193 protein-coding genes, 4 tRNA genes and 1 pseudogene (2 of these 198 cut by a window edge) are annotated in these 228601 nt (G+C 67.5%); 99 read left to right on the top strand and 99 right to left on the bottom strand.

Going from position 1 to position 228601, the window contains the following annotated elements; translation table 11 throughout:
• On the bottom strand, positions 1-881 hold the 5' portion of the coding sequence (locus tag AC1DCJ_RS03390) for a LysR family transcriptional regulator ArgP (protein WP_137188886.1). Its footprint begins 25 nt before the window's first position; 881 of the gene's 906 nt are visible here — the first part of the coding sequence; its start codon is at positions 879-881; the stop codon falls past the left edge of the window.
• Between the two features lie 135 nt (positions 882-1016).
• Here AC1DCJ_RS03390 and AC1DCJ_RS03385 point away from each other — a divergent pair, with 135 nt between their 5' ends.
• Positions 1017-1652 (top strand): LysE/ArgO family amino acid transporter, encoded by a 636-nt coding sequence (locus AC1DCJ_RS03385; protein WP_038689752.1) that lies wholly within the window; start codon positions 1017-1019, stop codon positions 1650-1652.
• A gap of 680 nt (positions 1653-2332) precedes the next feature.
• On the top strand, positions 2333-4300 hold the full coding sequence (locus AC1DCJ_RS03380) for an alpha/beta hydrolase family protein (protein WP_478070080.1): 1968 nt from the start codon (positions 2333-2335) through the stop codon (positions 4298-4300).
• 73 nt (positions 4301-4373) lie between these two features.
• On the opposite strand, the gene AC1DCJ_RS03375 is transcribed toward AC1DCJ_RS03380, so the two are convergent.
• Entirely contained in the window at positions 4374-6149 is a 1776-nt protein-coding gene (locus tag AC1DCJ_RS03375) for a peptide MFS transporter (RefSeq protein ID WP_478070079.1), read from the bottom strand.
• Positions 6150-6328: 179 nt separating this feature from the next.
• Positions 6329-7480 (bottom strand): acetyltransferase domain-containing protein, encoded by a 1152-nt coding sequence (locus AC1DCJ_RS03370; RefSeq protein ID WP_478070078.1) that lies wholly within the window; start codon positions 7478-7480, stop codon positions 6329-6331.
• A gap of 223 nt (positions 7481-7703) precedes the next feature.
• Here AC1DCJ_RS03370 and AC1DCJ_RS03365 point away from each other — a divergent pair, with 223 nt between their 5' ends.
• From AC1DCJ_RS03365 to AC1DCJ_RS03355, 3 genes are all read left to right on the top strand, one after another.
• Positions 7704-9674, top strand: a complete 1971-nt coding sequence (locus tag AC1DCJ_RS03365; RefSeq protein ID WP_137188890.1) for an OPT family oligopeptide transporter — start codon at positions 7704-7706, stop codon at positions 9672-9674.
• Positions 9675-9823: 149 nt separating this feature from the next.
• Positions 9824-11887, top strand: coding sequence for a dipeptidyl-peptidase 5 (locus tag AC1DCJ_RS03360; RefSeq protein WP_478070077.1), 2064 nt, complete (start codon positions 9824-9826; stop codon positions 11885-11887).
• A gap of 327 nt (positions 11888-12214) precedes the next feature.
• Positions 12215-13453 carry a DUF819 family protein gene (locus AC1DCJ_RS03355; RefSeq protein WP_193557404.1) on the top strand — a complete coding sequence of 413 codons (1239 nt, stop codon included), beginning with the start codon at positions 12215-12217 and terminating at the stop codon, positions 13451-13453.
• Between the two features lie 484 nt (positions 13454-13937).
• Here AC1DCJ_RS03355 and AC1DCJ_RS03350 read toward each other — a convergent pair whose 3' ends face one another.
• From AC1DCJ_RS03350 to AC1DCJ_RS03330, 5 genes are read right to left on the bottom strand one after another with little or no spacing between them, the layout of a single operon-like run.
• Positions 13938-14423: a hypothetical protein gene (locus AC1DCJ_RS03350; RefSeq protein ID WP_478070076.1), complete on the bottom strand. Its 486-nt coding sequence runs from the start codon at positions 14421-14423 to the stop codon at positions 13938-13940.
• A 45-nt stretch (positions 14424-14468) separates the two neighbouring features.
• A complete protein-coding gene (minE, locus tag AC1DCJ_RS03345) occupies positions 14469-14729 on the bottom strand; it encodes a cell division topological specificity factor MinE (protein ID WP_017355894.1) in 261 nt (86 codons plus the stop codon).
• 2 nt (positions 14730-14731) lie between these two features.
• Positions 14732-15541, bottom strand: a complete 810-nt coding sequence (gene minD, locus AC1DCJ_RS03340; protein WP_038689737.1) for a septum site-determining protein MinD — start codon at positions 15539-15541, stop codon at positions 14732-14734.
• Between the two features lie 35 nt (positions 15542-15576).
• Complete coding sequence (gene minC, locus AC1DCJ_RS03335; protein ID WP_478070075.1) at positions 15577-16353, bottom strand: septum site-determining protein MinC; 777 nt, start codon at positions 16351-16353, stop codon at positions 15577-15579.
• A gap of 13 nt (positions 16354-16366) precedes the next feature.
• Positions 16367-16963: a GNAT family N-acetyltransferase gene (locus tag AC1DCJ_RS03330; protein ID WP_038689735.1), complete on the bottom strand. Its 597-nt coding sequence runs from the start codon at positions 16961-16963 to the stop codon at positions 16367-16369.
• 137 nt (positions 16964-17100) lie between these two features.
• Here AC1DCJ_RS03330 and AC1DCJ_RS03325 point away from each other — a divergent pair, with 137 nt between their 5' ends.
• The 5 genes from AC1DCJ_RS03325 to AC1DCJ_RS03305 all read left to right on the top strand — a co-directional run bounded on the left by AC1DCJ_RS03325 (position 17101) and on the right by AC1DCJ_RS03305 (position 21488).
• Positions 17101-18291, top strand: coding sequence for a sensor histidine kinase (locus tag AC1DCJ_RS03325; protein WP_137188894.1), 1191 nt, complete (start codon positions 17101-17103; stop codon positions 18289-18291).
• Between the two features lie 11 nt (positions 18292-18302).
• Positions 18303-18944: a response regulator gene (locus AC1DCJ_RS03320; protein ID WP_038689731.1), complete on the top strand. Its 642-nt coding sequence runs from the start codon at positions 18303-18305 to the stop codon at positions 18942-18944.
• 315 nt (positions 18945-19259) lie between these two features.
• A complete protein-coding gene (locus AC1DCJ_RS03315) occupies positions 19260-20339 on the top strand; it encodes a polyketide cyclase (RefSeq protein ID WP_128097211.1) in 1080 nt (359 codons plus the stop codon).
• 101 nt (positions 20340-20440) lie between these two features.
• Positions 20441-20812, top strand: coding sequence for a DUF423 domain-containing protein (locus AC1DCJ_RS03310; protein ID WP_478070074.1), 372 nt, complete (start codon positions 20441-20443; stop codon positions 20810-20812).
• Between the two features lies 1 nt (position 20813).
• Positions 20814-21488 carry a DNA-3-methyladenine glycosylase family protein gene (locus AC1DCJ_RS03305; RefSeq protein ID WP_478070073.1) on the top strand — a complete coding sequence of 225 codons (675 nt, stop codon included), beginning with the start codon at positions 20814-20816 and terminating at the stop codon, positions 21486-21488.
• 210 nt (positions 21489-21698) lie between these two features.
• Here the strand turns inward: AC1DCJ_RS03305 and AC1DCJ_RS03300 are convergent, their stop codons facing one another.
• From AC1DCJ_RS03300 to AC1DCJ_RS03280, 5 genes are read right to left on the bottom strand one after another with little or no spacing between them, the layout of a single operon-like run.
• The gene (locus tag AC1DCJ_RS03300) at positions 21699-22517 is read right to left on the bottom strand and encodes a M15 family metallopeptidase (protein WP_478070072.1); all 819 of its coding nucleotides are present in this window, start codon (positions 22515-22517) and stop codon (positions 21699-21701) included.
• A 9-nt stretch (positions 22518-22526) separates the two neighbouring features.
• Positions 22527-23081, bottom strand: a complete 555-nt coding sequence (locus AC1DCJ_RS03295; protein WP_478070071.1) for a PH domain-containing protein — start codon at positions 23079-23081, stop codon at positions 22527-22529.
• A gap of 1 nt (position 23082) precedes the next feature.
• A complete protein-coding gene (locus tag AC1DCJ_RS03290) occupies positions 23083-23259 on the bottom strand; it encodes a DUF4177 domain-containing protein (RefSeq protein WP_137188897.1) in 177 nt (58 codons plus the stop codon).
• Complete coding sequence (locus AC1DCJ_RS03285) at positions 23256-23435, bottom strand: type II toxin-antitoxin system antitoxin (RefSeq protein WP_038689718.1); 180 nt, start codon at positions 23433-23435, stop codon at positions 23256-23258. The genes AC1DCJ_RS03290 and AC1DCJ_RS03285 overlap by 4 nt, the downstream gene beginning before the upstream one ends.
• A gap of 7 nt (positions 23436-23442) precedes the next feature.
• Positions 23443-24312 carry an SPFH domain-containing protein gene (locus AC1DCJ_RS03280; RefSeq protein ID WP_141057245.1) on the bottom strand — a complete coding sequence of 290 codons (870 nt, stop codon included), beginning with the start codon at positions 24310-24312 and terminating at the stop codon, positions 23443-23445.
• A gap of 124 nt (positions 24313-24436) precedes the next feature.
• Here AC1DCJ_RS03280 and purT point away from each other — a divergent pair, with 124 nt between their 5' ends.
• Positions 24437-25621 carry a formate-dependent phosphoribosylglycinamide formyltransferase gene (gene purT / locus AC1DCJ_RS03275; RefSeq protein WP_038689714.1) on the top strand — a complete coding sequence of 395 codons (1185 nt, stop codon included), beginning with the start codon at positions 24437-24439 and terminating at the stop codon, positions 25619-25621.
• Positions 25622-25840: 219 nt separating this feature from the next.
• Positions 25841-26362 carry a hypothetical protein gene (locus AC1DCJ_RS03270; RefSeq protein WP_478070070.1) on the top strand — a complete coding sequence of 174 codons (522 nt, stop codon included), beginning with the start codon at positions 25841-25843 and terminating at the stop codon, positions 26360-26362.
• A 99-nt stretch (positions 26363-26461) separates the two neighbouring features.
• Here the strand turns inward: AC1DCJ_RS03270 and AC1DCJ_RS03265 are convergent, their stop codons facing one another.
• From AC1DCJ_RS03265 to AC1DCJ_RS03255, 3 genes are all read right to left on the bottom strand, one after another.
• Positions 26462-27664: an endonuclease/exonuclease/phosphatase family protein gene (locus AC1DCJ_RS03265; RefSeq protein WP_478070069.1), complete on the bottom strand. Its 1203-nt coding sequence runs from the start codon at positions 27662-27664 to the stop codon at positions 26462-26464.
• A gap of 26 nt (positions 27665-27690) precedes the next feature.
• Positions 27691-28599 carry a hypothetical protein gene (locus AC1DCJ_RS03260; protein WP_478070068.1) on the bottom strand — a complete coding sequence of 303 codons (909 nt, stop codon included), beginning with the start codon at positions 28597-28599 and terminating at the stop codon, positions 27691-27693.
• A 113-nt stretch (positions 28600-28712) separates the two neighbouring features.
• Positions 28713-29468: an arginyltransferase gene (locus AC1DCJ_RS03255; RefSeq protein ID WP_038692412.1), complete on the bottom strand. Its 756-nt coding sequence runs from the start codon at positions 29466-29468 to the stop codon at positions 28713-28715.
• A gap of 152 nt (positions 29469-29620) precedes the next feature.
• Here AC1DCJ_RS03255 and AC1DCJ_RS03250 point away from each other — a divergent pair, with 152 nt between their 5' ends.
• Positions 29621-30211 carry an EF-hand domain-containing protein gene (locus AC1DCJ_RS03250; protein WP_478070067.1) on the top strand — a complete coding sequence of 197 codons (591 nt, stop codon included), beginning with the start codon at positions 29621-29623 and terminating at the stop codon, positions 30209-30211.
• 54 nt (positions 30212-30265) lie between these two features.
• Here AC1DCJ_RS03250 and AC1DCJ_RS03245 read toward each other — a convergent pair whose 3' ends face one another.
• The 4 genes from AC1DCJ_RS03245 to AC1DCJ_RS03230 all read right to left on the bottom strand — a co-directional run bounded on the left by AC1DCJ_RS03245 (position 30266) and on the right by AC1DCJ_RS03230 (position 33948).
• The gene (locus AC1DCJ_RS03245; protein ID WP_447592516.1) at positions 30266-31471 is read right to left on the bottom strand and encodes an RNA polymerase sigma factor; all 1206 of its coding nucleotides are present in this window, start codon (positions 31469-31471) and stop codon (positions 30266-30268) included.
• 227 nt (positions 31472-31698) lie between these two features.
• Positions 31699-32208 (bottom strand): putative signal transducing protein, encoded by a 510-nt coding sequence (locus AC1DCJ_RS03240; RefSeq protein WP_313244704.1) that lies wholly within the window; start codon positions 32206-32208, stop codon positions 31699-31701.
• A gap of 1 nt (position 32209) precedes the next feature.
• A complete protein-coding gene (tesB, locus tag AC1DCJ_RS03235; protein ID WP_038689702.1) occupies positions 32210-33118 on the bottom strand; it encodes an acyl-CoA thioesterase II in 909 nt (302 codons plus the stop codon).
• A gap of 50 nt (positions 33119-33168) precedes the next feature.
• Entirely contained in the window at positions 33169-33948 is a 780-nt protein-coding gene (locus AC1DCJ_RS03230) for an enoyl-CoA hydratase/isomerase family protein (RefSeq protein ID WP_428710606.1), read from the bottom strand.
• Between the two features lie 34 nt (positions 33949-33982).
• Here AC1DCJ_RS03230 and AC1DCJ_RS03225 point away from each other — a divergent pair, with 34 nt between their 5' ends.
• Entirely contained in the window at positions 33983-34426 is a 444-nt protein-coding gene (locus AC1DCJ_RS03225) for a copper chaperone PCu(A)C (RefSeq protein WP_137190008.1), read from the top strand.
• Between the two features lie 40 nt (positions 34427-34466).
• Here AC1DCJ_RS03225 and AC1DCJ_RS03220 read toward each other — a convergent pair whose 3' ends face one another.
• The 3 genes from AC1DCJ_RS03220 to uvrA are packed head-to-tail and all read right to left on the bottom strand — an operon-like array spanning position 34467 to position 38653.
• Entirely contained in the window at positions 34467-35240 is a 774-nt protein-coding gene (locus AC1DCJ_RS03220; RefSeq protein WP_478070066.1) for an enolase, read from the bottom strand.
• Positions 35241-35246: 6 nt separating this feature from the next.
• The gene (locus tag AC1DCJ_RS03215) at positions 35247-35654 is read right to left on the bottom strand and encodes an acyl-CoA thioesterase (protein WP_137188907.1); all 408 of its coding nucleotides are present in this window, start codon (positions 35652-35654) and stop codon (positions 35247-35249) included.
• Positions 35654-38653, bottom strand: coding sequence for an excinuclease ABC subunit UvrA (gene uvrA, locus AC1DCJ_RS03210; RefSeq protein ID WP_478070065.1), 3000 nt, complete (start codon positions 38651-38653; stop codon positions 35654-35656). Before uvrA ends, AC1DCJ_RS03215 begins: the two co-directional genes overlap by 1 nt.
• Positions 38654-38947: 294 nt before the next feature.
• On the opposite strand from uvrA, the gene rplU reads away from it, so the two are divergent.
• The 3 genes from rplU to obgE all read left to right on the top strand — a co-directional run bounded on the left by rplU (position 38948) and on the right by obgE (position 40794).
• Positions 38948-39265 carry a 50S ribosomal protein L21 gene (gene rplU, locus AC1DCJ_RS03205; RefSeq protein ID WP_038689690.1) on the top strand — a complete coding sequence of 106 codons (318 nt, stop codon included), beginning with the start codon at positions 38948-38950 and terminating at the stop codon, positions 39263-39265.
• A 15-nt stretch (positions 39266-39280) separates the two neighbouring features.
• Positions 39281-39541, top strand: coding sequence for a 50S ribosomal protein L27 (gene rpmA / locus AC1DCJ_RS03200; RefSeq protein ID WP_038689688.1), 261 nt, complete (start codon positions 39281-39283; stop codon positions 39539-39541).
• 200 nt (positions 39542-39741) lie between these two features.
• The gene (gene obgE, locus AC1DCJ_RS03195; protein WP_137188909.1) at positions 39742-40794 is read left to right on the top strand and encodes a GTPase ObgE; all 1053 of its coding nucleotides are present in this window, start codon (positions 39742-39744) and stop codon (positions 40792-40794) included.
• A 298-nt stretch (positions 40795-41092) separates the two neighbouring features.
• On the opposite strand, the gene rpsT is transcribed toward obgE, so the two are convergent.
• Positions 41093-41362 carry a 30S ribosomal protein S20 gene (rpsT, locus tag AC1DCJ_RS03190; protein WP_019184515.1) on the bottom strand — a complete coding sequence of 90 codons (270 nt, stop codon included), beginning with the start codon at positions 41360-41362 and terminating at the stop codon, positions 41093-41095.
• A 116-nt stretch (positions 41363-41478) separates the two neighbouring features.
• Between rpsT and murJ the strand changes: the two genes are divergently transcribed.
• From murJ to AC1DCJ_RS03155, 7 genes are all read left to right on the top strand, one after another.
• Positions 41479-43083: a murein biosynthesis integral membrane protein MurJ gene (gene murJ, locus AC1DCJ_RS03185; RefSeq protein ID WP_137188910.1), complete on the top strand. Its 1605-nt coding sequence runs from the start codon at positions 41479-41481 to the stop codon at positions 43081-43083.
• Positions 43084-43158: 75 nt separating this feature from the next.
• The gene (locus AC1DCJ_RS03180) at positions 43159-44106 is read left to right on the top strand and encodes a bifunctional riboflavin kinase/FAD synthetase (RefSeq protein WP_478070064.1); all 948 of its coding nucleotides are present in this window, start codon (positions 43159-43161) and stop codon (positions 44104-44106) included.
• Positions 44103-46934 (top strand): isoleucine--tRNA ligase, encoded by a 2832-nt coding sequence (gene ileS, locus AC1DCJ_RS03175; RefSeq protein ID WP_478070063.1) that lies wholly within the window; start codon positions 44103-44105, stop codon positions 46932-46934. The genes AC1DCJ_RS03180 and ileS overlap by 4 nt, the downstream gene beginning before the upstream one ends.
• The gene (lspA, locus tag AC1DCJ_RS03170) at positions 46934-47440 is read left to right on the top strand and encodes a signal peptidase II (RefSeq protein WP_320490382.1); all 507 of its coding nucleotides are present in this window, start codon (positions 46934-46936) and stop codon (positions 47438-47440) included. Before ileS ends, lspA begins: the two co-directional genes overlap by 1 nt.
• Before the next feature lie 55 nt (positions 47441-47495).
• Positions 47496-48446: a 4-hydroxy-3-methylbut-2-enyl diphosphate reductase gene (gene ispH / locus AC1DCJ_RS03165; RefSeq protein WP_038689676.1), complete on the top strand. Its 951-nt coding sequence runs from the start codon at positions 47496-47498 to the stop codon at positions 48444-48446.
• A gap of 149 nt (positions 48447-48595) precedes the next feature.
• Positions 48596-50479, top strand: a complete 1884-nt coding sequence (locus AC1DCJ_RS03160; RefSeq protein ID WP_478070062.1) for a M61 family metallopeptidase — start codon at positions 48596-48598, stop codon at positions 50477-50479.
• Entirely contained in the window at positions 50476-51174 is a 699-nt protein-coding gene (locus tag AC1DCJ_RS03155; RefSeq protein WP_478070061.1) for a lysoplasmalogenase, read from the top strand. Before AC1DCJ_RS03160 ends, AC1DCJ_RS03155 begins: the two co-directional genes overlap by 4 nt.
• Before the next feature lie 18 nt (positions 51175-51192).
• Here the strand turns inward: AC1DCJ_RS03155 and treA are convergent, their stop codons facing one another.
• A complete protein-coding gene (gene treA / locus AC1DCJ_RS03150) occupies positions 51193-52821 on the bottom strand; it encodes an alpha,alpha-trehalase TreA (protein ID WP_478070060.1) in 1629 nt (542 codons plus the stop codon).
• A 147-nt stretch (positions 52822-52968) separates the two neighbouring features.
• Between treA and AC1DCJ_RS03145 the strand changes: the two genes are divergently transcribed.
• Both AC1DCJ_RS03145 and AC1DCJ_RS03140 read left to right on the top strand, forming a co-directional pair.
• Positions 52969-53044: transfer RNA gene (locus AC1DCJ_RS03145), tRNA-Thr, on the top strand.
• Between the two features lie 462 nt (positions 53045-53506).
• Complete coding sequence (locus AC1DCJ_RS03140) at positions 53507-53869, top strand: hypothetical protein (RefSeq protein WP_478070059.1); 363 nt, start codon at positions 53507-53509, stop codon at positions 53867-53869.
• Positions 53870-54481: 612 nt separating this feature from the next.
• Here AC1DCJ_RS03140 and AC1DCJ_RS03135 read toward each other — a convergent pair.
• The 3 genes from AC1DCJ_RS03135 to AC1DCJ_RS03125 form a co-directional block, all read right to left on the bottom strand.
• Complete coding sequence (locus tag AC1DCJ_RS03135; RefSeq protein WP_448135487.1) at positions 54482-55288, bottom strand: hypothetical protein; 807 nt, start codon at positions 55286-55288, stop codon at positions 54482-54484.
• Between the two features lie 115 nt (positions 55289-55403).
• Entirely contained in the window at positions 55404-56726 is a 1323-nt protein-coding gene (locus AC1DCJ_RS03130; protein ID WP_478070058.1) for a GGDEF domain-containing protein, read from the bottom strand.
• On the bottom strand, positions 56723-57523 hold the full coding sequence (locus tag AC1DCJ_RS03125; protein ID WP_478070057.1) for an alpha/beta fold hydrolase: 801 nt from the start codon (positions 57521-57523) through the stop codon (positions 56723-56725). The genes AC1DCJ_RS03130 and AC1DCJ_RS03125 overlap by 4 nt, the downstream gene beginning before the upstream one ends.
• A 145-nt stretch (positions 57524-57668) precedes the next feature.
• Here AC1DCJ_RS03125 and AC1DCJ_RS03120 point away from each other — a divergent pair, with 145 nt between their 5' ends.
• The 6 genes from AC1DCJ_RS03120 (at position 57669) to cyoD (ending at position 64687) form a co-directional block, all read left to right on the top strand.
• Entirely contained in the window at positions 57669-58673 is a 1005-nt protein-coding gene (locus AC1DCJ_RS03120) for a 2-hydroxyacid dehydrogenase (protein ID WP_478070056.1), read from the top strand.
• A gap of 48 nt (positions 58674-58721) precedes the next feature.
• The gene (locus tag AC1DCJ_RS03115) at positions 58722-60344 is read left to right on the top strand and encodes a lactate permease LctP family transporter (RefSeq protein ID WP_478070055.1); all 1623 of its coding nucleotides are present in this window, start codon (positions 58722-58724) and stop codon (positions 60342-60344) included.
• 266 nt (positions 60345-60610) lie between these two features.
• Positions 60611-61699 carry a ubiquinol oxidase subunit II gene (cyoA, locus tag AC1DCJ_RS03110; protein WP_320490368.1) on the top strand — a complete coding sequence of 363 codons (1089 nt, stop codon included), beginning with the start codon at positions 60611-60613 and terminating at the stop codon, positions 61697-61699.
• Positions 61700-61707: 8 nt separating this feature from the next.
• Positions 61708-63705, top strand: coding sequence for a cytochrome o ubiquinol oxidase subunit I (gene cyoB, locus AC1DCJ_RS03105; RefSeq protein ID WP_038692409.1), 1998 nt, complete (start codon positions 61708-61710; stop codon positions 63703-63705).
• Positions 63702-64343 carry a cytochrome o ubiquinol oxidase subunit III gene (gene cyoC, locus AC1DCJ_RS03100; RefSeq protein ID WP_038689650.1) on the top strand — a complete coding sequence of 214 codons (642 nt, stop codon included), beginning with the start codon at positions 63702-63704 and terminating at the stop codon, positions 64341-64343. Before cyoB ends, cyoC begins: the two co-directional genes overlap by 4 nt.
• Positions 64343-64687, top strand: a complete 345-nt coding sequence (gene cyoD, locus AC1DCJ_RS03095) for a cytochrome o ubiquinol oxidase subunit IV (protein ID WP_038689648.1) — start codon at positions 64343-64345, stop codon at positions 64685-64687. The genes cyoC and cyoD overlap by 1 nt, the downstream gene beginning before the upstream one ends.
• A gap of 682 nt (positions 64688-65369) precedes the next feature.
• Here the strand turns inward: cyoD and AC1DCJ_RS03090 are convergent.
• Complete coding sequence (locus AC1DCJ_RS03090; protein WP_478070054.1) at positions 65370-67433, bottom strand: putative bifunctional diguanylate cyclase/phosphodiesterase; 2064 nt, start codon at positions 67431-67433, stop codon at positions 65370-65372.
• 151 nt (positions 67434-67584) lie between these two features.
• Between AC1DCJ_RS03090 and radA the strand changes: the two genes are divergently transcribed.
• The 4 genes from radA to AC1DCJ_RS03070 all read left to right on the top strand — a co-directional run bounded on the left by radA (position 67585) and on the right by AC1DCJ_RS03070 (position 73833).
• The gene (gene radA / locus AC1DCJ_RS03085) at positions 67585-68967 is read left to right on the top strand and encodes a DNA repair protein RadA (RefSeq protein WP_141057218.1); all 1383 of its coding nucleotides are present in this window, start codon (positions 67585-67587) and stop codon (positions 68965-68967) included.
• A 127-nt stretch (positions 68968-69094) separates the two neighbouring features.
• A complete protein-coding gene (locus tag AC1DCJ_RS03080; RefSeq protein WP_478070053.1) occupies positions 69095-70951 on the top strand; it encodes an ATP-binding protein in 1857 nt (618 codons plus the stop codon).
• A gap of 45 nt (positions 70952-70996) precedes the next feature.
• The gene (locus AC1DCJ_RS03075) at positions 70997-73303 is read left to right on the top strand and encodes a hypothetical protein (RefSeq protein ID WP_478070052.1); all 2307 of its coding nucleotides are present in this window, start codon (positions 70997-70999) and stop codon (positions 73301-73303) included.
• A gap of 59 nt (positions 73304-73362) precedes the next feature.
• Positions 73363-73833 (top strand): hypothetical protein, encoded by a 471-nt coding sequence (locus tag AC1DCJ_RS03070; RefSeq protein ID WP_478070051.1) that lies wholly within the window; start codon positions 73363-73365, stop codon positions 73831-73833.
• Positions 73834-74001: 168 nt separating this feature from the next.
• Here AC1DCJ_RS03070 and AC1DCJ_RS03065 read toward each other — a convergent pair whose 3' ends face one another.
• A complete protein-coding gene (locus AC1DCJ_RS03065) occupies positions 74002-74796 on the bottom strand; it encodes a cytochrome C assembly family protein (protein ID WP_038689637.1) in 795 nt (264 codons plus the stop codon).
• Positions 74797-74927: 131 nt separating this feature from the next.
• Between AC1DCJ_RS03065 and ffh the strand changes: the two genes are divergently transcribed.
• The 9 genes from ffh to AC1DCJ_RS03020 all read left to right on the top strand — a co-directional run bounded on the left by ffh (position 74928) and on the right by AC1DCJ_RS03020 (position 81642).
• On the top strand, positions 74928-76307 hold the full coding sequence (ffh, locus tag AC1DCJ_RS03060; protein WP_137188929.1) for a signal recognition particle protein: 1380 nt from the start codon (positions 74928-74930) through the stop codon (positions 76305-76307).
• A gap of 149 nt (positions 76308-76456) precedes the next feature.
• Positions 76457-76891 carry a hypothetical protein gene (locus AC1DCJ_RS03055; RefSeq protein WP_478070050.1) on the top strand — a complete coding sequence of 145 codons (435 nt, stop codon included), beginning with the start codon at positions 76457-76459 and terminating at the stop codon, positions 76889-76891.
• Between the two features lie 75 nt (positions 76892-76966).
• Complete coding sequence (locus AC1DCJ_RS03050; protein WP_478070049.1) at positions 76967-78043, top strand: NAD(P)H-dependent flavin oxidoreductase; 1077 nt, start codon at positions 76967-76969, stop codon at positions 78041-78043.
• Entirely contained in the window at positions 78040-78846 is an 807-nt protein-coding gene (locus AC1DCJ_RS03045) for an aminotransferase class IV family protein (protein ID WP_478070048.1), read from the top strand. The genes AC1DCJ_RS03050 and AC1DCJ_RS03045 overlap by 4 nt, the downstream gene beginning before the upstream one ends.
• 112 nt (positions 78847-78958) lie before the next feature.
• Positions 78959-79219 carry a 30S ribosomal protein S16 gene (gene rpsP, locus AC1DCJ_RS03040; RefSeq protein ID WP_017356068.1) on the top strand — a complete coding sequence of 87 codons (261 nt, stop codon included), beginning with the start codon at positions 78959-78961 and terminating at the stop codon, positions 79217-79219.
• A 43-nt stretch (positions 79220-79262) separates the two neighbouring features.
• Positions 79263-79775: a ribosome maturation factor RimM gene (gene rimM / locus AC1DCJ_RS03035; protein ID WP_038689629.1), complete on the top strand. Its 513-nt coding sequence runs from the start codon at positions 79263-79265 to the stop codon at positions 79773-79775.
• Positions 79776-79779: 4 nt separating this feature from the next.
• Positions 79780-80538 (top strand): tRNA (guanosine(37)-N1)-methyltransferase TrmD, encoded by a 759-nt coding sequence (trmD, locus tag AC1DCJ_RS03030; protein WP_038689627.1) that lies wholly within the window; start codon positions 79780-79782, stop codon positions 80536-80538.
• 154 nt (positions 80539-80692) lie between these two features.
• The gene (gene rplS, locus AC1DCJ_RS03025; RefSeq protein ID WP_038689625.1) at positions 80693-81103 is read left to right on the top strand and encodes a 50S ribosomal protein L19; all 411 of its coding nucleotides are present in this window, start codon (positions 80693-80695) and stop codon (positions 81101-81103) included.
• Between the two features lie 170 nt (positions 81104-81273).
• On the top strand, positions 81274-81642 hold the full coding sequence (locus tag AC1DCJ_RS03020) for a DUF6404 family protein (RefSeq protein WP_141057210.1): 369 nt from the start codon (positions 81274-81276) through the stop codon (positions 81640-81642).
• On the opposite strand, the gene AC1DCJ_RS03015 is transcribed toward AC1DCJ_RS03020, so the two are convergent.
• Positions 81639-83129 (bottom strand): MATE family efflux transporter, encoded by a 1491-nt coding sequence (locus AC1DCJ_RS03015; RefSeq protein WP_038689621.1) that lies wholly within the window; start codon positions 83127-83129, stop codon positions 81639-81641. The two genes, AC1DCJ_RS03020 and AC1DCJ_RS03015, sit on opposite strands and share 4 nt — an antisense overlap.
• Positions 83130-83193: 64 nt before the next feature.
• Between AC1DCJ_RS03015 and AC1DCJ_RS03010 the strand changes: the two genes are divergently transcribed.
• The 3 genes from AC1DCJ_RS03010 (at position 83194) to AC1DCJ_RS03000 (ending at position 85204) form a co-directional block, all read left to right on the top strand.
• Positions 83194-83481 carry a hypothetical protein gene (locus AC1DCJ_RS03010; RefSeq protein WP_478070047.1) on the top strand — a complete coding sequence of 96 codons (288 nt, stop codon included), beginning with the start codon at positions 83194-83196 and terminating at the stop codon, positions 83479-83481.
• A 9-nt stretch (positions 83482-83490) separates the two neighbouring features.
• Positions 83491-83895: an RNA-binding S4 domain-containing protein gene (locus AC1DCJ_RS03005; RefSeq protein ID WP_038689619.1), complete on the top strand. Its 405-nt coding sequence runs from the start codon at positions 83491-83493 to the stop codon at positions 83893-83895.
• Positions 83896-84007: 112 nt separating this feature from the next.
• A complete protein-coding gene (locus tag AC1DCJ_RS03000) occupies positions 84008-85204 on the top strand; it encodes a glycoside hydrolase family 5 protein (protein WP_478070046.1) in 1197 nt (398 codons plus the stop codon).
• An 85-nt stretch (positions 85205-85289) separates the two neighbouring features.
• Here the strand turns inward: AC1DCJ_RS03000 and katG are convergent, their stop codons facing one another.
• The 4 genes from katG to AC1DCJ_RS02980 form a co-directional block, all read right to left on the bottom strand.
• Positions 85290-87515 carry a catalase/peroxidase HPI gene (gene katG, locus AC1DCJ_RS02995; RefSeq protein ID WP_478070045.1) on the bottom strand — a complete coding sequence of 742 codons (2226 nt, stop codon included), beginning with the start codon at positions 87513-87515 and terminating at the stop codon, positions 85290-85292.
• Between the two features lie 307 nt (positions 87516-87822).
• Entirely contained in the window at positions 87823-88464 is a 642-nt protein-coding gene (locus AC1DCJ_RS02990) for a DUF937 domain-containing protein (protein ID WP_478070044.1), read from the bottom strand.
• 338 nt (positions 88465-88802) lie between these two features.
• Entirely contained in the window at positions 88803-91358 is a 2556-nt protein-coding gene (mutS, locus tag AC1DCJ_RS02985) for a DNA mismatch repair protein MutS (RefSeq protein WP_478070131.1), read from the bottom strand.
• Positions 91359-91527: 169 nt separating this feature from the next.
• Positions 91528-91923, bottom strand: a complete 396-nt coding sequence (locus AC1DCJ_RS02980) for a barstar family protein (protein WP_478070043.1) — start codon at positions 91921-91923, stop codon at positions 91528-91530.
• A gap of 257 nt (positions 91924-92180) precedes the next feature.
• Between AC1DCJ_RS02980 and AC1DCJ_RS02975 the strand changes: the two genes are divergently transcribed.
• Entirely contained in the window at positions 92181-92543 is a 363-nt protein-coding gene (locus tag AC1DCJ_RS02975; RefSeq protein ID WP_128096016.1) for a glycine zipper 2TM domain-containing protein, read from the top strand.
• Between the two features lie 134 nt (positions 92544-92677).
• On the opposite strand, the gene AC1DCJ_RS02970 is transcribed toward AC1DCJ_RS02975, so the two are convergent.
• The 5 genes from AC1DCJ_RS02970 to fabR form a co-directional block, all read right to left on the bottom strand.
• Entirely contained in the window at positions 92678-93799 is a 1122-nt protein-coding gene (locus AC1DCJ_RS02970) for an ABC transporter permease (RefSeq protein ID WP_478070042.1), read from the bottom strand.
• Entirely contained in the window at positions 93796-94977 is a 1182-nt protein-coding gene (locus AC1DCJ_RS02965) for an ABC transporter permease (RefSeq protein WP_478070041.1), read from the bottom strand. The genes AC1DCJ_RS02970 and AC1DCJ_RS02965 overlap by 4 nt, the downstream gene beginning before the upstream one ends.
• Positions 94974-95990 carry an HlyD family secretion protein gene (locus AC1DCJ_RS02960; protein ID WP_137188940.1) on the bottom strand — a complete coding sequence of 339 codons (1017 nt, stop codon included), beginning with the start codon at positions 95988-95990 and terminating at the stop codon, positions 94974-94976. The genes AC1DCJ_RS02965 and AC1DCJ_RS02960 overlap by 4 nt, the downstream gene beginning before the upstream one ends.
• Positions 95983-97311 (bottom strand): TolC family protein, encoded by a 1329-nt coding sequence (locus AC1DCJ_RS02955; protein ID WP_478070040.1) that lies wholly within the window; start codon positions 97309-97311, stop codon positions 95983-95985. The genes AC1DCJ_RS02960 and AC1DCJ_RS02955 overlap by 8 nt, the downstream gene beginning before the upstream one ends.
• A 378-nt stretch (positions 97312-97689) precedes the next feature.
• Positions 97690-98355 (bottom strand): HTH-type transcriptional repressor FabR, encoded by a 666-nt coding sequence (gene fabR / locus AC1DCJ_RS02950; RefSeq protein ID WP_038692404.1) that lies wholly within the window; start codon positions 98353-98355, stop codon positions 97690-97692.
• A 92-nt stretch (positions 98356-98447) separates the two neighbouring features.
• On the opposite strand from fabR, the gene AC1DCJ_RS02945 reads away from it, so the two are divergent.
• Together AC1DCJ_RS02945 and AC1DCJ_RS02940 are read left to right on the top strand one after the other, a co-directional pair.
• Positions 98448-99524 (top strand): ferredoxin reductase, encoded by a 1077-nt coding sequence (locus AC1DCJ_RS02945; protein ID WP_313244609.1) that lies wholly within the window; start codon positions 98448-98450, stop codon positions 99522-99524.
• A 2-nt stretch (positions 99525-99526) separates the two neighbouring features.
• Complete coding sequence (locus AC1DCJ_RS02940; RefSeq protein WP_478070039.1) at positions 99527-100660, top strand: fatty acid desaturase family protein; 1134 nt, start codon at positions 99527-99529, stop codon at positions 100658-100660.
• A gap of 16 nt (positions 100661-100676) precedes the next feature.
• Here AC1DCJ_RS02940 and AC1DCJ_RS02935 read toward each other — a convergent pair whose 3' ends face one another.
• A complete protein-coding gene (locus tag AC1DCJ_RS02935; RefSeq protein ID WP_478070038.1) occupies positions 100677-101807 on the bottom strand; it encodes a metallophosphoesterase in 1131 nt (376 codons plus the stop codon).
• A 124-nt stretch (positions 101808-101931) separates the two neighbouring features.
• Entirely contained in the window at positions 101932-103356 is a 1425-nt protein-coding gene (locus AC1DCJ_RS02930; protein WP_478070037.1) for a diguanylate cyclase, read from the bottom strand.
• Positions 103357-103504: 148 nt separating this feature from the next.
• Between AC1DCJ_RS02930 and AC1DCJ_RS02925 the strand changes: the two genes are divergently transcribed.
• The 3 genes from AC1DCJ_RS02925 to AC1DCJ_RS02915 all read left to right on the top strand — a co-directional run bounded on the left by AC1DCJ_RS02925 (position 103505) and on the right by AC1DCJ_RS02915 (position 107691).
• Positions 103505-104536 (top strand): cation diffusion facilitator family transporter, encoded by a 1032-nt coding sequence (locus AC1DCJ_RS02925; protein ID WP_478070036.1) that lies wholly within the window; start codon positions 103505-103507, stop codon positions 104534-104536.
• Positions 104537-104623: 87 nt separating this feature from the next.
• Entirely contained in the window at positions 104624-105373 is a 750-nt protein-coding gene (gene gpmA, locus AC1DCJ_RS02920; RefSeq protein ID WP_038689579.1) for a 2,3-diphosphoglycerate-dependent phosphoglycerate mutase, read from the top strand.
• A 221-nt stretch (positions 105374-105594) separates the two neighbouring features.
• Positions 105595-107691 carry a M13 family metallopeptidase gene (locus AC1DCJ_RS02915; RefSeq protein ID WP_478070035.1) on the top strand — a complete coding sequence of 699 codons (2097 nt, stop codon included), beginning with the start codon at positions 105595-105597 and terminating at the stop codon, positions 107689-107691.
• 1019 nt (positions 107692-108710) lie between these two features.
• Here AC1DCJ_RS02915 and AC1DCJ_RS02910 read toward each other — a convergent pair.
• The 5 genes from AC1DCJ_RS02910 to AC1DCJ_RS02890 form a co-directional block, all read right to left on the bottom strand.
• On the bottom strand, positions 108711-109316 hold the full coding sequence (locus AC1DCJ_RS02910) for an HD-GYP domain-containing protein (RefSeq protein WP_478070034.1): 606 nt from the start codon (positions 109314-109316) through the stop codon (positions 108711-108713).
• Positions 109317-109367: 51 nt separating this feature from the next.
• Complete coding sequence (locus AC1DCJ_RS02905) at positions 109368-109889, bottom strand: kinetochore Spc7 family protein (RefSeq protein ID WP_038689572.1); 522 nt, start codon at positions 109887-109889, stop codon at positions 109368-109370.
• A gap of 82 nt (positions 109890-109971) precedes the next feature.
• On the bottom strand, positions 109972-113439 hold the full coding sequence (gene mfd, locus AC1DCJ_RS02900) for a transcription-repair coupling factor (RefSeq protein ID WP_478070033.1): 3468 nt from the start codon (positions 113437-113439) through the stop codon (positions 109972-109974).
• A 245-nt stretch (positions 113440-113684) separates the two neighbouring features.
• A complete protein-coding gene (locus AC1DCJ_RS02895; protein ID WP_038689569.1) occupies positions 113685-114230 on the bottom strand; it encodes a GNAT family N-acetyltransferase in 546 nt (181 codons plus the stop codon).
• Positions 114231-114325: 95 nt separating this feature from the next.
• A complete protein-coding gene (locus AC1DCJ_RS02890) occupies positions 114326-115183 on the bottom strand; it encodes a 23S rRNA (adenine(2030)-N(6))-methyltransferase RlmJ (protein WP_137188950.1) in 858 nt (285 codons plus the stop codon).
• Between the two features lie 45 nt (positions 115184-115228).
• Between AC1DCJ_RS02890 and creB the strand changes: the two genes are divergently transcribed.
• The 7 genes from creB (at position 115229) to AC1DCJ_RS02855 (ending at position 122957) form a co-directional block, all read left to right on the top strand.
• The gene (creB, locus tag AC1DCJ_RS02885; protein ID WP_038689564.1) at positions 115229-115921 is read left to right on the top strand and encodes a two-component system response regulator CreB; all 693 of its coding nucleotides are present in this window, start codon (positions 115229-115231) and stop codon (positions 115919-115921) included.
• 3 nt (positions 115922-115924) lie between these two features.
• Complete coding sequence (creC, locus tag AC1DCJ_RS02880; protein WP_137188952.1) at positions 115925-117385, top strand: two-component system sensor histidine kinase CreC; 1461 nt, start codon at positions 115925-115927, stop codon at positions 117383-117385.
• A gap of 99 nt (positions 117386-117484) precedes the next feature.
• Positions 117485-118804, top strand: a complete 1320-nt coding sequence (gene creD, locus AC1DCJ_RS02875; protein WP_428711885.1) for a cell envelope integrity protein CreD — start codon at positions 117485-117487, stop codon at positions 118802-118804.
• Positions 118805-118814: 10 nt separating this feature from the next.
• Positions 118815-119225: a hypothetical protein gene (locus AC1DCJ_RS02870; RefSeq protein ID WP_141057155.1), complete on the top strand. Its 411-nt coding sequence runs from the start codon at positions 118815-118817 to the stop codon at positions 119223-119225.
• A 169-nt stretch (positions 119226-119394) separates the two neighbouring features.
• Positions 119395-120963: a M28 family metallopeptidase gene (locus AC1DCJ_RS02865; RefSeq protein WP_478070130.1), complete on the top strand. Its 1569-nt coding sequence runs from the start codon at positions 119395-119397 to the stop codon at positions 120961-120963.
• Between the two features lie 88 nt (positions 120964-121051).
• A complete protein-coding gene (gltX, locus tag AC1DCJ_RS02860) occupies positions 121052-122455 on the top strand; it encodes a glutamate--tRNA ligase (protein WP_478070032.1) in 1404 nt (467 codons plus the stop codon).
• Between the two features lie 16 nt (positions 122456-122471).
• Positions 122472-122957, top strand: coding sequence for a Fur family transcriptional regulator (locus AC1DCJ_RS02855; protein WP_137188956.1), 486 nt, complete (start codon positions 122472-122474; stop codon positions 122955-122957).
• Positions 122958-123388: 431 nt separating this feature from the next.
• Here the strand turns inward: AC1DCJ_RS02855 and AC1DCJ_RS02850 are convergent, their stop codons facing one another.
• The 7 genes from AC1DCJ_RS02850 to AC1DCJ_RS02820 form a co-directional block, all read right to left on the bottom strand.
• Entirely contained in the window at positions 123389-124120 is a 732-nt protein-coding gene (locus AC1DCJ_RS02850; protein WP_478070031.1) for a hypothetical protein, read from the bottom strand.
• The gene (locus AC1DCJ_RS02845) at positions 124117-125310 is read right to left on the bottom strand and encodes an HlyD family secretion protein (protein WP_478070030.1); all 1194 of its coding nucleotides are present in this window, start codon (positions 125308-125310) and stop codon (positions 124117-124119) included. The genes AC1DCJ_RS02850 and AC1DCJ_RS02845 overlap by 4 nt, the downstream gene beginning before the upstream one ends.
• 8 nt (positions 125311-125318) lie before the next feature.
• On the bottom strand, positions 125319-127004 hold the full coding sequence (locus AC1DCJ_RS02840; protein WP_428711262.1) for an MFS transporter: 1686 nt from the start codon (positions 127002-127004) through the stop codon (positions 125319-125321).
• A complete protein-coding gene (locus AC1DCJ_RS02835) occupies positions 127001-127567 on the bottom strand; it encodes a TetR/AcrR family transcriptional regulator (RefSeq protein WP_478070029.1) in 567 nt (188 codons plus the stop codon). Before AC1DCJ_RS02835 ends, AC1DCJ_RS02840 begins: the two co-directional genes overlap by 4 nt.
• A gap of 90 nt (positions 127568-127657) precedes the next feature.
• Positions 127658-128896, bottom strand: a complete 1239-nt coding sequence (locus tag AC1DCJ_RS02830) for an MFS transporter (protein WP_478070028.1) — start codon at positions 128894-128896, stop codon at positions 127658-127660.
• Positions 128893-129327, bottom strand: a complete 435-nt coding sequence (locus AC1DCJ_RS02825; protein ID WP_478070027.1) for a MarR family winged helix-turn-helix transcriptional regulator — start codon at positions 129325-129327, stop codon at positions 128893-128895. The genes AC1DCJ_RS02830 and AC1DCJ_RS02825 overlap by 4 nt, the downstream gene beginning before the upstream one ends.
• A 765-nt stretch (positions 129328-130092) precedes the next feature.
• The gene (locus AC1DCJ_RS02820; protein ID WP_478070026.1) at positions 130093-132288 is read right to left on the bottom strand and encodes a TonB-dependent receptor; all 2196 of its coding nucleotides are present in this window, start codon (positions 132286-132288) and stop codon (positions 130093-130095) included.
• A gap of 157 nt (positions 132289-132445) precedes the next feature.
• Here AC1DCJ_RS02820 and AC1DCJ_RS02815 point away from each other — a divergent pair, with 157 nt between their 5' ends.
• Both AC1DCJ_RS02815 and AC1DCJ_RS02810 read left to right on the top strand, forming a co-directional pair.
• A complete protein-coding gene (locus tag AC1DCJ_RS02815; RefSeq protein ID WP_038689545.1) occupies positions 132446-132859 on the top strand; it encodes a MerC domain-containing protein in 414 nt (137 codons plus the stop codon).
• Positions 132860-132975: 116 nt separating this feature from the next.
• Positions 132976-133158: a 30S ribosomal protein THX gene (locus AC1DCJ_RS02810; RefSeq protein WP_038689543.1), complete on the top strand. Its 183-nt coding sequence runs from the start codon at positions 132976-132978 to the stop codon at positions 133156-133158.
• A 91-nt stretch (positions 133159-133249) separates the two neighbouring features.
• Here the strand turns inward: AC1DCJ_RS02810 and AC1DCJ_RS02805 are convergent, their stop codons facing one another.
• From AC1DCJ_RS02805 to AC1DCJ_RS02795, 3 genes are all read right to left on the bottom strand, one after another.
• Entirely contained in the window at positions 133250-134506 is a 1257-nt protein-coding gene (locus AC1DCJ_RS02805) for an alkaline phosphatase family protein (protein WP_478070025.1), read from the bottom strand.
• A gap of 87 nt (positions 134507-134593) precedes the next feature.
• Entirely contained in the window at positions 134594-135085 is a 492-nt protein-coding gene (locus AC1DCJ_RS02800; RefSeq protein WP_038689539.1) for a methylated-DNA--[protein]-cysteine S-methyltransferase, read from the bottom strand.
• Positions 135082-136548: a DNA-3-methyladenine glycosylase 2 family protein gene (locus tag AC1DCJ_RS02795; RefSeq protein ID WP_478070024.1), complete on the bottom strand. Its 1467-nt coding sequence runs from the start codon at positions 136546-136548 to the stop codon at positions 135082-135084. The genes AC1DCJ_RS02800 and AC1DCJ_RS02795 overlap by 4 nt, the downstream gene beginning before the upstream one ends.
• A 172-nt stretch (positions 136549-136720) precedes the next feature.
• On the opposite strand from AC1DCJ_RS02795, the gene AC1DCJ_RS02790 reads away from it, so the two are divergent.
• The 4 genes from AC1DCJ_RS02790 (at position 136721) to ubiM (ending at position 140193) form a co-directional block, all read left to right on the top strand.
• Positions 136721-137863 carry a COG3904 family protein gene (locus AC1DCJ_RS02790; RefSeq protein WP_478070129.1) on the top strand — a complete coding sequence of 381 codons (1143 nt, stop codon included), beginning with the start codon at positions 136721-136723 and terminating at the stop codon, positions 137861-137863.
• Positions 137864-137919: 56 nt separating this feature from the next.
• A complete protein-coding gene (locus tag AC1DCJ_RS02785; protein ID WP_137188965.1) occupies positions 137920-138453 on the top strand; it encodes a DUF4019 domain-containing protein in 534 nt (177 codons plus the stop codon).
• Between the two features lie 30 nt (positions 138454-138483).
• Positions 138484-138873, top strand: a complete 390-nt coding sequence (locus tag AC1DCJ_RS02780) for an MAPEG family protein (protein WP_038689533.1) — start codon at positions 138484-138486, stop codon at positions 138871-138873.
• A 99-nt stretch (positions 138874-138972) separates the two neighbouring features.
• Positions 138973-140193, top strand: coding sequence for a 5-demethoxyubiquinol-8 5-hydroxylase UbiM (ubiM, locus tag AC1DCJ_RS02775; RefSeq protein WP_478070023.1), 1221 nt, complete (start codon positions 138973-138975; stop codon positions 140191-140193).
• Positions 140194-140199: 6 nt separating this feature from the next.
• Here ubiM and AC1DCJ_RS02770 read toward each other — a convergent pair whose 3' ends face one another.
• The gene (locus AC1DCJ_RS02770) at positions 140200-140430 is read right to left on the bottom strand and encodes an RNA-binding S4 domain-containing protein (RefSeq protein ID WP_038689530.1); all 231 of its coding nucleotides are present in this window, start codon (positions 140428-140430) and stop codon (positions 140200-140202) included.
• A gap of 265 nt (positions 140431-140695) precedes the next feature.
• Here AC1DCJ_RS02770 and AC1DCJ_RS02765 point away from each other — a divergent pair, with 265 nt between their 5' ends.
• The 6 genes from AC1DCJ_RS02765 to AC1DCJ_RS02740 all read left to right on the top strand — a co-directional run bounded on the left by AC1DCJ_RS02765 (position 140696) and on the right by AC1DCJ_RS02740 (position 150207).
• Positions 140696-142651, top strand: a complete 1956-nt coding sequence (locus AC1DCJ_RS02765; protein WP_478070022.1) for a DEAD/DEAH box helicase — start codon at positions 140696-140698, stop codon at positions 142649-142651.
• Positions 142652-142826: 175 nt separating this feature from the next.
• Positions 142827-145256, top strand: coding sequence for a putative bifunctional diguanylate cyclase/phosphodiesterase (locus AC1DCJ_RS02760; RefSeq protein ID WP_478070021.1), 2430 nt, complete (start codon positions 142827-142829; stop codon positions 145254-145256).
• 141 nt (positions 145257-145397) lie between these two features.
• On the top strand, positions 145398-147068 hold the full coding sequence (locus tag AC1DCJ_RS02755; protein WP_478070020.1) for a sensor domain-containing diguanylate cyclase: 1671 nt from the start codon (positions 145398-145400) through the stop codon (positions 147066-147068).
• 45 nt (positions 147069-147113) lie between these two features.
• Positions 147114-147836, top strand: coding sequence for a pseudouridine synthase (locus tag AC1DCJ_RS02750; RefSeq protein WP_038689523.1), 723 nt, complete (start codon positions 147114-147116; stop codon positions 147834-147836).
• A 74-nt stretch (positions 147837-147910) separates the two neighbouring features.
• A complete protein-coding gene (locus AC1DCJ_RS02745) occupies positions 147911-148981 on the top strand; it encodes a sensor domain-containing diguanylate cyclase (RefSeq protein ID WP_137188969.1) in 1071 nt (356 codons plus the stop codon).
• A 65-nt stretch (positions 148982-149046) separates the two neighbouring features.
• The gene (locus AC1DCJ_RS02740; protein WP_478070019.1) at positions 149047-150207 is read left to right on the top strand and encodes an AAA family ATPase; all 1161 of its coding nucleotides are present in this window, start codon (positions 149047-149049) and stop codon (positions 150205-150207) included.
• 31 nt (positions 150208-150238) lie between these two features.
• Here AC1DCJ_RS02740 and AC1DCJ_RS02735 read toward each other — a convergent pair whose 3' ends face one another.
• A complete protein-coding gene (locus tag AC1DCJ_RS02735) occupies positions 150239-151186 on the bottom strand; it encodes a DMT family transporter (protein WP_478070018.1) in 948 nt (315 codons plus the stop codon).
• A gap of 70 nt (positions 151187-151256) precedes the next feature.
• Here AC1DCJ_RS02735 and AC1DCJ_RS02730 point away from each other — a divergent pair, with 70 nt between their 5' ends.
• Entirely contained in the window at positions 151257-151937 is a 681-nt protein-coding gene (locus AC1DCJ_RS02730) for a Pr6Pr family membrane protein (protein WP_478070017.1), read from the top strand.
• A 64-nt stretch (positions 151938-152001) separates the two neighbouring features.
• Here the strand turns inward: AC1DCJ_RS02730 and AC1DCJ_RS02725 are convergent, their stop codons facing one another.
• Together AC1DCJ_RS02725 and AC1DCJ_RS02720 are read right to left on the bottom strand one after the other, a co-directional pair.
• Positions 152002-152817, bottom strand: coding sequence for a DUF72 domain-containing protein (locus AC1DCJ_RS02725; RefSeq protein WP_478070016.1), 816 nt, complete (start codon positions 152815-152817; stop codon positions 152002-152004).
• Complete coding sequence (locus AC1DCJ_RS02720; protein ID WP_137188974.1) at positions 152814-153254, bottom strand: VOC family protein; 441 nt, start codon at positions 153252-153254, stop codon at positions 152814-152816. The genes AC1DCJ_RS02725 and AC1DCJ_RS02720 overlap by 4 nt, the downstream gene beginning before the upstream one ends.
• A 132-nt stretch (positions 153255-153386) precedes the next feature.
• Between AC1DCJ_RS02720 and AC1DCJ_RS02715 the strand changes: the two genes are divergently transcribed.
• Together AC1DCJ_RS02715 and smrA are read left to right on the top strand one after the other, a co-directional pair.
• The gene (locus AC1DCJ_RS02715) at positions 153387-154964 is read left to right on the top strand and encodes a serine hydrolase (protein ID WP_478070015.1); all 1578 of its coding nucleotides are present in this window, start codon (positions 153387-153389) and stop codon (positions 154962-154964) included.
• 87 nt (positions 154965-155051) lie between these two features.
• Positions 155052-156848 (top strand): annotated as a pseudogene (gene smrA, locus AC1DCJ_RS02710) (multidrug efflux ABC transporter SmrA); the annotation flags it as partial.
• 129 nt (positions 156849-156977) lie between these two features.
• Here the strand turns inward: smrA and AC1DCJ_RS02705 are convergent.
• The gene (locus AC1DCJ_RS02705) at positions 156978-158789 is read right to left on the bottom strand and encodes a DUF885 domain-containing protein (RefSeq protein WP_478070128.1); all 1812 of its coding nucleotides are present in this window, start codon (positions 158787-158789) and stop codon (positions 156978-156980) included.
• A gap of 103 nt (positions 158790-158892) precedes the next feature.
• On the opposite strand from AC1DCJ_RS02705, the gene AC1DCJ_RS02700 reads away from it, so the two are divergent.
• Together AC1DCJ_RS02700 and AC1DCJ_RS02695 are read left to right on the top strand one after the other, a co-directional pair.
• Positions 158893-159249 carry a GFA family protein gene (locus AC1DCJ_RS02700; RefSeq protein ID WP_428711245.1) on the top strand — a complete coding sequence of 119 codons (357 nt, stop codon included), beginning with the start codon at positions 158893-158895 and terminating at the stop codon, positions 159247-159249.
• 12 nt (positions 159250-159261) lie between these two features.
• Positions 159262-160062, top strand: coding sequence for a DUF4349 domain-containing protein (locus tag AC1DCJ_RS02695; RefSeq protein ID WP_414715994.1), 801 nt, complete (start codon positions 159262-159264; stop codon positions 160060-160062).
• Between the two features lie 44 nt (positions 160063-160106).
• Here AC1DCJ_RS02695 and AC1DCJ_RS02690 read toward each other — a convergent pair whose 3' ends face one another.
• Both AC1DCJ_RS02690 and AC1DCJ_RS02685 read right to left on the bottom strand, forming a co-directional pair.
• Positions 160107-160400, bottom strand: coding sequence for a hypothetical protein (locus tag AC1DCJ_RS02690; protein WP_038689504.1), 294 nt, complete (start codon positions 160398-160400; stop codon positions 160107-160109).
• Positions 160401-160469: 69 nt separating this feature from the next.
• Entirely contained in the window at positions 160470-161417 is a 948-nt protein-coding gene (locus AC1DCJ_RS02685) for a LysR substrate-binding domain-containing protein (RefSeq protein WP_478070014.1), read from the bottom strand.
• Positions 161418-161578: 161 nt separating this feature from the next.
• On the opposite strand from AC1DCJ_RS02685, the gene AC1DCJ_RS02680 reads away from it, so the two are divergent.
• Positions 161579-162460, top strand: a complete 882-nt coding sequence (locus tag AC1DCJ_RS02680) for a DMT family transporter (protein ID WP_478070013.1) — start codon at positions 161579-161581, stop codon at positions 162458-162460.
• Positions 162461-162549: 89 nt separating this feature from the next.
• On the opposite strand, the gene AC1DCJ_RS02675 is transcribed toward AC1DCJ_RS02680, so the two are convergent.
• The gene (locus AC1DCJ_RS02675) at positions 162550-163449 is read right to left on the bottom strand and encodes a peptidylprolyl isomerase (RefSeq protein ID WP_478070012.1); all 900 of its coding nucleotides are present in this window, start codon (positions 163447-163449) and stop codon (positions 162550-162552) included.
• 154 nt (positions 163450-163603) lie between these two features.
• On the opposite strand from AC1DCJ_RS02675, the gene AC1DCJ_RS02670 reads away from it, so the two are divergent.
• The gene (locus AC1DCJ_RS02670) at positions 163604-163969 is read left to right on the top strand and encodes a PadR family transcriptional regulator (protein ID WP_038689494.1); all 366 of its coding nucleotides are present in this window, start codon (positions 163604-163606) and stop codon (positions 163967-163969) included.
• Positions 163966-164967 carry a sensor domain-containing protein gene (locus AC1DCJ_RS02665; protein ID WP_313425822.1) on the top strand — a complete coding sequence of 334 codons (1002 nt, stop codon included), beginning with the start codon at positions 163966-163968 and terminating at the stop codon, positions 164965-164967. The genes AC1DCJ_RS02670 and AC1DCJ_RS02665 overlap by 4 nt, the downstream gene beginning before the upstream one ends.
• A 159-nt stretch (positions 164968-165126) precedes the next feature.
• Here AC1DCJ_RS02665 and AC1DCJ_RS02660 read toward each other — a convergent pair whose 3' ends face one another.
• On the bottom strand, positions 165127-166443 hold the full coding sequence (locus AC1DCJ_RS02660; protein ID WP_137188986.1) for a polyhydroxyalkanoate depolymerase: 1317 nt from the start codon (positions 166441-166443) through the stop codon (positions 165127-165129).
• Between the two features lie 97 nt (positions 166444-166540).
• Positions 166541-167137, bottom strand: coding sequence for a class I SAM-dependent DNA methyltransferase (locus tag AC1DCJ_RS02655; protein WP_038692386.1), 597 nt, complete (start codon positions 167135-167137; stop codon positions 166541-166543).
• 162 nt (positions 167138-167299) lie between these two features.
• Between AC1DCJ_RS02655 and AC1DCJ_RS02650 the strand changes: the two genes are divergently transcribed.
• A complete protein-coding gene (locus AC1DCJ_RS02650) occupies positions 167300-167755 on the top strand; it encodes a CopD family protein (protein ID WP_038689489.1) in 456 nt (151 codons plus the stop codon).
• A 219-nt stretch (positions 167756-167974) separates the two neighbouring features.
• Here the strand turns inward: AC1DCJ_RS02650 and AC1DCJ_RS02645 are convergent, their stop codons facing one another.
• The 16 genes from AC1DCJ_RS02645 to AC1DCJ_RS02570 all read right to left on the bottom strand — a co-directional run bounded on the left by AC1DCJ_RS02645 (position 167975) and on the right by AC1DCJ_RS02570 (position 188786).
• The gene (locus tag AC1DCJ_RS02645; RefSeq protein WP_137188987.1) at positions 167975-168934 is read right to left on the bottom strand and encodes an acetyl-CoA carboxylase carboxyltransferase subunit alpha; all 960 of its coding nucleotides are present in this window, start codon (positions 168932-168934) and stop codon (positions 167975-167977) included.
• A gap of 113 nt (positions 168935-169047) precedes the next feature.
• Positions 169048-169920 (bottom strand): hypothetical protein, encoded by an 873-nt coding sequence (locus tag AC1DCJ_RS02640; protein ID WP_478070011.1) that lies wholly within the window; start codon positions 169918-169920, stop codon positions 169048-169050.
• 56 nt (positions 169921-169976) lie between these two features.
• Complete coding sequence (dnaE, locus tag AC1DCJ_RS02635) at positions 169977-173558, bottom strand: DNA polymerase III subunit alpha (protein WP_137188989.1); 3582 nt, start codon at positions 173556-173558, stop codon at positions 169977-169979.
• 766 nt (positions 173559-174324) lie between these two features.
• A complete protein-coding gene (locus AC1DCJ_RS02630; RefSeq protein ID WP_038689479.1) occupies positions 174325-174969 on the bottom strand; it encodes a ribonuclease HII in 645 nt (214 codons plus the stop codon).
• Complete coding sequence (gene lpxB, locus AC1DCJ_RS02625) at positions 174966-176234, bottom strand: lipid-A-disaccharide synthase (protein WP_478070010.1); 1269 nt, start codon at positions 176232-176234, stop codon at positions 174966-174968. The genes AC1DCJ_RS02630 and lpxB overlap by 4 nt, the downstream gene beginning before the upstream one ends.
• Complete coding sequence (lpxA, locus tag AC1DCJ_RS02620; protein ID WP_038689477.1) at positions 176231-177022, bottom strand: acyl-ACP--UDP-N-acetylglucosamine O-acyltransferase; 792 nt, start codon at positions 177020-177022, stop codon at positions 176231-176233. Before lpxA ends, lpxB begins: the two co-directional genes overlap by 4 nt.
• Before the next feature lie 18 nt (positions 177023-177040).
• The gene (gene fabZ, locus AC1DCJ_RS02615) at positions 177041-177499 is read right to left on the bottom strand and encodes a 3-hydroxyacyl-ACP dehydratase FabZ (RefSeq protein ID WP_137188993.1); all 459 of its coding nucleotides are present in this window, start codon (positions 177497-177499) and stop codon (positions 177041-177043) included.
• A complete protein-coding gene (lpxD, locus tag AC1DCJ_RS02610) occupies positions 177496-178518 on the bottom strand; it encodes a UDP-3-O-(3-hydroxymyristoyl)glucosamine N-acyltransferase (RefSeq protein WP_137188994.1) in 1023 nt (340 codons plus the stop codon). The genes fabZ and lpxD overlap by 4 nt, the downstream gene beginning before the upstream one ends.
• Before the next feature lie 524 nt (positions 178519-179042).
• Positions 179043-181466, bottom strand: a complete 2424-nt coding sequence (bamA, locus tag AC1DCJ_RS02605; RefSeq protein WP_478070009.1) for an outer membrane protein assembly factor BamA — start codon at positions 181464-181466, stop codon at positions 179043-179045.
• A 73-nt stretch (positions 181467-181539) separates the two neighbouring features.
• On the bottom strand, positions 181540-182898 hold the full coding sequence (gene rseP, locus AC1DCJ_RS02600; protein WP_478070008.1) for an RIP metalloprotease RseP: 1359 nt from the start codon (positions 182896-182898) through the stop codon (positions 181540-181542).
• Between the two features lie 34 nt (positions 182899-182932).
• Entirely contained in the window at positions 182933-184123 is a 1191-nt protein-coding gene (dxr, locus tag AC1DCJ_RS02595) for a 1-deoxy-D-xylulose-5-phosphate reductoisomerase (protein ID WP_478070007.1), read from the bottom strand.
• A 2-nt stretch (positions 184124-184125) separates the two neighbouring features.
• Positions 184126-184950: a phosphatidate cytidylyltransferase gene (locus AC1DCJ_RS02590; RefSeq protein WP_038689465.1), complete on the bottom strand. Its 825-nt coding sequence runs from the start codon at positions 184948-184950 to the stop codon at positions 184126-184128.
• A complete protein-coding gene (gene uppS / locus AC1DCJ_RS02585; RefSeq protein WP_038689463.1) occupies positions 184947-185717 on the bottom strand; it encodes a polyprenyl diphosphate synthase in 771 nt (256 codons plus the stop codon). Before uppS ends, AC1DCJ_RS02590 begins: the two co-directional genes overlap by 4 nt.
• 5 nt (positions 185718-185722) lie before the next feature.
• Positions 185723-186280: a ribosome recycling factor gene (gene frr / locus AC1DCJ_RS02580; RefSeq protein ID WP_038689461.1), complete on the bottom strand. Its 558-nt coding sequence runs from the start codon at positions 186278-186280 to the stop codon at positions 185723-185725.
• 151 nt (positions 186281-186431) lie between these two features.
• A complete protein-coding gene (gene pyrH / locus AC1DCJ_RS02575; protein WP_038689459.1) occupies positions 186432-187163 on the bottom strand; it encodes a UMP kinase in 732 nt (243 codons plus the stop codon).
• Between the two features lie 123 nt (positions 187164-187286).
• Positions 187287-188786, bottom strand: a complete 1500-nt coding sequence (locus tag AC1DCJ_RS02570; RefSeq protein WP_313246273.1) for a GGDEF domain-containing protein — start codon at positions 188784-188786, stop codon at positions 187287-187289.
• A 237-nt stretch (positions 188787-189023) separates the two neighbouring features.
• On the opposite strand from AC1DCJ_RS02570, the gene AC1DCJ_RS02565 reads away from it, so the two are divergent.
• Positions 189024-189719: an AIM24 family protein gene (locus tag AC1DCJ_RS02565; protein ID WP_478070006.1), complete on the top strand. Its 696-nt coding sequence runs from the start codon at positions 189024-189026 to the stop codon at positions 189717-189719.
• A 713-nt stretch (positions 189720-190432) separates the two neighbouring features.
• Here the strand turns inward: AC1DCJ_RS02565 and tsf are convergent.
• From tsf to AC1DCJ_RS02530, 7 genes are all read right to left on the bottom strand, one after another.
• A complete protein-coding gene (tsf, locus tag AC1DCJ_RS02560; protein WP_038689454.1) occupies positions 190433-191311 on the bottom strand; it encodes a translation elongation factor Ts in 879 nt (292 codons plus the stop codon).
• A gap of 126 nt (positions 191312-191437) precedes the next feature.
• Entirely contained in the window at positions 191438-192289 is an 852-nt protein-coding gene (rpsB, locus tag AC1DCJ_RS02555) for a 30S ribosomal protein S2 (protein WP_137188999.1), read from the bottom strand.
• 211 nt (positions 192290-192500) lie between these two features.
• Positions 192501-193199: a fimbrial biogenesis chaperone gene (locus tag AC1DCJ_RS02550; RefSeq protein WP_478070005.1), complete on the bottom strand. Its 699-nt coding sequence runs from the start codon at positions 193197-193199 to the stop codon at positions 192501-192503.
• 361 nt (positions 193200-193560) lie between these two features.
• On the bottom strand, positions 193561-194637 hold the full coding sequence (locus tag AC1DCJ_RS02545; protein WP_478070004.1) for a Csu type fimbrial protein: 1077 nt from the start codon (positions 194635-194637) through the stop codon (positions 193561-193563).
• Positions 194607-196961 carry a fimbria/pilus outer membrane usher protein gene (locus AC1DCJ_RS02540; RefSeq protein ID WP_478070003.1) on the bottom strand — a complete coding sequence of 785 codons (2355 nt, stop codon included), beginning with the start codon at positions 196959-196961 and terminating at the stop codon, positions 194607-194609. The genes AC1DCJ_RS02545 and AC1DCJ_RS02540 overlap by 31 nt, the downstream gene beginning before the upstream one ends.
• 7 nt (positions 196962-196968) lie before the next feature.
• Positions 196969-197715: a fimbrial biogenesis chaperone gene (locus tag AC1DCJ_RS02535; protein WP_141058800.1), complete on the bottom strand. Its 747-nt coding sequence runs from the start codon at positions 197713-197715 to the stop codon at positions 196969-196971.
• Between the two features lie 9 nt (positions 197716-197724).
• Positions 197725-198249 carry a Csu type fimbrial protein gene (locus AC1DCJ_RS02530; RefSeq protein ID WP_478070002.1) on the bottom strand — a complete coding sequence of 175 codons (525 nt, stop codon included), beginning with the start codon at positions 198247-198249 and terminating at the stop codon, positions 197725-197727.
• Positions 198250-198513: 264 nt separating this feature from the next.
• On the opposite strand from AC1DCJ_RS02530, the gene map reads away from it, so the two are divergent.
• From map to dapE, 5 genes are read left to right on the top strand one after another with little or no spacing between them, the layout of a single operon-like run.
• A complete protein-coding gene (map, locus tag AC1DCJ_RS02525) occupies positions 198514-199287 on the top strand; it encodes a type I methionyl aminopeptidase (protein WP_241658856.1) in 774 nt (257 codons plus the stop codon).
• Positions 199288-199307: 20 nt separating this feature from the next.
• Positions 199308-201926 carry a [protein-PII] uridylyltransferase gene (locus AC1DCJ_RS02520; RefSeq protein WP_448136851.1) on the top strand — a complete coding sequence of 873 codons (2619 nt, stop codon included), beginning with the start codon at positions 199308-199310 and terminating at the stop codon, positions 201924-201926.
• Positions 201926-202999: a 2,3,4,5-tetrahydropyridine-2,6-dicarboxylate N-succinyltransferase gene (dapD, locus tag AC1DCJ_RS02515; RefSeq protein ID WP_137189005.1), complete on the top strand. Its 1074-nt coding sequence runs from the start codon at positions 201926-201928 to the stop codon at positions 202997-202999. Before AC1DCJ_RS02520 ends, dapD begins: the two co-directional genes overlap by 1 nt.
• An 8-nt stretch (positions 203000-203007) precedes the next feature.
• Positions 203008-203370, top strand: coding sequence for a Spx/MgsR family RNA polymerase-binding regulatory protein (locus AC1DCJ_RS02510; RefSeq protein ID WP_137189006.1), 363 nt, complete (start codon positions 203008-203010; stop codon positions 203368-203370).
• The gene (dapE, locus tag AC1DCJ_RS02505; protein ID WP_320488384.1) at positions 203367-204494 is read left to right on the top strand and encodes a succinyl-diaminopimelate desuccinylase; all 1128 of its coding nucleotides are present in this window, start codon (positions 203367-203369) and stop codon (positions 204492-204494) included. Before AC1DCJ_RS02510 ends, dapE begins: the two co-directional genes overlap by 4 nt.
• A gap of 187 nt (positions 204495-204681) precedes the next feature.
• On the opposite strand, the gene AC1DCJ_RS02500 is transcribed toward dapE, so the two are convergent.
• Together AC1DCJ_RS02500 and AC1DCJ_RS02495 are read right to left on the bottom strand one after the other, a co-directional pair.
• Positions 204682-205365 carry a pentapeptide repeat-containing protein gene (locus AC1DCJ_RS02500; RefSeq protein WP_478070001.1) on the bottom strand — a complete coding sequence of 228 codons (684 nt, stop codon included), beginning with the start codon at positions 205363-205365 and terminating at the stop codon, positions 204682-204684.
• 277 nt (positions 205366-205642) lie between these two features.
• Positions 205643-206521 carry a tetratricopeptide repeat protein gene (locus AC1DCJ_RS02495; protein WP_478070000.1) on the bottom strand — a complete coding sequence of 293 codons (879 nt, stop codon included), beginning with the start codon at positions 206519-206521 and terminating at the stop codon, positions 205643-205645.
• 337 nt (positions 206522-206858) lie between these two features.
• Here AC1DCJ_RS02495 and asnB point away from each other — a divergent pair, with 337 nt between their 5' ends.
• Entirely contained in the window at positions 206859-208550 is a 1692-nt protein-coding gene (asnB, locus tag AC1DCJ_RS02490) for an asparagine synthase B (protein WP_478069999.1), read from the top strand.
• A gap of 71 nt (positions 208551-208621) precedes the next feature.
• Positions 208622-210004 carry a cation:proton antiporter gene (locus AC1DCJ_RS02485; protein WP_478069998.1) on the top strand — a complete coding sequence of 461 codons (1383 nt, stop codon included), beginning with the start codon at positions 208622-208624 and terminating at the stop codon, positions 210002-210004.
• A 368-nt stretch (positions 210005-210372) separates the two neighbouring features.
• On the opposite strand, the gene AC1DCJ_RS02480 is transcribed toward AC1DCJ_RS02485, so the two are convergent.
• A complete protein-coding gene (locus tag AC1DCJ_RS02480; RefSeq protein WP_478069997.1) occupies positions 210373-212730 on the bottom strand; it encodes a penicillin acylase family protein in 2358 nt (785 codons plus the stop codon).
• A 154-nt stretch (positions 212731-212884) separates the two neighbouring features.
• Here AC1DCJ_RS02480 and bfr point away from each other — a divergent pair, with 154 nt between their 5' ends.
• Positions 212885-213373: a bacterioferritin gene (bfr, locus tag AC1DCJ_RS02475; protein WP_447592724.1), complete on the top strand. Its 489-nt coding sequence runs from the start codon at positions 212885-212887 to the stop codon at positions 213371-213373.
• 467 nt (positions 213374-213840) lie between these two features.
• Here the strand turns inward: bfr and parC are convergent, their stop codons facing one another.
• Both parC and AC1DCJ_RS02465 read right to left on the bottom strand, forming a co-directional pair.
• Positions 213841-216084, bottom strand: coding sequence for a DNA topoisomerase IV subunit A (gene parC / locus AC1DCJ_RS02470; RefSeq protein WP_478069996.1), 2244 nt, complete (start codon positions 216082-216084; stop codon positions 213841-213843).
• Positions 216085-216142: 58 nt separating this feature from the next.
• A complete protein-coding gene (locus tag AC1DCJ_RS02465; RefSeq protein ID WP_478069995.1) occupies positions 216143-217021 on the bottom strand; it encodes an AraC family transcriptional regulator in 879 nt (292 codons plus the stop codon).
• Between the two features lie 147 nt (positions 217022-217168).
• Here AC1DCJ_RS02465 and AC1DCJ_RS02460 point away from each other — a divergent pair, with 147 nt between their 5' ends.
• The 4 genes from AC1DCJ_RS02460 to emrB are packed head-to-tail and all read left to right on the top strand — an operon-like array spanning position 217169 to position 221888.
• Entirely contained in the window at positions 217169-217612 is a 444-nt protein-coding gene (locus AC1DCJ_RS02460) for a MarR family winged helix-turn-helix transcriptional regulator (protein WP_038692375.1), read from the top strand.
• Positions 217609-219102 carry an efflux transporter outer membrane subunit gene (locus AC1DCJ_RS02455; RefSeq protein WP_141058790.1) on the top strand — a complete coding sequence of 498 codons (1494 nt, stop codon included), beginning with the start codon at positions 217609-217611 and terminating at the stop codon, positions 219100-219102. Before AC1DCJ_RS02460 ends, AC1DCJ_RS02455 begins: the two co-directional genes overlap by 4 nt.
• 10 nt (positions 219103-219112) lie before the next feature.
• Positions 219113-220294, top strand: a complete 1182-nt coding sequence (gene emrA, locus AC1DCJ_RS02450) for a multidrug efflux MFS transporter periplasmic adaptor subunit EmrA (protein ID WP_137189015.1) — start codon at positions 219113-219115, stop codon at positions 220292-220294.
• Positions 220295-220301: 7 nt separating this feature from the next.
• The gene (emrB, locus tag AC1DCJ_RS02445) at positions 220302-221888 is read left to right on the top strand and encodes a multidrug efflux MFS transporter permease subunit EmrB (RefSeq protein WP_137189016.1); all 1587 of its coding nucleotides are present in this window, start codon (positions 220302-220304) and stop codon (positions 221886-221888) included.
• 632 nt (positions 221889-222520) lie between these two features.
• Here emrB and AC1DCJ_RS02440 read toward each other — a convergent pair.
• Together AC1DCJ_RS02440 and AC1DCJ_RS02435 are read right to left on the bottom strand one after the other, a co-directional pair.
• Positions 222521-222607, bottom strand: a tRNA-Leu gene (locus AC1DCJ_RS02440).
• Positions 222608-222794: 187 nt separating this feature from the next.
• Positions 222795-222881, bottom strand: a tRNA-Leu gene (locus AC1DCJ_RS02435).
• Positions 222882-223036: 155 nt separating this feature from the next.
• Here AC1DCJ_RS02435 and AC1DCJ_RS02430 point away from each other — a divergent pair.
• The gene (locus tag AC1DCJ_RS02430) at positions 223037-223723 is read left to right on the top strand and encodes a glutathione S-transferase family protein (RefSeq protein ID WP_478069994.1); all 687 of its coding nucleotides are present in this window, start codon (positions 223037-223039) and stop codon (positions 223721-223723) included.
• 59 nt (positions 223724-223782) lie between these two features.
• Here AC1DCJ_RS02430 and AC1DCJ_RS02425 read toward each other — a convergent pair.
• Positions 223783-223869, bottom strand: a tRNA-Leu gene (locus tag AC1DCJ_RS02425).
• 86 nt (positions 223870-223955) lie between these two features.
• Here AC1DCJ_RS02425 and rnr point away from each other — a divergent pair.
• The 3 genes from rnr (at position 223956) to rlmB (ending at position 227970) form a co-directional block, all read left to right on the top strand.
• Complete coding sequence (gene rnr / locus AC1DCJ_RS02420; protein WP_478069993.1) at positions 223956-226466, top strand: ribonuclease R; 2511 nt, start codon at positions 223956-223958, stop codon at positions 226464-226466.
• 193 nt (positions 226467-226659) lie between these two features.
• The gene (locus AC1DCJ_RS02415; protein ID WP_478069992.1) at positions 226660-227118 is read left to right on the top strand and encodes a GFA family protein; all 459 of its coding nucleotides are present in this window, start codon (positions 226660-226662) and stop codon (positions 227116-227118) included.
• 105 nt (positions 227119-227223) lie between these two features.
• Positions 227224-227970, top strand: a complete 747-nt coding sequence (gene rlmB, locus AC1DCJ_RS02410) for a 23S rRNA (guanosine(2251)-2'-O)-methyltransferase RlmB (RefSeq protein ID WP_038689409.1) — start codon at positions 227224-227226, stop codon at positions 227968-227970.
• Positions 227971-228566: 596 nt separating this feature from the next.
• Here rlmB and AC1DCJ_RS02405 read toward each other — a convergent pair.
• Positions 228567-228601: the end of a TolC family protein gene (locus AC1DCJ_RS02405; RefSeq protein ID WP_478069991.1), read on the bottom strand. It continues 1405 nt past the right edge of the window; 35 of the gene's 1440 nt are visible here — the last part of the coding sequence; its start codon lies off the right edge, out of view; its stop codon occupies positions 228567-228569.

The following is a 228601-nucleotide window of genomic DNA, read 5'->3' as shown; positions in this document are numbered from 1 at the left end:
GCCGAGGCGGCCAGCACCGCGCGGGTCAGCAGGGCCATCGTCTGCACATCGCCCTTCCAGTGCTGCCAGTACAGCGGCACGTCTTCCCACGCGCGCTGCTTCATGTAGACCAGCCGGCCGGCCTCCAGGTGGCGCTTGACCAGCGGCAGCGGGTTCATGGTCCAGCCCAGCCCGCCCAGGTTGGCCTGCACGAAGGCGCGGGTGGAGGGAATCCACCAGGTTGGGGCGGTCAGCGGCAGGTCCTCGCCGGCCAGCCGCCGGGCGAAGCGCGCCTGCAGGTCGTCCTTGCGGTTGAACACCAGCACCGGGGCCTGCGCCAGCGACTGCGCGTTGACCCCCTTGGAAAAGTGCTTTTCGTGGAAGGCCGGGGTGCAGGTGGCGGCATAGCGGATGCTGCCCAGCGCATGGATCTGGCAGCCCTGCACCGGCTCATCCAGCGTGGTCACCGCGCCCAGCACCGCGCCCTGGCGCAGCAGCGCCACGGTGTGGTCCTGGTCTTCCAGGCGCAGGTCCAGGGTGGTCCCGGTCTGCGAGGCAAAGCTGCGCGCCGCTTCGGGGAACCAGGTTTCCAGGCTGTCGTGGTTCACCGCCACCGGGATGCTGGCCTGCGGCAGGTCTTCGTCGGCCAGGCCCATCCGGTGCAGGGCGTCGTGCTCGAGCAGGGCGGTCTGCTCGGCCAGCTGCACCAGTACCTGTCCCTCGGGGGTGGCCACGGCTGGGGAAGAGCGCTTGACCAGCAGCCGTCCCACCCGGTCTTCCAGCGCCTTGATCCGCTGGGACACCGCCGAGGAGGTGACATTGAGCGACTGCGCAGCGCGCTCGAAGCTGCCCTCGCGGACCACGGCGGCAAGGGCGCGAAGCTGGGCATGGTCGATCCGCATGGTCTTAAGCCTGGCTAATGGTGGTTAAGCAAGTTTAGCTCTACTTTTCCATGTTGCGGCGCGACAATATGCGCCATCCGGTGCTGTACGCCTTGGCGAGGCACCGCTCCCACAAGCAAGACAAGGCGGTATCCCATGTTCTCCTTCATCTCCGGCGGCCCCGGTCTGGCCGCGTGGTTCAGTGGTGCGGCAACCGGCATCGGCCTGTTTGCGGTGGTCGGTGCACAGAGCGCCTTCATCCTGCGCCAGGGCATCCTGCGCAAGCACATCGTGCCGGTGGTGGCCACCTGTGCGGCCATCGATGGCATCTTCATCTTCGCCAGCGTGGCCGGCCTGCGCACCCTGACCCAGGCGCTGCCGTGGCTGACCACCGTGGTGCTGTGGGGCGGCGTGGCCTTCCTGGCGTGGTACGCCTGGCAGTCGGCGCGGCGCGCGCTGGCCGGTGGAGGCGGCATGCACGTGGACGACGGCGACAGCACCTCGCGCCGCGCGGTGCTGATGTCGGCGGTCGGCTTCTCGCTGATCAACCCGCATTTCTGGCTCGACATGATGGTCATTGGCGGCATCGCCGAAAACTTCGGCAATGCGCGCATGGCCTTCGCGGCCGGCGTGTTCACCGCCAGCTGCCTGTGGCTGACCGCCCAGGGCCTGGGCGCGCGCCTGCTGGCCCCGCTGTTCACCAAGCCGAAGACCTGGCGCATCCTCGACGGCACCATCGCGGTGATCCTGTCGATCCTTGCCCTGACCCTCGCGTTCCGCGGCATGCATTGAACTCTCTCCTCAATGCATTCCTGGAATGGCACCGCTTGCGGTGCCATTTTTTTTGCTTCTTCGTCCATATGCGGGGCAAGCAAAAATGTGCCTTGACGCTTTCCAAGCGCAGCCGTCGGCGGCTCGGGCGCTGAGCCCCCATGCCCTTTCCGGCGAATGTCCTCCGGCGCCGGCCTGCGGCCGCCACCTCCACCTTTATTTCGCCTCCAAGGGCATGAGGGCCCAGCGCCCGACCCACCGCCCAGCGTCAAAAGAGCGTGGCGTCCACCTGCGCACCGCAAGCCGAGCCCCGTAGCGGCCGGTAGGCTCCTGGGCAAAATAAAGGAGGAGGCCGCCCCGCGGCCGGGGGACATTTGCGCCAGGGGCCTACCGGCTGCTACGGGGCCCTCACGCGCGCGATCGCCCCGATCGGAGACGCCAGCCGATCCAATCTGCGCCTGCACAAGCGTCCCCCGCGTAGCGTCGTGCTCACTCTGCGACGGCCCTTGCAACAAGACGTCCCCCTCAGATGGGAGAAGAACCATTTTTTTGGTGCTTCGCCAAAAGCCGAGGTGCCATCTTCCAAGTGCAAAACCGACACCGCCTGCCGGCAGTGACGCCCACTGGCACCCATGCGCGGCTTGCGCCTAGAATCGGCCACCCGGACAAGGTGTCCGGATGTTCAGGGGATAAGGATGCGCATGACGAAGTGGGCGGCGTTGATCGCCATGGGGATGCTGGCCGGGCAGGCCAGCGCAGTGGATCTGGAGCGCTACCTCAAGCGTGACCAGTTCACCGATATCAAGATCTCGCCCGATGGCGAGTACTACGCGGCCACGGTGCCGATGGAAGACCGCACCGCACTGGCGATCCTGCGCCGTACCGACGGCAAGATCGTCGGCTCGTTCGTGCCGCCGCCGAAGAACCATGCCACCCGGTTCGACTGGGTCAACCGCGAGCGCGTGCTGATTGGCCTGGCCGAGAAGATCGGCTCGCTGGACGAACCGCGCCTCACCGGCGAGTTGTATGCCATGAACGCCGACGGTGGCCGTGGCGAACTGCTGGTCGGCTATCGCGTGGAAGGCAACGGCCCCGGCACACGCATCCAGCCCAAGAAGGTCGAGACCGTAGCCGCCTTCATGTTCGATGAGCTGGCCAATGACGACCGCAACGTATTGGTCTCCATCTGGCCCTTCTCCGAGGACCCCTTCACCCGCGTTGATCGCCTCGACGTGCAGAGCGGGCGCCGTACCACCATCGCCCGCTCGCCGGTGCGCCGCGCCGACTTCACCAGCGATAACGCCGGCCAGGTCCGGTTCGCCCACGGCGCCGGTGCCGACAACGTCAACAAGCTGTACTACCGCGAAGCCAGTGGCGACACCTGGAAGCTGGTCAACGACGAGGCCGTCAACGGCCGCATCGAACAGGCGATCGGCTTCTCGGCCGACAACACCCTGGCCTACTTCACCAGCGAACAGGACAAGGGCCCGGACGTGATCGTGTCGTGGGACCCGGCCACCGGCAAGCGCACCCCGCTGCTGCGCGACACGCAGGTGGACCCGAGCCGGATCATCCACCGCCCCGGCACCTCGATTCCGGTGGGGGCGCTGTACCTGGGCGACAAGCCGCGGACCCGCTTCTTCGATGAAACCTCGGCCGACGCGCGCCTGTACCGCAGCCTGGAGGCCGCGTTCGGTGGCGATGCCATCTACATCACCTCCAGCACCCGCGACGGCAAGCAGCTGCTGGTCGAAGCATGGTCCGGCCAGAACCCCGGCGACTTCTACATCTTCAATACCGAGGCCAAGAAGGCCGAGCACCTGATCAGCCGCAGCAGCTGGGTCGATGCCGCGACGTCGGCCAAGGTTACCCCGGTGGCATTGAAGGCGCGCGACGGACTGGACATCAACGGGTTCCTCACCGTGCCCGCGGGCAAGACCGGCGCCAAGCTGCCGATGGTGGTGCTGCCGCATGGCGGCCCGTTCGGCATCTTCGATGACGGCAGCTACGACATCGAACCGCAGCTGCTGGCCGCGGCCGGTTATGCGGTGCTGCAGGTCAACTTCCGCGGCTCGGGCAACTTCGGGCGTGCCTATCGCTCGGCCGGTGCGCGCCAGTGGGGCGGTGCCATGCAGGACGACCTCACCGATGCCACCCGCTGGGCCATCGACCAGGGCCACGCCGATCCCACGCGCATCTGCATCTATGGCGCCAGTTACGGCGGTTACGCCGCGTTGATGGGGGCGGCCAAGGAGCCGTCGCTGTACAAGTGCGCGGCCGGCTATGTGGGCGTGTACGACCTGCCGATGATGTTCACCACGGGCGACATCCAGAGCCGGGGCTCGGGCGAAACCTACCTGAGGGAATGGCTGGGCAACCCGCAGCAGCTGGGCGCGATGTCGCCGGTCAACCTGGCCGCGCAGATCAAGGTGCCGGTGTTCCTGGCCGCCGGTGGCGAAGACAAGCGCGCACCGATCCAGCAAACCAAGCGCATGGAAGCGGCGTTGAACAAAGCCGGCGTGCCGGTGGAAACGCTGTACTACTCGACCGAGGGTCACGGCTTCTACACCGACCCGCACCGCCGCGAGTACTACACCAAGTTGCTGGCGTTCCTGGCCAAAAACCTGGGCGGTGAAACCGCTGCGGCCGGTAAGCCCGCGCAACCCTGATCGCATCGTTCGGCTAAAAACAGCAACGGCACCGTGAGGTGCCGTTGTTGTGTGTGGGCCAGGTGTACGCGGCTCACTTCACCCCGTGCATCATCTTCTTCAGCAGCGGCGAACAGGCCAGGGCAACCGCCGCGCAGCCCAGGCCGATCCACATCAGCAGCCAGAACAGGTGCTCGTAGCTGGCGGCGGCGCTGGCGATGTTCATGGCTTCGCCTTCGGGCACCTCGATCGCGGCGAGCTTGCCGAACAGTGCGGCCAGCGTTTCGGAGAACGCGGTGGCCAGGAACCAGGTGCCCATCATCAGGCTGACCACGCGCGGCGCGGCCAGCTGGGTGACGGCCGACAGACCCACCGGCGACAGGCACATCTCGCCGATCTCCAGGATCAGGTAGGCCAGTACCAGCCACCACACGCTGGCCATCTGCCCGGTCGCGCCCACCTGCTGCGCGGCCAGTGCCAGCGGCACGAACGACAGCGCGGCGAAGATCAGCCCGAACGAGGATTTCACCGGCTTGGACGGGTCCAAGCGGCGGCGGTCCAGCCACGCCCACAGCATCGCAAACAGCGGCGCGAGTACGACCAGGAACAGGCCGCCGAGGTAGGTCAGCGAGCCGGCGGTCTGCGGGATCACCAGGCAGTCGCGGATCAGCATCACCAGCATCGCGGCCACAATGGCGATGAACAGGTTGCGGGGCGCGGACGAACCCGGGTTTCGCTCCGACAGGCGCGCGGCCACCACGAAGCCCAGCGGTGCCAACAGCAGCGAGGCGATCGACCACGGCAGCGGCGTGCCGCCCTGGATCACCAGTGATGGCACCAGGTCCTTGGTCAGCAGCCGGTCGGTGAAGGTCACCCACGAACCGTAGGTCTGCTCGTACAGGGTGAAGAACACCAGCGCCATGAAGATCAGCGCCATCAGCGCGATCATCTGCTGGCGCTGCACCGGCGTGCAGCGGGTGCCGGTGAACCAGGCGAACCACACCAGCACGCCACCCAGCACCACGATCATCAGCATCAGCGCCAGGCTGATTTCACCGCCCAGCGCGAAGGCGCCATTGGCCGCGGCCCACATCAGCGCGGCGACCGGAATCACGCCCAGCACGGCCACCGCATAGATCAGCCACTCGCGGCGGATGCCCAGCACCCGCTGGCGCAGGGCGGGCACGTCGGTAGGCTCGGCGTGGCCCTGCAGGTACTTCTGGCCCCACAGGAACATGCCCAGGCCGATCACCATGCCGATCCCGGCGGCACCGAAGCCGTACTTCCAGCCGTAGGCCTCGCCGAGGAAGCCGCACACCAGCGAGGCAAAGAGTGCGCCCAGGTTGATGCCGGCGTAGAACAGCGAGAAGCCCGAATCGCGGCGCGGATCGTTTTCCGGATACAGCTTGCCGACGATGGTGGAGATGTTGGGCTTGAGGAAGCCCACACCCATGATGATCAGCGCCAGCGACAGGTAAGTGATGCCCAGCGCGGCGTCATCGCGGACCACCGCGCCATCGACGCGGACGGCGGCATGCCCTTCGAAGGCCATGCCCAGGTGCCCCAGCACCAGCAGCACGCCGCCGAACACCACCGCCTTGCGCATGCCCAGCCAGCGGTCGGCGAGCAGGCCGCCGAAGACCGGGATGCAGTAGACCAGGCCGCCGTAGGCACCGAGCAGATCCAGACCGGCCTTGTCGCCGAACAGGTGGTACTTGGTGAGGTACAGCAGCAGCAACGCCTTCATGCCGTAGAACGAGAACCGCTCCCACATCTCGGTGAAGAAGCAGACGTAGACGCCCTTGGGGTGGCCCAGGAAGTCGTCGGTGGCTGTGGACGTGGCGGAGGCGGGCAGGGCGGCTGCGGTCATCGAGGGATCGGGCAGGGCGGACAAGGGGGCGAGTATAGGCCCGGGGCGCAGGGTCAGCCGTGCCGCGTCTGGCCGCTCCGCCGTCGTGGTGTCGGCCGCTCCGCTGTCGTAGTGCCGGCCGCTCCATTGTCGTAGTGCCGGCCGCTGGCCGGCAGCCTCACCATCCCGGCATCGCGCGCTTACAGATAGCGAAGCCAGGCCAGATCCCGCCGCCGCGCCTTGAATCGCGCGAATGCCCTGGTCGGCCAGTACAGCGCCAGCGCCAGCAGCGCGGTGATCACCCACAGGCTCGCCACGTGGTCCACGGCGAAATACGCGCCGTGAGTGTGCCCCCAGCGTGCCTCGGCCAGTACATACAGCAGCTTCAGCACGTACAGGTGCAGCAGGTAGAAGAACATCGGTGCCGCGCCGATGTCGGCCAGCGGCGCCAGCGCCCGGGCCACGCGCGGCTGCTCGTACAGGCGCAGCAACAGCAGGCCGATGCCCAGGGTCAGCAGCAGGAACAGCAGCGAAGGCGGGTACTTGGTGACATTGAAGACGCTCATCAGCGTGCTGCCCAGCGTGGCGAAGGACTGCCACGGGCTGTCGCCGTAGAGGTTCACCGCCCGCAGGATGACGAATGCGAGCAGCGCGCCGGCGCCGGCCATCCACAGGCGACGCTGGCGCAGCAGGGCATCGCCGCCGCGCGCGAACCACGGCCCGATCACCCAGCCCAGCGCAATCACGCCGATCCACGGCAGCACCGGGTAGGAGGTGCGCAGGCGCAGCCCGTCGGTCACGGCGATCCAGTCGCGCTGGTGCAGCACCTTCCACAGCACGGCCAGCGCCCCGTCGCCCTGCACGCGGACGCCATCGAGCAGGTTGTGCCCGGCGATCACCGCCAGCGCCAGCACCGCCAGTGCGCCGCGTGGCAGCCACAACAGCCCGGCCAGCGCGATCATGCTGACGCCGATCGCCCAGATCACCTGCAGGTACATCACGCTGGGCGGGAACTGCAGCGTCCACGCGAAATTGACCACCAGCACCTCCAGCACCACCAGGAACAGGCCGCGCTTGAGCAGGAAGGCCGACGCGGCCCGGCGCCCATCCGGCTTGCCACTGGCGTACAACCACGCCGACAGGCCGGTCAGCAGCACGAACACCGGGGCACACAGATGCGCCAGCAGCCGGCTGACGAACAGCGCCGGCTCGACCTGGTCCACCGCCATCGGGTCGCCGACCTGCTGGTGCATGTAGAAGGTTTCGCGCACGTGGTCGAGCAGCATCAGCACGATGACGGTGCCGCGCAGCTGGTCGATGGAGGTCAGGCGGGAGGTGGGGGAATACGTCACAGCAGCGCCGGTTGCTCGGTGCGATAGGATATAACATAACTAAAGTGGATGGGCCCGGGCTTGAACGTTGCCGAGTCCGGCGTGTCGCAGCGGCGGCGGCACGCGTAGGTCAACAGGGGCCTCGATCAGGTGGTGCAAGGTTGCCGGCCGGCGGCCGGCACTACTGGACTTGCCCGTACATGAACGCTAGCGTGGCAGGGATTTTTTGCCAGCAGGGGCTTCCATGAACAACGACGCTGCGCCACGCCAGCTCACTTTCCGCGCGGTGGTGCTTGCCATCGTGCTGGCGGTGATTCTGTCGGCCGCCAACGCCTACCTCGGTCTGTTCGCAGGCCTGACCATCGCCACCGCGATTCCCGCGGCCGTCATCTCCATGGGCGTGCTGCGCCTGCTCGGCGGTGGCACCATCCTGGAAAACAACATCGTCCAGACCGGTGCTTCGGCCGGTTCGTCGATCGCCGCCGGCGTGATCTTCACCATCCCCGCGCTGGTGATCATGGGGTACTGGCCGGACTTCAAGTACTGGTGGGTGCTGGGCATCGCCGGCCTGGGTGGCCTGCTGGGCGTGCTGTTCTCGGTGCCGCTGCGCCGTTCGATGATCGTCGAAGATCCGCTGCCCTTCCCGGAAGGCAAGGCGGCCGCCGAAGTGCTCAAGGCCGGTGAAAACCCGGGCCCCGGCCTGAAGATCCTGGCCGTGTCGGCGGTGATCGGCGCCTTCGTGAAGCTGGCCGCCGAAAGCGGCCTGCGCCTGATTCCGGATGCCTGGGCCACCTCGGCCTACGTGGGCAGCTCGAAGATCACCGCTTTCATCGGCACCAACCTGTCCCCGGCGCTGCTGGGCGTGGGTTACATCGTCGGCCTGAATGTCGGCATCGTGGTGGTGTCCGGCTCGATCCTGACCTGGCATATCGCCATTCCGCTGTACCAGTCGTTCTTCATGAACACCGATCCGGCGCTGGCGGCCTCGATCGCCACGGCCACCTCCACCGAGGCGGCGTTCGCCATCTGGGGCGCGAAGATGCGTTACCTGGGTGTGGGCGCGATGCTCATCGGCGGCGTCTGGACCCTGATCTCGCTGCGCAAGTCGCTGCTCAATGGCGTCAAGAGTGGCTTTGCCGCGGCCCGCAAGAGCGGTGGCCCGGCGCTGGCGCACACCGAGCGCGACCTGCCGATGAAGTGGATGCTGGTGGCCCTGGTGGTGTTCACCCTGCCGCTGCTGGCGCTGTACCAGGCCATCGTGGGCCAGTGGCACGTCTCGATCCCGATGACGCTCATCATGATCGTGGCCGGCTTCCTGTTCGTCTCGGTGTCGGCCTACCTGGCCGGCCTGATCGGCTCCTCCAACAACCCGGTGTCGGGCATCACCATCTCCACCATCCTGTTCGCCTCGGCGGTGCTGGTGCTGCTGCTCGGTAAGGACGGCCTGACCCCGGTCGGCGTGGGCGGCGCCCCGCTGGGTGCGGTGGCCGCGATCATGATCGGTGCGGTGGTGTGCTGCGCGGCGGCGGTCGGTGGTGACAACCTGCAGGATCTGAAGGCCGGTTACATCGTCGGCGCTACCCCGTGGAAGCAGCAGCTGATGCTGGGCATCGGCGCGTTCTCGTGCGCGCTGATCATGGCGCCGGTACTGAACCTGCTGGCCACCGCCTACGGCATCGGCGTGAAGTCCGAGCTGCATCCCAACGCGCTGGCCGCACCGCAGGCGAACCTGATGGCCTCGGTGGCCAAAGGCCTGTTCGGTGGCGAACTGCCGTGGACCTTCATCGGCATCGGTGCGGTGGTGGGCGCGGCGATCATCGCCTTCGACAGCTGGCTGAAATCGCGCAACGCCCGCTTCCGCGTGCCGGTGCTGGCCGCGGCGATCGGTATCTACCTGCCGCTGGAACTGATGGTGCCGATCTTCCTGGGCGGCCTGATCGCCTACCTGGTGGAGCGTTTCCACAAGATCCGCGGCGACGATGAAGAAGGCCGCGACCGCGTGCACAAGCCGGGCGTGCTGTTCGCCGCCGGCCTGATCACCGGTGAAGCCCTGATGGGTATCGCGATCGCGGTGCCGATCGTGATCAGCAGCCGCGCCGACGTGCTGGCGCTGCCGTTCCACCTGCCGGGCGCGCAGTGGATCGGTCTGGCCGTGCTGTTCCTGGTCGGCTGGTTGATCTACCGCACCGGCAAACGCGCGGTGGGTTCGGTCTAACCAGCGACCCCGGTCTGCGTCACGACAAACCCCGCTCCGGCGGGGTTTGTCGTTTCTGGAGGCGCCCAGGGCACGGCATGACCGATGGCCTTTGCATGGGCCACCCCTCGGCCCTACCATCGGCGTTTTGCCGTTCCGCGGAGACCCCGATGAAACTTCGTTACGCCCTGCTGCCGTTGTGCCTGCTGACCGCGATGCCCTCGCTGGCCGCCACGCGTGGCCTGGATGTGCGCGACATGATCGCGCTGGATCGGGTTTCGGCCCCGCTGCTCACCGCCGACGGCGGCAACGTGGTGTTCGCCAAGCGCGTGGTCGGCGCCGACAGCAAGGCCAGCACCGGCCTGTTCATCCGCAACCTGCGCACCCGCGACGCCGCTCCGCCCAAGCCGCTCACCCCGGCCGGCTGGAACGTCAACTCGGCCGCGCTGTCGGCCGACGGCCAGAGCGTGTACTTCCTGAGCGCCAAGGGCGGCAGCCAGCAGCTGTACGTGCAGCCGGTCAGCGGCGGCACCCCGCGCCAGCTGACCGACTTCCCGGTCGACGTGGACGGCTTCCACATCTCCCCGCAGGGCGACCGCGTGGTGTTCAGCAGCGGCGTGTTCCAGGCCTGTGGTTCGGACCTGGCCTGCACCAGCRAGAAGCTGGACGCGCACAAGGCGCGCAAGAACACCGGCGAAGTGTTCGACAACCTGTTCGTGCGCCATTGGGACACCTGGAACGATGGCCGCCGCAACACCCTGTTCGTGGCCCCGCTGCCGGCCGCCAAGGGCGCGGCGGTGAAGGGCGCCTCGGCGATCAGCGCCACCCTGGATGGCGATGCGCCGTCCAAGCCGTTCGGCGGCAATGACGACTTTGCCTGGGCACCGGACGGCAAGACCGTGGTGGCCTCCATCCGCGTGGCTGGCAAGCAGGAACCGTGGTCGACCAACTTCGACCTGTACCAGCTGGACGTGGAGGGCAAGCAGGCGCCGGTCAACCTGACCGCCGCCAACCCGGCCTGGGATGCCGGCCCGGTGTTCAGCGCCGACGGCAAGACCCTGTACTACCGCGCCATGAAGCGCCCGGGCTTCGAAGCCGACCGCTTCGGCGTGATGGCGCTGGACCTGGCCACCGGCAAGGCCCGCGAAATTGCCCCGACCTGGGACCGCTCGGCCGGCGAGATCGTGCTGAGCGCCGACGGCAGCAGCTTCTACACCGCCGCCGATGACCTGGGCGAGCACCGCCTGTTCAACATCGACATCGCCAGCGGCAAGGCCACGGTCGTCGCCGAGGGCGGCAGCATCGGCTCGCCGGTGATCGCCGGCACCACCCTGGCGTACACGAAGAACAGCCTCAAGAGCGGCGACCAGATCGTGGTGGCCAGCGCCGACGGCAGCAGCCCGCGCGAGATCACCCCGAGCGCGGCGCAGATGCTGCCGGACGTGGCCTTCGGCGACTACGAGCAGTTCCAGTTCAAGGGCTGGAACAACGAAACCGTGCACGGTTACGTGGTCAAGCCGTACAACTACCAGGAAGGCAAAACCTACCCGGTGGCCTTCCTGATCCATGGCGGCCCGCAGGGCAGCTTCGGCAACGGCTGGAGCTACCGCTGGAACCCGCAGACCTATGCGGGCCAGGGCTACGCGGTGGTCATGATCGACTTCCACGGCTCCACCGGCTACGGCCAGGCCTTTACCGACGCGATCAGCCAGCACTGGGGCGACCGCCCGCTGGAAGACCTGCAGAAGGGCTGGGCCGCGGCGCAGAAGCAGTACGCCTTCCTCAATGGCGACAAGGCCTGCGCGCTGGGCGCCAGCTACGGCGGCTTCATGGTCAACTGGATCGCCGGCAACTGGAACGCGCCGTGGAAGTGTCTGGTCAACCATGACGGCGTGTTCGACCAGCGCATGATGGGCTATGCCACCGAAGAGCTGTGGTTCACCGAGTGGGAGCAGGGTGGCACGCCGTACCAGAAGGCGGCCAACTACGAGAAGTTCAACCCGGTCAACCACGTGTCCGACTGGAAGAAGCCGATCCTGATCGTGCACGGCCAGCTCGACTACCGCATTCCGGTGGAGCAGGGCCTGGCCGCGTTCACCGCCGCACAGCGCCAGGGCATCGAGTCCAAATTCCTGTACTTCCCGGACGAGAACCACTGGGTGCTCAAGCCGCAGAACAGCGTGCAGTGGCACGACACCGTCAACGGCTGGTTGAAGCAGCACATCGGCGAATAAACCGGATGGACGCGCCGCCCCATGGGGCGGCGCTTCTTCATTGCACCGGGTCTCGTTGGCCGTGGTATCTGCGGTGATCGGCGGCGGTGTAACCGCTGAACGACGTCGATGTAACCGGCCATCGCCGGCGGTGTAACCGCTCATCGCCGGCGGTGTAACCGCTCATCGTCGGCGGTGTAACCGCTCATCGTCGGCGGTGTAACCGGTCATCGTCGGCGGTGTAACCGGTCATCGTCGGCGGTGTAACCGGTCATCGTCGGCTCTACCGGTGATTGTTTTCCCGAAACGTGTGGAATCGCACGCCCATCCTCCAGGTACTCCACACCCGTGAAAGCTCCCGCCCTGATCCAGAACGACATCGTCGTCTTCGGCCTGATCGCCGCCACCCTCGGCGCCGTGTTCTGGACCGCCTCGCGCGAGCAGGGGCTGTGGAAGCGCTTCTATACGGTCGTGCCAGCGTTGCTGCTGTGCTACCTGATCCCGGGTATCTACAACACCTTCGGGCTGATCGACGGCCAGAACACGCACCTGTACAACCCCATCGCCCGCGACATCCTGCTGCCAGCGGCGCTGGTGCTGCTCACCCTGGCGGTGGACATCAAGGGCATCCTGCGGCTGGGGCCGAAACTGATCGTGATGTACCTGGGCGCGTCCTTCAGCATCATGCTGGGCGCGGTGGTGGCGTTCCAGTTGATGAAGTGGCTGCACCCGGACACCGTGGCCGGCGACACGTGGGCCGGGATGGCGGCGCTGGCCGGCAGCTGGATCGGTGGCGGTGCGAACATGCTGGCGATGCGCGAGGTGTTCGACGTCAACGCCACCACGTTCGGCCAGTTCGCGGTGGTGGACGTGGGCGTGGGCTACGTGTGGATGGCGGCGCTGATTTTCCTGGCCGGGCGGTCGGCGAAAATCGATGCGCGCAGCGGGGCCGATACGTCGGGCATCGACGAACTCAAGCTGCGTATCGAGAAATTCCGCAGCGAGCATGAGCGGGTGGCGAGCCTGACCGACCTGATGCTGATCGTGGCGGTGGCCTTCGGCACGGTGGGGCTGTCGCACGCGATCGCGGGGCCGCTGTCGGCGTGGTTCAAGGGCCATGTGTCGTGGGCCTCGCAGTTCAGCCTGGACGCGCCGTTCGTGTGGGTGGTGGTGATTTCCACCACCTGTGGCCTGGCGCTGAGCTTCACCCGCGCGCGCAATCTCGAAGGCGCGGGTGCCTCCAAGCTGGGCTCGCTGCTGCTGTACTTCCTGATTGCCTGCATCGGGATGCAGATGGATCTGCTGGCGCTGCTGGACCGGCCGTGGCTGTTCCTGCTGGGCATCATCTGGATCGCGGTGCACATCGTGTTGCTGTGGGCATTGGCGCGGGTGCTGAAGGTGCCGTTCTTCTACTTCGCGATTGGTTCGCAATCCAACATCGGCGGGCCGGCGTCTGCGCCTGTCGTTGCGGCGGCGTTCCACCCCTCGCTGGCGCCCGTCGGCGTGCTGCTCGGCACGATGGGCTACGCGACGGGTACGTATCTGGCCTACATCGTGGGTATCACCCTGCGCGCGATGGCGGGGTAGAGCCGACCGTTGGTCGGCTGTCGTGCGCTGTGACGCCACGTCAAGAGCAGCCGACCAACGGTCGGCTCTACGACAGAAGCAACCCGCCTTTGATCAATCAGGCAAGTGCATCTTCCGCATCCTGCTCGAACCGCGCCGAGTGAACACCTTGGCGCCTATACGGTTGGCGCGTCGCCACGCGCCCGGGACTAACCGCACATGCGGATTTACGCAGGAAGAAGGCCGCGTTCGACCAACCACGCTTTGGCATCTTCCGCATCCTGCTCGAACCGCGCCGAGTGAACCCCCTGGCGCCTATACGGTTGGCGCGTCGCCATGCGCCCGGGACTAGCCGCACCTGCGGATTTACGCAGGAAGAAGGCCGCGTTCGAGTAACCACGCTTTGGCATCTTCCGCATCCTGCTCGAACCGCGCCGAGTGAACACCTTGGCGCCTATACGGTTGGCGCGTCGCCACGCGCCCGGGAGTGACCGGGCGTGCGGATTTACGCAGGAAGAAGGCCGCGTTCGACCAGCCACGCTCTGGCATCTTCCGCATCCTGCTCGAACCACGCACGCGTGGACCCCAGCCGATACGTATACCCCCAGGCATCCATGTCCAGCATCAGGCGGTCGCTGCCCACGCCGGGCAGTTGCCCGGCCAGCACGATCTGCAGGTAACAGGTGGCGTCTTCTTCGGGGACCGAATCGGTGGCGTCGGTGTGCACCAACGCGCGTCGCTCCGGTGGCAGCACGATCAGGTGGCAGGCCTCGTGCAGCATCGAGTGCACCGGCGTGTCGTCGCGCACGTACACATCGCTGCCGATGATGCCCGCCTCCGGCTCGCCCCAGTAACTGCCTGGAATCGGCGCGGCGGCGTCTACCCGGTGCAGCCGCAGGTCGTGCGCGGCAAGCAGGGCAACGGCATCGTCAAAGTGGATATCGCCGACGCAGGTAACCTGCACATCGGCGGCGGCAACGTCGGTCGTCATGGCATGCATTCAACCGCCCCTCCCGTCCGGAAGGGGCGACAAGGCTCAGGGCTGCTGCGGGCCTTCCGGCAAGGCGACGGAGATATCGAGCACATCGTGCTCCCCGTCCTTCACCAGATCGACCTTCACCGCATCCGCGTCGATGTTCACGTACTTTTTGATCACTTCCAGCAGCTCACGCTGCAGAAGCGGCAGGTAGTCTGGGCCACCGCGATGGCTGCGCTCCTGCGCAATGATGATCTGCAGGCGGTTCTTCGCCGTTTCGGCCGTCGTCTTCTTCCGGTTCAGGAAATCGAACAGTCCCATGCTTACCCTCCGAACAGCTTGCTGAAGAAGCCTTTCTTCTCCACGGTGGTGAAGCGCATCGGACGCTCTTCGCCAAGAATGCGGCCAACCGCATCTTCATACGCCTGGCCCGCCGCCGATTCGGGGTCCAGGATCACCGGCTCGCCCTTGTTGGACGCATTGAGCACGTCGCCCGACTCGGGCACCACGCCAATGGCCTTCAGGCCCAGCACTTCCTCAACGTCGGTGATGCTCAGCATCTCGCCACTTTCCACCCGGGCCGGGCTGTAGCGCGTGAGCAACAGGAACGCCGGCACGTTCTGGCCCGATTCGGCCTTGTGCGTCTTCGAATCCAGCAGCCCGATGATCCGGTCCGAGTCGCGTACCGACGACACTTCCGGGTTCACCACCACCACCGCACGGTCGGCGTAGTACATCGCCAGGAACGCACCCTTCTCGATACCGGCCGGCGAGTCGCAGATGATGTACTCGAAACCGTCCGCGGCCAGGTCCTTCAGCACCTTGCCCACGCCTTCCTGGGTCAGCGCATCCTTGTCGCGCGTCTGCGAGGCCGCCAGCACGTACAGGTTGTCGAAGCGCTTGTCCTTGATCAGCGATTGCTTGAGCGTCGCTTCGCCGTGCACCACGTTCACGAAGTCGTACACCACCCGGCGCTCGCACCCCATGATCAGATCCAGGTTGCGCAGGCCGACGTCGAAGTCGATCACCGCCACCTTCTTGCCGCGCCGCGCCAGGCCGCATGCCAGGCTGGCGCTGCTGGTGGTCTTGCCCACGCCGCCCTTGCCGGAAGTGACTACGATGATTTCAGCCAAAGGACTTCTCCTGATTCATATGGTTGGGCGCCGGATCAGTCCAGCGCCGCGATCTTGATCTGGTCCTGCTCCAGCCACACCTGCACGGCCTTGCCGCGCAGCGTGTCCGGAACATCGTCCAGTACCTTGTAATGGCCGGCGATTGCGACCAGTTCAGCATGGAATTCACGGCAGAAGATACGTGCCGTGGTGTTGCCTTGGGCACCGGCCAGGGCACGGCCCCGCAGCGTACCGTAGATATGGATGCTGCCATCGGCGATCACCTCGGCCCCGGCGCCCACCGTGGCCATCACCGTCAGGTCGCAGTTCTCTGCGTACAGCTGCTGGCCCGAGCGCACGTTGCTGGTCTGCATGCGGCCCGGCTGGGGTGCCTTGGCCGGGGTGGCCGGCACCGCGGCCGGCGTGGCCGCGCGTGCACGCCGTGCCGGTTCCGGCGCAGGCGCAGGCGGCGGCGGGGCGGCCGGGACCGTGTCCAGCTCGGCGCGTTCGTACTGCGCGCGGAACTTGGCCAGCAACGGCAGCCCCAGCTGCTGGGACAGCAGCTCGGTCTCGGTGGTGCCGTAGGCCAGCGCCACCGGCAGCACGCCGGCACTGCGCAGCCCATCGAGCAGCGCCTTGGCCGTGGCCACGTCGGGGATCTGGCTGAGCCCGCCGAAATCCAGGATCACCGCCGCACGCCCGAACAGCTTCGGCGCACGCGCCACGCGGTCGTGCATCTCGCGGGTGAGGCGTTCCACATCCAGGGTGCGGATGCGCAGGTTGGCAATGCCCACCTGGCCGATCTTCAGTTCACCGGCCTGTTCAAAATCCATGTTCGCCGCCACCTCAGGTCCCCGTCGGCCGGTGCGCACGCAGCGGCTCGCGACGATGGCCCACCCAGGGCACGTCGGGCAGCTGGTCGCCGTAGGTAGCGTGTACCCACTGGTAACTGCACAGGTCCTTGAGCAGCATGCTGGCGCGCACGTCGACGTGGGCCATATTGTTCTGCCCGACCTCGCGGAAGCCGAAGCTGCCATGGAACAGCAGCGCCGCGTCGGCGCCGTGGTCCAGGAACACCTCGCAGGTCATCTGCGGGTAGCGCAGCTCGGCGTAGCTCTGTGCATCGGCATAGAACGCACGGCCGACGCCACCGCCGCGACGGCGGCTGGCGACCACGATGCGGTCGATATAGAAGAATTTGCTGTCCAGCTGCTGCTGGAACCAGGCGAAGTTGCTGCTGTCGTGCTGGCTGTCGCTGCCGAAGCCGATCAAAAAGCCGGCCAGGTTGCCGTCGCGCTCGGCGACGCGGAAATACTCAGCGGTTTCATAGAACAGGCGCAGGCGGGCGGCATCCAGCGGCAGGATGGCCAGGCCGGCGTTGTTGTTCAGGGCCAGGACGGAATCGAGCTCGTGCTCGCGCACGTCGCGGATGACAATCGACATTGTGACTCCGTGGGGTAACGCGGTTGGTCCATCAAGGGACCCTCATCGGATTATTGCACGGGTGGCGGGCCCGGGCGAATCGCCGCCCATGACTTATGTGGGGGTGCAGGGGCGCAGGTTCAGCCTAAGATGCGTCCATGCTGGGATACCTGAGCCAAACCCGAGTACTGCGACTGGCCGGCCTGTTCACCTGGGTCATGGTCGGCCTGCCCGTGGTCTATTCCCAATACGAATCGCTGCTGCGCCACCGTGGCGACGGCCTGGACAGCTGGGCGGTCTGGCTGTTCACCGCCTACCTCACCTTCGGCGCCTGCTACTTCTGGCTGACCCGCGGCCTGCGCGATGGCGGCGGCCATTCGGCCTGGTACGACCGGGTGGTGCTGCTGCTGCTCACCACCTCGGCGCTGGGCGTGAGCTACCTGAGCGGGTCGGGCCTGGGCAGCATCCTGATGATGGTGGCCGCCGGGGTCATCCCGTGGATGCTGCAGGTGCGCGGCGGGGTCCTGTGGCTGTTGCTCAGCCAGCTGGCGGTGCTGCCGGTGTACTACCTGATCCTGCGCATGCCGCTGTTCGAGGCGCTGATGCAGTCGCTGCTGTACGGCGGGTTCTCCATGTTCATCTTCGTGACCAGCCTGGTCGCGCGGCAGCAGACCGACGCCCGTGAAGAACAGCGCCGGCTCAATACGGAACTACGCGCCACCCGCGTGCTGCTGGCCGAGAGCGCCCGGGTCAACGAGCGCACCCGGATCTCGCGGGAACTGCACGACCTGCTGGGCCACCACCTCACCGCGCTCAGCCTGAACCTGGAAGTGGCCGGCCATCTCACCGACGGCCAGGCCCAGGAGCATGTGCACCAGGCCCATACCCTGGCCAAGCTGCTGCTTACCGATGTGCGCGAGGCGGTCAGCCAGATCCGCGACAGTGGCGCCATCGACCTGGCCGCCGCGCTGCGCCCGCTCACCGAACAGGTGCCGTCGCTGACCATCCACCTGGACATCGCCGAACCGCTGAACGTCGAAGACCCCGAGCGCGCCCATGTGCTGCTGCGCTGCACCCAGGAAATCATCACCAACGCGGTGCGCCACGCCAACGCGCGCAACCTGTGGATCCAGGTCCGGCGTGAAAGTGGCGGCGAAGTGGTCATTCAGGCGCATGATGACGGGGTAGGCGCGGACGGCATCGTGGTCGGCAATGGCCTGCGCGGCATGCGTGAACGCTTGTATCAATGTGGCGGTGAGCTGCAGATTGAAACCCGCCGGGGTCAGGGCTTCCGCCTGCGCGCCTCGGTTCCCGGCGCGCCAGTGCTGATGCTGGCCCCCGTTACTTGAGGAGTTCGTTGATGATTCGCGTCTGCCTGGTCGACGACCAAACCCTGGTGCGGCAGGGGATCCGCTCGCTGTTGGCGCTCGACGACGGGATAGAAGTGGTCGCCGAGGCCGCCGACGGCCGCCAGGCGGTCGAGGTGGTCCCGCAGATCCGTCCGGACGTGGTGCTGATGGACATGCGCATGCCGGTGATGTCCGGGCTGGAGGCGCTGCAGATGCTGTCGCGGCTGGGCCAGCTGCCGCCGACCATCATCCTGACCACCTTCGACGACGACCAGCTGGTGCTGGCCGGGCTCAAGGCCGGTGCCAAGGGCTACCTGCTCAAGGATGTCACCCTGGAACAGCTGGTGGGCGCGATCCGCACCGTGGCCGACGGCGGTTCGCTGGTGCAGCCGGCGGTGACCCAGCGGCTGCTGTCCGGGCTGGAGCACATGCGCAATGAGTTCGTCAGCCTGGACCGGCCCGATCCGCTGACCGACCGCGAGACCGAGATCCTGCGGCTGATGGCCAGCGGTTTCTCCAACAAGGAGATCGCCAATTCCCTGGGCGTGGCCGAGGGCACGATCAAGAACCACGTGTCCAACATCCTGTCCAAGCTGGGCGTCCGCGACCGCACCCGCGCGGTATTGAAGGCCTTCGAGCTGCAGCTGGTCTGAGACCGCGCCAGGGCCACCGGCGCGCCGTTGCCGGTGGTCTTTGTGCAATATCCTGAATATGCGCCGGATCCCTTGTGCCACAAGGGCTGCGCGCCGAGAAACGGCCCATTCGGCCGAATCCGGCAAAGAAATATTCCCGAACCGCTACGTGCTGACACGCGCGATACGTTATCGTTCCGCTCCTTGTCTATGCAAAACCGCTGCCGGCATGGAAACCGGTGCGCCAATCCTGATCTACAACACCCGCGAAGCCTGCTAGGATTGGCGCTTCGCTTCAATCAACCCGGCCGTGGGATCGGCCCCGGAGACTTCTGAATGACCCGTATTATCGAGTTCCTGATCGCCTTGGGGATCGTGGCTGGCCTGTTCGTCATCATTGGCGTCTGTCTGCCGGGCGAGCGCCATATTTCCGAAAGCATCGAGACCAACCGCAAGATGACGATCGTGTTCGACACGGTCAACAGCCTGCGCCGCTTCAAGGACTGGAACCCGCTCTTGCTGCGCGATCCCGCCGTTGAACTGAAGCTCTCCGGCCCTGCTGCCGGTGTTGGCGCACGTCTGGATTATTCTTCCAAGGAAAGCTCGTTGGGCCAGGGCAGCTGGGAGATCACCGAGTCGGAGAAGAACAAGCTGGTGTCCATCGCCATCGAGGACCCGACCAAGGGCCACGACAAGAAGACCAGCTTCACCCTGGAGCCGACCGGCAAGGGTGGCCGCAACGTCAAGATCACCCAGGACTACAGCATCAAGTACGGCTTCAACCTGTTTGGCCGTTACGCGGGTCTGTATGTCAGCCGTCACGTCGGTGACGACCTGAAGCTGGGTCTGTCGCGCATGGCCAACATGCTGGCCACCGTGCCGAACATCGACTACCGCACCGCCGAAGCCCCGCTGACCGATCTGGCCATCGTGGACGTCCCGGTTGAAGACCTGCTGGTGGTCACCGCCGGTAACGTCGATCGCGGCCAGGAGACCATCACCAAGTCCATCAAGGACAACCAGGAGTGGATCAAGCGCGTGATGGAGGCCAATGACCTCGAAGCCGCCGGCCCGTTCCGCATCATCACCACCGATTTCGGCGCCGAGAAGTACGCCTTCGACGTGGCCCAGCCGGTCAAGAAGAAGGGTACCCAGGGCGCTGCTGCTGATGCCCTGACCGTCAAGATCGACGCCGGTGCCCCGGTGAAGTACGTGCACGTCGCTCCGCACCGTTCGGCCCACGCGGCCTACACCGGCCACATGGCTGGCCTGGACATCGCCCGCAACGCCCTGCGCGCGTGGTCGGTGACCAACGGCAACGAAGTGATCGATCGTCCGTACGAGTCCTGGAAGGACGGCGTGGACAAGTCGTTCACGCCGGAAGGCACGTACGACATCTACTGGGCCGTCAAGTAAACCGACGGTCACCGGATGTAACGCACGACAAAAAACGCGCCGCTTCCTGCGGCGCGTTTTTTTTTGCTCCGTCCGCGGAGCATTCATCGAAGGATGCCCGCATGCTCAACCTGGAACGACGCGCACGCAAACCCTCCCTGCTGGCCTGCTTCGGCGGCCTGCTGGCCGCCACCGCCGTGGGCCTGTCGGCCTACGCCTCGCATGGCATCGCCGACCCGTTGGCACAGTCGCACGTGACCACCGCCGCGCTGTACGCGTTCGGCCACGGGGTGGCGCTGGCGGTGCTCGGGCCCACCCAGCAGAACAGCCTCGGCAAGCTGGCGCTGTATATGCTGCTGATCGGCACGCTGTTGTTCTCCGGCAGCCTGGTAGCCGGTGCGTTGTGGAAGCTCAGCACGCAGTTGGCGCCGGTCGGCGGCACCGCACTGATGCTGGGCTGGCTGGCGTACGGCCTGAACGCGCTGCGCCGCTGACATGCCACGCTTCACTCGCGGCTTCGACGTAGCGGAGGCACACGCCTGGCTGAGCCGGCGCGACCGCCGGCTGGGCACGTGGATGAAACGGCTGGGTCCCATCGATGCCCAACCGGGCTGGGCCAAGCGCTTCGACCCGGTCGATGCGCTGGCGCGCGCGATCCTGTTCCAGCAGCTCAGCGGCAAGGCCGCCTCGACCATCGTGGGGCGGGTGGAAGTTGCCATTGGCAGCCAGCGCCTGCATGCCGATACGCTGGGCCGCATCGACGACGCCGCGCTGCGCACCTGCGGGGTGTCGGGCAACAAGGCACTGGCGCTGCGCGACCTGGCCCGGCGCGAAGCCGACGGGCAGATCCCCGACCTGCGCCGGATGTCGGTGATGGGGCACGACGCGATCATCGACGCGCTGGTGCCGATCCGCGGCATCGGCCGCTGGACCGTGGAAATGATGCTGATGTTCCGCCTGGGCCGCCCGGACATCCTGCCCATCGACGACCTGGGCATCCGCAAGGGCGCCCAGCGCGTGGACAAGGCCGAGACCCTGCCCACCCCGAAGGAACTGCAGGCGCGCGGCGAGAAGTGGGGCCCGTACCGCACCTACGCCAGCCTGTACCTGTGGCGCATCGCCGATTTCAGCGCGGACGCCAAAGAAGCAACCAACCGCTCGCAGGACTGATCAGTGCGTGGTGTCGGGCTCTGCCCGGCAACGCAAGATCCCGTAGCGCCGGGCTCTGCCGGGCTCTGCCCGGCAATGCCCGGCAATGCCACGCCAGCAAAAAAGCAGCCGGGCAGAGCCCGGCTCTACGCGGTAACGCCAGCCAGAGCAGCCGGGCAGAGCCCGGCGCTACGCGGTAACGCCAGCCCGGCGCAACCGGGCATACGACTCTCAGCCCACCGGGCTCCCATCGCGCCAGCACCAGTGCCAGGGCTCGTACACGATGCCGTGCAGGTTATCCCGCGGGTAGCTCAGCTGGAAGCCGAACCGCCCCGCATTGCCCTGCAGCCACGCAAACGCGGCGGTGTGTTCGAAGCTCTCTTCGGCCGGCGGTTCGCCGGGCGTGCCGATATCCAGCGCGAAACCGCTGTGGTGTTCGCTGTAGCCGGGGGCGGCATTGACCTGGAGGATGTCGGCCACGGCCAGCCCGCGCGCGCGCTTGCGCTCGAAAATACCCAGCTGATAGGCATGGCTGCGGTAACCCGAGATCGCATCCAACGCCACGCCCTCGGCGGCGGCCGCCAGCTGCAGGCGCTGCCAGCCGCGCGCGCCGGACCGGCGCAACCACAGCGGCCGCCGGTAGCGATCGAACCCGGCCAGGTGCAGCTGCGCCGGTTCGGCCTCCAGCGCCAGCCCGGTGGCGGCTTCATAGCCGTCTGCATCGATGTCCAGCTGCGCCAGCCGTTGCTGCAGGCCAGTCAGTGGCAGCAGGGTGCTGTCGGCCACCGCGCTGCGGCGGTGGGCCAGCGCCTGCTGGTCGAGCGCGTCGAGCGCGGCCTCAATCCCGTCCTCACGCATCAGGCGCGGCACCAGGGGCAGCACGCCATGCGCGGTGGCAACGGCCAGGTAGCGGCCATCGCGCTTGCGCCGCAGTACCCAGCGCGCATGGGCCAGCGCACGCGCGTCGGCGTTGCTGCGCGCGCGCAGCAGGCCGCCGGGCCACAGTTCGATGTCGGCGGTGTTGATCAGCAGGGCAGGGGGGCGGCGCATGCGACCAGCTTAGTGCGTGCGCCCGGGCGCGGCCAGCGTCTGCAGGGCAGCGAGCAGCTCGCGGGGTTTCTCAGGGCTGATCACCAGCGCGCTGCCATCACGCAGGGGCAGATACAGCACACGGCTGGCATCGGTGAGCAGGCAGAACGCCTTGCGCCGGTCACGCATGCGGTAGTGTCCGGACAGGAAGCCGGGCATGCCGTAGCCGTTGGTCTTGATCACCGGCTTGAGGCTGCCATGCTCGGCCAGGTCCACCACCCGCGCCTGGTCCAGCTGCAGGGCGTCCACCGCCACCCGCTTGCGATAGAACGTGGACACCACCTCCAGTTCGCGGCCCTGCAGGTGGATGCGGCGGCGGAAGAACGCCGCGCTCAGCACCGCCGTGAGCACCGCCAGGAACGGCAGCGTCAGACCCAGTTCGTGCGGGGTGCGCTGAGCCGACTGCAGCGTGGTGACCACGATCAACGCCGCCACGGCCAGCATGGGCACCCACAGCCACAGCAGGCGCCAGATCGGGGCCGGGGCGACAGCGAAGTCCTTTGCGGCCAGCGCGGGTGCGGTCACCTCAGACCTCCTTCTTGAACATCAGCACCGCCACGCCCATCGGCTGGGTCTGCAGCACGTTCACCAGTTCCCAGCCGAGCTGGCCATGACGGTTGAGTTCGGTCTGCAGGTCATCGGACTTCAACCCGGTCCACGACGGCTTTACTTCGACAGTCAGGTAGCTCCAGCGCTTGCTCATTCCTTGCTCTCCTTGCTCGACTCGGGTTTGGGAAGGCGTCCAGCTTTGCGCAGTGCATCGCGCAGGACGTACTCGATCTGCGCGTTGGCGCTGCGCAGCTCGTCATCGGCCCAGCGCTGCAGGGCCGCGAGAATGTCGGCGTTGATGCGCAGCGGGTAGGCCTTTTTCTCCGACATGGGCGGCTCAGTACAACGAGCCGGCGTTCACCACCGGCTGGGTGCCACGGTCCGAACACAGCACGGTGAGCAGGTTGCTGACCATGTGCGCCTTGCGCTCTTCATCCAGCTGCACCACGCCGTTCTTCTGCAGCTCGGCCAGCGCCATTTCCACCATGCCCACCGCGCCGGCGACGATCCGCGTGCGCGCAGCGATCACCGCGTTGGCCTGCTGGCGCTGCAACATCGCCTGCGCGATTTCCGGTGCGTAGGCCAGGTGGCTGATGCGCGCATCGATCACCTGCACGCCGGCATCGGCCAGGCGCTCGGCCAGTTCGTCCTTGAGGTGCTGGGAGATCTCGGCGGCGTGGCTGCGCAGCGACAGCTGGCCTTCCTCGTGCTGGTCGTAGGGATAGCTGGTGGCCATCGCCCGCAGCGCCGATTCGGACTGGATGTGCACGAAGCTCTCGTAGTCATCCACGTTGTAGACCGCCTCGGAGGCGTCCACCACCTGCCAGACGATCACCGCGGCGATCTCGATCGGGCTGCCGTCCAGCTCGTTGACCTTGAGCTTGCCGCTTTCGAAGTTGCGCACGCGCTGGCTGACCTTCTTCTTGCTGAAGAACGGGTTGTTCCAGCGCAGGCCGTTGTCCTTGACCGTGCCCACGTACTTGCCGAACAGGCTCAGCACCACGGCCTGGTTGGGCTGCACCGTGTACAGGCCGGTCAGGCTGAGCATGGCCACGATCGACAGCGCGACACCGCTGAACATCAGGCCGGGCGACACCGGAACGGTGCGCGCGCCCGCGATGAACAGCCACAGGGACAGCCCCAACAGGACCAGCACCCCGAGCAGGAACGGCAGGCCAGACAGGGAACGGGTGGGCATCTCTTTCATGGCAGGGCGTCCTTGGGTGGTTGCATTAAACGATATCAAATTGATATCAGGTTGCAAGTGCCCCGGTTTCGCCCGCGAGGAAGCCTTAAAATGCGCTCCCACCCTGTTGCCCCGGAATACCGCCATGTCCACGCTCGGCACGCCGTTGTCTCCCTCCGCCACCCGCGTCCTGCTGCTGGGCTCCGGTGAACTGGGCAAGGAGGTCGCCATCGAGCTGCAGCGCCTGGGCGTGGAGGTGATTGCCGCCGACCGCTATGCCGATGCGCCGGCCATGCAGGTGGCGCACCGCTCGCACGTGATCGACATGCTGGATGCGATGGCGCTGCGCGCCCTGATCGCCCTGGAGCAGCCGCACCTGGTGGTGCCGGAAATCGAAGCGATCCACACCGAAACCCTGGTCCAGCTGGAGCAGGAAAGCGGCCTGCGGGTCATCCCCACCGCGCGCGCCGCCCGCCTCACGATGGACCGCGAAGGCATCCGCCGGCTGGCCGCTGAAACCCTGGGCCTGCCCACCTCGCCGTACCGGTTCGTGGATACCGAGGCGGAGTACCGCGCGGCCGTGGCGGCGATTGGCCTGCCGTGCGTGGTCAAGCCGGTGATGTCGTCCTCGGGCAAGGGCCAGAGCACGCTGCGCAGCGAGGCCGACATCGCCCCGGCCTGGGAATACGCGCAGACCGGCGGCCGTGCCGGCGCCGGGCGCTGCATCGTGGAAGGCTTCATCGACTTCGAGTACGAAATCACCCTGCTGACCGTGCGGCACGCGGGCGGGACGTCGTTCTGCGCACCGATCGGGCACTGGCAGAAGGACGGCGACTACCGCGAAAGCTGGCAGCCGCAGCCGATGTCGCCGCGTGCGCTGGCGCGCGCCGAGGAAATCTCGCAGGCGATCACCGACGACCTGGGGGGCTGGGGCCTGTTCGGCGTGGAGCTGTTCGTGAAGGGCGACGAGGTGTGGTTCAGCGAAGTCTCGCCGCGCCCGCATGACACCGGGCTGGTGACGCTGGCATCGCAGGAGCTGAGCGAATTTGCCCTGCATGCACGCGCGATCTTGGGCCTGCCGATCCCGCTGATCCGCCAGAACGGTCCGTCGGCCTCGTGCGCGATGCTGGCCCACGGCGAAGGCGTGCCGTTCTTCAGCAACGTGGCCGAAGCGCTGGTGCAGCCGGATTCGGCGCTGCGCCTGTTCGGCAAGCCGAGCGTGCACGGGCACCGCCGCGTGGGCGTGACCCTGGCGCGCGGCGAAGACATCGATACGGCGCGGAAGATCGCGCGTGAGGCGGCCGAAGCGATCGGGATCGAATTGCGGTGATGGGCCGGGGCGACGATCAACCGTCGTCGCCCACCAACCCCGACGCGACGACCAACGGTCGTCGCCTACCAACCGCGACGCGACGACCAACGGTCGTCGCCTACCAACCGCGACGCGACGACCAACGGTCGTCGCCTACCGCGGGGGTTTGATTACCGGTAGGTACCGACCGTTGGTCGGTATGCTGCGTCGAGTGTCCGGCCAAGGGAGATGCGCCACATGAAACCCTTCACGACGACTGAGATCCTGGCAGATGGCAGGCGCCACTTGTCCGCGCAGTTCGAAGGTCTGGATCGTACTGGGCTGCTTCACGTGCTGAAACATGCGGAGATCAGAACCTGTCGCATTCCGGCGGGGCAGCAGAGAGATCGCGTCTGGTCGGCCTGTTTGGCGTTGGCTTCTGGATATTCGCTGGAGATCACAGCCTCCAGTACGTTGCTCCAGGGATGGGATGAAATCGGCACGATCAACCTTGCCTTGAAACAAGCATTCGTCGATGACGGGGCGCTGATTGAGCTTCCCGGTTTTGCCGGTTTCGTCATTGATCGGGTAACCATCGTTCAGTGGCATGGAGAGGGAGCCATCGCTGATGCCGGCGTGGCGTTCCACGCGTCTGACGGCCACTCATTCAGTGCTGTGTCGATCGACCTGCCGGGCGCATTCCGGATCACAGGTCCGGGCGATCCGGAGTCCGCCGCCTGGCAGTTTCCTGAAAACCAATACGTACCCACTTTCCTCTGAGCAGGCATGCAGGTCGCACAACCGGCCGTCATCCCGCCGGCGCCGAAGCGCCAGCGTCAATCACCCGTTTCCAGCAGGCCCGACAGGCCCGCGTTTCCTTCAACGCACGTCCACCCACACCAGATGGTGGTCACTGCCATCGGCGATCTTCGCGTCCGGGCTTTCGTTGGCCGGCCAGAAAACGCCGCTGCCGATGTAGTTGAAGCCGACCGAGGGCAGGACGTAGTCCAGCCGCATCGTGCCCGACTTCGGGCCGAAATCGCCGGTCGCATGGAACGGTGCGCCCTTGCGGACGATGCCCTTCTCCGCATACGCCAGGCTGGTCTGCTCGGCGCCGACGCTGCGCGGGGTGGGGTAGCGCAGGACTCGGGGGTTTTCGATCAGTTCGACGATCGCGTCGTGGCGGCCATCGCCATCGACCGGGTCGTTGTTGAGGTCGCCAAGGATGACGAAGCGCGCGTCCTGCGCGAGGCCACCACAGTGGCCACGGTCATCGCACAGCCACGAGGTATCGCGGTCCTTGAGGTAGTCCTGCCACAGCCGCAGCTCGTCGTGGTTGCGCGCGGCGTTGCGCTTCTCCGGGCCGTCGAACACCGGCGGGGTGGGGTGCGACACCAGCGCATGCACCACGCCATTGGGCGTGGTCACCGGGACGTCCCAATGCGACTTGGACGACAGCCGCAGCTGCGACCAGACGTGGTCGTTGTAGAAGGATGTGCCGGTGCGCGGGTCGATCGGGCGCAGCGCGCCGGGCATCGTGCTCCACTTCAGCAGCTGGAAGCTGCGCACCTTGGCCTCGGCGATTGGGTAGCGCGACAGCACCAGCATGCCGTACTGGCCCGGGTGCAGTCCGTAGCCCCAGGCGTCGTTGCCACGGGCGCGGCCATCGCCGCCGATCTGGCCATTGTTGTCCAGGTCCAGCCCGCTCTGCACGCCGGTGTTGACCGGGGCCAGGTAGCGGTAGGCGTAGTGCAGCGGCTTGCCGCCGCCGGGCTGGGCGGTTTCCAGGTAGCGCTGCTGGAACAGGTCGGCAGCGCGGTGCGCGTCGTCGTAGTCGAACTCGTTGAGCAGCACCAGGTCCGGGCGGACCTGCTGCAGCACGGCGGCGATCTTGCGGGCGTGCTCGCTGTCGCCTTCCAGCTCGGCGATGAGCCCGCCGGTCTCGTCGCTGTACAGCGAGGTGTTGTAGGTGGCAATCCGCAGTGGCGCGGTGGCGTCTTCCTGCATGGCGGTCTTGGCGGGGGTCTGGGCACAGGCGCTGCACAGCAGGGCCAGGGCAAGGATCAGGGGATAGGCTTTCATGCGCCTATTCTGCACCCAAGCCGGTGTCAGGGATGCGTCAGCCCCGACTTGTAACCAGAAATGTGCTGGACAGGATCCCAGCCGGCCATACGATCCTCCGAGACGGGCTGTCGCTCGAATCGCCCATTCTTCAGGATATAGCGGCGATGCAATTCGGGGGAGGGCGCGCGGGTGTATTCCAGAACATTGCCCGCGCGATCCCGACGCTCTGGGTCGATGTTTGCATAGGCGACAGTCAGTCCCACGTCGTCCAGCGTCGCATCTTCCAGCCAAAGGCTGCTCTCATTTGTCAGGTAGAGCGAGATCTGAGGAACGCAATCCGATACGCGGCCTTCCGTGTTGAACATAACGGCTGATACCGCCACCGCATTGTCTCCCGCGAGGTAGCTTTCGATCATCCGATGCGCGTACAGCACCAGGAAGTTGCCGGTCTTCAGACGAAGGGCGCGTATGGGATGCAGGTCGCCGGGCTTGACCGTCCTGGGCCTGATGCCACCCTCGGCGTCGCGTTCATAGACGTCGAATGTGAAGGGCAGCGACGGCAAGCAGTCCGGCGAAATGTTAACCCGGTGCAGCCGCCGCACATCGACGGCATCAAAGTCTTGGGCGTCGTGCAGAGCGCCTGGACGTGGCGGATAGGCATTGAACATGCGGAATATGCTGACGGTCTCCCGCACCCGCGGCGCCCGTGCATGCGCCTTCAGCGAGGCAAGGCACGCCTTGGTATCGGTCAGGGCCAAGGCCTGCACAGGCGACGGTTCGGCCGCCGGGACGATGGCCGGATCGACGTCGACAGGTTCGGGAATGGCCGCAGGGCTGCCGACCGTGGCTTCGGTGGGCGAAATCGAGGCAGGATCGCCATCATTGCCGCCGCCGCTACCACAACCACTCAACAACAGCAGCGCGGATGCTGCCAGATACGGTACTCGCTGCATGGTGTTAGCCGGTGCGGTAAATGCTGCCCACTTTGCCCAGCCAAGGCGTGTGGGCCAAGGCCGGATGCGACAGCTGCTGCACCTGCAGGTCGTCGCGTTCATGCAGGGCGGCGTCAGCGCCCTTCCCGCGCGTCGTCGAATTCGTGCCAGCGGCGCCCGTCGTAGGCCTCCAGCGGACGGAAGCGGCGCTTGTAATCCATCTTGCGGTGGTCGCGGATCCAGTAGCCCAGGTACAGGTGCGGCAGCTGCTCGCGCCGGGCCCAGGCAATCTGCTGCAGGATCGCGAACGTGCCCAGGCTGCGGTGCGCGTGCTCGGGGTCGAAGAACGTGTACACCGCCGACAGCCCCTGCGGGGTGACATCGGTGACCGCCACGCCCAGCAGATCGCCGCGCTTGCCGGGCTGGCCGGGCGCGCGCAGTTCCATGAAGCGGCCCTGTGCCCATTGCCCGATCAGGAACTGGTCGAACTCGTGCGGGCCGTGCCCGTCCATGCCGCCCTGCGCGTGGCGGTGGGTGAGGTACCGGTGGTACAGCGCGAACTGTTCTTCGGTCTGCTCGGCCGCCACGATCCGCACCTCCAGGTCCGCGTTGCGGGCCAGGCAGCGGCGCTGGCTGCGGTCCGGCGCGAAGCGGGCCACCGGAATGCGCACCGACACGCACGCGTGGCAGTTGGCGCAGTGCGGCCGGTACACCAGGTCGCCGGAGCGCCGGAAACCCCAGCTGAGCGCCATCGGGTACAGCGTGCCCAGCCGCGCATCGTGCGGGTCCAGCACCAGGTCGCGCGCGGCCCGTTCCGGCCAGTAACCACAGGGGTGGTCACCGGTCTGGAACAGTCGCAGCTCGTCGTCGCGGTCGCCATGCATTGCCATGCCCACAGCATAGCGCCGGGGCGTCGCAGGCGGCGCGACTGTCCGCCAGATGAACATGACCGGCACGGCTGTCAACGCCGCCCGCGGCCACGCGTTGTTGTAGGCGTGGGTGCCGATGCACCGCACGCCGATTTCCCCTACCGGAGTGACCCATGCGCAATCGCAAACCCCTTCTGCTGCTGGCCCTGCTGCTGTCCACCGGCGCTGCCGGCCTGGCCATGGCCGCCGACGTTCCGCCGCCGGCCGGTGCGCCGCCGCGCGCCAAGCTGGACACCAATGGCGATGGCGTCATCGACCGTGCCGAAGCCGCCAAGGCGCCGCGTCTGGCCGCGCAGTTCGACACGCTGGACAAGAACAAGGACGGCAAGCTGTCGCGCGACGAACTGCCGCGTTGGCACGGCAAGCGGCATGGCCGCGGCCCGGGTGGCCGTGGCGAGATGATGGCCAAGCTGGACACCAACAAGGACGGCCGCATCAGCCGCGAGGAAGCCAAGGCCGATCCGCGCCTGGTCGCGCGCTTCGATCAGATGGACGTTAACAAGGACGGCTACCTGGACAAGGCCGACCGCGAGCTGGGCCGGAAGCAGCACCGCGATGCGTGGTTCGCCGCCGCCGACACCAACAAGGACGGGCAGCTGAGCAAGGCCGAGTTCGATGCGGCCAAGGGCCCGATGGGGGGGCCGCGTGGCGGCCACCGCGATGGCAAGCCGCCGCTGCCGCCGAAGGCACCGGCGGCCAAGTAAGCCCCCGCCGTACTACGCACGGGCGCCGGTCATCGACCGGCGCCCGTTTTTCGTTCAGAGCCGCCCGGTGCGCACCAGGCTGTAGAGCACCAGTGCGGCCACGCCCAGGGTGACCAGCACGATCGCCCAGCGGCCATACATCAGCTGATAGGCCCAGCTTGGCCCGTTGCGGCCGTGGCGCGCCGCATCGCGCGCCAGCATGGGCGCCATCACCTTCTGCAGCGGGTACAGGCACTGGTAGTTGACCGCGGCCATGCCAAGCGCCATCGCCGACAGCAGCATCCAGACCGGTGCTTCCAGCACGCTCAGCATCAACACCGACAGGCACATCACCATCGCGGTGACGCTGCTGAGCACCACGAACCGGCGGATCTGTTCGCGTTCGTCGGACGATTCGGCATACGACAGCAGGTAGCGCCCGCCGAGATAGCTGCCCAGCATGCCGCCGACCAGGCCGCCAATGGCCGCCCCCAGGCTCAACATCTCGCCCGGAGCCGCATTCTGGCTGAACGCCGCGCTGAGCGAGCCCAGGGCCGTGCCGCCGGAGACCGTGGCCCCGCCCAGGCCGAGCTTGCCGGTGCCCAGCCCGGTGCCGAGCAGGATCGCGGCACTGGCGGTGCCGGGCGCGGCGATCATCAGCGCCGAGGCCAGGGTGGTGGCGAACGCGGCGCTGGGAGCGCTGCTGCGCGCGAAATCGCCGAAACGGCGCAGCATCTCTTCGCGCACGCTGGCACGGGCGCGCGACAGGCGCTTGCGCACGGCGGCATCGCTGAGTCCCAGCAGGTCGGCCACCTGCTGCGAACGCTGGCCCTCGCGGTAGTACAGCAGCAGGGTTTCGCGGGCGTCTTCGGGCAGGGCGGAAATGATCTCTTCGGCCGCCAGTTCCTCTTCCACCCGCTGCAGGCGCTCGGGTGCGGTTGGGCCGGGGTCGGCGGCCATGCTGATCGCGATCTCGGCCGCTTCGCCGGACAGCGGGCGGCCGCGGTTGGCGCGCAGCCAGTCGCGGGCGAGGTTGCGGGTGATCTGGCGCAGCCACGGCAGGAAACTGGACGGATTGCTCAGCTGGTTGAGCTGCTGCCAGGCCTTGATGAAGGCCTCCTGCGCGATGTCCTCGCTGGCCTGCACGTCGCGGGTGATCGCCAGGGCGATCGCGGTGACGGTGTTCTGGCAGGCCAGCACGATACGCCCGTACGACTGGGTGCAGCCGGAGGCGGCCGCGGGCAGTTCGCGTTCCAGGGTGGCGGTCAGCAGGGGCGTCATGGCGGCGATTCCGGAGGTGATCCGAGTATGACGATGGCCGCGAAAGAATGTGACGGGGTAGGGGCCGGTTGCCTGTGACCGGTAGTGCCGGCCGCTGGCCGGCTCTGCGTGGAGCCGGCCAGCGGCAGGCAGCCGGGCAGAGCCCGGCTCTACGGGGATCGGGCTGTACGGGCAGCCGGGCAGAGCCCGGCTCTACGGGGCAGCCGGGCAGCGCCCGGCGTTGCCGGTTACTTCGCCGGCTGGATCCGCACCCGCACTTCCTCTTCTTCCGGGGGCGCGGGCTGGGCCGGAGCCGGTGCTGCGGCCGGGGCCTGCTGTACCGCAGGAGCCGGGGCTACCGGCGGGGCGCTGCGGTGGCGCATCACCACCACCATCGCCACGGCGGCAATCACCAGCAGCAGGCCGATGCGGATGCGCCAGGCCCAGTTGCGGCGCGGGGCGACCTCGCCCACCTGGTCGCGGAAGGCAAACTGGGCGGTGGGGTGGTCGCGTCGCGTGGTTTCCAGCAGGCGCGCGTCGCGCAGGATCTCGCGCGCGCGCGGCTGGTCATTGGCATGCACCACCCAGAGCGTGGGATGGGTGGTGGCCTTGCTGGTATCCAGATAGCTGAACTGGCTGCCGCGCTTGCTGTGGTACGAGCGGCCGTTGGTGATGCGCACCTCGATGCCGGCATCGCGCAGCAGCTTGGCCACGCCTTCCACGGTTTCCACGCGCTGGCTGTTGAAAATCTGTCTCATGTCAGTCCTTGGCCGGAACGGCGGCCGCCGCGGCGCTGTCGGGTACCACGCGGATCAGGCCTTCCTGCGCGGTGCTCGCCACCAGCAGGCCATCGCGGGTGAAGAACTGGCCACGGGCCAGTCCGCGTGAATCCTGCGCGCTGGGGCTGTCCAGCGAGTACAGCAGCCAGTCGTCGGCCCGGAACGGGCGGTGGAACCAGATCGCGTGGTCGAGCGAGGCCATCTGTACGTGCGGCTGGTAGTAGCTGATGCCGTGCGGGAAGGTCGCCGTGCCCAGCAGGTGGAAGTCCGAGGCATAGGCCAGCAGCGCCTGGTGCAGCTCCGGCGCATCGCCCACTTTTTCATTCAGGCGCAGCCAGACCTGGTGGTAGGGCGGGCGCTTGGGCGGGTTGAGTTCGTCGCGCGGGTACACGTGGCGGAACTCGAACGGGCCGCCGCGCGACAGCCAGCGCTGCACCTTGATCGGCAGGCGTTCGAGCACCTCCGGCGGCAGCGGGCGGTTGGGTTCGATGTCTTCCGGCTGCGGCACTTCGGGCATCTTGTGCTGGTGCTCGGCGCCCTGTTCGGCCTGCTGGAAAGAGGCCGCGCAGAAGAAGATCACCTTGCCGTGCTGGATCGCAGTCACCCGGCGCACCGAAAAACTGCCGCCGTCGCGGGTGCGGTCCACGTCATAGACGATGGGGTGGTCGATGTTGCCCGCGCGCAGGAAGTAGGCATGCAGCGAATGCACGTGGCGACCGTTGTCCACGGTGGCCTGCGCGGCCGACAGCGCCTGGCCCAGCACCTGGCCGCCAAACACGTACTTGGTCCCGATGTCGCGGCTCTGGCCGCGGAACAGGTTGTCTTCCAGGCGCTCGAGCGTGAGCAGATCGATCAGCTCGGAGACGACGGGTTCGTGCGTGTCGGACAAGGGAAGCAACCTGCAGGGGGCAAGCCCGAATTATAAGGTAGTGCCGGGCTTCAGGCCTTGCCGAGTCTGGCCGCCAGCTGCTGCAGTGCCTGCTGGGCGTCCGGGGCGTACCAGGCCTCGACGAAGCGGTCGAGCTGGATCAGGTCGGCGTGCAGGGCTTCGTGCAGGTCGGCGCGGGCGATGGCGCGGGTCAGCAGCATCGGCTGGCGGGGCAGCTTGAGCAGGCGCTGCAGCCACGCCACCGCGCGCGGCACCACCTGGGCGGCGTCGGCCAGTTCGTCCACCAGCCCGATCTCCAGCGCACGCTCGGCCGGCACCATCTCTCCGCCCACCAGCAGCTGGGTGGCGCGGTGATGGCCGACCACGCGGCGCATCAGGCGCTGGATGCCTTCGGGGGCCACCAGCCCCACCTGCACCTCGTTCAGGCCGATCACGGTTGGCTGGGCCGGGTCCGGGCTGCGCGCCAGGATCCGGTAATCGCAGCACAGCGCCAGCACGCAGCCGCCGGCCGGCGCATGTCCGGTCAGCGCGGCCACCACCGGTACCCGGCATTCGGCCAGGGTGCGCACCGCGCCGAAGAAAGCCTGCCAGCTGTCGAGCAGCTTGTGCCTGTCCTCGCCATGGCCGAGCAGGTGCGGCACGTCCATGCCGGCGCTGAAGATGCGTTCGCTGCCCGACAGCACGATGCCGTGCGCGTCATCGGCCATGGCCTGGTTGATCGCGTGGATCAGGTGGCGGCACAGCTCGGTGTCCAGCGCGTTGACCGGCGGCCGCGCCAGCCGCAGTTCGCGGATGGGGCCATGGTTGATCACCTCGATAAGCGTCGTCATGCTGCGATCTCGTTGCGGACGGGAAACTGAGGCGATGATAACCAAACCATTCGTGTGCGTATTGTTGGGTCTGTGTGCGCTCGCAACATCGGCCGCTGCCGCCGAGCCGGCGTGCGTGTCGGTGCGCGAGGGCTGGGTACGGCTGCCGCCGGGGCCGATGCCGATGGCGGCCGGCTACGGCAAGATCCGGAACGACTGCCGCAGCGCGGTGGTGGTGGTCGGCGCCGGCAGCAAGGCGTTCGGGGAGGTGTCGTTGCATGAAACGACGCTGGTGCAGGGCATCAGCCGCATGCGCGAGGTGGAGCGGTTGCCGATTGCGGCCGGCGCCACGGTCGAACTCAAACCCGGTGCCCTGCATCTGATGCTGATGCAGCCCGAGGTGACCCTGAAGGAGGGCGCCGCGTTGCCGCTGCGGCTCAGCCTTGAAGATGGGCGCAAGGTGGATGGCGTGTTGCAGGTCCGCAAGGCGGTGCCGTGAGGCGTTCAGCGGCTGCCGTTCACGACCACGGCGCGGTCTGTCACGACCAGTCGAACGTGAACAACACCGTCCGGCTGCGCGGCTCGTAGAACATCAGGATCGCGTCGGCGCCGCTGGCGCACCAGTTGTAGGACGCCACATCGGCGACGTGGAAGAACGGCTCGCCGCCGCGCGTGATGCGGATGCCGTCGTCGGGAAGGTGTGCGCTGTCGTTGCGGAAGTGCAGGGTGCCGCGCTGGGTGGTGCCGGCCAGGTCTTCGATCCGGAATGCCGACGGGATCGTACTGTAGTCGGTCCAGTTGCCGTGCCAGAACGGGCCGCCCAGGTTGTCCAGGTAGGCCTGCTGCTGCGGTTCTTCGTCTTCGTCATCGACGTCCACGCCGCTGACCAGCATGCCGTGCTGCTGGAAATACGCACGGGCTGCGGCATGGCTGTCCTGCATTTCCGCGGCGTGCTCACGCAGGTCCTCATCGACTGGCAGCGCATCGCTGTTCTGCGGCGCGCGCTGGAAATAGCCTTCATTGCCGAGGAAGCGCAGCCGGTTGTCGGCCTGCAGCTCGAAGGCCAGCCAGTTGCTGCTGGCGAATGCGTTGTGGTGCGCTTCGGTACCATCACCCAGGCAGCCTTCGTACGGCTCGATCGGGCACAGCAGCGTGACCACGCTGCCGGCCAGTTCCGGCCGCAGCAGGCCCAGGTCGATCGCAATCAACGGCAGCAGGTGGTCGGCCAGCCAGGGCTGGTCGGGCGCGAACAGCTGGCGGGAAACCCCGTACCCCCGGGCGTATTTACCTGGTTGCCGGCCAGCGGCCGGCACTACCCCTCAGGTGGACGCGGTGCGGATCGCGTCGGGCAGCGGTGCGCTCTTGCCGGTCTGCGTGTCCATCCAGACCACCACCACGTTGCCGTCCGAGTACAGCTTGGCGTCGTCGTTCTGGTCCACGATGCGATGGCCGATAGTCACGCTGCTGTTGCCCAGCCGCTCGACGAACAGTTCCACCACGATGTCGTTGGGCCACACGATCGGCAGGCGGTAATTGACGTTGGTGGCCGCCACCACCGGGGCGATGCGGTCGGTCATCGACACGCCGTCCACGCCCAGCATCCAGCGCACGCGCGCCTCTTCCAGGTAGGAGATGTACTTGGCGTTGTTGACGTGGCCCATGCTGTCCATGTCGCGCCAGCGCACGCTGATCGGTACGCGGGCCAGGATCTTGTGTTCGCTGCTCATCAGGCGTCCTTCTTCTTCTTGTTCTTGCTGGTGGTGCTGGTCTTGCTGGCCTTGCCGGTGCTCTTGGCCGCGGCCGCCTTCTTGGCCGGCTTCTCCGGCTTGACCTTGCGGGGCGGGCGCGCATCAGGCTTGTTGGCCGTCGCGGCCGGCTGCTGCGGGCGGGCGCTGATCGAAGGCAGCATCTTGGCCAGGAACTGGCCGGTGTACGAGGTCGGGCAGGCCGCCACGTCTTCCGGCGTACCGGTGACCAGGATGGTGCCACCGCGATGGCCACCTTCCGGACCCAGATCGACAATCCAGTCGGCGGTCTTGATCACGTCCAGGTTGTGCTCGATCACCACCACCGTGTTGCCTTCGTCGCGCAGCTTGTGCAGCACGCCGAGCAGCGCTTCGATGTCGTGGAAATGCAGGCCGGTGGTCGGCTCATCCAGGATGTACAGCGTGCGGCCGGTATCGCGCCGCGACAGTTCCTTGGACAGCTTCACGCGCTGCGCTTCACCACCGGACAGCGTGGTCGCGCTCTGGCCCAGCTTGATGTAGCTCAGGCCCACGTCGACCAGCGTTTCCAGCTTGCGCGCGATGCTCGGCACCGGCTCGAACAGCTTCAGCGCATCTTCGACGGTCATCTGCAGCACGTCGTTGATGTTGAAGCCCTTGTACAGGATCTCCAGCGTTTCGCGGTTGTAGCGCTTGCCATGGCACACGTCGCAGGGCACGTACACGTCCGGCAGGAAGTGCATTTCCACCTTGATCAGGCCATCGCCCTGGCACGCTTCGCAGCGGCCACCGCGCACGTTGAAGCTGAAACGCCCCGGCGAATAGCCGCGCGCACGCGCTTCGGGCACCTGTGCGTACAGCTCGCGCAGCGGCGTGAACAGACCGGTGTACGTAGCCGGGTTCGAGCGCGGGGTGCGGCCGATCGGCGACTGGTCGATGTCCACCACCTTGTCGAACAGGTCCAGCCCGTCCACTTCCTTGTACGGCGCGATCGGGTGCGAGGCCCCGTTGATCTCGTTGGCGGCCAGCGAGAACAGGGTGTCGTTGATCAGGGTCGACTTGCCCGAGCCGGACACGCCGGTGATGCAGGTCAGCAGGCCCGACGGAATGTCCAGGTCCACGCCCTTGAGATTGTTGCCGCTGGCACCGCGCAGGTGCAGCGTCATCTTCGGGTTGGGCTTGTGCCGGCGCGCCGGAATCTCGATGGCGCGCTTGCCCGACAGGTACTGACCGGTCAGCGAACGCGGCGCATCCAGGATGTCCTGCAGGGTGCCCTGGCCGACGATCTCGCCGCCATGCACGCCCGCGCCCGGACCGATGTCCAGCACGTAGTCGGCCAGGCGGATCGCGTCTTCGTCGTGCTCGACCACGATCACCGTGTTGCCCAGGTCACGCAGGCGGGTGAGGGTGCCGAGCAGGCGTTCGTTGTCGCGCTGGTGCAGGCCGATCGACGGCTCATCCAGCACGTACATCACCCCGACCAGGCCGGCGCCGATCTGGCTGGCCAGGCGGRTGCGCTGGGCTTCGCCACCGGACAGGGTGTCGGCCTTGCGCTCCAGGGTGAGGTAATCCAGGCCCACGTCGACGAGGAAGCCGAGGCGCTCGCCGATCTCCTTGACGATCTTGCCGGCAATCTCGCCGCGCCAGCCGGGCAGGGTCATGCCGCTGAAGAACTTCAGCGCTTCATCGATCGGCAGCACCACCAGTTCCGGCAGTGCGCGGTCGGCCACGAACACGTTGCGCGCGGCCTTGTTCAAGCGCTGGCCCTGGCATTCGGGGCAGTTGCGCTCGCTGATGTACTTGGCCAGTTCTTCGCGCACCGCCGCCGATTCGGTTTCCTTGTAGCGGCGTTCCAGGTTCGGAATGATGCCCTCGAAGCGGTGCTTGCGCTGGGTACGGCCACCGGCTTCGGTGAAGTAGGTGAAGGTGATGGTCTCTTCGCCGCTGCCGTACAGCACCGCCTGGCGCACGTCCTCAGGCAGGGTCTGCCAGGCCGCATCGACATCGAACTTGTAGTGCTTGGCCAGCGAGGCGATCAGCTGGAAGTAGTACGCGTTGCGGCGGTCCCAGCCGCGCACGGCACCGGCCGACAGCGACAGCTCCGGGTGCACCACCACGCGCGAAGGGTCGAAGAACTCGGCCATGCCCAGCCCGTCGCAGCCCGGGCAGGCGCCGACCGGCGAGTTGAACGAGAACAGGCGCGGTTCCAGCTCCGGCAGCGAGTAGTCGCAGACCGGGCAGCTGTACTTGGACGAGAACAGGTGGGCCGGCGCGTCTTCGACGTCCAGCGACTGCACCGAGACCATGCCGTCGCCCAGCTTCAGCGCGGTTTCAAAGCTCTCGGCCAGGCGCTGCTTGATGTCCTCGCGCGGGCGGAAGCGGTCGATCACCGCCTCGATGGTGTGCTTCTGACGCAGCGCCAGCGGCGGCACCGCATCGATTTCATGCAGGATGCCGTCCACGCGCACGCGCACGAAACCCTGCGCGCGCAGCTGGTCGAACACCTGGGCGTGCTCGCCCTTGCGCTCGCGGATCACCGGGGCCAGCAGCATGTAGCGCTGCTCGGCATCCAGGCTGAGCACGTGGTCGACCATCTGGCTGACCGTCTGGGCTTCCAGCGGGTAGCCGTGGTCGGGGCAGCGCGGGCTGCCGACGCGGGCGTACAGCAGGCGCAGGTAGTCGTAGATCTCGGTGATGGTGCCCACGGTGGACCGCGGGTTGTGCGAGGTCGACTTCTGCTCGATCGAGATCGCCGGGGACAGGCCCTCGATGTGGTCCAGGTCCGGCTTTTCCATCACGCTGAGGAACTGGCGGGCATAGGCCGACAGCGACTCCACGTAACGACGCTGGCCTTCCGCGTAGATGGTGTCGAACGCCAACGAGGACTTGCCCGAGCCGGACAGGCCGGTGATGACAATGAGCTTGTCGCGGGGCAGGTCGAGATCGATGTTCTTGAGATTGTGCGTCCGCGCGCCGCGGATGCGGATGAAATCCATCGCCATGGGGGATCCGTTGTGGGGCTCTGGCCCGGAGGGCCGGCAAGCGGGTGGGGCAAGCGGAGACGGCAATCGGTCAGCCTACCGAGCTTGGGATTTGGGGGCAATCGCGCACATTGCCAGCCCCGGGTCTCACCGCCTGAGACCTGCCGGGGCGTTACCTGAACAGGATTCAGCCCCAGACAGGGCAAGGCGGGGGGTGACTTGACCCGACCCACCACCAGTCATTAAAATCCCGCTTCTGTCTGCCCTCGATGGCAGCAGTCCATAGACCACAATAACTACAGAGGAAGTCTGGTCATGTACGCAGTACTGGTAACCGGCGGTAAGCAATACCGCGTGGCGCAGGGCGAAACGCTCCGCGTCGAAAAACTCGAAGTCGAAGTCGGCAACGAGATCACGTTCGACACCATCCTGATGCTGGGTGACAGCGATGGCATCAAGCTGGGCGACGCTCTGAGCGGCGCTTCGGTCACTGCCAAGGTCGTGTCCCAGGGTCGTGCTGACAAGGTCCGGATCATCAAGTTCCGTCGCCGTAAGCACCACATGAAGCGCCAGGGTCACCGTCAGTACTACACCGAAATCGAGATCACCGGCATTGCCGGTGGCAGCAAGTAATAAGGAGAACCAGTCATGGCACATAAAAAAGGCGTAGGCTCTTCGCGCAACGGTCGCGACTCCAACCCGAAGTACCTCGGCGTCAAGATCTTCGGTGGCCAGGCCATCGATGCCGGCAACATCATCGTGCGTCAGCGCGGCACCCAGTTCCACCCGGGTAGCGGCGTTGGCCTCGGCCGTGACCACACCCTGTTCGCGCTCGTCGACGGCAAGGTGGAGTTCTCGGTCAAGGGCCCGAAGAAGCGTCGTACCGTCAGCGTTGTCGCCGAAGCCTGATCTTCGCGATACGCAGGCGCCCACGCCTAGCGCGTGGGGCCGCTGACGAAAGCCCCGCTTCGGCGGGGTTTTTGTTTTTTGTTTTTGTTCGAACATGGGCGGGGATCCTTCCCGCCACCGTCCACGGATCGTACCGGGGACGTTAGACTCTGCGGTCGGGTGCATCCGCTGCCCGCCGCCTCCAGTTGGCATCCAGAATCATGAAACTTGTAGACGAAGCAGAAATCCAGGTCACCGCCGGCAATGGCGGCAACGGCTGCGTCGGTTTCCGTCGCGAGAAGTTCATTCCGCTGGGCGGCCCGGACGGTGGCGATGGTGGCAATGGCGGCAACGTCTGGATCCGCGCCGACGCCAACCTGAACACCCTGGTCGACTTCCGCCACGAGCGCATCTTCAAGGCGCAGCGCGGTGAGAACGGCATGGGCCGCCAGGCCTACGGCAAGGGCGGCGAAGACCTGGTCATCACCGTGCCGGTCGGCACCGTGGTCATGAACGTGGCCACCGATGAAATCATTGGCGACCTGACCCAGCACGACGACCGCCTGCTGGTGGCCAAGGGCGGCCGCGGCGGCCTGGGCAACATGCATTTCAAGAGCTCCACCAACCGTTCGCCGCGCCAGGCGCTGCCGGGCGAAGAGGGTGAAGAACGCCTGCTCAAGCTGGAGCTGAAGCTGCTGGCCGACGTGGGCCTGCTGGGCTTCCCCAATGCCGGCAAGAGCACCCTGATCCGCGCGGTGTCCGCCGCCACCCCGAAGGTGGCTGATTACCCGTTCACCACGCTGTACCCGAACCTGGGCGTGGTGCGCGTTGAAAATTACCGCAGCTTCGTCATCGCCGACATTCCCGGCCTGATCGAAGGTGCTGCCGACGGTGCCGGCCTGGGCGCGCAGTTCCTGCGTCACCTGCAGCGCACCCGCCTGCTGCTGCACCTGGTGGACATCTCCCCGATGGAAGGTGGCGTGGACGGTGTCTCGCCGATCGAGCAGGTCCGTGCGATCGAGCGCGAGCTGGAAAAGCACGATCCGGAGCTGCTGGACAAGCCGCGTTGGCTGGTGCTGAACAAGGCCGACCTGATGTTCGAGGACGAGGCCAAGGCCGCCGCCGAGAAGATCGTCGCCGAGCTGGGCTGGACCCAGCCGTGGTACCTGGTCTCGGCGCTGGGCCGTGAAGGCACCTGGCCGATCATGACCAACATCATGGCCTTCTTCGATCGCCAGAAGGAAGACGAGGCGCAAGCGCGCGATGCGTACTGAGCGCCTCCGCGCGCCCCTGAAAAACCCGGCTGCGGCCGGGTTTTTCTGTGGTGCGCCGGCGCCGCGTTTGAATGGCCTCGTAGAGCCGGGCTCTGCCCGGCTGGCGTCCGACGTTCACGATATCGCCGCCAAGGGCAGCCGGGCAGAGCCCGGCTCTACGACGCGGCTTGCTCATGATGTCGCCGCCAAGGGCGCTACGGTTCTGCGGGCAACAAAAAACCCGGCCGGGGCCGGGTCTTTTTCTGCGGTTGGGTCGAAGCCACGCGGGGCGTGGCTCTACGACACCCGCAGCGCCGTATCAGGCGGCCTTGATGGCCTTGATGCGCGCGGTCAGGCGGCTCTTGTGGCGAGCAGCCTTGTTCTTGTGGATCAGACCACGCGAGCTGAAACGGTCGAGGATCGGCTGGGCAACAGCAAAGGCTGCCTCGGCGCCGGCGGCGTCATTGGCATCCAGAGCCTTGATCACCTTCTTGACAGCGGTGCGCAGCATCGAACGCTGAGCCGTATTGCGCGCGTTGCGCACGACGGTCTGCTTGGCGCGCTTCTTGGCGGACTTGATATTGGCCACAGTGGTGGTTTCCTGAAAAATCGGTGTAATGGGAACAGCAAGCTGGAAAGTATGATGGCTCGAAAAATGTACGTCAAGTCAATTGTCAAGAGGGAACACGGGTGAGTTCACCAAGGATGTTGCGGGGTCTGCTGTCTTTCAGCAGCATGACCATGATTTCGCGGGTGTTGGGGCTGGTTCGCGACCAGGTCATCACCACCACGTTCGGCACCAATGCGGTGACCGACGCCTTCTGGGTGGCCTTCCGGGTGCCCAACTTCCTGCGCCGGTTGTTCGCGGAGGGCTCCTTCGCCACCGCCTTCGTGCCGGTGTTCACGGAAGTGAAGGAAACCCGCCCCCATGCCGAACTGCGCGAGCTGATGTCGCGGGTGGCCGGCACCCTGGGCGGCGTGTTGATGCTGGTGACCGCGCTGGCGCTGATCTTCGCGCCGCAGCTGGCGACCCTGTTCTCCAGCGGCGTGGACACCGACCCGGCCAAGCATGGCCTGCTGGTCGACCTGTTCCGGCTGACCTTCCCGTTCCTGCTGTTCGTGTCGCTGACCGCGCTCGCCGGCGGCGCCCTGAACAGCTTCCAGCGCTTTGCGATGCCGGCGCTGACCCCGGTCATCCTCAACCTGTGCATGATCGCCGGCGCGGTGTGGCTGGCGCCCCGGCTGGGCGGCACCCCGGAGAAGCAGATCCTGGCCCTGGGCTGGGCCGTGCTGGCGGCGGGTCTGCTGCAGCTGTTGTTCCAGCTGCCCTCGCTGAAGGGCATCAATCTGCTGACCCTGCCGCGCTGGGGCTGGCGGCATCCGGGCGTGCGCAAGGTGCTCACCCTGATGGTGCCGACCCTGTTCGGCTCCTCGGTGGCCCAGATCAACCTGCTGCTGGATACCGTGATCGCGGCCAAGCTGACCGACGGCTCGCAGTCCTGGCTGTCGCTGGCCGACCGCTTCCTGGAGCTGCCGCTGGGCGTGTTCGGCGTCGCGCTGGGCACGGTGATCCTGCCGGCGCTGGCCCGCCACCACGTCAGCACCGACAAAGCCGGCTTCTCCAGCGCCCTGGACTGGGGCCTGCGCACGACCCTGCTGATCTCGGTGCCGGCCATGCTGGGCCTGGTGCTGCTGGCCGAGCCGCTGATCGCCACGCTGTTCCAGTACAAGGAATTCACCGCCTTCGACACCCGCATGACCGCGCTGTCGGTGTACGGCCTGAGCTTCGGTCTGCCGGCGTTCGCGCTGCTCAAGGTGGTGCTGCCGGCGTTCTACGCGCGCCAGGACACCCGCACCCCGGTCCGGGCCGGTATCGTCGCGCTGGTGGCCAACATGGTCTTCAACTTCATCCTGCTGGCCGTGCTGTACCAGGTGATGGTGCCGGATGAACTGAAGTCGCAGGGCGTGTGGGTCGCGCTGGGCAAGCAGCCGGGCCTGCATCTGGCGCTGGGCATCGCCAGCGCGCTGTCCAGTTACCTGAACCTCGGCCTGCTCTGGTACTGGCTCGGCAAGACCGATGTGTACCAGCGCAAGCCCGGCTGGGGCGGCTATGTGACGCGTTTGGCCCTGGCCTGCGTGGCCATGGTGGCGGTGCTGCTGGGCCTGCTGCACGGGATGTCCGGCTTCACCGAGATGGACAAGTGGCACCGGATGGGCAACCTCGCGCTGCTGGTCGGCGGCGGTGGCCTGACCTACCTGGTGGCCCTGGTGGCGATGGGGTTCCGCCCGCGGCACCTGCGCGAGCATTGATCCGTGGACACCCCGGCTATACTTCATGGCTATCCCTTGCACTCTATCGGCCCTGGTGGGCCGGATTCCCAGTTGATGAGCAGGTTGTTCAGAAGCATTGAAGGCGGGCAGCTGTTCCCGCACGGAAGCGTGGTCTGCATCGGCGCATTCGACGGCCTGCACCTCGGCCATCGTGCGTTGGTGCGGCATGCGGTGGCGCGTGCGCGCGCGTTGGGCGTGGCCGCCGTGGCGGTCGCGTTCGAACCGTTGCCGCGCGAGTACTTCGCCCAGGGCGAGCCGCCGCCGCGGCTGACCCTGGGCCGCGACAAAGTGGCCATGCTCAACGAACTGGGTGTGGATGCGGTGGGCCTGCTGCGCTTCGATGCGCGCATGGCCGCCATGCAGCCCGAAGACTTCGTCCAGCAGCTGCTGGTGCAGCGCCTGAGTGCGCGTGAAGTCTGGATCGGCCCGGAGTTCTGCTTCGGCAACCGCCGTCGCGGCGACCTGGCGCTGCTGCAGGCCATGGGCGCGGAGCAGGGCTTTACGGCGGGCGAAATCGACCCGGTGGACCTGCACGGCGAGCGCATTTCCAGCACCCGCATCCGCCAGCTGCTGCGCGAGGGCAACTTCACCCACGCCAACGATCTGCTCGGCCGCCCGTACTCGATCGGCGGCCGGGTGGTGCGCGGGCGCCAGCTCGGCCGTACGCTGGGCTTCCCGACGGCGAACCTGCGCTTCCCCAAGACCCCGGCGCTGTCGGGCATCTACGCCACCTGGGTGCACGGCGTGTTCGACCAGCCGTGGCCGTCGGTGTCCAGCTTCGGCACCCGGCCCACCGTAGATGGCGTGGAGCCGCTGCTGGAAGCCCACCTGTTCGATTTCCAGGGCGACCTGTACGGTCGTCATATTGAAGTGGAATTCGTCGCCAAGCTGCGCGACGAAGAGAAGTTCCAAGATCTGGCTGCGTTGACCGACCAGATGCACCGTGACGCCGAACAGGCGCGTCACATCCTTTCCGAACACAGATTGCGAGCCACTGCGTGAGCCAGGACTACAAAGCCACCCTTCATCTGCCGGCAACCGAATTCCCGATGCGCGGCGACCTGCCCAAGCGCGAGCCGGGCATTCTGTCGCGCTGGGAAGACGAGGGCCTGTACGCCCGCCTGCGCGAGAACGCGCAGGGTCGCCCGCTGTTCGTGCTGCACGACGGCCCGCCCTACGCCAACGGCCAGATCCACCTGGGCCATGCGGTCAACAAGATCCTCAAGGACATCATCGTCAAGTCGCGCTACCTGGCCGGCTTCGATGCGCCCTACGTGCCGGGCTGGGATTGCCACGGCCTGCCGATCGAGATCGCGGTCGAGAAGAAGTGGGGCAAGGTCGGGGTCAAGCTGGATGCCGAGCAGTTCCGCCAGAAGTGCCGCGAGTTCGCCGAAGAGCAGATCGAGCTGCAGCGCCGCGACTTCAAGCGCCTGGGCGTGATCGGCGATTGGGACAACCCGTACAAGACGCTGAGCTTCGATTTCGAGGCCAACGAAATCCGCGCGCTGTCCAAGGTGTTCGCCAATGGCCACATCGTGCGCGGCGCCAAGCCGGTGCATTGGTGCTTCGACTGCGGCTCGGCCCTGGCGGAAGCGGAAATCGAATACCAGGACAAGACCTCGCCGGCAATCGACGTGGCGTACACCGCGCGTGATGGCGCGCAGCTGGCCGCGCGCTTCGGCGCGACCGTGCCGGCCGATGTCGAGGTGGCCGTGCCGATCTGGACGACCACCCCGTGGACGCTGCCGGCCTCGCTGGCGGTGTCCCTCGGGGCGGAGATCGAGTACGTGCTGGCCGAAGGCCCGGCCCACAACGGCAAGCGCCGTTGGCTGGTGCTGGCGGCCGCGCTGGCCGAGCGTTCGCTGCAGCGCTACGGCGTCGATGGCCTGGTCGTGCACGGCCACGCCACCGGTGCGGCGCTGGAAAACCTGCTGCTGGCCCACCCGTTCTATCCCACCCGCGACATCCCGCTGCTCAACGGCGAGCACGTCTCGGCCGAAGACGGTACCGGTGCGGTGCACACCGCTCCGGGCCATGGCCAGGAAGATTTCGTGGTCAGCCAGCAGTACGGGCTGATGGAGAAGTACAACGCAGGCCAGATCAACCCGGTCGACGGCCGCGGCGTGTACCTGTCTTCGACGCCGCCGGCCGGCGATGTCGAGCTGGCCGGTGTGCACCTGTGGAAGGCGCAGCCGCTGATCGTGGACGTGCTGCGCGCCTCCGGTGCGCTGCTGGCCTACGTCGAGATCGTGCACAGCTACCCGCACTGCTGGCGTCACAAGACCCCGGTGGTGTTCCGCGCCACCCCGCAGTGGTTCATCTCGATGGACAAGGCCAACCTGCGCAGCGATGCGATGGCCGCCATCGACAACGTCGGCTGGTTCCCGAGCTGGGGCAAGGCGCGCATCGGCGGCATGGTCGAAGGGCGCCCGGACTGGTGCATCAGCCGCCAGCGCACTTGGGGCGTGCCGATCGCGATGTTCACCCACCGCGAAACCGGCGAGCCGCACCCGCGCACCGTTGAACTGATGCAGCAGGTGGCCGACCGTGTGGAGCAGGGCGGCATCGACGTCTGGTATTCGCTGGACAGCGCCGAGCTGCTCGGTGACGAAGCCGCGCAGTACGAGAAGGTCACCGACATCCTGGATGTGTGGTTCGATTCCGGCGTGACCCACGAAGGCGTGCTGCTGGCGCGTGGCTTCGGCAAGCCGGCCGACCTGTACCTGGAAGGCTCGGACCAGCACCGCGGCTGGTTCCAGTCCTCGCTGCTGACCGGCGTGGCCATCGACAAGCATGCGCCGTACAAGCAGTGCCTCACCCATGGCTTCACCGTGGATGAGAAGGGCCGCAAGATGTCCAAGTCGCTGGGCAACGGCATCGAGCCGCAGGACATCATGAAAACGCTGGGTGCGGACATCCTGCGCCTGTGGATCGCCTCGGCCGACTACAGCAATGAAATGTCGCTGTCGCAGGAGATCCTCAAGCGCAATGCCGACGCCTACCGGCGCCTGCGCAACACCGCGCGCTTCCTGCTGGGCAACCTGGACGGCTTCGATCCGGCCCAGCACCTGGTGGCGCCGGCCGACATGGTCGCGCTGGACCGCTGGATCGTGCATCGCGCCTTCGAGGTGCAGGAAAAGATCAAGGCCGCCTACACCAGCTACACCATGGCCGAGATCGTGCAGCTGCTGCTGAACTTCTGCAGCGTCGACCTGGGGTCGCTGTACCTGGACGTGACCAAGGACCGGCTGTACACCATGCCGGTGGACTCGCGCGGCCGCCGTTCGGCGCAGAGCGCGATGTACCACATCGCCGAAGCGTTCACCCGCTGGATCGCCCCGATCCTGAGCTTCACCGCCGACGAGCTGTGGGGCTACCTGCCGGGCGCGCGCAAGGACAACGTGCTGTTTGCCACCTGGTATGAAGGTCTGGCGCCGCTGCCGGCCGACGCGCCGCTCACCGCCGCCGATTTCGACCAGCTGCTGGCCCTGCGCGAGCAGGTGTCCAAGGTGCTCGAGCCGATGCGTGCCAACGGTGCCATCGGTGCGGCGCTGGAAGCGGAGATCACCGTGGCCGCCGACGCGGACACCGCCGCCCGCTGGCAGCCGCTGGCTGACGAACTGCGCTTCCTGCTGATCAGTGGCGATGTGCAGGTGCGCCCGGCGATCACCGATGAGGTGTTTGTCAGCGCGCAGCCGACTGAAAAAACCAAGTGCGTGCGCTGTTGGCATTACCGTGCCGATGTAGGCACGGTGGCGGCCCATCCGGAACTGTGCGGTCGCTGCGTGACCAACATCGACGGTGCCGGCGAAGATCGGCGGTGGTTCTGATGAGCACCGTCCGTCCGCGTCCCAATGCGTTGGTGTGGTTGCTGCTGTCGGTGGCGATCATCGGCCTGGACCAGTGGAGCAAGGCCTGGGTGCTGTCCAGCCTGCCCGAGTACCAGCCGGTGGTGGTCATCGAGGGCTTCTGGAACTGGTTCCGCACCTATAACACCGGTGCGGCGTTCAGCTTCCTGAGCGATGCCGGTGGCTGGCAGCTGTGGTTCTTCACCGCGCTGGCGGTGGGCATCAGCGGCCTGATGGCGTTCTGGCTCTCGCGCACCGCCCGTGCCCACTGGCGCAGCGCAGTGCCTTACGCGCTGGTCATCGGCGGGGCGATCGGCAACGTGATCGACCGGCTGATGCACGGCCACGTGGTGGACTTCATCCAGTGGCATATCGGCGACCATTACTGGCCCTCGTTCAACATCGCCGACGCGGCGATCGTGGTCGGGGCGGTCGGGATCGCTGTGTTTGGCCTGTTCGACGGCAAGTCCGAGAAAAAAGCGGGATAATTCCCTCCTGTTTCCTGCAATCAACCGGCCGCGTGCCGGCCGGAGTATCTGACCGATGGACGTGTTGCTCGCCAATCCGCGTGGTTTCTGTGCCGGTGTCGATCGTGCGATCGAGATCGTCAAGCGCGCGATCGAGACCCTTGGGGCGCCGATCTACGTGCGCCACGAGGTCGTGCACAACCGTTTCGTGGTGGATGACCTGAAGGCGCGCGGCGCGATCTTCGTCGAGGAACTCGACGAAGTGCCCGACGACAACACGGTCATCTTCAGCGCACACGGCGTCTCCCAGGCCGTGCGCCAGGAAGCCGAGCGCCGTGGCCTGAAAGTGTTCGATGCCACCTGCCCGCTGGTCACCAAGGTACATCTGGAAGTGGCCCGCCACTGCCGGGCCGGCCGCGACGTGGTGCTGATCGGCCACGCCGGCCACCCGGAAGTGGAAGGCACCATGGGCCAGTGGAACCGCGAGCGCGGCACCGGCCGCATCTACCTGGTGGAAGACGTCGAAGACGTGGCCACGCTGGAGATCGAGCAGCCGGAGAACTTCGCCTACACCACCCAGACCACGCTCTCGGTGGATGACACGCGCGGCATCATCGAGGCCATGCGTGCGCGCTTCCCGGCCATGCAGGGGCCGAAGAACGACGACATCTGCTACGCCACCCAGAACCGCCAGGACGCCGTGCGCGACCTGGCCCAGCGCTGCGACCTGGTGCTGGTGGTGGGCTCGCCCAACAGCTCCAACTCCAACCGTCTCAGTGAACTGGCGCGCCGTGAGGGCGTGGAGTCGTACCTGATCGACGGCGCCCACGAGATCGATCCGGCCTGGGTGGTGGGCAAGAAGCACATCGGCCTGACCGCCGGCGCATCGGCACCGCAGGTGCTGGTGGACGGCGTGATCGCACGCTTGAAGGAGCTGGGTGCCACGGGCATCGGCGAACTCGACGGCGAACCGGAATCGATGGTGTTCGCGCTGCCCAAGGAACTGCGGCTGCGGTTGATCAGCTGATGCGGCGCAGCCACGCATGGCGTGGCTCTACCCACGCGCGACGCCCGTGCTTTGCGTAGTCTGGCCGCTGCCCCACGCATGACCTTTGGCCATGGGGCAGGGCAGTGACGAGGGCTAGGATCGGCTCTATCACCGCCGGAGCGTTGCCGATGAACATGCGTACCACCGTCCTGTCCGTGCTGCTGGCACTCACCGCCACCGGCGTACAGGCGCAGACGCCGCCCCCGCAGGATGTTGCCTGGCCGGGTGTGCTGCGCATCGAGGTGGACGCACGCGACATCGGCCGGCGCATCTTCAAGGTCAAGGCGACCATTCCGGCCAAGCCTGGCCCGCTCACCCTGCTGTATCCGCAGTGGCTGCCCGGTGCGCATTCGCCCAGTGGCCCGATCGACAAGGTGGCCGGGCTGGTGGTCACCGCCAACGGCAAGCCGCTGCAATGGACGCGCGATCAGTACGACGTGTACGCCTTCAAGGTGGACGTGCCCGACGGTGCCAGCGAGGTGGTGGCCGAGTTCAAGTTCCTGTCCTCGCAGGGCGGCAGCCAGGGCCGGGTGGTGATGACCCCGGAAATGCTCAACCTGCAGTGGAACGCCAACTCGCTGTACCCGGCCGGCGTGATCACCCGCAACCTGCAGGCGCAGGCCAGCGTGACCCTGCCCAAGGGCTGGAACTACGCCACCGCGCTGGAAACCGAGCGCCGCGACGGCGACACCGTGGTATTCAAGCCCATAAGCTACGACCACCTGGTCGATTCGCCGCTGTTCGCCGGCCGCTACTACCAGCAGTTCGATCTGGATCCCGGTGCCAAGGTGCCGGTGCGCCTGAACGTGTTTGCCGACGATGCCAAATCGCTGGTCGCCAAGCCCGAACAGCTGCAGGCGCACCGCGCGCTGGTGCAGCAGATCTACAAGCTGTACGGCGCACGCCACTTCGATCATTACGACTTCCTGCTGGCGCTGACCAGCAAGCTTGGCGGCATCGGCCTGGAGCACCAGCGCTCCAGCGAGAACAGCGCCGAACCGGGCTATTTCACCGAGTGGGACAAGAACTGGCTGGGCCGCGACCTGCTGCCGCACGAGTTCAACCACTCCTGGAATGGCAAGTACCGGCGCGGTGCGGATCTGTCCACGCCCAACTTCAACGTGCCGATGGGCGACAGCCTGCTGTGGCTGTATGAAGGCCAGACCCAGTTCTGGGGCCAGGTGCTGGCCGCGCGCTCGGGCTTGTGGAGCGTGCAGCAGACCCGCGAAACCCTGGCCAACGTGGCGGCCACCTACGATCGCGGCCGACCGGGCCTGGCGTGGCGCGCGCTGCAGGACACCACCAACGATCCCACCATCGCCCAGCGTCGCGCGCTGGCGTTCCGCAATTACCAGCTGAGCGAGGACTACTACTCCGGTGGCCAGATGGTGTGGCTGGAAGTGGAAGGCAAGCTGCGCGCGCTGACCGGCAACAAGCGCAGCCTCGACGATTTCGCCAGGGCGTTCTTCGGCGTGAACGATGGCGACTGGAACGTCCATCCGTATACCTTCGAAGACGTGGTGCGCACCTTGAATGGGATCGCGCCGTTTGACTGGGCCAGCTTCCTGCGCGAGCGCCTGGACGGGCACGGATCGCTGACCGGTGGGTTGGAAGCGGCCGGCTGGAAACTGGTCTACACCGATACCCCGAGCGATGCGGTCAAGGCGCAGGAAACCCGCGCCGCCGGCATCAACCTGACCTACTCGCTGGGCGTCAGCGTGGCCAACAGCGGCGCGCTGACCGACGTGCTGTGGGACAGCCCGGCGTTCAATGCCGGCCTGGCGCCGGGCATGACGGTACTGGCCGTCAACGGCCGCGTGTTCAAGGGCGACGTACTGAAGGACGCGGTGACCGCCGCCAAGACCGACAAGGCGCCGATCACCCTGCTGGTGCGCAGTTTCGACCGCATTGACACGGTGAGCCTGGACTACCACGGTGGCCTGCTGTACCCGTCGCTGCAGCGCATCGCCGGCAAGCCTGATCGCTTGGCCGAGCTGTGGAAAGCCCGATGACCTCGCGCGGCCGCGATCTACTCATCGTGGCCGTGGCCATCGCGGCCATCGTCGGCGCGGGCCTGGATGGCGATGGACGTTGGTTGCACTGGCTGGCCAAACCACTGGCCACCTTGTTGATCGCTTCGATCGCATGGCAGGCCGTTGCCTCATCAATGTCACCGGCACCCGGCTACCGCCGTGCGGTGCTGGCCGGCATGGGCCTTTCCTGCCTCGGCGACATCGCCCTGATGCTGCCGATGGACGCCTTCGTACCGGGCCTGGTTGCGTTCCTGCTGGCGCATGTCTGCTACATCGTCGCCTTCCGCGCCGGCATCCACGCCGGGCGCGGACTGGGCGTGGCGGCCGTGCTGCTCGGCGCATTCGCCGCGGGCAACCTCATCGCATTGTGGCCGCACCTGCCGGCCGACATGCGCGTGCCCGTCCTGGCCTACGTGGTGGTGCTGGCGGTCATGGCGATCCTCGCGTTGGCGCGGCACTGGCGCGCGCCGGCACCGCAGGGCATCGACCGGCGCAGCACGGCGTGGGCGGCGGGCGGCGCGGTGTTGTTCGTGGCCAGCGATTGCCTGCTGGCCTGGGACCGTTTCGGCGGTGGGTTGCCGATGGCCAGCCTGCTGGTGCTGAGTACGTACTACGCCGCGCAATACGGCATTGCGCGATCGGTACCGGGCGCCCACGGCACGCGCGGAAGTTGATTGCCGCTGCGCCGCAGCTCAGTCTGCGGCGCCCACATCCTGTGCACTGACGCACGTACGTCGCGGCGGACACAGCCGGTCCAGCAGCGCCAGGGTTACGCCGTTGCTCCAGCCGAAGCCATCCTGCAGCGGGTACTCGCCGCCACCGCCGCCGCCGGCCGAGCCATCCACCACGTACTTCTCCACCAACTTGCCTTCGCTGTCGTACACGGCCTGCACGGTGTGCAGGAAGCGCGTGCCGATGCGACGCGCCAGCGTGTTCTCGCCATAGCGTTGCAGCCCATCCACCGCGACCCATTGCAGTGGCGCCCAGCCGTTGGGGGCGTCCCACTGCTGCCCGGTACGCACGGTGGTAGTGAGCAGGCCGCCCTGGCGCAGCAACTGCGCATCCACCGCCGCTGCGGTCTGCCGGGCCTGCGCGCGGGTGGCCACCTGCAGCCAGAGCGGAAACAGCGCCGCTGCAGTGAGGGCAGGGCGGGTTTGACCGCGCTCGATATCGCGATCTACATACCAGCCTTGGGTAGCGTCCCAGAGCAGCGTATTGATCGCCTTCTGGCGCGCCTGCGCCCGCTGCTCGTAATCGCTTGCCGCAGCGCGGTCGCCGGCCGCTTTACTGGCACGGGCCACGGTTTTTTCCAGATGGAACAGCAGGCTGTTCAAGTCCACCGGCACGATGGCGGTGATGTGGATGCTGCCCAGGGCGGCCGGGTCGGCCAACCAGCGGGAGCTGAAATCCCAGCCCGATTCCGCCCCCGCGCGCAGGTCGCGATACACCTGCGATGGCGCGCGCTGTGGCGCCTGCGCGGCGGTGGCCAGATCGTCGGTCCACGATTCTGTGCGCGGTACCGCACGCGCATCCCAGTAGCGGTTGAGCAGTTGGCCGTCGGCCAGGCGCACCACGCGCTCGCTGGCCGCACCCGGTTGCAGGCCGTCGGCACCACGCATCCAGAACGCATGCTCGGTACGCAGTTGGTGCAGATAGCGGCGGTAGGCGTCATCACCTTCGTGGGTGGCCAGCAGCTCCACCATGAGGCTGAAGAAGGGCGGCTGCGAGCGGCTCAGGTAGTAGCTGCGGTTGCCGTTGGGGATGTGCCCGTACTGGTCCAGCTGCCAGGCGAAGTTGTCGACCATGTCGCGCACCTGCTGCCAGCGCCCACTGGACGCCAGCCCCAGCATCGTGAAGTAGCTGTCCCAGTAATAGACCTCGCGGAAACGCCCGCCCGGGACCACGTAGGGCTTGGGCAGCGGCAGCAGCGAGCCGTGCGGGTCGACGGTGCCGGTGGTGCGGGTCAGTACCGGCCACAGGCCGTCGATGTGGGCCCGCAGGCTTTCGCCGGACGGGGGCACGTAGGCGGCCGTATCGCCGGGCACCGTGAACTGGGCGGCGACGAAGGCAGGCAGGCTGTAGCCCGGCTGCGTCTGGGCCTGCTGCCAGTGATCAAGCAGCGCACGGGCGTCCTGGCGCGGGATAGCGTCGGCGAAGGTCTTCTGGTCCTTGAACAGGTGAGCACCCTGGACCTGCTGGAACAGCGGCTGCCACTGCTGGTCGGGTGGCTGTGGCGCTTGGCGGGCGGGTTCGGCGGCGGCGCCGCCGGTGCAGAGCAGGGCGGCCAGCATGAGGCCGGTCAGGCGGGAACAGGCGGGCATCGGGGGCTTCCAAGCGGGACAGGGCCACTGTAGGCGGCCTTGCGTCAACGCCTGGTGGGGTGGGGCGTGCGTGCGTGCCCCTTGGTGGCGGGCCGGGGCGGTGCCAATTGACCGCTTGGGGGCCTCCACCGTAGAATTGCCTGCTCAGCCGGAATAGCTCAGTTGGTAGAGCGGCGCATTCGTAATGCGTAGGTCGTAGGTTCGATTCCTATTTCCGGCACCAGTTGTACGAAAAGCCCCGGCCTTGGTCGGGGCTTTTTGTTTGTGGGCCGACGTCGCGTCCCCACTGGCCGGGCCACACATTCGCGGTGTTGCCGTGCCCAGTGAGATCAGAGCAAGGTTAACGTCCCCTTCCGCTGTCGATCCCGGACAGCTGGATGGGATCACCTGCTGGCTTCGGTCGACCTTGGCGTCACGGTTGCGCTGGACCCCAAGCGAGGCCCCGGCAGGATCCTGTATGCCATTCCGCACGCCTTGTTCCCGTGCTATCAATGCAGCGCCTTGCTGTCGGGCTCTTTAAGGGATTTGAAGGGCGCGCCGGTGCAGGGGCCGGACTGCAGGTGGTGTATCGCCGCGCTTGTAAGAACTGAGGGGCAACATGCTTGGAGGCCGCGCATTGAATGGCCTGATCAACGGGGTTAAGGATTGAAACAATACTGACGGTGCTTCGAAATGGGGGCGTCTCATGTTCGTCAAACAACTGTTGACCGTAGCCGTACTGGTGATGCTTGCCACATCGTGCAGAAGCCACGTCGCCGCTGATCAAGGCGAGACGGCGCTGCGTGGCGTCATGACGGTGTACGTGGGTGGGCACGGGTTGGGGTCGGTACAAACCCTGTCGGGCGAGTGCGTTGATCTCGCTTTACCCAAGAACGTCCTGCGCAGACCCGGTGCCTGGGATGGAAAGGCCGTGGTACTCACCGGGACCATGGATTCTCGGCCGCGGTCTCTGAATTTTCTGTGGTACGACATCAGGGACAGACGAATAGAAGGCGGTGGATGTTCCGACGACGTCCTGTATGTTCAGACGATCGAGACGCTGCGATGAAAGGTGGGCCATCTACATCCGGGCATCGGAATCAGAATTCGCAGGTATTCACTTTCACTCATGCGCGCGAGGTTACGGCTATAGCGCCTGTCACCCGATGCCGCAGCAAGTCATGAGAATTCTTCTTCCACTTCGTGCTCTTGGTGAAGGAGTGATTGCTCGGCTCGTGCTGCCATCGTCTTTTTATTTTGGCCAACGTCGTTGGGGGCATCTGAGTGCAAAATTGCAGGTGGCGAGGGGATAGGTCTTCCAAGGCATCGGGGTATTGCCAGGGAGCTCCTCAACTTCCAGCCTTCGCGGCAAGATCCGTAGAGGGGCAAGTAAGAGCACACGCTTAGCTGTCGAGCAAGTTGAGCTGGGAATGCACGCCTGCGATGGTCAGTTCCTAAAGGATGCTGGCCCGCACGAGTCAGCCGGATCAGAGGCGCAGCGCGACTGATCGCATACCTTTTGTTGTGCGCGCAAAGCGGAGCGGCGTTCATCCAGCGCCTCGCTTCCTGCGAAGCTTCACCCGTTCTATATCGTCAATGACAGGTACAGCGACGGCGCGCAGGTAGCAGAAACGATGCTCCCTGCCGGCGTTTCTCCCCTCCATAAGGTTGATCAGGGCGATCAGCGCCCGCCACCCTCGGCGCCAAGCAACCTGCAACTGGCCGTGCACGCGCTGCCCTTCAGTGGGGCAAGCAATGCATCGCGCGTGGTGCGGTCGATGTGTCCGTCGGCATCGGGGCGTGCGAGCATCTGCTGCACGGCGTCGAGCGCTGCGGCTTTGGTAGCGGGCGGCATCGCGGCGGCGGCCTCGCCAAGAATCGGCAGGGCATCGGTCGCCGTGCGATCACGGGAGGCGGGGTTCAAGTCGGAGAGCGTGGCGCCCAGCAGGATCGCGGCGATGTTCGTGGGCAGGGTGTCGGCCATCGCACGCATCCCGTCGAGTTCGGTTGGCTCGGTCTGGGCCGTTGCTCGATCAAGGATCGCCCGGCTTTGCATGTCCAGCTGTCGTGCCGTGCATGCCATGCCCATGATGGCACTCCGGTCGACTGCCACCGACATGCGCGCGAGGTTCCCGCTGGGATCGTCAGAGGCCTGGGCCATCTGGACCAGATGTACGGCACCCTGTGCAGCCGCGCCGCACACCGCGCGTAGCGCCGGCAGGCTGTCCAGCCCGGCTGTCCCGGCAGGCACCAGCGCAGGGTCCGCGATGACCATCTGAAGGGCCAGGCCGGTAATCAGCGCATTGCGGTCAGGAGGGGTATCGGGCGAGGCTGCATCGGCAAGCGCCTTCAGGGCACCCAGCCTGCGCAATTGAAGCTGGCCGGGACTCTCGGTCGCGGGCGGGTCGGCCGCCAGAGCGGAGGCAGACAGGGTGACCAAGGCGGCCACCATGCACAGACGGCGTACGAGCGGGCAGACAACATCCATGTTGCGTCCTTTTGGGGCGGAGCCGTGCGGCCCGGCTGCTGCCGAGTGTAGCGCTACTCCCGGGGCATGCAACACAGGCCGACGCGCCGCCGGGGCGGGGCGCTTCAACGGTCGGCTAGGCCGCCACCGGGTCTGCCATCTGCACCCGGTTGCGTCCGGCCGTCTTCGCCTGGTAAAGCGCCTCATCCGCACGCGCCACCAGGTCCTCCAGCAGCGTCGCATCGCAGCCCGGCAGCGCTTCGCCCACCGCACCGCCCACGCTCACCGACACCGCAATGCGGGTGCCGCCCACGGTGATCGGCTCGGCGGCAATCGCATGGCGCAGGCGCTCGGCGGCGGCCGGAACTTCGTCAATGACCGGTGCCGACAGCAATGCAATGAACTCCTCACCGCCGAACCGCGCGAACAGGTCGCGGTCGCGCAGCGCGTCCCGGCAGCGCCGGGCTACGATCTTGAGCACTTCATCGCCCACCGGGTGGCCGTGCGTGTCGTTGATCGCCTTGAAGTGATCCACGTCGACCATGAGCACCGCCACCGAATGTCCGCTGGCTTCGCGGGCGGCGATGATCTGCGCGGAGCGCTCCTCGAAATGACGTCGGTTGGGAACGCCGGTCAACGGGTCCGACGACGCCAGGCGGCGCAGTTCGGCGGCCATCAGCAGGTCGGCGGTGACGTCGGTGAACAGCCAGATGCGGCCGTGCTCGCCATTGCCGCGCACCGGGTGGGTGTCCACTTCGAAGGTGCGTTCGCCGAACGTCCAGTTCAACGTCGCGGCGAAGTTGACGTTGCCCATCTGCGCGGCATAGGCCTGTTCCAGCTCGGCGTGGTTGTCGCTGCGCAGGCGCAAGGCTCGCATCGGGCCAGTCAGGTCGGCGGCGCGGTGGTTGCCTGCGGCACAGCCCAGCAGTGCGGCAGCATGTTCGTTGATCACCGCACCCACGCCATCGCCGTCGATCAGCACGATGCCGGCCGGCACGCTTTCCACCAGATCGATGAACTGATTGTGCGCAATGAGCTGGCGGGTGGCCTCCCGTCGCGCGGAGAGAAGTCCGGCCACGCTGCTGGACAGCAACGGCAGCTGGGCCGTGATCCCCTCGGCAGGCGCCTGCTGTTTCCAGAGCAGCAACAGGCCACTGTGCGGGCTGTCGGCCGACGGGGCCGGCACGTAAAGCAGGTGGGTGGGGGCACTCTGCAGGGCATGCAGGATGGCCGTCGGCAGGCGGAAGCCGGCCGCGTCTACGGGCTCCCCCTGCCAGGCGCGCTCGAGAATGCCGCTGCGCGCCAGGTTGAACCCGGACAACGGCAACGCGGGCGATGCGGTCGACCACGTCGAACGGCCCTGCGCATCCAGTTCAACGGCCAGGGCCAGGTCTGCGTGGGTGGTGAGCCGGGCGAAGCTGCACAGCGCCGCAAGTGCCTCGCTGCTGGGCGCGTTCAAGCCGCTGCCCCCATCAATCGCCGTTCCAGGATGCGTGTCACTTCGTCGGCGGCGGTCATATGCGGCAGGTGCCCCGACGCATCGATGATATCCAGCGTTGCCCCGTCGATGGTATCGGCCAGCCACTGGGCCACCTCGACCGGAACCGCCATGTCCACCGCGGTCTGGATCACGTGCACCGGCATGGACAACTGCGGCACCAGCGTGCGCATGTCCGAGGTGAAAATGGTGCGCGAGGTGTTGAGCGCAATGTCCGGCTGCATCTGGAACAGGGTGCGCGAGAAGTCCGCGAGCACGCGGTTGTCCTCGACACCCACCACCATCGGCGCGAACCCCGCCACCCAGGCCTGGTAATTGGCCTGCATGCTTTCGAACAGGTCGTCCAGGTCCTGCGGCTTGAAGCCGCCGGTGTAGCCGTCATCGTCGAGGTAGCGCGGCGAAGCGCCGATGGTCACGACGCGTTCGAACAGCGCCGGGCGTGCAACCGCGGCGGCCGCGCCGATCATGCCGCTCATCGAGTGCCCGACATACGTAAAGCGGTGCAGGTCGAGCTCGTCGACGATATCGAGCAGATCGTCGGCATAGCCGAACATCGCGCCATGGCGGTCGAAATCGTAGGTGTCCGCACCGTTGGGACCACAACCGGCGAGATCGAACGAGATCACGTCGAACCGTTGGTCGAACCAGGGCCGCAATGCAGTCCACGCCGTCTGGTCGGTACCGAAGCCGTGGGAAAGGATGACGACGTCGTTGCCCTGACCGCTGCGGCGGCCGTTGAAGCGCTCAAAACTGCCCAAGTACGTTTACCCACGGCGTTTCCCAAGGGGCGAATACTAGGGCAGGTGGGCAGCCGGGTCCATGGTGGGGGCCGGCACCTGCCGCGTGTTTCCGCTTGTCATCCCGGAGCGGTATGGTGGTGCAGGAATTCCCGGAGAGCCCGTCATGCGAACTGCCGTCTTCAGCGCCCGGCCCTACGACCGCCGCTTCCTCGAAGAGGCCACCCAGCGTGCCGATGCGGCCCGGCCGGTGGAGTTCCTTTACTTCGATGCCACCTTGGACGTGCATACCGCGGCGCTGGCGCAGGACTGCGAGGCGGTCTGCGTGTTCGTCAACGACCGTCTCGACGCGCCGGTGCTGCAGGCCCTCCACGCCCTGGGTGTGCGCGCGATCCTGCTGCGCTGCGCCGGCTTCAACAACGTGGACCTGGCCATGGCCGGGCAGCTGGGCTTCTTCGTGGCCCGGGTGCCGGCGTATTCGCCCGAGGCGGTCGCCGAGCACGCCCTGGCGCTGGTCATGACCCTCAACCGGCACACCCACCGCGCCTACAACCGGGTGCGCGAGGGCAACTTCATGCTCGACGGGCTGCTCGGGCGCACCCTCTACGGCACGATGGTGGGCATCGTAGGCACCGGCAAGATCGGCCTGGCCACGGGCCGCATCTTCAAGGGCATGGGCTGCACCGTGCTCGGCCACGATCCGTACCCGTCGTCCGCGTTCGATGCGATCGGCACGTACGTCGCGCTTGAAGATCTGCTGGCGCGCGCGGACATCGTGTCACTGCATTGCCCGCTGACCCCGGACACCCACCACCTGATCAACGCCGCCTCGCTGGCGCGGATGAAGCCCGGGGCGATGCTGGTCAACACCTCGCGTGGTGGGCTGGTCGATACCCACGCGGTGATCGGCGCGCTCAAGGCGCGGCACCTGGGGCACCTGGCCATCGACGTGTACGAGCAGGAAAGCGCGCTGTTCTTCCAGGACCGCTCCGGGGAAATCATCGATGACGATGCCTTCCAGCGCCTGATGACCTTCCCCAATGTGCTGGTCACCGGCCACCAGGGCTTCTTCACGGTGGAGGCGCTGCAGGAAATCTCCGAAATCACCCTGCGCAACCTGGGGGATTTCGCCGCTGGCCGGCCGTGTGCCAACGCGGTGCCGCTGCCCTGATCCACGCGTGATGCTGTTCCCCGTCCTTTTCCAGCGCAGGGCCTGACCATGTGGCATCAGAACTACGATCCGCTCGGCAATGCGAACCTCTCTGCGCTGCTGGCCGCGCTGCCGGTGCTGGTGTTCCTGCTGGCGCTCACCGTGCTTCGCCTCAAGGGCCTCACCGCGGCGCTGCTGGCGGTGCTGGTGTCGGCCCTGGTGTCGTCGCTGGTGTTCGGCATGCCGCTGGACACCCTGCTGGGGGCGGCGCTGCTCGGCATTGCCAACGGCGTATTCCCGATCAGCTTCATCGTGCTGATGGCGGTCTGGCTGTACAAGCTGGCCATCCGCAGCGGCAAGTTCGAGGTGATCCGCGGCAGCATCGCGACCATTTCCGAGGATCAGCGCATCCAGGTGCTGCTGATCGCCTTCTGCTTTGGTGGCTTCCTCGAAGGCGCCGCCGGTTTCGGCGTGCCGATCGCGATCTGCGCCGCGCTGCTGGTTGAACTCGGCTTCCGCCCGTTGAAGGCGGCGATGCTGTGCCTGGTCGCCAACGGCGCGGCCGGTGCCTACGGTGCGATCGGCATTCCGGTGCTGGTGGGCGCGCAGCAGGGTGGGGTGGGGCTGGGCGAGATGTCGCAGATGCTGATCCCGTTGGTTCAGCTCTGCGCGCTGCTGCTGCCGGCGGTGCTGGTGCTGCTGCTGGACGGCTGGCGCGGGGTGCGCGAGACCTGGCCGGTGCTGCTGGTGGTCGGTGGCGTGTTCAGTGGCAGCCAGACGCTTGTGCTGTACCTGCTGGGGCCGGAACTGGTGGACATCATCGGCCCGCTGGCCGCGATGGGCAGCCTGGCCGCCTTCATGCAGGTCTGGCGCCCGCGGCGCATCTACCGCGAGACGCAGGCGCCGCCGGTGTCCAGCCAGCGCTGGACGCTGCGGCAGGTGCTGCTGGCCTGGTCGCCGTTCTACATTCTTACCGCCACCATCCTGGTCTGGAGCCTGCCCGCGTTCAAGGCGTTGTTCGCCGCCGATGGCGCGCTCGGGTCCACGGTGCTGCACCTGCCGGTCAGCCTGCTCCACCAGCGCGTGCAGGAACTGCCGCCGCTGGTGGCCGCCGCGCACACGCTGCCCGCGGTCTGGACCGTGGGCTGGCTCAACGCCTCGGGCACCGCGATCCTGATCGCCGCGCTGCTCACGGTGGTGCTGTCGCCGAAGCTGGGCCTGCGCGCGGCGGGCGAGGAGCTGGCCCAGTCCGGCCGGGAGATGTGGAAGCCGCTGGCCACTGTGGCGTTGGTGATGGCGGTGGCCTACATCACCAATTACTCGGGGGCCTCGTCCACGATCGGGCTGGCGCTGGCCCAGGCCGGCGGGGTGTTCCCGGCGCTGGCGCCGGTGATCGGCTGGACGGGCGTGTTCATCACCGGCTCGGTGGTCAACAGCAACACCCTGTTCGCCCACCTGCAGGCGGTCACTGCTGCGCAGATCGGGGTCAGCCCGGCGCTGCTGGTGGCCGCCAACACCGCCGGCGGGGTGATGGCCAAGCTGGTGTCGCCGCAGTCGATCGCCATTGCGGCCGCGGCGGTGAAGCTGGTGGGTCAGGAATCGGCGATCATGCGCACCACCCTGGCGGTGAGCCTGGCGCTGCTCGGCTATGTCTGCCTGTGCACGCTGCTGCTGTCGTGGCTGCTCGGCTGACGGGAAGGGCATTCATGTCTATACATGAACGTGTTGGCGTGCTGAATCGGGCGTATTGCGCGCACTGCGACAACGTGTCGCAGCCAAAACGGGGCTTTCCTGCGCTGGATCATTGTCAATGCCTTTCTTAAATGATGCATGACGGCCTAAAATTAGAGGGCTGACATGATCGTCCCCTGTGCCTGTCCCCCTGGACCGGCACAACCGGCCTTTGGCCGGGACGGGGCGCGCTTGAGCTGGCATTCCCTACGCAATTGGATCGACCGATGATTCCGTTGAAACCCCTTGGACGCTATTTGCGTCCGGGCCTGCTGTTCGCGTTGTCCGTGTTCCTGACGGGCTGCAACTCGGCCATCCTCAACCCCAAGGGCCAGATCGGCCACGATGAGAAGACGCTGCTGATCACGGCTACCGTGCTGATGCTGCTGGTCGTCGTGCCGGTCATCATCATGACCCTGACCTTCGCCTGGAAGTACCGCGCGACCAACACCAAGGCCCGTTATGAGCCGAAGTGGTCGCACTCCACCGCGATCGAAGTGGTGGTGTGGTCGATCCCGTGCATGATCGTGCTGGTGCTGGCCGTGCTGACCTGGCGTTCCTCGCACGCGCTGGACCCGTACCGTCCGCTGGAGTCGGACAAGAAGCCGGTGGTGATCGAAGCCATCTCGCTCGACTGGAAGTGGCTGTTCATCTATCCGGAAGAGAAGATCGCCACGGTCAACGAGATCACGTTCCCGGTCGATACCCCGCTGAACTTCAAGATCACGTCCGATTCGGTGATGAATGCCTTCTTCATCCCGCACCTGGGCAGCATGATCTACTCGATGACGGCCATGGAGACCAAACTCCACCTGATCGCCAACGAGACCGGTGAGTTCCCGGGCATGTCCTCGCACTACAGCGGCGCGGGCTTCAGCAAGATGCATTTCAGCGCCCATTCGGTGACGGATGCGCAGTACCAGCAGTGGCTGGCCAAGGTCCGCGCCGACACGGCGACCCTGGACAAGACCGCGTTCGATGCGCTGGTGGCCGAAAAGAACCACGACTGGCACCCGGTGACGTACTTCGGTACCGCCGAAGCCGGCCTGTTCGACTGGGTCATCGCCAAGCACATGGGCGACAACCAGCACTACGGCATGAAGCACGACCACAACGCGATGGGCCATGACGGCGCCGCAGGCGAAAGCCACGCCGGCCACGACATGCCTGCCGCTGCAGGTCCTGCCCCGGCGGACGTGCACGCCGACGACACGCACGCGGCGCACGCCGCGGGTGCTGACGCCGGGCACGCCGAACACACTGCAGACGAGCATGCCGCCGCCGGTCACACCGGCCACGCAGGCTCGGGAGAATAAGCATGAATCTGTTGGGTAAACTGACATTTGCCGACATCCCGCACGATCCGATCATCATCACCACGTTGATCGGTGCTGGTATCGGTGGCCTGCTGGTGCTGGCCCTGATCACCAAGTTCAAGCTGTGGGGCTATCTCTGGAAAGAGTGGTTCACCTCGGTGGACCACAAGAAGATCGGCGTGATGTACCTGGTCATCGCCTTCGTCATGCTGCTGCGCGGCTTCGCCGACGCGATCATGATGCGCGTGCAGCAGGCCATGGCCGCCGGCGGTAACGAAGGCATCCTGCCCCCGCATCACTACGACCAGATCTTCACCGCCCACGGCGTGATCATGATCTTCTTCGTGGCGATGCCGCTGATCACCGGCCTGATGAACGTTGTCGTGCCGCTGCAGATCGGCGCACGCGACGTGGCCTTCCCGTTCGTCAACTCGCTCAGCTTCTGGCTGTTCGTGGCGGGCGCGGGCCTGGTGATGATCTCGCTGGGCGTCGGTGAGTTCGCGCAGACCGGTTGGCTGGCCTTCCCGCCGTTGTCGGGCAAGGAATACAGTCCAGGGGTAGGTGTCGACTACTACATCTGGGGCCTGCAGGTAGCAGGCCTGGGTACCACGCTGAGCGGCATCAACTTCTTCATCACCATCTTGAAGATGCGTACCCCGGGCATGAAGCTGATGCACATGCCGGTGTTCACCTGGACCGCGCTGGTCACCAACGTACTGATCATCGCCGCCTTCCCGGTGCTGACCGTCACCCTGGTGCTGTTGACCCTGGACCGTTACCTGGGCACGCACTTCTTCACCAATGACGGTGGCGGCAACGCCATGCTGTACATCAACCTGATCTGGATCTGGGGTCACCCGGAAGTCTATATCCTGGTGCTGCCGGCCTTCGGCGTGTTCTCCGAGGTCATCGCCACGTTCTCGCGCAAGGCGCTGTTCGGCTACAAGGGCATGGTCTACGCCACCGCCTGCATCGGCGTTCTGTCGTTCATCGTGTGGCTGCACCACTTCTTCACCATGGGCTCGGGTGCCAACGTCAATGCCTTCTTCGGCATAACGACGATGATCATCTCCATCCCCACCGGCGTGAAGATCTTCAACTGGCTGTTCACCATGTTCCGCGGTCGCGTGCAGTTCACCACGCCCGTGCTGTGGACCATCGGCTTCATGGTCACCTTCACCATCGGCGGCATGACCGGCGTGATGCTGGCGATCCCGGCCATCGACTTCGTGCTGCACAACAGCCTGTTCCTGATCGCCCACTTCCACAACGTCATCATCGGCGGCGTGGTGTTCGGCATGTTTGCCGGCATCACCTACTGGTGGCCGAAGATGTTCGGCTTCCGCCTCAATGAAACCTGGGGCAAGCGCGCGTTCTGGTGCTGGTTCATCGGCTTCTACGTGGCCTTCATGCCGCTGTATATCCTGGGCTTCATGGGCATGACCCGCCGCATGCAGAGCTACCCGAACCCGGAATACCAGCCGCTGCTGGTGATTGCGATGTTCGGTGCGTTCATCATCGGCGCCGGCATCCTGTGCCAGGTGATCCAGATCGCCGTGTCGATCCGCGACCGCAAGAAGACCGCCGACCTGACCGGCGACCCGTGGGACGCACGTACGCTGGAGTGGGAAACCTCTTCGCCGCCGTCGTTCTACAACTTCGGCTCGCTGCCGCGCGTCACCGAACTGGACGAGTTCTGGGAGCGCAAGCAGCGTGGTGAAGCGTGGGAGCGCCCGGCCAAGTACACCGACATCCACATGCCGCGCAACACCGGCACGGGCGTGGTGATCGGTGCCTTCAGCCTGGTCCTGGGCTTTGCGATGATCTGGCACATCTGGTGGCTGGCCATCGTCGGCATCGTCGGCATGATCGGTACCTTCATCTGGCGCACCTTCGACAAGGACACGGACTACTACGTGCCCGCCGCCGAAGTGGAGCGCATCGAAAATGAGCACCGTCGCCACCTGGTGGCGCAGGGCCTGGTGAAAGCGGAGCTGAAGGCATGAGCAGCACTACCTCCAACGCCATGAACCATGGGCACGCCGCGCACGCGGCGGCCCACGGCCATGATGATCACGAGCACCACGACACCGGCGGCAATACCGTCTTCGGTTTCTGGGTGTACCTGATGAGCGACTGCCTCATCTTCGCCAGCCTGTTTGCCACCTACATCGTGTTGTCCGGTGGCACCAACGGTGGCCCGGGCCCGAAGGATCTGTTCGACCTGACCTTCGTTGCCTGGGAAACCACGCTGCTGCTGGTCTCTTCGCTGACCTTCGGCCTGGGCATGATTGCCCTGCACAAGCACAAGGTGGGCCAGATGTACCTCTGGCTGGGCCTGACCTGGCTGTTGGGCTTCGGCTTCATGGTCATGGAAGTGTGGGAGTTCAACCACCTCATCCATGAGGGCTTCGGTCCTGACCACAGCGCGTTCCTGTCGGCGTTCTTCGCGCTGGTGGGCACCCACGGCCTGCACGTCAGTGCCGGTCTGCTGTGGCTGCTGATCATGTTCATCCAGATCAAGCAGAACGGCCTGACCCCGACCAACAAGACCCGCATGGCGTGCCTGAGCCTGTTCTGGCACTTCCTGGACCTGATCTGGATCGGCGTGTTCTCCGTCGTCTACCTGAAGGGAGCGCTGTAATGTCCGCACACGACAACCACGCACACGACCATGGTGCCGGCGGCGAAAGCCACGGCAGCGTCAAGTCGTACCTGGTCGGCTTCGCGCTGGCCGCGATCCTGACGATCATCCCGTTCTGGCTGGTGATGCACGGCAACCTGCCGACCTTCACCACCGGCGTGATCATCGTGATCGCCGCGGTGCTGCAGATCCTGGTGCACCTGGTGTTCTTCCTGCACTTGAACCGCTCGTCGGAGCAGCGCTGGAACGTCAGCGCGGCGGCCTTCACCGTGGTGGTGATCGGCATCATCGTCGCCGGCTCGCTGTGGGTCATGCACAACATGAACGTGCACATGATGCACTGACGTCCTCGCGACGTTGCTGCATGCAGAAAGGCCGCCTTCGGGCGGCCTTTCTGCGTCCGGCACCCGCCGAGGTGGGGGCGGTTCCCAAACGACCGCCGATATCCGTTCCGCGCCCGGCGAACGCATGACAACCATCGAGGCCGCGCACGCGCACACGCCCGCGCGGCAACAGCAGCGGCAGAGCCCGCGCCGTTTAACGGTCATGTCGCCACCGCGCGTTGCACCGTTACCGGCAGTCGACCAAGGTTCGACCCTACCGGCAACCTGGCACCCGCCAAGGTAGGGTCGGTTCCCAAACGACTGCCAATATCCCATCCACACCCGGCGAACGCATGACAATCATCGCGGCCACGCACGGCAAAGGCAGAGCCGGCGTCGTTCAATGGTCATGTCGCCACCGCACGTTGCACCGGTATCGGCAGTCGACCAAGGTTCGACCCTACCGGAAATCTGGCACCCGCCGAGGTAGGGTCGGTTCCCAAACGACCGCCGATATCCCGTCCACACCCGACGAACGCATGACAATCATCGCGGCCACGCACGGTCACCGCAGAGCCGGCATCGTTCAATCGCAGGGCAGGGCCTGCGCCGTTCGACGGTCATGTCGCCACCGCACGTTGCACCGTTACCGGCAGTCGCCCAAAGGTTCGACCCCACAGGCGAACGCGGTGCGCGCGGCCTCCTACGCCGCCTGTGCCAAACGAAGGAACGCGTCGGCGGCCACCGGCCGGCCCAGGTGGTACCCCTGCAGCAGGTCGCAACCGAGATCGCTCAGGTACTGGCGCTGGCCGTCGGTCTCCACGCCTTCGGCGACGATCTGCAGCTGCAGCGAACGCCCCAGCGCGATGATCGAGGACACGATCGCGGCGTCTTCGGCGTTGTCTTCCAGGTCGCGCACGAACGCGCGGTCGATCTTCAGTTCGGTGGCCGGCATGCGCTTGAGGTAGAGCAGGCTGGAATAGCCCGTGCCGAAATCGTCGATGGAGATGTTCACGCCCATGTCGGTCAGGCCGTGCAGGATCTGCAGGCTGGCTTCCACGTCCTTCATGGCCGTGGTTTCGGTGACTTCCAGGGTCAGGTGGCGCGGATCCAGGGCGTGCTTTTCCAGCGTACGCCGCACCGTCTCCAGCAGGGAGCTCGAGGCGAACTGCAGCGGCGAGAGGTTCACGGCCATCGACCAGTCCGGGTAACCGGCATCGTGCCACTGCCGCAGCTGCGCGCAGGCCCGGTCCAGCACCCAGTCGCCCAGCGGCAGGATCAACCCGCTGCGCTCGGCCACGGGAATGAAGTTGTCCGGACTGAGCAGGCCCAGCTCCGGGTGCTGCCAGCGCACCAGGGCTTCGGCGCCGATCAGGGCCTGGCCATTGGCCGGGAACTTGGGCTGGTAGTGAAGTACCAGTTCGTCGCGCTGGATGGCGCGGCGCAGTTCCTGCAGCAGCTTGAGCTGGCGGTTGGCGCTGACATGCATCGATTCGGTAAAGAACGTATAGCCGTTCCGGCCCGAATCCTTGGTGTGGTACATCGCCGCGTCGGCGTGCGCCATCAGCGCCCGCTCGTCGGTGGCGTCGGCCGGGTACAGCGCGATGCCCAGGCTGGCGGTGACCTGCAGTTCCAGCGCGTCGATGAGGAACGGCTCGGCCACGCAGGCGATGATCCGTTCGGCAACCACGGCGGCATCTTCGGGATCGTCGACCTGGAACACGATCACGAACTCATCCCCGCCCAGCCGCGCGAAGGTGTCGTGACTGCGCAGCAATGCACTCACGCGCTCGCTCATCTGGATCAGCAGCTTGTCGCCGAGCTGGTGGCCGTAGGCATCGTTGATGGCCTTGAAGCCGTCCAGGTCGCAGAACATCACCGCAAAGCTGAACTGCCGCCGCTGCGCCTTTTCGATGGCCTGTTCGATGCGATCCTGCAACAGCATGCGGTTGGGCAGCTGGGTCAGGGGGTCGTGCAGGGCGGCCTGCAGCAGCTTCTCGTTGGCGTGGGCCAGTGAATCGGCCAGCAGGCCGGTGCGGGTGCGCATCTGGCGGTCGAACACCGAGGCCAGCAGGGCAATGCCGAGCGTGGCCAGCGTGGTGACGATGACCAGCACCGCCAGCCACTTGCTGTCCAGCCCGGCGTCCATCACCGCGCCGCAGATGCTGCCGGCGGGGAAGTTCGCCGCCGCCATGCCGGTGTAATGCATGCCCACGATGGCCAGGCCCATCACCACCGAGGCCATGCCACGCAGCAGCAGTGCACGGCGCTGTTCCAGCCGCAGCCGGAAGGCGATCCAGAGGGCTGCACCGGCCGCAACCACGGCAATCAGCAGCGACAGCGTGAACCAGAACGGGTCGTACTCAATGCCCGGCTGCATCTGCAGTGCGGCCATGCCCAGGTAATGCATGGCCGCGATGCCCAGGCCCATCAGTACCGCGCCGGCGCACAGCCGCGTCCACGGCAGTGCCGGGCGCGAGACCAGCCACAGCGCGTAGGCCGAGGCGCCCACCGATACCGCCAGCGAGAACAGGGTGATGCCCAGGTCGTAGCCCACCGGGATCGGCAGGTGGAAGGCCAGCATGCCGATGAAGTGCATCGACCAGATGCCCAGCCCCATCGCGGCGGCGCCACCGGCCAGCCACCAGCGGGCCACGCGCCCCTGGGTGCTGGCCAGCCGGCCGGCCATGTCCAGCGCGGTGTACGAGGCGAGGATGGCGACCAGCAGCGAGAACACGACAAGACTCTGGCTGTAGGTGCCGGTCATGGAAAAGCCTGGAAAAGAATGGAAGGGGCAGTCGCCCGCTGTGGTATCGGCATCGCCGGGCGGATCTTTAGCGATGGGGATCGGGCGGCGTCTCGGTTGCTGCGACGCGGCTCGGCTATCCTGCCCGACAACCGATGAAGTGGAAGTGGACATGGCCAAGCGACTCACCGCGTACGTCTGCAGTGAATGTGGCGCCGAATACAGCAAGTGGCAGGGCCAGTGCAGTGAGTGCGGGGTCTGGAACGTGCTGACCGAGATCACCCTGGAAAGCGCCACCCCCGCCAGCAAGGCCTCGCCGGCGTCGCGCCGCTCGGGCTGGGCCGGCAAGGTCGACGCGCCCAGGATCATGGCGCTCAAGGACGTGCAGCAGACCGAACACCTGCGGGTGAGTACCTGCATCGGCGAGTTTGATCGCGTGCTGGGCGGTGGCCTGGTCGAGGGCGCGGTGATCCTGGTCGGAGGTGACCCGGGCATCGGCAAGTCCACGCTGCTGCTGCAGGCGGTGGCGAAGATGGCCGCCACCCTGCCGGTGCTGTACATCACCGGCGAGGAATCGCTGTCGCAGGTCGCCGGCCGTGCGGTGCGGCTGGACCTGCCGCTGGACAACGTCAACGCACTGGCCGAAACCCAGGTGGAAGCCATCCTGCAGCACGCCAGCGTGGCCCGGCCGAAGCTGATCGTGGCCGACTCCATCCAGACCCTGTGGACCGAATCGCTGACCGCCGCACCCGGCTCGGTCAGCCAGGTCCGCGAGAGCGCCGCGCGACTGGTGCGCTTCGCCAAGGAAACCGGCACCGCCGTGTTCCTGGTCGGCCACGTCACCAAGGAAGGCGGCATCGCCGGGCCGCGCGTGCTCGAGCACATGGTCGATGCGGTGCTGTATTTCGAAGGCGAGAGCGGCAGCCGCTTCCGCCTGCTGCGCGCGTTCAAGAACCGCTTCGGGGCGGTCAACGAACTGGGCGTGTTCGCGATGGGCGAGAAGGGGCTGAAAGAAGTCTCCAACCCGTCGGCGATCTTCCTGTCCGGCGGCAGCACCCAGCAGCCGGGCAGCTGCGTGATGGTCACCCGCGAGGGCACCCGGCCACTGCTGGTGGAGGTGCAGGCGTTGGTGGATACCTCGCCGTTGTCCAACCCGCGCCGCGTCGCGGTAGGGCTGGAGCAGAACCGGCTGGCGATGCTGCTGGCGGTACTGCACCGCCACGGCGGTGTGCTCACCGGCGACCAGGACGTGTTCGTGAACGTGGTGGGCGGCATCCGGGTGCAGGAAACCGCGGTGGATCTGCCGGTGCTGCTGGCGGTCCTGTCCTCGCTGCAAGACCGGCCGCTGGCCGAGAAGACCATTGCCTTTGGCGAGGTCGGCCTGTCCGGCGAGATCCGCCCGGTGCCCAACGGCGAAGATCGCCTGCGCGAAGCGGCCACCCATGGGTTCAAGCGCGCGATCGTGCCCAAGGCCAACGCGCCCAAGACCGGCAGCGTGAAGGGCATGGAGGTGATCGCGGTGGAGCGGCTGTCCGAGGCAATTGAGGCGATCTGAACGCGGTGTTTCCGAGGCGCCCGCCGCGCAGGCAATGCGCGGCCGGGCTGTGCTAGTTTTCCTCCCCTGAAATCCTCGTTCCAGCGCGTATCCCGGCCAGGGTGCGCCCGCCAGAGAAAACGATTCCATGCAAGAGACTCCCCTGGATGTACAGGGCGCCAGCGAGATCCGTCGCGCGGGTGTCGACCTCAACGGATTGATGACTGTCCTTGGCAAGCATCTGTATTCCACCCCGGTGGTGGCACTGCGCGAACTGGTGCAGAACGCGCACGATTCGCTGGTGCGACGGCGCCTGGAACAGGCCGACTGGCAGGAGCCGGGCCGGATCGAGGTACATGGCGATGCGGTCAACGGCATCGTGCGCATCATCGATACCGGCGCCGGGCTGACCCAGCAGGAAATCCACGATTACCTGGCCACGGTTGGCGTGGGCTATACCCGTGGCCTGCGCCAGGCCGGCGAGGACGACGAAGGCCTGATCGGCATGTTCGGGCTGGGCTTCCTGTCCGCGTTCGTGCTGGCGCGCCGGGTGACCGTGCGAACCACCTCCTACCAGCAGCCGATGCTGGGCCACTGCTATGTTTCCAGCAACGCCGAGCAGTACACGGTGTCCCCGATGCCGGCGCGCGCGGTCGGCACCGAAGTGGTGCTGGAACTGCATGGCAGTTACGTGCACCTGGCGCAGGAGCAGAACCTGCGCGATATCCTCGGCCGCTATTGCGCGCTGCTGGGCGAGCCGATCCACATCGGCCAGGATGCGCGTGCGATCAACCCCGAGCCGCCGCCGTGGCGTCCGCAGGCCGGCGTGGTCATGCACCCGCTGCAGGCGCAGCGCCGCGGCCTGGAGTTCGCCGCGCACTTCGAGCGCAGCTTCGAGCCGATCGCCTGCATGCCGCTGCGCGCCGATGGCGGCAGCGATGCGGTGGGCCTGCTCTGGGTACAGGACGGCGCCACCTACGGCACCAGCGACAACCGCAATCTCTCGGTGTTCGTGCGCGGCATGCTGCTCGACGACGACGCACGCGACCTGCTGCCGCCCTGGGCCGGTTTCATCGGTGGTGTCATCGAATCCAGCCGGTTGACGCCTACCGCCAGCCGCGAGGACCTGCAGCGCGATGAAACCTACAGCGCCGTCCAGCATGCATTGGGCGAGGCGCTCATCGATGGGCTGGTGGAGATCGCACGGCAGCAGCCGGAGGCCTGGCGACGCATCCTGGTGCGGCATAACGAAGCGCTGCTGGGGGCCTCGCTGTGCGATGAGCGCCTGTTCCAATTGCTGCTCGAACACGTGCGCGTGCCAAGCTCGCAGGGCGACATCAAGGCAAGCGAACTGCCGTCGCGCGGTGCGGTCCACGTGATCCTGGACAGCGGCGGCGGTTTCGAGGAAATGCTGTTCCGCGCCATGGGCGTGCCGGTGGCGCATGGCAACCGTTACGCGGTGGTGCCGTTCCTGCGCCGCTGGACCCAGGCCAAGGGCATGCGCCTGGTGGAGCTGGGCACCGAACACGGCAACCGGGCGCTGTTCCGCACCGATACGCTGCCCGAGGCGGACATGGAGTGGCTGCAGACCCACCTGGGCGACGGTGAGCAATTGTTGCCGGCGCATTTCAGCCCGGCCGAGCTGCCGGTGGTGGTGGTGCCCGACCGCGAAGCCGAGCTGAAACGCCGCCTGGAAGACGACGAAAACGACAAGCGTGTATCAATGGCCGCGCTGCGGCTGGCGCGCCAGTTCACCGCCCGGATCGTCGCGCGCGCACCCTCGCGCCTGTACCTCAACCTGGACAACCAAGCCGTGCAGGCGTTGCTGGCGGCGATGCGCGCCGGCAACCCGCAGGCCGCGTCCGCCGCACGCCTGCTGCGCTCGCTGAAGGTGATCGTCAGCGCGCAGGGGCGCGCCCAGGACGGCGGCGCGGCCAGCAACGACCTCAACCGCGCGTTCGGCGACATCGCCGATGCCCTGCAGCAGATGCTGCAGGCGCGCTGATATTCCCTTTCTTCATCATTACGCACGGTAGGACGACACGACCGCATGGATATCTGGAACTGGGTGGAAAAACTGCAGGACGATCTTGGCGAAGCCGGGCAGGCGCAGAGCGCACAACTGCTGACGCGCTTGACCGACGAAGTCTGCGAACTGCGCCTGGACCGTGTGGATGCCCTGCTGCCCGAAGCGCGTGCGTTGGGTAAAACGCTGGGCAATCCGTGGCTGGACGTGTTCGTCGGCCATTGGGACATGCGCAACCGCGTCGGCAACCGCCTGGAAGGCGAGTCGGCGCTGGGTGACGCCGTGGCGCTGTTCGAGCGCGCGCACCGTGCCGACACGGTGGAGTGCCCGCAGTCGATCTGCGTAACCCAGGACCTGGCGGCCTGTTACGGCAACATCGACGGCCCCGGCTGGGTGCCCGAGCGCATCGAGGTCTGCGAGGAAACGCTGGCGCGGATCGATCCGAGCTGGGCATGCTTCCAGTGCCTGAGCTGCGAGAAGGCCGATGCGTTGCTGGACGACGGCAACAGCCAGGGCGCCCTGGATTACCTGGACGTGCAGGCCGGCACCGTGCTGGCGCATGGCGGCAAGGTGTACGACAGCTTCCCGGAAATGCGCATCAAGATCCTGCTCGCCAGCGGCCGCGCGGCCGAGGCGCTGGTATTGATCGACGCGCGCCAGGCCGAGGTGGATGCCGAGGGCGACTACGAGCCGGCAAACTGCACCATCCCGCGCAAACTGTCGCGTGCATGGGCGCTGGCGCAGCTGGGGCGCGATGAAGAAGCGCTGGAATCGCTGGTGCCATGGAACCAGTTGTCGCCGAACTACCGCCGCATGTGGGCGCATACGGTGGCGCTGCTGGTGCGCAACGCACCCGAGCGCAACAGCTGGGACCTGGGCCGCCGGCTCAGCGCGACCCTGGCGCATTACGCAGCGGTCGGCGCGCATCGCTTCGTGATCGAGATTGCCGGACTGTGCGTGGACATGGCGCTGCAGCGTGGCGCGGTGTGGACCGCACGGCGCCACTTGGCGCTGGCCCGGGAGCACCTGGGCAGCCTGCGCCAGGACCGCGGTGCCAGCGAGGCCGTGGCCGCGATGGCTGCGCGCCTCGATGCCGCCCCCGGCGCGGCGGCGTTGCCGGTGCCCGCCGAGGGCCTGCTGGACTGGCTGGTCGAACAGGGCGAGCAGGGCGACGGGCGCGACCCCGAACGCGAGGCGCAGTGGTTGCTGCAGGGCGTGGAGCAGCGCCCCGACGACGCGGCGATGCTGGATGTCGCCGCCTCGGCGCTGAATGCCTGCGGCGCCGAGGATGACGCGATTGCGTTGCTGTGGGCGTTCGTCGAGCGCCACGGACATGAAGATGCCCCCCCGGCGTACTCCTTGATGGGCCTGCTGGTGCAGCGTGGCGACCAGGCCGGGCTGGATCGCCTGGCGCAGCATTACCAGGCGCGGGTGCCGGTGTTCGCACTGTGGTGCCAGGCGCAGATGGCGCACAAGCTCTCCGACTGGCCCGCGCTGGAGCAGGCGAGCAGCGCGCTGCTGGCACTTTCGCCGCAGTCGCATGGCGCCCGCAACCTGCTGGCGATGGCCCTGATGGCCCTGCAGCGCTTCCAGGACGCGGCCGCGCAGTACCGTCACCTCACCGAGGTACTGGAAGAGCCGCGCAGCGCGCACTGGGACCACATGACCGCCGCCAGTGCCGCCGGCGACTGGGCCGCCGTGCGTGGTTCGGCAGCGGCCATCGGCATGGAACTGGAAAGCACCGAGGGCCCGGTCGAGGAATCCTTCGGCTGGGTGATCATCCGCTGCGCGGACGGCGGCGAGCCGATCGAATACTATGCGCGCCGCACCGGCCCGGTCACCGCGCGCATTGTCGAGAACGCGCCGGCCAACCGCCGCCAGCGCGTGAATGACTGGGTGGTGTTCGACGCCGAGCTGGTCCATCCGGCACCGGAGGACGAGCAGGAGCGCGAGCGCTTCATGCCCACCTACGCCGAAGTCCACCTGCTTCAGCGCGGTGGCTATGCAGGCAGCTGGCTGGTGGATGGCGTGCACCCCGGTGAAGACGCGTGGACCGCATTCTCCGAGGCCGTGGAGGCCCGGGGCTGGAAGCTGTGGACGCACAGCCCGGACGATTACCAGCTCACCGATGCCCAGGGCGACGATGCGCCGCTGCCGGGCGTGCTGTTCACCCTGGCGCAGCCGCTGGAACAGCCGCCGCTGGACCTGCACCGGTTCCTGCTCGAGGCCACCGCGCACTGGCCGCACCGGCTGTGCTGGCTGCGCCTGGCCGAGGCCTGTGGCCAGGACGAGCAGCGTCATGTGGACGTGATCGAGCGCTACGGTCTGTAAGAGCCAGGCCGGGTGCGCCACTGGGGCGCCCGGCCCATTCACAGGGAAGGGAACGGGATATGCGGACACGTGGTTGGAAAATGTGCGGTGGCATGGTGCTGATGGCGCTGTGCGTGCCGGTGGTACAGGCCGCGCCGGCCTGTAGCGATCCGGTGGCAGTGGGGCAGGCCTTCCTGAAGGCCAGTGCGGACGATTTCCTCGCCACCTCCCCGAGCGTGCTCACCCCCGGTTTCGCCCAGCTGCTGGCGGCCGAACGCGAATGTCAGCGGGTGGAGGAGGGCATCTGCCGGTTCGACAGCGATCCGTGGCTGGATGGGCAGGACGGTGAGATCGATGCGCCGCCGGTGTTCACGGCCACGCCGTCGACGCAGGCCACGCGCGTCACCGTGGAAGCGCGCTACCGGGTGTGGAAGGCCGCGCGGTTGACCCGCCTGACGCTGGCGCGCGCCGACGATGGCTGCTGGCGGGTGGATGACATGATCACCGACAGCGGGCAATCGCAACGCGCCTTGTTGTCGGCGCCCATGTAAACCATTGCCCGGGTCCCGCCCGGCAATGGGAACACCCGTAGTGCCGGGCTCTGCCCGGCAGCCCTGGATCAGCAGCCGGGCGTAGTGCCGGGCTCTGCCCGGCAACCTTGGATCACGCAGCCGGGCAGAGCCCGGCTCTACCAGACGGCAGCCGGGCAGAGCCCGGCTCTACCTGGAATGGCCGAACACCAGTTCGATCACGAACTGGCTGCCGAAGAACGCCAGCAGCAGCAGCGCCATCGCGGTGAGGGTCCAGTGCACGGCCTTGGCGCCGCGCCAGCCGTACCGGCGGCGGCCGATCAGCAGCGTGCCGAACACGATCCACGACAGCACGCTGAGCACGGTCTTGTGCACCAGCTTCTGGGCCAGCAGGTCATCGACGAACAGCACGCCGGTGACCAGGGTCAGGGTGAGCAGCGCGAAGCCGACCGTGATCACCCGGAACAGCAGGGCTTCCAGGTCGGCCAGCGGCGGCAGGGCCCGCAGCCAGGGGCGGAAATCGCGGCGGCGCAGCGCACGTTCCTGCAGCCACAGCATGATCGCCAGCAGCGCGGCCACGCTCAGGGTGGCGTAGGCCAGCAGCGCCATCCACGCGTGCGTGGCCAACTGCCAGCCCAGCGGCTTGCTCGGCTCGTGCCCATACCCGTGGTAGATGCACAGCACCGCTGCGGCCATCGGGAAGACCAGTACGCCCAGCGCGGCCATGCGCCCGCGCGCGGCCACCAGCGAGGTCAGCCAGGCCATGCCCAGGCCCACCAGCGACAGCGCGGCGAAGAAGTGCATGTCCGGGCCGCCGGTGGTGCGCATCGCCACCAGCACGTGGTAGCCGCCGTGCAGCAGCATGGCCGGCAGCGCCGGCCACAGCCAGGCGGGTGAGCGGATCGCGTCATCGCGGCTGACGGCGCGCACCAGCAGGGCGGTGGCGGTCAGGTACAGCAGGGTCGCGATGAGAACGATTGTCATCGTGGCAGTTTCGCATACCCCCGGGGTGCTGGCGATGCCTGCGGCCACGGGGCGCAGGTGCGGTCCGGGGTGCTTGGTGGACCCGCTATACTGTGCGTCTCTCTGTCTTTCGTTCTGAACAGGTTGCCTCCATGTTCGAGTCCCTGACCCAGCGCCTCTCCGGCACCATCGAGCGGCTGCGTGGCCGCGGTCGCCTCACCGAGGAAAACATCCGCGAGGCCACCCGTGAAGTGCGCATCGCGCTGCTCGAAGCCGACGTCGCCCTGCCGGTCGTGCAGGCGCTGGTCGAGCGCATCAAGGTGCGCGCCGTCGGCCAGGAAGTACTCAAGTCGCTGACCCCCGGCCAGGCGCTGATCAAGGTCGTGCGCGACGAGCTGACCACGGTCATGGGCTCGGCAGCGTCGGACCTCAACCTCAACGTGCCGGCCCCGGCGATCATCCTGATGGCCGGCCTGCAGGGTGCGGGCAAGACCACCACGGTGGCCAAGCTTGCCAAGCACCTGAAGGAAAAGCGCAAGAAGAAGGTGATGGTGGTGTCGGCCGACGTCTACCGTCCCGCCGCGATCGAGCAGCTCAAGACCCTGGCCGACCAGGTGGGCGTGCTGTTCTTTGCCTCCAGTGCCGACCAGAAGCCCGAAGCGATCGTGCGCGCGGCCATCGATGACGCACGCAAGTCGTTCGCCGATGTGCTGATCGTCGATACCGCCGGCCGCCTGGCCATCGACGAGGCCATGATGGCCGAGATCAAGGCGCTGCACGCGGCGGTCAACCCGGCTGAAACCCTGTTCGTGGTCGACGCCATGACCGGCCAGGACGCGGCCAACACCGCCAAGGCCTTCGGCGAAGCGCTGCCGCTGACCGGCGTGGTGCTGACCAAGACCGACGGTGACGCCCGCGGCGGTGCCGCGCTGAGTGTGCGCTACATCACCGGCAAGCCGATCAAGTTCGTCGGCGTCAGTGAAAAGCCCGACGGCCTGGACGTGTTCCACCCCGACCGTATCGCCAGCCGCATCCTGGACATGGGCGACGTGCTGTCGCTGGTGGAGCAGGTCGAGCAGCAGGTCGACAAGGACAAGGCCCAGAAGCTGGCCGAGAAGGTCGCCAAGGGCAAGAAGTTCGATCTGAACGACATGCGCGACCAGCTCGAACAGATGCAGAACATGGGCGGCATCGGCGGCCTGATGGACAAGCTGCCGGGCCTGGGCAACATTCCCGAGCACCTCAAGCAGCAGGTCAGCCAGGGCAAGGAAGTGCCGCGCATGATCGCCATCATCAACTCGATGACCAAGAAGGAACGCCGCAACCCGGGCCTGCTCAACGGCTCGCGCCGTGCCCGCATCGCGCGCGGTTCCGGCCTGACCCCGGCCGACGTCAACAAGCTCATGAAGCAGTTCCAGCAGATGGAAAAGATGATGAGCAAGATGGCCGGTGGCGGCATGAAGGGCATGATGCGCAGCATGAAGGGCATGATGGGGGCCATGGGTGGCCGCGGCGGCCTGCCGTTCCGCTGAGCACCCTGTGCGCGGAAGGCCTGCGGGCCCCACGCGCCTCTGCTTCAACGTAATGTCCGCATGCGTCATCGGCCTGCGCGGTTGCCTCTTGCCAGCGTCTTGGCCGGGTGATTGACTAGCCCGCTGTTGAACCTCTCAAAGGAATGCCCGTGAACAAGTCGATCGTGGTGGTGGCGCTGGTCCTGGCGCTGGCCGCCTGCAAGGACGACACGTCGGTGTCGCAGAAGGCAGGCAGTGCCATCAGCGGCACCGCCGCCGATTTCGTCGCCGGCCTGGGCGAGGGCGTGGATAGGCGCATGAGCGTGAGGCTGCAGACCGACCCCGGTCTGGCCACGCGCGGCCTGACCGTGACCCAGGGCAAGAGCCGTGGCATGGGCTCCAAGGACGCGGCGGTGTACGTGGTGGCCGACAAGCCGTTCAAGGGCAAGCTGGTGGCACGCGCGCTGGATGCCGATGGCACCGAGATCGGTCGGGCCGTGGTCGAAGAGGAATTCGCCGCCGACGACGCGCGCTATGTGACCTTCACCTTCAACGAAGAAATGGACAGCCAGCTGGTCCGCACCTACGCGGTGTCGGCGCGCTGAATCCTGCCGGCGTGCATGCCGGGCAGGGCGGTGCGGCGTATGCTGGCCGGGTCTGACCCTACAGGTGTGCCGCGCGTGAGTCTTTCGCCGATCCTCGAACGCGCCGACAGTTTCTGTCGGCGTTTTGCCTTGCAGGCCCCGATCCTGCTCGCCCCGATGGCCGGCGCCTGCCCGGTGCCGCTGTCGGCCGCGCTGGCCACCGCCGGCAGCATGGGCGCGATGGGGGCGGTGTTGTCCCAGCCGCAGGACATCGTGGCGTGGATGGACGATTTCCGCGCGCAGTCCAACGGCCCGGCCCAGGTCAATGTATGGGTACCCGACGCGCCGCCGCAGCGCGATGCGCAGGCCGAGGCCGCCACGCGCGCATTCCTGGCGCAGTGGGGGCCGGAGGTGCCGGCCAGTGCCGCCGATGCCGGCCCGGCCGATTTCAATGCGCAGTTCGATGCGCTGATCGCCGCGCGTCCGGCGGTGGCCTCGACCATCATGGGAGTGTTGAACGCCGGCCAGGTGCAGCGTCTGAAGGACGCCGGCATCGCCTGGTTCGCCTGCGCCACCACCTTGTCCGAAGCATTGGCCGCGCAGGCCGCCGGTGCCGATGCCGTGGTCGCGCAGGGCTTTGAAGCGGGCGGCCATCGCGGCGCCTTCGAGCCGGACGCGGCCGAGCGCCAGCTGGTGGGGCTGTTCGCGCTGCTGCCGCGGCTGGCCGACAACCTGCAGGTGCCGGTGATCGCCGCCGGTGCCATTGCCGATGGGCGCGGCGTTGCCGCCGCATTGCTGCTCGGTGCCAGTGCGGTACAGGTGGGCACCGCCTTCCTGCGCACCCCCGAATGCGCGATCGACCCGGCCTGGTCGGAGGCGCTGGCCGCGGCCGAGCCGGAAGACACCTGGCCGACGCGGGCGTTCAGTGGCCGCCTCGGTCGCGGGCTGGCCACCGCCTACGTGCGTGCCGCTGCCGGTCCTGACGCGCCGCCGCCGCGGCCGTATCCGGTGCAGCGTGGGCTCAGTGCGCCGATGCGCGCGCAGGCCAACCGCGAGCACCGCATCGACGCCATGCAGGCCTGGGCCGGGCAATCGGCCTGGATGGCACCGGCGCGCCCGGCCACCGAGGTGCTGCAGCAAATGTGGTCCGACGCACGGGCGCTGCTGGGATGACCCTGTACTGCAACGGCCACCACGCCAGCGTCGATGACCTTGCCGGCGCCTTGACCAACTACGGCCACTTCACCTCGCTGCAAGTGCGCGGTGGCGCGGTACAGGGCCTGGACCTGCACCTGCAGCGCTTGCAGGAGGGCACCGAGGCCTTGTTCGGCACCGTACTGGATGCGGCGCAGGTACAGGCCTGGATGCAGCACGCGCTGCACGCCGAAGAAATGCGCGATGCCGCGTTGCGGGTGACGGTGTTCTCGCGTGCGTTCGATTTCCGCCAGCCGCTGCGCCCGGTCGCGGTGGATGTGCTGGTGGCCGTCGCCCCGCCGGTGTCGATGCCGGCCACGGCGCGGCGCGTGCGTTCGGCGGTGTACCAGCGCGAGCTGCCGCACCTCAAGCATGTAGGCACCTTCGCGCTGTTCGAACAGCGTCGACAGGCGTTGCAGGACGGGTTCGATGATGCGGTGTTCGTCACCGACGACGGGCAGGTGAGCGAGGGCAGTACCTGGAACATCGCCTTCCTGCACGACGACCAGGTGGTGTGGCCGCAGGCGCCGGCCCTGCGCGGTACCCACGAGCGGCTGCTGCAGGCCGGGTTCGCAGCGGCGCAGCAGCAGGTGCGCCCGGTGGCGCTGGCCGAGCTGGACCGGTTCAGTGGGGCCATCGCCTGCAATTCGGCCGGGGTCTGGCCGATAGAAGCCATCGACGGGGTGGCCTTCACCCGGTCCGAGATGTTCTGCCAATGGGCCCGGGGCAGCCTGGAGGCCGCGCCCTGGCAGCCGCTGGGGGTCATCACCGGCGCCGGTTAGCGCGCTATTCAGCTTGGCCGGTCTTCACAGGCTTGGAATGGCGGCAGGCCGCCGCTATAATCGCCGGCTTACCGCGCCATCCTGGCGACTGGGCAATTGAGGAAACAACACCATGGTCAAGATTCGACTGACCCGCGGCGGCGCCAAGAAGCGTCCCTTCTACCACATCATCGTGACCGACTCGCGCAGCGCCCGTGATGGCCGCAACATCGAGCGCGTCGGTTACTACAACCCGGTGGCCCAGGGTGCGGAATCCCGCATCGTGCTGGACCTGCCGCTGGTCGACAAGTGGGTTGCCAACGGCGCCCAGATGACCGACAAGGTTCGCAACCTGTACAAGGAAGCGACCAAGGCCCAGGCCTCGGCGGCCTGATCCTGAAGGGCCGCGCCTGCCGCGGCCCATTCGGTCTATTCAGATGAAAGATACCGAGCGCCGGATCCTGCTGGGCAGGATTGTCGGCGCTTTTGGTGTGCGAGGCGAGATCAAGCTCGAGTCCTGGACCGAGCCGCGTACCGCCATTTTCAACTATCAGCCCTGGATCCTGCGTACGCCCGCCGGCCAGGAGAGCACCCTGACCGGGGCACGCGGACGTCAGTCCGGCAAGCATCTGGTCGCGGTGTTTCCGGGCATCACCGACCGCGATGTGGTCGAGTCGATGTACGGAACCGAAGTCTATGTATCGCGCAGCGCACTGCCGCCGCCGAAGGCCGACGAGTATTACTGGGTCGACCTCGAAGGCTTGCAGGTGCGTACCGTTGACGGCGTCGAACTGGGGCGGGCTTCGCACCTGTTCTCGACCGGCTCCAACGATGTGCTGGTGGTGCAGGGCGACCGTGAGCGGATGATTCCGTTCGTGCAGCCCGAATTCGTTGTCTCGGTGGATTTCGAGACCAACCTGATCGTGGTCGACTGGGACCCGGAGTTCTGATCCGGTGAGAATCGACGTCATCACGTTGTTCCCCGAGTTCATGGCACAGTCGGCCGCGCTGGGCGTGGTCGGCCGTGCCGCCGAGCGCGGCCTGCTCGACCTGCATGGCTGGAATCCGCGTGACTATGCCGAAGGCAACTACCGCCGGGTGGACGACCGTCCGTTCGGCGGCGGCCCCGGCATGGTCATGCTGATCGAGCCGCTGCGCGCCTGCCTGGCCGCGGCCAAGGCGGCCGATCCGGCGCCTGCGCCGGTGATCTACCTCAGCCCGCAGGGTGCGCCGCTGACCCAGGCCAAGGTTCGCGAGCTGGCCGCGTTGCCGCGCATGATCCTGCTGTGCGGGCGGTATGAAGGCATCGATGAGCGGTTCCTCGATGCGGAAGTCAGCGAGGAAATCTCGATCGGCGATTACGTCCTGTCCGGCGGTGAGCTGGGTGCGGCGGTGATCGTCGATGCCGTCACCCGGTTGCAGGAGGGCGCCCTGGGCGATGCCGAATCGGCCGCGCAGGACAGTTTCGAAGGCCCGCAGGGGCTGCTGGACTGCCCACACTTCAGCCACCCGGCCCAGCATGAATGGGGCACTGTCCCGGATGTGCTGCGTTCGGGCAACCATGCCGCCATCGCCCGCTGGCGCCGCCAGCAGTCGCTGCTGCGGACCGCAACCCGGCGGCCGGACCTGCTTGACGAGGCCCAGCTGTCCAAGGCCGACCGGATTCTGCTCGCGCAGGCCCGGCAGGCCCTTGCCGACGACCCTTCCCCCTAGCGCGGGGCGGGAATCTTCGGTTATCATTGGCGATTCCCATCAGGCCGTTGCGCCCGATGGTGGAAACCCTACAAAAAACGTGCAGCACAGTCCGGTGACTGCATGAGCCCACGTTGTCGAACGACACGACCACCCGAACACTATCGGTGCACCCATGAGCAAGCTGAACAAAACCATCCTTGCGGATTTCGAATCCGCCCAGATCACCCGCGAGCTGCCGAAGTTCAGCCAGGGTGACACCGTCGTCGTCAACGTGAAGGTCAAGGAAGGCAACCGTGAGCGCGTCCAGGCTTACGAAGGCGTCGTGATCGGCACCAAGAACGCCGGCCTGAACTCCGCTTTCACCGTCCGCAAGATCTCGCACGGCTACGGCGTCGAGCGCGTGTTCCAGACCCACAGCGCCATCATCGACTCGGTCGAAGTGAAGCGTCGTGGTAAGGTCCGCGCCGGTAAGCTTTACTACCTGCGTGGCCTGGAAGGCAAGGCTGCCCGCATCAAGGAAGATCTGGCTGCCGCTGCGCAGGCCAAGCAGGCCCGCCTGGCTGCTGCCAAGGCTGCCCAGTAATACCGCGCCGACAACCCCGGTTGTCGCGCAACGAACGGCCACCTTCGGGTGGCCGTTTGCGTTTGTGGCGCAGGCCAACGGCGTGGGCATGATCCGCAGGTGTCCGTTGGAGTTGCCCTACCGGCCACGCACCGATTACGGTAACCCCCCACGCTCAAGTCAGGACGACGATGCCCCATTACCCCGCCAAAGTCCGCACCGCGCTGCAGCTCATGCACGACGCCGGTGTTCCGCAGGCGCTGCGCGCGCCGCCGTTGCACCGCCTGCTGTGGCGGTTGGGCATTGCGGTGTCGCCACCGCTGCTGGCCGGGTTCGCCGCCAACGCGCTGTCGATGGGCGTGTTCTTCGGCGTGACCTGGGGCGTGTTGATGCTGCCGCTGTTCGGCGTGCTGGTGCCGCTGAAGACGTGGGGGATCGTGGGCAGCGCCGGCTTGGCCGGCGTGATGTTCGGCGTGATCATGGGGCTGATCATGCGCGCCCAGCAGCAGCGCTACCGGCTGCCGGCGTGGCGCAGCCTGCCGGATGGGCGCGCCGCTTAACCGGTGCGGTGTGGCACCGGTTGCGGGGCGGCCGTGGGCGGCGCGTCCGGGTTGAGGTCGGCCACCGGTGAGGGTGGCATGGCCGGCACTTCGGCTGGGGCCGCCAGTTCTTCGCGATGGGTCGGCAGCATGTGCGCCTTGCGCCAGCCACCCCAGCGGTAATACGCCAGCGACAGCAGCATCGCGCAGAACGAGCTGACCGGGAAACTCCACCAGACCGCGTCGGCGCCCCAGCTGTCCTGCAGCAGTTCGGCGAACGGCACACGGATGCCCCACAGCGAAACGGCCAGGATCAGCAGCGGCGGAATCACCGCGCCGGTGGAGCGCACCACACCGGAGATCACGAAGTTCACGCCGAAGAACAGGAACGACCACACCGCGATGTGGTTGAGGTGACGGGCCACCTCCAGCGACTGGCTGGCCTCGGGCAGGAACAGCGCCAGCGTGTAGCGGTCCAGCAGGATCAGCGGCAGGATCAGCACGCCGGTGAGCAGGAAGTTGTACAGCACGCCACTGCGCGCGGTGCCCCGCACGCGATCCCAGTTGCCGGCGCCCACGTTCTGCGCCGCCATCGACGAGCAGGCCGCGCCGATCGCCATCGCCGGCATCTGCACGTAGGTCCACAGTTGCAGCGATGCGCCGTAGGCAGCGGCCGTGTCGGTGCCGTAGCCGTTGACCATGCTCATCATCAGGATCATCGACAGCGAGATCAGCACCATCTGCAGGCCCATCGGCACGCCCTTGACCACCAGTGCACGCAGGATGGTGGGGTCGATGCGGAACATGGCCATGTCCTTGCGGCCCAGCCACAGCACGTGACGCTTGTTGCGCATGTACCAGAGCAGGCCGATCAACGACAGCGTCTGTGCGATCAGCGTGGCCCAGGCCGCGCCGGCGATGCCCAGCTGCGGGAACGGACCGATGCCGAAAATCAGCAGCGGGTTGAAGCCGATGTCCAGCACCACCGACAGCAGCAGGAAGCGGAACGGTGTGCGCGAATCGCCGACACCGCGCAGTGCCGAGCTCAGGAACGCGAAGGCATACAGCGTAGGCATCGCCAGGAAGATGATGCGCAGGTAGGCCTCGGCCAGCGGCAGCGATTCGGCCGGGGTGCCCATCGCGGCCAGCAGCGGGTGCGACAGCCACCAGCCAGCAATGGCGATCACCACCGACAGCCCGATGAAGAAGGTGGCACTGGTGCCCATCACCCGGCGTGCCTGGGGAATATCGCGCGCACCCATGGCCTGGCCGATCAGGATGGTGGCGGCCATGCCGATGCCGAACACCGAACCGATCAGGAAAAACATGATGTTGTTGGCGTTGGCCGTGGCCGTCAGCGCCGCTTCGCCGAGGAACCGCCCCACCCAGATCGCATTTACCGACCCGTTCAATGACTGGGCGATGTTGCCGGCCAGGATCGGCAGCGCGAACAGGAACAGATTGCGCCCGATAGGGCCGGTGGTCAGGTCAAGCGGCGCCTTGGCCATGTGCGGTGGAGATCGGGCTCGGGGAGAGGCACACTAGCATCAAGCCCGTCAGGGAGATATCGCGATGCCGATGTTCAACCGCAGCAGGGGCTGGCGCGCCGCGCTGGCTGACCGGTTCATGCCCGCGCTGGCGCTGCTCTTGATTGCCGCGGTGCTGCCCGCATGTTCTTCGGGTATGGACCGCCTCGGCGATGCGCAGGTGCGGCCCATGGACCGACCGGAATGCCAGGTCGGCAGCGAGCGCCGGGATCTCGATGCGGGTGTGCCCGTGCTGATCGGTGGCACCGGCTGCCGCGGCAATCCGGCGGCGGCGCAACCCTTGAACCGACGACCGGCAGAGCCGGGGAGCTGAACAACCCGCATGATCGAAGCAACGCCGTTGGCCGCCGTGCGGCTGGACGTGTGGCTGTGGGCCGCACGCTTCTTCAAGACCCGCAGCCTGGCCAAGCAGGCCGTGGAGACGGGCAAAGTGGACGTGGCCGGGCAACGCCCCAAATCCTCGCGCGCGGTGCGCGTGGGCGAGCAGCTGCAGATCAGCCGGGGCGACGACGTCTACGAGGTGCAGGTGCGTGGCCTGAGCGAGCTGCGCGGGCCGGCCCCGGTGGCGCAGCAGCTGTACGAGGAAAGCGAGGCGTCGCGCGCGCGACGGGCCGAGGCGCATGCCCAACGCCAGGCGGCGCGCAATGGTTACCTGCCGCCGGAGCATCGCCCTGACAAACGCGCGCGTCGCTTGATTCGGGCGCTTGGGGATATCGATTCGCTCTAGTGGTTTCGTGGCTTCCACGCATTGTGACTATTGATGCCGGAAACAGGGCCTTAGTCACGGTGTGGTCCATGGGCATGCGTCAGGCTGCCGCTTCGCTCAAGGAGGTGCGCCCATGCGCCCGCTGTCGATTCGCCTTTGCTGCATGCTGCTGTGCCTGTTCGCTTTCAGCGCGCAGGCCGCCGTCAACACTTTCTGGAGCCAGCCGCAGAGGGGCGGCAACAGCTTCAACGAACAGCCACCGGACCGCGCCTATTTCGATGCGCTACGTGCCACCGGCGCCACCTGGGTACGGCTGACACCGGACAAGTGGCGTTCGGCCGGCGGCCGCGATTTCCTGATGGGCAATGCCGATCGCTACCAGGGCTTGGTGCAGGCCGACGTCGCCACCCTGCGCCGGGTGCTCGACGATGCCGATGCCGCTGGCATCAAGGTGGTGCTGGTGCCGTTGTCGCTGCCGCTGCTGCGCTGGAAGCAGAAGAACGGCGGGGTGGTAGACCAGCGCCTCTGGCAGTCGTTCGACAATCACCGGCCGGCGCAGGCGTTCTGGCGCGACCTGGCGCGCGCACTGCACGGGCACCCGGCGCTGGTGGCCTACAACCTGATCAACGAGCCCGCCCCGGAGTACGGCACCCCGCTGCGCGAGCATGCCGACCCGGCCGCGATGCGCGCGTGGTATGCCACGGTGAAGGACGGGCCGCGTGATCTGCCGCGCTTCTACACCGGCTTGATCGCGGCGGTGCGCGAGGTCGATGCCGACATGCCGTTGATGCTGGACCCGGGCTGGTATGCCGCGGCCGACGCGCTGGCGTACTGGCCCGCGCCGCTGAAAGATCCCCATCTGCTGTACAGCGTGCACATGTACGAGCCATACGCGGCCACTAGCGCCCCCAACCAGAAGCGCGCCACGCCGTATCGGTATCCGGCCGTGGTGCCGTTCGGCCCGGGCAAGACGCAGTGGGATGCCAAGCGCGTGGCCAGCTACCTGCAGCAGCCCCTGGCGTGGGCCGACGAGCATGGCGTGGCGCGCAACCAGATGGTGGTCGGCGAGTTCGGCTGCATGCGCCGCTGGCCGGATTGCCCGGCCTATCTGGAGGATGTCCTGCGCGTGCTCGAGGCGCAGAAGGTGCACTGGGCGTTCTACGCTTTCCGCGAGGACGCGTGGGATGGCATGGACTACGAACTGGGCGACGGCGCACTGCCGTGGACGTACTGGCGTGACGTGGAAGCGGGGAAGGTGCCCACGCCGACGCGCACCGACAGCCCGCAGTTCGCGCCGATCCTCAAGCGTCTGCGCGCTGCCGACCGCTGATACCCGCATGCGGCAGCCGACGGTGGCATTGCATGTCGCCTGACGCTGGAAGGGACCGACCCGCAGGTCGGTCCCCCTGGATCACTCAAGCGTGCAGGTCGTAGCGATCCAGTTCCATCACCCGCGTCCAGGCGGCAACGAAATCCTGGACCAGTTTCTTCTCGCCGTCGGCACTGGCATACACCTCGGCCAGGGCACGCAGCACCGAGTTGGAGCCGAACACGAGGTCGGCCCGGCTGCCGGTCCAGCGCTTGGCGCCGCTGCTTTCATAGCCACCGCCAGCGGCCTTCCACTGCGTGCGCATGTCCAGCAGGTTCACGAAGAAATCGTTGCTCAACGTGCCCGGGCGATCGGTCAGTACGCCCTGCGCATTGCCATCAACGTTGGCACCCAGCACGCGCAGCCCGCCGACCAGCGCGGTCAGCTCCGGCGCGGTCAGCGTGAGCAGCTGCGCCTTGTCGATCAGCAGCACCTCGGCGGGCACGCTGTAACGGCCCTTGAGGTAATTGCGGAAGCCGTCGGCATACGGTTCCAGCACCGCGAACGATTCCACGTCGGTCTGTTCCTGGCTGGCATCGGTGCGGCCGGGCGTGAACGGCACGCTGATGTCGTGGCCACCGGCCTTTGCCGCCTGTTCAACACCCACGCCGCCGGCCAGCACGATCAGGTCGGCCAGCGACACCTGCTTGCTGCCGCTGCCGTTGAAGCCCGACTGGATTTTCTCCAGCGCGGCCAGCACCTTGGCCAGCTGCTGCGGCTGGTTCACCGCCCAGTCTTTCTGYGGGGCCAGGCGGATGCGCGCGCCGTTGGCACCGCCGCGCTTGTCCGAGCCGCGGAAGGTCGACGCCGACGCCCACGCGGTGGACACCAGCTCGGCCACGCTCAACCCGGCGCTGGCGATCTGCTGCTTCAAGCCGGCGATGTCCTGGGCGTCGATCAACGGCCGGGTCGCTTCGGGCACCGGGTCCTGCCAGATGAATTCCTCGGCCGGGATCTCCGGGCCGAGGTAGCGCGAGCGCGGCCCCATGTCGCGATGGGTGAGCTTGAACCAGGCGCGTGCGAAGGCGTCAGCGAAGGCCTGCGGCTCGGCCAGGAAGCGGCGCGAGATCTTCTCGTACGCCGGGTCCACGCGCAGCGACAGGTCGGTGGTGAGCATGGTCGGGCGATGCTTCTTCGACGGGTCGTGCGCGTCGGGAATGATCGCCTCGCTGTCCTTGGCTACCCACTGATGGGCACCGGCCGGGCTCTTGGTCAGTTCCCACTCGTGGCCGAACAGGATCTCGAAGAAGTCATGACTCCACTGCGCCGGCGTGCGCGTCCAGGTCACTTCCAGGCCGCTGGTGATGGTGTCGCCGCCCTTGCCGGTGCCGAATCTGTTGGCCCAGCCGAGCCCCTGGCTCTCCAGCCCCGCCGCTTCCGGTTCCACATCAACGTTGTCGGCCGGGCCGGCGCCGTGGGTCTTGCCGAAGCTGTGCCCGCCGGCGATCAGGGCAACGGTTTCCTCGTCGTCCATGGCCATGCGGCCGAACGTGTCACGGATGTCGAAGGCGGCCTTGAGCGGATCCGGGTTGCCGTCCGGGCCTTCCGGGTTCACGTAGATCAGGCCCATCTGCACGGCCGCCAGCGGGTTCTCCAGATCGCGCGAGTGCACGTCGCCGTCGGCGTCGTCATCGGACACCAGCACGCCGTGGTCTTCCTGCACGCCCTCGGAGCCATGCGCATAGCGCACGTCGCCGCCAAGCCAGGTGGTTTCGCGGCCCCAGTACACGTCCTGGTCCGGCTCCCAGGTATCGGGGCGGCCGCCGGCAAAGCCCAGCGTCTTGAAGCCCATCGATTCCAGCGCGACGTTGCCGGTGAGGATCAGCAGGTCGGCCCAGGAAATGGCCTGGCCGTACTTCTGCTTGATCGGCCACAGCAGGCGGCGTGCCTTGTCCAGGCTGACGTTGTCCGGCCAGCTGTTGAGCGGCGCGAAGCGCTGTTGGCCACGGCCACCGCCGCCACGCCCGTCGCCGATGCGGTAGGTGCCGGCGCTGTGCCAGGCCATGCGCACGAACAGGCCGCCGTAATGGCCGAAGTCGGCCGGCCACCACTCCTGCGAATCGGTCATCAGCGCGGTGAGGTCGGCCTTGAGCGCGGCGTAGTCCAGCCCCTTGAACGCGGTGGCGTAGTCGAAGCCGTCATCGAGCGGGGTGGAGCGGTTGGAATGCTGGTTGAGCAGGTCCACGCGCAGCTGCTTGGGCCACCAGTCGCGGTTGGTGGTGGCATCGCCGACGAGGGCGTGGTTGAACGGGCACTTGGCTTCGCTTTTCATGGGTCGCTACCTGTGTACTTGCGAATGTGGGCACCTGCCGCGGTTGGGCAGGGCAATCGGAAAGAGCGCTTCGCTCAGGGCGAGGAGCATCCGGCACGGTCGACGGGCATGGATTGGACGCGCGTGCGCGATGGGGTCAATCGATGCATCCGAGGATCTCCTGCGGGAATGCCTCTACGTTAAGCACGTTCAGGCATTCGGTAAATTCGAACGAATCAACCAAAGCGATAGGGTGGGTCTATAGAAAGGCGTGCCAGGTAGTGCCGGCCGCTGGCCGGCTCCCCGCACAACATGGTTCGACCGTACATCAACGCTTGCCGAGCAACCCGCCCCCCAGCTTGAGCAGGTCGCCAATACCCAGCTGACCATCGCCGTCCTGGTCCAGCACCGAGGTGAGCACACCACCACTGCTGGCCGCTTCCGCTTCCTGGCCCAGCGCCTGGCTGAGCTGGCCGGCGTTGCCGCCGTTGGCGAAGCGCTGCGCCAGATAGGACATGACGATCGGGGCAAGGATGGCCAGCAGCTGGCTGGTCTTGCTGCTATCCAGTCCGGTGGCCTGGCTCAGGCCCTGCGCGGCACGGTCGCTGTTGCCGCCAAACACATGGCCGAGGATGCCGGCCCCGTTGGTGGCGTTGCCACCGCCGCCGCCCAGCACGCTGCCGAGCAGACCGCCCAGATCGAAGCCACCCCCGGCGGCCGGCGCGTGATCGCGCTGTAGTGCGCCCAGCAGGGCGTCGGCGCCTTGCGGTTGCTGGGCGTTGCGGCCCATCGCGCCGAGCAGCAGCGGCAGCGCCGCGCCGACGGCGCTGCTGGCCTGGGCGGGTTCGATGCCCAACTGCTGGGACACCTGCTGCAGGCCTTGGCCCTGCTGCAGTTGTTGGAAGAGGGAGGCAGCAAGCGATGCGTTGTTCACGACGGACTCCAGGCAGGTGGCGGACCGCCCGAGCATACCGCCGGATTTACTACGGCAATGCGAAGGGCCCACCCGACCAACGGTCGGGTGCTACCGGGGGAAGAGGCCACCCGACCAACGGTCGGGTGCTACCGGTGTGGCGCCACCCGACCACCCGTCGGGTGCCACCGGGTGGGGGATGCCGAACATCACCCGGTAGGGCACGACCGTTGGTCGTGCTGCGGTGGGTGTGCGTGGAGCCGGCGACGGTCACCCGACCAACGGTCGGGTGCTACCGGGGGAAGGGGTCACTCGACCAACCGTCGGGTGCCACCGGATGGGGGATGCCGAACATCACCCGGTAGGGCACGACCGTTGGTCGTGCCGGGCGCCGGTCAGACCAGCGCCTTCAACCGGTACAGCGCTTCCAGCGCCTGCTTGGGGGTGAGCTCGTCGGGGTCGATCGCGGCCAGCGCGTCCTGCGCGGCGGTGCTGGGCGCGTTGAACAGGCCGAACTGCTGCGGTGCATCCAGGGCTTGCGGGGTGACCGTGGCGACGTGGCTTTCCCCGCCACGCTGCTCCAGTTCGGCCAGGCGCCGGCGGGCCTGGGCCACCGTGGATTTCGGCAGTCCGGCCAGCGCGGCCACCTGCAGCCCGAAGCTGCGGTTGGCCGGGCCGTCCTTCACCGCGTGCATGAACACCAGCGCGTCGCCATGCTCCACCGCATCCAGGTGCACGTTGGCGATACCGCTGGTGCCGCCTTCGTGCTGCTCGTCGGCCAGTGCGGTCAACTCGAAGTAATGAGTGGCAAACAGCGTGTAGCAGCGGTTCTGGTACGCCAGGTGGCGCGCCACCGCATCGGCCAGGGCCAGGCCATCGTAGGTCGACGTGCCGCGCCCGATCTCGTCCATCAGCACCAGCGAGTGGGCGCTGGCGTGGTGCAGGATGTAGCTGGTTTCGGCCATTTCCACCATGAACGTCGACTGCCCGCGCGCGAGGTCGTCGCCGGCGCCGATGCGGGTCAGGATACGGTCGATCGGCCCGATCACCGCGCGGCTGGCCGGCACGAAGCTGCCGATGTGGGCCAGCAGCACGATCAGCGCGTTCTGGCGCATGTAGGTGGATTTACCGCCCATGTTCGGGCCGGTGATCACCAGCATGCGGCGGTCCGGGTGCAGGTCCAGGTCGTTGGGTTCGAACGGCTGCTCGCGCACCGCTTCCACCACCGGGTGGCGGCCACGTTCGATGCGCAGGCACGGCGCGGTCTCCAGTTCCGGGCGGGCCCAGTCCAGCGCCTGGGCGCGCTCGGCGAAACCGGCCAGCACATCCAGCTCGCTCAAGGCACCGGCGCACTGCTTGAGCGGCTCCAACTGCCCGCCCAGCGTGTCCAGCAACTGCTCGTACAACACCTTCTCGCGCGACAGCGACCGCTCGCGCGCGGACAGCACCTTGTCCTCGAACGACTTCAGCTCTTCGGTGATGTAGCGCTCGGCATTGGTCAGGGTCTGGCGGCGGGTGTAATGCACCGGCGCCTTGTCGCTCTGGCCCTTGCTGATTTCAATGTAATAGCCGTGCACGCGGTTGTAGCCGACCTTCAGCGTGGCGATGCCGCTGCTGATGCGCTCGCGCTGCTCCAGGTCGATCAGGAACTGGTCGGCATGGGTGGACAGGCGGCGCAGTTCGTCCAGCTCGGCATCGAAGCCTTCGGCGATCACGCCGCCATCGCTCAGCTTCATCGGTGGCGTCGGCGCGATCGCACTGGCCAGCAGATGCGCGCATTCGTCGTGCTCACCCAGCGCTGCATGCAGCGCCACCAGGCGCGGCGAATCCAGCGGCGCCAGCACCGCACGGACGTCGGGCAGCAGGCCCAGGCCATCGCGCAGCGTGGAGAAATCGCGCGGGCGCGCCGAACGCAGCGCCACACGGGTGAGGATGCGCTCCAGATCGCCCAGCGCACGGAAAGCATCGCGGATGTCGCCCTCGGCACCGCGGTCGATCAGCGTCGCCACCGCATCGTGGCGGTGCACCAGCACGTCGCGCAGCCGCAGCGGGCGGTGCAGCCAACGCCGCAGCAGGCGCCCGCCCATTGGCGTCACCGTGGTGTCGAGCACGCCGAGCAGGGTGTTGCGGGTATCGCCGTCTACCCGCGTGTCCAGCTCCAGGTGACGGCGCGTCGCCGCGTTCATCGCAATGGCCTCGCTGGCCGTTTCGGTGGCGATCGCGGTCAGGTGGGGCAGGCGCTGCTTCTGGGTCTCTTCGACATAGCCCAGCAGCGCGCCGGCCGCGGCGGTGGCGCGCGGCTTGTCGTCGATGCCGAAGCCGGTCAGGTCGTGCAGCTTGAAGAACGCCAGCAGCTGGCGGCGGCCGCTGTCGGCATCGAACAGCCACGGCGCGCGGCGGCGGATGCCGTTGCGGTGCTTCAGGAATTCCGGCCAGTTTTCTTCATCGGGCACCAGCAGCTCGGCCGGCTCCAGCCGGGCCAGCTCGGCTTCCAGCGCGTCTTCCGAATCCACCTCGTTGACCAGGAAGCGGCCACCAGCCAGGTCGGCCCAGGCCAGGCCATAGCCGTGCTTGCCGCGCGACAGCGCCATCAGCAGGGTGTCGCGGCGCTCGTCCAGCAGCGCTTCGTCGGTGACCGTGCCGGGGGTCACGATGCGCACCACCTTGCGTTCCACCAGGCCCTTGGCCAGGGCCGGGTCGCCGATCTGCTCGCAGATCGCCACCGATTCGCCCAAGGCCACCAGCCGGGCCAGGTAGCCTTCATAGGCATGCACCGGCACGCCGGCCATCGGGATCGGCGCGCCGCCGGAGCTGCCGCGCTGGGTAAGGGTGATGTCCAGCAGGCGCGCGGCCTTGCGCGCGTCGTCGTAGAACAGCTCGTAGAAATCGCCCATGCGGAAGAACAGCAGCAGGTCCGGGTACTCGGACTTTGCGGCGAAGAACTGCTTCATGAGAGGGGTGTGTTCGGGCTGCTTTTCGGTCACGCGGGGTCCATCAACGTCGGGGGCGGGCCGGAAGGCCACCAGAACGACCATTGTAGGGGAGGGGGCGGGGAGGGCGAAGCGCGGGCGGGCTGCCGGGTGCAGAACACACTCGGCCCGGGACAGCGGGCGCTACGGATCAGTCCGTGGTCAGCCGCACGTTGGGATGCGCGGCGAAGATCGCCATGATGATGTCGAAGTAGGTCTGGCCGGTGCCGCGTTCCAGCGCATCCAGCTGGGCATCGATGGCGTCGGTGTTGAAAGTGCCTGGCTGCGACCGTTTGCCCTGCAGCCAGGCCCGGGTTGCCGCACCACCAAGGGCCGCGCGGCTGTGCGCGATCTCCTTCCAGTGCACACTGCCGGCTGCCTGCCCGGCCAGTGCGCCGTAGCCGCCGTACAGCAGGTCGTCCAGCGCATCCAGGCTGGGCCCGAGCTGCCAGTCCTCGTTGGCCATGAACACGCGGTTGATCTCGGCATAGAAGCTGGCGATGTCGTGTATCGCGCTGCCGTCGATAAGCAGCGAGAGGGATCTCATCGCGCTACCCACGGGCTGGCAGAAAAAGTTGGTTGTCCAGTGCGGCGCATGGAGGTCCACCACGGCGTGGGTGAGAGGGTCACGCCGGATCATACCGGCGCGTTGGACACGCCTGCGTCGACGCAGCGCCGCATCGCCCGCAAGTGTCCGCCGCCTGAACACGATCACGACATTGACGTGGCCTCGACATGTTTTCACTGCCGGTTGCAGCCAACGGGCGCAGGCTGACCCCATGTCCTGCGAATGAGGAGACGAACATGAAGACGATTCAACGTGTGATGTGCATGGGCGCCCTGATTGCTGCCTCGTTCGGCGCGGCCGCGCAGACCTATGGTCCGAAGGACGAAGGCCGCCGCTTCAACGACGGCAGCAAGGTGGTCTGTAAGAACGTGGAAGTGCAGCGCAACGCGAAGGACCCCAATCGTATCGCCGGTACCGCCACCGGTGCGGTGGTGGGTGGCCTGCTGGGCAACCAGGTGGGCGGTGGCAACGGAAAGAAGCTGGCGACCGTGGCCGGCGCTGTCGCGGGTGGCGCTGCAGGCCGCAACATCCAGGGGCGCAGCCAGCAGAAGAACGGTGACCGCGTGGTCGAACGCCGCTGCGAGCGCCAGTACCGCTGATTCTGCGCCCCCTGTAGCGATGACACGATGCCGGCCCCATGGGGCCGGCATTTTCGTATCTGGTTCGGTTGCAACGCACGTGCGCCAACGCGAGCACCGCATCTCAACTGGCTACACCTCGGTCGCCGTAGGGTTTACGCCAGGGGCGTGCGCCCGCGCGCGCCCAGCCGCCACACGGCAAGCGCACTGTAGAGCACCAGCAACGCGGCCAGCGTCCACAACTCGTGGCTGACCTCGCCCAGGCGGGCATCCATCTGGTTCAGGCGCACCATCAGATTGATGCCGGTGGTGGTGGGCAGCAGGTGGGCCAGGGCGACCAGCGCTGGCGGCGAGGTAACCGCCGGCCAGGACAGATTGGCCAGGAAGAACAGCGGGATCGAGCAGGCGATGACCACCTGGAAGGCGCGTTCGCGGGTGGCGAAGAAGCTGCCGACGAACAGGCCGAACGCCACCGTGGCGGCAATGAACAACGTCCCGCCCAGTAGTTGCCCGAGCGGATTTCCGCCGCGCGGGTAGTCCTGCACCCACGCGGTGAAGCCAGCGTAGTAGAGCAGGCCCAGCAGGCCGATGATGCCGAAGCCAAGCGCCATGCCGGCCAGGGTGGGCAGGTCGAAGCGCAGGCGTCGACCGAGTGCCAGACGCCGCGTCCCCAGCAGCACCCCAATGCCCATCAACAGCGTCTGGTGCACGATCAGTTCGGCCACACCGGGCACGATGGCGCTGCCGTAGCCTTCCAGCGTGTTGAACAGCGGGCGCTGCACCAGGGTGATCGGCGGTGGCTGCGGGGCGCCCATGAAGGCGGCCTGCGAAACCGCTGTTTCGCGCGCGAACGCGGTCAGTGCATCAGCCACGCCGCCCAATACCCAGCTGGCGCGGCCGAGGTAGGCACCGTTCCCCATCAACACCAGATGACCGGCACCGCCGCGCAGGATGTCGCGCTCCAGCTGGGCGGGAATCAGCAGGATGCCTTCGGCCTCGCCGCGCTCGAGCGCGTGGCGGGCCTGGTCGAGGGTGGCGGGTTGGGCAACGATGCGCACGGTGCGCAACGCGTCCACGCGCCGCAGCAGTTCGCGGCTGGTGGCGCTCTGGTCGTGGTCGACCACCACGATGGGCAGGTTGCTGGCCACCTGGTGGCGGTACGCGGCCGGGTAGAAGAACGAGTACAGCACCACCGCGCCAATCATCAACACCACCGCATAGCGGTCGGTCAGCACCGCACGCAGGGTCTGGCGCAGGCTGGTGGTGAAGCGGCTCATGCGGCCGCTCCGTTGGAGGCCACCGGCGTGGGCAGGGCGCGCGCTGCGACGATCAGGCGCCAGCCGCCGATGCCGCCGGCCACCAGCACCATCAGCAGCAGCGTAGCCAACGGCCACAGCGAGACCGTCCACGGCGCGCCGACAAATTGCTGCTGGGTCTGCAGCTTGACGTAGGCGGTGAGCGGCAGCAGCAGGTTCCAGACGCGGGTGAACAGCGGCGCATCCACCACGGGGAAGGTGGCCCCGGAGAATGCCAGCGCGGTGCCGATGCTCAAGCCGATGGCCGACAGCGCGGTGCCCATGTCACGGGTGAGTCCCACAAACAGCAGTGCCACCGCCGCGCATGCGAGGTAGAACAGCGGCTGGCCCAGCATCAGCAACAGCAGGCTGCCGGCGATGCCGTCGCCGCGCAGCAGCGCCAGGTACAGCACGCCGAGCGCGCCATACACCGAGAACAGTGCGACATAGGGGCAGATCTTGCCGACGATGGCCGCCCAGGGCGTGCTGCCCAGCCAAGGGCGCAACTGGCCGTCGCGCACCTCGCGGCCCAGGCTGGCGGCCACCGCCAGCGCCAGGCCCAGCGACAACACCGCCGGGAACAACAGCGGCAGCAGGAACAGTTCGTAGCTGCGCGCCGGGTTGTGCAGGATGTCCGACTGCACCGCGATGGGCGGCGCGCGCAGTTTGGCCGGGCCGACCTGTTTGCCAATGCCGCCGCTCAGCAGGCGCGCGTTCCACGCACCGACCGCTTCCACGATATCGCGCACCGCCGACTGCCCGGTGGTGAGGTAGGTGGCGTTGTAGTAGGCGAACACGGTGCCCTGGCTGCCACGCAGCGCCTGGCGGGTGGCATCGCGGGGGACCAGCACCACGGCAAAGACCTCCAGCCGCCGCAGCTCGGCCTGCGCATCGGCCAGGCTGGCCGGTTGGCTGGCCACGGCGATGCCCGGGCTGGCATCCAGCATGCGCGCCAGCAGACGGCTCTCGGCACTGTGGTCGAGGTCGACAATGGCAATGGGGATGTCGCGCATCACCGATGCGGCAAACAACCAGGCCATCACCGCCAGCATCAGCAGCGGCAACAGTGTCACCAGCAGCAGGTCGGCGCGGTCGCTACGCAGGTGCTGGAGCTCGCGTTGGAAGGCGGCGCCGAAGCCCGCCCGCCGCGACCGGTTCATCCCTGCGGCCACGCGAACAGCACGCTCATGCCAGGGCGGAAGCCCTCCACGCGCGCCACCGGGCGCAGCCGGATCTCGAAACTGCGCACGTCGTAGCCGGACGACTGCCGGGTAGCGCGCCAGGTGGCGTAATCGCCGGCCGGGTTGATGAAGTACACCTCGAACTCGACATCGCGATCCAGCGCGGGGACCTGACCGCGCAGCCGGTTGCCGATCTTCAGGCCGCGCATCTGCGATTCGCGCAGGTTCACCGATACCCACATGCGGTCGATGTCGACCAGGGTGAACACCGGGTAGCCCGCCGGGACCAGTTCGCCCACATCGGCCATGCGCTTGTTGATCTCGCCGGCCAGCGGCGCGCGGCCGTTGACCTCCTCGCGCGCGGCATCCACTTCGGCCACCGCCCCGCGTGCCTGGCGGACCTGGCCCTGTGCGGCGCGCTTGTCCTGCTCGCGCGCACCGGCCAGCGCCTGGTCGTACTGCGCACGGGCGGCATTGGACAGCTCGCGCGAACTGCGTGCCTGGGCCAGCGCTTCGTCGCGCTTCTGCCGGGTCATCACGCCTTCGTTGAACAGGTTCTGCACGCGCTGGTAGGTGGCATCGGCCAGCGTTGCACCGGCTTCAGCGCGTTTCCAGTTGGCCTGCGCCGCGCGGATGTCTTCGCTGCGCGCGCCGGCATCGGCCTTGTCGGCCACGGCGCTGGCAGCGTCCAGCGCGCCTTGCGCCTGTTCTTCCTTGGCGGCCACTTCCGGGCTGTCCAGCACGAACAGCACCTGGCCGGCCTTGACCCGGTCGCCTTCGCGCACCTTCAGTTCGGCCAGGCGTGCGGTGATCTTGGCGGCCACGTTGACGGTGTCGGCGTCGGCCATGCCCTGCAGCTGTTCGGCCGGGCTGCGCCAGGCCAGCCACAGGCCGACCACCACCACGATCGCCAGCACCAGCGCGAGGGCAATACCGAGTTTGCGCTTGTTCGGCGGCGGCGCATCGGCAGGCGCCTGCAATGTGTCATTCATGCACGATCACCTCGTCGGCCTGGCGGCGGAATTCGTCATAACGGTCCATCTGTCCACTGATCTCCAGCAGTTGTGCCAGCGCCACGTCGTACTGGTACGCCGCCTGTGCGCGTTCCACCTGTGCACCGCCCAGCCCCAGCCGCGCATCGATCACGTCCAGCGAGGTGGCCTGGCCTTCGCGGAAGGCCAACTCCTGCAGGCGCAGGTTCTCGCGGTTCTGTTCGATGCTGCTGTCCAGCAGCAGAAACTGCTGGCGTGCGGTATCCAGTTCGTACCAGGCCTTGCGCACGCCCAGGGTGACCTGGTTTTCCGCTTCGCGCAGGCCGGCCTCGGCCTGCTCCTGCTGCGCGCGCGCCGCACTGATCTGCGCCGGGCGTGAACTGGGGGACAGGAAGGTGTACTTCACGCCGATGCCGAACGCCCAGTCCGGGTCGGTCAGCATTTCGTCGCGGCGCAGGAAGTCGTACTGGCCAAACAGGTACACGGTGGGCTTGAGCTTGGCCTGCTGTACGCGTACGCCTTGCTCGGCCTGGGCCACCAGGGCGCGCAGCCGCGCGATCTGCGGCTGCCGGGTCTGCGCTTCGCGTTCGAAGGTGGGCAGCGCGCCGATCGGCGTGCGATGCACGAACAACGGCGACAGCGGGCGCACTTCGCCCCCGCTGCGCAGCAGGGTGGCCAGCGCGGCCTTCAGGGTCTGCAGGTCGTTGAGCGACTTCTGGTAGTCGCGCTCGGCCTTGTCGCGGGCCACGTTGGCCTGCAGGCGCTGGGCACGGGTGGCGAAGCCTTCGCGCTCCAGCTTCAGTGCATCGTCGAGGTGGCGCTGCAGCCCGTCGCGCACGTCACGGCGCACGTCCACGGCCTGCTCGGCCAGGCGCTGCCCGAAGTAGGCCTGGGCCAGCTGCACGCTCAACGACTGGCGCTGCGATTCGCGTTCGGCGCTGGCCTGCGCGGTGGCGCCGGCGGCGGCCTGCTGCGCGGCCGGGATCAGGCCGCCGGTGTACAGCGGCAGCACCGCGGTGACGACCGGACGGGTGCGCCAGTCGCGTTCGGTGAACTGCAACGGCGACTCGATGCCGAACGCCTCGGCCACCGGCGCCAGCGAGCCCAAGGGCAGGGTCAGCGTCTTCTGGAACTGCAGGCGGCGCACTTCACCGGTGATCTCCGGCAGGCGCAGCAGACGGGTGGCGTCCTGCAGGTCCTGCTTGTTGCGCACCGAGGCATCGGCGGCGGCCAGCGCGTCGGACACCTGTTCCAGGCGCTGCTGCGACTGCTGCCAGTCCAGCGCCGGAACGGCCGCCTCGCCGATGGGCGACTGGGCCATGGCCGCGCCGCTGCACAGGAGCAGGGCCGTGCAGTGAAGTCCTTTCTTTGCGCGCGCAAGCGCCGTGTGCCGGCTCACGAATGGGCATTCCGTATGTAAAGCATTCGGTAAAGTATGGTGCGCGCGGCGTGAAGCCCGGGTCTTCACACCGCGCCTTGGCGGCGTCGGCACGTCCGACGCCGGCGATGCCGTTTGTATGCGGATGGACGTTTTCGATTGGGTGGGGCGGACGGTGCCGAAATGGTGCGACCACCAACGGTGGTCGCCTACCGGGCATTCACGGTCGCCTACCGGGACATTCACGATGGGGTGGGGGCGGGCCGTGGCTCGACCCACACCGGGTAGGTACCGACCGTTGGTCGGTACGCCCCTCGCCACTCAACGCGTCGGCGGATTCCCGGCGATGGTGCGCGCGCCGGTGATGATCATGCGCAGCATCTGCGACAGCTGCTCGATCAGTTCGGCGTCCTTTTCCTGCGGCTGGTCCACCGCGGTGGCCCCCATGGCGAACACCAGCCGGGTGATCGCCTTGGACGCCAGCGCCGGTTCGTGCAGCACCGCGCCGCCATCGGCGGCGGCCAGCCGGATCAGGTCGACCCGCAGTTCGTCTTCGAAGTAGTTCAGTTCGCGGTCCACCGCCTGCTTGAACGCGTCCGAGCCGGCGCTGCCTTCGCGCAGCAGCACGTGCAGCAGCTTGTGGTCGGCGCGCAGCTGCTCGAAGAAGGTCTCCACCGACAGCCGGATCACGCTGCGCTCGGACGACGCCGCGCGCTGGCGCGCCTCGCCGATGATCGTGCGCAGTGAACGCCCGGACAGATCGATCAGCGCCACGGTCAGTTCGTCCATGTCGCGGAACTGGCGGTAGAACGAATTCGGGGCGATGCCGGCCTCGCGGGCCACTTCGCGCAGGCTCAGCGTAGAAACACTGCGGTGCGGGCCGATCAGGGCCAGCGCGGCGGCCAGCAGGTCGTCGCGCGAGATCGAGGCTTTGCGCGCCGGATGGGCATCGTCGGCAGCGGACAGGGGCAGGTCTGGGGAGGTCATCGGGGGCAGGGCGGTCAAGTCCCTGAATCATAGCCCGTCCGGTCAATATACAAGTGTATACACGCCTGTATGTGCGTGCGTATAGTGATCCCATGAGCGCTCATCCCCGCCCCCCGATCCGCCGCCGCAACCCGATCTCGCCCCGTCATTGGGTGTCCGAGGAGCTGTTCGACTTCTGGGCCGGGCGCCTGCACCCGTTGTGGACCCTTCGCCGGGCGCGGGCGCGGCTGGTGGCGCGCGAGCAGGCCAGCGCCGATGCGGTCACCCTGGTGCTGCGCCCGAACCGGCATTTCCGTGGGATGCAGCCGGGCCAGCACGTCACCCTTGGGGTGGACGTGGATGGCCGTCGCCTGTCGCGCAGCTACAGCCCCACGCGGCTGGCCGATGGCACCCTGGCGATCACCGTCAAGGCGATCGAGGGTGGCAAGGTCAGCCAGCACCTGGCCCATCACGCGGTGATCGGCGAGGCGTTCGAACTGGGCCAGGCCTTCGGCGAGATGACCGTGGACCCGCGCCAGGCCCAGCGCCTGCTGCTGTTGGCCGCCGGCAGCGGGATCACCCCGATGCGTGCGCTGCTGCGCCAGCTGGATGCCGCCGGCATGCCCGGCACGGTGGACCTGGTGTACTGGGCTCGCCGCCGCGAGGAACTGTGCTTTGCCGACGAACTGGCGGCACTGGCCGCGCGTCACCCGAACCTGCGCGTGCACCTGGCACTGACCCGCGACCCGCACGCCGCGTCGCCGCGCGTGGATGCCTACGCCTTCGATGCACTGGGCGACCTCCGTGCGGCCCAGGTGCTGGTGTGCGGCCCGGGTGGCTTCGTTGATGCCGCCCGCGCACGTTTGCAGGGCACCGTGGCCGCGCTGCAGTTCGAAGCGTTCACCCCGCCGCTGCTGCCCGACGCGGAAACCGGCACGGTGCAGGTCGAACTGCGCCGCAGTGGCCGCACCCTGACCCTCCCGCGCGGCACCTCGCTGCTGCAGGCGCTGGAAGCCGAAGGCCTGCGCCCGGCCAGCGGCTGCCGCATGGGCATCTGCAATACCTGCGTGTGCGGCAAGGCGTCCGGTGTCACCCGGCACACCCTGACCGGCGACTACGCCGATGAACCGGCCACGCAAGTGAAGCTGTGCGTCAACAGCGCCAGCACCGACCTGATCCTGGAGCTCTGAGCATGTCTTCCGTGCACAACCGCGTGCTGTCGCCTACCGAACTGGATGCGTTCGGCAATGAACTCGATGCGCTGCGTGCGCGCCAGCTGGCCACGCTGGGGGCCGCCGACGCGCGTTACATCCGCCGCGTGGTGGCCGGCGTGCGCTGGACCGGCGTGGCCGGCCGCGCGCTGCTGTTCCTCGGTGCCTTCGTGCACAGCGTGCTGATCCCGGCGTGGATCGCCGGCGTGGTGCTGCTGGCGCTGTCCAAGATCCTGGAAAACATGGAGCTGGCGCACAACGTCATCCACGGCCAGTACGACTGGATGGGCGACCCGCAGCTGCAGGGCAGCACCTACGAATGGGACATCGTGGGCACCGCCGACAACTGGCGCAAGACCCACAATTTCCGTCACCACACCTACACCAACGTGCGCGGGCTGGACGATGACATCGGCTATGGCCTGCTGCRCATCTTCCCCGAACAGCGTTGGCGCCCGTTCTACCTGACCCAGCCGGTGGTGGCGGTGGTGTTCGCACTGCTGTTCGAATGGGGCATCGCCATCCAGGACCTGCGCCTGGGCCGCTGGTTCGCCGGCAAGATCACCTTCCGCCAGCTGCTGGCGCAGGCGCGCCCGGTGGGCCGCAAGATGGGCAAGCAGATGTTCAAGGACTACCTGCTGTTCCCCGCGCTGGCCGGCCCGTTCTTCCTGCCGGTGCTGCTGGGCAACGTGGTGGCCAACCTGATCCGCAACGTGTGGACCTACGTGATCATCTTCTGCGGCCACTTCACCGCCGACGCCGAGACCTTCCCCAAGGAATGCGTGCGCGACGAAAGCCGTGGCCACTGGTACCTGCGCCAGCTGCGCGGCTCGTCCAACCTGACCGGTGGCAAGCTGATGAATGTCATGTCGGGTAACCTCAGCCACCAGATCGAACACCACTTCTTCCCGGACATCCCGGCCAACCGCTATGCGGCCATCGCGGTGGACGTGAAGGCGATCTGCGCCCGCTACGGCCAGCACTACAACACCGGCTCGTTGCCGAAGCAGTTCGGCCAGGTGATGTGGCGCATCGTGCGGCATGCCTTCCCGAGCCGGCCGGTGCGCGCCAAGGCCGCTGCCGTCACCGCTCAGCCACTGCCGCAGCAGGGCTGAGCCGGGACGCCGGGGCTCAGTCCTCCAGCCCCATCGTCCCCTCGGCCAGCGGCACCCGGCTGCCGTCGAGCAGGCCGCGGCTGAGCACCCCGTCCTCGATGAACAGCAGTTCGCCGTTCTCGCCATTCTTGATGCTGCTGTCGATGGCGATGATGCGGTCGCCGTGGAAACTGCTCACGTGCGGCATCGAAGTGTGCCCGACCACGATGCGCTTGAGGTCCAGCTGGGTGAGCAGCGCATCGACCTGGGCGGTGTCCAGTTGCCCGTCGAAGTAGCCGCGGTACCAGATCGGGCTGGTCTTGCCGTCGAACAGGCGCGCCGTGTCCGGCGCTGCCTTGACCTGATCGCGCGGTAGACCCACGGCGGCCTGGTAGGTGGCGTTGGTGGCGTCCATGCCGCGCACCAGGTCCAGGTTCTCCGGTGCGATGCCACCGTGCAGGAACAACGTGTCGCCGATCTTCAGCATGACCGGGCGGGTGCGCAGCCATTGCCCGATCACCGACTCCGGCCCGTACAGGGCTGGGTAGCTGCGGCCCAGCAGCTGCGCGCTCCGGAGGTACTTCGGGTTCACGTAGCGCAGGTCGTCGTAGAGCACCATCGTTTCATGGTTGCCCAGCACGAAGTGCACCGCGCCGCCGGCCGCGCGTGCCTGTTGCTGCAGGCTGTACAGCAGCCAGAACGCCTCGGTCACCTGCGGGCCGCGGTCGAACACGTCCCCGGCCACCACCAGGGTGGCACCGCCCAGCGACCACTGGTCGTGCGCGTCGATCACGTGGTGGGCGCGCAGCAGCCCTACCAGCAGGTCGTACTGGCCATGGATGTCCGACACCGCGACGATGCGGGGCGTGGCCGGATACTGCGCCACCTCGGCGGTGCGCGGCGGCAACACGGTCACCGGATGCGGGTAGCCACACTCGGGCAGCACCGGGGTGGTGTCACCGCGGGCGTTCAGCGTACGGCGCACGATGTGGTCGTTGCAGATCCACTCGGCCTCGTGGCCCTTGGCGGTGACGAACACGTACGGGCCGTCTGCATCGACGTGCTCGGCCGGTGCGGCCACCTCGCGCGCGCTGGTGGTGAAGGTGGCCAGCAACAGCAGGCAGGGAAACAGCGCGTGCATCGCGCGCAGGGAACGGCAGGCAGGCATCGGCGACGTCCAGGCAGAAAAAGGCGTGCGCAGGCACACCGGGTGATCCTACTCGGCGGCGCATGCGGTGGGCATGCGCCGTTGGTACCGGTGGATGTGCAGGAACAGGCGGTTGGCGGGTGACTCAGCCGCGCTGCAGGGCCTGGCGGCCGGGCGCCTCCGGCAACGTATCGTCGGCCAGCACCACGCAGTTGCGGCCGCGCTTCTTGGCCTGGTACATCGCTGCATCGGCGCGCGCCATCAAGCGCTCATAGTCCGGGTGGCCGTCGTGCGCCGCCACGCCGATGCTGGCGGTCAATGCCAGTGCGGTGCCATCGGCCAGCTGCGCCGGGGTCTGTGCGATCTGCCGGCGCAGGTTCTCGGCGATCACCTCGGCCTGCGCCGCGGTGGCCGCCACCAGCACCACCACGAACTCCTCGCCGCCATAGCGGAACAGGTAATCGCTGCCACGCGTCAGCTGCCCGAGCAGCGCGGCCACGTGCTGCAGGGCGCGGTCGCCGCCGTCGTGGCCGTGCGCATCGTTGATCGCCTTGAAGTGGTCCAGGTCCAGCAGCAGTACCGAGAACGGGGTGCTGGCGGAGGTGGCCAGTTCGATCTCACGGCGCAGCACCGTGGGCAGGAAGCGCCGGTTGAGCAGGTTGGTCAAGGCATCGCTGCCTGCGTCCAGTTCGCCGATCCGCTCGAACAGCATGCCCATCAGGGTGCGGATGCGCGCCAGCTGCTCGCGGATGCCCTGCAGCGCACCGAAGCGTGCGGCCACATCGGCATGGGCCAGCGCGGCGTGCAGCTGCGCGTCCACCTGGGCCACCAGTGCGCCCACCTGCGCGGTCTCGCTGCTTTCGCCGAAACTGGGAATGCCCTTGTGGGTGAACCACAGGCCGAAGTCGGAGTGCGCCAGGTCGACGGTATCGGCGTCGGTGGCCTGGCTGGCGATGGCGTACAGCAGCGCGTTTTCCCAATCCAGCAGCAGGGCCCTTTGGCGTTCGCGTTCGGTGCTGACGTTCTGCACCAGCGAAAACAGCCGGTACGCCGCATCGGTGCGCGAGGAGCGCTCGCGTGCATGCGTGTACGCCAGGGTCATGCCTTCCAGGGCGATGTCCACCGAGGCACTCAGGCAACTGATGGCGTCGAACGCCACGTGGCTGTTCGGTGCCTGGGCGACGATCCGCTCGAACAGGCGTTGCTTGAGCACGCGCATACCGCGAGTGACCAGGTCCACCGGGATGCCGACGCGCGCATGCACGTCGCCGATCACACGCTGCGCGGCCACCAGTGCCGCGACGCTGGCGGGCGTGGCCGTCAACAGCTGGGTCAGCCAGCGCTGCATGGCCGGCTTCAGCCGCAGCCGCACCTGGTCGTGGGACAGGAAGCGGCTGGCGCGCGGGTCCTCCAGCAGTACGTCATAGAAGTGATGGGCCAGGTCAGGCGGCGAGTGGGCTGCCAGATCGGCCAGCAGTGCAGCCGCTTCTGGGCGGGTGGCCTGCAGCGTCTGCTGCCATGCATCGGCCAGGGGCCGGCTGGCCTCATCCAGGTTTGGAACGATATCCACGATGGTTGCTCTTCCCGCCACACAGGCCGTCGAAGGTTAACGGCCGCGCGTGGCTGTAATGAAGTTACAGAATGAACGCGAGCCCAAGTGTAATAGTCTCCGCCGCATTGCCTGCTTACTCTGCGCGCATTGCAACGGAGACACCTTCATGGGTCACGATCACGATCACCTGCCCAGCGAAATCCGCCACGAAAAACCCTTGTGGTGGGCGCTGGGCCTGACCACCACCTTCCTGCTGGTGGAAGTGGCCGGCGCGTTCTGGACCAACAGCCTGGCGCTGCTGTCCGACGCGGCGCACATGGCCACCGATACGCTGGCGTTGATGATCGCGCTGGTGGCGGTGCGGCTCAGCCGCCGCCCGCCGGATGCCAAGCGCACCTATGGCTACGCGCGGCTGGAAGCGCTGGGCGCGATGTTCAACGGCGGCATGCTGTTCTTGGTGGCCGGCTACATCCTCTGGGAAGCCATCGAACGGTTCCGCCAGCCGCAGGAGATCGCCTCCACCGGCATGCTGGTGATCGCCGCGTTTGGTCTGGTCATCAACCTGATCTCGATGCGCCTGCTGCGCGCGGGCAGCGGCGAAAGCCTCAACGTGAAGGGCGCCTACCTGGAAGTCTGGGCCGACATGCTCGGGTCGGTCGCGGTGATCATCGGCGCGCTGCTGATCCGCTGGACCGGCTGGAAGCCGATCGATCCGATCCTGGCGGTGCTGATCGGTCTGTGGGTGCTGCCGCGCACGTGGGTGCTGATGCGCGAGGCCATCAACGTGCTGCTTGAGGGCGTGCCCAAGGGCACCGACATCGCGGCCGTGCGCGCGGCGTTGTGCGCGCAGGAGGGCGTGGTCGACGTGCACGACCTGCACGTATGGGCGCTGGCATCCAGCACACCGGCATTGACCGCGCACGTGGTGATGGCCGACGGCGTGGAGGCCGATGCGCTGCGACGCGCGCTGACCACCACGCTGCATGACCGGTTCGAGATCGAGCATGTCACCCTGCAGATCGAAGCGGAGCATTGCGGCGACAGTTGCAGCGTGGGCAGCGCCAAGGCGGGCGATGCGCATGCCGGCCATGACCATGGCGACCACGCCCATGCCCATGCCGACCACGCGCACGCCGCCACCGACAGCCGCCGCACCGGCACCGATGCGCAGGGCCACCACGGCCATCCACATCCCTGAACCGGCCCGCCCGGCTGCCGGGTGCGGGGCAGGGCAGGCTTGCCGCTACAATGCGGGTCTGCCTTGCCATCTGTCGGAGATACTGCAGTGACCCGGAAACTCGTACTGTTGCGCCACGGCCAGAGCCAGTGGAACCTGGACAACCGCTTCACCGGTTGGGTGGACGTGGAACTCACCGAACAGGGCCGCCGCGAGGCTGCCGCCGCCGGCCGCCTGATGCGCGAAGAAGGGCTGCAGTTCGATGTGGCGCATACCTCGGTGCTCAAGCGCGCCATCCACACCCTGCAGGGTGCATTGGCCGAGCTGGACCAGGACTGGCTGCCGGTGAGCAAGAGCTGGCGCTTGAACGAACGCCATTACGGCGGGCTGCAGGGCCTGGACAAGGCCGAGACCGCGGCCAAGCACGGCGAGGACCAGGTCAAGATCTGGCGCCGTTCCTACGACATCCCGCCGCCGGCGATGGACATCGAGGACCCGGGCCACCCGATCCACGACCGCCGCTACGCCGGCCTGGACCGCAACGCGCTGCCGGGCACCGAGTCGCTGGCCACCACCCTGGACCGCGTGCTGCCGTACTGGTTCGATGCGATCGCCCCGCAGCTGAAGGACGGCAAGACGGTGCTGGTGACCGCGCACGGCAATTCGCTGCGCGCGCTGTACAAGTACCTCAACAACGTCTCGCAGGAAGCCATCCTGGAGCTCAACATCCCGACCGGCATTCCGTTACTGTTCGAACTCAACGACGACCTGACGGTGCAGTCGTTCCGCTACCTGGGCGACCCGGAAGCCGCCCGCAAGGCCGCCGAAGCGGTGGCCAACCAGGGCAAGGCGAAATAACAACGAAAGGCCGGCGCAAGCCGGCCTTTTCTTTTCCCCCGCGCGTAGAGCCACCCCATGGGTGGCTGCACGCAATGCACGGTTCACGCAGCCACCCATGGGGTGGCTCTACCGGCGCGCGATGGTGTGACCTTTGGCCGGTCCCTCGCCGCCGCTCCCGCGCTACGCTGCCTGATTGCCCGCCCGCCGGGTAATGCATCCATCTGTAGCCGGAGAGACGAATGAAGTTTTCCAAGCTGGTCCCGCTGGGCCTGACCGTTGCCATCGCCGCGTCGCTGGCGTCCTGCGGCAAGACCGATACCGCGCCTGCCGCCACCGCCGATGCGGCCACGCCGGCGTTTGATCAGTCGCAGATCAAGACCGCGCTGATCTCGCTCAACAGCGCCGACCTGGACCCATCGATCGCCGCCTGCACGGACCTCAACGGCTTCGTCAACAGCAAGTGGCTCACCGCCAACCCGGTGCCCAACGACCAGACCACCTGGGGCAGCTTCGAGATCCTGCGCGAGCGTTCGCTGGAAGTGCAGCACGCGCTGGTCCAGCAGGCCGCCGCCAGCACGCCCAAGGCCGGTTCGGTGGAAGCCAAGATCGGTGACATCTGGAGCACCGGCTCGGACGAGGCCAAGATCGAAGCGGCCGGCATCACCCCGCTGCAGCCGCAGCTGGACAAGATCGCCGCGCTGAACGACACCGCTGCCATCACCCAGTACCTGCGCGACAGCCAGGCGCAGGGGCAGGGCGTGCTGTTCTCGCTGTCGGCCAATGCCGACTACAAGGATTCGGCCAACGTCATCGCCTACGTGGGCCAGGGCGGGCTGGGCCTGCCGGAGAAGGGCTACTACGTCGATGATGCGCAGGCCAAGATCCGCGACGCGTACGTGGCTTACATCGCGCAGGCGCTGACCCTGTCCGGCGTGGATGCCGCGCAGGCCAAGACCGAGGCCAAGGCCGTGCTGGACTTCGAAACACGCCTGGCCAAGGCCTCGCTGTCGCGCATCGAACTGCGCGATCCGGCCAAGCGCTACAACCCGGTCAGCGCCGCCGAAGCCGACAAGCTGACCCCGAACTTCAGCTGGACCGCGCTGTTTGACACCCTGAAGGTGCCGGCCGCGCAGAAGTTCTCGCTGGCCCAGCCGGGTTTCTTCACCGAAGTGGACAAGATGCTCACCGACGTGCCGGCCAGCACCTGGCAGGCCTACCTGCGCTTCCACACCATCGATGATGCGTCGCCGTACCTGAGCAGCGCGTTTGAGAAGGCCAACTTCGACTTCTACAGCACCACCCTGCGTGGCCAGAAGGAAATGCAGCCGCGCTGGAAGCGGGTGCTGGAATCGGTCAATGGCGCGATCGGCGAAGGCCTCGGCCAGCTGTACGTCAACGCGGTGTTCCCGGCCGACTCCAAGGTGCAGATGCAGCACCTGGTGGAGAACCTCTCGGTGGCGCTGAAGGCGCGCCTGGAGAAGCTGGAGTGGATGGGCGAGGACACCCGCAAGAAGGCGCTGGAAAAGTGGGCCAGCTTCACCCCGAAGATCGGCTACCCGGACAAGTGGCGCGACTGGTCGGGCTATGAAACCAACGCCGACAGCTACCTGGGCAACATGCAGGCCGCGCGCGCGTTCAACTACCGCTACATGCTGAACAAGATCGGCAAGCCGGTGGACAAGACCGAGTGGGGCATGACCCCGCAGACCGTCAACGCCTACTACAACGCCACCAAGAACGAGATCGTGTTCCCGGCGGCCATCCTGCAGGCGCCGTTCTTCGATGCCAAGGCGGATCCGGCGTTGAACTACGGCGGCATCGGCGCGGTGATCGGCCATGAAATGATGCACGGCTACGATGACTCGGGCAGCCAGTTCGCGGCCAACGGCAACTTCGACAACTGGTGGACCGACAGCGACCGCAAGGCCTTCACCGGCCGTACCGACCAGCTGGTGGCGCAGTTCGACGGCTATGAATCGCTGCCGGGCGTGAACGTGAAGGGCAAGCTGACCCTGGGCGAGAACATCGGCGACCTGGGTGGCCTGACCGTGGCCTATGACGCGCTGCAGATGGCGTTGAAGGAAGACCCGAAGGCCAACGTGGCCGTGGACGGCCACAGCCAGGACCAGCGCTTCTTCATGAACTGGGCCACCGTGTGGCGCCGCAACTTCAACGAAGGCGAGCTGCGCGTGCGTCTGAACACCGACCCGCACGCCCCGGCCAACTTCCGCGCCAACGGTGCCCCGTCGAACATGCCGGCCTATGCCAAGGCGTTCGAGTGCAAGGCGGGCGATGCGATGGTGCGTGCCGACGACAAGCGTGTTGTGATCTGGTGATCGCACGCGGTTGAGTGAAACAAAGAACCCGGCGCAAGCCGGGTTTTTTGTTGCAGCGTCGATGCGCGCGGTTGGCCATGCCCGGCGATCCCCGCGCGTCGCCGTGGCACGCGGAGGTAGGGTTGGATCCCAATCAACCGCCGTGAGCGGGTCAACACGCTTTGGCGCATGGACCTTGAATGGGAAAGCGCCTTCACCGTTCACAGGTCATGCGTTCGTCGCGCGTTGAATGATGGTCTGCGGTCGATCGGGATCCGACCCTACCTCGATCGGGCGGGCGCTCGGTGACGCGCGGCATTGGAACGGCGTTCGAGGGTGTTCTCCGCCCGCGTTGCCGTGGCACACGGAGGTAGGGTTGGATCCCAATCAACTGCCACGAGTGGGTCAACACGCTTTGGCGCATGGACCTTGAACGGGAAAGCGCCTTCACCGTTCACAGGTCATGCGTTCGTCGCGCGTTGAATGATGGTCTGCGGTCGATCGGGATCCGACCCTACCTCGGTCGGGCAGTCGCTCGGTGACGCGCGGCATGGGAACGGCGTTCGAGGGTGTTCTCCGCGCGCGTCGCCGTGGCACGCGGAGGTAGGGTTGGATCCCAATCAACTGCCGTGAGCGCGTCAACGTGCTTTGGCGCATGGACCTTGAACGGGAAAGCGCCTTCACCGTTCATGGGTCACGCGTTCGTCGCGCGTTGAATGATGGTCTGCGGTCGATTGGGATCCGACCCTACCTCGGTCGGGCAGGCGCTCGGTGACGCGCGGCATTGGAACGGAGATCGAGAGTGTTCTCCGCCCGCGTTGCCGTGGCACGCGGAGGTAGGGTTGGATCCCAATCAACCGCCGTGAGCGGGTCAACACGCTTTGGCGCATGGACCTTGAACGGGAAAGCGCCTTCACCGTTCTCAGGTCATGCGTTCGTCGCGTGTTGAATGGTGGCGTGCGGTCGATTGGGATCCGACCCTACCACTGTGGGGCAGGACCGCTTCTATACGTTGGGCTCATGGACCTTGCGTTCGGGCTTTACGCCAGCGCCGGTTCGCGCCGCAGCAGGTCCTGGAAGGCACCCAGCAGGTAGGCGTCGATCATGCCATCGGACGCGTCGTCCAGGATGCGCATGACCCGGCCGCGCTCCATGGCGCCGCGGTAGGGGCGGTCGCTGGTCATCGCGTCCCAGGCGTCGACGAGGGTGAGGATGCGCGCGCCCAGCGGAATGCTCTCGCCGCGCAGGCCGTCGGGATAACCGCTGCCGTCGAAGGCTTCGTGATGGGCGCGGATCAGGCGGGCCACGTCGGCGGCGTCGGCGCGCCCGGTGGCCAGGAAAATGCGTTCGCCGTGTTCGGGGTGTTGGCGCATGATCGCCTGCTCGGCGTGGTCATGCCGCCCGGGGTTGAGCAGGACGTCGTCGGGAATGCCGATCTTGCCGATGTCATGGAAGCAGGCGGCCAGTTCGATCTGGTCGCACTGGGCAGGGGCCAGGCTGCAATGCCGGGCCAGCGAGCGGGCCAGCAGGCCGACGCGGTCGCAGTGGTGGCGGGTGTAGGCATCGCGCAGCTGCAGCGACACCGACAGCGCGTCGATGGAGCAGGCCAATGCGGCGGGGGTGTCGTGTGGGGAGTGATCGGTCACGGGGAAATACTGCCACGCTCCCGGTCGCCGAAGCGACCGGGAACGGCGGAATCAATGCCTCTGCAGCTGGATGCCGTGCTTCTTGGCGTACGCATCCTGCGCCGCGTCCAGGGCCTGCATTTCCGTATCGATACGGTTGCCGACGGTCTGCAGCTTCTCGGCCAGCGGCATCACCTGTTCCTTGGTCTTGTCGGCCGGCAGCGCGGCCATTTCCACCAGGATGCCGAACATTTCCTCGGCGCTCTGCACGTAGGCGCGCAGCTTCTGGTGCACGTCCTTGGCATCCTCGTCCGGCGGCATCTGGTCGATGCGGGTCAGGTACTGCTGCATCTCGGTACGGGCGCGTTCCAGGCCGGGCTTGAGCGTGTCCAGGCCCTCACCGGTGGCCAGCGCCTTCTGCAGCGGCTCGCTCTTGTTGCCGACGGTCCACTCCTGCACGGTGCTGGCAGCGCCGTTCCAGAAGGCGACGTTCTCGGTGAGGTATTCGCTGGCGCTCATGCCACTGCCACTGCCACCGCAGGCGCTCAACAGGCCGAGGCTGGCAGCCAGCAGCAGGGTACGGAATCGTTTCAAAGCAACTCTCCTTGTCGCGGGCAGAGAACAGGGAAAAAACCCTCCGGCCCGCAGAAGCGGAGGGTCACAGGGGAAACGGGGATCAGCGGGGCGACAGGGTCAACAACAGGGCCTTGGCCGCGCTGAAACGGTCTTCGGGCAACGGCAACGGGTGCTTGATGCGCAGTTTGTCCGGGCCGTCCATCGTGTACAGCTTGGGCTGCTTCTGGATCATCTGGATGACCGCCATCGGATCGATGGCCGGCTTGGCCTCGAACACGATGCGCCCGCCATTTTCGCCCAGTTCCAGCTTGCGCACGCCCAGCACGTTGGCCTGCAGCTTGAGTTCGGCGATGGCGAACAGATGCTTGGCGGGGTCGGGCAGCAGGCCGAAGCGATCGATCATCTCCACCTGCAGCTCGCGCAGTTCATCGGTGTCGCGCGCGCTGCTGATGCGCTTGTACAGGGTCAGGCGGGTATGGACGTCGGGCAGGTAGTCGTCGGGGATCAGCGCCGGCACATGCAGTTCGACCTCGGCACCGCGCACTTCCTCGCCGGCATCCAGGTCGGGCAGCTTGCCCAGGCGGATGCTACGCACTGCCCGTTCCAGCAGTTCGGTGTACAGGCTGAAGCCCACCTCGGCCATCTGGCCGCTCTGGTCTTCGCCGAGCAGTTCGCCGGCACCGCGGATTTCCAGGTCATGGGTGGCCAGGGTGAAGCCGGCGCCCAGTTCGTCCATCGACGCGATCGCATCCAGGCGCTTCTGCGCGTCGGGGGTCATCGCGCGCTTGTCCGGCACCACCAGGTAGGCATAGGCGCGGTGGTGCGAGCGACCCACGCGGCCGCGCAGCTGGTGCAGCTGGGCCAGGCCGAAGCGGTCGGCGCGGTTGATGATGATGGTGTTGGCGTTGGGGATGTCGATGCCCGATTCGATGATCGTGGTCGACAGCAGCACGTTGTAGCGCTGCTTCTGGAAGTCCAGCATCACCCGTTCCAGCTCGCGCTCGGGCATCTGCCCGTGGGCGATGCCGATGCGGGCCTCGGGCACCAGCTCGGCCAGGTCACGCTGCATGCGGCCGATGCTTTCCACGTCGTTGTGCAGGAAGTACAGCTGGCCACCACGGGCCAGCTCACGCTGGAACGCTTCGCGCAGCAGCGCGTTGTCCCAGGCGGTGATGAAGGTCTGCACCGCCAGCCGGTTCGGCGGCGGGGTGGCGATGATCGACAGGTCGCGCAGCCCGGCCATGGCCATGTTCAAGGTGCGCGGAATCGGCGTGGCGGTGAGGGTGAGCAGGTGCACGTTGGCGCGCATCGCCTTCAGCGCTTCCTTCTGGCGCACGCCGAAACGCTGCTCCTCGTCCACCACCACCAGGCCCAGGTCCTTGAACTTCACGTCCGGCTGCAGCAGGCGGTGGGTACCGATGATGACGTCGATGGTGCCGGCGGCGACCTTCTCCAACTCGGCCTTGATTTCCTTGGTGGTCTTGAAGCGCGACAGCACTTCCACCCGCAGCGGCCAGTCGGCGAAGCGGTCGCGGAAGTTGCGGTAGTGCTGCTCGGCCAGCAGCGTGGTCGGCACCAGCACGGCCACCTGCTTGCCGGCGCTGGCGGCGGCGAACGCGGCGCGCACGGCCACTTCGGTCTTGCCGAAGCCGACGTCGCCGCATACCACGCGGTCCATCGGCTGGCTGCTGGCCAGGTCGCGCAGGGTGGCGTCGATGGCGGCCAGCTGGTCGGGGGTTTCCTCGAACGGGAACCCGGCCGCGAACGGCTCGTACATCGAGCGGTCCACGTGCAGCGCCAGCCCGGCGCGGGCGCGCCGGCGCGCCTGGATTTCCAGCAGTTCGGCGGCCACGTCGCGGACCTTTTCGGCCGCACGGCGTTTGGCCTTGCTCCACTGCTCGCCGCCCAGCGAATGCAGCGGCGCGGTTTCGGCCGATGCGCCGGAGTAGCGGCTGATCAGGTGCAGCTGCGCCACCGGCACGTACAGGCGGTCGCCCTTGGCGTATTCGATCTCCAGGAATTCGCCCGGCATGCCGCCGGCGTCGAGCACGATCAGGCCGCGGTAGCGCCCCACACCGTGGTCTTCATGGACGATCGGCGCACCTTCAGTGAGTTCGCCGAGGTCGCGGATGATCGCTTCCGGCTCGCGTCCCACGCGGCGGCTGCGGCGGGTGGTGCCGGCACGCTCGGGGAACAACTGGCGCTCGGTCAGCACCGCGATCTGCGGCGTGTCCAGCGCGAAACCGTCTTCCAACGGCGCCACGGTGATCGCAAAGCGGTTGCTGGCGTCGGCCAGGAACGCCGGCAGGTCGACCACCACCGGCGGCTTCAGCTCGGCTGCCTGCAGCACTTCCAGCAGCGCTTCGCGGCGCCCCGGCGAATCGGCGGCGATCAGCACCCGGCCGGGGTAGTGGCCAATGAACGACTTCAGTGCTTCGCCAGCCGGCGCATCGCGCGCGGCCACCGGCAGCGGCGGCAACGGCTGGTCGCCCAGCGGCTGCGCGTCGTCGATGYGCGCGTGGTCGGCATTCCAGATCTCGATGCGGGGCAGGGCATTGAGCGTGCTATTGAGTGTTTCCGGGCTGAGGTACAGCTCCTGCGGCGCCAGCAACGGGCGCTCGACGTCGTGGCGGCGCTGCTCGTAGCGGTTGCCGGTCTGCGCCCAAAAGGCCGCGGCCGCTTCGCCCACGCCGGCGCCGACCACTGGCAGCACGTTCGGCTGCAGGTAGTCCAGCAGGGTGGCGGTCTGGTCGAAGAACAGCGGCAGGTAATACTCCACGCCCGCCGGGGCCAGCCCGGCCTTGAGATCCTGGTACAGCGCGCTGCGCCGGGTATCCACGTCGAAGCGTTCGCGCAGGGTCGCCAGCACCCGCGACACGGCCAGGTCGTCCAGCGGCACTTCGCGGCCGGGCAGCATGCGAACCGCATCCACCTTGTCCAGCGAGCGCTGGCTTTCCGGGTCGAAGGCGCGGATCGAATCGATGTCCTCGTCCAGCAGCTCGATGCGCAACGGCGTCTGTGCGCCCATCGGGAACACGTCGAGCAGCCCGCCGCGTACGGCGAAATCGCCCGGGTCCATCACCTGCGGCACGTTGCGGTAGGCCGCCGCTTCCAGGCGTCGCTTCTCCGCATCCAGGTCCAGACGCTGGCCGACCTTCAGGTCGAAGCTGCCACCGATGATGTACTTGCGCGGGGCCAGCCGCTGCAGCAGGGTCTGCACCGGCACCACCACGATGCCACGGGTAAGCGTGGGCAGCTGGTGCAGCGCGGCCAAGCGCTGGGAAATGATGTCCGGGTGCGGGCTGAAGGCGTCGTAGGGCAGGGTTTCCCAATCCGGGAACGCGACCACCGGCAGCGCGGACGCGCTGCCCAGCAGGGTGCGCAGATCCGATTCGATCTGGTTGGCCCCGTGGTTGTCGCGTGCGATGACCAGCAGCGGCCCGTCATGGACCTCCGCGGCACGGGCGACGTACCAGGCCAACGCCGTGGCCGAAGCGGGAGCGCGCCACCAGGCGCGGAGCTGGCCGGAACGGGGCAGCGGCGGAGCGGGATAGGAGGGACGTGACATGAACCGTCGATTTTAGCAGACGCCGAAGTCACGGCCATGTCAGCCCGGCTCGTCGCCGCTCGGCCCGCCCCGCTCACCGTTGCGTGTCGGGTGGCAAAGCCCCGGTAGGTGCCGGCCGTTKGCCGGCACGGCCTCAAAAGGTAGGTACCGGCCGTTGGCCGGTACACGTACAAAACGCGTAGGTGCCGGCCGTTGGCCGGCACGCGCACAAAAAAGGTAGGTGCCGGCCGTTGGCCGGCACGCCGTCAGCTGTCGAGCTCCAGCACCATGCGCACCAACCCGGGCGTGCCCTGCGGGTGCGGCACCGGCTTGAAGCCCAGCGAAGCAGCCAGCTGCTTCATCGGCTCGTTCTCTTCGGCCACATCGCCGTACAGGCGGTCCAGGTACTTGCCGCGTGCCCACTTGACCAGCTTGCGCATCAGCTGCCGGCCCAGTCCCTGGCCCACCAGGAAGCGGCTGACCAGGATGGCGTACTCGGCTTCGCGGGTGCCCTGGATGATCGAAGCCCGTGCCACCGCGCCAACCACGGCTTCACCGGCGGGCAGCGACTCGGCCGCCACCAGGGTGATTTCGCTCTTCGGATTGGGGTGGGTCAGGCGCTGGGTGGTTTCCGGCGACAGCTCGGTCACCGATTGCAGGAAGCGGTCGCGGATCTCTTCAGGCCCGAACAGGCTGAAGGCCGCATGCAGCGGCGCCCCGTCTTCGGGGCGGATCGGGCGGATCAGCAGCTCGTGGCCACTGGGTGCCTTGAAAATCTCGTGCCAGGGCGGCATGCGGTTACGGGTAGCCATACCGGTGATTCCTAGGTGGTCTTTGGATTCTCGCATCCCGGGGCGCCGGTTCCGTGAACGGAACGCTCACGCCGTTCAGGGGCGCGCAAGGACGCTCATTCGGCCTGCTTGAGCCACTGCAGCCGGGTGCTGGCGCCGGCCTCGCCCAGGAACTGCTTCAGCGCCGGCATGGCCGGGGCCAGCACCTGGTCGAACTGCCAGGGCGGGTTGAGCAGCAGCATGCCGCTGCCATTGAGCCGCAGCGGCGAGTCGTCCGGTCGGATCAGCAGTTCGGCGGTCAGCACCGACTTCACCGGCAAGGCACAGGCCTTGCGCAGGAAATGCAGGATGGTGCGGCGCTGCTTGATCGGGAACCAGATCGCGAAGGTGGCCTGCGGCCAGCGGCCAAGGATCTCGCTCACCGAGGCCAGGATGGCCTGGTACTCGGCGTCCTGGCCCTCGTACGGCGGGTCGATCAGGACCAGCCCGCGGCCGATCTTCACGCCGTTGGCCTTGGGCGGCAGCAGGGCACGGTTCTGCGCGTAGCCGTCGGCGTGGTAAACGCCGACCCGGCTGTCGTGGGCGAACAGCGCCTTCAGCGAGGCGGCTTCGTCGTCCTGCACCTCGCAGACCGCCATGCGGTCCTGCTCGCGCAGGGCGCGCGCGGTCAGCAGCGGCGAGCCGGGGTAGCTGATCATGGCGCCGACCGGGTTGTCGGCCTGGACGGCCTTCAGGTAGCGCTCGACCACCGCCGGCAGCGTGGGCTGGGCCATCAGCCGCATCACCCCGTCCTCGGCCTCCAGGGTCTTGCGGCTTTCCTCGCTGGCCAGCAGGTAGCGGCCAGCGCCGCCGTGGGTGTCCAGCACGAAGAACGGGCTGTCCTTGCGCTTGAAGGTGTCGAGCAGGGCAAGCTGCACGATGTGCTTGAGCACATCGGCATGGTTGCCGGCATGGAAGGCGTGGCGGTAATTCATCGGCGCAGTGTACGGGGCGGCGGGCCCAGCGGCTATGCTGCGCGCATGAACCGCCCCCTGCACAACGTCCTGGTCGTCGAAGACGAAACCGCCATCGCCGACACCGTCCTGTATGCCCTGCGCAGCGAAGGCTACGGCGCCCAGCACTGCCTGCTGGGCGGTGGCGCGCTGGAGGCCCTGCGCCAGCAGGCCTTCGACGTGGTGGTGCTGGATGTAGGCTTGCCGGACATGAGCGGGTTTGAAGTGTGCCGCAGCCTGCGCACCTTCAGTGAGGTGCCGGTGATCTTCCTGACCGCGCGCAACGACGAGTTCGACCGCGTGCTGGGCCTGGAGCTGGGCGCGGACGACTACATGGCCAAGCCTTTCTCGCCGCGCGAACTGGTGGCCCGGGTGCGTGCGCGGCTGCGCCGCAGCAGCAGCGCCCCGGCCGAGCAGGCCGGCTGGCAGCAGCACGGCCGCTTTGCGATCGACCGCGAGGGCCGTCGCATCCGCTTCGCCGAGCAACCGCTGGAGCTGACCCGCTACGAGTACGCGTTGATGGCCGCGCTGCTGCAGCGCCCGGGGTCCATCCTCAGCCGCGCCCAGCTGATGGACCGTGGCTGGGACACCGACGCCGACAGCGCCGACCGCACCGTGGATACCCACGTCAAGACGCTGCGGGCCAAGCTGCGTGCCGCAGGGGCCGACCCCGACCCGATCCGCACCCATCGCGGGCTCGGCTACGCGCTGGAGGTCTGAGCCATGCGGCTGGGCCTGAAGCTGTTCCTGGGGTTCTTCCTGATCGTGGGCATCGCCGCGTTCTTCGTGATGCGCATCTTCGTCAACGAGGTCAAGCCGGGCGTGCGCCAGGCGATGGAGTCGACCCTGGTCGACGCCGCCAACGTACTGGCCGAGATGGCCGCCGCCGACCTCAAGGCCGGGCGCATCCGCAACGGTGCGTTCGTGGCCAACCTGGCCCGCGCGCAGCGCCGCGACCCCAAGGCGATGGTGTGGCGTTTTCCCAAGCGCACGCTGGATTACCGGGTGACCATCACCGACGCCAAGGGCATCGTGGTGTACGACTCCACCGGGCAGGGCATTGGCCGCGACAACTCGCGCTGGAACGATGTCTACCGCACCCTGCGCGGCGAATACGGCGCCCGCTCCAGCCCGGAAACCCCCGGCGACGACACCCATTCGGTGATGCACGTGGCCGCGCCGATCCATGACCCGGCCGATGCCACGCGCCTGATCGGCGTGCTCAGCCTGGCCCAGCCCAACCGCAGCATCGACCCGTTCATTGCCGCCAGCCAGCGCGCCATCATGCGGCGGGGCGCGTGGTTGATCGGGTTGTCGGCGCTGATCGGGCTGTTGATGACGGCGTGGTTGATGCATGGCGTGAACCGGCTCAACCGCTACGCCAAGGCGGTCAGCGCCGGCGAACCGGTGCCGCCGCCGAAGCCGCGCCGCGATGAGATCGGCGACCTGGGCCAGGCGCTGGAGACCATGCGCCGTAAGCTGGAGGGCAAGGCGTACGTCGAGCAGTACGTGCAGTCGTTGACGCATGAAATGAAGAGCCCGCTGGCCGCGATCCGCGGGGCGGCCGAGCTGCTGCAGGAACCGTTGCCCGATGCCGACCGCGTGCATTTCGCGCGCAGCATCCAGGGCCAGGAACAGCGCCTCACCGAAACCATCGACAAGCTGCTGGCGCTGGCCGAAGTGGAACAGCACGGCTGGCTGCAGAAGCGCGAACGCATCGCGCTCGCCCCGTTGCTGCAGGCCGCCGCCAGCGCGGTGGCGATGCGCGCGCAGGCGGCCGCGGTGGCGATCGACGTGGAGGTCCCCGATGGCCTGGTCATCCAGGGCGACGGTTATTTGTTGCGGCAAGCCTTGAACAACCTGCTGGAGAACGCGCTGGCGTTTTCCAGTGCCGACAGCCGGCTGCAGCTGAGCGCCGCGCGCGAGGGCGACGGTGTGGTGCTGCGCGTAGCCGACCGTGGCAGCGGCGTGCCCGACTACGCGCTGGACCGCGTGTTCGAGCGCTTCTATTCGCTGGCGCGCCCGGCCACCGGCCTGCGCAGCTCCGGGCTGGGGCTGTCGTTCGTGCAGGAAGTGGCACGCCTGCATGGTGGGCGGGTGCAGCTGCGCAACCGCGAAGGCGGCGGTGCATTGGCCTCGCTGTGGTTGCCAGAGCGCGACCCGGGCGCGCCGATCCGGCGCTGAGCCCAGGCGCCGCGGGCACTTCACACAGACTTCAAACTCAGCACAAACCCCGCACACCACCGCGCCCGAAGCTGGCCCCCTCCCAACCGAGGACGGGCCATGAAATCCCTGAAGATGCTGTTGCGGTTCGCCATTGTCGGCGGGCTGATCCTGTTGCTGCTGATCCCGTTGATGATGATCAAGGGCGTGATCAAAGAGCGCGAGGCGTACCGCGATGAAGCCTACCTGCGCGTGTCGCAGAGCCGCGCAGGCGCGCAGACCCTCACCGGCCCGGTGCGCGTGGTGCCGTGGACCGATACCCGCGAGGTCGAGGTGGTCGACGCGGCCGGCAACATGAAGAAGGAAATCCAGACCGAGCACAGCTACTGGCTGCAGATGCCGGCCACGCTGCGGGTGGACGGGCAGATGCAGCCCGACGAACGCCGGGTCGGCCTGTTCCGGGTGCCGGTATACAGCTGGAAGGCCAAGATCACCGCCGAGTTCGCCGACGATGATTATCCGATCAAGGCCGGGCGCGTGTATGGCACCCCGTACCTGGCCGTCGGCATCGCCGACCTGCGTGGCCTGGTCGGCTCGCCCACGCTGCAGGTGGATGGGCAGGCGTTGACGCTGCAGCCGGGCATCGGCGAGGTGAACGGACTTGGCAAGGGCCTGCACGTGCCGCTGCGCGACTTCGACGACAGCATCGGCGGCATGCTCAAGGGCAGCCGCCTGCAGCTGGACATGGTGCTCGACGGCACCCGTTCGCTGGCGGTGGTGCCGGTGGGCGACGACAGCCGCATCGCGATCCGCTCGCCGTGGCCGCACCCGCTGTTCGGCGGCAGCTTCCTGCCCAACCAGCGCACCGTCACCGACACCGGGTTCGATGCCCAGTGGGCCGTCTCCTCGCTGGCCTCCGAAGCACAGCGCCAGCTGCGCGACAGCAAGGACCTGGACCCGGAAACGGTCAGCGTGGAACTGGTCAACCCGGTGGACATCTACACCCAGGCCGATCGGGCCAGCAAGTACGGCATCCTCTTCATCCTGCTCACCTTCGTCGGCTTCATCCTGTTCGAGCTGATCAAGCGCCTGCGCATCCATCCGCTGCAGTACCTGATGGTGGGCCTGGCGCTGGCGATCTTCTTCCTGCTGCTGCTCAGCCTGTCCGAGCACATTCCGTTCTGGCTGGCCTATCTGGTGTCGGCGGTGGCCTGCATCGGGGTGCAGGCGGTGTATCTGTCGGGGGTGTTGAAGAGCTGGACGCGCGGCCTGGGCTTCGCCGGCATGCTCACCGTGCTGTACGGCGCGCTGTACGGCCTGTTGATCTCGGAGAACAACGCGCTGCTGATGGGCTCGCTGCTGCTGTTCGGCGTGCTGGCCAGTGCCATGTGGATCACCCGCCGGATCGACTGGTACGAAGTCGGCGCGAGCCTGAAGTAAGGAGAGGCACATGAGCTGGCGCAACGGGTTGCGGCAACGCGCGTGGCAGGGCATTCCGGAACTGCTGGAAGTGGACGCGCTGCTGCAGGCCAGCAGCGTGCTGGCGGCCTTGCCGGGGGCGCGCATCGCCCCCGGCCTGGTGCGCTTCAAGCTGGCGGCGCGCACCTGCGAAGGGGTGCAGCGGCAAGGCCTGGACTGGCTGTCCGGCGCACGCCAGGGCCGCGGTGCCCTGGCCGGAAAGGTGCCGCGCTACCGGCCATGGAAGGCCGGCAACGCGGCGCTGGCCGAGATCGGCATCGCCGGGCTGCCCATGGACTGGCCGGCGCACGCGGCGGTGTATGGCTGCAGCAGCGTCGACCGCCGGCACTGGCTGTTGCTGGTGCCCGGCAGCGCACAACTGTGGCTGGGCTGGACCGGCTGAGCAGCGTCAGCCGGGCACACTTCATGCGTGCGCACATGACCGATGGGACGGGGGCCAGGCGCTCGCGCTGGCTAGACTTGATGGCTTGACGAGCAGTGCCGAAGGGCCGGGGTGGGGCGTGTTGAAGTGGAGCGGGCTGAAATGGGGCGTGCTGGCTGTAGCGCTGGCGATGGGTGGCAATGCAATGGCGCAGCAGCGCGAAACGGTGGACCTGGAGATGGTGGGCAAGATCCGCCAGCAGGCCTTCCACCAGTCCCAGGTGATGGACACCTTCAGCTACCTCACCGAGCGCATCGGGCCGCGCCTGACCAACTCGCCGGCGATGGGACGCGCCAATGCCTGGACCCGCGGCCGGTTCAACGACTGGAAGCTGGACAACGTCCACGACGAAGCCTTCGATGCCTTCGGCCGTGGCTGGGAATTCACCTCGGCCAGCGTGGAGATGCTGGGCGATCGCGTGCAGCCACTGCATGCGCTGCCCAAGGCCTGGACGCCGGGTACCCAGGGCCCGGTCGAGGGCGAGCTGGTGCAGGTGGACATCAAGAAGCCCGACGACATCGAGAAGTACCGCGGCAAACTGCGCGGGAAGATCCTGTTGCTGGGCGAGGCGCGCGAGTACAAGCGGGGCACCGACGCGGATTCGCACCGGCATGACGCGACCTCGCTGGAGGGCCTGCAGGAATTCACCCTGCCCAAGGACAAGGACGTGGCGGCCGACCGCGCCAAGCGGGTCAAGGAGTACCAGGAGAAGCAGGCGCTGGCGGCCAAGGTCAACGCCTTCTTTGTCGACGAAGGCGCACTGGCCTCGATCAGCATCAGCGGCTGGGACAACGGCATCATCCGTGTTGCCGGCGGTGGCTCGCGCAAGGCGGGTGAATCGGTCGGCATTCCCGAGCTGGCGATGATCGCCGAGCATTTCAATCCGCTGGTGCGTGCGCTGGAGGCCAAGCAGACCGTGCGCCTGCGCGTGGATGTCGCGGCGCGCTTCACTGACCAGACCGACCAGCCGGGCTACAACACGCTGGCCGAGATCCGCGGCAGCAGCCGGCCCGATGAAGTGGTGATGATCGGCGCGCACCTGGATTCGTGGCACAGCGGCACCGGCGCCGCCGACAACGCCGCCGGCGTGGCGGTGATGATGGAGGCCATGCGTATCCTCAAGGCAGCTGGCGCCAAGCCGAAGCGCACCATCCGGGTGGCCCTGTGGAGTGGTGAAGAACAAGGGCTGATCGGCTCGCAGGCCTATGTGGCCAAGCACTTCGGTGGCTTCCCCGAGCCTGCCGATGCGGCGCAGAAGGCGCTTCCGGCCTCCTTGCGCGAACCGACCGGTGCCCTGCAGAAGACCCGCGATTACAGCAAGTTCCAGGTCTATTTCAACATGGACAATGGTTCGGGCCGCTTCCGCGGCATCTACGCGCAGGAGAACATGGCGGCCGTGCCGATCTTCGAGGCCTGGCTGGCCCCCTTCCATGACGTGGGTGCCACCACCGTGGCCACCCGCAACACCGGCAGCACCGACCACATCAGCTTCGACCGCATCGGCCTGCCGGGCTTCCAGTTCATCCAGGACCGGCTGGACTACTTCACCAACGTCCACCACAGCCACCTCGATACCTGGGACCACGCCGAACCGGAAGACCTGAAGCAGGCCGCCGCCATCGTGGCGTCCTTCGCCTACCACGCGGCCATGCGCGAGCAGTCCTTCCCGCGCAAGCCCGCGCCGCAGCCGCAGCCGTAAGGAGGCCGGACGGAGGGGGCGCCCGCCGCCTCCGTGCCCTCCCGGGGGTAATGGTAAAATCGGGGGATTCCCGTTCCCCGAGCCTTCCATGACCTGCCGCACCCGCTTCGCCCCCAGTCCCACCGGCTACCTGCACATCGGTGGCGCCCGCACCGCGCTGTACTGCTGGCTGGAGGCCCGTCACCGTGGCGGCGAATTCGTGCTGCGCATCGAAGACACCGACCGCGAGCGCAGCACCCAGGGCGCGATCGACGCGATCCTGGAGGCAATGGACTGGCTGGGCCTGGGCTACGACGAAGGTCCGATCTACCAGACCCAGCGCGTGGCACGGTACCTGGAAGTGGCCGAGCAGCTGGTCGCCGACGGCAAGGCCTACTACGCCTACGAGACCAGGGAAGAGCTGGACGCGATGCGTGAGGCCGCCATGGCCAAGCAGGAAAAGCCGCGCTACAACGGCGCCGCGCGCGACCTGGGCCTGCCGTACAAGGACGACCCCAACCGCGTCATCCGCTTCAAGAATCCGCTCGAGGGCACGGTGGTGTTCGACGACCTGATCAAGGGCCGCATCGAGATCGCCAACAGCGAGCTGGACGACATGGTCATCTTCCGCCCGGACGGCTTCCCCACCTACAACTTCGCGGTGGTGGTGGACGACTGGGACATGCGCATCAGCGAAGTGATCCGCGGCGATGACCACATCAACAACACCCCGCGCCAGATCAACCTGTACGAAGGCATCGGCGCGCCCGTGCCGAAGTTCGGCCACATGCCGATGATCCTGGACGAGCAGGGCGCCAAGCTGTCCAAGCGCACCGGCGCGGCCGACGTGATGCAGTACAAGGACGCCGGTTACCTGCCCGACGCGCTGCTGAGCTACCTGGCCCGGCTGGGCTGGTCGCACGGTGACCAGGAACTGTTCAGCCGCCAGGAGCTGATCGACCTGTTCGACGTGACCAACTGCAATTCCAAGGCCGCGCGCCTGGACATGGCCAAGCTGGGCTGGGTCAACCAGCACTTCCTGAAGACCGAAACGCCCGACAGCATCGCCCCGCACCTGGTCTACCAGCTGAACAAGCTGGGCCTGGATCTGAACGCCGGTCCGGCGCCGGCCGACGTGGTGGTGGCACTGCGCGACCGCGTGCAGACCCTGAAGGAAATGGCCGAGAAGGCGGTGGTCTGGTACCAGCCGCTGACCGAGTACGACGAGGCGGCCGTGGCCAAGCACTTCAAGCCGGGCGCGGAACTGCCGCTGGGCAAGGCCCGCGAGCTGTTGGCGGGGGTTTCCGACTGGACCGCCGAGGGCGTGTCGGTGGCGCTGCATGAGGTAGCCACGGCGCTGGAGATCGGCATGGGCAAGGTGGCCCAGCCGCTGCGCGTGGCCATCACCGGCACCCAGGTCAGCCCGGACATTTCACAGACGGTGTTCCTGGCCGGGCGTGAAGAGGCCTTGAAACGCATCGACGTCGCACTCACTAAAGTACCGACGGCCTGACCACAGGAGACCGCGCATGCCTGCCAAAACCGCTTGTACCGCCCCGCACCACCACGTCCACGACGCATCCGACTTCGTGAAGGTGGTGGAACGCGTGTGCTCGGAACGCGGGCTGCGCCTCACGCCGATCCGCGCCAACGTGCTGCGGCTCATCGCCGAGGCCGGCAAGCCGGTCAAGGCCTACGAACTGCTGGAGTGGGTGCGCAACGGCAAGGGCGTCGGTGCCGACGCCCCGCCCACGGTGTACCGCGCGCTGGATTTCCTGATGGCCAACGGTTTCGTGCACAAGCTCGAATCGGTCAACGCGTTCGTGGCCTGCCACCATCCCAGCAGCGCGCAGCATTCGGTGCCGTTCCTGATCTGCAACAGCTGCCACAGTGCGGTGGAACTGGAAGACAAGGAAATCGTGAGCCAGCTGGAAAAGCGCGCCAAGGAGCTGGGCTTCCAGCCGCAGGCGCAGACCCTGGAAGTGCACGGCCTCTGCGCGCGCTGCGCCGGGTAGGTACCGACCGCTGGTCCGGCGAATGTCCCCCGGCGTCGGCCTGCGGCCGCCMCCTCCTCCTTTATTTCGCCTCCAAGGGCATGGGGGCCCAGCGCCCGACCCACCGACAGCGCTAGAAAAGCCTGGCGTTGCCTGCTTACCGGAAGCCGAGCCCCGTAGCGGCCGGTAGGCTCCTGGGCAAAATAAAGGAGGAGGCCGCCCCGCGGCCGGGGGACATTTGCACCAGGGGCCTACCGGCTGCTACGGGGCCCTCACGCTCGCGACCGGCCCGATCGAAGACGCCAGCCGATCCAAACGGCGCCTGCTGCATACCCCGGCACCCGCCCTTGCAACAAGACGCTCCCCTCGATGGGAGAAGAGCCTGCTTTGCGCTATGTCCCGGATCGATCATCCCCTTGGTAGAACCACGCCATGCGTGGCTGTCCCGGCGATCAGGTGGCCCTGCTGCGTGCCTTCGCGATCTCACGCCGGTTCCGGGCATCCGGGGCTGCGTAGGTCGCATCCAGGCGGCGTTTGAGACTATTCAGGACCACCCGGCGGGCGGATACGAGATCGGGGTCTGCCACGACCAGTGCATCAACCCAGCCAAGCGATGCGGCCAAGGGAGCGCCGCGCAGGGCGTAAAGCGAGACGGCCTTGAGGTGCGTAACAGAGGTCGCACCCCATGCCTGCATGGCCGTCTCGTACAGCGCATGCTGAAGCGTCGCATCGATCGGCACACTGTCGTCGAAGGAAAGCTGCAGGTTCAACGCACCCAGCGCCCTCCACGGCGCTGCGGCCGCGTCGCTCGCCCGCCAGTCGGCACGTTCGCAGTAGGCAAGCAGTTCGGCGACGGCGTCGCGCGTGCGCACCGCTTCAAGCACGCCGATTGCGAAGGCGGCCATCGCCGGATCGGCCAGCAGGGGGCGCAGTCCGGCAACGCCGTCGCGCGCGTACGCCGCGCAGGCGGTCGCCCATCGCGCGAACGGCACCACGCGACGGCCATCGGGCAGCAGACCGTCCTCCAACCAGCCATGCAGGGCGCACAGACGCTCGATTTCGTCGGCGCCCGCAGCACCATGTTCGAGGGCGAAGGCAATCAAGTGCTCCACCTCCAGCGCACCACCGTAAGCCGCCGGCGCGCTGCCCTTGGCCGCCTTCTGCGCCAATGCGTTGAACTTCATCGGCGCTCCGCCGCCGCGGTATCGCTGCCGTCTGCCGCCGTATCCACCTTTACCACCACCGACATGCCCGGGCGCAGCCGCTTGGCCAGCGGCTGGTCCGGGTCGATGGAAATGCGGATCGGCAGGCGTTGCACCACCTTGGTGAAGTTGCCGCTGGCGTTGTCCGGGCGCAGCACGCTGAACTCCGAGCCGGTGGCCGGGGCGATCTGCTCGATGTGCCCGTGCAGCTTTTCACCGTCGAAGGCATCCACCTTGAACGAGGCGGGCTGGCCGATGCGCATTTTCCAGGTCTGGCCTTCCTTGAAGTTGGCCACCACCCACAGCGTATCGGGCACCAGGAACAGCAGCTGCGAGCCGGCCGTGACGTACTGGCCCAGGCGCACCGAGGCTTCGCTGATCTGGCCGTCGCGCGGGGCGTGGATGACCGTGTTGGCCAGGTCGATCCGGGCCAGTTCCAGCTGCGCCTGCGCGGTTTCCACGCGGGCTTCCAGACTCTTGCGTGCCACCTGGGTGGAGGTCAGCGTTTCCTCGGCGATGCGGATCTGCGCCTGCGACTGCAGCACGGCCGCCTGTGCCGACTGCGCCCCGGTGCGCAGCTTGTCGCGGTCGCTGAGCGCTACCAGCTGCTGCGCGGTGAGGGCTTCATAGCGCTTGAGCTCCGTGCGTGAGCGAGCCAGCTCCGATTGGCCGGCAACAAGGTTGGCCTGCGCGGCACCGATCTGCGCGCGGTTCTGCGCCTGGGCCTGGTCGGAGTTGGCCAGCGCGGCCTTGGCACTGTCCAGGTCGGCCTGGGCCTGCGCCACTTTTTCCTTGTAGATGCGGTCATCGACGCGCACCAGTGGGTCGCCCTGTTTGACGTGCTGGAAATCCTTGACCAGCACCTCGGTGACATAGCCGTTGACCTGCGGCGCCAGCACGGTGATCTGGCCGCGCACGTAGGCGTTGTCGGTACTTACCCGGGTGCTGTCGAACGGCCACAACGACCACGCGCGCAGGATCAGCGCGATGCCCAGCAGCGCGATCACGATCATGATCACTACGCTGCGGGTGCTCGGCTTGAGGTACTTGGGCGCGCTCGGCGGCGGCACCGCACCCGCCGCGGCCGCACTGCTGACGGGGGCGGCATCGGTCGGCGGGGCCGGGTTGACGTTCTCGGGTGCGCTGTCGTCGCGGGGGGGGGGCGTGGGCATGGGGGGACTCATCGTGGCGGGGCGGGCAACGGCGCCGCGACTGAAGGGGAAGAGGGCGCGGGGTGGCGCTTGCGCCACTGCTTGAGGACGGCGGTACGCACCGACAGCAGCAGCAACCAACCCAGGAAGCCCAGCGCGACCGTGCCGCTGAGCCGGAACACATCATTGAAGGCGCGCACGTTGGCTTCGCGGCGGGCGGTCAGCGCCAACTGCGCCGTGCCCTGCGCACTGCGCTGCACCGGGTCGGTGATCAATCCGGCGTAGAGCTGCTGTTGTTGTTTCAGGCGCTGCGCGACCACGCCGTCGGCCGGGTCAAGCTGGCTGACCAGTGCGCTGGAATACAGCTGCTCGCGGTGCAGCTGGTAGGTGCCCAGCACCGCCGAGCCGGCCAACCCGCCCAGGGTCTGGGTGATCGACAGGGTGACCAGGAAGGTGATCATGTGGTCCACGCCCTGCTTCAAGGCCTGGGTGATGCCGAGCATGATCAACGGTCCCATGAACATGCCGGCGCCCACCGAGGCCAGGAACTGGCTGGCGTAGAAATCGTGCGGGCGGTCCAGGCTGGTGCGGCTCTGGTCGAGCAGGGCCGCGCTGCCCAGCAGCAGAATGGCCATCAGCAGCTGGGCGATGATGCGCTTGGGGCCGAAGGTGAGCGAGGCGGCCGCGATGCCGGTGACCACACCGGCCAGGATCACCCCGAACAACGGGCGCATCTGGTCCGGCCCCATGCCCAGCTGACGCATCAACCCGACCACGCCGTACGACTGTTCGGTGGTGAGAAAGCGGATCAGGAACGCGCCGACGATGAAGTGCAGCACCGGCAGGCTGGCCAGCCAGCGCGTCTGCAGCAGCGGGTTGCGCCGGTAGTGCTCGAGGATGAAGCCGGCGGTGGCCAACGTGATGGAGGCCACCAGCGCCCAGCCCAGCCACGGCGTATCCAGCCACCAGCGGACATAGCCCTGGGCCAGCACCACCACCAGCAGGCCCACTGCCGGGGCGAGCAGGGCGAAGGTGAGGAAGTCCAACGGCTCGAATGCCTTGATCTGCACGCCCGGCGGCAGCTTCAACACCACCACCGCAGCGAAGGCGCACAGGGCCAGCCCGGCCTCGAACAGGTACAGGTTGTGCCACTGGCCGGTGTCCACCAGCCCCGGCGACACCAGCCAGGCGATCGGCACGGCCAGCTGCGAGATGCCCACGCCGATCACCAGCAGGTTGCCGGTGTATTTGCGCGGCAGCGACTGCAGCATGTACAGCGTGCCCAAGGTGCTGCAGGCGGCGCCGGCAAACCCGCTGGCCGCGCGGGTCAGCACGGTGGTTTCATAGCTGCCCACGAACAGGTGCAGCACCGCCAGCGCCGCATACAGGCCCAGGCCGATTTCGGCGAACAGGCGAATGCCGTACTGCTGGCGGAACTTGAAGGCGAGCAGGTTGGCGGTGACATTGACCATCGCATAGGCGGCCACCAGCCAGCTGCCCTGCGCCGGGGTCAAGCCGAGCTGGCCCTGCATGAACGGCAGGTTGGCGGTGACCAGCGCATTGCCCAGCCCGCCGGTGATGCCCACCAGCAGCGCCACGGCGGCATAGGCCACGCGCCGGTGCCAGGGATGCCACGGCATCGACGCCGAGCCGGGCAGCGTCGGCTTTTCGTGGTCTTCCCAGTCCGGGATCGGTTTGAGGTACTGCGCCATCAGCCCTCCGCGTCGACGGGTCCCCGCAGTCCGGTACGCAGCAACTGCAGGGCGCGCGCCACCAGCTTGGCCCGCTCTTCGCGGGACTTGCCACGCAGCGCGGCTCCCAGCATGCCTGAGATCAGTGAAATGTCCGTCACCTGCAGGTCCGCACGGCACAGACCGGCGGCGATCGCGCGCTGGATCGGTGCTTCCAGCAGGCCCCAGATGGTGTGCCGCGCGGCCTTGATGGCCGGGTCATCGGGGTCTACCGCGCGCCAGTAGTCCGACAACGCCGGCGACTGCACGATGCGGGCGGCCATGCCTTCGAGCACTTCGAACAAGGCATCATCGCGCTCGCCCAGGCTCTGTACCTGGCGGTTGATGCGGGCCACCGTGCGCTGCAGCAGCGCCTCCACCAGCGCGGTGCGGTCGGGGAAATTGCGGTACAGGGTGGCGCGGCCGACCTGCGCGCGTTCGACCACCAGGTCGAGCGGGGCAGTGACGCCATGCTGCCCGAACACCGCGTCGGCGGCATCCAGGATGAGGGCGCGGCGGGCAGCCGCATCGGCACGTTGGGAGGTCATGCTGCATTTTCGGACGAATGTGTCCGCGATTAAAGCACTCCCGACGTTATGCGGTGTTGACACTCCCAGGGGAACGATTACGCACGCCCCTCAGCGTGTCGCGTTTACCCCATGGCAGCTGTAGCGCGCTTCGCGGATCGGCAGGTTGACCAGGGCGGCGATGGCGGCCAGCGCGATGTCGGCGTACCACATCCACAGGTAGTTGCCCGAGTGGGCCAATGCCACGCCTCCCAGCCACGCGCCGAAGAAGCCGCCGAGCTGGTGCGAGAGCAGGGTCAAGCCGAACAGGGTGCCGAGGTAGCGCGGCCCGAACAGCTTGCCGACCAGGCCGGCGGTGGGCGGGACGGTGGCCAGCCAGGTGAAGCCGAGCGCGGCGGAGAACACGTAGAAGGTGGTCGGGGTGGGCGGGGCGACCAGGTACACGCCGATCATCACCGCGCGGCTGGCGTACATCCAGAACAGCAGGTACTTCATGCGGTAGCGCTGGCCGAGCGCGCCGACGATGAGGCTGCCGGCGATGTTGAACAGGCCGATCAGCGCGATCGAGGTGGAGGCGACGGTGGGCGACAGCCCGCACAGGGCGATTTCGCCGGGCAGGTGGGTGACCAGGAAGGCGATGTGCAGGCCGCAGGTGAAGAAGCCCAGGTGCAGGCACCAGTAGCTGCGGTCGCGCACGGCCAGGCGCAGTTGTGCGCGCAGGCCGCCGTCGTCTGCGGCGCTGGCGTCGGCGGCATGATCGCCGGCACGGCGGCGCAGGGGCCAGGCCAGGGGGAGCGAGAGCAGGGTGATGGCGGCCATGGTGAACATGGCGCGGGCCCAGCCGGCGCTGGTGATGATCCATTGCACGGGGGGGGCGAACACGAACTGGCCCAGCGAGCCGCCCGCGTTGATGAGGCCAGCGGCGAAGGAGCGTTTTTCAGCGGGCAGGCGGTGCGCGGTGGCGCCGATCAGTACGGAGAAACTGCCGGCGCCGGCACCGGCGGCCATGAGCAGGCCGAGGCTGACGCTGAGGCCGAGCGGGCTGGTGAGGTAGGGGGCGAGCAGGAGGCCGATGGCGAGCAGGACGCCACCGAACAGCAGTACGGGGAGCGCGCCGCGCTGGTCGGCCACGGCGCCGAAGACGGGTTGTACGGCGCCCCAGACGAACTGGCCGATGGCGAGGGCGAAGCTGATTTCAACAATGCTGACGCCGGTGCTGCGGTGGATGGGGTCGAGGTAGAGGCCGCTGGTCTGGCGCACGCCCATGGTGACCATGAGGATGGCGGAGGCGGCGACGAGCAGGCCCCAGTGCATGGTCGGGGCACGCGGGTGGGCGGGCTGGGCGGTCATGCGGGGGCTCCGGGCGCGAGGGCGTGGTCGAGCTGGTCGAGGAGGGCGTTGAGGTGGGTGGTGGGGAGGGTGCCGAAGGCGCGTTCGACGTGTGCCTGGGCGCGCTGCCAGAGGGGTCGGGCGCGGCGCAGGACGGCTTTGCCGGCGGGGGTGATGGCGATGAGGCGTTGGCGGGCGTCGTGACCGCGTTGTTCCTGGAGCCAGCCGGCGAGGAGGAGCGGTTTGAGGTTGCGGGTGAGGGTGGTGCGGTCCATGCCGAGGGCGTCGGCGAGTTCGCCTAGCTGGCGGGGCGCGGGGGCGCGGCGAAGGATGGAGTAGGCGTTGAGGCTGAGTCCGGCCGGCGCCAGGTGGCTGTCATAGATTTGCGAGAGCTGGCGCGAGGCGCGGCGCAGGCGGAAGCAGGTGCATGGGCTGGCGGTGGTGGGGTCCATTAGGGCGCGCCGGGTGGTCTGGCTGGATCATACGTGTATATGCACGTAAAAGGTCAAGTGCCAGGGCCGGAGCTGGAGCCGGAGCCAGAGCTGGAGCCGGAGCCGGAGCCGGAGCGGTTTGGCGGTGGCCTGTGGTTGGCGTGTATGGGCGGCGGGTACGCGGTTCCAGGACACGCCGTGAACCCATCCCTGGGGGCTCGTGGGCGCCATCCATGGCGCCCAACGGTCCTGGAACCGCGTACCCGCCACCCATCTCACAGACCACGCGCGTGCTGGCAAACAGCTGGGCATTGCGGCTTTTGTTTGCTGCGACGCTCGCATTCGTTATCGGAGCGGTTGTTGCTTTAGAAATTGCTTTCGCAGTTGCGATGGCAGTTGATCTTGTTGTTGATCTTGTTGTTGTTGTTGTTGTTGTTGTTGTTGTTGCTTTAGCGCTTTCGATTGCTCTTGTTTTTTTGGGCCACCGTAAAACTGTCGAGGGTTGGGGTCTGTGGGTTCACGGGACCCTGAGCGCCATGGATGGCGCGACGGAGCCTACAAGGGTGAGGGCGCATTGCTTGCGAGGCACTGCCTCGCATGCGTCCGAACGCACAGCCGCCAGCGGCTGGGCCGGGCCGCGGAGCGGGACTTGCGGCGTGTCCCGTGAATCCACAGACCCCCACCCACCCAGGTAGACAGTGGAACAACGAGCTTTCTGCTTCGAAAAAAAAGGGGGCCTTTCGGCCCCCTCAGGGTGATCAAACGACCCCAGTCGCAAAGCGTGTTTTAGAAGAAGGCGCGGATACCGAAGGCGACGCCGCGGCCCGGCAGTGGGGAGTAGTCGCGCAACAGCGAGGTGTGCGGGCGCACTTCCTGGTTGGTCAGGTTGTTGCCGTCCAGGAAAACCTCGTAACTGTTGCTGTCGTTGCGGTCCCAACGGTAGGCCAGGTGCGCGTCCACCAGCGTGTAGCCATTGCTCGTATCCTCGTTCTGCGCCACGTCCTTCTGGCTGCTGTAACGCACTGCGCCCACCGATGCGCGCCAGCCGTCACGCGACCAGCGCAGGTCCGCGCCCACCCGGCCCGGCGCGATCCGCGGCAGGTAACCGGTGTTGGCCAGCTCCACGGTGTAGTTGTGGTTGTGATCGCCGTGCGGCACGGCGATGTCCACGTTGCGGCTGCCGCTGCCATCCAGCTCCGCCTTCACGTAATCGCCGAACACCCGCAGATCCCAATCACCCGCGTTGCCCTCGAACAGGTGGAACAGCGCTTCCGCTTCGGCACCCTTGAAGGTGGCGTCCTGCTGCGTCCACAGGCGGACCGGCAGGGATTCGACCACCCCGGTGTCGGCCAGGTAGATGAAGTCCTTGAACTTGGTCTGGTAGATCGACGCGGAGAAGTCGACGCGGTCGCTATGGGTATGGATGCCCAGTTCGACGCGCTGGCCGCGTTCGGTCTTCAGGTTCGCATCGCCGATTTCCAGCGAGCGGGTGGCGATGTGCGCGCCGGCGGCGTAGAGCTCTTCGTTGGTCGGGGCGCGCTCGGAGCTGTCGATGCCGAAGCGCAGATCGACGGCGTCGTTGAGGGTCCAGATGCCGGCCGCGGAGAGATTGGTGGCGTCGAACTTGCGCGCGCGGTAATCGCCGGTCGGGTCCAGCTTCACCTGGTCATGGCGGCCGCCCAGTTCCAGCTTGAACGCGCCGAACTGCTTTTCCTGCAGCACGAACAGGCCGATGTTCTTCGTGCCCGTGTCCGGCACGAACGCTTCCTCGCCCTTCGCGCCGAAGTCGCTGTTGCCGAACTGCAGGCCGAACGCGCCGTCCCAGCCGCCGATCTGTTCCTGCACCGCTTCCAGGCGGCCTTCGATGCCACGGTTGGTGAAGCGCGTGGCCGGCGTGCCGGCTTCCAGTTCGGTGTGCTCGTAGTCGGTGTAGGCCGTACGCAGGCTGATGTTCTTCAGGAACGAGGTCGGCTGGTAGATGCCGCCCTTGGCTTCGAAGCGGTTCTGCACCATGTCGATGCGGACGTCATGCTCGTCGCCTTCTTCCTCGTCGCCATGGTCGTGATCGTGGTCATGATCATGGTCGTCGTCGGCATGCACGTGCGCGCCGTTGGGAATGCCGTAGTTGGTGCGGTAGGTGCTGGCGGACACACCGAAGTAGCCGTCATCGCCCAGCCAGGTGGCACCGACGCCGCCGGCGCGGGTGCGGATCGAACTGTTGTCCAGACGACCGCGGCGCGGTTCGTCGGTGTCGCCTTCGGCGTGGTCGTGGCCGCTGTGGTCTTCCAGGCCGTCGATCACCGCGTAGCCGGGAATGCGGTAGTCATCGCCGTTGCGGACCAGGCCGTCGACATGCAGCACGACGTTGCCGCTGACACCGTCCAGGCGGAACATGCCGCTGCGCTCATCATTGACCGAATTGCCGCGCAGTTCGGCGCGACCACTCAGCGGACGGTCCGGCAGTTCGCGGGCGATGCGGCCGTCGACCACGTTGACCGCGCCGCCGATCGCGCCACTGCCGAACAGCAGCGTGGCCGGACCCTTCAGCACTTCGATCTGGTCAGCCAGGAACGGCTCGATGCTGGTCGCATGGTCGGCGCTCACCGTGGAGGCATCCATGTTGCCCATGCCGTTGGACAGCACCGCCACGCGCGGGCCTTCCTGGCCGCGGATGATCGGGCGGCCGACGCCGGGGCCGAAGAACGTGCTCTGCACGCCGGGCAGCTTGGCTACGGTGTCACCGAGGGTGCCAGCCTTCTGCTCATCCAGGCGCTCACCGGCCAGCACGTCGACCGGGCGGGCCAGCGATTCGGCATCACCCTGCAGCGGCGAGGCGGTGACCTTCACGGTGGACAGCTCGGTCAGGTGGCCGTCGCGGTGGTTGCCGGGGGCGTCCGCGGCCATGGCCAGCGACGGCAGCAGGGCGGCGGCAAGCGCCAGGGACAGGGCGTGGGGGGTGAGCAGGAGGGAGCTGGAGCGCATAGGGCAAGGGCCTTCGGTCAATTGTTACAATATATCAATGGTGGGGCGCGCGAATCCCGTAACGGGACGGGGGAGGGCAAGTCAGGGGGAGGCAGGGGTGCGCGTCAGGATTGATGTTATATTATTCCATAACGCTTCGCCGACCCTGCTGGAAGTCATGCCCCTGTTCGCTCGTGTTCGCCATTTGCTGGATCGTTTCGGTGCCACCGGCTCGTTGCTGTGCGCCGTGCATTGCGCTGTGCTGCCGGTGCTGCTGGCGGCTGCGCCGTCGTTGGGGCTGTCGGTCTGGATGGGCGACGGCGTGGAGCTGGCCCTGGTGAGCTTTGTCACCCTGCTGGGCCTGTTCAGCCTGGTCTGGGGCTGGCGCCGGCACGGCGCGCTGCGCGCGCTGGCCTTTCTGATCCCGGGCCTGACCGCGCTGTGGGCGGGGTTGCTGTATGACCCGCTGCACCACTCGGCGGTGCCGCATGCGGTGGTGATGACCCTGGGCGGCGTGCTGGTCGGCGTGGCCCATCTGGTCAACCTGCGCCTGAACCACGGCCACGTCCATGACGCCAGCTGTGCTCATTGAGAGCGCGCATGGTAGGCTTCCAGATCGTGCGCGGGGGCGCCTGAGAGGGCGGCCCCGCCGAACCCGTGTCAGTGCGGGGTAATCAGAATCAGGTTTCAGACTAAGGAGTTGACGACATGGGTAAGGGTGACCGCAAGACCGCCAAGGGCAAGCGTTTCAACGCCAGCTACGGCAATTCGCGCTCGCACGTGGTGAGCAAGGTGGCCGTGGGCGCAGCTGCGCCGGTCGCCAAGAAGACCGTTGCCAAGGCACCGGCCAAGAAGGCCGTGGCCAAGAAGGCTGTCGCCAAGGCCGGTTGATCCCGCCTGGCGGGTCGAAGAAAACGCGGCGCTTGCGCCGCGTTTTTTTTATGCGTCACGCACAGGCCGCGCGGCGCGCGCGGCAGGCAGATCAGCGCAGCGCCGGCAGCAGCCGCTCGGCATCGCCATCATTGGGGGCCGCTGGAATGCCCAGCAGGCGCGCCAGCAGCGGGTACACGTCGACGTTGTCGAAGCCTGCGATGGTCTGGCCCTGGTTGAACGACGGACCGCGTGCGATGAACACCGCGCGCATCGAGGGCAGGGCGTTGTCGTACCCGTGCGAACCGCGGGTGCCGGGGGGGCGCTTGGCTACGCTGGCGCGGCTGAGCGCGTTCCAGCCCTCGTGCATCTGGCACACGATCGGCGGAATGCGCGGGTTGGACCCGTAGTGCCAGCGCGCCGGCAGCGTCTGCCGGGTCCAGCAGTCGTATTGCGCGTGTGCACCCAGCAGCACCTTTTCGGCTTCGCGGCGCTTGCCCGGCAAGGGCGCGAACCCCACCGACTGCCCCATCGACACATCCGTGGCAATCGTCGGGTCGACCATGTCTTCGATGGCGATGGTCTGGCCGTCGGGCACGCTGGCCATGCCGTGGTCGGACACCACGATCACGTTGGTGCTGTTCTCCAGCCCGCGCGATTGCAGGCCGTCCAGCAGCCGACCAATGGCCTGGTCGACCTCGCCGATCGCGGCGGCATACTCCGGTGAATCCGGGCCATGGTCGTGGCCGGCGTGGTCAACCTGCTCCATGTACAGCGTGACCAGCCGCGGCGCATCGCCATCGGTCTGGCCGACCCAGCCCAGCACCTGGTCTACCCGGTCGGGCAACGGCACGCTGGCATCGTAGGTTCGCCACTGACTGGGGCGGATGCCCTGGATGGCGGCTTCGCTGCCGGGCCAGGACCACGTCGCGGTGCGCACACCGGCTTTCTCCGCGCCCACCCAGATCGGCTCGCCGCCCCACCAGCGTGCATCGGTCACCGCTTCACGCTTGCTCAGGCGGAAGCTGCCCAGTGCGTCCTCGTGCATGCTGTTGTGGATGATGCCGTGATGGTCCGGACGCAGCCCGGTGACGATGGTGTAGTGGTTGGGGAAGGTCAGGGACGGATAGGACGGCGTCATCCAGCGTGCACGCACGCCCCCGTCGACAAGGCGCGACAGGTTGGGGGTGATGCCGCGGTCGAGCATGTCCGCGCGCAGGCCGTCGATGGACACCAGTAGCAACTTCGGCGTGGTGGCGGGCGCGGCAACCGGCGCGCGGCCGGCCGTCGCGGAGTCGAAAGGAACGCTGGCACAGCTGGTCAACGCGAGGGTGGCGGCAAGCGCCAACGAAAGGCGGACGGAAGTCATCCGGCCATGATAGTCCGGCGGGGTGACGCGGCGAAGACAACCGATGGCAGGGTCAGCCCAGGTGCGCCGTGTGCATCACCTGCGCGATCAGGCGAACAGCGCGCCGGTGTGCGCTTCCAGCTGCAGCAGCGCGGCCTTGGTCGGCAGTCCGCCGCCGAAGCCGGTGAGTGCGCCGCTGCTGCCGATCACGCGGTGGCAGGGCAGCACGATCGGCAACGGATTGCGGCCGTTGGCGGCACCGACCGCGCGGCTGGCCGTCGGGTGGCCGATGTGGCGGGCCAGCTCCACGTAGCTCCAGGTCTGGCCGAACGGAATGTCGGCCAGCGCCTTCCACACGCGCAGCTGGAAGGGCGTGCCATGCGGGGCCAGCGGCAAGGCGAAGCGCTGGCGTTCGCCCTGCAGGTACTGCAGCAGTTGCGTACGCGCATCGCGCAGTGCATCGGCGTCGTGCTGCCACTGCGCGCGGCCCTTGGCGTCGTAGCGGTTGTTCTCGAACAGGATGTGGTGGATGCCCTGGGCGTCACCGGCCACGGTCAATGCGCCGATGGGGCTGTCGAAGGTGTCGTAGAACAGGGTCATGGGGTCGCTCCGGAAGTGGGGGTGGACAGGTGCCAGAGGTGCAGCACCGCATAGGCGCGCCACGGTCGCCAGGCCTGCGAGCGCGCTTCGGTGGCGCGTTCGCTCAGGCGGGTCGGGCCGCCAAGCACCTGCTGCAGCACCAGGTCGCCGGCGGGGAATGCATCGGGAAGCGCCAGTGCGCGCAGTGCCATGTAATGCGCGGTCCACGGCCCGATTCCGGGCAAGGCCACGCAGCGTTCGACGAAACTCTCCAGGCGTTGGCCGGCACTGAAATCCAGGCGGCCTTCGGCCACCGCCAGGGCCACGGCGCGCACGGTGGCGGCGCGGGTTTTCGGCAGCCCGATGCTCTCCAACGGCGCCTCGGCCAGTGCCTGCGGGGTGGGGAACTGGCGGTCCAGTCCGGCCGGCATGCCCGCCAGGTCCTGTCCGAACCGATCCACCACGCGGCGCGCCAGGGTCGTGGCGGCGGCCACGCTGACCTGCTGGCCGAGCACTGCGCGCACCGCCACTTCGAAACCATCCCAGCCACCGGGCACGCGCAGCCCCGGGCGCAGCGCGATGCCGCGCGCGAGCAGCGGGTCCTGCGCCAGGGTGGCGTGCACGATGCGCAGGTCCGCATCGAGGTCGAAGATGCGACGCACCCGGCGCACGATTCCGGGAATGGCACGCGGGTCGATCTGGCCGAGCTGCAGGCGCAGTTCGGCGCGTTTGGGGTCGGCGGTAACGCGCAGCACGCTGGGCCGTTCGGGCGGGCCGATGACGCGCTGATAGCTGTCCGCCTCGATGCATTCGATGCCGGGAATGGAGCGGCGGCGCAGGAACGCCAGCATCGCGGCGAAATCCAGCGGCGGCCGGTAGCCCAGGCGCAGGGTCAGCGCGCCGTCATCAAGCGCGCCGCGCTGGCGGCGGATCGCGGTGGGCGGCATGCCGCAGCCGTCCACGAAGGCGGCGTTGAAGCGGCGCAGGCTGTTGTAGCCGGCGGCCATGGCCACGTCGGTGACCGGCAGCGCGGTTTCAGTCAGCAGCTGCTTGGCCAGCAACAGGCGGCGGGTGGCATGGATCTGCGCCGGCGCCGCACCCAGGCGTGCCACGAACAGGCGCTGCAGCTGGCGCGCGCTCAGTCCCAGCCGGGTGGCCAGCGCGGGTACGGCGGCGTCCTGCAGGTAGCCATCGTGGATCAGGGCCAAGGCGCGCTGCAGCGTTTCGTTGCTGAGGGCGTCCTGGGCCTCCGGCGCCAGTTCCGGGCGGCAGCGCAGGCAGGGGCGGAACCCGGCCGCCGCGGCCGCCGCAGCGGTGGGGTAGTAGTCCACGTTGCGCGGCTTCGGCGGGGGCGCCGGGCACACGGGCCGGCAGTAGATGCCGGTGCTGCGCACGGCGGTGAAGAACACCCCGTCAAAGCGCGCATCGCGGGCAAGGCGGGCGCTTTCGCAGGCGGCGTAGTCCAGGGGCAGGGCGGTGTCCATGGGGGCCAGTCTATGCCCGGCCGCGGCGCTCGGCTCGCCATTTTCGGACAGCAATGCGACGGTCGGTCGCGCTGGTTCAGGGCAGGTTCCCGCGCAGACGGTCGCGCACACTAGACTGTGTGTTCACGCGCCGCTGCGCGCGCTCCTTCGTACGGATACCGGGTCGTTCATGTTGCTCAAGTCGTGGTGGTTGCCCCTGTTGTGCCTCGGTCTGGCCGGTTGCAGCCAGCTGGAGAATCCCGGCAACGTCACTGCCGCCGACAAGGCGGTGCGTGCACAGACCGCCGATGGCGACCACATGGTGTCGTTCAACGCCGCCGATGCGCCGGCACCGGCCCCGTTGCCGCCCAAGCGCGGCGACCAGGGCTGGGGCGAGGCGACGCTGGAGAACGGCAAGGCGTGGGTGAGCTGCGACACCGATTACGCCGGCGAAGGCGGCGATGGCATCGCGCTGGAAACGCTGGACCGCGCCAGCATCGACGCCGCGCTGGCACCGTGCGTGGAGCGCGGGCTGGTGCGCGTGCGCTACGTGGGCAAGATCAACCCCGGCTTCTCCGAGCTGGTGGCGCGGTTGGCGATGGTGGCCGACGCGCAACGCATCTCCAAGCGCGTGCTCGATCTGGATTCCAGCGGTGGCCAGGTGGAAGCGGCCATCGTGGCCGGCGACCGCATCGGCGAATCCAACTGGACCATCTGGATCCGTGAAGGCTCGGTCTGCCACAGCGCCTGCGTGTTCGTGCTGGCCGCCGGCGACAACCGCCTGGTGGCCGGCAAGGTCGGCATCCATCGGATGATGCGGATCAGTTCCAAGGCAACGTCGCGGGCCGAACTCAACCGCGAGCTCCATGAGGTCTACGACAACGTCAAGGACTACCTGCAGCGCAACGGCGTGGCGGTGGGCGTGGCCGACCTGATGATGACCGTGCCCAACCGCAGCCTGCGCCTGCTGACCAGCGACGAGCTGCGCCAGTTCGGGCTGGATGGCACCAACGCGGTGCAGGACGACCTGGAGCGGATCAAGCAGATGCGCAAATGCGGCGATGATTTCGTGCGCCGCAAAGATGCGTTCCTGATCGCCTTCGATCAGACCTGCAAGCGCGAAGGCACCGAACTGGAGACCGTCAACAGCTGCGGGCAGACGCTCAAGCAGCGCTACGGTTTCCCCGATGCCACCTGCCCGGACGAGAGCCCGCTGTCGGAGATCGACGTGTCCACGCTGCTGCCGTCCAGCGTTGCGCCCGGCCATGACGCGCCGGCCGAGCGCACCGCCAGCGACGTCGGCCAGCCACTGCCGGAAACCGCCGAGCGCAACTGACGAACCACTCACGGGGTTCCCGTAGACTGGCCTGGATCCTTCCAGCCAACGGTGTCCTGATGCGTGTTCCGCTGCTGCTGTCTTCGTTCCTGCTTGCTGCTGTTGCCCAGGCCCAGACCCCGCCGCCGGCCACGCCCGCGCCGGCCCCTGCGCGCCCGGCGCCGGCGGCCGCACCCGCTGCACGTCCGGCCCTGACCCCGGCGCAGCAGGCGCAGGTGCACAAGCAGGATGCGGAAATGAGTGCAGCCGCATTGCAGGTGGCGCAGCTGGTGGACACCAACCGCGCTGCCGAGGCATGGAAAGGCGCCTCGGCCGTGGCGAAGAAGTCGGTCACCGAACAGGCCTTCGTGAGCCAGCTCAACGCCGACCGCAAGCGCCTTGGCGCGTTGGCGGCGCGTGGCCAGCCGGTGGTGACCCGGGTCAAGTACGCCGCCGGCGCAACCGTGCCCGAAGGGCTGTACATCAACGTCAGCTTCCCCACCCGGTTTGCCAATAGCGCCCAGCCGGTACGCGAGCTGGTGTCGTTCCGGCTGGACGACGACCGGGTCTGGCGCCTGGCCGGTTACAGCGTGCGCGCCGCTACCCCCTGATCGACCCCGTCATTGCCTGAGGAGTGCAGCATGAGTATCGAGATCCAGATGCTGGTGTGGTCGATGGTGCTGGGCATCGTGCACCTGTTTGCCGCCTCCACCGCGGTCACCCGCGAGCGCGGGCTGCAGTGGAATGCGTCGGCCCGCGATGGGCAGAACCCGCCGGTGCGGCCGCTGACCGGTCGCCTGCAGCGTGCGCAGTCCAATTTCATGGAGACCTTCCCGTTCTTCGCGGCGGCGATCCTGGCGGTGGTGCTGACCCAGCGTCAGGACGGGCTGACCGCGCTGGCCGCGCAGCTCTATTTCTGGGCACGGGTGGTGTATCTGCCGCTGTACGCAGCCGGCGTGCCGTACGTGCGCAGCCTGGTGTGGCTGGCCTCGCTGGTGGGCATCGTGCTGTTGCTGTGGGCGTTGCTGTAACGGGCCAGTGAACGGCGGCTGCGGCCGCTGATCCAGATCAAGGCGCGGCCCGCGCGATCAGCGCTAAGCTGGCATGGACCAGTCACCGCAGGATCGGACATGTCGGACCAACCCCCCCAGGAGCAGTGCATGCCGGAGCAGCCGGTGGACGTGGTGGTGGTGGGCGCCGGCCCGGCCGGGCTGTGTTTCGCCCGCGCGCTGGCCGGCAGCGGCCTGCAGGTGGCGCTGGTGGAACAGCAGCCGCGCGCGGCACTGGCGGAGGCCGCCTTCGATGGCCGCGAGATTGCGCTGACCCACGCTTCGCGGCAGATCCTGGAGACGCTTGGCATCTGGCAGCGGCTGGACCCGGCCGAGATCTCCCCGCTGCGCGACGCCAAGGTGATGGACGGCAGCTCGCCGTTCGCCCTGACCTTTGCCGCCACCCAGCGCGATACGCAGGATCTGGGCTGGCTGGTACCCAACCATCTGATCCGCCGCGCCGCCTGGGCCAGCGTGCAGGACCAGCCGGGCCTGCAGATCCTGGATGAAACGCGCGTGGCCGGCATCGTGCCGGGGGCAGGGCGCAGCGTGGTCACCCTGGCCGATGGTCGCCGCCTGGCCGCGCGCCTGGTGGTGGCCGCCGACAGCCGCTTCTCCAGTACCCGGCGCATGCTTGGGATCGGGGCGCGCATGCGCGACTTCGGCAAGTCGATGCTGGTCTGCCGGATGCGGATCGAGGTGCCGCACCAGCACACCGCGTGGGAGTGGTTCGGGTACGGCCGCACGATGGCGCTGCTGCCGCTCAATGGCGACCAGGCGTCGGCGGTGATCACCCTGCCGCCGCGCCAGATCGAGGCCTTGATGGCGCAGGACCCGGCCCGCTTCGGGCACAGCATCAGTGGCTTGTTCGAGCAGCGGCTGGGGGCGATGGTGCCCAGCGCGGCCCCGGTGGCCTATCCGCTGGTGGGGGTGTATGCCCATGCGTTCGTGGGCGATCGCTGCGCGTTGATCGGCGATGCGGCCGTGGGCATGCACCCGGTCACCGCGCATGGGTTCAACCTGGGCCTGGCCGGCGCGCACCGGCTGGCCAGCGTGCTGAACGAGGCGGCGGCCCGCGGCGGCGACATCGGCGCCCCGGCCGGGTTGGCCCGCTTTGAACGCGGCCACCGGCTGGCCTCGCGCCCGCTGTACGAGGCCACCAATGCCATTGCCACGCTGTACACCGATGACCGCCTGCCCGCGCGGATGCTGCGCCGGGCCGGGTTGCGCCTGGCGCACGGGGTGGCCCCGTTCCGCCAGCTGATCGCCGCCCACCTGACCCAGCGCGACGCGCGGGTCTGAGGTGGGTCAGGGGGCGTCGCTGTCGGCCAGCACGTTGATGGTGGTGTCGCCGAACTGCACCACCTGGCCGCCGCGGATCTTGCAGGCCTTGCGCAGCTCGACCTCGCCGTCGACCAGGACCTGGCCGTCGCCGATCACGGTCTTGGCCTCGCCGCCGCTGGTGACCAGGTCGGCCAGCTTGAGCAGCTGCTTGAGCTCGACGTAGTCGCGGTCCAGTTCAAATTCGAGGGTCTGCATGGAACGGGTATCCTGGGAAAGGGCGCGGACGTGGGACCGGGCCGGGAAAGGGCGCGTATTGTGCGCCAGCAGGCGGCAGAACGGCATCCATGCGGAAATCTGTACGCGTTGTTCAGGAACGATGGAGTATCATCGCGGCCTGAGCGAGTGAATTCTCCTCCGACCGAGCAGCGCTAGGGCACGCGATAAGAAAGGGCGCCCAAAGCGCGGACCATCCCCTTTTTTATCTCACTGCCTCCTCAACGGCAGTGCTTTGGAGTTCCCCATGTCCCAAGAAACCTCCGCGCCGCTGCTGTTCGCAGACCTCGGCCTGTCCGACGCTGTGATGCAGGCCGTCGCCACCGTCGGCTACGAAACCCCGTCGCCCATCCAGGCTGCCACGATCCCGGCGATGCTGGAAGGCCGCGACGTGCTCGGCCAGGCCCAGACCGGTACCGGCAAGACCGCCGCCTTCGCGCTGCCGGTGCTGTCCAACCTCGATTTCAACCAGACCAAGCCGCAGGTGCTGGTGCTGGCGCCCACCCGCGAACTGGCCATCCAGGTCGCCGAGGCGTTCCAGACCTATTCGTCGGGCATCCCCGGCTTCCGCGTGCTGCCGGTGTACGGCGGCCAGCCCTACGGCCAGCAGCTGCAGGCCCTGCGCCGTGGCGTGCACGTCATCGTCGGCACCCCGGGCCGCGTGATCGATCACCTCGAGCGCGGCACCCTGGACCTGTCCGAGCTGAAGACGCTGGTGCTGGACGAAGCCGATGAAATGCTGCGCATGGGCTTCATCGACGACGTCGAAGCCGTGCTGAAGAAGCTGCCGGAGACGCGCCAGGTCGCCCTGTTCTCGGCCACCATGCCGTCGCAGATCCGCCGCATCGCGCAGACCTACCTGAAGAACCCGGCCGAAGTGACCATCGTCAGCAAGACGACCACCTCGGCCAACATCCGCCAGCGTTACTGGTGGGTGAGCGGCATGCACAAGCTGGACGCGCTGACCCGCATCCTGGAAGTGGAACCGTTCGACGCGATGATCATCTTCTCGCGTACCAAGGCGGCCACCGAAGAGCTGGCCGAGAAGCTGCAGGCCCGTGGCCTGGCCGCGGCCGCCATCAACGGCGACATGCAGCAGGCCCAGCGCGAGCGCACCATCGGCATGCTGAAGGAAGGCAAGCTCGACATCCTGGTGGCCACCGACGTGGCCGCCCGCGGCCTGGACGTGGAGCGCATCAGCCACGTGCTGAACTACGACATCCCGTACGACACCGAAAGCTACGTGCACCGCATCGGTCGTACCGGTCGTGCCGGCCGCACCGGTGACGCGATCCTGTTCGCCACCCCGCGTGAAAAGGGCATGCTGCGTGCCATCGAGCGCGCCACCCGCCAGCCCATCGAAGAGATGCAGCTGCCGAGCGTGGACGCGGTCAACGACACCCGCATCACCAAGTTCATGAGCCGCATCAGCGATGTACTCGATGCCGGCGGCACCGAGTTCTACCGCGACCTGCTGCAGCGCCTGGAAGGCGAGAAGAACGTGCCGGCCATCGAGATCGCCGCCGCGCTGGCCAAGCTGCTGCAGGGCGATTCGCCGTTCCTGCTGACCCCGCCGGTCCGTGGTGCCCGTGAAGAGCGTGCCCCGCACCAGCGCAACGACCGCAGCAATGACCGTGGCGAGCGTCCGGCCCGTTTCGAGCCGCGCTTCGAGCGTGGCCCGCGCCGTGAAGACGACCGTGGCCCGCGTCCGCCGCGTCCGGAAGGCGACTTCGGCAACAGCGACGGCGGCTTCGAACGCGCCCCGCGCCGTGACATCGCCCCGCGCGGTGCCGCCGAGCCGGGCATGGAAACCTTCCGCATCGAAGTGGGCCATGTGCACGGCGTCAAGCCGGGCAACATCGTCGGCGCGATCGCCAATGAAGCCGGGCTGGAAAGCCGCTTCATCGGCCGCATCGACATTCATGACGACTTCTCGGTGCTGGACCTGCCGGCCGAAATGCCGCAGGACCTGCTGACCCACCTGAAGAAGGTGTGGGTCTCGGGCCAGCAGCTTCAGATGCGCAAGGTCGAGCCGGGTGAAGACCTGACCCCGTCGGCGCGCCCGGCGTTCAAGCCGAAGTTCGGTGGCAAGCCGCGTGGTCCGGGTGGTCCGGGCGGCCATCGTGGTCCGGGCGGCCCGGGCGGCAACGATCGCCCGCCGCGCCGTGACGGCTTCAAGCCGCGCGGTCCGCGCAACGGCTGATCGCCCACGCGATCCAGACAACGCCAGCCTTCGGGCTGGCGTTGTCGTTTCCGGGGGGCGGAAATGCCGCAACGCGCCGCCGGCCGGTTTCGCACCGTTTCAACATCTCCCGATCTAGCCTGACCGTTGATGGGCTCGATACACCACCCACTCCACGGCTCCGGGGGGATCCGCGATGCTGGCAACTGGCAGGGATGTTGGTGCAACGGCAGTACCGTACCTCACGCGGGGATTGACCCTGCGCTTCGTCCTGCTGACCGGCATGGCGATCGGCCTGGTGGGCATTTCGGCGTTGATCCAGGAGCTGCAGGCCGCGTCCACCGCGTGGATCGTCGGGCAGAGCCATTGGTCACGCAGCCAGCAGCAGGCCAGCTTCGCGCTCAACCGCTATATCACCCACGGTCGGCCGCGTGACCTGGCCGAGGCGCGCCAGGCGCTGACCGTGCCGTTGGGCGACCTGGACGCGCGGCGTGCGCTGGAGCAGGACGACGCCGACCTGGCCCGGGCCCGGCGCGGGTTCCTGGCTGGCGGCAACGCGCCCGGTGACATCAACCGCCTGATCCTGTCGTTCCGCTACCTGGGCCACCTGGGCTATTTCAAGGATGCGGTGCGGCTGTGGCGACAGACCGACGTCCCCCTGCTGCAATTGGCCGGGCTGGTCGGCGCGGGACAGGCGCTGCATGCCCGCGGCGAGGTCGAGCCGGTCACCCAGGCGATGCTGCTGGACCAGTTGCAGGCCCTGGATCGTGACCTGCAGGCCCGTGCCAAGGCCTTTTCGATGTCGCTGCAGCGCACGGCCTCGATCGTGCGCATCACCACCTTGCTGGTGGGCGGATTGTCGGTGCTGTTGATCACCCTCGTGGCCGTGATGCTGTCGCGACGGGTGCGGCACGACCTGCTGGAACAGGAAAGCCGCTTCCGTGCGGCCTTCTACCAGGCCACGGTGGGCATGCTCAAGTTCGACCAGGCCGGTGGCGTCATGGAGGTCAACCAGGCCATGGCCGACATCCTGGGCTACTCGCGCGAGGCGCTGCTCGGGCTGTCCATGCAGGACCTGGTGGCCGAGGGCGAACTGGTGCTCGACGACGCCGGCCAGATCGACTGGAGTCGCCAGCTGCGCCCGGCCGAGCTGCGCTTCCGGCGCGCCGATGGCGGGCTGATGTGGGGGCGCTGGAGCGGCACGCTGGTGCGCACGGCCGGCCGCGAGGTGTCGGTGTTCGCCATCGTGGAAGACGTCTCACAGAACCATGCGCTGGCCCGCGAAGTGGAACACCACGCCAGCCACGATCCGTTGACCGGGCTGATCAACCGGCGCGAGATCGAACGCCTGCTGGAGCAGGCCCTGATCGACGTGCGCAACCATGGCGGCGTGCACAGCCTGTGCTACATCGACCTGGACTATTTCAAGCTGGTCAACGACGGGTTGGGCCACGCCGCGGGCGACCAGTTGCTGCGCAACTTCGCCGACTACCTGGTGGGGTCGGTGCGCGAGGGTGACTGGGTAGGGCGGCTGGGCGGCGACGAGTTCGCGCTGTTCCTGGCCAATGCGGCCCAGGACGAGGCCAAGCAGGTGCTGCAGCGGATCGTGCGTTCGCTGGGCCAGGCCAACTTCCAGCACGGCGACGGCAGCCTGCGGGTGAGCTGCAGCATCGGCGTGGTGGAGGTCACCCGCGAGGCGGTGGACGTCAACTGGCTGATGAGTGCGGCCGACAGTGCCTGCTATGCCGCCAAGGAAGCCGGGCGCAACCGCGTGCATTGCTACAACGAAAGCCGCATGGCGCTGGACGAGCGCCGGCAGGAAGCCGAACGCCTGGCGCGGGTGACCAGTGCCATCGCCGAGAACCGCATGCTGCTGTATGCGCAGCGCATCGAGCGCGTTGGCGATCCGGGCTTCCTGCACTACGAAGTGCTGGTGCGCATGCGCAACCCCGACGGCCTGCTGCAGGCCCCCGGTGAGTTCATGCCGGCCGTGGAGCGCTATGGCATGGGCATGGCACTGGACCGGCACGTGCTGGGGCTGCTGTTCCGCCACCTGCAGGTGTGCCCGGCGCACGTGCAGCGGCTGGGCCTGTGCAACGTCAACGTGTCGGCGCAGTCCATCGCCGAGCCCAGCTTCCTGGCCTTCGTCTGCGACCTGCTCGAGCGCAACCGCGGGCTGGCGCGCAAGCTCTGCTTCGAGGTCACCGAAACCGCCGCGATCAGCAGCCTGGCCCAGGCACGCAGCTTCATCGAAGCGGTCAAGGCGCGCGGTTGCCAGGTAGCGCTGGATGACTTCGGCTCGGGGCTGTCCTCGTTTGGCTACCTGCGCCAGCTGCCGGCGGACATGCTCAAGATCGACGGCGTATTCGTGCGCGACATGGATATCGATCCGGTCAGCCGCGCCGCGGTCCGCGCGATCACCGAGATCGGCCGCGAGCTGCACATGACCGTGATTGCCGAATGGGTGGAATCGACCGAGGTCGCCGAACAGCTGCAGGTGCTGGGGGTGGACGGGCTGCAGGGGTATGCGATCGAGCGTCCGATGGCGCTGGAGCGGATGACCCAGCCGGCGCTGTGGCCGGGGCGCAGTGCGTTGCCATCGGAAGGGCGGCCGGGCCTGCCATGAGACCAATGGCCCGCCGGGCCCGCGGCGACGTGCCGCGTGAAAGCGCCAGGTTCGGGCGATAATCCCCGCCAGGGGCGACACGCGACCTGCGTGGCGGCATCGAGGGTGGGGCACGGTGTGAGGGGATGGCGCGGCAGGTGGATGGAATGGGGCGCAGTGCAGCTACTGCTGGCCCTGCTGTTGCTGCCCGCCTGGGCGGCCGCCGACACCGTGCTCGCCGCCACCAGCCGGGTAGGCACCGACGTGCTGCTGCTGGGCGCCGCTACCGCCGAACGCACGCCCCAGCGCGCCTGCACTGCCGAAGTGCTGGCCCGCCACCAGCAGGTGCTGCACGTGCCCGCGCCCGCGGGCGGCTGGTCCGGTGAGCCGCAGGCGGTGGACGTGTTCGGGGTGCTGGCCGGCGAAGTGCGCATCAGCCACGGCGACCGCCAGATCTGCGGCAGCATGCATGACGCGCGCACCCGCGATTCCCGCTTCCGGGCCGGGGTGGGCATGGTGGTGGTGCCCACTGCCGGCGATCACGAACCGATCGTGGTGTCGTGGGCCGCGCCGATCAAACCCCGCTGGATTCCCACCGTGCAGCTGGGCGCGCCCAGCCCGGTGCAGCAGGACGACACCGCCCGGCTGCTGGTGCGCGCGGCCTGCGTGGCGGTGGCCATTGCCTTGGCGCTGTCGGCGCTGATGGGCTATGTGACCACCAAGGACCGCTCGTTCCTGATCTACGTGGCCATCTGCCTGTTGCTGGTGCTGTGGCAGGCCGTGCTGGGCGGGTTGAGCGGGTATCCCGAGCCGTGGTTGCCGGTCGAGAACCGGGCCTCGTGGTGGCTGGTGTCGTTGAGTGCCCTTACCGAGGCGGTGCTGCTGCCCGTGTTGTGGCGCCTGTGTGGCGGCGACCGTCGCTGGCCGCGTTCGCGGCCGGCCCAGCATGTGCTGATGTGGGGCTTGTTCGCGCTGGGGCTGGGCGTGCCCTGGATGCGCTTTGCGATGTTGCCGGGTGTGGCCGCCGGACTGGAAGCGGTGTTCGTACTGGGCTGCCTGGGCTGCCTGGCCGCCGGCAGCTGGGGCGTGCTGCACCGCGACCGCTACGCGCTGGCCGGGCTGAGCGCACTGGCGCCCTGGTGGATCATGATCATCGCCGATGCGCTGCACGCGCAGTGGCTGGTGGCCTACCGGATCGAGTCGCTGCAGCTGGCCGTCACCTGGTTCCTGATGATGGCCGCCTACGCGCTCAACCTGCGCCTGGGCCGGCTGCGCCAGCAACGCGACGAACTGCGCCAGCTGGCCGATACCGATGCCCTGACCGGCCTGCCGAACCGACGCGCCGGCCTGCGCAAGCTGGCGCAGTACCTGGAACGCGCCGTCCAGGACGAACAGCCGCTGGCGATCGGGTTCCTGGACATCGACCTGTTCAAGGACATCAACGACCAGTTCGGCCATGCCGTGGGCGACCAGGTGCTGGTGGCGGTGGCGCGCCAGCTGCGCGATTCGGTGCGCAACCACGACGATGTGATCCGCATGGGCGGTGAGGAGTTCCTGGTGCTGCTGCCGGGCGCCAGCCGTGCCAGCGCCTTCGCCCGCCTGGAAACCGTGCGCCAGCAGGTGCAGGCGGTGACCCGGGTGCTGGCCGTGCCGGGGCTGGAGGTGTCGGGCAGCATCGGCCTGGCCGTGCTGCGCGGCGACGGCGACGACGACGACCTGGCCTCGCTGCTGCGCCGTGCCGACCACGCCATGTACTGCGCCAAGCGGGCCGGTCGCAACCAGGTATTCGACGCCGACCAGGCTGCCCCGGCCGACGCGCCCCTGCATGTGTGAACAGCCGGTGCCCTGCACGGCCCGGGTTTGCCGGATAATGGGCCGATGACAATCCGACTCAACAAACACATCGCCGAAACCGGCTTCTGTTCCCGGCGTGAAGCCGACCGCCTGATCGGCGAACGCCGCGTCACCGTCAACGGCCACCCGGCCGGCACCGGTGCGGTGGTTGGCGAGGGTGACGTGGTGCTGGTCGACGGCCAGCCGCTGCGCGCCCGTGAAGCGAAGAAGGCCGGTGGCCGCAAACATGTCTATATCGCGCTGAACAAGCCGGTCGGCATCACCTGCACCACCGAAAGCACGGTCAAGGGCAACATCGTCGAGTTCGTCGGCCACGAGCAGCGGATCTTCCCGATCGGCCGCCTGGACAAGGATTCCGAAGGCCTGATCCTGCTGACCAGCAACGGCAACATCGTCAACCAGATCCTGCGTGCCGAGAACGGCCACCAGAAGGAATACATGGTGGCGGTCAACAAGCCGGTCACCGACGAGTTCCTGCGTGGCATGGCCCGCGGCGTTCGTATCCACGATGAAACCACGCTGCCGTGCCGCACCAGCAAGCTGGCCAAGTTCGGCTTCCGGATCACCCTGCAGCAGGGCCTGAACCGGCAGATCCGCCTGATGGCCGCCGCCTTCGGCTTCCGCGTCACCCAGCTGCGCCGGGTGCGCATCGACAACATCAAGCTGGGCGCGCTCAAGCCGGGCCAGTGGCGCAACCTGACCGACGCCGAGCTCAAGGGCCTGCTGCCCAAACAGCTGGAATGGTAAGGACGCGCATCACGCGATGAGCCGGCCGTCCGGCTAGACTGCGCAGGCACAACCAGCCCGCCTGCCTGCCGCCGATGATCAAGCCGTCCCTGCCGGACAACGAAGAGCAGCGCCTGCTGGCGCTGCAGCGCTACCAGATCCTGGATACCGCCAAAGAGCGATCCTTCGAGGATCTGGTCACCATTGCCACGGCATTGTGCGGCACCCACATGGGGGCGGTGACCCTGATCGACCGCGACCGGCAGTGGTTCAAGGCGCGCCAGGCGCTGGATGCCACCGAAACCTCGCGCGACATCTCCTTCTGCGGCCATGCGATCCTGCAGCCCGACCAGGTCATGGTGGTGGAAGACGCGCAACAGGACCCGCGTTTCTTCGACAACCCGGTGGTGGTCAACGACCCGCATATCCGCTTCTACGCAGGCGCGCCGCTGCTCAGTTTCGATGGCCTGCCGCTGGGCACGCTGTGCGTGTTCGACGCCAACCCGGGACACCTGCGGCCCGACCAGGCCCAGGCGCTGGCGGCGTTGTCGCGCCAGGTCTCGCTGGTGATGGAGCTGCGCCGCTACGCCTACGAGATCCAGCAGCACATGCGTGACCGGGCCTGGTACGAACAGCGCCTGTCCGAATACAACGCCCTGCTCGAACAGCAGAATGCCGACCTGGCCGAGCAGAGCCGCACCGATCCACTGACCGGGCTGCCCAACCGGCGGGCGATGAGCCTGGCGCTGGAAGCGGCGGTCACCGATGCGGACGGACAGCCGCGGCAGACCGCCGTGGCGCTGCTGGACATCGACCATTTCAAGAACGTCAACGACCTGTACGGCCACGCCACCGGCGACCACGTGCTGGCCGAACTGTCGCGCCTGCTGCGCGCGCATTTCGCCGGGCAGGGCCTGGCCGCGCGCTACGGGGGCGAAGAGTTCGTGGTGCTGATGCCCGACACCCCGCTGGGTACCGCCGAGCTGCAGTGCGACTTCCTGCGCATGGCCGTGGCCGACCTGCCGCTGGGCATTCCGTTGACGATCAGCATCGGGGTGGCCGCGCATCGCCATGGCGATGGCGTGGACCAGACGCTGGCGCGTGCCGACGCGGCGCTGTACCGGGCCAAGCATGAAGGCCGCAACCGGGTGGTGCGCGCAGACTAGGCGCGTCGCACCGCCTGCGAACGCGCTGGCGCAGACTGCCAGGCCTTCCTCGCCGAGCCCTGCGCATGCTGCAGACCCTTGCCATTGCCAACTACCGCTCCCTGCACCAGCTGGTGGTGCCGATGGAGCGCCTGAACCTGGTCACAGGCGACAATGGCAGCGGCAAGTCCAGCCTGTACCGCGCGCTGCGGCTGTTGGCGGAGACCGCGCAGGGCGGCGTGGCCGCGGCCCTGGCCCGCGAGGGCGGGCTGGGCTCGGCGCTGTGGGCCGGCCCCGAGCAGATCGACCGGCGCATGCGCCAGGGCGAGATCCCGGTGCAGGGCACGGCGCGCACGCAGCCGGTGTCGCTGCGGCTGGGCTTCGCCGCCGAGACGTTCGGCTATGCCATCGACCTTGGGCTGCCCGTGCCCAGCCAGTCGATGTTCGATCTGGAACCGCAGATCAAGTCCGAATGCATCTGGGCCGGGCCGTTCCTGCGCAGCAGCACGCTGCTGGTGGAGCGCCGTGGTGCGCGCGTGCGGCGCCGCAGCGGCCACGGTTGGGAAGGGCTGGACGAACCGCTGTCGGCCTTCGACAGCTTTTTCACCCAGCTGGCCGACCCCCAGCGCATGCCGGAAGTGATGCAGCTGCGCGAGTACATCCGGCGTTGGCGCTTCCACGATCATTTCCGCACCGACAGCGGCGCGCCGGCACGGCAGCCCACGCTGGCGATCCGCACCCCGGTACTCAGCCACGACGGCCACGACCTGGCGGCCGCCTGGCAGACCATCCTGGAAATCGGCGACGCGCCTGCGCTGGTGCGTGCGGTGGACGATGCCTTTCCGGGCGCACAGGTGCACATCGACGCACACGAAGGACGCCTGGCGCTCAAGTTTCTACAGCCAGGTCTGCTGCGGCCCTTGGCGGCAACGGAACTGTCCGACGGCACGCTGCGTTACCTGCTGCTGGTCGCCGCGTTGCATACGCCGCGACCGCCACCGCTGATGGTGCTCAACGAACCGGAAACCAGCCTGCACCCGGACCTGCTGCCCGCGCTGGCGCGGCTGATCATCGCGACAAGTGTACGCAGCCAGCTGTGGGTGGTGTCGCACGCCAGCCGGCTGATCGCCGCCCTGCAGGAAGCACCGGCCTGCCATACCATCGGGCTGCACAAGCCGTTCAGCCGAACCGAGGTGATGGGGCAGGGGTTGCTGGACGCACCCGCCTGGCACTGGCCGGCGCGCTAGGTGGCTGCCGCCGGTCGGCACGCTGCGACGTTCAATCGACGACGTTGTGCGCCTCGGCCGTGCCCAGGATCTCCGGGTGTTGCACGCGCTTGCGCCGGTTCAACAACGGATGCAGGAACACCGCGCCAACGATGATGGCCACGCCGACGTAGAACACCGGGGTCAGTTCACGCTGCTCGCTGAGCAGCACCATCGCCAGCAGGATCGCGTACACCGGCTCCAGGTTGGTCACCAGCTGCGAGGTGTAGGCACTGATGTGGCGCAGCGCGACCAGGGCCAGCGCAAACGGCAGCAGGGTGCAGACCCCGGCCAGCACCAGCAGCAGCACGCCGTCGTGCAGGCTGGGCACCACCCACAACGGGCTGGCCAGCGGCGGCAGCAGGAACGGCAGCAGCGGTGCCAGCACGGTCAGGGTAACGGTGCCGGCACCCAGTTCCAGCGCCGTCACCGTGAGCGGGTCGGCGTGGCTTACCAGGCGCTTGTTAAGCGACCCGAACACCGCCACCAGCAGCGCCGACAGCGCCCCGATAAAGACCCCCAGGCGCATGCCATGCGGCACGCCACCCACCACCAGCGCCACGCCCGGCAGCACGGCGATGCCGAAGGCCAGTTCGCGCAGCTGGAACGGCCGCTTGGCCACCCACGGTTCGATCACCGCGGTGAACACCGGGGCCAGTGCGATGCAGGTGGCGGCCACCGATGCGTTGGCCAGCTTCACCGCGCCATAGAAGGTCAGCCAGTGCAGCGCGACCAGCGCGCCGACCCCGCAGTAGCCGGCAAACAGCGCCGGCGACAGCTGGCGCAGGCCGCGCCAGACCCGCGGCAGCACGGCCAGCATCGCCACCACCAGCAGCATCCGCCACCACACCAGTGGCAACGCGGGCAGGGTGATCAGCTTGCCGAGGATGGCGGTAATGCCCCACAGCAGCACACAGAAATGGATTTGCAGCAGCGCGCGGCGGGTATCGGTCATCGGCATCGCGATATTGTGCGGCAAGCCGCGGCCGACCGCGACAACGGCGCGGCAGCTGTCATGGCATCCTGCGCACATGCAGACCTCTGCCGACTCCCCGCGTGCGCCCGCTGCCGCGCCTGCCGTGCCCTCTGCCAAGGTGCGCGCCTGGGCCGGCCTGACCGCCGTCGTTGCGGTCGCCTCGATCACACTCCAGTACGCGGTGCTGCTGGCCTCGGTGGGGGCCACCGCCGGCAGCGGCCAGGCACTGCTGCGGCTGCTGGGCTACTTCACCATTCTCAGCAACATCGGCGTGGCTGCCGTCTGTCTGGCGCGCCTGCGGGGACGCACCGACGGCATGGCCGCCCCGGCACCCAGCGCCGCGGTGGCGGTGTATATCGGCATCACCGGCCTGGTCTACGTGCTGGTGCTGCGCACGCTGTGGCATCCGCAGGGCCTGCACTGGTGGGCCGACACCGGCCTGCACTACGTGGTGCCCGTGCTGTACCTGCTGGGCTGGCTGGCCGGCCCGCATGGCCAACTGCGCTGGCGCCAGCTGGGCGGCGTGCTGCTGTTCCCGGCGCTCTACCTGGGCTGGGCGCTGCTGGTGGGGCGGTGGAGCGGGCAGTACCCATATCCGTTCCTGGATCTGGCGGCGCTGGGTGCGGTGGGCGTGGCACGCAACGCGGCGGTAGTGGGGCTGGCCTTCGTGGCCCTGGCCGCGCTGCTGTGGCGGATCGACATGCGGATGGGCGCGCGATCAAGCACCGTGCGGTAGGTATCGACCGTTGGTCGATACGGGTATGACGCAGGCCGCAACGGCAGCCGACCAACGGTCGGCTCTACGTGGCGCCTACGCGCGCCAACTGGTCGCGCAACGCCATCGCCGCGCCGGGATTGCGCTGCTTGGCCGCACCAATGAACAGCATGTACACCTCGCGCGGGCCCGACGTCGGCGCTTCGGCGGCCACATGCGGCAGGTCCGGATTGTCCTCGCCGCGGGCCCAGCGCATCGCACGCAGGCACCACTGTTCCAACGCGCGCTCCGGGTAGCCCGCGCGCAGGTTCGCGCGCGCATGCATCAGCCGCGCGTACACGAAGTCCGCGGTGGGGTCGGCAAAGCTGGGGTAGTCGTTGGAGCCGCTGAACACCAGCGCGACGTTGTGCGTGCGCGCCACCGCCACCAGTTCCGCGCTCCACGCGGCCGGGTTGCGCACCTCCAGCGCGTGCTGCAACGCGCGCCCGTCGGCCTCGCGCGGCAGTTGCGCCAGGAACCGGTCGAACTCCTGCGCGCCCGCCGGATGGGTGTCGCCGAACTGCCACACCAGCGGTCCGAGCCGATCGCCGAGCGCCACGATGCCATCGATGAAGGCCTCCGCACGCGTGGCTACCGTCGTCAGGTCATGGGTCTGGGTGATGGTGCGGGGGGCCTTGGCCGAAAAACGGAACCCGGGCGGCGTCTGCTCGCGCCACTGGGTGTAGATGGCCGGCTTCTGTGCCCGGTAGAAGGTGCTGTTGATCTCGATGCAGCCCAGCGCCCGGCTCGCGTGCGCCAGCTCTTCGCGTTGCGCCAGGCCGGCCGGATAGAACGTTCCGCCGCGCCAACCTGGAAACACCCAGCCGCCGATGCCGGTACGGATGCGTCCTGCCGCCGTCATGCGTCGCCCGCGTGGGCACGCCACGGGTCGTAGCTGCCGAACCACCACAGGTAGCCTTCCAGGTCGCGGCACGCGTAGCCGCGGCCGCCATAGGCCTGGTCGGCGATGTCCATCACCACCTGCGCGCCGGCGGCCACGGCGCGCGCGTAGTGCGCATCCGGGTCGGCCACGATCACGCAGGCACTCTGGGTCTGGCGGCCGTCCACCTCGTCGGGGTGCACGCTGTAGCGCCCCCACTCGCTGGCGTTGTCGACCGAGCCGAGCATGATCATGCCGTGGCCGTACACCAGCTGCGCGTGGTGCACGACCTCGCCATCGGCATACACCGCCTGCGGCTCGAAGCCGAACGCGCGCTGCAGCCAGGCAATGGCGGCGTGCGCATCGCGATAGCGCAGGCAGGGAATGACGGTGGATACGGTGTCGGCAGGCGCGGTCATACAGGGCTCCGGGGCGGTCCGCCTTCTGGCACAGGCGAGCCTGAGCGCCCCCGCGTTACCATCGTGCGAAACCCGGCCCAAGGCGCGCCTGCGCGCCTCAACGCCCCCGCGACACGCAACTGGAGACACTGCTTGAACACATCCTGGATCGGAGGCGTTGTGCTGCTGGCATGCGCACCTTTGGCATCGGCGGCGGTGCCGACCGAACTGCAGCGGCTGGACGCCACGGTCGAGCGTGCGCGCAGCACATTCGACGTACCCGGCATCGCGGTGGCAGTGGTCAAGGATGGCCAGGTGGTGTTCGAGCGCGGCTACGGCGTGCGCGAGCTGGGCAAGCCGGCACCGGTGCAGGCCGATACCCTGTTCGCCATCGCCTCCAATACCAAGGCCTTCACCGCCACCGCGCTGAACCTGCTGGCCGAGCAGGGCAAGCTGAAGATGGACGACCGGGTGATCGACCACCTGCCCGGGTTCCGCATGTCCGACGCCTACGTCACCGGCGAAATGCGCATCCGCGACCTGCTCTCGCACCGCAGCGGGCTCAGCCTGGGCGCGGGCGATCTGCTGTTCTGGCCAACCACGACGTACAGCAACCAGGAAGTGGTTGCGCGCCTGGCCAAGGTGCCGCTGAAGGCCGGTTTCCGTGACCGCTACGCCTACGACAACATCCTGTATGCGGTGGCCCAGCAGGTGATCGAGCAGGTATCGGGGCAGTCCTACGCCGATTTCCTGCAGCAGCACATTTTCACCCCGGTTGGCATGGCCGGCACCCGCTACAACGCCGACCACCTGCAGCCGGGCGACAACGCCGCCATTGGCCATGCCAAGTACGACTTCAAGGCGCTGCGCACGGTGGCGCCGCTGACCTGGTCCAACAACGCCGGTGCGGGCGGCATCTATTCCAGCGTGCATGACATGGCGCGCTGGATGAACGTGCAGCTGGCCCACGGCACGCTGGAAAACGGCACCGCGTTGTTCAGCGCCAAGAGCCAGCAGGGCATGTGGCAGATGATCACCCCCCAGGTGGTGCCCGAGCCGAGCGTGCCGCAGCTGGCGGCCGCGCGCCCGAACTTCGCCGGCTATGGCGAAGGCTGGAGCCTGAGCGACTACCGCGGCCAGAAACTGGTCTGGCATACCGGCGGCTGGCCGGGCATGGTGTCGCGGGTGACGCTGGTGCCCGAACAGAAGCTGGGCATCGTGGTGCTGACCAACCAGGAAGTGGGCGCGGCCTTCAACGCCATCACCATGGACGTGCTGGACGCCTACCTGAGTGCACCGCAGACCGACTGGGTGGCGGCCTATGCCGCGGCCGTGGCCAAGGCGCAGGACAAGGCCGATGAAGGCTGGGCCACCCACCAGGCCGCACGCGACGCGAAATCCACGCCCTCGTTGCCGCTCGCAAACTACGCTGGCGGCTATCGTGACGCGTGGTATGGCGACGTCTTCGTCGAGCAGAGCGCCGGCAAACTGCGCCTGCGCTTCGGCAAGACCGCGCAGCTGGTGGGCAAACTGGAGCACTGGCAGCACGACACCTTCATCGTGCGCTGGGACGACCGCTCGCTCAACGCTGATGCCTTCGTTACCTTCAGCCTGGACCCGGATGGCAAGGTCCGCGATGTGCGCATGCAGGCCGTCTCGTCGTTGACCGATTTCAGCTTCGATTTCCAGGATCTGCTGCTGGTGCCGATCAAGGCCGACGCCAAGGGCTGAACCGCACGCGCGGCGTGAGCTGCAGGTAAAGGCATGCAGCAGGCCGCGGTGGGATAATCGCGGCCTGCTTTGCTTCGGGGTAATGGAATGTTCCGCTGGTTCGAGTCGCTGATTCCGGTTTTTCCGCCCATCGACGGGCGCATGCCACCGCGCAAGGTCGTGCCGTTCTACATCCACTACCTGCGCCCGGTGTGGCCGGTGCTGCTGGCCACGCTGATTGCCGGGCTGCTGCTGGCGCTGGTGGAAGTGGCGATGTTCGACTTCCTCGGCCGCATCGTGGACATGGTGGCCGAACAACCCGGTGCCGGGTTCTTCCAGCGCCACGCCAACGAGCTGCTGTGGATGGTGGTCATCACCGTGCTGCTGCGCCCGGTGCTGGTGGGCCTGCACAACCTGCTGGTCAACCAGGCCATCGTGCCGGGGCTGAGCAACCGCTCGCGCTGGCTGATGCACAACTACGTGGTGCGGCAGAGCCTGAGCTTCTTCCAGAACGATTTCGCCGGCAGCATGGCCAACCGGGTGATGCAGACCGGTACCTCGCTGCGCGAATCGGCCGTGCAGATGGTCGATTCGCTCTGGTACATCGTGGTGTACACCGGCACGGCGCTGTACCTGTTCGCGCAGGCCGACTGGCGGCTGATGATTCCGCTGCTGCTGTGGATGGCCGCCTACGTGGTGATCATGTGGTACTTCGTGCCGCGTGCGAAGGAGCGCGCCTGGATCGCCTCCGAAGCGCGTTCCAAGGCGATGGGCCGGATCGTGGACGGCTACACCAACATTCCCACGTTGAAGCTGTTCGCCCACGGCGGGCGCGAGCAGGCGTATGTGGCCGAGGCGATCGATGAGCTGGCGGCCAAGCACCGCCGGCAGACCCGGGTGACCACCGGCATGGACCTGACCATCGCCATCGTCAACGGCTTCCTGATCGCCGGCACCTGCGGCCTGGCGCTGTGGCTGTGGAATGGCGGGCACATCAGCGTGGGCGCCATCACCCTGGCAACCGGGCTGGTGATCCGCATCCACAACATGTCCGGCTGGATCATGTGGACCATCAACGGGATCTTCGAGGACATCGGCACGGTGCAGGACGGCATCACCACCATTTCCCAGCCGTTGACCGTGCAGGACCGCGACGATGCGACCGCGCTGCAGGTGACGCAGGGCGGGGTGCATTTCGACCACATCCACTTCCACTACGGCAAGACCGGCGGGGTGATCGCCGGGCTCAACCTGGACGTGAAGCCGGGCGAGAAGATCGGCCTGGTCGGGCCGTCGGGTGCGGGCAAGTCCACGTTGGTGAATGTACTGCTGCGTCTGTACGACCTGGAAAGCGGGCAGATCCGCATCGACGGCCAGGACATCGCCAGCGTCACCCAGGAAAGCCTGCGCCGGCAGATCGGCGTGGTGACCCAGGACACCTCGCTGCTGCATCGTTCGATCCGCGACAACCTGCTGTACGGCCGCCCCGACGCCACAGACGCGCAGTTGCGCGCGGCCGTGGCCAAGGCGCGTGCGGAGGCGTTCATCGACACCCTGCGTGATGGCGAAGGCCGCCAGGGCTACGACGCGCACGTGGGCGAGCGCGGGGTGAAGCTGTCCGGTGGCCAGCGCCAGCGCATCGCAATCGCACGCGTGCTGCTCAAGGACGCGCCGATCCTGGTGCTGGACGAGGCGACCTCGGCGCTGGACTCGGAAGTGGAAGCGGCCATCCAGGACAATCTGGACGAGCTGATGGCGGGCAAGACGGTGATTGCCATCGCGCACCGTCTGTCGACCATCGCGCGCATGGACCGGCTGGTGGTGATGGACCAGGGCCGCATCGTGGAAACCGGCACGCACGCTGAGTTGATCGCGGCCGGCGGCCTGTACGCGCGGTTGTGGGCGTTCTACCCGGCTGCTCCTGCTGTTGCGTGGCGCCGGCAGCCGGGTAGAACCCGGCTCTACGAAACCCCCACAAAAAAACGGCCCGGTTCGCACCGGGCCGTTGCCTGTCTGACGAGGAACCAGGCGGGTTTACTCGATCGGCTGGTCCAGCATCAGCTGGCGCGCGAAGCGCACCGGCGGGGCGCCGTAGGACAGCATCTGGTCGTGGTAGGCCTTCAGGTTGAACTTCGCGCCCTGCTTGTCCTGCACGGCCTTGCGGGTGTCGAAGTGTTCCTGCGCACCGACGAAGTAGGTCGGCAGCTGGGCCGAGGTCAGCTGCGCGCGCACCCACTTGCCCGACGCTTCGCTTTCCTGCTGGAAGGCATCGTGGGTCATCAGCTGCATCGCCTGCTCACGCGTCCAGTTGTCCACGTGCACGCCCTGGTCCAGGATCGCGTTGGAAATGGTGCGCAGGTAGAACTTCAGCTGCACCAGGTGGAACAGTGGATCGTTGTCCAGGTAACCCTGCTCCTGCATCATCCGCTCGGTGTACACCGCCCAGCCTTCGGCGAACAGGCCCGAACGCAGCACCGCGCGCAGCGTGGAGGGGAACTTGCCCGAATGCCAGCCTTCCAGGTAATGGCCCGGCGTGCCTTCGTGGATGCTCAGCAGGTGGATCATGCGGCTGTTGTATTCGCGCAGGAACGAGTCGACCTGCTTGTCGGTCCAGTCGTCGGGAATCGGCGAAACCGCGTAGAAGGTCTTCAGGTTCTTGTCCAGCGGGCCCGGCGAATCGCAGTAGGCCACGGCCACGCCGCGCTGGAACTCCGGCATCAGGATGATGTCCACCGGCGAATCGGGCAGGGTCATCAGGTCATGCTTGCGCACGAACTCGGTGGACTGCGCCAGCGCGGCCTTGGCATCGTCGACCACCTTGTCGCGGGCCGGTTTGTCGGCGTAGGCCAGCTCCAGCGCCGCTTCGATCGCGGCCTGCTGCTGTTCATCGCTCGGGTTGGCCGGCAGTGCCGGGGCACCGGGCTTGTCCTTGAGCACGGTCTGCGCGATGCCGTACATGTCCTGGCGCACGCGCTTGAGTTCGGCGCGCGCGCGCTCACCGATCTCGGCGCGCGACAGCGAGGAGTTCAAGGCGAACTTCAGCTTCTGGTCGTACAGCTCCGCACCGATGCGGAAGTCGCCCTTGGCATTCGGCACCAGGGTCTTGTCCAGCCAGGTCTGCTGCTCTTCAACAGCCTTCTTCAAGCCATCGATGGCCGCCTGCAGGCGCTTGCCGTCTTCGGCCGGCAGCTCGCCGATGTGCGGGGTAATGAAGGTATCGACGATGCTGAGGATGCCGCGGTTCTGCTTGGCCACGGTCTCGGCGTGGATCTTCGGCACGCGGGCCGGGTCCAGGTTTTCGCGGGCCTGGGCAAAGATCTGCGGCAACTTCTCCATGCGCGCGGTGGCCGACTTCAGGCGCTCGGGCAGCGGTGCGAACTCGCGTGCCATCAGGCCGTAGATCGCGCTGCCGGCTACGCCGTTGTAGATCTGCGGATCCCACTTGGACGACTGCAGCACCTCGGCGCTCCAGATTTCCGACTGCAGCTGGTTGCGCAGGATCGCCGCGTCCACCTGGTTCTCGCGCGAGAGCTTGCTGACGTCGATGCGGTCCAGGTCGGCGACAAGGCCCTTGTAGGCCGTCAACATCTTCTGCTGGCCGGCGGCGCTCAGGTCGTCGATCTCCGCATCGTAGCGGTGGTCGCCGATCTGGGTGGCGCTGATCGGCGACAACTGCATCCAGGTATCCAGCGCGCGCTTGGACAGGTCGGCGAAGGCGGCGTCCACGGCGGCGTCGCCGGCGGATGCAGCGGCGGCCGGCGTACCGGGGGCGGCGGTCGGGGCGTCGGCCTGCTGGCAGCCGCCGAGGGCGGCGATCAGGGCGAGGGCGAGAAGATGCTGGCGCATCGGCGATCCTGTGCTGTGGTCAATCGCCGAGCATAGGCCCCCGCGCCCGGCCGCGCCCGTGCCATTGGATTACCATGGCCCTTTCCCAGCCGGAGGGTGCGCCATGCAGTACGAAGGGAGCTGCCATTGCGGGCAGATCGCGTTCGTGGTCGAGGCGGCCGAGCCGATCACCGAGGCCCTGGACTGCAACTGTTCGCTGTGCCGTCGCCGCGGTGGCCTGCTGTGGTTCGGCCCGCGCGAAGCGCTGCGGCTGACCACCGATCCGGCCGACGTGGCCACCTACCAGTTCAACCAGCACCACCTGGAACACCACCATTGCCGCACCTGTGGCACCGCCCCGTTCAGCGAGGGCGTGGACCCCCGCAGTGGAAGCAAAATGGTGGCGGTGAACGTACGTTGCCTGCCCGGGGTGGACCTGGACGGGCTTACGATCAATCGCTTCGACGGAGCAAGCAAATAAATGAAACGGACGATGTGGCACCCCAAGGGTGCATGGGCAGGGATGCTGGTGCTCGGGCTGGCCGGCTGTGCGGCCCAGAATCACGGCGAAGCGGCCGCCGACGCGGGCGCCGGTGCACTGGCATCGCCGGAAGGGGCGATGCTGGCCTACGAACACGATCTRGACATCACCCTGGACGCGGCCGGCATCGCCCCGCGCGTGAAGCAGATCGCCGAGGCGTGCCAGTCCGCGCGGTTCGGTGACTGCGCGGTCCTGCAGGTGGGCCAGCAGGGCGGCGAATACCCCAGCGGTTCGGTCAAGGTGCGGATCGCGCCCAAGGGGGTTGAGCCACTGATCGGGCTGGCCGGGCAGGGCGGTGAGGTGGCCTCGCGCAACACCCATGCCGAAGACCTCGCCCAGCAGGTGGCCGACACCGCGCTGACCAAGGCGCGCCTGCAGAAGGAACACGAGCGGCTGCTGGCCTACCAGGACAGCAAGGACATCAAGCTGGCCGACCTGCTCACCATCACCCAGCGCCTCTCGGAGATCGAGGCCGGGGTGGAGCAGGCCAACAAGGAGGCGGCCCAGCAGCACCGCCGTATCGACACGCAGCTGGTGACGATGCAGTTCCACACCCCGTCCGGGCAGCGCAGCCGCAGCCAGATCGGCGAAGCATTGAGCGAGTCCGGCGCCGTGCTGACCACCAGTGTGGCCTTCCTGATCCGCGCGCTGTCGGCGTTGCTGCCGTGGGCGGTGGTGGCCTGGGTGTTTGCCTGGATCGGCAGCATGCTGTGGCGCCGCCGCAAGCGCCGCCTGGCCGCACGGGCCAGCTGACGCGGCAAGGCGCGGTGCCGGTCAAGGCCGGCACCGCGCAGCGATCAGCCTTCGTCGTGCTCGTATTCCACGAACACATCCAGCTCCAACGCCAGTTCCTGCACCGCATCGCGCACGCGCTGGGCGGCGAGCGCATTGCCCACCTCCACTTCCAGCTCGTGGATGCCCGGGCCGATGTCGTCGGACAGGCCGGCCGAACTGGAATCGTCATCGTCCATGTGCGGCATCAGGTCGTCGGTTTCCTCGACATGCTCGATGCCTTCGATGCTCTGCAGCAGGTCGGTGATGGCACGCGCGTCGTCATCGCTGCCGGTAATTCTGAGTCGCAACAGGGCCATGGAACACGCCTTGGGGGAAAGGAACTCCAGCCTAGCCAGCGCGTGGACAAGGCCGGGTGAGGATGGGCGCTACCGCGCACCGGACAGTGCGGTAGCGCCCAGCAGTTCATCCGGCAGCGCCGGTATCGGCGTGCGCTCATCCAGCGCTTCGCGTTTGAGCCAGTCCATGAAGGCCACTGCGGTCGGGCTGAGCGGGCGGTGTTCGGCATGCACCACGTAATAGGCATAGCGCGCCTTCAGGGCCGGGCCCGGCAACCGCACCAGTTCATAGCGTTGCAGATACGGCTGGGCGATGTGCTTGCGCGCCAGCACCGCGCCGATGCCATAGACGGCCGCGCGCATCGCGTCGGTGCTGTCGCTGAACGAATGCACCGAGGGCAGTTCCAGGCCGCGCACCCCGGCGGCGCGGAACCAGTCGCGCCAGCCCTGCGGTGACATGTCGCTGATCAGGGGTAACGCCGCGATCTGCGCCGGTTCGCGCAGGGCCGCCACGCCGGCCAACGCGGGCGACGCGACCGGGCACAGCGCGTCGTCCATCAGGTGATGCGCGCGCAGGCCGGGCCATTGCCCCAGCCCGTAGCGGATGCCCAGCTCCGGACCGGCCTCGTCGAAACGCACCAGCTCGGTACTGGTCTGCAGTTCGATGCGCACCTGCGGGTATTGGGCGGTGAAGCGGGCCAACCGGGGCACCAGCCAGCAGTACGACAGCGAACGGATGGTGGTCACCCGCAGCGGCACGATGTCGGCCTGGGGATGCAAGTTGCCGGCCACCGCATTGAGATCGCTCAACGCCGCGGCGGCGGCATCGGCCAGCTGGCGGCCCTCGGCGGTCAACCGCACCCCGCGCGCGTGGCGCTGGAACAGGACCGTGCCCAGCACTACTTCCAGCTTGCGCACGTGGTGGCTGACCGCACTGGCGGTCAGGTGCAGCTCTTCGGCGGCATGGGCGAAATTCTGGTGGCGCGCGGCGACCGCGAAGACCCCCAGCGCGGGCAGCAAGGCAGGGCGCAGGATCATGGGCGAGACCCAAATGAGATTTGTGGCTTGCCCGGATACTACGCGCTTGTAGGCCCGTTCCGGTAGGCGGATGCTGTGTCCCTGTCCCTTGGAGCCGCCCCCATGTTGCCGTCCGCGACCGCCATTCAGCCACGCATCTGCCTGTTGTCCGGGGTGCGGCCATGAGCGGCGCACCGCTGGCCAGCGCCGTGGTCGAACGCGACTGGCGTACCCCGCTGGAGCTGACCGTGTTGGGCGCGATCTGGGGCTGCTCGTTCCTGTTCATGCGCGTGGCGGTGCCCAGCTTCGGCCCCTATGCGCTGGTGGAGGTGCGGCTGCTGCTGGGCGCGCTCGTGCTGCTGCCGTTCCTGTGGCAAGCCCGCGCGCAGTTCCCGGCGCGGCGCTGGCTGTGGCTGGCGCCCATCGGCGTGATCAACTCCGCGATCCCGTTCGTGCTGTTCGCCTGGGCCGCGCAACACGCCCCGGCTGCGATCGGGGCGATCTGCAATGCCATGACCGTGCTGTTCGCCGCGCTGATTGCCTTCCTGTTCTTCGGCGAGAAGATCGGCATGCGCCGCGCCATCGCGCTGCTGGTCGGCTTTGCCGGCGTGGTGGTGCTGGCCACCGCCAAGGTGTCCGGGCTGAGCATCGGCGCGGCGGTGATCGCCGGCGCATTGGCCGCGCTGTTGTACGGCCTGGGGGTGAACCTGGTGAAGCGGCACATGACCGGCTTGCCGCCGGCCGCATCCGCGGGGGCCACCCTCGGGTGCGCTGCCATCGCGCTGCTGCCGATGGCGCTTACCCACTGGCCCGCCGGCCCGATCCCGACCGTGTCCTGGGCCTGCGCCATTGCCCTGGGCGTGGTGTGTACCGGCCTGGCGTTCCTGATGTTCTACCGCCTCATCGCCCGCATCGGCCCGGCCCGCGCCTCGACCGTCACCTACCTGGTCCCGATGTTCGGCGCGCTGTTTGCGTGGTTGTTCCTGGGCGAAGCGGTGACCGGGGCGATGGTGGTTGCCGGTGCGTTGATCCTGGGCAGCGTGGCCGCGTCGCAGAAGCGGTAGGTTGTGCGGTGGCGGCGAGGGGCAGCCGACCAACGGTCGGCTCTACCCGACCGCGCGCGCAGACAATCAAAACGCCAACGCGTGTGCCCTTATCGCACCGGCACCGCGATGTTGCACAGGTCGATGTGCCCCGCCGGGCGCTTGTAGAAATCATCCACCCGGTTGCGGCGTGCCTCCACCACATCGGCGAACGTCTTCGACTCGGTGCGCAGCACCTCCAGCTTCGGCCGTTGCGCCGCCGGCACATCGCTGGCGCGCTGGATCGACTGGATTGCCGTGCGCTGCGCGGCGTCGGCATAGAAGCCCATCGGCGCCGGACCACGCGGCAGCGCACTCAGCAGCTCCATGCCCTGCAGCACCCGTCCCACCACCGTGATGTTGCGGTCCAGCTGGCGCGGCGACTGCCCCGTCACCACGTACAGCTCCGCCCCGATGCTGCTGTCTTCCTCGTTGCTGCGGCCTGCACCCAGCGCGCCGTAACAATGCGCCAGCCAGGTCTTCCCGTCCTGCCGGTCCTGGCCCACCGGGAAGCCATCGACGAAGCCCGTCTGGTCGGCCCAGCCGTCACGGTCGGGCAGCATGCTCACCTTCAACCCCTTGCTGTCGCGCTGGAACTCCGCCGGGAGCGTGCGCTTGGCACTGCCCAGGGGCTTGGCCTTGGCCGCATCGTCGGCATCGGCGTCGCCGAACTGCACCACGAAGTTGTCCTGCGCCCGGTAGATGCTCTCGCCATCCCAGAAATGTTCGTGCGCCAGCGTCTGGATGTTGGCCACGTGCTGGGGCGCGAACGCCGGGGCCAGCTCGATCGTGACGCGCCCGGCCGGCAGGTTCATGTACAGCACGTTGGCCGGATCCGGCGTGCGCCAATCGCTGGCCGGGGAGGCATCCAGAATCTGCTGGGGGCTGCGGTAAGGCGTGGCCGCGCTGGCGGTGGTGGGCAGCGCGCAGGCAAGGGCGAGGGCAAGCAGGGCAGTGCGGCAAGGCGACATGGCGAACCCGTTCAGGACGTGTCTGCCGATTGTGCGCGAAGCGCGGCCGCTGCGACCAGCGGCGGCGTGGCGTCCAACCGGCACGGTGACTAAGGGCACATTCGCTATACCGGACTTCACACTAGTGTTGACTCCACGCTAGTTGGAGAACGCGATGAGCGACCACGATGCCTACCTCAAGAAGTTCCAGAAGGAGCTCAGCTCCGGCACGGTCTCGCTGGCCTTGCTTGCGGTGCTGGCCAAGGCCGGCGAGCCGCTGTACGGCTACCTGATCGCCAAGGAGCTGGAGCGGGTCGGCGAAGGCGTGCTGAGCGGCAAGCAGAGCGCGCTGTACCCGGTGCTGCGCAACCTGGAAGGGGCCGGGTTGCTGGAAAGCCATGTTGAACCGTCGATGGCCGGTCCGCCGCGACGCTACTACCGCATCAATGACACGGGCCGTGAGGTGCTCCGGCAATGGACCGCCGCGTGGCGCGCTACCCGTGATTCCGTCGATTCCGTCCTGGAAGGGGTAATTGAATGAACATCGCGTCCGTGGCCGGTCGGGCCTTGCCGACCACCATTCCCGAGTACCTGGCGCAGCTGCGCGCCGCCCTGCATGACGCCGACCCGGCGATGGTGCAGGACGCGTTGTACGACGCTGAGGAGTACCTGCGTTCCGAACTGGCGGCGCAACCCGGCCGCAGCGAGGCCGAGGTGATCGCCGACGTCGCCAGCAGCTACGGCGCGCCGGAAGAAGTGGCCGACATCTACCGCGAAACCGAAATTACCGTGAACCGCGCGCTGCGGACGCCCAGCGCGGGTGCCGCGCCGCTGCGCCGGGCCGTGGTGGCCACTGGCACGGTGGGTGGGGCTGCGGCTGCGGCAAGCATCGGCACGCCGCCGCCTGCCACGCCCAAGCCGCGTTCGGCGCTGGCCCGGTTCTTCGGCGTGGCGCTGGAGGCACGCACCTATGGGGCGCTGTTCTACATGCTGCTGTCGCTGGCCACCGGCACGTTCTTCTTTACCTGGGTGGTGACCGGGCTGTCGCTGTCGTTGGGGTTGATGGTGCTGATCATCGGCATTCCGATCACCGTGCTGTTCTTCGGTTCGGTCCGCGGCCTGTCGCTGCTGGAAGGGCGGCTGGTGGAAGCGCTGCTGGGCGAGCGCATGCCGCGCAGGCCGACCTATTCCGACCGCAGCCGCAGCTGGCTGCAGCGGGTGGGCGACATGTTCACCGATGGCCGCACCTGGCTGACGCTGCTGTACTTCGTGCTGATGCTGCCGCTGGGCATCGTGTACTTCACCATCGCGGTGACCTTGCTGTCGATCTCGCTGAGCTTCATCTGGGCGCCGGTGGCGGCGTTGTTCACCGGTGAGATACCGGGCATCTACATCGAAGGCGAGCAGATGCTGTCGATGTGGGCTACGCCGCTGCTGGCGGTGGCCGGGGTGCTGCTGCTGTTCGTCACCCTGCACCTGGCACGCGGCATCGGCCGCCTGCACGGGATGATGGCCAAGCACCTGCTGGTGCGGCTGTAACTTCGATGGTCGGTGGGGTGGCGAAGTCCGCCGCACCGGGGCGCGGAACGGGGCCGTGACGACCAACGGTCGTCACCTACCCGGTGGCGGCGCCGAACGACGGGCGCCATCGAACGCATTTCCCCGGTAGGTACCGACCGTTGGTCGGTACCCGCGCGATCACCCCGCCTTGCGCCGCAACGGGGTGACGTTGCTGGTGATCTTGGCGGCCTTCTTCGGCTTTGCCGCCGCGGTCTGCGCATGGGCCGCGAAGAAATCACGCACCTTCGGGTACACCGTTTCGCGCCAGCGACGGCCGCTGAAGATGCCGTAATGGCCGGCGCCTTCCACGATGAAATGCTCGCGGTGCTCGGCCGGGATGCCGCTGCACAGCGCCTGCGCCGCTTCGGTCTGGCCCAGCCCGGCGATGTCGTCCAGCTCGCCCTCGATGCTCAGCAGGGCCGTTCCGGTGATCGCCGCCGGGTTCACGTGTTCGCCGTTGACGTACCACTCGCCACGCGGCAGCAGGAACTGCTGGAACACCACCTCGATGGTGTCCAGGTAGTACTTGGCCGGCATGTCCAGCACCGCGTTGTACTCGTCGTAGAAACGACGGTGCGCGTCGGCGTCTTCCATGTCGCCCTTGACCAGGTCGGCGTAGAAATCCCAGTGCGAACTGAAGTGCCGGCTCGGGTTCATCGACAGGAACCCGGCATGCTGCAGGAAGCCCGGGTACACGCGGCGACCGGCGCCAGGGTAGGTGCCCGGGACGGTATGGATGACGTTGTTCTCGAACCACGACAACGGGTTCTGCGTGGCCAGGTTGTTCACCGCGGTGGGGCTGCAGCGGGCATCGATCGGGCCACCCATCATCACCAGCGTGCGCGGCGTCGGTTCGCCACGGCTGGCCATCAGCGACACCGCCGCCAGCACCGGCACGGTCGGCTGGCACACGCTCACCACGTGCAGCTTGTCCGCGCCCAGGTGGCGGATGAATTCCTGCACGTAGGCGATGTAATCGTCCAGGCCGAACTCGCCTTCGCTGCCCGGCACCATGCGCGCGTCCACCCAGTCGGTGACATACACGCGGTGGTCGCGCAGCAGCGTGCGCACGGTGTCGCGCAGCAGCGTGGCGTGGTGGCCCGACAACGGCGCCACCACCAGCACGAACGGCTGGTTGAGCATGGTGTGCAGCTGGTCGGCTTCGTTGCTGTGGCGCTTGAAGCGCAGCAGCTTGCAGAACGGCTTGCTGACTTCCTCGTGCACCACGATCGGCACGCGCTCGCCATCGACCTCGATTTCGTTGATGCCCCACTCGGGCTTCTCGTAATCCTTGCCGATGCGATGGAAGAGCTCGTTGACCGCCGACAGGCGATCGGCACCGGGCATCTGCGACCACCAGTGACCCTGGTTGGCGAAGAATTTGGCGTTGGCCTGGGCCTGGTGAACCCACGGGGCGAGCATGTTGCGGGTCAACTCATGCAGTTGATAGAGCATGGCGTCCGAATATGTATGGTCTTATGTTGCCGCGCAGCATAGCCTACCGGCGGCATCGGCGCGTTAATACGGGGTCCGTCTCAGTTGTTATCGAGATTCAGCGGTCGGCGCGTTCCAGCGCGGCGGCATGCCCGGCCAAGGCGGGGGACAGCCAGCAGTGCGAGCCCAGCGCGGTGAAACCGGCGTTCTTCAGGCCACTGCGGTACCAGCGCGCCGGACGCGCCTGGAAGCCTTCATGGTCGCCGTCGAATTCGTCCTCGGCGCTGAACGCCTCCAGGAATGCCACACCGCCGGTGAGTTCGGCGAAGCCGTCCAGCGCCGGTCGCAGCTCGCGGCTGGGTACGTAATGCATCACGTCCGAACAGACCAGCAGGTCGACCGGCGCGCACGGGCGCAACCAGGCGAAGTCGCCCACCTTGGCCATGTGCAGGTTGCGGCTGCGGCCATAGCGCTGGATGGCGTACGCGCTGCTGTCGAAGCCCAGGTACTGCACGCGCGGGCGCAGCTTGAGCAGTGGCGCCCGCCACGCGCCTTCGCCGCAGCCGATGTCGAGCACGCTGCGGATCGGGCGTTCCAGGTAGTACTCGGCGCTGGCCACGGCCAAGGCCACCTTGCGCGCCAGGCGCGCGGCACCGCCGGCCTGGTCGGCCTGGTACCAGCGCTTGAAGTAGTCGGCGTCGTAGGTCTTGTCCATGGCGATCATGCGAAGTCGTGAAAACGGCGCCTATCGTACGGTGTCGCGCGGCGGCCTGCGTGGCGGTGGTGTGGCGATTGGTCGCGCCAGTCGTTGATGGGGCGGCTGTACCCGGGCGTGCGAGAATGCCCGACAACCTACGCCAGCCGCTGGAGCGAGCGCATGCAGAGCTATTACTGGGTCAAAACCTTCCATCTGCTGTTCGTGGTGGCCTGGATGGCGGCGGTGTTCTACCTGCCGCGGATCCTGGTGAACCTGAGCGAGACCGCCGGCCAGCTGCCGGTGACCGAGCGGCTGCAGCTGATGGGCCTGCGCCTGTACAAGTTCGGCCACATGATGTTCGGCTTCGCGTTGATCCTTGGCCTGGTGCTGTGGCTGGGGTACAAGGTGATCCCCGATTTCCCGACCATGGTGGCCCCGGGTGCGGCCGGCTGGTTGCACGCCAAGCTGGGCCTGGTGGTGCTGCTGCTGGTGTATTACTCGTGGACCGGCCGGTTGTTGAAAGGCAACGTGCGCGGCAAGCCGCTGCCGACCTCACGCGCGCTGCGCTGGTTCAACGAACTGCCGCTGGTGCTGTTCATTGGGGTGGTGTGGTTGGTGTTGGCGAAGCCGTTTTGAGGGTGGTGGGGGGGTGAGGGCGATTGCAGCGGTGCGGTAACGGCAACGGCAGCCGCAGCCGACCAACGGTCGGCTCTACCCGGTCGGGTCATCGCAACGGTTGGGCCACCGCAACGGCAGCCGACCAACGGTCGGCTCTACCTGGTGGGGGCACGTGCATGAAAAAAGCCGGGCGCTTTCGCGTCCGGCTTTTTTCGTTGCATCGCAACGGCAATCCGCTTAGATGGTCTCGTAGGTGCCGTAGCTGCGCAGGCGCTCGTAGCGCCGGGCCAGCAGCTGGTCCACCGACAGCTTCTGCAGTGCGTCCAGTTCGTTGAGCAGCACGGCCTTCAGGCGCTTGCCCATCTGGTTCGGGTTGCGGTGGGCGCCGCCGGTCGGCTCGCGCACCATCTTGTCGATCAGGCCCAGGCTCTTCAGGCGCGGGGCGGTCATGCCCAGCTGCTCGGCCGCTTCCTTGGCCTTGCCGGCGTCCTTCCACAGGATCGAGGCGCAGCCTTCCGGGGTGATGGTCGAGTACACGCTGTACTCCAGCATCACGGTACGGTCGCCGACGCCCAGCGCCAGCGCGCCACCCGAGCCGCCTTCGCCGATCACGGTGCAGATCACCGGGACCTTCAGCTCGGCCATTTCCATCAGGTTGCGGGCGATCGCCTCGGACTGGCCGCGCGATTCGGCGTCGATGCCCGGCCAGGCGCCTGCGGTGTCAATCAGGGTCAGCACCGGCAGGCCGAAGCGTTCGGCCATCTTCATCAGGCGCAGCGCCTTGCGGTAGCCCTCCGGCTTGGGCATGCCGAAGTTGCGCTTGATCTTTTCCTTGGTGTCGCGGCCCTTCTGGTGGCCGATCAGCATGACCGAGCGGCCGCCGATGCGGGCCAGGCCGCCCATGATGGCCTTGTCGTCGGCGAAGGCGCGATCACCCGCCAGCTCCTGGAATTCATCACAGAAGATGCGGATGTAGTCGGCGGTGTACGGGCGCGAGGGATGGCGGGCCAGCTGCAGGACCTGCCACGACGTCAGGTTGCGGAAGATCTGCGCGGTACGCACCCGCAGCTTGTCCTGCAGGGCATGCACCTCGGCCTCGACATTGACCGCAGGCCCGGCGCTGGCGCTGCGCAGGTCCTGGATCTTCGCCTCCAGATCAGCGATGGGTTGCTCGAAGTCGAGGTAGTTCGGATTCATCGGAAACCGTCGTGAAGAAAAGAGGGAAAGTGTAGCCGAATGCGCCGAAAAGCCCCGTACGCCGTCGTCTGGAAACCGACGGTAGCGCAGCGAGGCGGGGCGCGCCAGTCAGCTCAGGGCACAACCAGGGCGGCGCTGCCCATCAGGCTGCCGCGGGTCTGAACGAAGGTGTTGTAGGCCTCGTTGGCCTCCACCGGCAGGCCCGCGCCCAGCGCGGCGGTGGCGGCGGTGAAGGCCATCTGCGCCTGGAAGGCCTCCTGCTGCAGCTGCAGCTGGGCGTCGGCGGTGGTGGCCTTCAGGTAGCGCGCATACAGTTCGCGCAGGGGCGCGGCATGCCGTTCGAAGGCCGGGTCCAGCGCGGGCAGGGCGGTGGGCGCCGGCTCCAGCGTGTAGGTCGGGGCCTGGTAGCCGGCCGGCTGCTGCCGTCGGTAGGCGCCGGGCTGGCCGCTGCGCGCCTCGGCGTAGTCGATGAAGTCGGCGGCGGTGAAGATCTTGGTGTTGATCCGGCCACCGGTCTCGTCCACGTGGGCCACGGTCTGTTCTTCGGGGAACGGCTCGCGCACGCCGAACGTCCAGGCGTGGTCGATGAACAGCGCGTGGGTCGTGCTGTACGGGCCATCAAAGCCGACCCCGCCCAGCGCGATGTGGTTGTCCACGGTGCCGAAGTGGCGCCGCTTGTCTTCGCCGGTGACGTAGACCTCGCTGGCAATCACATACTCGCCCAGCGTCGGGTTGATCAGGCCGCCCTTGCCGCGGGCGTAGACGATGAACCGCACATCGCCCAAGGCAGGCGTCTGCAGGTGGTGCTCGCCGGGCTTGAGCTTGACCGGCCGCGAGGCGTGCGCGGCGATCGGCAGTTCGTTGCCGTCGATGCGCAGGGTCAGCGGGGTGTCGCCCGGGTTGTCGATCTCGAAGGTCTGGGACGGGCTGGTGCAGCCGCTGAGGGCAAGGGCGGCAAGCAGCAGCCCGGCAAAACGTGTGATCAAAACCGGTTACCTGTTGTGTAGCGGAAGAACGGTGGGACGTGGAGCGGTGGAGCGGATCAGTTCGCCCAAGGCGGGCTGTAGCGGACCTTCACGGTGCGCACGGCGGGGTCGGCGCGCAGCGCGTCCACCAATTGGCTGTCCACCCGCACGGCGATGTCGCCGCCGACGTCGAGCATGCCGGCCACCGGGCCCTGCTCGGACCCCAGCAGCAGGTCCATGCGCAGCGGCGTGCGGCCGGGGCGGTGACGGTCGAGCAGGGCGTTCACGCGCTCCCACACCGCGCCGTCCTGGCGCAGGTCCAGGCGCAGCGACAGGCGGGTGGCGTAGTTGGCGCACACCTCTTCGTAGTCCCAGCACTGGCGGATGCGCAGCGCGTAGCCGCCGTTGAATTCGTCCTCGCGCAGGCCGCCCTTGACGATCAGGATGCGGTCCTTGGTCATCAGGTGGCCGAACTCGGCCAGGCCGTCGGTGAAGGCACTGCACTCCACGCGGCCCTTGCTGTCTTCCAGCTGCATGAACACCTGGCTTTCGCCCTTGCGCCGCACGCCCACCACCTGGCCGGCCAGGATCACCGGGGTTTCCTGGCGCCACGCGCGCTTCTCGCCGTCCTTGCTGGGACGGGCCGGGGGAATCAGGCGTTCGAGCATGCCCAGGTCGGTGCCGACCAGTTCCTTGACGTCGTCGGCGTACGGATCGAACGGATGCCCGCTCAGGTAGAAGCCGAGCGTGTCGCGCTCGCCGTCGAGCAGCTGGTTCAGCCCCCACTCCTTGGCTTCGGGCAGGTCCAGCTGCTGCGCGGTAGCCTGCGGGCTGGGGGCGCCGAACAGCGAGTTCTGCCCGGACGCCTTCTCGCGGGTGATCTGGTCGGTGGCCTTGAGCACTTCGGGCAGCTGCAGCATCAACGAGGCGCGGTTCTTGCCCAGGCCGTCCATCGCGCCACAGTTGATCATGGCTTCCAGGGTGCGCCGGTTGAGCTTGCCCGACTCGGCACGCATGCAGAAATCCAGCAGCGATTCGTAACGGCCGCCACGCGCGCGCTCGTCCACGACCGCTTCGCATGCGCCTTGGCCCACGCCCTTGATCGCGCCCAGGCCGTAAACGATGGTGTCGGCACTGGAGGCTTCGAACATGTAGGCCGATTCGTTCACGCGTGGTGGCAGCACGGTCAGGCCGAGGTTGCGCACTTCGGCCAGGAAGCCCACCACCTTGTCGGTGTTGTCCATGTCCGAAGAGAGCGTGGCCGCCATGAACTCGGCCGGGTAATGGCGCTTGAGCCAGGCGGTCTGGTAGCTGACCAGCGCGTAGGCGGCGGCGTGCGACTTGTTGAAGCCGTAGCCGGCGAACTTTTCCATCAGGTCGAAGATGGCGTCGGCCTTGGCCTCGCTCACCCCGTCCTTGGCCGCGCCTTCGCGGAAAATCTCGCGGTGCTTGGCCATTTCGGCCGGCACCTTCTTGCCCATCGCGCGGCGCAGCAGGTCGGCGCCGCCGAGCGAGTAACCGCCCACGATCTGCGCCATCTGCATCACCTGCTCCTGGTACACCATGATGCCGTAGGTGTCTTTCAGGATCGCTTCGGTGCGCGGATCGGGGTAGATGATTTCTTCCTGCCCGTGCTTACGCGCGTTGAAGGAGGGAATCAGGTCCATCGGGCCGGGGCGGTACAGCGACACCAGCGCGATGAGATCTTCGAAGCGGTCAGGGCGTGCGTCTTTCAGCAGGCGGCGCATGCCCGAGGATTCGAACTGGAACACCGCGCCGGTGTTGCCGTTGGCGAAGATGTCCTTGTAGGTGGCCACGTCGTCCAGCGGCAGCGCGGTGATGTCCACCGGCGGAATGCCCGCGCGTTCGTGGCGCTTGTTGATCGCCTTGACCGCCCAGTCGATGATCGTCAGCGTGCGCAGGCCGAGGAAGTCGAACTTCACCAGGCCGATTTCTTCGACGTCGTTCTTGTCGAACTGGGTAACCGGGTTGCGGCCGCGGCCGCCTTCGTCGTGTTCGGCGAACAGCGGGCAGAATTCGGCCAGCGGCTCGGGCGCGATCACCACGCCACCGGCGTGCTTGCCGGCGTTGCGGGTGAGGTCTTCGAGCTGGCGGGCCAGATCGATCAGGTCGCGGACGTCGTCTTCGTTCTGGTAGCGCTGGATCAGCTCCGGCGACGCCATTTCCGAGTCCTTGCCTTCGCCCATGGCGTCCTTGAGCGAGATGCCCAGGATGTTGGGGATCAGCTTGGAGACGCCGTCGACCAGGCCATACGGGAAGCCGAGCACGCGCCCGGAGTCGCGCACCACGGCCTTGGCGGCCATGGTGCCGTAGGTGATGATCTGGCTGACGCGTTCGCGGCCGTACTTGCGCGCGACGTAGTCGATGACTTCGTCGCGGCGGTCCATGCAGAAGTCGATGTCGAAGTCGGGCATCGACACGCGTTCGGGGTTGAGGAACCGCTCGAACAGCAGGTTGTACGGGATCGGGTCGAGATCGGTGATCTGCAGCGCCCAGGCGACCAGGGAGCCGGCACCGGAACCGCGGCCGGGACCGATCGGGATGCCCTGGTTCTTCCCCCACTGGATGAAGTCGGCCACGATCAGGAAGTAGCCGGGGAAGCCCATCTTGATGATGGTGGCCAGCTCGAATTCCAGGCGCTCGAAGTAGTCGGCGCGGGTCTTGCCTTCGGCCAGCGGGTTCTTTTCCAGGCGCGCTTCCAGGCCCTTGCGCGATTCGCTGCAGATCCAGCTGTCGAGCGTTTCGTCTTCGGGCACCGGGTAGTTGGGCAGGAAGTAGGTGCCCAGGCGCATTTCGATGTTGCAGCGTTCGGCCAGCGCGAGGGTGTTGTCGATCGCGTCGGGGATATCGGCGAACAGCGCGCACATGTCGTCGGCCGACTTGAGGTACTGCTGGTCGCTGTAGTCGCGGGGGCGCTTGGGATCGTCGAGCACGCGCCCGGAGGAGATGCACACGCGCGCTTCGTGGGCGGCGAAATCCTCCGGCTGCAGGAAGCGCACGTCGTTGCTGGCCACCACGGGCAGGCCGCGCTGGCCTGCGGCGAGCAGGGCAAACTGGTTGAAGGCTTCTTCGCCCTCGCGCCCGGTGCGGGTGAGCTCCAGGTGCAGGCCGTCGCCGAACACGCGCTGCCAGTCGGCGAGCTGCTGCTCGGCCAGATCGTGGCGGCCTTCGCCGGCGAGGCGGCCGGCCAGGCTGTCGCGGCCAGCCAGGGCAAACAGGTTGTGGCAGCCGGCCTTGAGCCAGTCCGGATGGACGGCGACGCCGCCTTCGGGGCGGTGGCCTTCCATCCAGGCGCGGGTGAGCAGGCGCGAGAGGCTGAGGTAGCCGTCGCGGTCGCGGCACAGCAGGGTCATGCGCCAGGGGGTCATGCCCTCTTCGGCGATCATGATGTCGGCGCCGGCGATGGGCTTGATGCCCACGGTTTCGGCGGCCTTGTAGAACTTGACCAGGGCGAACAGGTTGTTCAGGTCGGTCACTGCCAGGGCAGGCAGCTTGAGTTCCACCGCGCGGCTGAGCAGGTTGGCCTGCTTGGCTTTCTTCGGGTCAGCCTGATCCGGCTTCGCCGGGACACGGATGGTCGAATCCGCCAGCGAAAACTCGGTGTGGACGTGGAGATGTACGAAACGGGAAGTGGACATGCCGGGCCAATGTAATGCCCGGTCAGGGTAGCGGCGCGCGCCTGACCGAACAAGGCTTGACAGGGGTGTTACAGGGGACGGGGTGGGTTGTGGGGTTCAGGTTGGTTTTTGTTTTTTTCGAAGCTTGAGGTCAAGTTCAACGGCAACGGCAACGGCTAGAAGCCCGGTGTGCGGGTGCCGAAGGGCTGGGGCGGGGGAGGCAGGGTCGCGGGACACGCCGCAAGTACGTCCTTGTAGGCTCGTTCGCGCCATCCATGGCGCTCTACGGTCCCGCAACCCTGCCTCCCCCACCCCCGATAGTGCGGCTGTGCTCATGGGGGAGCAGGAGCAGGGGCTAGAGCCAAAGCCAGGGCGGTTGGATGGTCGATTGGGGGGAGGGCAGTGCCGAGCAACGCTCGGCACCTACGACGAAACCCCAATACCCACAATTCCCAATTACCGAATTACCGAATTACCCAATCTTCGAATCCGACGCCGAAGCCCCAATGCCTGGATTCACAGAGAACGTCCCCGAAACCAAAAAAGCCGCTGTCACTCAAGGCTACCGGTGGTCTGTCGAGGGGCGGTACGGTTGGGTTGGCGGGACCGTAGAGCGCCATGGATGGCGCGAACGAGCCTACACGGACGTACTTGCGGCGTGTCCCGCCAACCCAACCGTACCGCCCCAGCAGTGAGCAACCGGGCCCCCGGCTTTGGCAGTTGCAGTTGCAGTTGAAGTTGCTGTTGCAATGGCTCCCGCCTCGGCCATGCGCAGCATAAAAAAAACCTACACCACCTCAAAACAAGCGCGAACCGGTGCAAAGCTGCGGCGATGCTGCGGACAGGGCCCGTGACTGCGCAACGCCGCCAGATGCGCCGGCGTCCCGTAGCCCTTGTGCTGATCGAACCCGTATTCCGGGTGTTCCTCGTGCAACGCCAGCATGAAACGATCGCGCGTCACCTTGGCCAGAATCGACGCCGCCATGATTGCCCGGTCCAGCGCGTCCCCGCCCACCAGCGCCTGCGCCGGACAGGGTAGCCCCTTCGGCACCACGTTCCCGTCGATCCGCGCGAACTGCGCCACGTGCGACACCCCCTCCACCGCACGCCGCATCCCCAGCATCGTCGCCTGGTAGATGTTCAATGCATCGATCTCGCCCACCTCCACCATCACCACGTGGAAGGCCAGCGCACGGTCCTGGATCTTGTCGAACAACTGGTCACGCCGCAGCGCCGTCAACTGTTTGGAATCGTCCAGCCCGTTCAACCGTGGCCGGTCCGGGCAGAACACCACCGCCGCCACCGCCACCGGCCCCGCCAACGGACCGCGACCGGCCTCGTCCACCCCGGCCACGTAACGCGGTGCCACCGTGGCCAGCGCCGCCCCGTCGAACAGCGCCATCGACGCCGCCGCCGCGTGCCGCCGGCTCATGCCGTCGCCTTGCGCGCCAGCAGCTCGGCCACCGCATCGGCCGCACGCGCCGACGCATCCTGGCGCAGTTGCAGGTGCAGTTGCTCGTAGGTGACCTGCAGGTCGATCGCGCGCTGCGGATGATCGAACCACTGCAGAATCGCCGCGGCCAGCTTGTCCGGCACGCAGTCGTGCTGGATCAACTCCGGGGCCAGGTCCTTGCCCGCCAGAATGTTCGGCAGCGCGAACCGGTCCACCTTGATCAGCCCCAGCGCCTTCACGATCCGGTAGGTCAGCTCGGCCACGCGGTAGCCCACCACCATCGGCCGCTTCACCAGCATCGTTTCCAGTGTCGCCGTGCCCGACGCCAGCACCACCACGTCGGCGGCGATCATCGCGTTGCGTGCATCACCATCGAGCAGGTGCGAATAGGCCACCGGCAACGCCGAGCGCGACAACTGCTCGCTGATCAACTGGCGGCAGGCCGGGTTGGCGGCCGGCACCACCACGTGCAGGCCCGGAATGCGCTCGGACACCTGCCAGGCGGCTTCGAAGAAGGCTTCGCCCAGCTTGCCGATCTCGCCCAGGCGGCTGCCCGGCAGCACCGCCAGTACTTTTGCATTCGACGGCAGGCCCAGCGCCACGCGCGCCTGCTCACGGTCGCTGTGCAGCGGAATATCGTCGGCCATCGGGTGGCCCACGAAGCGCGCATCGATGCCGTGCTTTGCGTAGATCGGCGGTTCCATCGGGAACAGGCACAGCACCAGGTCGGCGCTGGCCCCGATCTTCTCGGCGCGCTTCTCGCGCCACGCCCACACCGACGGGCTCACGTAGTGCACCGTGGTGATGCCGCGTTCCTTCAGCCAGCGCTCCACGCCCAGGTTGAAGTCCGGGGCGTCGATGCCGATGAAGACATCCGGCTGCCAGTCGAGTGCACGGCGACGGAACTCGCCGCGCAGTTTCAGCAGCCGGGGCAGGTGGCGCAGGATCTCGGTCAGGCCCATCACCGCCAGCTCGCTGGCGTCGAACCAGGTCTGGCAACCGGCGCTGCGCATCGCGTCGCCGCCGATGCCGGCGAACTCGGCATGCGGGAAGCGCGCCTTCAGCTCGCGCACCAGCCCGGCACCGAGCAGGTCGCCGGAGGCCTCGCCGGCCACCAGCGCGATGCGCACCGGCCGGTTCGAGGTTGCCGACAGGGCCGCGTTGTCCAGCGCGCCAATCACCGCCGCCAGTTCGATGACCTGCGCGGTGGTGCCCGCTGGAGTGTGCCCGCCAGAAGCCGTCATCGCAGCAGCGGCCTCTCGGCGTGCTCGATGAAGTCCAGCAGGTCCTTGACGTCGGCGCTGTGCGCGGCCTGCTCGGCCAGCTGCACCTTGGCTTCGGCCAGCGGCAGCCCGGCCACGTACAGGGTGCGGTAGGCGCGCTTGATGCTGGCGATGCGCTCGGCATCGAAACCACGACGCTTCAGCCCTTCGCTGTTGATGCCGCGCGGGCGGCCGAGCGAGTCGCTGCCCACCATGGTGAACGGCGGCACGTCGCCATTGGTCAGCGCGCCCATCCCCAGGAAGGCATGCGCGCCGATCCGGCAGAACTGGTGCGCACCGGCGAAGCCGCTGATGATCACGTAGTCGCCCACGCTCACGTGGCCGGCCAGCGTGGTGTTGTTGGAGAACACGCAGTGGCTGCCGACGTGGCAGTCGTGGGCCACGTGGGTGTAGGCCAGCATCCAGTTGTCGTCGCCGACGGTGGTGATGCCGCCGCCGCCTTCGGTGCCGCGGTTGATGGTGACGAACTCGCGGATGACGTTGCCGTCGCCGATCACCAGTTCGGTGCGCTCGGCGCGGTACTTCTTGTCCTGCGGTTCGCCGCCGATCGCGGCGTGGCCGATGAAGCGGTTGTTGCGGCCGATGCGGGTCGGGCCGTGGATCGAGCAGTGCGGACCGATCACGGTGCCGGCGCCGATCTCGACATCGGCACCGATCAGGGTGAAGGCGCCGACCTGGACGTCGTCGGCCAGGCGCGCGCCTTCCTCGATCACTGCCGTGGGATGGATCCGTGGTGCGTTGTCAGTCATTCCTGCCTCCGTGGTGGCTCAGCCCTTGGCGCCGGCGCACATGACTTCCGCGCTGGCCACGACTTCGCCGTTGACCCGGGCTTCGCCGTAGTACCAGCCCATGTTGCGGATCAGGCGCTTCATCTGCACATGCAGCATGAGCACGTCGCCGGGGATAACCTGCTTGTTGAAGCGGGCGTTTTCGACCTTGACCATGTAGAACAGCTTGGACTGCGCGTCACGCCCCAGGGTCAGCTGGGTCATCACGCCACCGGCCTGGGCCAATGCTTCGATGATCAGCACGCCGGGCATGATCGGGCGACCCGGGAAGTGGCCCTGGAAGTACGGTTCGTTGTAGCTGACGTTCTTCTGGCACACGATCTGCTTGGTGTCGACGTCGAGTTCGACCACCTTGTCCACGAGCAGGAACGGGTAGCGGTGGGGGATCAGCTCCTGGATCTGGGTGATGTCGATCGGGAGCTGCAGCGTGTCGTTCATTCTTTCTCCTTGCCAGCAGCCAGGACCCGACGTGCGAGGGCGTCCAGCTGCTTGAAGCGCGCGGCGTTCTTGCGCCACGTGCGGTTGTCGGTCAATGGGGTGCCGGAGGAGTACTCACCCGGCTCGTGGATGGAGTTGCGCACCACCGACTTGCCGGTGATGACGACCTTGTCGCAGATTTCGAGGTGGCCGACCACGCCCACATGCCCGCCGAGCAGGCAGTAGCGGCCGATCTTGGCGCTGCCGGCGATGCCGGTGCAGCCAGCGATGGCCGAATGGGCGCCGATCTGGACGTTGTGGGCGATCTGCACCAGGTTGTCCAGGCGCACGTCCTCGTCGAGGATGGTGTCTTCCAGGGCGCCGCGGTCGACGCAGGTGTTGGCGCCGATTTCGCAGTCGTCGCCGATGCGTACGCCGCCCAGCTGCGGCACCTTGATCCACTTGCCGGCATCCATGGCCAAGCCGAAGCCGTCGGCGCCCAGCACGGCGCCGGGATGGATGCGCACGCGCTTGCCAAGCTTGACGCGGGTCACCAGGGTGACCCGGGCGATCAGTTCGCAGCCGCTGTCCAGGGTGCAGTTCTCACCGATGATGCTGCCGGTGCCGATGATGCAGTTCTCGCCCACGACGCTGCCGGCGCCGATGCTGACGAACGGGCCGATGTGGGCGCTGGCGGCGACCTGGGCGCTGGGGTCGATGACGGCGCTGGGATGGATGCCGGGCGGTCGCGCCGGGGCGATGTCGAACAGCGCACCGATCTTGGCGAAGGTGGTGTACGGGTCCTTGGCGATCAGGGCGCTGCCGGGGGCGGCCTCGGCGTCCTCGGCGCGCAGCACCACGATGCCGGCCTGGCTGTCAGCCAGTTGGGCCCGGTAGCGCGGGTTGGCAAGGAAGGTGAGCTGGCCGGGGCCGGCATGGGCAAGCGTGGCCACGCCATGGATGGCGGTGCTGCCGTCGCCATGGACCTGCAGGCCGAACTGCTCGGCGAGTTGCTGGGCGGTGTAGGTAGGAGTATTCACGGCGGAAGTTTACCGTGTGGCGCAGGTTCGGTCATGCGGGGCGGGGGCTTGCCTACCGGCGGACTATCGGCCTTTGCCCAGTGGCGGGTCGCAAGCGCGACGGTAGTGCCGGCCGCTGGCCGGCTCCGCGCGGTGGTTGAAGGGCCGTGCCGACCAACGGTCGGCAGCTACCGGCGCGTCGGATCGGGTTTCCGTGGAGCCGGCCAGCGGCCGGCACTACCGCTGTCAGGCGGATCGGCCACGCCGCCAGTGGTGTCGGCCGCTGGCCGGCTCCCCAGCAGATCCGATCCCACGCGGCGGTAGGTGCCGACCGTTGGTCGGCACGGAATTCCCACCATCCCGCGCAGCCGGCCAATGGCCGATACCCCACAAACGAAAACGCCGGGCAAAGCCCGGCGTCTCGTAGCGCATCTGGTGGAAAGGCCCCCTTCTGTTAAGGGGGCCGCGCCAACGGCGCGGGGGATAGGAAGCATCGTGGGCCCCAAGGTTTGCAACGCAAACCTTGGGCAATTTAGCTTCGTCGGTCAGAACTGACCACCAAACGTGAACTGCAGACGCTCGATCTCGTCGCCGTCTTCCTTCTTCAGCGGGAACGCATAGCTGATCGAGATCGGGCCGACCGGGGCGCGCCACAGCAGGGCCACACCGGTGGACACGCGCAGTTCGTTGGCCTTGAAGTTCTTGCTGCCGTCGTACACGTTGCCGAAGTCCACGAAGGCCGAGATACGGGCCGACGGGCTGTCGAACAGACGCGGGAAGTAGGCTTCGACCGAGCCAACGGTCTTCACCGAACCACCCAGCGGCTGGCCGTTGTAGTAGCTGTTGTTCGCCTCCGAGCGCGGACCGAGCGTGTTGTCCTCGAAGCCGCGCACCGAGTTGGTACCGCCGGCGTAGAAGTTCTCGTAGAACGGCAGGCCGGTGGCGGTGACGGTCTTCACGTAATCGGCCGAGGCGGAGTTGCAGTCCACCGTCTGGGTCGGATTCGGGTTGGCCGCGGTCGGTGCGGTGTAGCAGAGGTCGCGGGTGATGTCCTTGCCATAGCTGTCGCCGTAGCCGATTTCGGCACGGGTGTTGATGACCAGCGAGGGGAGGATCGGCCAGTACTTGGAGAACTGGTAGTTGAGCTTGTAGTACTCGATCGTCGAGCCCGGCAGGGTCGTTTCCAGGCCGATGCGCTGATAGGTACCGCGGGTCGGCATGAAGTAATCGTTGCGGGTATCGCGCGCCCAGCCCAGTTCGGTGCGCCAGGAGTGGAACGTCTTGGTGCCGATGGCATCGATGTAATCGATGATCGACTGCGGCGTCGAGCCCTGGTAGGTGTTGATCTGGTTGCTGTCGATACCGACCATCAGCGAGACCGTGTCGTTCTCGGTGATCGGCACGCCGAACACCATCTGCGCCGAACGGTTGGTGCTGTTGTACTGGGCGGTGTTGAAGTCGGAGTAATCCAGTTCGCGCCAGGACAGGTTGTAGCCCAGCGACACGCCGTCATCGGTGAAGTACGGGTTGGTGTAGCTGAAGCCGTAACGCTGCAGGTAGCTGCTGCGCGACGCTTCGACCGACACGCGGTTGCCGCCGCCGAGGAAGTTGTTCTGCGACAACTGCACCGAGGTGGTCATGCCGTAGGACTGCGAATAGCCCAGGCCGAACACGAAGCTGCCCGACGTGGTTTCCTTGACGTTATAGACCACGTCGACCTGGTCGTTGCTGCCGGTGACCGGCGGGGTCTCGACGTCGACCGATTCGAAGTAGCCCAGGCGCTGCAGGCGGATCTTGGAACGATCGATCGCGGCCTGCGAGTACCAGCTGTTTTCGAACTGGCGCATTTCACGACGCAGCACTTCGTCGGAGGTGCGGGTGTTGCCCTTGAAGGTGATGCGACGCACCTGCACGCGCGGGCCCGGCACGACCTGCATGTTGATCGCCACGGTACGGTCGGCGCGGTTGCTGGTCGGGATCGGGTTCACCTTGGCGAAGGCGTAACCGATGTTGGACAGCGAGTTGGTGATCGCGTCCGAGCTGAATTCCAGCAACGCACGCGAGAACGTGTCGCCGGACTTCTGGATCACCATGCGCTCGACATCTTCCTGCGGCAGGATGGTGTCGCCGGTGACCTTGATCTCGGAGATCTTGTACTGCTCACCTTCGGTCACGCCGGCGGTGATGAACATGTCGCGCTTGTCGGGGCTGATCGAGACCTGGGTGGAATCGACGCTGAAGTCCACGTAGCCGCGGTCCAGGTACCAGGAATTGAGCTTTTCCAGGTCGCCGGACAGCTTTTCCTTGGAGTACTGGTCATCGCGGCGGTACCACGAGGCCCAGTTGTGCTCCTTGGATTCCCAGGTTTCCAGGATGTCTTCGGAGGCGAACTTCTCGGTGCCCACCAGGTTGACGTGCTGGATCTTGGCGGCCTTGCCTTCCTTGATCGCGATCGTGATGTCCACGCGATTGCGGTCCAGCGGGCTCACCGTGGGGGTGATGTCCACGTTGTATTTGCCGCGGTCGTTGTACTGGCGGCGAAGTTCCTGGGTCACGCGGTCCAGGCTCAGGCGGTCGAAGGTGCCGCCCTCGGTCAGGCCGATGTCGCTCAGGCCCTTGAGCAGCTGGTCGCTCTTGATGTCCTTGTTGCCGGTGACGGTCAACTTGTTGATCGCCGGGCGCTCCTTGACCGTGACCACCAGGATGTCGCCCTGGCGATCCAGCTGCACGTCTTCGAAGAAGCCGGTCTTGTACAGCGCACGGATGCTCTCGCCGACCTTGTTGTCGGTCAGGGTTTCGCCACGTTCCACCGGCAGGTAGGTGAACACGGTACCGGAGGTGATGCGCTGCAGACCATCGACACGGATGTCGCTGACGGTGAAGGGCTCGGCTGCCTGGGCCAGGGCGGGCGCGCCGAAACCGGCGGCGAGTGCAAGGGCAAGCAGGCGGCGATTGGGGAGTCGCGTCATGTCACGTCCGGTTGGAGTCGAATGCAATGTTGCGGGATGCCGGCGCATAAGACGACGACAAAAGGGAAAAAGTTCATCGCGCGGCCAGGCCGAGGATGTCGTTGTAGAACGCCAACCCCATCAGCCCGGCCAGCAGCGCCAGCCCGACGTACTGGCCGGCAGCCATGGCGCGCTCGCTCAGCGGGCTGCCCTTGACCAACTCAATAAGGTAATACAGCAGGTGCCCGCCGTCCAAGATGGGGATGGGCAACAGGTTGATGATGCACAGGCTCAGCGACAGCAGGGCCAGGAAGAACAGGAACCAGTCCAGCCCCCGCTGGGCCGACACATTGGCCACGCGGGCAATGGTGACCGGGCCGGAAATGTTCTGCAGCGAGGCGTTGCCGGTGACGATCCGGCGCATCATGCCCAGCGAATCACCGGCCATGCGGGCGGCTTCACGCAGGGCGACCGGCAGTGCCGCAAGCGGCCCGTACTTGAGTTCGGCGTCATAGGCCGGCGCGCTGGACTGGGCAAAGCCGATCCCGATCTGCCAGGTGGGCTGGCCACGGCCGTCCTTGCCCTGGCGCGGGGTGATTTCCAGGGCCAGGCGCTCGCCGCCGCGCAGCACTTCGATCATGCCCGGGCCGCCGCGCTTGCCCAGGGTGTGGATTTCGGTGAACACCTGGTCGATGGCGTCGATGCGCTGGCCGTCCACGGCCACGATCAGGTCGCCCGGCAGCAGCACGCCCTGGGCGGCCGAGTCCGGCACGACCTTTTCGACCAGCGCCGGCTGCAGCCAGAACTGCCAGGTCAGCCCGGCCAGCACCGGCACGCGGCGCTCGTCGAAGCCTTGCGGCAACTGCGACAGCGGCAGTACCCGGGTCTGTACCCGGTCCTGCGCGTCGAGCACTTCCAGGCGGGCGTCGTGGCGGTCCATGGCGGCGGTGGTCAGCGCCATGCTGGCCTGGCCGGCGGTGACCACGCTGCGCGCGTCCACGCTGATCAGCCGGTCGCCCGACTGCAGCCCGGCGGCCTGGGCCATGCCGCTGGTGCGGCCGATGGTGGGGGAGTAGTCCTGTTTGCCGAGCACGAACATCGCCCACAGCAGGGCGATGCAGAGCAGCAGGTTGGCGGCCGGGCCGGCGGCCACGATCGCGATGCGCTGCCACACGCTCTTGTGGTTGAAGGCCTGGTCGCGCTCGTGCGGGTGCACCTCGACTTCGCGCTCGTCGAGCATCTTCACGTAGCCGCCGAGCGGGATCGCGGCGATGGCAAACTCGGTGCCGGCGCGGTTGCGCCGCATCCACAGCGGGCGGCCGAAACCGACCGAGAACCGCAGCACCTTCACCCCACAGCGGCGCGCCACCCAGTAGTGGCCGAATTCATGGAACGTCACCAGCAGGCCGAGGCTGACGATCATCCACCAGACAGATCCGATGAATTCACCCATGGTGGACAGCACTGGAGAGAGGCGGGAAGGGCATTCAGGCGTGGTCGATGGCGGCTTGGGTGATCAGGCGGGCGCGCTGGTCGGCAGCCAGCAGGACCGCCAGTGTATCGGCGGACTCGACCGACAATGTTGACAGAGCGTTAGCCACCAGCGCCGGAATGGCAAGGAAAGCGACTTTTCCCTGAAGAAATGCTGAAACCGCCACTTCATTGGCGGCATTGAGGATGGCCGGCGCGGTACCGCCGGCCGCCATGGCCTGCCAGGCCAGGCCCAGGCAGGGGAAGGCGTCGGTGTCGGGCGCCTCGAAATCCAGCCGTCCCTGGGTCAGCAGGTCCAGCCCGCCGACCCCGGATTCGATCCGCTGCGGCCAGCCCAGGCCCACGGCCAGGGTGGTACGCATGTCCGGCAGGCCCATCTGGGCCAGCGTGGAGCCGTCGACGAACTCGACCAGCGAATGCACCAGGCTCTGCGGGTGCACCAGCACCTCGATGCGCTCGCCTGGGACGCCGAACAGGTGGTGGGCCTCGATGACTTCAAGGCCCTTGTTCATCAACGTCGCCGAATCGACCGAGATCTTCGGCCCCATCGACCACTTCGGGTGCGCCACGGCCTGCGCCGGGGTGACCTGGCCCAGTTCGGCGCGGCTGCGCCCACGGAAGGGGCCGCCCGAGGCGGTCAGCAGGATCCGGCGGACGCCGGCGCCCTCCAGGCTGGCATCGCGCGAGCGCAGGCACTGGAAGATCGCGCTGTGTTCGCTGTCGATCGGGATGATCTCGGCCCCGGCGGCAGCGGCCTGGCGCATCAGCAGCTCGCCGGCCAGTACCAGCGACTCCTTGTTGGCCAGCAGGATGCGCTTGCCCGCCGTGGCGGCGGCCAGGGTCGAGGACAGCCCGGCGGCGCCGACGATGGCGGCGACCAAGGTGTCGCATTCGGCACTGGCGGCGAGCTGGTCCAGCGCGGCTGCGCCGGCATGCGCCCGGGTAGGCAGCCCGGCGTCGCGCAGGCCGTCACGCAGCGCGGCGAACAGGGTGTCGTCGGCGATCACGGCATGGTCGGGCCGATGCTGCACGCACAGCGCCACCAGCGCCTCCACCTGCCGCCCGGCCGCCAGCACGCTGGCGCGGTAGCGGTCGGGATGACGCGCGATCACATCCAGCGCCGATGCGCCGATCGAGCCGGTGGCGCCGAACACGGCGACCCGGCGGGGAGCGGTATCGCTGACCATGTTCAGAATCCGAAGATTTCCTTGCCCAGTGCGAACACGGGCAGGGCGGCAAGCACGCCGTCGATGCGATCCAGCACGCCACCGTGGCCGGGAATGATGTGGCCCGAGTCCTTGGCGCCGGCGTGGCGCTTGATCAGGCTCTCGTACAGGTCACCCAGTACCGAGGCGAACACGGTCACCACGGCGGTGATGATCAGGCCCAGCACGTGGGCGTTGTCGATGCCGGCCATGTAGCCAAAGCCCAGCGCAACCGCCAGGCCGGCCACCATGCCGCCGCCCAGACCTTCCCAGGTCTTGTTGGGGCTGATCCGCGGGGCCAGCTTGGTGCGGCCGAAGGTGCGGCCGGCGAAGTAGGCGCCCGAATCGGCCGCCCAGACCACGGCCAGTGCCGTCAGCAGCCACAGGTGGCCGTTGCTGCCGCTGGCATGGATGAGCACCAGCGAAGCCCACGCCGGCACGATGGCCAGGGTGCCGGCCAGCAGCTTCAGCGCACGCGCCGGGCTGCTCGGGCTGGCCCCGAAGGTGAAGAAGCGCAGCCACAGCAGCGCCATCAGCCACCAGGCGATGCCGACCAGCGCGGCGATCTGGTACAGCACCAGCGAGCCGTCGCCGGCCCACACCATCAGCACCATCAGCAGCAGGTTCAGCACCAGCAGCACGGTGCGGGCGAGGGTGTCGTCCACGTCGGCCAGCTTCAGCCATTCCCACAGGCCGATCAGGAACACGGCGGCGGCAGCGGCGGCCAGCCATTGGGTCGGCAGCAGCAGGATGGCCGCGATGGCGACCGGCGCCATGATCAGCGCGGCGATGACTCGGGTCTTGGTCATGGGGTGGACGTCTCGGTGGCCAGGGCGGCGATCTGGGCGCTGGTCAGGCCGAAGCGGCGTTCACGGGCGGCATAGGCGTCGAGCGCCTGCTGCAGGACGGCGGCGTCGAACTCGGGCCACAGCACGTCGGTGAACCACAATTCGGTATACGCCAGCTGCCACAGCAGGAAATTGCTGATGCGGGTGTCGCCGCCGGTGCGGATGAACAGGTCCGGCGGCGGCAGGTCGGCCAGGGCAACCCGGCTGGACAGCATCGCTTCGTCGATCTGTTCGGGCAGCAGGCGGCCGGCGGCCACCTCTGCGGCCAGTTCGCGCGCCGCGCGGGCGATGTCCTGGCGGCCGCCATAGCTGGCGGCGATGTTCAGGGTCATCGCGCGGTTGTCGGCGGTGCGCTGTTCGGCCAGCTGCATGCGGCTGACCAGCCCGGCGCCGAAGCGCTCGCGTTCGCCGATGAAACGCACGCGCACGCCCCGCCGATGCAGCTCGTCCACTTCGCGGTCGAGCGCATTGAGGAACAGCTTCATCAGCGCGTCGACCTCGTCGGTTGGCCGGCCCCAGTTTTCACTGGAGAAGGCAAACAGGGTCAACGCGGCGATGCCGCGTTCCAGGCAGAAATCGATGGTGCGGTTGACCGCTCGCGCGCCGGCCCGATGGCCGATCAGACGCGGGCGGCGTCGCTTCTGCGCCCACCGCCCGTTGCCATCCATGATGATGGCAACGTGGCGCGGGATGGCCGCAGGGGTGCTGGAGGTCGGGGCCTGGGACATGGGGCTCAGACCGACATCAGTTCCTTTTCTTTTTCGGCCACGACACTATCGACGTCCTTGATCGACTTGTCGGTCAACTTCTGGATGTCGTCTTCGCCGCGCTTCTTGTCGTCTTCGCTGATCGCCTTGTCCTTGATCAGGGTGGCGATGGCCTTGTTGGCGTCCTGGCGGATGTTGCGGATGGCGATCTTGGCGCCTTCGCCTTCCTTCTGCACCTGCTTGCCCAGCTCCTTGCGGCGCTCTTCGGTCGGCGGCGGCAGGTTGAGGCGGATCACGGTGCCGGCCACGTTCGGGGTCAGGCCGAGGTCGGAGGCGTAGATGGCCTTCTCGACGTCCTTGATCATGCCCTTGTCGAACAGGGTGATGACCAGGGAATGGCCTTCGGACACGCTGATCGAGGCGACCTGGTTCAGCGGGGTGTCGGTGCCGTAAGCCTTGACCGTGATGCGGTCCAGCAGCGCCGGCGAGGCGCGGCCGGTGCGGATGGAGGTCAGGGTGTGCTTCAGAGCATCGATGCTCTTGGCCATGCGCGTCTGCGCGTCCTGCTTGATATCGTTGAGCATCGCCCGAATCCTGGATGTAGCTGGTAATCGGACGATTATAGGCGAATAAGGGGGCAGCCCGCCTTATCGGGGCCGGTCGTTGGCCGACGCCCGCAGGTACCTGCACCCGGCAGGCGCGGCCACGGGCCGGCTGCCGGGATGACTACGTCGTTCAGGCAGCCTGGTCGCGACCGCGCACCAGGGTGCCGATGTTGTCGCCGTGCAGGATCTTCAGCAGTTCGCCCGGCTGGCCCATGTCGAACACGCGCAGCGGCAGGTCGCTGTCGCGCGCCAGGGCGAAGGCGGCGGTGTCCATCACTTCCAGGCCGCGGCGGATCACTTCGTCGTAGGTCAGGCTGTCGAAGCGGACCGCATCGCTGTACTTGTTGGGGTCCTTGTCGTACACGCCGTCCACCTTGGTGGCCTTCAGCAGCAGGTCCGCGCCGATCTCGATGGCGCGCAGGGCAGCGCCGGAATCGGTGGTGAAGAACGGGCTGCCGACGCCGGCCGCGAAGATCACCAGCCGGCCCTTCTCCAGGTGGCGGATGGCGCGGCGGCGGATGTAGTCCTCGCACACGTCGTTGATCTTGATGGCGCTCATCACGCGCGCCTTGGCGCCGAGCTTCTCCAGCGCGTCCTGCATGGCCAGCGCGTTGATCACGGTGGCCAGCATGCCCATCTGGTCGCCGGTGACGCGGTCCATGCCGCCGGCCGCCAGGCCGGCGCCGCGGAAGATGTTGCCGCCGCCGATGACCAGGGCCACTTCCGCGCCAGCCTGCTGGGCTTCGATGACCTCACGGGCCAGGCGATTGATGACCTTGGGGTCGATGCCGTAGTCCTCGTCTCCCATCAGCGCCTCCCCGGAAACTTTCAGCAGGATGCGGCGATAGGCAAGACTGGACATGGTGACCTCTGGATGCGTGGAAAACGCGGGAATTCTACTGGAAGCCGGGTCTGACCGCGCGTTTATTTTGCTGCGCTGCGGCGCAGGCCCGGGTCCCGTCCCCTGCGGGAAGGGGCGTCCGGTTCACGCCGGCGCCGTTCCCGGAGAACGTGCGATGACACGGTTGCGACCCAGGTTCTTGGAGCGGTAAAGCACGTCGTCGGCGGCCTTCAGCAGGTCCTGAACATCGGCGAAACGCTCGTAGCCGCCCTGGGTGGCGACACCGGCCGAGAAGGTCACGAACAGGGGGCCGTCGGGCACCTCGGCCATCGGCGTATTGACGATGTTGGCCAGCACCCGGCGGACCACCTCCAGTGCAACCAGTTCGGTGGTGTTGGGCAGCAGGGCGATGAACTCCTCGCCGCCGAAGCGGGCCACGGTATCGCTGGTGCGCAGCTGCTCCTGCAGCTTGCCGGCGAACACGCGCAGTACCTGGTCGCCCATCAGGTGGCCGTGGGCGTCGTTGATCTTCTTGAAGTCATCCAGGTCGATGAACGCCACCGACAGCGGCCAGCCGTGGCGGGTGGCGCGCAGGAATTCCTGTTCCAGCACCGCCTCCAGCTGGCGCCGGTTGAGTACGCCGGTCAGTGCGTCGCGGTGGGCCTGTTCGGCCAACCGGTTGGCGCGCGCTTCGAACTCGTCAGCGCGCTGGCGGGCCTGGGCGGCATCCTGCATTTCGCGCAGGTTGCGCAGGGTCGCCAGCTCCTGGGCGTGGTCGATCAGCTGCTGCACGCGCGAGGGCGACAGCAGCGAGGTCTCGAACAGGGCGCTGATATCGGGCAGGGCGTCGCTGATGCGGGCCAGCACCTGGTCGAACTGGGCGCTGTCCAGCTGCAGCCGCTCGTTGACCAGCTGCAGTGCGTGTTCGCGGGCGGCATCGGCATCGGCGCTGAGCCAGATGTCGGCCACGGCGCCGGACAGGGCCACGCAGGTCTGGAAGTTGTCTTCGGCGTCGGCCGGCGATTCGCTGCGGGCGATGCTGTCCACCAGGTAGCGCGGCAGGTCCCACTGCTCGGCCATCAGGGCGCCGACCTCGGCATGGGTGCACTGCAGGTGTTCGCGTTCCAGTGCGACCAGCGCGTCGTTGTCGGCGGCCTGGCGCAGCAGCGGCAGGTACGTGTCCGGCTGGGCCTGGGCGAGCACCAGGATGCCCAGGTCCTGCAGCAGGCCGGCCAGCATCAGTTCTTCGGCCTTGCGCAGGCCGCGGGCCTGGCCCAGCAGGCTGGCGGCGAGGGCGCTGAGAATGCTGCGCCGCCACGCACGTTCGCGCAGGTCCTGGCCGTCGCCGGGCGCGGTGAGGCCCTGGGTGACGGTGAAGCCGAGGGCGAGGCTGACGGTGGCATTCAAGCCCAGCATGGTCAGCGCCTGGCCGAGGTTTTCGATGCGGCGGCGGCTGGCATACAGCGGCGAGTTGGCAATGCGCAGCATGCGCGCGCTCAGCGCCATGTCGATGGCGATGATGTCGGCGGCGGTGGTGATGTCCGCTTCCGGGTCCTGGGCCAGTTCGATGATGCGCAGGGCAATACCGGGCGGCGAGGGCAGGTTGCGGCAGAGCGCCAGGGCGGCTGTCAGCTCGGGAGGCATGGCATGACTGATGGTGTGTTGAGGCAAGAATACATGGAGTGCGTCACAGATTTTGGCGTTGATGCTTGCGTTGGCGGGTCGGTTGGCGTCGGCACGGCGTTTGCCGATGCGCCACGTACTGCAAAACCAACGGGCAGATCGCGGCGGGCGGGATCATCGCGCCCTTGGTAACACATTCCCCGGCGCAGGGGGAGGGGCGTTACCATTCGTGCTCCCTTTGCATGGATGACGCACGACATGGCCGTAAAGACGTTGCAGGAGTTTTTGTCCACCACCCAGGAGAAGGATGTCAGCGCGGATGCGTTCGAGCTGGAAAGCCCGCACATGCTGGAAGTCCGGGTGGACGGGATGGTGTGGGCGAAGGCGGGTTCGATGGTGGCGCGCAAGGGCGGGGTGAAGTTCACCCGGCAGGGGCTGCTGGAGCAGGGGCTGGGCACGCTGCTGAAGAAGATGGTGACCGGCGAGGGTCTGCAGTTGATGAAGGTGGAGGGCCAGGGGCGGGTGTACCTGGCTGACGCGGGCAAGCAGGTGACGTTGCTGCGGCTGGCGGGGGAGTCGATTTTCGTGAACGGCAATGATGTGCTGGCCTTCGAGACGGGGATCGCGTCGAAGATCACGATGATGAAGAAGGTGGCGGGGATGCTGTCGGGCGGTCTGTTCAACATTCAGTTGAGCGGGCACGGGATCGTGGCGATGACGTCGCACTACGAGCCGATGACGCTGCCGGTGAACGCGCAGACGGGTCCGGTGTTCACCGATCCGAACGCGACGGTGGCCTGGTCGGGGTCGCTGGTGCCGGAGATCGTGGCGGACATTTCGTTGGGCATGCTGGTGGGGCGCGGGTCGGGCGAGAGCCTGCAGATGCGCTTTGCCGGCGAGGGCTGGGTGGTGGTGCAGCCGTACGAGGAAGTGTCGTTCCAGTCCAAGGGGTAAGGGGTGGTTTGATGTGCGCTGGCGCGCGGCTTTTTACGGCGACAGCTGACGTCAACGTCAACTGCAACGTCAACTGCAACGTCAACTGCGGCGCCGCGGTGCTGTGGGCTGGGTCGGTGCGGGTGCGGTTGGGAGGGCAGTAGCCGGTGGCCAGTGGGCTATCGGTTTGCTGCGGGTTGGTGGCTGGCGAGTGATTGGTTGGTTGTTGGTTGGTTCGTGGCCGGCCATTGGCCGGCGGGGTGGGTGGGGATATTGGGTGGTGGATTCATTGAGATATGGGGGTAGAGCCGACCGTTGGTCGGCTGCTCCAAACCACCCAATACGCACCCCAAATAAAAAACCATCCAACCCATCCAAACAAACCAACCGCACCCGTCACGCCCCAATCAACAGCAAAAACACAGCCCCGCTGTTCCCCATCCATCCGTTAGCGAAACAACGTCGGGGCTGGCAGGCTTACCCCCTGCCGGGACCGTTGGGCGCCATGGATGGCGCCCACGAGCCCCCAGGGATGGGTTCACGGCGTGTCCCGGCAGGGGGTAAGCCTGCCAGCCCGCACGTAAACGCAACCAGCAAGGAAACCAGCTTTGCGCTCTGAAGCTCTGCGCTTCACGCTTCGAAAAAAAACAACACCCACAAAAAAACCCGACCGAAGCCGGGTTTTTTCGTAGAAGCAGATCAACCCGCCATCACCGAAGTGACAGCGTGATGGATCAGGCCAGACCGGCCTGCTTCATCACTTCGGCGGCGTAGTCTTCCACCACCTTCTCGATGCCTTCGCCAACGGCCAGACGCTTGAAGCCCACCACGTCCGCGCCGGCTGCCTTCAGCACCTGCTCGACCGACTGGTTGGTGTCCAGCACGTACGGCTGGCCGTACAGCGTCACTTCGTTCACGATCTTGGCGATCTTGCCGCTGATGATCTTTTCCAGGATGTCGGCCGGCTTGGACTTGTCCTTGTCGGTCATCTTGGCCAGCTCGATTTCCTTTTCCTTCGCAACGAACTCGGCCGGCACATCGGCCGCCTTGTTGTGCGGCGGGTTCATCGCAGCCACGTGCATGGCCAGGCCACGGGCCAGCTCGGCGTCGCCGCCGGCCAGTTCAACCAGCACGCCGATGCGGCCGCCGTGCACGTAGGCAGCAACGTTGTTGGTCGATTCCAGACGCACGATGCGACGCACGTCGACCTTCTCGCCGACCTTGGCAATCACCGCGGCGCGGGCTTCTTCGATCGTCTCACCGGTCGGCAGCTTGGCGGCCTTCAGTGCGTCGATGTCGGCAGCACCGGAGCTCAGCGCGGTAGCGCCGACAGCCTTGGTGAAGTCCAGGAAGTTGCTGTCCTTGGCGACGAAGTCGGTTTCCGAGTTGACTTCCACCAGCACGGCCTTGTTGCCGTCCTGTGCAGCCACGATGATGCCTTCGGCAGCCACGCGGTCAGCCTTCTTGTCGGCCTTGGCCAGGCCGGACTTGCGCAGCCATTCGGCCGAGGCGTCGATGTTGCCGCCGTTTTCGACGAGTGCCTTCTTGCACTCCATCATGCCGGCGCCAGTGCGCTCGCGCAGTTCCTTGACCAGGGAAGCAGTGATTTCCACGGGATTTCCTCACGAAAGAAAGGGGTTGGGCCGGCATGGTGGCCGGCCCGTGTGACAGTGTCCTGTCGTCGCGCCATCGGCAGCGGACAGGAACGGTGGGCGCGTGGCGCCCACCGTGGGCCTGGATCAGGCCTGGGCTTCGCCAGCCGCCGGAGCGTCGGCAGCCGGGGCTTCAGCGGCCGGAGCAGCCGGAGCGGCAGCAGCCTTCTTGGCCGGAGCGCGGCGGGCCGGCTTGGCTTCTTCGCCAGCAGCGGCTTCGCTGAACTCTTCTTCGCGGACGGTGGCAGCGTGCGGCGCAGCAGCCTTGCCTTCCAGCACGGCGTCGGCAGCGGCGCGGGCGTACAGCTGCACGGCACGGATGGCGTCGTCGTTGCCCGGGATCGCGTAGTCGACCAGTTCCGGGTTGTAGTTGGTATCAACCACGGCGATCACCGGGATGCCGAGCTTCTTGGCTTCCTTGATGGCGATGTCTTCGTGGCCGATATCGATGACGAAGATCGCGTCGGGCAGACGGTTCATGTCCTTGATGCCGCCCAGCGAGGCTTCCAGCTTGTCGCGCTCGCGACGCAGGCCCAGCACTTCGTGCTTGACCAGCTTCTCGAAGCTGCCGTCGGTTTCGCCGGCTTCCAGTTCCTTCAGGCGGGCAACCGACTGCTTCACGGTACGGAAGTTGGTCAGGGTGCCGCCCAGCCAACGCTGGTTCATGAAGGGCATGCCGCAACGCTCGGCTTCTTCACGGATCGACTCGCGGGCGCTGCGCTTGGTGCCCAGGAACAGGATGGTGCCGCGCTTCTGCGCAACGCTGGAAATGAAGTTCATCGCGTCATTGAAGAGCGGAACGGTCTTTTCCAGGTTGATGATGTGGATCTTGCCGCGGGCGCCGAAGATGTACTGGCCCATCTTGGGGTTCCAGTAACGGGTCTGGTGGCCGAAGTGGACGCCGGCTTCCAGCATCTGACGCATGGTGACCTGAGGCATTGCAGTAACTCCTGATAGGGAACCGGCCGCCACGGGTAATAGAGGGCGGTCCGCCGCGAGGCGGATGGTTCCGGGGTTTGGCTTCCCTGTCGCTTCCGTGACCGAACTCCTTGCGGAGCACCCCGGCACGGATAGGGGCGGCAGGTGTGAATTCACCGGTGACGTCCGGTGTTGACGTATTCCCGCGCCAAGGCGGCAGGGATCCGGTCGATTATAGCCCGCTGCCGGGGGCAGGCGCAATCGCGGTGGGAAGTGGGGCGTCGGCGGCCTCGTTGAGCCGGGCCCGGAACTGGCCGCCGGCGTAGCCATCCGGCCGCGGCGGCAGGTCCCAGCTGCGGGCACTGCGCGGCAGCACATAGCCGGCCAGGCCCTCGATCAGCGGGTGGCGACGCCCGTGGGCGTCCACGAACACGAGATCTGCCAGGTGGGCATGGCCGTCGCCGTCATTATAGAGACGCAGGCGCGGCGCCGAGAGGCTGCCATCGGTGCCGACCTGCAGCCGTGGCAGCGGCACCCCCGGCCGGTCGGGCTCCACGAACACCGGCAGCGAGTACCGTGCAACGCCGGCGCCCGGGTCCGGGCTGATGACCAGCCGGTAGCCGTGCTGGACGGCGTCGGGCACGGCGCCGAGGCGGACCACGCGGACCCGCTGGCGCTGGCCCGGCGCGATCTCCAGCCGGGCCGGGCTTACCGCCAGGTCCGCGGCCGGCACCAGCTGTTCCTGGTCGCCCGCCTGTTCCCAACGGTACAGCCGCGCCTGGCCGGACCAGGCGGCGCCGTCCGGGTTGGCCAGCCACAGCTCGGCGTGGGCCGGACCGGCCGGCACCGACACGCGGACCGGGCTGATCTCCAGGGCATGCACGGGCAGCGCCGCCAGCGCGCCGAGCACGAGCGCCGCGGCCTGCCGCATCAGTAGGTGACCGTGACCACGGGCGGCTGCCCGGGAGGCGATGCGCCGTTGGCCGGGCTCAGGGCCGTCACCTGGGCGGGAACGGGCTGGCGACCGTCGCTACGCTGCTGTGCGGGTCGGCAGGCCGGTTCGCGGGGCGTGCCGGGGTGGCTGCAGTCGGCGACGATCCGCACCCCGATCCGCAGACCGGCGCTGCCGCCCGCGACGGGGCGGGCGGTGGCGGGCGATACGGCGGCACAGACGGCCAGCAGGCTGGCCAGGACGAAAGAAGATGATCGCGGGGGCATCGAACATCGCACGACGGGGGATGCGACCGTTAACGGCCGGGAACGCAGCCGCTTGAGTAGATCTGTCGACTAGTTCAATAAGTAATGGTGACGGTTATCACATCGTTATAGCTGCCCTGGGCCGGAATCGCGCCACTGGTGGGCGGGGCCCGTCCGTACACCGTGAGCGTCTGCGCCGCGCCGTTGCCGGTGCCGGACTGGGTGTCGGTGTTGAGCGTGTTGCCCCAGCGCTGCGAGCGGGCCGGGTCGCGGTACAGCTCGTAGGGAATGTAATAGACGCTGCTGTTCGGCGCGGTAAAGCGCATGCGCCGGGTGGTGCCCTGCGCGCTCTGCCCGTTGTCCAGGCCGATGCTGTAGGCGGTGCGGTTGATGCAGGTCAGGCCGATGGTGGAGGTGCGGTCCAGGTTGGCGGTGATCGCCCCGGCATTGCTGCCGAAATCCATGTCGGTGGTGACGTAGGTGCTGCACTGGGGCAGCACGTTGGCGCTGACGGTGAACGGGAAGGCGCTGTCGGCGGTCTTGTGGCCGCTGACGCCACTGGCCGTGGTGCACAGCGCCGGCTGCTGCGCGGTACCGATGACGCTCTCGTTGTAGGCGTATTCCAGGCTGACGTTGGCGGCGGTGAAGCTGCTGGCGAAGCTGCCGGCCGACAGCACTTGCGCGGCGGGCACCTGCCCGTACACGGTGACGGTCTGGGCGCCGCTGCCGCCGGTAAGCAGGGGCACGCCGTAGCTGAGCGTGACCACCGCCGCGGGCGGCGTCCCGCCGGGTACCGTGCCCCATACCGTGGTGCGCCCCGCATTGGTGTACAGCTGGAAGGCCATCGGGTCGGCGCTGGCGTTGGTCATGCTGCGGGTCGGCAGCAGGGTGCTGCCGGTACTGCCGGTGCCGATCTTCAGGCAGGCGCGCACGCTGGCGCTGCCGAGTACGCTCAGTGCGGCGGTGGTGCAGGTGATGGTGAAGCTGGTCATGGCGTTGGTCGCGGTGGCGGCACCGTTGGTGATGGTGCCGAATGCCAGTGCGGTCGGCGCGGTGGCCGTGCAGGTGGTGGCGGCACGCACCGGGGCGGTATGGCAGGCCAGGACCAGTACCAGCAGCAGGGCGATCAACCGCACGGCGTTCATGGCACCGGCGCCGCGGCCGGCAGGCATCGCAGCGGGCCGATCCGTGTGGTGCCGGGCGAGGTGGGGGCCACGGCCGGGGCCAGCCGTACGCTGCAGCGGCCGTCCGGCAGTTGTACCTGCAGGTCGGCCGGCAACGCCACGTCTTCCAGGTAGGTTTCACCGTCGTAGCCCACCGTGGCGGTACGCCCGCCGGGCAGCAGCAGGGTGCTGCCCACCGGCAGCGGCAGGCCGGCGGCATCCTGCAGCACCACGCTCCAGGCCAGGGTGCGGCGCAGGCCGAAGTCCACGCCCAGCCCGGCGCTCTGGCGCGGGGTGACCCAGGCATCCACGCGGTCGGCGCGCATGTCCGCGGGCAGGTCCAGGGTGTCGATCGAGAGCCGGTTGCGCTGCCAGGACAGCAGCGAGGTCACCAGCAGCAGGCCGTTGCGGTCGGTGCTGCCGATCAGGCGGTTTTCCAGCCGCACCGGGATGCCGGGATGGCCGTCGGTGGAGACCAGCGCGAACGCATCGGTCACCTCGCGCGCGGCGAACAGGTGCCCGCCCATCCACACCAGGCTGCCGCTGGCGTTGGCATAGCCGTAATCGAAATCGCCCTGCCGCGAATAGCCCAGCGCGTAGCGGCCCACCCGGTTGAGCCAGCCCAGTTCGGCCAGCCCGCCGGCGCCGTCATCGCCACCGCGCGCCTGCACGCGCCAGCCATATCCGCCCTGGCTGCCATCGCCCGGCACCGGTTGGGAGACGTCGGCCACGTAGGTCATGCGTTCGCCATTGCGCTGCGCCGACACGCTGCTCTGGCGGTTGCGGCCGAGCGCGGCCGATACCGACAGGTAGGCGCTGCGATCGTCGCTGTCGGACAGATTCTGGTTGAACGACAGGTAGGCCGACCAGCGCTCGCCGAAGCTGCGCGACCAGAACAGGCTGGCGTAGCGGTTGTCATCGCCGTCGGGATAGCGCAGCCGCAGGTAGCTGGCGCTGAGTGAGCCGGCGCGATCCAGGTTGATGCCGACGGTGGCCTGCTCGCTGATGTCGGGCGGTAAGGTGTCCTGCAGCGCGCCCAGGTCGCGGTAGTCGCCATGGGTACGCCGGGTGAGGAGGTTGAGGTTGAAGCGGCGGTTGTTCCAGCTGTACCCCAGCGAATACTGGCCGCCCTGCAGACCGTCCATGCGGCTGTGCGCGTAGGCGGCGTTGAGCACGCCGGCACCACCCAACAGCCACCAGCCACCGGCCCCGCCATTGAACACTCCGCCGCCGCCTTCCAGGTGCGCCTCGGCGGTGAAGCTGTCGCTGGCGCCGTGGCGCCAGGTCGCGCTGCCGATCACCGGTGATTCGTAGCCGAACGAACGGATGCCGTAATCGCGGCGCATCCGGCCCACGCCGGCCGACCAGTCCGACAACCCCTTGGCCAGCAGTTGCTGGGCGCCGTAGAACGCGAAGTCCAGCGTCTGCATGCGCCCGAACGCATCGGTGATCACCACCTGGGCGTTGCCGGTGCCGCTGATGCCCGGTTGCGCGGCCAGCTGGAACGGTCCGACCGGCACCTCGCCGTTGTACTGGCGCAGGCCGTCCACGTACAGCTCCACGTTGGAAGGCACCACCGCCTCGCCGAGGAAGGTCGGGGTGGGGGTCAGCACCCGATAGGGCTGCAGGCCGTAGTTGCGGCCGATCTGCACGCCGCCCATGCGCACCGGTCGGCTCCAGTCGACGAAGCCGCTATAGAAGTCGCCCACCGTGAGGGTGACGGCCGAATCGGGGAAATCCAGTCGCCACGCGGTATCCAGGCGCACACTTTCACCCCGCCACTGGCGGTCCTCCGGATCCTGATAGGTGCGCAGCAGCGCACTGGATTCGAACACGCCGCGCCCCAGCCCGAACAGGCGCAGTTCGGTGGTCAGGGCGAGGTTGCCGCCGCCTTCGGTGTGGCTGCCGTACACGTCGTAGTTGAGCAGCGCGCCGGGCGATGCCGCCGCTGCCGGTGCGGTTTCGGCCGGGCGCTCCAGCCGTGTGGTCGGCAACGACAGCTGCTCCAGCGGCACGTCCAGGGCCAGTGTCTGCAGGCTCGCGTCGTAGCGCACCACGACGCCGCTGAGCAGGTCCAGCGCGACCGGTTCCTCGCCCCGCGCCAAAAAGCCCAGTTGGCGCAGGGTCGCGGGCGAGGCCATCAACCGGCCCTGCAGCTCGGTGAAGGGCAGCAGCCCGCGCGGCGCCTGGTTGAGGGTCACCTCCAGGTACAGCGTCTGCGCGGCGGTCAGCGGTGTCGGCGGCGGCAGCAGGGCCTCGCCGGACACGCCGATGTCGGCGTCGGCCGCCATCGCCGCGCCCGGTGCCAGCGTCGCGGTGAGCAGCATCCGCATGCAGGCCTCAGCGAGCCGCAGGCGCGACGGGCAGCGGCGTCTGGGCCGACTCGCCATTGATCTTCGCCGAGAACGTGGCGCCTGCCAGGCGGGCCGCCGGAACATCCAGCGGCCAGCGCATGGTCTGTCCGCCCAGGACATAGCCGAGCAGGCCGGGGTGCACGATCTGCGGGCGATCCGCACTGCCCAGGCCGATATCGGCCAGTTGCGCATAGCTGTTGCCGCTGTTGTGCACCTCCAGGGCCGGCCGCCCGTCATCAAGCCGCAGCAGGCGGGCCTGCAGCGCATGTTTGAGCGGGGCCTCGCCCGCGGGCTGGATGAACACCGGCATCGAATAGCGCAGCACGAACTGCATGCCGGTGCCCTGTGGCACTGCGCTGGGCAGTTCGTCCACCACCACCCGGTAGGCGCGTTGCGCGTCGGGCGGGGCGGGGTCGCTGCGCACCACCCGGATCAGCTGCTGCTGGCCGGCGGCCAGCGCCTGCATGGGCGGGCTGACCTGCAGTTCGGTGGTGGGCAGAAGCTGGTCCTGACCGCTGTCCTGGCGCCACTCGAACACCCGCACCTGCACCTGGACGGGCGCGGTGCCGCTGTTGGTGAGCCACAGCGCGTCTGCGTTCTGGCGCGGTGTGAGCTGCAACGAAGTAGGGGCGACCTGCAGGCTTGCGGCGGTGGCGCTCCCCATCAGCAGCCACAGCCAGCCAAGGGCCGCGTACCCGAACCGCCACGGGCGTCGCCCTGCGGAAATCGGCATGGCGGACCCTCAGTAGGTGATGGTGGCGGTGATGGTGTCCTGGTAGTTGCCCGCGGCGGCGTTGTTGACGCTGGGGTTGGCGATCTGGCCATAGACGTTGAGCGTCTGCGCCAGGCCGGTGCCGATGCCGGCGGCCGTGTTGGTGCCGGTGGTGGCGCCCCACACGTCGGTATGCGCGGCGTCGCGGTACAGCTGGTAACCGACGAAGTTGTTGGCGGTCACGCTGACGTCGGTGTTCTTCATGCGCCGGGTGGTCACGTCATTGGCGGTGCCGGCATTGGCGCCTGCGTTGAGGGCAACCGTATACGGGGTCAGCGCCGAACACTGGGCGGTGATCGTGCCCTGCGCGTTGGACGGGGTGGTAGCGGTGGACAGGGCCGAGCCGAAGTCCACGTCGGTGGCGGCCGCGGCGGTGATGGTGCACGCCTTGGTGATGATGATCTTGACGTTGAAGGTGGTGGTATCGGCCGCCAGGGCGGGCGCGGCCAGGCTGGCAACGGCCAGGCTGAGTACGGTAGTGCGGAGAAATCGCATGGGCATGCTCCTTGGACGACGGTCCTTGCTGAACAACACGATGCTGCCGGACAGCTACTGCTTCCTGTCCCGGTTATAGGGTCTGCCTTGTATCTGGACCGTGCAGATATGGCCCAATCAATGGCCGTTTTCGGCACAAGGTCGCGTTTTGCGATACGCATCACGTTTGTTCAGCTAGCTGACTAGGGGCCAGGCCCAATCGCGGCTGTCAGCGTTCCACCCGATCCCGTTCAGATTGGTCCCGGATCGGCGATAATGGGCGCCATGAGCGTGAATCTGAAAACCCCCGAGGAAATCGAACTGATGCGCATCGCCGGCCGCCTGGCCAGCGAGGTGCTCGACATCGTCACCCCGTATGTAAAGCCCGGCGTGACGACCGAAGAGCTGGACCGCATCTGCCACGACCACATCATCAACGTGCAGAAGGCCACGCCGGCCAACGTCGGCTACCGTGGCTTCCCCAAGACGGTCTGCACGTCGGTCAACAACGTGATCTGCCACGGCATTCCCAGCGAAGCCAAGGTCCTCAAGGACGGCGACATCGTCAACATCGATGTCACCGTGATCAAGGACGGCTGGCACGGCGACACCAGCCGCATGTACTACGCCGGTACGCCGTCGACGATGGCCAAGCGCCTGGTCGACACCACCTACCAGGCCATGTGGGCCGGCATCCGTGCGGTCAAGCCGGGCGCCACCCTGGGCGACATCGGCCATGCCATCCAGAGCCTGGCCGAAGGCGAGCGTTTCAGCGTGGTGCGCGAGTACTGCGGCCACGGCATCGGCAAGGTCTACCACGATGAGCCGCAGGTGGTGCATTACGGCCGCCCGGGCCAGGGCCTGGTGCTGCAGCCGGGCATGACCTTCACCATCGAACCGATGATCAATGAGGGCACCCGCTACAACAAGGTGCTGCCCGATGGCTGGACCGTGGTGACCAAGGACCGCAAGTTGTCGGCACAGTGGGAGCACATGATCGCGGTCACCGAGACCGGCGTGGACGTGCTGACCCTCTCGCCCGGCGAATCGCAGGTCTGAACATGTTGCCGGCGAGCCCGATGCTGGACGCGCCGGCAGCGTCCGTCACCGACCTGGAATGGTCGGCGCTGGCGCGGCAATCGCTGCAGCAGACCGACGCGCGGCTGTACCGCCGCTTCGACCAGGGCGACAACATCGAGCGCCTGCTGGCGTTGCGCGCGCGTGCGGCCGACCACCTGATCCGGCTGGCCTGGCAGCGTTGCCTGCCGGCCGGTAGCGGCCTGGCGCTGTTTGCCGTGGGCGGTTACGGACGCGGCGAACTGTTCCCGCGCTCGGACATCGACCTGCTGGTGTTCGGCGAGCCCGGGCACCAGCGCCAGCACGAATCCAGCCTGGCGCGGCTGTTCGCGCTGCTCTGGGACTGCGGCCTGCCGGTCAGCCACGCGGTGCGCTCGGCGGCCGAGTGCATCGAGGCCAGTGCGGATCAAACCGTGATGACCGCGCTGATCGAGTCGCGGCCGCTGCTCGCCGATGAGGCGGCACGCCTCGCGCTGAAGGCGGCGGTCAATACCGACGGCCTGTGGCCGCCGCGCGAATTCTTCCTGGCCAAGCGCGACGAGTTGCTGGCCCGCCACCAGCGCTTCGGCGACACCGCCGACAACCTGGAGCCGGACATCAAGGACGGCCCGGGTGGCCTGCGCGATCTCAATACGCTGGGCTGGATGGCCCTGCGTGCATTCGGCGTGCGCGACCTTGAAGCGCTGGTCGGGTTGGGCCACCTGGGTGCTGACGAAGCGGCCGCGCTGAAGCGCGAACGCTGCGCGCTGGCACGGCTGCGCTTCGGCCTGCATCTGGTGGCCAACCGCCCCGAAGAACGCCTGCGCTTCGATTACCAGAAAACCCTGGCCGCGCGCCTGGGCTTCGAGGACGACCTTGAAAGCCTGGCCGTGGAAAAAATGATGCAGGGCTTCTACCGCAGCGCCAGCGTGGTGCGGCGGATCAGCGACCGGCTGCTGCAGCGCTTCGAGGAACAGTTCGACGGCGAAGCGGTGCCCGAGCCGGTCAGCGTGGGCTTCTCGCTGCGCCGCGGCTACCTGGCCGCCAACGACGCGCGTTGGCCGCAGGGCGACATCGAACAGGTGTTCGCGCTGTTCTCCAGCTGGGCCTACAACCCCGATGTGCGCGGCCTGCATTCACTCACCGCGCGTGCGCTGGCCGAGGCGCTGCCGGAGCTGCCGGCCTACACCGATGCCAGCGTCGCGGCGCGCGAGCAGTTCATGGCGCTGCTGCGCAGCCCGCGCGCGGTCGATACGCTGGCACGGATGGCGCGGCTGGGCGTGCTGGGCCAGTGGGTACCGGCCTTCGCGCAGGTGTCCGGGCGCATGCAGTTCGACCTGTTCCATGTGTACACCGTGGATCAGCACACGTTGATGGTGCTGCGGAACATCGGCCTGTTCGCCAGCAGCCGCGCCGACGACCGTTTCTCGATCGCCCACGAAGTGTGGCCGCGCCTGCGCAAGCCCGAACTGCTGCTGCTGGCTGGCCTGTTCCATGACATCGCCAAGGGCCGCGGCGGTGACCACTCCGAACTGGGCGCGGTGGATGCGCGCGCGTTCTGCCAGGCGCATGCGCTGAGCACGTCGGACACCGAACTGGTGGCGTGGCTGGTGGAACAGCACCTGCGCATGTCGGTGACCGCGCAGAAGCAGGACATCTCCGACCCGGAGGTGATCCACCGTTTCGCCACGCTGGTGGGCAGCCGTGACCGCCTGGACTACCTGTACCTGCTGACCTGTGCCGACATCGCCGGCACCAGCCCCAAGCTGTGGAATGCGTGGAAGGACCGGCTGCTGGCGGACCTGTATTTCGCCGCACGGCGCGCGCTGCGCGACGGCCTGGAAAACCAGATGCCGGCCGCCGAGCGCGTCGCCGAAGCGCGCGATTCGGTGCGCGCGCTGGTGCGCGAGCGCGGCTACGACGACGCCACCATCGATCGCCAGTTCGCGGTGATGCCCGACGAAAGTTTCATCCGCCTGCGCCCGGAGCAGCTGGCCTGGCAGGCCGCCGCACTGGTGCCGGTGAAGCCCGGCCAGACCCTGGTCAAGGTGCGCCGAATCACCCCGGACGACCACGCACTGGAAGTGTTCGTGCAGTCGCCTGACCGCGATGGCCTGTTCGCCGCGATCGTGATGACGCTGGACCGCAAGGGCTACGGCATTCACCGTGCGCGCGTGCTGGACGGCCCGGTCGACACCATTTTCGATACCTTCGAAGTGACCCCGGCCGACAGCTTCGCCGACGGTGACGCGCCGCGCCTGGAGGCGGCGCTGCGCGATGCGCTGGCCGGCGACCTGACCCGCCTGCGGCCCTCGCGCCGGGTGATTCCGCGCCAGCTGCGGCATTTCCGTTTTGCACCGCGCATCGAATTCCGCGACGGCAGCGATGGCAGTCCCGGCACCCGTTTCAGCCTGATTGCCCCTGACCGCCCCGGCCTGCTGGCCGACGTGGCGTTCGTGCTGCGCAACCAGCGACTGCGCGTGCACGACGCGCGCATCGCCACCTTCGGCGAGCGCGCCGAAGACATGTTCGTGATCAGCGATGAGCACGACCACCCCCTTACCGAATCTGCCAGGCAGCAGTTGCACGACGCGATGCTCGCGTGCCTGGACCCCGATCGAAACGCCGGAGACCCCCACTGATGGCCACCAAGCCCGCCAAGAAGACTGCCGCCAAGACCGCGGCAGCCAAGAAGACTGCTGCCGCACCCGCCGCCGTGAAGAAGCCCGTTGCCGCCGCCAAGGTGCCGGCGGTGAAGAAGGCCGCTGCAAAGAAGGCCCCGGCCAGCAAGGCCGCCACCCCGGCCGAGAGCGCGGCCAAGCGCAGCGCCAGCCGCGACGCCACCATTGCCCGCAAGTCGCTGCGCAAGCCGGCCACGCCGGGCGTGGAAGAGCTGAAGTTCGGCATCGAGAGCGCCTTCGAGCGCCGTGCCACGCTGACCCTGCATGAGCTGGAAGGCTCGACCAAGCCGCTGGTCGGGCGCGTCATCGACGGCCTGGAAACCGGTGAATTCCGCGTGGCCGAGCCCGATGGCCACGGCGGCTGGAAGGTCAACGAGTGGCTGAAGAAGGCGGTGCTGCTGTACTTCCGCGTCAACGACATGGCCGTGGTCGATGCGCGCCCCGCACCGTTCTGGGACAAGGTGGAATCGCGCTTCGCCGGTTTCGACGAGGCCAAGTTCCGCCGCGCCGGCGTGCGCGTGGTGCCCGGTGCGATTGCCCGTCGCGGCACGTATTTCGGCAAGGACGTGGTGCTGATGCCGAGCTTCACCAACATCGGCGCCTACGTCGGCGAAGGCACCATGGTGGACACCTGGGCCACGGTGGGTTCGTGCGCGCAGATCGGCAAGCACTGCCACCTGTCCGGCGGCGCCGGCATCGGCGGCGTGCTCGAGCCGCTGCAGGCCAGCCCGACCATCATCGAAGACCATTGCTTCATCGGCGCCCGTTCGGAAGTGGTGGAAGGCTTCGTGGTCGGCCACCACAGCGTGATCGGCATGGGCGTGTTCCTGGGCCAGAGCACCCGCGTGTACAACCGCGCCACCGGCGAAATCAGCTACGGCTCGGTGCCGCCGTACAGCGTGGTGGTGTCCGGCCAGCTACCGTCCAAGGACGGCTCGCACTCGCTGTACTGCGCGGTGATCGTCAAGCAGGTGGACGCCAAGACCCGCAGCAAGACCAGCGTCAACGACCTGCTGCGCGGTCTCGCCGACTGAGTCCTGCCATGACCACCACCGTGTATGGGTTGAAGAACTGCGACACCTGCAAGAAGGCCACCAAGTGGCTGGATCGTTTCACGGTGCCGTATGCGTTTGTCGACTACCGCGAAGCGAAGCCGACACCGGAAACGCTGGTCGACTGGGCCGGGCAGGCCGGCGGCTTCGCTGCCCTGGTCAACAAATCGTCGACCACCTGGCGGCAGTTGCCGGACAACCGCAAGGCGGCCGCGTCCGATGCCGAGTGGAAACTGTTGTTGCGCGAGCACCCGCAGTTGATCAAGCGCCCGGTGGTGGTCACCGCCGATGGCGTGATGACCCAGGGCTTCACCGACAACGGCTTCAAGCAGCGGTTCGGGGTGGGCGCGTGAGCGATGTGCTTGCGCTGACCTGCGACCTGATCGCACGGCGGTCGGTCACCCCCGACGACGCCGGGTGCCAGCCGTTGCTGGCCGCGCGGCTGGCGGCGGCCGGTTTCCACTGCGAACACCTGCGCCTGGGCGAGGTCGACAACCTGTGGGCCACCCATGGCCAGGGCGCGCCGGTGCTGGTGCTGCTCGGGCATACCGACGTGGTGCCGACCGGGCCGGTCGAGGCCTGGACCAGCGATCCGTTCGATCCGCAGATCCGTGATGGCGTGCTGTACGGGCGCGGTGCGGCGGACATGAAAGGCAGCGTGGCCGCGTTCGTGGTGGCCGCCGAGCAGTTCGTGGCCGCCCATCCCGAGCATCCCGGCACGCTGGCGGTGCTGCTGACCAGCGACGAGGAAGGCGATGCCATCGACGGTGTGCGTCGCGTGGCCGACATCTTCCGCGAACGCGGCCAGGCCATCGACTGGTGCATCACCGGTGAGCCGTCCTCCACTGCGGTGCTGGGCGACCTGCTGCGTGTGGGTCGCCGCGGCAGCCTCTCGGCCACGCTGACGGTAAAGGGTGTGCAGGGCCATGTGGCGTATCCGGACAAGGCGCGCAATCCGATCCATCTGGCCGCTGCGGCCCTGGCCGAACTCACCGCACGGCATTGGGACGATGGCTTCGAGAGCTTCCCGCCGACCAGCCTGCAGGTGTCCAACATTCATGCCGGTACCGGCGCCAATAATGTGATTCCCGGGGAGCTGCAGGTGCTGTTCAACCTGCGCTACAACCCGCACTGGAACGCGCCCGCGTTGGAGCAGGAGATCGCTGCGCTGCTGGAGCGTCATGCACTCGAGTACACGCTCAAGTGGCATCGCAGTGGCGAGCCGTTCTACACCCCGGAAGGCACCCTGCGCCGCGTGGCGCGCGAGGTGCTGGGCGAATTCGCCGGCGCACCGCCGGAAGAAAGCACCGGCGGCGGCACCTCCGACGCGCGCTTCATCGCGCCGCTGGGCGCGCAGTGCATCGAAGTGGGGCCGGTCAATGCCAGCATCCACCAGGTCGACGAGAACGTGCGCGTCGCGGATCTGGAGGCGCTGCCGGCGTTGTACCAGCGGTTGATCGAGCGTTTGCTCGCCTGACGCCATCGGGTTGAATCAACCGCCGCACTATCGGGTTTAGGTGCTGCGCCGACCAACGGTCGGCGCCTACCGCGTCAGGCAGAAACCGACCGTATCAGGTAGGAACCGACCGTATCAGGTAGGAGCCGACCGTATCAGGTAGGAGCCGACCGTATCAGGTAGGAACCGACCGTTGGTCGGTTCGCCCTTACGCCACGATCAACCCGAACGCGGCCAGCGCCGCGGCTGCCTGCTGCTGCGAAATCACCGCCTTCTTGAACAGCTTGGCGTCCATCACGTTGAGCCCGCTGATGTCGGTGCCGCGCAGGTCGGCGCCCTCGAACCGGGTCAGCCGGGTCTGTGCGTTGCGCAGGCTGCCGCCGGTGAATACCGCATCGCGGAAATCACAGCCGGACAGCTCCGCATCGGAAAAATCCATCCCCTGCAGGTCCGCCTTGCGGAACGAAAGCCCGCGCAGGTCGGCACTGACCAGCAGGCAATCACGGAATTCCAGTGCCCAGCCGGTCACTTCCTGCAGGTGCGCGCCGGTGAGCTTGCAGTCGTGGAACTGCACCGAGGACAGGGTGGCGCGGCGCCAGTGACTGTTGTTCAGATCACAATGCGAGAAGCGCGCATCGCTGAGCAGCGCCGAACTGAAGTCGCACTGCCCGCCACGGCATTTCAGCCACTGGCTTTCCTCCAGCGACGCGGCCAGCCAGTTCGCACCGGCCACCGAGCAATGGTTGAACTGGAAGCCGTCCATGTCCAGGCGCGAAAAATCGCCGTGATCGAAGATGCAGCCCTCGAAGACGGCGGCACGCGGATGCGCGGCGATGATCGTCTGCATGCGCGCGCGGGTGATGGTGTCGTCGCGGAAAATGGCGGTGGTCATGCGGCCATTCTGGGTGATGTGCGGCGTGGGTGGGAGTCTTGAAGGTGAGTGCGGAGTGTGTACAAAGCTTCCCGGCGCGTGATGCGACGTTCAATCCGATATTGGATCAGATGTTCAATCCGCTGCGAAATCCGACGTTCAATCCGACGTTCAATCCGACGTCCAATCCGCGGGTAGAGCCGACCGTTGGTCGGCTGCCGTTGATGCCGGCACGTGCAGCCGACCAACGGTCGGCTCTACCGGGTTGGTTGGACGTGCAGCCGATTACCGGGTGGCGTCAATCGAAGGTCCAGAAGGGCGGTTTGATCCGCTCGCGCCAGTACGATTCGCCGGCCAGGTAGAACTGCTGCGCCTCGGCCCTGGCGAACCAGCCGGCGGCGGCGTCCAGGTCGCGGGTCACGCCGGCGCGGCCGCGGCCGAGCAGCAGGCCGCTGAAGTACTGCCCGTAGACGTTGCCCTGGTCGCCTGCCTGCCGGTACCACCGCAGCGCCTGGTTGCCATCGCGGGGCAGGCCACCCATCCCGGTTTCATACAGCGTGCCCAGGTCCACCTGGGCGTCGGCGTCGCCGCGCCGGGCGCGCTTCTGGATGTCCAGCACGAGCGGGTGCAGTGCGTCGTCCTGCGGCGCGATGGCCTGCGGCAGCCGCGACGATTCGGAGGACATGTGGTTGTAGATCGTCGCGCGCAGGTCCCAGCGCAACGCGCTGGCGGCTTCGCCACGCTCGCGGTGGAAGCGGGCCAGCATCAACATGGCCATCGGATTGCCGTGCTCGGCGGCGGCGCGGTACCAGCGCTCGGCCCGGCGCGGCGAGGGGCGCAGCGCGGCGCCCTGGACCACGTGCGGGCCGTCACCGTGCAGCAGCTGGCCGTCGGTCCAGATCCGGCCCAGCGCCTCCTCGGCCTGCGGGTTGTGGAACGTCCACGGCGTGGCTGTGGCGGCGCGCTCGTACCAGCCCACGGCACGCGGGTCGTTGAACCGTTCATAGGTGCGGGCCGCCTCCCAGGCGCTGTCGAAGCGGCCGTCGGCGGCCTTGGCCTCCACCGCCTGGACCAGCGCAGCGGGGGTGCGTGACGGCGTGCTGGCGCAGGCGGCCAGGGCAAGGGTGAGGGCGATGCCGCCCACGCGGGGGGCGATGCGTCCGATGCGAAGGGTCATTCCAGCCGGGTCGTGCAGAGGGGGCGTGATTATCGCCCCCGTCGGCTGTACCCCTGCATTGCCCGCGGCCGCATGGTTGCCATCGCAACAGTTGCACGGCCGCCAAAACCCGGTTACGGTCGATCCATGTCCTCGTTCCTGGCCACCGCCGTCACCAATACCAACCGCAGCAATCTGCGCGCGAATAATCGTGCGCGGCCGATGCGGGACTGCGACCAGGGCTAGTACAAGCAACACGCCCGGACTCCAGAAAACCCGCATCGTCCGATGCGGGTTTTTTTATGGCCGCTCGAACGCATGCATCACGTGTATTCCCCCATCATCAGGAGCTGTTCCCATGTGTTCGATCTTCGGTATTTTCGGCCTGCAGGCGGGCGACGACCTTCCCGCCCTGCGCCGCCATGCGCTGGACCTGTCCCAGCGCCAGCGCCATCGCGGCCCGGACTGGAGCGGGGTGTACGTCGATGCCGGCGCCATCCTGATCCACGAACGCCTGGCCATCGTCGATCCCGCCGGTGGCTCGCAGCCGCTGCTGTCGCAGGACGGCGGCCTGGCCCTGGCGGTCAACGGCGAGATCTACAACCACACCGAACTGAAGGCCGAACTGGCCCAGCCCTACGCGTTCCAGACCGGCTCGGACTGCGAAGTCATCAACGCGCTGTACCGCGAAGACAGCCCGGCCTCCTTCCTCAACCGCCTCAACGGCATCTTCGCCTTCGCGCTGTGGGACCGCGACCAGCAGCGGGTGCTGATCGCGCGTGATCCGATCGGCGTGGTGCCGCTGTACTGGGGCCACGACAAGGACGGCCGCCTGGTGGTCGCCTCGGAACTGAAGTCGCTGGTGGACATCTGCGCCGATGCCGCGCAGTTCCCGCCGGGCCACTGGTACGACAGCGCCACCGATACGCTTACCCGCTACTACGTGCGACCGTGGCGTGACTACGACGCGGTGGAAGGGGTGGAGGCCGACCGGGTGGAACTGCGCGAAGCCTTCGAGCGTGCGGTGCATCGCCAGTTGATGACCGACGTGCCGTACGGCGTGCTGCTGTCCGGCGGGCTGGATTCCTCGCTGGTGGCGGCGGTCGCCGCGCGCTACGCACGGCATCGCATCGAGGATGGCGACCAGAGCGAAGCGTGGTGGCCGCGCCTGCATTCGTTCGCCATCGGCCTGAAGGGCTCGCCCGACCTGGCCGCCGCGGCCATCGCCGCCGAGGCGCTGGGCACCGTGCACCACGGCTTCGAGTACACCTTCGAAGAAGGCCTGGACGCGCTGCCGGAGGTGATCCGCCACGTGGAAACCTACGACGTCACCACCATTCGCGCCTCCACGCCGATGTTCCTGCTGGCGCGTCGGATCAAGGCGATGGGGGTGAAGATGGTGCTGTCCGGCGAGGGCAGCGACGAGATCTTCGGCGGCTACCTGTATTTCCACAAGGCGCCCAACGCACGCGAATTCCACGAAGAACTGGTGCGCAAGCTCGATGCACTCAACAACTACGATTGCCTGCGCGCCAACAAGTCGATGATGGCCTGGGGCGTGGAGCCGCGCGTGCCGTTCCTGGACCGTGAGTTCCTCGACGTGGCGATGCGTATCGACGCCAAGCACAAGATGGTCGGGCAGGGGCCGCAGGGCGCCCGCCGGATCGAAAAAGCGGTGCTGCGCGAAGCGTTCGAAGGGTACCTGCCCGAGTCGATCCTGTGGCGGCAGAAGGAGCAGTTCAGCGATGGCGTCGGCTATGGCTGGATCGACGGGCTGAAGGCGCATGCCGAAGCGCAGATCAGCGACCGGGTGATGGCCGCGGCCGACAAGCGCTTCGTGCACAACCCGCCGCAGACCAAGGAGGCTTACTACTACCGCCACGTGTTCGAGCAGTACTTCCCGACCCAGGCGGCGGCGGAAACCGTGCCGGGCGGCAAGTCGATCGCGTGCTCCTCGCCGGCTGCGATCGCCTGGGACGCCAGCTTCGCCAGCATGGCCGATCCGTCCGGGCGCGCGGTGGCCGGTGTGCACGAGCAGGCCCTGGCCTGATGCCATGCGGCAGGGCTGGCGGGAACACCGCCAGCCCGTAGAATCGCTCCGTCAATCGATGGGGATCGGGAATGGAAGCAGATACCACCGGCGGCATGCGCCGTAGCGGGCTGGCCTGGCGTTACCTGGGCTGGGTGGCGCTGCCGTTGCTGGTGGGCCTGGGCCTGGCGCGGTATGCCGGCCCCACCGTGGCGGTGCAGGTGGAACGGGCGCAATCGTCGCTGGGCGCCGAGTGGGCCGCGCACCTGCATGCCCCGCTGGGCCTGTTCCTGATGCAGTTGCTGGTGCTGCTGCTGGTGGCCAAAGGCGCCGGCTGGCTGTTTCGGCGCTTCGGCCAACCGGGCGTGATCGGCGAGATGGCCGCCGGGCTGATGATGGGCCCGCTGGTGCTGGGGGCGCTGTTGCCGCAGGTGCACGGCGCGCTGTTCCCCGCCGCGTCGTTGGGCTCGCTGGGGCTGCTCAGCCAGTTGGGTGTGCTGATGTTCCTGCTGGTGGCCGGGGCCGAACTGGACCTGGGCGGATTGCGCGGACGCCGCCGGTTTGCGTTCGTGGTCAGCCATGCCGGCATCGCAGTGCCGTTCGTACTGGGCGTGGCGTTGGCGATCTGGCTGTACGGTGCGCACGCGCCCCGCGGGATCGGGTTTACCGGGTTCGCGTTGTTCGTGGGCATTTCATTGAGCATCACCGCGTTCCCGGTGCTGCTGCGCATCCTCGCCGACCGGGGCATGACCGCCACACCGCTGGGCCAGACCGCCATCGCCTGCGCCGCGCTCGGCGATGCCACCGCGTGGTGCCTGCTGGCGCTGATCGTGGCGGCCGCGCAGGCGCAGGGCTGGGTGCCGGCCGCGCTCAACCTGGTCTGCGTGGTGGTGTTCGTCGGGGTGATGCTGGGCCTGGTGCGGCCGTGGTTCTCGCGGCAGGTGATTGCAGCCGGGCAGGAAGGCCGCTGGCTGCTGGTGATGCTGCTGATGGCCTTGGGCTGCGCACTGGTCACCGAAATGCTGGGCATCCATGCGCTGTTTGGCGCATTCGCCGCTGGCGTGGCGGTGTCGGGCAACGCCACCCTGCGGCATACGGTGGCAGCCAGAGTCGAACCATTCGCGGTCACGCTGCTGCTGCCGTTGTTCTTTGCCATGACCGGCCTGCGCATGCGTGCCGATGCCCTGCAGGCCAGCGACCTGCTGCTGTGCGTGGTGGTGATCGGCGTGGCCACGGTGGGCAAGCTGTTCGGTACGTGGAGCGCGGCGCGCAGCGCCGGCATGGGCAACCACGAGGCGTGGAAGCTGGGCGCGTTGATGAACACCCGCGGCCTGATGGAGTTGATCGTGCTCAACCTGGGCTACGAACTGGGCTTCCTGGGCGACCGCCTGTTCGCGGTGCTGGTGATCATGGCGCTGGTGACCACGGCGATGACGGGGCCGTTGTTGGGCCTGATCGAACGTTGCCGACGTTGAATTCGGCGGTGTACCGACCAACGGTCGGTACCTACCGGTGGGGCGTGTCGGGTAACCGTCGGCGTGGTCGGGTGGGGTGTACCGACCAACGGTCGGTACCTACCGGGGGGGGGTGTCGGGTAACCGTCGGGATGGTCGGGTGGGGTGTACCGACCAACGGTCGGTACCTACCGGTGGGGTGTGTCGGGTAACCGTCGGGATGGTCGGGTGGGGTGTACCGACCAACGGTCGGTACCTACCGGTGGGGTGTGTCGACCAACCGTCGGGATGGTCGGGTGGGGTGTACCGACCAACGGTCGGTACCTACCGGGCCATATCGCGGTAGAGCCGACCGTTGGTCGGCTGCTTCATCACCGTCCGGCAACCCATCATTCCCGCGTCGGCACCAACCGGAGCGTATGCACCGTCGCACCGGGCAGGAACGGTGTCGGTGTGCCGTTGACCCAGTCCTGGTGCCCCGCGCCCCAGAACGGTGACAGCGGGTGCCCGCTCTGGCCGCCGGGCATGTGGATGATGCCGTCGGCTTCATGCCCGGGCGACACCACCATGCGCTGCGAGGCGCCAAACGCCGGGCCCTGCACGCGCGGCATGTCGCGGTCGCCGGGCAGGCGGTCGGCCGGCATGCACAGCCACGACCGGGCGAAGGCGGGCAGGGCGCGGCTGACCGGGTGGCAGATCGCCGCGGTGTTGCGCTCGCCCCAGCTGCGCTCGGCGAGGGTGGGTCCCTGCGCGGCCAGGTCGGCCTCCAGGCGCCGGGCGGCGTCGGCCAGCAGCGCGTCCCAACTGGCATACGGCGGTGGCAGCAGGTGCGCGGGGCGTTCGTTGACCAGCGGCCACAGCACGCCTTCGATCTGCGCCAGGCGCGGCTCCAGGTAGGCATCGCCCAGGCGCTGCTTCGCCGGTGCCAGCAGGCCCGCCGATACGCTGTCCAGCACCATGCCGCGGAAGCCGCGCGTGATCCGGTAGCTCACCGAATCGGCGGCGGCGCGCCCGTCCCAGTGCCGGCTGGCCCGCTCCAGTCGCTGCAGCGCCGGGTCGTCGCTGTGTTCGACCACCTGCCGCAGCAGCGTCCACCAGCGCTGCAGGAACACGGCGCGGTCGTCGAGCTGGATGGCCAGCAGGTCGCGTTCGTTGAAGCGTTCCTTCGCCAACAGGCCATCGCGGATCTGCTGCCCACGCGCGCCCACGTCATAGCCGCCGTTGCCCGCCACCGCCAGCGCGCTGCCATCGAGCACGCGGCCGTTGGCAGTCCACAAACGGTGGTTGGCTGGGTCGATCAGCGCCGGCGAGGCGTCGCTGCGGATCGGCCAGGGCGCGCAGTGCGCGGCTACCGGCGTGGCCGCGCCCGCCGGCGGGCAGTCCGCGCTGCGGTCCGGGCGAGCGCCGATCAGTCGCCAGGCGATGCGGCCCTGGCGGTCGGCCAGCAGCAGGTTCTGGGTCGGGATGCCGGCGCGGTCGGCGATCTGCAGTGCGTCGTCCAGGGTGGCCGCCCGCGCCATGTCGGCGAAGTCCAGGCGCACCGCGCCGGGCAGCTGTGCGGTCCAGCGCAGTGCCTCTCCACTGCCGTCGGGACGCTCGTGCAGGATCGGGCCCCAGGCCGTCTCGCGCACGCGCAGCATGGTGTCCGGCTGCCCGGCCACACGGATGCGCTCGGTGTGGGTGGTGATGCCGTCGAGGGTGCCGGGCGCATGTGCCGGCACGTGGACGTAATCGGCGTTGTCGATGTAGCTGTTGGTGAAGCCCCATGCGACGTGGCCATTGCTGCCCACCACGATCGCGGGCAGCCCGGGCAGCGAGAAGCCGCTCACGTCGACCGTGCCGCCCGGCGCCTGGGCGTCGGGGTAGCGCAGCCGCACCCGGAACCACAGGGCCGGTGCGCGCAGCCCCAGGTGCATGTCATCGGCCAGGATCGCGCGGCCATCGGCGGTAAGCGCGCCGGCCACGGCGAAGTTGTTGCTGCCGTGCACGTCCGGGTCGGCGTGCCCGGCGGCGCTGGCCGAGTGCGCGGGAGCGGGCGCGCGCAGATCCAGCGCGTCCGGTCCCGGCAGCACCGCATTGCCGCGTGGCGCGCCGAACAGCGGTGCATCCCACTCGCTGCCGTCGTGGCTGAGCAGGGCGTACAGCGCGGGCGGCACCACCGCGCGGATGCGCGCCATGGCCAGTTCGGTCTGGTTGCTGGGGTCCTGCAGGTCGGCGTACATCGCCAGCCCGGTCAGCACGCTGTCCTCGGCCAGCCAGGGGGTGGGCCGCTGGCGCAGCAGCAGGTAGGGCCAGGGCCGCACCCGCAGGTCGGTCAGGCCCTGGTTGACCCCGGCCACGTAGGCCTGCAGGGGCAGGGGATCGGTGCCGACGGCCGCCGCAAGGTTGGCGTGGGTGCGGGCGCGCAGGCGATGCACGCGCATGCGCTGGTCGACCGGCACGGCGGCCGGGCCAAACAGTTCGGCCAGCTCCCCGGCGGCGCTGCGCCGCATCAGGTCCATCTCGAAGTAGCGTTCCTGGGCATGCACCAGCCCCAGCGCCCGCATCGCATCGGCCTGGCTGGCCGCGTCGATGGTGACCACCCCGCGCGCATCGCGGCTGATGCTGGCCGGTGCCTGCAGGCCATCCACCGGCAGCGTGCCGTCCAGGTGCGCCAGGCTGCCGCGCAGCAGCCACCACAGGGTGGCGATGAGCACGACGCCGAACACCAGCGACACCCACAGCAACCGCGTAAGCCAACGACGCATGCAGCATCCCCCGATGGTGGTATGCGTTGGATTGTAGGGGCTGTGAACGTCACGTGGACGCCGCTGCAAGCGCAACTGCAACTGATTCCGATTAGATCATTGGAATTCTGGATGGGGCACCATGCGCGCATTGATTCATCAGGAGCACCCCCACATGAAAGGCAATCCGGACGTCATCGCGTGCCTGAAGGAACTGCTGCGCGGCGAACTGGCTGCGCGTGACCAGTACTTCATCCATTCGCGCCGCTACGAAGACCAGGGCCTGATGGCGCTGTACGAGCGCCTCAACCACGAGATGGAAGAAGAGACCCAGCACGCCGATGCGCTGCTGCGCCGGATCCTGTTCCTCGGTGGCACCCCGGACATGCGTCCGCATGGCTTCGAGCCGGGTGTGACCGTGGAGGAGATGCTGCAGAAGGACCTGGACACCGAATACAGCGTGCGCAACAACCTGGCTGCCGGCATGAAGCTGTGCGAGCAGCACCAGGACTTCGTGAGTCGCGACATGCTGCTGGTGCAGTTGAAGGACACCGAAGAAGACCATGCCTGGTGGCTGGAACAGCAGCTGGGCCTGATCAAGCGGATCGGGCTGGCGCTGTACCAGACCAGCAAGATGGATGCGAAGGGTACGTCCGGTCACTGACGCGCATACGCGCATCAGCCCCACGATGTGCCGCGCACATCGCGGGCCCCGGCGTATCACCTTCCACATCCCCGCGCCTGTCGGCGCGCCCCCTTGGACTCCAAGGGGGCTGTTTCTCCAGACGGTGTCCTGGACGCGTGACGATCCACCGACCCGTCATCGGGTTCTGCTCGCCAGCCAGCCTTCGCCAGCACGCTGCAGAAGCCATCGTCCGCCCGCCAGCATCCGCCAGCCAGCGACGAACGAAAAAGCCGGGGATTTCCCGGCTTTTTCGTTTTTTGGGGCACTGCGTAGTGCCGGGCTCTGCCCGGCAACCGTGCAACGCGCGGCGGATGCAGCCGGGCAGAGCCCGGCTCTACGGGGATCGTGCAGCCGACCAACGGTCGGCTCTACGTGCGGGGGCTGTGTGGGAACGCAAACGGCCGGGTTTCCCCGGCCGTTTTTTCATCTGCGCGGGTTGCTTGCGGTTACTCCACCGCCAGCCCTTCCACCTTCTGCCAGCCACGCGGCAGCAGGTGGCCACGCGTGGCGCGCGTGCCCAGGTAGGTTTCCAGGTCCTTGAAGGACAGGTTCATGGTGCGCGTGCCGCTGCGTACCAGCAGGGTGTTGCCCGGGCCCACCGACACCACGGCGACCACGCGCTCGGTGGCGAGCTTGGCCTTGGGGATGTCGATGATCTTGTTGCCCTTGCCCTTGTCCAGTTCCGGCAGGTCGCCGGCGGCGATCGCCAGCAGGTTGCCCGAGCTGGTCACCGCCACGATGCGATCGGTTTCCGGGTTGGCCACCACGGCCGGGGTCAGCACCTTGGAGCCGGAGGTCAGGTTGAGCATCGCCTTGCCGGCCTTGTTGCGCCCGGTCAGGTTCTCGAAGCGGGTCACGAAGCCGTAGCCGTGGCTGGAGGCCAGCACGAAGCGGGTGTTGTTTTCCCCACTGGCCAGGGTCAGGAACTGGCTGCCGGCGGCCGGCGAGAAGCGGCCGGTCAGCGGTTCGCCGTTGCCACGGGCCGAGGGCAGGGTGTGGATCAGCGTGGAGTACGCACGGCCCTCGCTGTCCAGGAACGCGACCTGCTGGGTACTGCGCGCCCGCACCGAGCCCAGCAGGGCATCGCCGTCGCGGTAGGACAGCGTGGACGGGTCCATGTCGTGGCCCTTGGCCGCGCGGATCCAGCCCTTCTCCGACAGCACCACGGTCATCGGCTCGCTCGGCACCAGCTCGGTTTCGTCGATGGCCTGGGCCGCACCGCGCTGCACCAGCGGCGAGCGACGGTCATCGCCGAACTTCTTGGCATCGGCCGTCAGTTCGTCGCGGATCAGCTTCTTCAGCTTGGCCTTGCTGTCCAGGATGCCCAGGATCTTGTCGCGCTCCTTGGCCAGCTCGTCCTGCTCGCCGCGGATCTTCATTTCTTCCAGGCGGGCCAGCTGCTTCAGGCGGGTGTCCAGGATGTATTCGGCCTGTTCCTCGCTCAGGCTGAAGCGCGCGATCAGCGCCGGCTTGGCCTCGTCCTCGGTGCGGATGATGCGGATCACTTCATCCAGGTTGAGGAAGGCCACCAGCAAACCGTCCAACAGGTGCAGGCGGCGCTCGACCTTCTGCAGGCGGTGGGTGAGGCGGCGGGTGACGGTGGTGGCGCGGAACTGCAGCCATTCGCTGAGCAGCATCTTCAGGTTCTTCACCTGCGGACGCCCGTCCAGGCCGATCACGTTGAGGTTGACCCGGTAGCTGCGCTCCAGGTCGGTGGTGGCGAACAGGTGGCCCATCAGCTGGTCGGCATCGACGCGGTTGGAGCGCGGCACCAGCACCACCCGCACCGGGTTGGCATGGTCGGACTCATCGCGGATGTCTTCCAGCCACGGCAGCTTCTTGGCGCGCATCTGCGCGGCGATCTGCTCGATCACCTTCGACGGCGATACCTGGAAGGGCAGCGCGTTGATGACGATGTTGGTCGATTCCTTGAAGTACGTCGCGCGCGCACGCACGCTGCCGTAGCCGGTTTCGTACATGTTCCGCAGGTCGGCCGGCGCGGTGATGATCTCGGCGAAGCTGGGGTAGTCCGGGCCCTTGACGTGCTCGCACAGGTCGGCAACGGTCGCGTCCGGATCGTCCAGCAGGTGCAGCAGCGCGCTGACGATCTCGTTGAGGTTGTGCGGCGGCACGTCGGTGGCCATGCCCACGGCGATGCCGGTGGTGCCGTTGAGCAGCAGGTGCGGCAGGCGCGCCGGCATCCAGGTCGGCTCTTCCAGGGTGCCGTCGAAGTTCGGGGTCCAGTCGGTGGTGCCCTGGTTGATTTCGCCCAGCAGCACCTCGGCGATCGGGGTCAGCTTGGATTCGGTGTAGCGCATCGCCGCGAACGACTTGGGATCGTCGGTGGAACCGAAGTTGCCCTGGCCTTCGATCAGCGGGTAGCGGTAGGAGAACGGCTGGGCCATCAGCACCAGCGCCTCGTAGCACGCGCTGTCGCCATGCGGGTGGTACTTACCGATCACATCACCCACGGTACGCGCGGACTTCTTCGGCTTGGAGGCGGCATTCAGGCCCAGCTCGCTCATCGAATAGATGATGCGGCGCTGCACCGGCTTCAGGCCGTCGCCGATGAACGGCAGTGCGCGATCGAGCACCACGTACATCGAATAGTCCAGGTACGCCCGTTCGGCGTACTCGCGCAGGGGCAGCTGTTCAAAGCCGTGGAAGGCGGGGCGGGCAAGATCGGTCATGCGGGATTGTTACCTGTGGCAAGGGACGGCGACGGCTGTCGCCCTCGCAGGCGGTCGATTATCCGGATGCGGCCGGGGATGCCAAGCCGCGTGTTGGATTCAGGGGCTGGCCGCTGCGCGCCAGGTAGCGCCCGGGCGGGCATCCGAAGTGCCGGCGGAACACGGTAACGAACGCGCTGGGGCTGCTGAAGCCCAGCTCGTGGGCGATATCGGACACGCTGTAGCCGTCGGACAAGCGGCGCAGGCCGTCGGCCAGGCGGGCCTGCTGGCGCCACTGGGCGAAGCTGAGTGTGGTTTCGTCGCGGAAGTGGCGGGTGAGGGTGCGCGGTGACAACCCGGCCCACTGCGCCCACTGTTCCAGGCTGCGGCCGTCGGCCGGGTCGGCGATCAGCTGCGAGGCGATCCGCAGCAGGCGCCGGTCCTGTGGCATCGGCAGGTGCATGCGCTGGCGCGGCGCGTTGCGGATTTCGTCCAGCAGCACCTCGATCATGTGCTGCTGGCGCAGGTCGGCCGCCGCAGCGGGCGTCCAGCGGGTCACCCGCATGGCCAGGGCCTGCAGCAGGTCGGAGATGGCCACCACGCAAGGTTCGCTCGGCAGGTCGTGGGCCAGCGCCGGGCTGATGATCAGGCCCCAGCCGCGCAGCGGCCCGGAGATGTCCACCGTGTGCGGCTCGCCGGGCGGCATCCAGCCGGCGCAGCCGGGCGGCAGCGACCAGTTGCCGTGGCGGGTGCGGGTGTTGAGCAGGCCGGCCTCCACGCAGATCAACTGGGCGCGGTGGTGCTGGTGCCAGTCGATCTCGCGCTCCAGCCCGCGCGGGCTGTCGACCTGGAAGCCCAGCACGCCCAGCCCATCGTCGCGCTCGAACCAGTCGAGCACCTCGTTGCGGATCATCTGGGTGGCGGCTGAGGCCGGGTCTGGCCTGAATGTGTTATCCATTGTCCAAATTGTAATACCCGGCCAGCTGAAGCGGCCATTAAGGTAGCCATCCCCGCATTGTTCCGGTTGTTGCAACACAGCATTTGGTTCCAGATTGAATATTTCCATTGAGAAATATATTTTCTGGAAGTAAAGTGCCGCCCCATGATGATCTGCCCTGAAACCACTCCTCCCAGCTTCGGGCTGCTGTTGCGCCAGGTGCGCGACGGCCTTGTCCGTCAGCTCGACACGTCGATGGCCGAGGAAAACCTTGGCATTGGTTTCACCCACTACCTCGGATTGAAGGTGCTCGCGGCCAAGGCCCCGTGTACCGCCAACGAGTTGGCCCAGGCCCTGGACCAGGTGCCCAGCGCGGTGACCCGCCTGCTGGACAAGCTGGAAGCCATGGGCTGCGTGCGGCGCGAGCCGCATGCCCAGGACCGGCGGGCGTTGCAGATCGTACTGACCGATGAAGGCCGCCAGTTGTGGGCCCGGCTGAAGCAGCGCGGCGACCAGACCATCGATGACGCCATGCGCGACCTGTCCACCGACGAGCGCGCCCAGCTGCTTTCCCTCATGACCCGTGTACGTGACTCGTTGATTACGCCATGACCTCCTCCCTTGATCGCACTTCTTCGCTGCGTCCGCTGCGCCCGGTGCTGGTATCGGTGCTTGCGCTGGCGCTGGCCGCCTGTGCCAGCAGCCGCGGCCTGCAGCCGCAGGCCACGCTGCTGGATGCCGACAGCCTGCAGACCCAGCGCACCCTGTCTGCCGCCGGCCTGAGCCAGCCCGGCTGGCCGGCCGCCGACTGGTGGCGCGCGCTGGGCGACCCGCAGCTGGACGCCCTGATCGCCGAAGGCCTGCAGCGCAACCCGGGCCTGGACGCGGCCGATGCGCGCCTGCGCCAGGCCCGCGCCCGGATCGGTACCGCCCACGCCGAGCGCCTGCCCAGCGTGTCCGCCTCCGGTGGCTACACCGGCGTGCGCCTGCCCGAATCGATGGTCGGCGACGAGCTCGGTGGCAGCTATGCCGGCAGCGGCCAGGCCTACCTCAGCTTCAGCTACGGCATCGACCTGTGGGGCGGCAAGCGCGCCGCCTGGGAAGCGGCCGTGGACAGTGGCCATGCCGCCGAAGTGGACGCGCAGGCCGCACGCCTGAACCTGTCGGCGGCTATCGCCGAGGCGTATGCGCAGCTGGGCTATGCCTACACGCTGCACGACGTGGCCAGCGAAGAGCTGGCGCGCTCGCAGAAGACCCTGGACCTGACCGCCCAGCGCCGCCGTGCCGGGATCGACAGTGACCTGCAGACCCGCCAGGCCGAAGCGCGCATTCCGGCCGCGCAGCAGCAGCAACAGGCCGCCCAGCAGCAGATCGACGAGGCCCGCACCGCGCTGGCTGCGCTGGTCGGGCAGGGCCCGGACCGCGGCCTGCAGATCGAGCGCCCGCAGGTGCTCAATCCGCTGGCCCTGCAGCTGCCCGGCGTGTTGCCGAGCGCGCTGCTGGGCCGCCGCCCGGATATCGTGGCCGCGCGCTGGCGCGTGGAAGCGGCCCATCGCGAGATTCACGCCGCGAAGGCCCAGTTCTATCCCAGCCTCAACCTGACCGCGCTGGGCGGGGTGGTGTCCAGTGAAGTGGACCAGCTGCTCAAGAGCGGCTCCACCTTCGCCTTCCTCGGCCCGGCGCTGAGCCTGCCGATCTTCGATGGCGGCCGCCTGCGCGCCAACCTGGACAAGACCGACGCCCAGTACGACCTGGCCGTGGCCGACTACAACCAGTCGGTGGTGAACGCATTGCGCGATGTGGCCGACCAGGTCAACGCGGTGCGCTCGCTGGCCAGCCAGGCCGCCGCGCAGCAGCAGGCGGTGGATACCGCCCGCGCAGCGCATGACCTGGCCGAGCAGCGCTACCGCGCCGGCATCGGCAGCTACCTGGAGGTTCTGGTGGTCGAAGAGCAGTTGCTGGTGTCCCAGCAGCGGCTGGCCGAACTGCAGTCCCGGCAGATCCTTGTTTCGGTGCGGCTGAGCCAGTCGCTGGGCGGTGGGTTCACCCCGTCCGGCGACACCGCCACGCTCGCCACCGCCCCTGATTCCACGCATTCCTGAGACACATCCCATGAGCCAGACATCCGCTCCCGCTGCCGCCCCGGCAGCTCCGTCCCGTCGCGGCAAGCTGCTGCGCGGCCTGTTGGTCATCGTGGTGCTGCTGCTGGCGGCGCTGGCGCTGTGGTACTTCATGTTCGGCCGCTGGTTCGAAGACACCGACGACGCCTACGTGCAGGGCAACCAGGTCCAGATCACCCCGCTGGTGACCGGTACCGTGGTGGCGATCAATGCCGATGACGGCATGCGCGTGGAGCGTGGGCAGCTGCTGGTGCAGCTGGACCCGGCCGACACCGAAGTGGCGCTGCAGCAGGCCGAAGCCAACCTGGCCAAGACCGTGCGCCAGACCCGCGGCCTGTACCGCAGCGTGGAAGGTGCACAGGCGGAATTGAATGCCCGCCAGGTGACCCTGAAGCGCGTCCGCGACGACTTCAACCGCCGCAAGGGCCTGGCCGCCAGCGGTGCGATCTCCAACGAAGAACTGGCCCACGCGCGTGATGAGCTGGCTGCCGCCGAAGCGGCCGTGGCCGGGTCGCGCGAAACCTTCGAGCGCAACAACGCGCTGGTCGATGACACCGTGATTGCCACCCAGCCGGACGTGCAGGCCGCCGCCGCGCAGCTGCGCCAGGCGTACCTCAACAATGCCCGCGCCGGTATCGTCGCGCCGGTGTCGGGCTATGTTGCCCGTCGTTCGGTGCAGGTTGGCCAGCGCGTTCAGCCGGGCAACGCCCTGATGGCCGTGGTGCCGACCGAACAGATGTGGGTGGAAGCCAACTTCAAGGAAACCCAGCTGCGCCACATGCGCCTTGGCCAGGAAGTGGAGCTGCGCTCGGACCTGTACGGTGGTGATGTGACCTACAAGGGCCGCATCGACAGCCTGGGCCTGGGCACCGGTTCGGCGTTCTCGCTGCTGCCTGCGCAGAATGCCAGCGGCAACTGGATCAAGATCGTGCAGCGCGTGCCGGTGCGCATCGCCATCGACGCCAAGCAGCTGGCCGAACACCCGCTGCGCATCGGTCTGTCGATCAAGGCCGAAGTGAGCCTGCGCGACCAGAAGGGCACGGTGCTGCCGACCCAGGCCGCCAAGGGCCAGGTGTTCGACACCGACGTCTACGCCAAGCAGCTGCACAGCGCCGATGATGCGATCCACGCCATCATCCAGCGCAACCTGCCGCAGCAGGCCAAGGCGAGCTGAGGTCACCATGTCCGCCCAAGCTCCAGCCGCGCCCGGCACTCCGGGCGCACCGGCGGCGCCCAGTGCGGCCGCCGGCTTCCTGCCACCGAGCGTGGCCCTGTGCACCGTGGGCCTGGCGATGGCCTCGTTCATGCAGGTGCTCGACACCACCATCGCCAACGTGTCGCTGCCCACCATCGCCGGTAACCTCGGTGCGAGTTCGCAGCAGGCCACCTGGGTAATCACCTCGTTCGCGGTGAGTACCGCGATCGCGCTGCCCCTGACCGGTTGGCTCAGCCGCCGCTTCGGCGAACGCAAGCTGTTCGTCTGGGCGACGCTGGCGTTCGTGATCACCTCGCTGCTGTGCGGCCTGGCCCAGAGCATGGGCATGCTGGTGCTGTCGCGCGCGCTGCAGGGCTTCGTGGCCGGTCCGATGTACCCGATCACGCAGTCGCTGCTGGTTTCGATCTACCCGCGCGAGAAACGCGGGCAGGCGCTGGCGCTGCTGGCGATGATCACGGTGGTGGCACCGATCTGCGGCCCGATCCTGGGCGGCTGGATCACCGACAACTACAGTTGGGAATGGATCTTCCTGATCAACGTGCCGTTGGGCATCTTCGCGGCGATGGTGGTGGGCAGCCAGTTGAAGGGCCGCCCGGAGCAGACCGAAAAGCCGAAGATGGATTACGTCGGCCTGATCACGCTGGTGATCGGTGTGGGCGCACTGCAGCTGGTGCTCGACCTGGGCAACGATGAGGACTGGTTCGCTTCGACCAAGATCGTGGTGCTGGCCTGCGTGGCGGTGGTGGCGCTGGCGGTGTTCCTGATCTGGGAGTTGACCGACAAGGATCCGATCGTCGACCTGAAGCTGTTCCGGCACCGCAATTTCCGCGCCGGCACGCTGGCGATGGTGGTGGCGTATGCGGCATTCTTCAGTGTGTCGCTGCTGATCCCGCAGTGGTTGCAGCGCGACATGGGCTACACGGCGATCTGGGCGGGCCTGGCGACGGCGCCGATCGGCATTCTGCCGGTGATCATGACGCCGTTCGTGGGCAAGTACGCGTCGCGGTTCGACATGCGGATGATCGCGTCGTTCGCGTTCGTGTTCCTGTCCTTCACCAGTTTCATGCGCTCGGACTTCAACCTGCAGGTGGACTATGCCCACGTGGCAGGCGTGCAGTTGATCATGGGTATTGGCGTGGCATTGTTCTTCATGCCGGTGCTGCAGATTCTGCTGTCGGACCTGGACGGTCGCGAGATCGCGGCGGGGTCGGGGCTGGCGACGTTCCTGCGTACGCTGGGCGGCAGTTTCGCGGCATCGTTGACGACGTGGCTGTGGGCACGCCGGACGCAGGTGCACCACGCGGATCTGACCGAGCACATTTCGGCGTATCAGCCGGGCATGCAGGACCAGGTAGCGGCGATGGGGCAGGGCAACCTGCAACAGGGGGCGGCGGCGCTGAACAACATGATCAACCACCAGGCGTCGCAGATGGGCTTCAACGACATCTTCTTCCTGCTGGGCTGGATCTTCCTGGCGATCATCGCCTTCCTGTGGCTGGCCAAGCCGCCGTTTGGTGCAGGGGCGGGTGCAGCGTCGGCCGGCGGGCATTGATCCGCGTCTGATCTGAAACGAAAAAACCCCGTCGAAAGACGGGGTTTTTTTTTGTGGGGTGCTGGTTAAGAGCAAGAGCAGGGCAACAGCAGAGCAACAGCAACAGCAACAGCAACTCATTTGTACTGCCACTGGCTTGGTCGGGTACGGGTGGATTGTCGGGACACGCCGCAAGTACGTCCTTGTAGGCTCGTTCGCGCCATCCATGGCGCTCTACGGTCCCGCCAACCCACCCGTACCCGCCCTTGAAAGTGAGTCGGTGCGTAATGAAGAGCCAACAGCTCAGCAGCTCAACAGCTCAACAGCTCAACAGCTCAACAGCTCAACAGCTCAACAGCTCAGCAGCCGAGAGGCTGTGAAGCCGAGACGTGTGTGGGTTCGCGGGACCGTTGGGCGCCATGGATGGCGCTCACGAGCCTCCAGGGATGGATTCACGGCGTGTCCCGCGAACCCACACACCCCCGACCACCCCGTCGCAAGCGCACAACCAATGCTCCGGCTCCGGCTCTGGCTCTGGCTCTGGCTCTGGCTCCGGCTTCAGCTCTTGCTTTAGCTTCTAAAAAAAACAACCCCCCCCCAAACCCCAGACATGAAAAAACCCGCTTGCGCGGGTTTGATCATTGTCTGAGTCATGGTGCCCAGGAGAGGACTCGAACCTCCACGAAGTTGCCCCCGCTAGCACCTGAAGCTAGTGCGTCTACCAATTCCGCCACCTGGGCGACTCAGGAGGAGAATTCTGCGGGAGAACCACCAATGTGTCAACAGCATGTCGCGGAAAATTTCTATCGTCGCGCACTGCCGGATCATCGCCCTGCATGGCGGCCGAAGCGTGCATGCCACACGCAGAACATCGAACCGCAGAAACGAAAAAACCCGCTTGCGCGGGTTTGATCATTTACCGAGTCGTGGTGCCCAGGAGAGGACTCGAACCTCCACGAAGTTGCCCCCGCTAGCACCTGAAGCTAGTGCGTCTACCAATTCCGCCACCTGGGCGACTCAGGAGGCGAATTATGCGGAAGCAATACAGGGCTGTCAATGCATCCTGACCCCGTATCCGCACTGAGTGCATCGGCCGGTGGCGCGGCGCGGCTTGACCCCGGCGGTGGACCCTGAAAATACTCGGCCCTACCCGGCAGCAAGGCGTTCCCATGGAAACCCCGATCCTGCATTTCCATCCACTGTCCTCGTGCTGCCAGAAGGTACTCATCGCCGCCCACGTCCTGGACGTGCCGCTGGACGCGCGGCTGTTGAACCTCGGCGACCCGGTTGAGCGCGCGGCGTTCCGGGCGCTGTGGCCGCTGGGCAAGATGCCGCTGCTGGTCGAGCAGGGCAGGCCCATCGGCGAAACCAGCATCATCATCGAGCACCTGCAGCGCCATCATGCCGCCGACGGGCCGCGGCTGATTCCGCAGGATCCGGCGCAGGCGCTGGAGGTGCGGTTCTGGGACCGGATCTGCGACCTGTATGTGATGACGCCGATGCAGGCGCTCACCGCCGCCTTGTTGCAGCCTGCCAGCGACGCCGGTGGCGCGACGACCGCCGCCGCCCGCGCGACGCTGCTGAACAGCTATGCGCTGTTGGACCGGCAGGTGGACGGGCGGCGCTGGTTGGCGGGCGAGGCGTTCACCCTGGCCGATTGCGCTGCGGCGCCGGCGCTGTTCTATGCGGTGGCCTACGTGCCAGTGCCGGATGCGCACGCGGCGCTGTCTGCCTATGTGGAGCGGCTGATGGCGCACACCGCGGTGGCCGCAGTGATCGACGCGGCCCGGCCCTGGTTCAAGCACTTCCCCGGGCGAGCGGGACTGGCGCGCCGCTATTACGATCCGGATGCCTGATCAGCAGACCCCGGAAACGAAAAAACCCGCTTGCGCGGGTTTGATCATTGTCTGAGTCATGGTGCCCAGGAGAGGACTCGAACCTCCACGAAGTTGCCCCCGCTAGCACCTGAAGCTAGTGCGTCTACCAATTCCGCCACCTGGGCGACTCAGGAGGCGAATTGTGAAGATGCCGCCGGGGCTTGTCAACGGTTTTGTTAAATTTCTTCACAAACCTGCATATGCCGCGCCCATGACCGGTTCTGCACACTGTCAGCGGTTACCATGGAGGCCAATGAAACCAAAGAAACCGACCCAGGGCGCGAAAGCCCCCAAGTCCCCGGCGCCCAAGCAGGCTGCCGGTCCGTCGGGCAAGCCCCGCGCTGCCGCCAAGAAGGCCGGCAAGCTGCCACCGTGGATGCCCGAATCAATGAACACCCCAGCGCCGCCGCGCGGTGGCAAGCGGTCCGGCCCCAAGCCGGATGCCGGCGCGCCGATCCCGACCCGTCGCCGCCCGCATCCCACTGCTACCGACATGAATGTGATTGATCCCCATGCCGCGCGTGAGGCCGAGCGCTATGCGCAGCCGATCGCCAGCCGCGAAGCCATCCTGCAGCTGCTTGACCGCTGCGACGGCCCGCAGACCGCCGAGGAAGTCGGCATCCACCTCGGCCTGACCGAACCGGACCGCGCCGACGCGCTGGGCAAGCGCCTCGGCGCGATGGTGCGTGATGGCCAGCTGGTGCAGAACCGCCGCGGCGGGTTCGCCCCGGTGCAGGCCACCAACCTGATCACCGGCGTGGTCATCGCCAACCCGGAAGGCTTCGGCTTCCTGCGTCCGGTGGAGGGCGGGGACGACCTGTTCCTGCCGCCGTATGAAATGCGCAAGGTCATGCACGGCGACCGCGTGCTGGCCAACGTGACCGGTATCGATCGCCGCGGCCGCCGCGAGGGCAGCATCGCCCGCGTGCTCGAGCGCGGCATGACCCGCCTGATTGGCCGCTTCAGCGTCGAGTTCGGCATCAATTACGTGGTGCCCGACGACAAGCGGGTACAGCGCAACGTGCAGATTCCGCCGGACCAGATCGGCGAGGCCCGCGACGGCCAGCTGGTGGTCTGCGAGCTGACCCAGGCCCCGGATACCCGCCGCCCGCCGATCGGCCGCATCATCGCGGTGCTCGGCGACAAGCTGACCGCCTCGCTGATCGTGGAAACCGCGATCCACGGTCATGAACTGCCGTTCGAGTTCCCGCAGGAGGTGCTCAACGAGGCCGCCTCGGTACCGCTGGTGGTCGAGCCGGCCATGCTGGGCAACCGCGTGGACCTGCGCAGCACGCCACTGGTGACCATTGACGGTGAAGACGCCAAGGACTTCGATGACGCGGTGTTCTGCGAACCGAATGCCGAAGGCTTCCGCCTGGTGGTGGCCATCGCCGACGTGTCCAACTACGTCCGCCCCGGCACGCCGCTGGATGACGAAGCGCAGAAGCGCGCCACCTCGGTGTATTTCCCGGGGTTCGTGGTGCCGATGCTGCCGGAGACGCTGTCCAACGGCATCTGCTCGCTGATGCCCAAGGTCGACCGCATGTGCTTCGTCTGCGACATGCAGGTGAACCGCGACGGTGAGGTGATTCATTCGCGCTTCTACGAAGCGGTGATGAATTCGCATGCCCGCCTGACCTACAACCAGGTCTGGCAGGCGGTCGGTGAGAACGACCCGGCGGTGCGCAAGGAAATCGCTGCGGTGCTGCCGCAGGTCGAGCGCCTGCACCAGCTGTACAAGGTGCTGGCCAAGGCCCGTACCAAGCGCGGCGCGATCGAGTTTGAATCCTCTGAAGTGCGCTTCGTGCTGGACAACACCGGCGAAGTGACCCAGGCCGGCATGCTGGTGCGCAACGACGCGCACAAGCTGATTGAAGAATGCATGATCGCCGCCAACGTGCAGGCTGCGCGCTACCTGCTGCACAAGCAGGTGCCCGCGCCGTTCCGCGACCACGCCAAGCCGCCGGAAGCCAAGTACGACGACCTGCTGGAGTTCCTGAAGGAATTCAAGCTGAGCCTGCCGCCGTGGTCGAAGGTGCAGCCGGGCGATTACACCAAGCTGCTCAAGAAGGTGCGCGAGCGTCCGGACGCGGCGCTGCTGGAATCGGTGCTGCTGCGCAGCCAGAGCCTGGCGGTGTATTCGCCGGACAACCAGGGCCACTTCGGTCTGTCGCTGGACGCGTACGCACACTTCACCTCGCCGATCCGCCGCTATCCCGATCTGCTGGTGCACCGTGCGATCAAGCATGCGCTCAGTGGCGCACCGGCCGAGAAGTACACCTACTCGCCGCGTGAGATGGCCGCGCTGGCGCTGCAGTGCTCCGAACGCGAGCGCCGGGCCGACGAGGCCGAGCGCGAAGTGGACGAGCGCTACCGCGCCGCGTGGATGGAAAAGCACGTGGGCGGCCAGTTCGAGGGCGTGATCAGCGGCGTGACCAGCTTCGGCCTGTTCGTGGAACTGGACGAATCCAAGGTCAACGGCCTGGTCCACGTGACCCAGCTGCCGCACGACTATTACCAGTTCGACGCCACCCGCAAGACGCTCAGCGGCGAACGCCGTGGCAAGGCTTACCGCCTGGGCGACCGCGTGCGGATCCTGGTGCTCAAGGCCAGCATGGAAGAGCGCAAGATCGACTTCCGCCTGGTCGAAGAGCAGGGCGACGAGGTGGCCGAACAGCCGCCGCGCGGCCAGCCGGCCAAGCGCAAGAAGCAGAAATACTGAAAGACGGGCGTACCGGCTATCGGCCGGTACGCCACGGCCGCCCTGCCGGTGCGGCCACACCAAGACGGGGGGTACCGACCGTCATCCGGTGGGTACCGACGGTTATCTGGTGGGTACCGACTGTTATCCGGTAGGTACCGACCGTTGGTCGGTACGCCTCAACCGGACCCCCACCCTGATTCGGAGCGCGCCCATGCCCGACCTCCCCGAATACAGCGGCGGCTGCCAGTGCGGCGCCATTCGCTTCCACGTCCGCGGCGAACTCACCGACAGTTCGATCTGCCATTGCCGGATGTGCCAGAAGGCCTTCGGTGCCTATTACGCCCCCTTGGTCTCCGTCCGCACCGTCGACTTCAGGTGGACCCGGGGCGAGCCACGCCGCTTTGCCTCCTCCAACCTGGTCCAGCGCGGCTTCTGCCCCGACTGCGGCACCCCGCTGACCTACGAAGCGCCCGACGGCATGGCCATTGCGGCCGGTGCCTTCGACGAACCCGCGCGCCTGCCGCCCACCGTGCAGTACGGCACCGAGGCCAAGCTGCCGTTCGTGGACACGCTGGCGTCGCTGCGCGTGATCCGTGACCAGGATGACCCCGAGATGGCCCTGCTGCAGGGCCTGGTCAGCCACCAGCACCCCGACCACGACACCCCCTGACGGTGCCGCGCCCAGGGGTGAGGCCCCCGGCGTGAACGCCCGGCAGGGCAGGCGGGGCCTCGATGCTCTACCATTACCACCCCCTGTACCGGTCGTGCCCCCGCAATGAGCAAGCAAAGCCAGTGGATCGTCGGCGTCAACGCTGTCGCCTCTTCGATCGAGAACGATGCCGAGAACGTCCGCGAGGTGCTGATCGAGGCCAGCGCGAAGAATCCGCGGCTGGTGGAGATTGAAGAGAACGCGCGCCGCAAGGGCATCGACGTGCGCAAGGTCAACACCCAGGCGCTCGACGGCGTGGGCGGCTCGGTACGCCACCAGGGCGTGGCCGCGCGCTACCAGGCGGCACGCACCTACGGTGAGAACGAACTGGAAGGCCTGGTCGAGGCGGCCGAGGGCAAGGCCCTGCTGCTGATCCTCGACGAGGTGCAGGACCCGCACAACCTGGGCGCCTGCCTGCGCAGCGCGGCGGCCGCCGGTGCCACCGCGGTGATCATTCCCAAGGACAAGTCGGCCACGGTCAACGCGACCGTGCGCAAGACCTCGGCCGGTGCGGCCGACCGCATCCCGGTGGTGGCGGTGACCAACCTGTCGCGCTGCCTGAAGGACCTGCAGAAGCTGGGCGTGTGGATCTACGGCCTGGCCGGTGAAGCCACCGCGTCGCTGTACTCCATCGACCTGAAGGGCAACGTGGCGCTGGTGCTGGGCGGCGAAGCCGACGGCCTGCGTCGCTTGACCCGCGAGAACTGCGACGGCCTGGTCAAGATCCCGATGCCGGGCGACATCGAAAGCCTCAACGTCTCCGTCGCCACCGGCGTGAGCCTGTTCGAGGCCGTCCGCCAGCGCGGCCTGTAACCCCCGCACGCGCGCGGCGCCGAACGGCAGCCGACCAACGGTCGGCTCTACCCGGCGGGGTCACCGCGTGCCGCTGCATCTTCGCAATCCCGGAATAGGTAGAGCCGACCGTTGGTCGGCTAGCGCGCAACGCGCGGTGCTTGAAGGCAGCCGACCAACGGTCGGCTCTACGCGGTGGGGTCACCGCGTGCTGCTGTGTCGTCGCGATCCCGGAATGGGTAGAGCCGACCGTTGGTCGGCTAGCGCGCCACGCGAGGTGCCTGAGGGCAGCCGACCAACGGTCGGCTCTACGCGGTGGGGTCGCCGCGTGCTGTTGCGTCGTCGCGATCCCGAAATGGGTAGAGCCGACCGTTGGTCGGCTAGCGTGCGGCGCGCGGTGCTTGAAGGCAGCCGGCCAACGGTCGGCTCTACCCCGGTCGGGTCGCCGCGTGCTGCTGTGTCATCGCGATCCCGGAATGGGTAGAGCCGACCGTTGGTCGGCTACCGCGCAACGCGCGCTGCTTGAGGGCAGCCGACCAACGGTCGGCTCTACACGGTGGGGTACCCGCGCGCTGCTGCGTCGTCGCGATCCCGGAATGGGTGGACCCGACCAGGGATCAGCCTGCGCTGCCGCCCAATGCCTTGAACAACG

This window comes from Stenotrophomonas sp. 10N36 (genome assembly GCF_056395005.1).
The sequence above is the reverse complement of the archived record's forward strand: the minus strand, read 5'-3'. Positions and strand labels throughout refer to the sequence as shown.

Excerpts from the sequence above, each read along its gene's own strand:
- AC1DCJ_RS03315 (WP_128097211.1), top strand. The coding sequence starts at position 19,260 with ATGACCCGTATTATCGAGTTCCTGATCGCCTTGGGGATCGTGGCTGGC.
- AC1DCJ_RS03290 (WP_137188897.1), bottom strand. The coding sequence starts at position 23,259 with ATGAGCAAGCGCTGGAGCTACCTGACTGTCGAAGTAAAGCCGTCGTGG.
- bamA (WP_478070009.1), bottom strand. The coding sequence starts at position 181,466 with ATGACGCGACTCCCCAATCGCCGCCTGCTTGCCCTTGCACTCGCCGCC.
- rplU (WP_038689690.1), top strand. The coding sequence starts at position 38,948 with ATGTACGCAGTACTGGTAACCGGCGGTAAGCAATACCGCGTGGCGCAG.
- AC1DCJ_RS03020 (WP_141057210.1), top strand. The coding sequence starts at position 81,274 with ATGCCCCATTACCCCGCCAAAGTCCGCACCGCGCTGCAGCTCATGCAC.
- AC1DCJ_RS03325 (WP_137188894.1), top strand. The coding sequence starts at position 17,101 with ATGCTGGGATACCTGAGCCAAACCCGAGTACTGCGACTGGCCGGCCTG.
- AC1DCJ_RS03255 (WP_038692412.1), bottom strand. The coding sequence starts at position 29,468 with ATGGCAATGCATGGCGACCGCGACGACGAGCTGCGACTGTTCCAGACC.
- AC1DCJ_RS02700 (WP_428711245.1), top strand. The coding sequence starts at position 158,893 with ATGCAGTACGAAGGGAGCTGCCATTGCGGGCAGATCGCGTTCGTGGTC.
- rpmA (WP_038689688.1), top strand. The coding sequence starts at position 39,281 with ATGGCACATAAAAAAGGCGTAGGCTCTTCGCGCAACGGTCGCGACTCC.
- pyrH (WP_038689459.1), bottom strand. The coding sequence starts at position 187,163 with ATGTCCAGTCTTGCCTATCGCCGCATCCTGCTGAAAGTTTCCGGGGAG.
- dapD (WP_137189005.1), top strand. The coding sequence starts at position 201,926 with ATGGCCACCAAGCCCGCCAAGAAGACTGCCGCCAAGACCGCGGCAGCC.
- AC1DCJ_RS03245 (WP_447592516.1), bottom strand. The coding sequence starts at position 31,471 with ATGACGCCCCTGCTGACCGCCACCCTGGAACGCGAACTGCCCGCGGCC.
- AC1DCJ_RS02730 (WP_478070017.1), top strand. The coding sequence starts at position 151,257 with ATGCAGACCTCTGCCGACTCCCCGCGTGCGCCCGCTGCCGCGCCTGCC.
- bfr (WP_447592724.1), top strand. The coding sequence starts at position 212,885 with ATGAAAGGCAATCCGGACGTCATCGCGTGCCTGAAGGAACTGCTGCGC.
- AC1DCJ_RS02480 (WP_478069997.1), bottom strand. The coding sequence starts at position 212,730 with ATGCGTCGTTGGCTTACGCGGTTGCTGTGGGTGTCGCTGGTGTTCGGC.
- lspA (WP_320490382.1), top strand. The coding sequence starts at position 46,934 with ATGAGCACCGTCCGTCCGCGTCCCAATGCGTTGGTGTGGTTGCTGCTG.
- AC1DCJ_RS02740 (WP_478070019.1), top strand. The coding sequence starts at position 149,047 with ATGCTGCAGACCCTTGCCATTGCCAACTACCGCTCCCTGCACCAGCTG.
- AC1DCJ_RS02925 (WP_478070036.1), top strand. The coding sequence starts at position 103,505 with ATGGGTCACGATCACGATCACCTGCCCAGCGAAATCCGCCACGAAAAA.
- purT (WP_038689714.1), top strand. The coding sequence starts at position 24,437 with ATGTCCACGCTCGGCACGCCGTTGTCTCCCTCCGCCACCCGCGTCCTG.
- AC1DCJ_RS03180 (WP_478070064.1), top strand. The coding sequence starts at position 43,159 with ATGAGCAGGTTGTTCAGAAGCATTGAAGGCGGGCAGCTGTTCCCGCAC.
- AC1DCJ_RS02755 (WP_478070020.1), top strand. The coding sequence starts at position 145,398 with ATGGAATGGGGCGCAGTGCAGCTACTGCTGGCCCTGCTGTTGCTGCCC.
- AC1DCJ_RS03330 (WP_038689735.1), bottom strand. The coding sequence starts at position 16,963 with ATGTCGATTGTCATCCGCGACGTGCGCGAGCACGAGCTCGATTCCGTC.
- AC1DCJ_RS02850 (WP_478070031.1), bottom strand. The coding sequence starts at position 124,120 with ATGAAGTTCAACGCATTGGCGCAGAAGGCGGCCAAGGGCAGCGCGCCG.
- AC1DCJ_RS02735 (WP_478070018.1), bottom strand. The coding sequence starts at position 151,186 with ATGCCGATGACCGATACCCGCCGCGCGCTGCTGCAAATCCATTTCTGT.
- AC1DCJ_RS02655 (WP_038692386.1), bottom strand. The coding sequence starts at position 167,137 with ATGGACAAGACCTACGACGCCGACTACTTCAAGCGCTGGTACCAGGCC.
- AC1DCJ_RS03155 (WP_478070061.1), top strand. The coding sequence starts at position 50,476 with ATGACCTCGCGCGGCCGCGATCTACTCATCGTGGCCGTGGCCATCGCG.
- AC1DCJ_RS03120 (WP_478070056.1), top strand. The coding sequence starts at position 57,669 with ATGCGAACTGCCGTCTTCAGCGCCCGGCCCTACGACCGCCGCTTCCTC.
- fabZ (WP_137188993.1), bottom strand. The coding sequence starts at position 177,499 with ATGAACGACACGCTGCAGCTCCCGATCGACATCACCCAGATCCAGGAG.
- AC1DCJ_RS02705 (WP_478070128.1), bottom strand. The coding sequence starts at position 158,789 with ATGCGCCAGCATCTTCTCGCCCTCGCCCTGATCGCCGCCCTCGGCGGC.
- AC1DCJ_RS02965 (WP_478070041.1), bottom strand. The coding sequence starts at position 94,977 with ATGAACCGGTCGCGGCGGGCGGGCTTCGGCGCCGCCTTCCAACGCGAG.
- AC1DCJ_RS02535 (WP_141058800.1), bottom strand. The coding sequence starts at position 197,715 with ATGCCGATTTCCGCAGGGCGACGCCCGTGGCGGTTCGGGTACGCGGCC.
- AC1DCJ_RS03115 (WP_478070055.1), top strand. The coding sequence starts at position 58,722 with ATGTGGCATCAGAACTACGATCCGCTCGGCAATGCGAACCTCTCTGCG.
- rpsP (WP_017356068.1), top strand. The coding sequence starts at position 78,959 with ATGGTCAAGATTCGACTGACCCGCGGCGGCGCCAAGAAGCGTCCCTTC.
- AC1DCJ_RS03070 (WP_478070051.1), top strand. The coding sequence starts at position 73,363 with ATGCGGACACGTGGTTGGAAAATGTGCGGTGGCATGGTGCTGATGGCG.
- AC1DCJ_RS02510 (WP_137189006.1), top strand. The coding sequence starts at position 203,008 with ATGACCACCACCGTGTATGGGTTGAAGAACTGCGACACCTGCAAGAAG.
- asnB (WP_478069999.1), top strand. The coding sequence starts at position 206,859 with ATGTGTTCGATCTTCGGTATTTTCGGCCTGCAGGCGGGCGACGACCTT.
- AC1DCJ_RS03250 (WP_478070067.1), top strand. The coding sequence starts at position 29,621 with ATGCGCAATCGCAAACCCCTTCTGCTGCTGGCCCTGCTGCTGTCCACC.
- AC1DCJ_RS02890 (WP_137188950.1), bottom strand. The coding sequence starts at position 115,183 with ATGAATTACCGCCACGCCTTCCATGCCGGCAACCATGCCGATGTGCTC.
- creB (WP_038689564.1), top strand. The coding sequence starts at position 115,229 with ATGAACCGCCCCCTGCACAACGTCCTGGTCGTCGAAGACGAAACCGCC.
- AC1DCJ_RS02760 (WP_478070021.1), top strand. The coding sequence starts at position 142,827 with ATGCTGGCAACTGGCAGGGATGTTGGTGCAACGGCAGTACCGTACCTC.
- AC1DCJ_RS03350 (WP_478070076.1), bottom strand. The coding sequence starts at position 14,423 with ATGACGACCGACGTTGCCGCCGCCGATGTGCAGGTTACCTGCGTCGGC.
- minE (WP_017355894.1), bottom strand. The coding sequence starts at position 14,729 with ATGGGACTGTTCGATTTCCTGAACCGGAAGAAGACGACGGCCGAAACG.
- AC1DCJ_RS02935 (WP_478070038.1), bottom strand. The coding sequence starts at position 101,807 with ATGCCTGCCTGCCGTTCCCTGCGCGCGATGCACGCGCTGTTTCCCTGC.
- AC1DCJ_RS02915 (WP_478070035.1), top strand. The coding sequence starts at position 105,595 with ATGAAGTTTTCCAAGCTGGTCCCGCTGGGCCTGACCGTTGCCATCGCC.
- cyoD (WP_038689648.1), top strand. The coding sequence starts at position 64,343 with ATGTCCGCACACGACAACCACGCACACGACCATGGTGCCGGCGGCGAA.
- AC1DCJ_RS03310 (WP_478070074.1), top strand. The coding sequence starts at position 20,441 with ATGCTCAACCTGGAACGACGCGCACGCAAACCCTCCCTGCTGGCCTGC.
- AC1DCJ_RS03045 (WP_478070048.1), top strand. The coding sequence starts at position 78,040 with ATGACCCTGTACTGCAACGGCCACCACGCCAGCGTCGATGACCTTGCC.
- AC1DCJ_RS02465 (WP_478069995.1), bottom strand. The coding sequence starts at position 217,021 with ATGGATAACACATTCAGGCCAGACCCGGCCTCAGCCGCCACCCAGATG.
- AC1DCJ_RS02955 (WP_478070040.1), bottom strand. The coding sequence starts at position 97,311 with ATGGCCCAGTCGCCCATCGGCGAGGCGGCCGTTCCGGCGCTGGACTGG.
- AC1DCJ_RS03280 (WP_141057245.1), bottom strand. The coding sequence starts at position 24,312 with ATGAAAGAGATGCCCACCCGTTCCCTGTCTGGCCTGCCGTTCCTGCTC.
- AC1DCJ_RS03225 (WP_137190008.1), top strand. The coding sequence starts at position 33,983 with ATGATAACCAAACCATTCGTGTGCGTATTGTTGGGTCTGTGTGCGCTC.
- AC1DCJ_RS03015 (WP_038689621.1), bottom strand. The coding sequence starts at position 83,129 with ATGGCCAAGGCGCCGCTTGACCTGACCACCGGCCCTATCGGGCGCAAT.
- AC1DCJ_RS02765 (WP_478070022.1), top strand. The coding sequence starts at position 140,696 with ATGTCCCAAGAAACCTCCGCGCCGCTGCTGTTCGCAGACCTCGGCCTG.
- AC1DCJ_RS02650 (WP_038689489.1), top strand. The coding sequence starts at position 167,300 with ATGCAGAGCTATTACTGGGTCAAAACCTTCCATCTGCTGTTCGTGGTG.
- AC1DCJ_RS03260 (WP_478070068.1), bottom strand. The coding sequence starts at position 28,599 with ATGCAGCGAGTACCGTATCTGGCAGCATCCGCGCTGCTGTTGTTGAGT.
- AC1DCJ_RS03010 (WP_478070047.1), top strand. The coding sequence starts at position 83,194 with ATGCCGATGTTCAACCGCAGCAGGGGCTGGCGCGCCGCGCTGGCTGAC.
- AC1DCJ_RS03005 (WP_038689619.1), top strand. The coding sequence starts at position 83,491 with ATGATCGAAGCAACGCCGTTGGCCGCCGTGCGGCTGGACGTGTGGCTG.
- rpsB (WP_137188999.1), bottom strand. The coding sequence starts at position 192,289 with ATGCCTCAGGTCACCATGCGTCAGATGCTGGAAGCCGGCGTCCACTTC.
- AC1DCJ_RS02770 (WP_038689530.1), bottom strand. The coding sequence starts at position 140,430 with ATGCAGACCCTCGAATTTGAACTGGACCGCGACTACGTCGAGCTCAAG.
- AC1DCJ_RS02520 (WP_448136851.1), top strand. The coding sequence starts at position 199,308 with ATGCTGGACGCGCCGGCAGCGTCCGTCACCGACCTGGAATGGTCGGCG.
- frr (WP_038689461.1), bottom strand. The coding sequence starts at position 186,280 with ATGCTCAACGATATCAAGCAGGACGCGCAGACGCGCATGGCCAAGAGC.
- AC1DCJ_RS02675 (WP_478070012.1), bottom strand. The coding sequence starts at position 163,449 with ATGTCGCCTTGCCGCACTGCCCTGCTTGCCCTCGCCCTTGCCTGCGCG.
- AC1DCJ_RS02460 (WP_038692375.1), top strand. The coding sequence starts at position 217,169 with ATGATCTGCCCTGAAACCACTCCTCCCAGCTTCGGGCTGCTGTTGCGC.
- emrB (WP_137189016.1), top strand. The coding sequence starts at position 220,302 with ATGTCCGCCCAAGCTCCAGCCGCGCCCGGCACTCCGGGCGCACCGGCG.
- rimM (WP_038689629.1), top strand. The coding sequence starts at position 79,263 with ATGAAAGATACCGAGCGCCGGATCCTGCTGGGCAGGATTGTCGGCGCT.
- AC1DCJ_RS03080 (WP_478070053.1), top strand. The coding sequence starts at position 69,095 with ATGCAAGAGACTCCCCTGGATGTACAGGGCGCCAGCGAGATCCGTCGC.
- AC1DCJ_RS02830 (WP_478070028.1), bottom strand. The coding sequence starts at position 128,896 with ATGACCGCCCAGCCCGCCCACCCGCGTGCCCCGACCATGCACTGGGGC.
- AC1DCJ_RS03065 (WP_038689637.1), bottom strand. The coding sequence starts at position 74,796 with ATGACAATCGTTCTCATCGCGACCCTGCTGTACCTGACCGCCACCGCC.
- dnaE (WP_137188989.1), bottom strand. The coding sequence starts at position 173,558 with ATGTCCACTTCCCGTTTCGTACATCTCCACGTCCACACCGAGTTTTCG.
- AC1DCJ_RS02855 (WP_137188956.1), top strand. The coding sequence starts at position 122,472 with ATGCCTGCCAAAACCGCTTGTACCGCCCCGCACCACCACGTCCACGAC.
- AC1DCJ_RS02835 (WP_478070029.1), bottom strand. The coding sequence starts at position 127,567 with ATGACCTCCCAACGTGCCGATGCGGCTGCCCGCCGCGCCCTCATCCTG.
- AC1DCJ_RS03305 (WP_478070073.1), top strand. The coding sequence starts at position 20,814 with ATGCCACGCTTCACTCGCGGCTTCGACGTAGCGGAGGCACACGCCTGG.
- cyoC (WP_038689650.1), top strand. The coding sequence starts at position 63,702 with ATGAGCAGCACTACCTCCAACGCCATGAACCATGGGCACGCCGCGCAC.
- AC1DCJ_RS03140 (WP_478070059.1), top strand. The coding sequence starts at position 53,507 with ATGTTCGTCAAACAACTGTTGACCGTAGCCGTACTGGTGATGCTTGCC.
- AC1DCJ_RS02870 (WP_141057155.1), top strand. The coding sequence starts at position 118,815 with ATGAGCTGGCGCAACGGGTTGCGGCAACGCGCGTGGCAGGGCATTCCG.
- AC1DCJ_RS02495 (WP_478070000.1), bottom strand. The coding sequence starts at position 206,521 with ATGACCCTTCGCATCGGACGCATCGCCCCCCGCGTGGGCGGCATCGCC.
- AC1DCJ_RS02800 (WP_038689539.1), bottom strand. The coding sequence starts at position 135,085 with ATGACCCTGTTCTACGACACCTTCGACAGCCCCATCGGCGCATTGACC.
- AC1DCJ_RS02415 (WP_478069992.1), top strand. The coding sequence starts at position 226,660 with ATGCCCGACCTCCCCGAATACAGCGGCGGCTGCCAGTGCGGCGCCATT.
- AC1DCJ_RS02895 (WP_038689569.1), bottom strand. The coding sequence starts at position 114,230 with ATGGCTACCCGTAACCGCATGCCGCCCTGGCACGAGATTTTCAAGGCA.
- AC1DCJ_RS03135 (WP_448135487.1), bottom strand. The coding sequence starts at position 55,288 with ATGGATGTTGTCTGCCCGCTCGTACGCCGTCTGTGCATGGTGGCCGCC.
- AC1DCJ_RS02670 (WP_038689494.1), top strand. The coding sequence starts at position 163,604 with ATGAGCGACCACGATGCCTACCTCAAGAAGTTCCAGAAGGAGCTCAGC.
- AC1DCJ_RS02590 (WP_038689465.1), bottom strand. The coding sequence starts at position 184,950 with ATGACCAAGACCCGAGTCATCGCCGCGCTGATCATGGCGCCGGTCGCC.
- AC1DCJ_RS03265 (WP_478070069.1), bottom strand. The coding sequence starts at position 27,664 with ATGAAAGCCTATCCCCTGATCCTTGCCCTGGCCCTGCTGTGCAGCGCC.
- AC1DCJ_RS02810 (WP_038689543.1), top strand. The coding sequence starts at position 132,976 with ATGGGTAAGGGTGACCGCAAGACCGCCAAGGGCAAGCGTTTCAACGCC.
- AC1DCJ_RS03380 (WP_478070080.1), top strand. The coding sequence starts at position 2,333 with ATGACGAAGTGGGCGGCGTTGATCGCCATGGGGATGCTGGCCGGGCAG.
- rlmB (WP_038689409.1), top strand. The coding sequence starts at position 227,224 with ATGAGCAAGCAAAGCCAGTGGATCGTCGGCGTCAACGCTGTCGCCTCT.
- AC1DCJ_RS03320 (WP_038689731.1), top strand. The coding sequence starts at position 18,303 with ATGATTCGCGTCTGCCTGGTCGACGACCAAACCCTGGTGCGGCAGGGG.
- AC1DCJ_RS02570 (WP_313246273.1), bottom strand. The coding sequence starts at position 188,786 with ATGCCTCCCGAGCTGACAGCCGCCCTGGCGCTCTGCCGCAACCTGCCC.
- AC1DCJ_RS02815 (WP_038689545.1), top strand. The coding sequence starts at position 132,446 with ATGCCCCTGTTCGCTCGTGTTCGCCATTTGCTGGATCGTTTCGGTGCC.
- ispH (WP_038689676.1), top strand. The coding sequence starts at position 47,496 with ATGGACGTGTTGCTCGCCAATCCGCGTGGTTTCTGTGCCGGTGTCGAT.
- fabR (WP_038692404.1), bottom strand. The coding sequence starts at position 98,355 with ATGACCTCCCCAGACCTGCCCCTGTCCGCTGCCGACGATGCCCATCCG.
- AC1DCJ_RS02565 (WP_478070006.1), top strand. The coding sequence starts at position 189,024 with ATGGCCGTAAAGACGTTGCAGGAGTTTTTGTCCACCACCCAGGAGAAG.
- ffh (WP_137188929.1), top strand. The coding sequence starts at position 74,928 with ATGTTCGAGTCCCTGACCCAGCGCCTCTCCGGCACCATCGAGCGGCTG.
- AC1DCJ_RS02665 (WP_313425822.1), top strand. The coding sequence starts at position 163,966 with ATGAACATCGCGTCCGTGGCCGGTCGGGCCTTGCCGACCACCATTCCC.
- AC1DCJ_RS02485 (WP_478069998.1), top strand. The coding sequence starts at position 208,622 with ATGGAAGCAGATACCACCGGCGGCATGCGCCGTAGCGGGCTGGCCTGG.
- AC1DCJ_RS03240 (WP_313244704.1), bottom strand. The coding sequence starts at position 32,208 with ATGAGACAGATTTTCAACAGCCAGCGCGTGGAAACCGTGGAAGGCGTG.
- obgE (WP_137188909.1), top strand. The coding sequence starts at position 39,742 with ATGAAACTTGTAGACGAAGCAGAAATCCAGGTCACCGCCGGCAATGGC.
- AC1DCJ_RS02545 (WP_478070004.1), bottom strand. The coding sequence starts at position 194,637 with ATGCCTGCCGGCCGCGGCGCCGGTGCCATGAACGCCGTGCGGTTGATC.
- AC1DCJ_RS02660 (WP_137188986.1), bottom strand. The coding sequence starts at position 166,443 with ATGCTCTATCAACTGCATGAGTTGACCCGCAACATGCTCGCCCCGTGG.
- AC1DCJ_RS02980 (WP_478070043.1), bottom strand. The coding sequence starts at position 91,923 with ATGAGATCCCTCTCGCTGCTTATCGACGGCAGCGCGATACACGACATC.
- AC1DCJ_RS02825 (WP_478070027.1), bottom strand. The coding sequence starts at position 129,327 with ATGGACCCCACCACCGCCAGCCCATGCACCTGCTTCCGCCTGCGCCGC.
- treA (WP_478070060.1), bottom strand. The coding sequence starts at position 52,821 with ATGCCCGCCTGTTCCCGCCTGACCGGCCTCATGCTGGCCGCCCTGCTC.
- AC1DCJ_RS02945 (WP_313244609.1), top strand. The coding sequence starts at position 98,448 with ATGAGCGCTCATCCCCGCCCCCCGATCCGCCGCCGCAACCCGATCTCG.
- AC1DCJ_RS02630 (WP_038689479.1), bottom strand. The coding sequence starts at position 174,969 with ATGAGCCGGCGGCACGCGGCGGCGGCGTCGATGGCGCTGTTCGACGGG.
- AC1DCJ_RS02455 (WP_141058790.1), top strand. The coding sequence starts at position 217,609 with ATGACCTCCTCCCTTGATCGCACTTCTTCGCTGCGTCCGCTGCGCCCG.
- creC (WP_137188952.1), top strand. The coding sequence starts at position 115,925 with ATGCGGCTGGGCCTGAAGCTGTTCCTGGGGTTCTTCCTGATCGTGGGC.
- AC1DCJ_RS02750 (WP_038689523.1), top strand. The coding sequence starts at position 147,114 with ATGACAATCCGACTCAACAAACACATCGCCGAAACCGGCTTCTGTTCC.
- AC1DCJ_RS03075 (WP_478070052.1), top strand. The coding sequence starts at position 70,997 with ATGGATATCTGGAACTGGGTGGAAAAACTGCAGGACGATCTTGGCGAA.
- AC1DCJ_RS02845 (WP_478070030.1), bottom strand. The coding sequence starts at position 125,310 with ATGCCCACGCCCCCCCCCCGCGACGACAGCGCACCCGAGAACGTCAAC.
- uppS (WP_038689463.1), bottom strand. The coding sequence starts at position 185,717 with ATGTCCCAGGCCCCGACCTCCAGCACCCCTGCGGCCATCCCGCGCCAC.
- AC1DCJ_RS02990 (WP_478070044.1), bottom strand. The coding sequence starts at position 88,464 with ATGCTCGGGCGGTCCGCCACCTGCCTGGAGTCCGTCGTGAACAACGCA.
- AC1DCJ_RS02960 (WP_137188940.1), bottom strand. The coding sequence starts at position 95,990 with ATGAATGACACATTGCAGGCGCCTGCCGATGCGCCGCCGCCGAACAAG.
- AC1DCJ_RS02805 (WP_478070025.1), bottom strand. The coding sequence starts at position 134,506 with ATGACTTCCGTCCGCCTTTCGTTGGCGCTTGCCGCCACCCTCGCGTTG.
- AC1DCJ_RS03270 (WP_478070070.1), top strand. The coding sequence starts at position 25,841 with ATGAAACCCTTCACGACGACTGAGATCCTGGCAGATGGCAGGCGCCAC.
- AC1DCJ_RS03300 (WP_478070072.1), bottom strand. The coding sequence starts at position 22,517 with ATGCGCCGCCCCCCTGCCCTGCTGATCAACACCGCCGACATCGAACTG.
- AC1DCJ_RS02530 (WP_478070002.1), bottom strand. The coding sequence starts at position 198,249 with ATGCGATTTCTCCGCACTACCGTACTCAGCCTGGCCGTTGCCAGCCTG.
- AC1DCJ_RS03375 (WP_478070079.1), bottom strand. The coding sequence starts at position 6,149 with ATGACCGCAGCCGCCCTGCCCGCCTCCGCCACGTCCACAGCCACCGAC.
- AC1DCJ_RS02430 (WP_478069994.1), top strand. The coding sequence starts at position 223,037 with ATGGAAACCCCGATCCTGCATTTCCATCCACTGTCCTCGTGCTGCCAG.
- AC1DCJ_RS02970 (WP_478070042.1), bottom strand. The coding sequence starts at position 93,799 with ATGAGCCGCTTCACCACCAGCCTGCGCCAGACCCTGCGTGCGGTGCTG.
- gltX (WP_478070032.1), top strand. The coding sequence starts at position 121,052 with ATGACCTGCCGCACCCGCTTCGCCCCCAGTCCCACCGGCTACCTGCAC.
- AC1DCJ_RS03230 (WP_428710606.1), bottom strand. The coding sequence starts at position 33,948 with ATGACGACGCTTATCGAGGTGATCAACCATGGCCCCATCCGCGAACTG.
- parC (WP_478069996.1), bottom strand. The coding sequence starts at position 216,084 with ATGACCGATCTTGCCCGCCCCGCCTTCCACGGCTTTGAACAGCTGCCC.
- AC1DCJ_RS03000 (WP_478070046.1), top strand. The coding sequence starts at position 84,008 with ATGCGCCCGCTGTCGATTCGCCTTTGCTGCATGCTGCTGTGCCTGTTC.
- AC1DCJ_RS02550 (WP_478070005.1), bottom strand. The coding sequence starts at position 193,199 with ATGCGGCAGGCCGCGGCGCTCGTGCTCGGCGCGCTGGCGGCGCTGCCC.
- cyoA (WP_320490368.1), top strand. The coding sequence starts at position 60,611 with ATGATTCCGTTGAAACCCCTTGGACGCTATTTGCGTCCGGGCCTGCTG.
- AC1DCJ_RS03090 (WP_478070054.1), bottom strand. The coding sequence starts at position 67,433 with ATGACCGGCACCTACAGCCAGAGTCTTGTCGTGTTCTCGCTGCTGGTC.
- AC1DCJ_RS02690 (WP_038689504.1), bottom strand. The coding sequence starts at position 160,400 with ATGGCCCTGTTGCGACTCAGAATTACCGGCAGCGATGACGACGCGCGT.
- AC1DCJ_RS02795 (WP_478070024.1), bottom strand. The coding sequence starts at position 136,548 with ATGGACACCGCCCTGCCCCTGGACTACGCCGCCTGCGAAAGCGCCCGC.
- lpxA (WP_038689477.1), bottom strand. The coding sequence starts at position 177,022 with ATGACTGACAACGCACCACGGATCCATCCCACGGCAGTGATCGAGGAA.
- AC1DCJ_RS02725 (WP_478070016.1), bottom strand. The coding sequence starts at position 152,817 with ATGACGGCGGCAGGACGCATCCGTACCGGCATCGGCGGCTGGGTGTTT.
- AC1DCJ_RS02820 (WP_478070026.1), bottom strand. The coding sequence starts at position 132,288 with ATGCGCTCCAGCTCCCTCCTGCTCACCCCCCACGCCCTGTCCCTGGCG.
- AC1DCJ_RS02745 (WP_137188969.1), top strand. The coding sequence starts at position 147,911 with ATGATCAAGCCGTCCCTGCCGGACAACGAAGAGCAGCGCCTGCTGGCG.
- rnr (WP_478069993.1), top strand. The coding sequence starts at position 223,956 with ATGACCGGTTCTGCACACTGTCAGCGGTTACCATGGAGGCCAATGAAA.
- lpxB (WP_478070010.1), bottom strand. The coding sequence starts at position 176,234 with ATGACGGCTTCTGGCGGGCACACTCCAGCGGGCACCACCGCGCAGGTC.
- emrA (WP_137189015.1), top strand. The coding sequence starts at position 219,113 with ATGAGCCAGACATCCGCTCCCGCTGCCGCCCCGGCAGCTCCGTCCCGT.
- minC (WP_478070075.1), bottom strand. The coding sequence starts at position 16,353 with ATGGATTTTGAACAGGCCGGTGAACTGAAGATCGGCCAGGTGGGCATT.
- AC1DCJ_RS02645 (WP_137188987.1), bottom strand. The coding sequence starts at position 168,934 with ATGAATCCGAACTACCTCGACTTCGAGCAACCCATCGCTGATCTGGAG.
- radA (WP_141057218.1), top strand. The coding sequence starts at position 67,585 with ATGGCCAAGCGACTCACCGCGTACGTCTGCAGTGAATGTGGCGCCGAA.
- ubiM (WP_478070023.1), top strand. The coding sequence starts at position 138,973 with ATGTCGGACCAACCCCCCCAGGAGCAGTGCATGCCGGAGCAGCCGGTG.
- AC1DCJ_RS03385 (WP_038689752.1), top strand. The coding sequence starts at position 1,017 with ATGTTCTCCTTCATCTCCGGCGGCCCCGGTCTGGCCGCGTGGTTCAGT.
- creD (WP_428711885.1), top strand. The coding sequence starts at position 117,485 with ATGAAATCCCTGAAGATGCTGTTGCGGTTCGCCATTGTCGGCGGGCTG.
- AC1DCJ_RS03365 (WP_137188890.1), top strand. The coding sequence starts at position 7,704 with ATGAACAACGACGCTGCGCCACGCCAGCTCACTTTCCGCGCGGTGGTG.
- AC1DCJ_RS02680 (WP_478070013.1), top strand. The coding sequence starts at position 161,579 with ATGAGCGGCGCACCGCTGGCCAGCGCCGTGGTCGAACGCGACTGGCGT.
- AC1DCJ_RS02865 (WP_478070130.1), top strand. The coding sequence starts at position 119,395 with ATGGGTGGCAATGCAATGGCGCAGCAGCGCGAAACGGTGGACCTGGAG.
- AC1DCJ_RS03160 (WP_478070062.1), top strand. The coding sequence starts at position 48,596 with ATGAACATGCGTACCACCGTCCTGTCCGTGCTGCTGGCACTCACCGCC.
- map (WP_241658856.1), top strand. The coding sequence starts at position 198,514 with ATGAGCGTGAATCTGAAAACCCCCGAGGAAATCGAACTGATGCGCATC.
- AC1DCJ_RS02685 (WP_478070014.1), bottom strand. The coding sequence starts at position 161,417 with ATGATCCTGCGCCCTGCCTTGCTGCCCGCGCTGGGGGTCTTCGCGGTC.
- rplS (WP_038689625.1), top strand. The coding sequence starts at position 80,693 with ATGAGCAAGCTGAACAAAACCATCCTTGCGGATTTCGAATCCGCCCAG.
- AC1DCJ_RS03215 (WP_137188907.1), bottom strand. The coding sequence starts at position 35,654 with ATGAGCAGCGAACACAAGATCCTGGCCCGCGTACCGATCAGCGTGCGC.
- murJ (WP_137188910.1), top strand. The coding sequence starts at position 41,479 with ATGTTGCGGGGTCTGCTGTCTTTCAGCAGCATGACCATGATTTCGCGG.
- AC1DCJ_RS02975 (WP_128096016.1), top strand. The coding sequence starts at position 92,181 with ATGAAGACGATTCAACGTGTGATGTGCATGGGCGCCCTGATTGCTGCC.
- AC1DCJ_RS02500 (WP_478070001.1), bottom strand. The coding sequence starts at position 205,365 with ATGACCACCGCCATTTTCCGCGACGACACCATCACCCGCGCGCGCATG.
- AC1DCJ_RS02720 (WP_137188974.1), bottom strand. The coding sequence starts at position 153,254 with ATGACCGCGCCTGCCGACACCGTATCCACCGTCATTCCCTGCCTGCGC.
- mutS (WP_478070131.1), bottom strand. The coding sequence starts at position 91,358 with ATGAAGCAGTTCTTCGCCGCAAAGTCCGAGTACCCGGACCTGCTGCTG.
- AC1DCJ_RS03285 (WP_038689718.1), bottom strand. The coding sequence starts at position 23,435 with ATGTCGGAGAAAAAGGCCTACCCGCTGCGCATCAACGCCGACATTCTC.
- rseP (WP_478070008.1), bottom strand. The coding sequence starts at position 182,898 with ATGGGTGAATTCATCGGATCTGTCTGGTGGATGATCGTCAGCCTCGGC.
- AC1DCJ_RS02780 (WP_038689533.1), top strand. The coding sequence starts at position 138,484 with ATGAGTATCGAGATCCAGATGCTGGTGTGGTCGATGGTGCTGGGCATC.
- dxr (WP_478070007.1), bottom strand. The coding sequence starts at position 184,123 with ATGGTCAGCGATACCGCTCCCCGCCGGGTCGCCGTGTTCGGCGCCACC.
- AC1DCJ_RS02540 (WP_478070003.1), bottom strand. The coding sequence starts at position 196,961 with ATGCGGATGCTGCTCACCGCGACGCTGGCACCGGGCGCGGCGATGGCG.